General features: G+C 38.4%; 198 protein-coding genes, 7 tRNA genes, 3 rRNA genes, 1 pseudogene and 1 riboswitch (1 of these 210 cut by a window edge). Of the genes and pseudogenes, 98 read left to right on the forward strand and 111 right to left on the reverse strand.

Annotation, left to right across the window (positions count from 1 at the left end):
- Nucleotides 1-1,054, reverse strand: partial view of an ATP-dependent RNA helicase DbpA gene (gene dbpA, locus DM558_RS09760; protein WP_127163837.1) — the 5' portion only. Its footprint begins 314 nt before the window's first position; the window shows 1,054 of its 1,368 coding nt (coding positions 1-1,054); the start codon lies at nucleotides 1,052-1,054; the stop codon falls past the left edge of the window.
- Nucleotides 1,055-1,798: 744 nt separating this feature from the next.
- Here dbpA and DM558_RS09765 point away from each other — a divergent pair.
- Together DM558_RS09765 and DM558_RS09770 are read left to right on the forward strand one after the other, a co-directional pair.
- Nucleotides 1,799-2,296: a hypothetical protein gene (locus DM558_RS09765; RefSeq protein ID WP_127163839.1), complete on the forward strand. Its 498-nt coding sequence runs from the start codon at nucleotides 1,799-1,801 to the stop codon at nucleotides 2,294-2,296.
- Between the two features lie 4 nt (nucleotides 2,297-2,300).
- On the forward strand, nucleotides 2,301-2,639 hold the full coding sequence (locus DM558_RS09770; RefSeq protein ID WP_127163841.1) for a hypothetical protein: 339 nt from the start codon (nucleotides 2,301-2,303) through the stop codon (nucleotides 2,637-2,639).
- A 578-nt stretch (nucleotides 2,640-3,217) separates the two neighbouring features.
- Here the strand turns inward: DM558_RS09770 and phnX are convergent.
- The 5 genes from phnX to DM558_RS09795 are packed head-to-tail and all read right to left on the reverse strand — an operon-like array spanning nucleotide 3,218 to nucleotide 9,013.
- Nucleotides 3,218-4,030 (reverse strand): phosphonoacetaldehyde hydrolase, encoded by an 813-nt coding sequence (gene phnX, locus DM558_RS09775; protein WP_127163843.1) that lies wholly within the window; start codon nucleotides 4,028-4,030, stop codon nucleotides 3,218-3,220.
- Nucleotides 4,031-4,068: 38 nt separating this feature from the next.
- On the reverse strand, nucleotides 4,069-5,166 hold the full coding sequence (locus tag DM558_RS09780) for a 2-aminoethylphosphonate--pyruvate transaminase (protein WP_127163845.1): 1,098 nt from the start codon (nucleotides 5,164-5,166) through the stop codon (nucleotides 4,069-4,071).
- Between the two features lie 15 nt (nucleotides 5,167-5,181).
- Complete coding sequence (locus tag DM558_RS09785; protein ID WP_127163847.1) at nucleotides 5,182-6,876, reverse strand: putative 2-aminoethylphosphonate ABC transporter permease subunit; 1,695 nt, start codon at nucleotides 6,874-6,876, stop codon at nucleotides 5,182-5,184.
- 9 nt (nucleotides 6,877-6,885) lie between these two features.
- The gene (locus DM558_RS09790; RefSeq protein ID WP_127163849.1) at nucleotides 6,886-7,959 is read right to left on the reverse strand and encodes a putative 2-aminoethylphosphonate ABC transporter ATP-binding protein; all 1,074 of its coding nucleotides are present in this window, start codon (nucleotides 7,957-7,959) and stop codon (nucleotides 6,886-6,888) included.
- Nucleotides 7,960-7,978: 19 nt separating this feature from the next.
- Complete coding sequence (locus DM558_RS09795; protein WP_109701891.1) at nucleotides 7,979-9,013, reverse strand: putative 2-aminoethylphosphonate ABC transporter substrate-binding protein; 1,035 nt, start codon at nucleotides 9,011-9,013, stop codon at nucleotides 7,979-7,981.
- Nucleotides 9,014-9,207: 194 nt separating this feature from the next.
- Between DM558_RS09795 and nfsA the strand changes: the two genes are divergently transcribed.
- The 3 genes from nfsA to DM558_RS09810 all read left to right on the forward strand — a co-directional run bounded on the left by nfsA (nucleotide 9,208) and on the right by DM558_RS09810 (nucleotide 13,665).
- Nucleotides 9,208-9,942, forward strand: coding sequence for an oxygen-insensitive NADPH nitroreductase (gene nfsA / locus DM558_RS09800; RefSeq protein ID WP_127163851.1), 735 nt, complete (start codon nucleotides 9,208-9,210; stop codon nucleotides 9,940-9,942).
- A gap of 374 nt (nucleotides 9,943-10,316) precedes the next feature.
- Nucleotides 10,317-12,635 (forward strand): membrane-bound PQQ-dependent dehydrogenase, glucose/quinate/shikimate family, encoded by a 2,319-nt coding sequence (locus DM558_RS09805; protein WP_177412508.1) that lies wholly within the window; start codon nucleotides 10,317-10,319, stop codon nucleotides 12,633-12,635.
- Nucleotides 12,636-12,849: 214 nt separating this feature from the next.
- Nucleotides 12,850-13,665: a TPM domain-containing protein gene (locus tag DM558_RS09810; protein ID WP_164731436.1), complete on the forward strand. Its 816-nt coding sequence runs from the start codon at nucleotides 12,850-12,852 to the stop codon at nucleotides 13,663-13,665.
- Nucleotides 13,666-13,695: 30 nt separating this feature from the next.
- Here DM558_RS09810 and DM558_RS09815 read toward each other — a convergent pair whose 3' ends face one another.
- The 6 genes from DM558_RS09815 to DM558_RS09840 form a co-directional block, all read right to left on the reverse strand.
- A complete protein-coding gene (locus DM558_RS09815; RefSeq protein WP_127163856.1) occupies nucleotides 13,696-14,631 on the reverse strand; it encodes a phosphatidate cytidylyltransferase in 936 nt (311 codons plus the stop codon).
- A gap of 4 nt (nucleotides 14,632-14,635) precedes the next feature.
- Nucleotides 14,636-15,250, reverse strand: a complete 615-nt coding sequence (locus tag DM558_RS09820; protein ID WP_127163858.1) for a lysophospholipid acyltransferase family protein — start codon at nucleotides 15,248-15,250, stop codon at nucleotides 14,636-14,638.
- 82 nt (nucleotides 15,251-15,332) lie between these two features.
- Nucleotides 15,333-15,791, reverse strand: a complete 459-nt coding sequence (locus DM558_RS09825; RefSeq protein ID WP_127163860.1) for a hypothetical protein — start codon at nucleotides 15,789-15,791, stop codon at nucleotides 15,333-15,335.
- Nucleotides 15,784-17,097: a phosphatase PAP2/dual specificity phosphatase family protein gene (locus DM558_RS09830; protein WP_127163862.1), complete on the reverse strand. Its 1,314-nt coding sequence runs from the start codon at nucleotides 17,095-17,097 to the stop codon at nucleotides 15,784-15,786. Before DM558_RS09830 ends, DM558_RS09825 begins: the two co-directional genes overlap by 8 nt.
- Nucleotides 17,094-18,848, reverse strand: a complete 1,755-nt coding sequence (locus DM558_RS09835) for a bifunctional alpha/beta hydrolase/class I SAM-dependent methyltransferase (protein ID WP_127163864.1) — start codon at nucleotides 18,846-18,848, stop codon at nucleotides 17,094-17,096. The genes DM558_RS09830 and DM558_RS09835 overlap by 4 nt, the downstream gene beginning before the upstream one ends.
- A 12-nt stretch (nucleotides 18,849-18,860) precedes the next feature.
- Nucleotides 18,861-19,472, reverse strand: a complete 612-nt coding sequence (locus DM558_RS09840) for a CDP-alcohol phosphatidyltransferase family protein (protein WP_127164869.1) — start codon at nucleotides 19,470-19,472, stop codon at nucleotides 18,861-18,863.
- 198 nt (nucleotides 19,473-19,670) lie between these two features.
- Between DM558_RS09840 and DM558_RS09845 the strand changes: the two genes are divergently transcribed.
- The 5 genes from DM558_RS09845 (at nucleotide 19,671) to tusA (ending at nucleotide 23,164) form a co-directional block, all read left to right on the forward strand.
- Complete coding sequence (locus DM558_RS09845) at nucleotides 19,671-20,111, forward strand: surface-adhesin E family protein (protein ID WP_127163866.1); 441 nt, start codon at nucleotides 19,671-19,673, stop codon at nucleotides 20,109-20,111.
- A gap of 11 nt (nucleotides 20,112-20,122) precedes the next feature.
- On the forward strand, nucleotides 20,123-20,761 hold the full coding sequence (locus DM558_RS09850) for a glutathione S-transferase family protein (RefSeq protein ID WP_127163867.1): 639 nt from the start codon (nucleotides 20,123-20,125) through the stop codon (nucleotides 20,759-20,761).
- Nucleotides 20,762-20,827: 66 nt separating this feature from the next.
- Complete coding sequence (locus DM558_RS09855; RefSeq protein WP_127163869.1) at nucleotides 20,828-21,727, forward strand: sugar nucleotide-binding protein; 900 nt, start codon at nucleotides 20,828-20,830, stop codon at nucleotides 21,725-21,727.
- 127 nt (nucleotides 21,728-21,854) lie between these two features.
- The gene (gene rlmM / locus DM558_RS09860; protein ID WP_127164870.1) at nucleotides 21,855-22,907 is read left to right on the forward strand and encodes a 23S rRNA (cytidine(2498)-2'-O)-methyltransferase RlmM; all 1,053 of its coding nucleotides are present in this window, start codon (nucleotides 21,855-21,857) and stop codon (nucleotides 22,905-22,907) included.
- 8 nt (nucleotides 22,908-22,915) lie between these two features.
- Entirely contained in the window at nucleotides 22,916-23,164 is a 249-nt protein-coding gene (gene tusA / locus DM558_RS09865) for a sulfurtransferase TusA (protein WP_127163871.1), read from the forward strand.
- Here tusA and DM558_RS09870 read toward each other — a convergent pair.
- Complete coding sequence (locus DM558_RS09870; protein WP_127163873.1) at nucleotides 23,161-24,537, reverse strand: MATE family efflux transporter; 1,377 nt, start codon at nucleotides 24,535-24,537, stop codon at nucleotides 23,161-23,163. The two genes, tusA and DM558_RS09870, sit on opposite strands and share 4 nt — an antisense overlap.
- A gap of 172 nt (nucleotides 24,538-24,709) precedes the next feature.
- On the opposite strand from DM558_RS09870, the gene DM558_RS09875 reads away from it, so the two are divergent.
- Both DM558_RS09875 and DM558_RS09880 read left to right on the forward strand, forming a co-directional pair.
- Nucleotides 24,710-24,784 (forward strand) — tRNA-Glu (locus tag DM558_RS09875).
- 6 nt (nucleotides 24,785-24,790) lie between these two features.
- A tRNA-Gly gene (locus tag DM558_RS09880) sits at nucleotides 24,791-24,866 on the forward strand.
- Nucleotides 24,867-24,937: 71 nt separating this feature from the next.
- Here DM558_RS09880 and DM558_RS15940 read toward each other — a convergent pair.
- A complete protein-coding gene (locus tag DM558_RS15940) occupies nucleotides 24,938-25,066 on the reverse strand; it encodes a hypothetical protein (RefSeq protein ID WP_267128180.1) in 129 nt (42 codons plus the stop codon).
- A gap of 38 nt (nucleotides 25,067-25,104) precedes the next feature.
- Here DM558_RS15940 and DM558_RS09885 point away from each other — a divergent pair, with 38 nt between their 5' ends.
- From DM558_RS09885 to DM558_RS09910, 7 genes are all read left to right on the forward strand, one after another.
- Complete coding sequence (locus tag DM558_RS09885) at nucleotides 25,105-25,794, forward strand: tyrosine-type recombinase/integrase (RefSeq protein WP_127163875.1); 690 nt, start codon at nucleotides 25,105-25,107, stop codon at nucleotides 25,792-25,794.
- 119 nt (nucleotides 25,795-25,913) lie between these two features.
- Nucleotides 25,914-26,084 (forward strand): hypothetical protein, encoded by a 171-nt coding sequence (locus DM558_RS15665; RefSeq protein ID WP_164731437.1) that lies wholly within the window; start codon nucleotides 25,914-25,916, stop codon nucleotides 26,082-26,084.
- Nucleotides 26,085-26,818: 734 nt separating this feature from the next.
- Nucleotides 26,819-27,691 carry a carbohydrate ABC transporter permease gene (locus tag DM558_RS09890; RefSeq protein ID WP_127163876.1) on the forward strand — a complete coding sequence of 291 codons (873 nt, stop codon included), beginning with the start codon at nucleotides 26,819-26,821 and terminating at the stop codon, nucleotides 27,689-27,691.
- On the forward strand, nucleotides 27,681-28,523 hold the full coding sequence (locus DM558_RS09895) for a carbohydrate ABC transporter permease (protein ID WP_127163878.1): 843 nt from the start codon (nucleotides 27,681-27,683) through the stop codon (nucleotides 28,521-28,523). Before DM558_RS09890 ends, DM558_RS09895 begins: the two co-directional genes overlap by 11 nt.
- Before the next feature lie 11 nt (nucleotides 28,524-28,534).
- Nucleotides 28,535-29,353, forward strand: coding sequence for a phosphodiesterase (locus tag DM558_RS09900; RefSeq protein WP_127163880.1), 819 nt, complete (start codon nucleotides 28,535-28,537; stop codon nucleotides 29,351-29,353).
- Between the two features lie 3 nt (nucleotides 29,354-29,356).
- A complete protein-coding gene (locus DM558_RS09905) occupies nucleotides 29,357-30,442 on the forward strand; it encodes an ABC transporter ATP-binding protein (protein WP_127163881.1) in 1,086 nt (361 codons plus the stop codon).
- Nucleotides 30,443-31,756 (forward strand): ABC transporter substrate-binding protein, encoded by a 1,314-nt coding sequence (locus tag DM558_RS09910; protein ID WP_127163882.1) that lies wholly within the window; start codon nucleotides 30,443-30,445, stop codon nucleotides 31,754-31,756. It begins immediately after the preceding gene.
- Nucleotides 31,757-32,178: 422 nt separating this feature from the next.
- Here DM558_RS09910 and DM558_RS09915 read toward each other — a convergent pair whose 3' ends face one another.
- Nucleotides 32,179-32,424 (reverse strand): integrase domain-containing protein, encoded by a 246-nt coding sequence (locus tag DM558_RS09915; RefSeq protein ID WP_127163883.1) that lies wholly within the window; start codon nucleotides 32,422-32,424, stop codon nucleotides 32,179-32,181.
- A gap of 1,168 nt (nucleotides 32,425-33,592) precedes the next feature.
- Here DM558_RS09915 and hflK (DM558_RS09920) point away from each other — a divergent pair.
- From hflK (DM558_RS09920) to DM558_RS09940, 5 genes are all read left to right on the forward strand, one after another.
- The gene (hflK, locus tag DM558_RS09920; RefSeq protein WP_127163884.1) at nucleotides 33,593-35,617 is read left to right on the forward strand and encodes a protease modulator HflK; all 2,025 of its coding nucleotides are present in this window, start codon (nucleotides 33,593-33,595) and stop codon (nucleotides 35,615-35,617) included.
- Nucleotides 35,618-35,620: 3 nt separating this feature from the next.
- Entirely contained in the window at nucleotides 35,621-36,667 is a 1,047-nt protein-coding gene (gene hflC / locus DM558_RS09925) for a protease modulator HflC (protein WP_228411731.1), read from the forward strand.
- Nucleotides 36,660-37,709 (forward strand): protease modulator HflK, encoded by a 1,050-nt coding sequence (hflK, locus tag DM558_RS09930; protein WP_127163885.1) that lies wholly within the window; start codon nucleotides 36,660-36,662, stop codon nucleotides 37,707-37,709. The genes hflC and hflK (DM558_RS09930) overlap by 8 nt, the downstream gene beginning before the upstream one ends.
- Before the next feature lie 77 nt (nucleotides 37,710-37,786).
- Nucleotides 37,787-39,670 carry a heavy metal translocating P-type ATPase gene (locus DM558_RS09935; RefSeq protein ID WP_127164872.1) on the forward strand — a complete coding sequence of 628 codons (1,884 nt, stop codon included), beginning with the start codon at nucleotides 37,787-37,789 and terminating at the stop codon, nucleotides 39,668-39,670.
- Nucleotides 39,671-40,542: 872 nt separating this feature from the next.
- Nucleotides 40,543-41,256 carry a hypothetical protein gene (locus tag DM558_RS09940; RefSeq protein WP_127163886.1) on the forward strand — a complete coding sequence of 238 codons (714 nt, stop codon included), beginning with the start codon at nucleotides 40,543-40,545 and terminating at the stop codon, nucleotides 41,254-41,256.
- A gap of 133 nt (nucleotides 41,257-41,389) precedes the next feature.
- Here the strand turns inward: DM558_RS09940 and phoA are convergent, their stop codons facing one another.
- On the reverse strand, nucleotides 41,390-42,823 hold the full coding sequence (gene phoA, locus DM558_RS09945) for an alkaline phosphatase (protein ID WP_127163887.1): 1,434 nt from the start codon (nucleotides 42,821-42,823) through the stop codon (nucleotides 41,390-41,392).
- A 285-nt stretch (nucleotides 42,824-43,108) separates the two neighbouring features.
- On the opposite strand from phoA, the gene DM558_RS09950 reads away from it, so the two are divergent.
- From DM558_RS09950 to DM558_RS09960, 3 genes are all read left to right on the forward strand, one after another.
- Entirely contained in the window at nucleotides 43,109-44,485 is a 1,377-nt protein-coding gene (locus DM558_RS09950; protein WP_127163888.1) for an esterase-like activity of phytase family protein, read from the forward strand.
- 43 nt (nucleotides 44,486-44,528) lie between these two features.
- On the forward strand, nucleotides 44,529-45,881 hold the full coding sequence (locus tag DM558_RS09955) for an OprD family porin (protein WP_127163889.1): 1,353 nt from the start codon (nucleotides 44,529-44,531) through the stop codon (nucleotides 45,879-45,881).
- A 239-nt stretch (nucleotides 45,882-46,120) separates the two neighbouring features.
- Complete coding sequence (locus tag DM558_RS09960; protein ID WP_228411732.1) at nucleotides 46,121-46,402, forward strand: hypothetical protein; 282 nt, start codon at nucleotides 46,121-46,123, stop codon at nucleotides 46,400-46,402.
- A 66-nt stretch (nucleotides 46,403-46,468) separates the two neighbouring features.
- Here DM558_RS09960 and DM558_RS09965 read toward each other — a convergent pair whose 3' ends face one another.
- Together DM558_RS09965 and DM558_RS09970 are read right to left on the reverse strand one after the other, a co-directional pair.
- Nucleotides 46,469-47,254, reverse strand: coding sequence for a short-chain dehydrogenase/reductase (locus DM558_RS09965; RefSeq protein ID WP_127163890.1), 786 nt, complete (start codon nucleotides 47,252-47,254; stop codon nucleotides 46,469-46,471).
- Nucleotides 47,255-47,424: 170 nt separating this feature from the next.
- Nucleotides 47,425-49,806, reverse strand: a complete 2,382-nt coding sequence (locus DM558_RS09970) for a membrane-bound PQQ-dependent dehydrogenase, glucose/quinate/shikimate family (RefSeq protein ID WP_127163891.1) — start codon at nucleotides 49,804-49,806, stop codon at nucleotides 47,425-47,427.
- A 413-nt stretch (nucleotides 49,807-50,219) separates the two neighbouring features.
- Here DM558_RS09970 and DM558_RS09975 point away from each other — a divergent pair, with 413 nt between their 5' ends.
- From DM558_RS09975 to DM558_RS10005, 7 genes are all read left to right on the forward strand, one after another.
- Nucleotides 50,220-51,110, forward strand: a complete 891-nt coding sequence (locus tag DM558_RS09975) for an ABC transporter substrate-binding protein (RefSeq protein ID WP_127163892.1) — start codon at nucleotides 50,220-50,222, stop codon at nucleotides 51,108-51,110.
- 36 nt (nucleotides 51,111-51,146) lie between these two features.
- Nucleotides 51,147-52,490, forward strand: coding sequence for a dicarboxylate/amino acid:cation symporter (locus DM558_RS09980; protein WP_127163893.1), 1,344 nt, complete (start codon nucleotides 51,147-51,149; stop codon nucleotides 52,488-52,490).
- A gap of 70 nt (nucleotides 52,491-52,560) precedes the next feature.
- Nucleotides 52,561-53,928: an allantoinase AllB gene (gene allB / locus DM558_RS09985; RefSeq protein WP_127163894.1), complete on the forward strand. Its 1,368-nt coding sequence runs from the start codon at nucleotides 52,561-52,563 to the stop codon at nucleotides 53,926-53,928.
- 609 nt (nucleotides 53,929-54,537) lie between these two features.
- Nucleotides 54,538-54,804 (forward strand): hypothetical protein, encoded by a 267-nt coding sequence (locus DM558_RS09990; protein WP_127163895.1) that lies wholly within the window; start codon nucleotides 54,538-54,540, stop codon nucleotides 54,802-54,804.
- Entirely contained in the window at nucleotides 54,788-57,070 is a 2,283-nt protein-coding gene (gene pflB / locus DM558_RS09995) for a formate C-acetyltransferase (protein WP_127163896.1), read from the forward strand. Before DM558_RS09990 ends, pflB begins: the two co-directional genes overlap by 17 nt.
- A gap of 93 nt (nucleotides 57,071-57,163) precedes the next feature.
- The gene (gene pflA / locus DM558_RS10000) at nucleotides 57,164-57,913 is read left to right on the forward strand and encodes a pyruvate formate lyase 1-activating protein (RefSeq protein WP_127163897.1); all 750 of its coding nucleotides are present in this window, start codon (nucleotides 57,164-57,166) and stop codon (nucleotides 57,911-57,913) included.
- Between the two features lie 536 nt (nucleotides 57,914-58,449).
- Complete coding sequence (locus tag DM558_RS10005; RefSeq protein ID WP_164731438.1) at nucleotides 58,450-59,877, forward strand: OprD family outer membrane porin; 1,428 nt, start codon at nucleotides 58,450-58,452, stop codon at nucleotides 59,875-59,877.
- A 314-nt stretch (nucleotides 59,878-60,191) separates the two neighbouring features.
- Here the strand turns inward: DM558_RS10005 and DM558_RS10010 are convergent, their stop codons facing one another.
- Nucleotides 60,192-61,424 carry an ammonium transporter gene (locus DM558_RS10010; protein ID WP_177412509.1) on the reverse strand — a complete coding sequence of 411 codons (1,233 nt, stop codon included), beginning with the start codon at nucleotides 61,422-61,424 and terminating at the stop codon, nucleotides 60,192-60,194.
- 739 nt (nucleotides 61,425-62,163) lie between these two features.
- Here DM558_RS10010 and aguB point away from each other — a divergent pair.
- The 5 genes from aguB (at nucleotide 62,164) to DM558_RS10035 (ending at nucleotide 67,485) form a co-directional block, all read left to right on the forward strand.
- Nucleotides 62,164-63,075 carry an N-carbamoylputrescine amidase gene (gene aguB / locus DM558_RS10015; RefSeq protein WP_127163899.1) on the forward strand — a complete coding sequence of 304 codons (912 nt, stop codon included), beginning with the start codon at nucleotides 62,164-62,166 and terminating at the stop codon, nucleotides 63,073-63,075.
- A gap of 1 nt (nucleotide 63,076) precedes the next feature.
- The gene (gene aguA / locus DM558_RS10020) at nucleotides 63,077-64,177 is read left to right on the forward strand and encodes an agmatine deiminase (protein ID WP_127163900.1); all 1,101 of its coding nucleotides are present in this window, start codon (nucleotides 63,077-63,079) and stop codon (nucleotides 64,175-64,177) included.
- A gap of 78 nt (nucleotides 64,178-64,255) precedes the next feature.
- Nucleotides 64,256-65,770 carry a basic amino acid/polyamine antiporter gene (locus DM558_RS10025; protein WP_127163901.1) on the forward strand — a complete coding sequence of 505 codons (1,515 nt, stop codon included), beginning with the start codon at nucleotides 64,256-64,258 and terminating at the stop codon, nucleotides 65,768-65,770.
- Nucleotides 65,771-65,822: 52 nt separating this feature from the next.
- On the forward strand, nucleotides 65,823-67,088 hold the full coding sequence (locus DM558_RS10030) for a phosphatidylserine decarboxylase family protein (RefSeq protein WP_127163902.1): 1,266 nt from the start codon (nucleotides 65,823-65,825) through the stop codon (nucleotides 67,086-67,088).
- A 184-nt stretch (nucleotides 67,089-67,272) separates the two neighbouring features.
- A complete protein-coding gene (locus DM558_RS10035; protein WP_127163903.1) occupies nucleotides 67,273-67,485 on the forward strand; it encodes a hypothetical protein in 213 nt (70 codons plus the stop codon).
- Nucleotides 67,486-67,545: 60 nt separating this feature from the next.
- Here DM558_RS10035 and DM558_RS10040 read toward each other — a convergent pair whose 3' ends face one another.
- The 3 genes from DM558_RS10040 to DM558_RS10050 form a co-directional block, all read right to left on the reverse strand.
- A complete protein-coding gene (locus tag DM558_RS10040; protein ID WP_109701836.1) occupies nucleotides 67,546-68,445 on the reverse strand; it encodes a dihydrodipicolinate synthase family protein in 900 nt (299 codons plus the stop codon).
- An 84-nt stretch (nucleotides 68,446-68,529) separates the two neighbouring features.
- Nucleotides 68,530-70,128 carry a UxaA family hydrolase gene (locus DM558_RS10045; protein WP_228411733.1) on the reverse strand — a complete coding sequence of 533 codons (1,599 nt, stop codon included), beginning with the start codon at nucleotides 70,126-70,128 and terminating at the stop codon, nucleotides 68,530-68,532.
- Nucleotides 70,129-70,184: 56 nt separating this feature from the next.
- Complete coding sequence (locus tag DM558_RS10050; RefSeq protein ID WP_109701834.1) at nucleotides 70,185-71,477, reverse strand: MFS transporter; 1,293 nt, start codon at nucleotides 71,475-71,477, stop codon at nucleotides 70,185-70,187.
- 467 nt (nucleotides 71,478-71,944) lie between these two features.
- Here DM558_RS10050 and DM558_RS10055 point away from each other — a divergent pair, with 467 nt between their 5' ends.
- The 20 genes from DM558_RS10055 to eutR all read left to right on the forward strand — a co-directional run bounded on the left by DM558_RS10055 (nucleotide 71,945) and on the right by eutR (nucleotide 90,130).
- A complete protein-coding gene (locus DM558_RS10055; RefSeq protein WP_127163904.1) occupies nucleotides 71,945-72,706 on the forward strand; it encodes an IclR family transcriptional regulator in 762 nt (253 codons plus the stop codon).
- 330 nt (nucleotides 72,707-73,036) lie between these two features.
- Nucleotides 73,037-73,384 (forward strand): ethanolamine utilization microcompartment protein EutS, encoded by a 348-nt coding sequence (gene eutS, locus DM558_RS10060; protein ID WP_109701832.1) that lies wholly within the window; start codon nucleotides 73,037-73,039, stop codon nucleotides 73,382-73,384.
- 3 nt (nucleotides 73,385-73,387) lie between these two features.
- Nucleotides 73,388-73,867 carry a EutP/PduV family microcompartment system protein gene (eutP, locus tag DM558_RS10065; protein ID WP_109701831.1) on the forward strand — a complete coding sequence of 160 codons (480 nt, stop codon included), beginning with the start codon at nucleotides 73,388-73,390 and terminating at the stop codon, nucleotides 73,865-73,867.
- A complete protein-coding gene (gene eutQ / locus DM558_RS10070) occupies nucleotides 73,860-74,594 on the forward strand; it encodes an ethanolamine utilization acetate kinase EutQ (RefSeq protein ID WP_109701830.1) in 735 nt (244 codons plus the stop codon). The genes eutP and eutQ overlap by 8 nt, the downstream gene beginning before the upstream one ends.
- Before the next feature lie 23 nt (nucleotides 74,595-74,617).
- Nucleotides 74,618-75,469, forward strand: a complete 852-nt coding sequence (gene eutT, locus DM558_RS10075) for an ethanolamine utilization cob(I)yrinic acid a,c-diamide adenosyltransferase EutT (RefSeq protein ID WP_127163905.1) — start codon at nucleotides 74,618-74,620, stop codon at nucleotides 75,467-75,469.
- Nucleotides 75,469-76,449 (forward strand): phosphate acetyltransferase, encoded by a 981-nt coding sequence (gene pta / locus DM558_RS10080; protein WP_127163906.1) that lies wholly within the window; start codon nucleotides 75,469-75,471, stop codon nucleotides 76,447-76,449. The genes eutT and pta overlap by 1 nt, the downstream gene beginning before the upstream one ends.
- Nucleotides 76,450-76,587: 138 nt before the next feature.
- Nucleotides 76,588-76,884, forward strand: coding sequence for an ethanolamine utilization microcompartment protein EutM (eutM, locus tag DM558_RS10085; protein WP_109701827.1), 297 nt, complete (start codon nucleotides 76,588-76,590; stop codon nucleotides 76,882-76,884).
- Between the two features lie 155 nt (nucleotides 76,885-77,039).
- A complete protein-coding gene (locus DM558_RS10090) occupies nucleotides 77,040-77,333 on the forward strand; it encodes a EutN/CcmL family microcompartment protein (protein WP_109701826.1) in 294 nt (97 codons plus the stop codon).
- 8 nt (nucleotides 77,334-77,341) lie between these two features.
- Nucleotides 77,342-78,763, forward strand: coding sequence for an aldehyde dehydrogenase family protein (locus DM558_RS10095; protein WP_228411734.1), 1,422 nt, complete (start codon nucleotides 77,342-77,344; stop codon nucleotides 78,761-78,763).
- Between the two features lie 19 nt (nucleotides 78,764-78,782).
- The gene (gene eutJ, locus DM558_RS10100) at nucleotides 78,783-79,622 is read left to right on the forward strand and encodes an ethanolamine utilization protein EutJ (RefSeq protein WP_127163907.1); all 840 of its coding nucleotides are present in this window, start codon (nucleotides 78,783-78,785) and stop codon (nucleotides 79,620-79,622) included.
- Nucleotides 79,613-80,812, forward strand: a complete 1,200-nt coding sequence (locus DM558_RS10105) for an iron-containing alcohol dehydrogenase family protein (protein ID WP_127163908.1) — start codon at nucleotides 79,613-79,615, stop codon at nucleotides 80,810-80,812. Before eutJ ends, DM558_RS10105 begins: the two co-directional genes overlap by 10 nt.
- Nucleotides 80,813-80,852: 40 nt before the next feature.
- Nucleotides 80,853-82,115 carry an ethanolamine utilization protein EutH gene (eutH, locus tag DM558_RS10110; RefSeq protein WP_127163909.1) on the forward strand — a complete coding sequence of 421 codons (1,263 nt, stop codon included), beginning with the start codon at nucleotides 80,853-80,855 and terminating at the stop codon, nucleotides 82,113-82,115.
- A 10-nt stretch (nucleotides 82,116-82,125) separates the two neighbouring features.
- Nucleotides 82,126-83,553 carry an ethanolamine ammonia-lyase reactivating factor EutA gene (locus tag DM558_RS10115; RefSeq protein WP_127163910.1) on the forward strand — a complete coding sequence of 476 codons (1,428 nt, stop codon included), beginning with the start codon at nucleotides 82,126-82,128 and terminating at the stop codon, nucleotides 83,551-83,553.
- Nucleotides 83,554-83,566: 13 nt separating this feature from the next.
- Nucleotides 83,567-84,928, forward strand: a complete 1,362-nt coding sequence (locus DM558_RS10120) for an ethanolamine ammonia-lyase subunit EutB (RefSeq protein ID WP_127163911.1) — start codon at nucleotides 83,567-83,569, stop codon at nucleotides 84,926-84,928.
- Between the two features lie 16 nt (nucleotides 84,929-84,944).
- Complete coding sequence (gene eutC, locus DM558_RS10125) at nucleotides 84,945-85,841, forward strand: ethanolamine ammonia-lyase subunit EutC (RefSeq protein WP_109701820.1); 897 nt, start codon at nucleotides 84,945-84,947, stop codon at nucleotides 85,839-85,841.
- 15 nt (nucleotides 85,842-85,856) lie between these two features.
- Nucleotides 85,857-86,513 carry an ethanolamine utilization microcompartment protein EutL gene (gene eutL / locus DM558_RS10130; protein ID WP_109701819.1) on the forward strand — a complete coding sequence of 219 codons (657 nt, stop codon included), beginning with the start codon at nucleotides 85,857-85,859 and terminating at the stop codon, nucleotides 86,511-86,513.
- Between the two features lie 15 nt (nucleotides 86,514-86,528).
- Nucleotides 86,529-87,119, forward strand: coding sequence for a BMC domain-containing protein (locus DM558_RS15955; protein ID WP_127163912.1), 591 nt, complete (start codon nucleotides 86,529-86,531; stop codon nucleotides 87,117-87,119).
- The gene (locus DM558_RS10140) at nucleotides 87,116-88,453 is read left to right on the forward strand and encodes a 4Fe-4S dicluster domain-containing protein (protein WP_127163913.1); all 1,338 of its coding nucleotides are present in this window, start codon (nucleotides 87,116-87,118) and stop codon (nucleotides 88,451-88,453) included. Before DM558_RS15955 ends, DM558_RS10140 begins: the two co-directional genes overlap by 4 nt.
- 3 nt (nucleotides 88,454-88,456) lie before the next feature.
- Nucleotides 88,457-89,008, forward strand: coding sequence for a BMC domain-containing protein (locus tag DM558_RS10145; protein ID WP_127163914.1), 552 nt, complete (start codon nucleotides 88,457-88,459; stop codon nucleotides 89,006-89,008).
- 33 nt (nucleotides 89,009-89,041) lie between these two features.
- Complete coding sequence (gene eutR / locus DM558_RS10150) at nucleotides 89,042-90,130, forward strand: HTH-type transcriptional regulator EutR (RefSeq protein ID WP_127163915.1); 1,089 nt, start codon at nucleotides 89,042-89,044, stop codon at nucleotides 90,128-90,130.
- Nucleotides 90,131-90,700: 570 nt separating this feature from the next.
- On the opposite strand, the gene DM558_RS10155 is transcribed toward eutR, so the two are convergent.
- From DM558_RS10155 to coaD, 4 genes are all read right to left on the reverse strand, one after another.
- A tRNA-Met gene (locus DM558_RS10155) sits at nucleotides 90,701-90,777 on the reverse strand.
- Nucleotides 90,778-90,883: 106 nt separating this feature from the next.
- Nucleotides 90,884-91,096 (reverse strand): cold-shock protein, encoded by a 213-nt coding sequence (locus DM558_RS10160; RefSeq protein WP_109701814.1) that lies wholly within the window; start codon nucleotides 91,094-91,096, stop codon nucleotides 90,884-90,886.
- Nucleotides 91,097-91,351: 255 nt separating this feature from the next.
- Nucleotides 91,352-91,603 carry a YfhL family 4Fe-4S dicluster ferredoxin gene (locus tag DM558_RS10165; protein ID WP_109701813.1) on the reverse strand — a complete coding sequence of 84 codons (252 nt, stop codon included), beginning with the start codon at nucleotides 91,601-91,603 and terminating at the stop codon, nucleotides 91,352-91,354.
- 57 nt (nucleotides 91,604-91,660) lie between these two features.
- A complete protein-coding gene (gene coaD, locus DM558_RS10170; RefSeq protein ID WP_109701812.1) occupies nucleotides 91,661-92,155 on the reverse strand; it encodes a pantetheine-phosphate adenylyltransferase in 495 nt (164 codons plus the stop codon).
- 279 nt (nucleotides 92,156-92,434) lie between these two features.
- Here coaD and DM558_RS10175 point away from each other — a divergent pair.
- Together DM558_RS10175 and DM558_RS10180 are read left to right on the forward strand one after the other, a co-directional pair.
- Nucleotides 92,435-92,510, forward strand: a tRNA-Val gene (locus DM558_RS10175).
- Nucleotides 92,511-92,515: 5 nt separating this feature from the next.
- Nucleotides 92,516-92,592: transfer RNA gene (locus tag DM558_RS10180), tRNA-Asp, on the forward strand.
- A gap of 557 nt (nucleotides 92,593-93,149) precedes the next feature.
- Here DM558_RS10180 and DM558_RS10185 read toward each other — a convergent pair.
- Nucleotides 93,150-93,500 carry a thermonuclease family protein gene (locus DM558_RS10185; RefSeq protein WP_228411862.1) on the reverse strand — a complete coding sequence of 117 codons (351 nt, stop codon included), beginning with the start codon at nucleotides 93,498-93,500 and terminating at the stop codon, nucleotides 93,150-93,152.
- Nucleotides 93,501-93,506: 6 nt separating this feature from the next.
- The gene (locus tag DM558_RS10190) at nucleotides 93,507-94,196 is read right to left on the reverse strand and encodes a thermonuclease family protein (RefSeq protein WP_127163917.1); all 690 of its coding nucleotides are present in this window, start codon (nucleotides 94,194-94,196) and stop codon (nucleotides 93,507-93,509) included.
- Nucleotides 94,197-94,735: 539 nt separating this feature from the next.
- Here DM558_RS10190 and DM558_RS10195 point away from each other — a divergent pair.
- From DM558_RS10195 to DM558_RS10220, 6 genes are all read left to right on the forward strand, one after another.
- Nucleotides 94,736-94,960, forward strand: a complete 225-nt coding sequence (locus DM558_RS10195) for a hypothetical protein (protein ID WP_127163918.1) — start codon at nucleotides 94,736-94,738, stop codon at nucleotides 94,958-94,960.
- A gap of 796 nt (nucleotides 94,961-95,756) precedes the next feature.
- A complete protein-coding gene (locus DM558_RS10200; protein WP_127163919.1) occupies nucleotides 95,757-96,287 on the forward strand; it encodes an iron transporter in 531 nt (176 codons plus the stop codon).
- Between the two features lie 77 nt (nucleotides 96,288-96,364).
- Nucleotides 96,365-96,694 (forward strand): cupredoxin domain-containing protein, encoded by a 330-nt coding sequence (locus tag DM558_RS10205; RefSeq protein ID WP_109701810.1) that lies wholly within the window; start codon nucleotides 96,365-96,367, stop codon nucleotides 96,692-96,694.
- Between the two features lie 26 nt (nucleotides 96,695-96,720).
- Nucleotides 96,721-97,572, forward strand: coding sequence for an FTR1 family iron permease (locus DM558_RS10210; protein ID WP_109701809.1), 852 nt, complete (start codon nucleotides 96,721-96,723; stop codon nucleotides 97,570-97,572).
- Nucleotides 97,573-97,592: 20 nt separating this feature from the next.
- Nucleotides 97,593-99,113, forward strand: a complete 1,521-nt coding sequence (locus DM558_RS10215) for a 4Fe-4S binding protein (protein ID WP_127163920.1) — start codon at nucleotides 97,593-97,595, stop codon at nucleotides 99,111-99,113.
- A gap of 185 nt (nucleotides 99,114-99,298) precedes the next feature.
- Entirely contained in the window at nucleotides 99,299-100,438 is a 1,140-nt protein-coding gene (locus DM558_RS10220; protein ID WP_127163921.1) for a metallophosphoesterase, read from the forward strand.
- A gap of 85 nt (nucleotides 100,439-100,523) precedes the next feature.
- On the opposite strand, the gene DM558_RS10225 is transcribed toward DM558_RS10220, so the two are convergent.
- The 3 genes from DM558_RS10225 to msrB form a co-directional block, all read right to left on the reverse strand.
- Complete coding sequence (locus DM558_RS10225) at nucleotides 100,524-101,447, reverse strand: branched-chain amino acid transaminase (RefSeq protein WP_127163922.1); 924 nt, start codon at nucleotides 101,445-101,447, stop codon at nucleotides 100,524-100,526.
- 121 nt (nucleotides 101,448-101,568) lie between these two features.
- Nucleotides 101,569-102,078: an O-acetyl-ADP-ribose deacetylase gene (locus tag DM558_RS10230; protein WP_127163923.1), complete on the reverse strand. Its 510-nt coding sequence runs from the start codon at nucleotides 102,076-102,078 to the stop codon at nucleotides 101,569-101,571.
- The gene (msrB, locus tag DM558_RS10235) at nucleotides 102,078-102,473 is read right to left on the reverse strand and encodes a peptide-methionine (R)-S-oxide reductase MsrB (RefSeq protein ID WP_127163924.1); all 396 of its coding nucleotides are present in this window, start codon (nucleotides 102,471-102,473) and stop codon (nucleotides 102,078-102,080) included. The genes DM558_RS10230 and msrB overlap by 1 nt, the downstream gene beginning before the upstream one ends.
- Before the next feature lie 91 nt (nucleotides 102,474-102,564).
- Between msrB and DM558_RS10240 the strand changes: the two genes are divergently transcribed.
- The 3 genes from DM558_RS10240 to DM558_RS10250 all read left to right on the forward strand — a co-directional run bounded on the left by DM558_RS10240 (nucleotide 102,565) and on the right by DM558_RS10250 (nucleotide 104,994).
- Nucleotides 102,565-103,005 carry a DUF1289 domain-containing protein gene (locus DM558_RS10240; RefSeq protein ID WP_109701801.1) on the forward strand — a complete coding sequence of 147 codons (441 nt, stop codon included), beginning with the start codon at nucleotides 102,565-102,567 and terminating at the stop codon, nucleotides 103,003-103,005.
- A 106-nt stretch (nucleotides 103,006-103,111) separates the two neighbouring features.
- Complete coding sequence (gene ilvA / locus DM558_RS10245) at nucleotides 103,112-104,626, forward strand: threonine ammonia-lyase, biosynthetic (RefSeq protein WP_127163925.1); 1,515 nt, start codon at nucleotides 103,112-103,114, stop codon at nucleotides 104,624-104,626.
- A gap of 197 nt (nucleotides 104,627-104,823) precedes the next feature.
- Complete coding sequence (locus DM558_RS10250; protein WP_127163926.1) at nucleotides 104,824-104,994, forward strand: DUF4223 family protein; 171 nt, start codon at nucleotides 104,824-104,826, stop codon at nucleotides 104,992-104,994.
- Nucleotides 104,995-105,169: 175 nt separating this feature from the next.
- On the opposite strand, the gene cueR is transcribed toward DM558_RS10250, so the two are convergent.
- A complete protein-coding gene (gene cueR, locus DM558_RS10255) occupies nucleotides 105,170-105,562 on the reverse strand; it encodes a Cu(I)-responsive transcriptional regulator (RefSeq protein ID WP_109701798.1) in 393 nt (130 codons plus the stop codon).
- Nucleotides 105,563-105,772: 210 nt separating this feature from the next.
- Between cueR and DM558_RS10260 the strand changes: the two genes are divergently transcribed.
- Complete coding sequence (locus DM558_RS10260; RefSeq protein WP_127163927.1) at nucleotides 105,773-108,037, forward strand: heavy metal translocating P-type ATPase; 2,265 nt, start codon at nucleotides 105,773-105,775, stop codon at nucleotides 108,035-108,037.
- Nucleotides 108,038-108,185: 148 nt separating this feature from the next.
- Nucleotides 108,186-109,064 (forward strand): EamA family transporter, encoded by an 879-nt coding sequence (locus tag DM558_RS10265; RefSeq protein WP_127163928.1) that lies wholly within the window; start codon nucleotides 108,186-108,188, stop codon nucleotides 109,062-109,064.
- 45 nt (nucleotides 109,065-109,109) lie between these two features.
- Here DM558_RS10265 and acnB read toward each other — a convergent pair whose 3' ends face one another.
- The 8 genes and pseudogenes from acnB to DM558_RS10305 all read right to left on the reverse strand — a co-directional run bounded on the left by acnB (nucleotide 109,110) and on the right by DM558_RS10305 (nucleotide 121,708).
- Nucleotides 109,110-111,707: a bifunctional aconitate hydratase 2/2-methylisocitrate dehydratase gene (gene acnB, locus DM558_RS10270; RefSeq protein WP_109701795.1), complete on the reverse strand. Its 2,598-nt coding sequence runs from the start codon at nucleotides 111,705-111,707 to the stop codon at nucleotides 109,110-109,112.
- A gap of 444 nt (nucleotides 111,708-112,151) precedes the next feature.
- Nucleotides 112,152-114,164 (reverse strand): bifunctional tRNA (5-methylaminomethyl-2-thiouridine)(34)-methyltransferase MnmD/FAD-dependent 5-carboxymethylaminomethyl-2-thiouridine(34) oxidoreductase MnmC, encoded by a 2,013-nt coding sequence (gene mnmC, locus DM558_RS10275; RefSeq protein ID WP_127163929.1) that lies wholly within the window; start codon nucleotides 114,162-114,164, stop codon nucleotides 112,152-112,154.
- Between the two features lie 237 nt (nucleotides 114,165-114,401).
- The gene (locus DM558_RS10280; RefSeq protein ID WP_127163930.1) at nucleotides 114,402-114,533 is read right to left on the reverse strand and encodes a DUF2474 family protein; all 132 of its coding nucleotides are present in this window, start codon (nucleotides 114,531-114,533) and stop codon (nucleotides 114,402-114,404) included.
- 13 nt (nucleotides 114,534-114,546) lie between these two features.
- Nucleotides 114,547-115,557, reverse strand: coding sequence for a cytochrome d ubiquinol oxidase subunit II (gene cydB / locus DM558_RS10285; protein WP_127163931.1), 1,011 nt, complete (start codon nucleotides 115,555-115,557; stop codon nucleotides 114,547-114,549).
- Nucleotides 115,558-115,610: 53 nt separating this feature from the next.
- Nucleotides 115,611-116,918 (reverse strand): annotated as a pseudogene (locus DM558_RS10290) (cytochrome ubiquinol oxidase subunit I); the annotation flags it as partial.
- 146 nt (nucleotides 116,919-117,064) lie between these two features.
- Nucleotides 117,065-118,483, reverse strand: coding sequence for an aminotransferase-like domain-containing protein (locus DM558_RS10295; protein ID WP_127163933.1), 1,419 nt, complete (start codon nucleotides 118,481-118,483; stop codon nucleotides 117,065-117,067).
- A 203-nt stretch (nucleotides 118,484-118,686) separates the two neighbouring features.
- A complete protein-coding gene (gene glnA / locus DM558_RS10300; RefSeq protein ID WP_109701790.1) occupies nucleotides 118,687-120,090 on the reverse strand; it encodes a glutamate--ammonia ligase in 1,404 nt (467 codons plus the stop codon).
- Between the two features lie 220 nt (nucleotides 120,091-120,310).
- Nucleotides 120,311-121,708 (reverse strand): FAD-binding oxidoreductase, encoded by a 1,398-nt coding sequence (locus DM558_RS10305; RefSeq protein WP_127163934.1) that lies wholly within the window; start codon nucleotides 121,706-121,708, stop codon nucleotides 120,311-120,313.
- Between the two features lie 226 nt (nucleotides 121,709-121,934).
- On the opposite strand from DM558_RS10305, the gene DM558_RS10310 reads away from it, so the two are divergent.
- Nucleotides 121,935-122,855 (forward strand): DMT family transporter, encoded by a 921-nt coding sequence (locus DM558_RS10310; RefSeq protein ID WP_127164875.1) that lies wholly within the window; start codon nucleotides 121,935-121,937, stop codon nucleotides 122,853-122,855.
- Nucleotides 122,856-122,870: 15 nt separating this feature from the next.
- Nucleotides 122,871-123,572 carry a deoxyribonuclease V gene (nfi, locus tag DM558_RS10315; protein ID WP_127163935.1) on the forward strand — a complete coding sequence of 234 codons (702 nt, stop codon included), beginning with the start codon at nucleotides 122,871-122,873 and terminating at the stop codon, nucleotides 123,570-123,572.
- On the opposite strand, the gene DM558_RS10320 is transcribed toward nfi, so the two are convergent.
- Nucleotides 123,569-123,778, reverse strand: a complete 210-nt coding sequence (locus DM558_RS10320; RefSeq protein ID WP_127163936.1) for a hypothetical protein — start codon at nucleotides 123,776-123,778, stop codon at nucleotides 123,569-123,571. The genes nfi and DM558_RS10320 overlap by 4 nt on opposite strands.
- 328 nt (nucleotides 123,779-124,106) lie before the next feature.
- Between DM558_RS10320 and DM558_RS10325 the strand changes: the two genes are divergently transcribed.
- The gene (locus DM558_RS10325) at nucleotides 124,107-125,159 is read left to right on the forward strand and encodes an asparaginase (protein WP_127163937.1); all 1,053 of its coding nucleotides are present in this window, start codon (nucleotides 124,107-124,109) and stop codon (nucleotides 125,157-125,159) included.
- A 116-nt stretch (nucleotides 125,160-125,275) separates the two neighbouring features.
- Here DM558_RS10325 and DM558_RS10330 read toward each other — a convergent pair whose 3' ends face one another.
- The 9 genes from DM558_RS10330 to purT form a co-directional block, all read right to left on the reverse strand.
- Nucleotides 125,276-128,323 (reverse strand): autotransporter family protein, encoded by a 3,048-nt coding sequence (locus DM558_RS10330; protein ID WP_164731439.1) that lies wholly within the window; start codon nucleotides 128,321-128,323, stop codon nucleotides 125,276-125,278.
- A 257-nt stretch (nucleotides 128,324-128,580) separates the two neighbouring features.
- Nucleotides 128,581-128,696: ribosomal RNA gene (gene rrf, locus DM558_RS10335) — 5S ribosomal RNA — on the reverse strand.
- A gap of 196 nt (nucleotides 128,697-128,892) precedes the next feature.
- Nucleotides 128,893-131,797 (reverse strand): 23S ribosomal RNA (locus DM558_RS10340).
- Nucleotides 131,798-132,027: 230 nt separating this feature from the next.
- Nucleotides 132,028-132,103: transfer RNA gene (locus tag DM558_RS10345), tRNA-Ala, on the reverse strand.
- Between the two features lie 7 nt (nucleotides 132,104-132,110).
- A tRNA-Ile gene (locus DM558_RS10350) sits at nucleotides 132,111-132,187 on the reverse strand.
- A gap of 93 nt (nucleotides 132,188-132,280) precedes the next feature.
- A 16S ribosomal RNA gene (locus DM558_RS10355) occupies nucleotides 132,281-133,806 on the reverse strand.
- Together the 16S, 23S and 5S rRNA genes with 2 tRNA genes alongside form the textbook arrangement of a ribosomal RNA operon.
- 325 nt (nucleotides 133,807-134,131) lie before the next feature.
- Complete coding sequence (locus DM558_RS10360; RefSeq protein ID WP_127163939.1) at nucleotides 134,132-135,823, reverse strand: DUF6056 family protein; 1,692 nt, start codon at nucleotides 135,821-135,823, stop codon at nucleotides 134,132-134,134.
- 26 nt (nucleotides 135,824-135,849) lie between these two features.
- Nucleotides 135,850-136,227 (reverse strand): gamma-butyrobetaine hydroxylase-like domain-containing protein, encoded by a 378-nt coding sequence (locus tag DM558_RS10365; RefSeq protein WP_127163940.1) that lies wholly within the window; start codon nucleotides 136,225-136,227, stop codon nucleotides 135,850-135,852.
- Between the two features lie 5 nt (nucleotides 136,228-136,232).
- Nucleotides 136,233-137,414: a formate-dependent phosphoribosylglycinamide formyltransferase gene (gene purT, locus DM558_RS10370; RefSeq protein ID WP_127163941.1), complete on the reverse strand. Its 1,182-nt coding sequence runs from the start codon at nucleotides 137,412-137,414 to the stop codon at nucleotides 136,233-136,235.
- Nucleotides 137,415-137,633: 219 nt separating this feature from the next.
- Between purT and DM558_RS10375 the strand changes: the two genes are divergently transcribed.
- The 3 genes from DM558_RS10375 to DM558_RS10385 all read left to right on the forward strand — a co-directional run bounded on the left by DM558_RS10375 (nucleotide 137,634) and on the right by DM558_RS10385 (nucleotide 139,476).
- Nucleotides 137,634-138,296, forward strand: coding sequence for a carboxymuconolactone decarboxylase family protein (locus DM558_RS10375; protein ID WP_127163942.1), 663 nt, complete (start codon nucleotides 137,634-137,636; stop codon nucleotides 138,294-138,296).
- A gap of 73 nt (nucleotides 138,297-138,369) precedes the next feature.
- Complete coding sequence (locus DM558_RS10380) at nucleotides 138,370-138,774, forward strand: (R)-mandelonitrile lyase (RefSeq protein WP_127163943.1); 405 nt, start codon at nucleotides 138,370-138,372, stop codon at nucleotides 138,772-138,774.
- Between the two features lie 168 nt (nucleotides 138,775-138,942).
- On the forward strand, nucleotides 138,943-139,476 hold the full coding sequence (locus DM558_RS10385) for a GNAT family N-acetyltransferase (RefSeq protein ID WP_127163944.1): 534 nt from the start codon (nucleotides 138,943-138,945) through the stop codon (nucleotides 139,474-139,476).
- Between the two features lie 140 nt (nucleotides 139,477-139,616).
- Here DM558_RS10385 and ggt read toward each other — a convergent pair whose 3' ends face one another.
- The 5 genes from ggt to DM558_RS15840 form a co-directional block, all read right to left on the reverse strand.
- Entirely contained in the window at nucleotides 139,617-141,320 is a 1,704-nt protein-coding gene (gene ggt / locus DM558_RS10390; protein WP_127163945.1) for a gamma-glutamyltransferase, read from the reverse strand.
- A 185-nt stretch (nucleotides 141,321-141,505) separates the two neighbouring features.
- Nucleotides 141,506-142,489, reverse strand: a complete 984-nt coding sequence (locus DM558_RS10395) for a PfkB family carbohydrate kinase (RefSeq protein WP_127163946.1) — start codon at nucleotides 142,487-142,489, stop codon at nucleotides 141,506-141,508.
- Complete coding sequence (locus DM558_RS10400) at nucleotides 142,482-143,492, reverse strand: ADP-ribosylglycohydrolase family protein (RefSeq protein ID WP_127163947.1); 1,011 nt, start codon at nucleotides 143,490-143,492, stop codon at nucleotides 142,482-142,484. The genes DM558_RS10395 and DM558_RS10400 overlap by 8 nt, the downstream gene beginning before the upstream one ends.
- Before the next feature lie 17 nt (nucleotides 143,493-143,509).
- A complete protein-coding gene (locus DM558_RS10405) occupies nucleotides 143,510-144,766 on the reverse strand; it encodes a nucleoside permease (protein ID WP_127163948.1) in 1,257 nt (418 codons plus the stop codon).
- A 227-nt stretch (nucleotides 144,767-144,993) separates the two neighbouring features.
- Complete coding sequence (locus tag DM558_RS15840; RefSeq protein WP_127163949.1) at nucleotides 144,994-145,218, reverse strand: hypothetical protein; 225 nt, start codon at nucleotides 145,216-145,218, stop codon at nucleotides 144,994-144,996.
- A gap of 373 nt (nucleotides 145,219-145,591) precedes the next feature.
- Between DM558_RS15840 and pyk the strand changes: the two genes are divergently transcribed.
- A complete protein-coding gene (gene pyk / locus DM558_RS10415; RefSeq protein ID WP_228411735.1) occupies nucleotides 145,592-147,019 on the forward strand; it encodes a pyruvate kinase in 1,428 nt (475 codons plus the stop codon).
- Nucleotides 147,020-147,102: 83 nt separating this feature from the next.
- Here the strand turns inward: pyk and DM558_RS10420 are convergent, their stop codons facing one another.
- Complete coding sequence (locus DM558_RS10420) at nucleotides 147,103-148,101, reverse strand: sodium:calcium antiporter (RefSeq protein ID WP_127163950.1); 999 nt, start codon at nucleotides 148,099-148,101, stop codon at nucleotides 147,103-147,105.
- Between the two features lie 82 nt (nucleotides 148,102-148,183).
- Nucleotides 148,184-148,305: riboswitch (yybP-ykoY riboswitch) on the reverse strand.
- Between the two features lie 234 nt (nucleotides 148,306-148,539).
- On the opposite strand from DM558_RS10420, the gene DM558_RS10425 reads away from it, so the two are divergent.
- Nucleotides 148,540-151,353: a beta strand repeat-containing protein gene (locus DM558_RS10425; protein ID WP_127163951.1), complete on the forward strand. Its 2,814-nt coding sequence runs from the start codon at nucleotides 148,540-148,542 to the stop codon at nucleotides 151,351-151,353.
- Between the two features lie 205 nt (nucleotides 151,354-151,558).
- Here DM558_RS10425 and eno read toward each other — a convergent pair whose 3' ends face one another.
- The 7 genes from eno to DM558_RS10460 form a co-directional block, all read right to left on the reverse strand.
- A complete protein-coding gene (eno, locus tag DM558_RS10430) occupies nucleotides 151,559-152,836 on the reverse strand; it encodes a phosphopyruvate hydratase (protein WP_127163952.1) in 1,278 nt (425 codons plus the stop codon).
- A gap of 18 nt (nucleotides 152,837-152,854) precedes the next feature.
- Nucleotides 152,855-154,117: a glycerate kinase type-2 family protein gene (locus DM558_RS10435; protein ID WP_323368284.1), complete on the reverse strand. Its 1,263-nt coding sequence runs from the start codon at nucleotides 154,115-154,117 to the stop codon at nucleotides 152,855-152,857.
- A 134-nt stretch (nucleotides 154,118-154,251) separates the two neighbouring features.
- Nucleotides 154,252-155,136, reverse strand: a complete 885-nt coding sequence (gene garR / locus DM558_RS10440; RefSeq protein WP_127163954.1) for a 2-hydroxy-3-oxopropionate reductase — start codon at nucleotides 155,134-155,136, stop codon at nucleotides 154,252-154,254.
- Nucleotides 155,137-155,168: 32 nt separating this feature from the next.
- On the reverse strand, nucleotides 155,169-155,942 hold the full coding sequence (gene garL / locus DM558_RS10445) for a 2-dehydro-3-deoxyglucarate aldolase (protein ID WP_127163955.1): 774 nt from the start codon (nucleotides 155,940-155,942) through the stop codon (nucleotides 155,169-155,171).
- A gap of 20 nt (nucleotides 155,943-155,962) precedes the next feature.
- Nucleotides 155,963-157,297: a glucarate dehydratase gene (gene gudD / locus DM558_RS10450; RefSeq protein ID WP_127163956.1), complete on the reverse strand. Its 1,335-nt coding sequence runs from the start codon at nucleotides 157,295-157,297 to the stop codon at nucleotides 155,963-155,965.
- 23 nt (nucleotides 157,298-157,320) lie between these two features.
- The gene (locus DM558_RS10455) at nucleotides 157,321-158,658 is read right to left on the reverse strand and encodes an enolase C-terminal domain-like protein (protein ID WP_127163957.1); all 1,338 of its coding nucleotides are present in this window, start codon (nucleotides 158,656-158,658) and stop codon (nucleotides 157,321-157,323) included.
- A gap of 10 nt (nucleotides 158,659-158,668) precedes the next feature.
- Nucleotides 158,669-160,003: an MFS transporter gene (locus DM558_RS10460; RefSeq protein WP_127164877.1), complete on the reverse strand. Its 1,335-nt coding sequence runs from the start codon at nucleotides 160,001-160,003 to the stop codon at nucleotides 158,669-158,671.
- A gap of 352 nt (nucleotides 160,004-160,355) precedes the next feature.
- On the opposite strand from DM558_RS10460, the gene garD reads away from it, so the two are divergent.
- A complete protein-coding gene (gene garD, locus DM558_RS10465) occupies nucleotides 160,356-161,915 on the forward strand; it encodes a galactarate dehydratase (protein ID WP_127163958.1) in 1,560 nt (519 codons plus the stop codon).
- Nucleotides 161,916-161,941: 26 nt separating this feature from the next.
- Here garD and DM558_RS10470 read toward each other — a convergent pair whose 3' ends face one another.
- The 21 genes from DM558_RS10470 to hrpA form a co-directional block, all read right to left on the reverse strand.
- Nucleotides 161,942-163,147, reverse strand: coding sequence for a sugar diacid recognition domain-containing protein (locus DM558_RS10470; RefSeq protein WP_127163959.1), 1,206 nt, complete (start codon nucleotides 163,145-163,147; stop codon nucleotides 161,942-161,944).
- A 238-nt stretch (nucleotides 163,148-163,385) separates the two neighbouring features.
- Nucleotides 163,386-164,273 carry an aldo/keto reductase gene (locus DM558_RS10475; RefSeq protein WP_127163960.1) on the reverse strand — a complete coding sequence of 296 codons (888 nt, stop codon included), beginning with the start codon at nucleotides 164,271-164,273 and terminating at the stop codon, nucleotides 163,386-163,388.
- Nucleotides 164,274-164,424: 151 nt separating this feature from the next.
- Nucleotides 164,425-164,943 (reverse strand): Hcp family type VI secretion system effector, encoded by a 519-nt coding sequence (locus DM558_RS10480; RefSeq protein ID WP_109701762.1) that lies wholly within the window; start codon nucleotides 164,941-164,943, stop codon nucleotides 164,425-164,427.
- Between the two features lie 300 nt (nucleotides 164,944-165,243).
- Nucleotides 165,244-166,143 (reverse strand): serine/threonine-protein kinase, encoded by a 900-nt coding sequence (locus DM558_RS10485; protein ID WP_164731440.1) that lies wholly within the window; start codon nucleotides 166,141-166,143, stop codon nucleotides 165,244-165,246.
- A gap of 7 nt (nucleotides 166,144-166,150) precedes the next feature.
- Nucleotides 166,151-166,879, reverse strand: a complete 729-nt coding sequence (locus DM558_RS10490; protein WP_127163962.1) for a PP2C family protein-serine/threonine phosphatase — start codon at nucleotides 166,877-166,879, stop codon at nucleotides 166,151-166,153.
- A 2-nt stretch (nucleotides 166,880-166,881) separates the two neighbouring features.
- Nucleotides 166,882-170,460 carry a type VI secretion system membrane subunit TssM gene (tssM, locus tag DM558_RS10495; RefSeq protein ID WP_127163963.1) on the reverse strand — a complete coding sequence of 1,193 codons (3,579 nt, stop codon included), beginning with the start codon at nucleotides 170,458-170,460 and terminating at the stop codon, nucleotides 166,882-166,884.
- A gap of 16 nt (nucleotides 170,461-170,476) precedes the next feature.
- Nucleotides 170,477-171,346, reverse strand: a complete 870-nt coding sequence (gene icmH / locus DM558_RS10500; RefSeq protein ID WP_127163964.1) for a type IVB secretion system protein IcmH/DotU — start codon at nucleotides 171,344-171,346, stop codon at nucleotides 170,477-170,479.
- A gap of 14 nt (nucleotides 171,347-171,360) precedes the next feature.
- The gene (tssK, locus tag DM558_RS10505) at nucleotides 171,361-172,692 is read right to left on the reverse strand and encodes a type VI secretion system baseplate subunit TssK (protein ID WP_127163965.1); all 1,332 of its coding nucleotides are present in this window, start codon (nucleotides 172,690-172,692) and stop codon (nucleotides 171,361-171,363) included.
- 14 nt (nucleotides 172,693-172,706) lie between these two features.
- Complete coding sequence (gene tssJ, locus DM558_RS10510; RefSeq protein ID WP_109701756.1) at nucleotides 172,707-173,216, reverse strand: type VI secretion system lipoprotein TssJ; 510 nt, start codon at nucleotides 173,214-173,216, stop codon at nucleotides 172,707-172,709.
- Nucleotides 173,217-173,227: 11 nt separating this feature from the next.
- Nucleotides 173,228-174,445, reverse strand: a complete 1,218-nt coding sequence (gene tagH / locus DM558_RS10515; protein WP_127163966.1) for a type VI secretion system-associated FHA domain protein TagH — start codon at nucleotides 174,443-174,445, stop codon at nucleotides 173,228-173,230.
- 11 nt (nucleotides 174,446-174,456) lie between these two features.
- Nucleotides 174,457-174,597, reverse strand: coding sequence for a type VI secretion protein (locus DM558_RS10520; protein ID WP_127163967.1), 141 nt, complete (start codon nucleotides 174,595-174,597; stop codon nucleotides 174,457-174,459).
- 19 nt (nucleotides 174,598-174,616) lie between these two features.
- Nucleotides 174,617-176,098, reverse strand: a complete 1,482-nt coding sequence (locus tag DM558_RS10525) for a sigma-54 interaction domain-containing protein (protein ID WP_127164878.1) — start codon at nucleotides 176,096-176,098, stop codon at nucleotides 174,617-174,619.
- 5 nt (nucleotides 176,099-176,103) lie between these two features.
- Nucleotides 176,104-178,836 (reverse strand): type VI secretion system ATPase TssH, encoded by a 2,733-nt coding sequence (gene tssH, locus DM558_RS10530; RefSeq protein ID WP_127163968.1) that lies wholly within the window; start codon nucleotides 178,834-178,836, stop codon nucleotides 176,104-176,106.
- 12 nt (nucleotides 178,837-178,848) lie between these two features.
- Nucleotides 178,849-179,883, reverse strand: a complete 1,035-nt coding sequence (gene tssG, locus DM558_RS10535; RefSeq protein ID WP_127163969.1) for a type VI secretion system baseplate subunit TssG — start codon at nucleotides 179,881-179,883, stop codon at nucleotides 178,849-178,851.
- A 13-nt stretch (nucleotides 179,884-179,896) separates the two neighbouring features.
- Nucleotides 179,897-181,693 (reverse strand): type VI secretion system baseplate subunit TssF, encoded by a 1,797-nt coding sequence (gene tssF, locus DM558_RS10540; RefSeq protein WP_127163970.1) that lies wholly within the window; start codon nucleotides 181,691-181,693, stop codon nucleotides 179,897-179,899.
- Between the two features lie 30 nt (nucleotides 181,694-181,723).
- Complete coding sequence (gene tssE / locus DM558_RS10545) at nucleotides 181,724-182,140, reverse strand: type VI secretion system baseplate subunit TssE (RefSeq protein WP_127163971.1); 417 nt, start codon at nucleotides 182,138-182,140, stop codon at nucleotides 181,724-181,726.
- 12 nt (nucleotides 182,141-182,152) lie between these two features.
- Nucleotides 182,153-183,631 (reverse strand): type VI secretion system contractile sheath large subunit, encoded by a 1,479-nt coding sequence (tssC, locus tag DM558_RS10550; protein WP_109701748.1) that lies wholly within the window; start codon nucleotides 183,629-183,631, stop codon nucleotides 182,153-182,155.
- On the reverse strand, nucleotides 183,631-184,161 hold the full coding sequence (gene tssB, locus DM558_RS10555) for a type VI secretion system contractile sheath small subunit (protein ID WP_127163972.1): 531 nt from the start codon (nucleotides 184,159-184,161) through the stop codon (nucleotides 183,631-183,633). Before tssB ends, tssC begins: the two co-directional genes overlap by 1 nt.
- A 40-nt stretch (nucleotides 184,162-184,201) precedes the next feature.
- Nucleotides 184,202-185,797, reverse strand: a complete 1,596-nt coding sequence (gene tssA / locus DM558_RS10560) for a type VI secretion system protein TssA (protein WP_127163973.1) — start codon at nucleotides 185,795-185,797, stop codon at nucleotides 184,202-184,204.
- Between the two features lie 148 nt (nucleotides 185,798-185,945).
- Nucleotides 185,946-186,425 (reverse strand): hypothetical protein, encoded by a 480-nt coding sequence (locus DM558_RS10565; protein WP_127163974.1) that lies wholly within the window; start codon nucleotides 186,423-186,425, stop codon nucleotides 185,946-185,948.
- 293 nt (nucleotides 186,426-186,718) lie between these two features.
- Nucleotides 186,719-190,654: an ATP-dependent RNA helicase HrpA gene (gene hrpA, locus DM558_RS10570; RefSeq protein ID WP_127163975.1), complete on the reverse strand. Its 3,936-nt coding sequence runs from the start codon at nucleotides 190,652-190,654 to the stop codon at nucleotides 186,719-186,721.
- Nucleotides 190,655-190,891: 237 nt separating this feature from the next.
- Between hrpA and DM558_RS10575 the strand changes: the two genes are divergently transcribed.
- Nucleotides 190,892-191,962, forward strand: a complete 1,071-nt coding sequence (locus DM558_RS10575; protein WP_109701743.1) for a 3-deoxy-7-phosphoheptulonate synthase — start codon at nucleotides 190,892-190,894, stop codon at nucleotides 191,960-191,962.
- Nucleotides 191,963-191,995: 33 nt separating this feature from the next.
- On the opposite strand, the gene DM558_RS10580 is transcribed toward DM558_RS10575, so the two are convergent.
- On the reverse strand, nucleotides 191,996-192,277 hold the full coding sequence (locus tag DM558_RS10580) for a GNAT family N-acetyltransferase (RefSeq protein ID WP_127163976.1): 282 nt from the start codon (nucleotides 192,275-192,277) through the stop codon (nucleotides 191,996-191,998).
- A gap of 73 nt (nucleotides 192,278-192,350) precedes the next feature.
- Nucleotides 192,351-192,926, reverse strand: a complete 576-nt coding sequence (locus tag DM558_RS10585; protein WP_127163977.1) for a DJ-1/PfpI family protein — start codon at nucleotides 192,924-192,926, stop codon at nucleotides 192,351-192,353.
- Nucleotides 192,927-193,119: 193 nt separating this feature from the next.
- Here DM558_RS10585 and DM558_RS10590 point away from each other — a divergent pair, with 193 nt between their 5' ends.
- The 4 genes from DM558_RS10590 to DM558_RS15670 all read left to right on the forward strand — a co-directional run bounded on the left by DM558_RS10590 (nucleotide 193,120) and on the right by DM558_RS15670 (nucleotide 194,671).
- Nucleotides 193,120-193,491, forward strand: coding sequence for a hypothetical protein (locus DM558_RS10590; RefSeq protein WP_127163978.1), 372 nt, complete (start codon nucleotides 193,120-193,122; stop codon nucleotides 193,489-193,491).
- 75 nt (nucleotides 193,492-193,566) lie between these two features.
- Entirely contained in the window at nucleotides 193,567-194,097 is a 531-nt protein-coding gene (locus DM558_RS10595) for a DMP19 family protein (RefSeq protein ID WP_127163979.1), read from the forward strand.
- Between the two features lie 28 nt (nucleotides 194,098-194,125).
- Nucleotides 194,126-194,494, forward strand: a complete 369-nt coding sequence (locus DM558_RS10600; RefSeq protein WP_127163980.1) for a tetratricopeptide repeat protein — start codon at nucleotides 194,126-194,128, stop codon at nucleotides 194,492-194,494.
- Nucleotides 194,495-194,530: 36 nt separating this feature from the next.
- Complete coding sequence (locus DM558_RS15670) at nucleotides 194,531-194,671, forward strand: SEL1-like repeat protein (RefSeq protein ID WP_164731441.1); 141 nt, start codon at nucleotides 194,531-194,533, stop codon at nucleotides 194,669-194,671.
- Nucleotides 194,672-194,732: 61 nt separating this feature from the next.
- Here the strand turns inward: DM558_RS15670 and DM558_RS10605 are convergent, their stop codons facing one another.
- Nucleotides 194,733-195,686: a glycosyltransferase family protein gene (locus tag DM558_RS10605; protein ID WP_127163981.1), complete on the reverse strand. Its 954-nt coding sequence runs from the start codon at nucleotides 195,684-195,686 to the stop codon at nucleotides 194,733-194,735.
- 90 nt (nucleotides 195,687-195,776) lie between these two features.
- Between DM558_RS10605 and argH the strand changes: the two genes are divergently transcribed.
- The 4 genes from argH to ssb all read left to right on the forward strand — a co-directional run bounded on the left by argH (nucleotide 195,777) and on the right by ssb (nucleotide 199,112).
- Nucleotides 195,777-197,168, forward strand: coding sequence for an argininosuccinate lyase (argH, locus tag DM558_RS10610; protein WP_164731442.1), 1,392 nt, complete (start codon nucleotides 195,777-195,779; stop codon nucleotides 197,166-197,168).
- Nucleotides 197,169-197,238: 70 nt separating this feature from the next.
- Complete coding sequence (locus tag DM558_RS10615) at nucleotides 197,239-197,745, forward strand: RrF2 family transcriptional regulator (protein ID WP_127163982.1); 507 nt, start codon at nucleotides 197,239-197,241, stop codon at nucleotides 197,743-197,745.
- Between the two features lie 88 nt (nucleotides 197,746-197,833).
- A complete protein-coding gene (locus DM558_RS10620) occupies nucleotides 197,834-198,469 on the forward strand; it encodes an FMN-dependent NADH-azoreductase (protein ID WP_127163983.1) in 636 nt (211 codons plus the stop codon).
- 97 nt (nucleotides 198,470-198,566) lie between these two features.
- Nucleotides 198,567-199,112: a single-stranded DNA-binding protein gene (ssb, locus tag DM558_RS10625; RefSeq protein WP_127163984.1), complete on the forward strand. Its 546-nt coding sequence runs from the start codon at nucleotides 198,567-198,569 to the stop codon at nucleotides 199,110-199,112.
- A gap of 87 nt (nucleotides 199,113-199,199) precedes the next feature.
- Here the strand turns inward: ssb and DM558_RS10630 are convergent, their stop codons facing one another.
- The 3 genes from DM558_RS10630 to DM558_RS10640 are packed head-to-tail and all read right to left on the reverse strand — an operon-like array spanning nucleotide 199,200 to nucleotide 201,337.
- Complete coding sequence (locus tag DM558_RS10630) at nucleotides 199,200-199,526, reverse strand: RnfH family protein (RefSeq protein WP_127163985.1); 327 nt, start codon at nucleotides 199,524-199,526, stop codon at nucleotides 199,200-199,202.
- Nucleotides 199,519-199,953: a type II toxin-antitoxin system RatA family toxin gene (locus DM558_RS10635; RefSeq protein ID WP_127163986.1), complete on the reverse strand. Its 435-nt coding sequence runs from the start codon at nucleotides 199,951-199,953 to the stop codon at nucleotides 199,519-199,521. Before DM558_RS10635 ends, DM558_RS10630 begins: the two co-directional genes overlap by 8 nt.
- 13 nt (nucleotides 199,954-199,966) lie before the next feature.
- Nucleotides 199,967-201,337, reverse strand: a complete 1,371-nt coding sequence (locus DM558_RS10640) for an amino acid permease (protein ID WP_127163987.1) — start codon at nucleotides 201,335-201,337, stop codon at nucleotides 199,967-199,969.
- A 103-nt stretch (nucleotides 201,338-201,440) separates the two neighbouring features.
- Between DM558_RS10640 and DM558_RS10645 the strand changes: the two genes are divergently transcribed.
- Entirely contained in the window at nucleotides 201,441-201,635 is a 195-nt protein-coding gene (locus DM558_RS10645) for a hypothetical protein (protein WP_127163988.1), read from the forward strand.
- Nucleotides 201,636-201,644: 9 nt separating this feature from the next.
- On the opposite strand, the gene DM558_RS10650 is transcribed toward DM558_RS10645, so the two are convergent.
- The 3 genes from DM558_RS10650 to purM are packed head-to-tail and all read right to left on the reverse strand — an operon-like array spanning nucleotide 201,645 to nucleotide 204,077.
- A complete protein-coding gene (locus DM558_RS10650) occupies nucleotides 201,645-202,379 on the reverse strand; it encodes a DUF3108 domain-containing protein (protein ID WP_164731443.1) in 735 nt (244 codons plus the stop codon).
- Nucleotides 202,363-203,016, reverse strand: a complete 654-nt coding sequence (gene purN / locus DM558_RS10655; protein ID WP_127163990.1) for a phosphoribosylglycinamide formyltransferase — start codon at nucleotides 203,014-203,016, stop codon at nucleotides 202,363-202,365. Before purN ends, DM558_RS10650 begins: the two co-directional genes overlap by 17 nt.
- Nucleotides 203,016-204,077 (reverse strand): phosphoribosylformylglycinamidine cyclo-ligase, encoded by a 1,062-nt coding sequence (gene purM / locus DM558_RS10660; RefSeq protein WP_127163991.1) that lies wholly within the window; start codon nucleotides 204,075-204,077, stop codon nucleotides 203,016-203,018. Before purM ends, purN begins: the two co-directional genes overlap by 1 nt.
- A gap of 325 nt (nucleotides 204,078-204,402) precedes the next feature.
- Between purM and DM558_RS10665 the strand changes: the two genes are divergently transcribed.
- Complete coding sequence (locus DM558_RS10665) at nucleotides 204,403-205,428, forward strand: DUF2066 domain-containing protein (protein ID WP_127163992.1); 1,026 nt, start codon at nucleotides 204,403-204,405, stop codon at nucleotides 205,426-205,428.
- A 41-nt stretch (nucleotides 205,429-205,469) separates the two neighbouring features.
- Here DM558_RS10665 and lnt read toward each other — a convergent pair whose 3' ends face one another.
- The 8 genes from lnt to trxA all read right to left on the reverse strand — a co-directional run bounded on the left by lnt (nucleotide 205,470) and on the right by trxA (nucleotide 212,139).
- Nucleotides 205,470-206,993, reverse strand: coding sequence for an apolipoprotein N-acyltransferase (gene lnt / locus DM558_RS10670; protein WP_127163993.1), 1,524 nt, complete (start codon nucleotides 206,991-206,993; stop codon nucleotides 205,470-205,472).
- A 2-nt stretch (nucleotides 206,994-206,995) separates the two neighbouring features.
- Entirely contained in the window at nucleotides 206,996-207,853 is an 858-nt protein-coding gene (locus DM558_RS10675; RefSeq protein ID WP_109701726.1) for an HlyC/CorC family transporter, read from the reverse strand.
- 20 nt (nucleotides 207,854-207,873) lie between these two features.
- Nucleotides 207,874-208,338: an rRNA maturation RNase YbeY gene (gene ybeY, locus DM558_RS10680; RefSeq protein WP_127163994.1), complete on the reverse strand. Its 465-nt coding sequence runs from the start codon at nucleotides 208,336-208,338 to the stop codon at nucleotides 207,874-207,876.
- A complete protein-coding gene (locus DM558_RS10685; protein ID WP_127163995.1) occupies nucleotides 208,331-209,317 on the reverse strand; it encodes a PhoH family protein in 987 nt (328 codons plus the stop codon). The genes ybeY and DM558_RS10685 overlap by 8 nt, the downstream gene beginning before the upstream one ends.
- Before the next feature lie 72 nt (nucleotides 209,318-209,389).
- Complete coding sequence (gene miaB / locus DM558_RS10690; RefSeq protein ID WP_127163996.1) at nucleotides 209,390-210,718, reverse strand: tRNA (N6-isopentenyl adenosine(37)-C2)-methylthiotransferase MiaB; 1,329 nt, start codon at nucleotides 210,716-210,718, stop codon at nucleotides 209,390-209,392.
- Between the two features lie 82 nt (nucleotides 210,719-210,800).
- Complete coding sequence (mdtI, locus tag DM558_RS10695) at nucleotides 210,801-211,130, reverse strand: multidrug/spermidine efflux SMR transporter subunit MdtI (protein ID WP_127163997.1); 330 nt, start codon at nucleotides 211,128-211,130, stop codon at nucleotides 210,801-210,803.
- Between the two features lie 5 nt (nucleotides 211,131-211,135).
- Nucleotides 211,136-211,507 (reverse strand): DMT family transporter, encoded by a 372-nt coding sequence (locus DM558_RS10700; protein ID WP_127163998.1) that lies wholly within the window; start codon nucleotides 211,505-211,507, stop codon nucleotides 211,136-211,138.
- Nucleotides 211,508-211,809: 302 nt separating this feature from the next.
- Nucleotides 211,810-212,139, reverse strand: coding sequence for a thioredoxin TrxA (gene trxA / locus DM558_RS10705; protein ID WP_127163999.1), 330 nt, complete (start codon nucleotides 212,137-212,139; stop codon nucleotides 211,810-211,812).
- A gap of 178 nt (nucleotides 212,140-212,317) precedes the next feature.
- Here trxA and DM558_RS10710 point away from each other — a divergent pair, with 178 nt between their 5' ends.
- The gene (locus DM558_RS10710; protein ID WP_127164000.1) at nucleotides 212,318-212,650 is read left to right on the forward strand and encodes a DUF1820 family protein; all 333 of its coding nucleotides are present in this window, start codon (nucleotides 212,318-212,320) and stop codon (nucleotides 212,648-212,650) included.
- Between the two features lie 9 nt (nucleotides 212,651-212,659).
- Here the strand turns inward: DM558_RS10710 and DM558_RS10715 are convergent, their stop codons facing one another.
- Nucleotides 212,660-213,208, reverse strand: a complete 549-nt coding sequence (locus DM558_RS10715) for a tetratricopeptide repeat protein (protein ID WP_127164001.1) — start codon at nucleotides 213,206-213,208, stop codon at nucleotides 212,660-212,662.
- Between the two features lie 71 nt (nucleotides 213,209-213,279).
- On the reverse strand, nucleotides 213,280-214,194 hold the full coding sequence (locus DM558_RS10720) for a LysR substrate-binding domain-containing protein (RefSeq protein WP_109701718.1): 915 nt from the start codon (nucleotides 214,192-214,194) through the stop codon (nucleotides 213,280-213,282).
- A gap of 136 nt (nucleotides 214,195-214,330) precedes the next feature.
- Here DM558_RS10720 and aspA point away from each other — a divergent pair, with 136 nt between their 5' ends.
- From aspA to panC, 3 genes are all read left to right on the forward strand, one after another.
- A complete protein-coding gene (aspA, locus tag DM558_RS10725) occupies nucleotides 214,331-215,761 on the forward strand; it encodes an aspartate ammonia-lyase (protein WP_164731444.1) in 1,431 nt (476 codons plus the stop codon).
- 147 nt (nucleotides 215,762-215,908) lie between these two features.
- The gene (locus DM558_RS10730) at nucleotides 215,909-216,244 is read left to right on the forward strand and encodes a zinc ribbon domain-containing protein YjdM (RefSeq protein ID WP_127164003.1); all 336 of its coding nucleotides are present in this window, start codon (nucleotides 215,909-215,911) and stop codon (nucleotides 216,242-216,244) included.
- 121 nt (nucleotides 216,245-216,365) lie between these two features.
- Nucleotides 216,366-217,196, forward strand: coding sequence for a pantoate--beta-alanine ligase (gene panC / locus DM558_RS10735; RefSeq protein ID WP_127164004.1), 831 nt, complete (start codon nucleotides 216,366-216,368; stop codon nucleotides 217,194-217,196).
- 36 nt (nucleotides 217,197-217,232) lie between these two features.
- Here the strand turns inward: panC and znuB are convergent, their stop codons facing one another.
- Genes znuB through DM558_RS10750 form a run of 3 tightly spaced genes read right to left on the reverse strand, consistent with a single transcriptional unit; the run spans nucleotide 217,233 to nucleotide 219,274 of the window.
- On the reverse strand, nucleotides 217,233-218,024 hold the full coding sequence (gene znuB, locus DM558_RS10740) for a zinc ABC transporter permease subunit ZnuB (protein WP_127164005.1): 792 nt from the start codon (nucleotides 218,022-218,024) through the stop codon (nucleotides 217,233-217,235).
- Nucleotides 218,017-218,784, reverse strand: coding sequence for a zinc ABC transporter ATP-binding protein ZnuC (gene znuC, locus DM558_RS10745; protein ID WP_127164006.1), 768 nt, complete (start codon nucleotides 218,782-218,784; stop codon nucleotides 218,017-218,019). Before znuC ends, znuB begins: the two co-directional genes overlap by 8 nt.
- Nucleotides 218,785-218,788: 4 nt before the next feature.
- On the reverse strand, nucleotides 218,789-219,274 hold the full coding sequence (locus tag DM558_RS10750) for a Fur family transcriptional regulator (protein ID WP_127164007.1): 486 nt from the start codon (nucleotides 219,272-219,274) through the stop codon (nucleotides 218,789-218,791).
- Between the two features lie 62 nt (nucleotides 219,275-219,336).
- Between DM558_RS10750 and DM558_RS10755 the strand changes: the two genes are divergently transcribed.
- Nucleotides 219,337-220,242: a zinc ABC transporter substrate-binding protein gene (locus DM558_RS10755; protein ID WP_127164008.1), complete on the forward strand. Its 906-nt coding sequence runs from the start codon at nucleotides 219,337-219,339 to the stop codon at nucleotides 220,240-220,242.
- 12 nt (nucleotides 220,243-220,254) lie between these two features.
- On the opposite strand, the gene DM558_RS10760 is transcribed toward DM558_RS10755, so the two are convergent.
- Complete coding sequence (locus tag DM558_RS10760) at nucleotides 220,255-221,760, reverse strand: MFS transporter (RefSeq protein ID WP_323368259.1); 1,506 nt, start codon at nucleotides 221,758-221,760, stop codon at nucleotides 220,255-220,257.
- A gap of 112 nt (nucleotides 221,761-221,872) precedes the next feature.
- On the opposite strand from DM558_RS10760, the gene DM558_RS10765 reads away from it, so the two are divergent.
- Nucleotides 221,873-222,457, forward strand: coding sequence for a TetR family transcriptional regulator (locus tag DM558_RS10765; protein WP_127164009.1), 585 nt, complete (start codon nucleotides 221,873-221,875; stop codon nucleotides 222,455-222,457).
- A gap of 31 nt (nucleotides 222,458-222,488) precedes the next feature.
- On the opposite strand, the gene dauA is transcribed toward DM558_RS10765, so the two are convergent.
- The 4 genes from dauA to DM558_RS10785 all read right to left on the reverse strand — a co-directional run bounded on the left by dauA (nucleotide 222,489) and on the right by DM558_RS10785 (nucleotide 230,587).
- On the reverse strand, nucleotides 222,489-224,228 hold the full coding sequence (gene dauA / locus DM558_RS10770; protein ID WP_127164010.1) for a C4-dicarboxylic acid transporter DauA: 1,740 nt from the start codon (nucleotides 224,226-224,228) through the stop codon (nucleotides 222,489-222,491).
- A gap of 198 nt (nucleotides 224,229-224,426) precedes the next feature.
- Nucleotides 224,427-226,925, reverse strand: a complete 2,499-nt coding sequence (locus DM558_RS10775; RefSeq protein ID WP_164731445.1) for an autotransporter outer membrane beta-barrel domain-containing protein — start codon at nucleotides 226,923-226,925, stop codon at nucleotides 224,427-224,429.
- A 437-nt stretch (nucleotides 226,926-227,362) separates the two neighbouring features.
- Nucleotides 227,363-228,979, reverse strand: a complete 1,617-nt coding sequence (locus DM558_RS10780; RefSeq protein WP_127164012.1) for a mucoidy inhibitor MuiA family protein — start codon at nucleotides 228,977-228,979, stop codon at nucleotides 227,363-227,365.
- A 9-nt stretch (nucleotides 228,980-228,988) separates the two neighbouring features.
- Nucleotides 228,989-230,587 (reverse strand): mucoidy inhibitor MuiA family protein, encoded by a 1,599-nt coding sequence (locus DM558_RS10785; protein ID WP_127164013.1) that lies wholly within the window; start codon nucleotides 230,585-230,587, stop codon nucleotides 228,989-228,991.
- Nucleotides 230,588-230,686 lie beyond the last annotated feature (99 nt).

Consider the following 230,686-nt stretch of genomic DNA (forward strand, 5'->3'; position numbering starts at 1 on the left):
CATTAACTCTAACAACCTCACTGGTTGCAACTAAGGTAAGAGCAACTCCTTTTGCACCTGCTCTTCCTGTGCGACCAACCCTATGGACATACACTTGCGGGTCAGGAGTGACTTGGTAATTAATGACGACATCTAGCTCTTTAATATCTAAGCCCCGAGCGGCGACATCCGTTGCTACCAAAATAGTACAGCTTTTATTAGCAAATTGAAATAATACCTGCTCTCGCTCACGTTGCTCTAAATCCCCATGTAATGCAATAGCACTATAACCTAGCTCATTCAAGTAGGATTCAACATCTTGACACGCTGCCTTGGTATTACAAAATACAATAGTCGACTCACAAGGATTCAGATTAATAATTTTAGCTAATACTTGATCACGCTGATGATTCTCAACTTCATAAAAATATTGCTCAATCTCATTATGTTGTTCCTTTATAGAAATCATCAGTGGTGAATTCTGTATCTTTTTACTCATCGTCATGATGCTGTCAGGATAGGTAGCAGAAAAAAGGAGTGTTTGTCGAGAGGTTGGTGATGCATCGAGTATACGATGAATATCATCCTCAAACCCCATCTCAAGCATTCTATCCGCTTCATCGAGAACTAATATATTTAATTGTTTTAAATCTAGCGTCTGTCGCTGTAGATGATCAGCTAATCTTCCTGGTGTTCCAACAACAATATGCGCTCCATGCTCTAAAGAACCTATTTGTGGGCCAATGGGAACGCCCCCACATAGTGTTAATACTTTTACATTACTCATCAGACGAGCTAGGCGACGAATCTCATTCGAGACCTGATCAGCTAGTTCACGTGTTGGGCAAATTACCAGCGCTTGTGTGGCGAATTGTTTAACATTCAGTTTAGATAATAAGGCTAGACCAAAGGCAACGGTTTTTCCACTGCCTGTTTTGGCTTGAGCTATTACATCCTTCCCTGCTAGAACTAATGGTAATGTTTGCTCTTGTACAAGTGTCATGGAGGTAAACTCCATTGACGCTAAGCTATCTAATAAAACTTTTTTTAAAGGTAAAGATGAAAATTTTTTCACAAGGACTCTTTTTTATAACAAGTAACTAATTTAACTTTCATCATACCTGATTAAAAACATAATTACTTTAATTATACTATAACGTATTAATTTATAATTATTTTAGTAAGCAATGGTTGCAATAATACATTTATGCTAACACAACAACACACTACATTTATCATACACATCCATACGAGATAATATTGCTTTCTAATACCATGTTACAACATCATTAGCTATTTTTATGATATAGCTTTTATTTGAGATTAACTAAACTGTTAGAGCTTGTTGTCGAAGGAACGGATAACATAATATTTAACTCAACCGCATTAAGAAAATAAGTAATGATTATTTTGTAATTATTGCCTATTACAAATGTTGTCTTAATGCCAATAGACCTGCATGCTTTAGTATATAAATATCAAGCTAATGTTCTTGTGTCACTGTTTTTTTTATATCTCAAAAAAAGCTTTTAGGAAAAATAATTACTCCCTAAATTATTTTAAGTAGAAGGCATTTTTAATCTAATCCGAAGCAATGAACCCTTTATCTCACAATTAAAAATAATTAATTCTAATAGTCAAAGAAAGTGTCCAAAAATACTAAGGAATAAAAGCCAATACACGCTTTTGATAATACCTTGTTTAACACTTACAAAAATATTTAAAAAAATAGTATTTTGTTATAATAAGTCCTTTGTCTGATAGCGAATCACCATAATTTTACTATGATAGTTTCTAAAGACATTATGGATATTATTCTATGAAACGACTTCTGAGCACTATGATTGTTCTACTCTATTTGTCATTTATGACATATGCTAATGAGCAATGTAATGTCACTGCTGTTTCATTGAATAAATATACCTCATCAACTGAATATGTATTTCAAAATAGGCTTTCACCTGACTTAAATATTTATACTGCCATACCAGAAAGTACTATTATTTCTGGCGATCCTATTCTCATTTTTAAAAATAAAAAATCCATTGGGTTTCAAAAGATCAACGAAAGTTTTGGACAGAACATTCCAATGCTATTAAAAGAAAAATGGAATATTAACTGTAAAAACCAAATAGTTGAGATAACTAAAAAAAATTACCAAGTGTTAATTATTGATGATGAAAAAACGTTGGAAGGAAAAAATAGAATTACCGTATTCATTATTCCTAAAAACAAAATAATATCGAATTATTTTTATCTCATCAGTTTTATAGGCTACACACACGAACAAACTATTCAAATGCTTATAAAGGATTAATAATATGGCAGAGCACCTTGTTGATTTATACACTGAAGAATATGTAAAAAATATTTTATCCACTTGGTATCCTGGAGAAGGAAGTAGTTGGCCAGTGAATAATGAGGTTACCTTTTTAGTATTTAAAGTTATTGAAAGCTCGGGCAATTGCTCTTCATCCGTAGGTAAAGCTCCAACCCCTTCAGGTCCAATAGGAACAGCAAGATCATTAACAGCCATTGGCATTAGTTATATTAAAACAATAATCAGGCGCGCAGGTAATGACAAGCACTATCTATTGTGTTTAAAAGGTGCCGCTCTAAAAAGAAAAACTGAAATAAAAATGAAGGCCTATGGTATTTAAGCCATATCTAGCTTGCCGTGTACACACACAAAGACAAAACGCTATCCCCTTTTCATACAAAGTTTACGCGTGCTCGGCTAGTTTATTATTGTATTATTAAATGCTTCACAAGCTGAAATATTACCGCTAGCACATTCAGAGTAATTAAAGATTACACAACCTATTACAGATACAAAAAAAGCGAAAGAAAAAACTAGTATTAACGTAATTTTATATTTTTCGTTGAAAGAAATTAAAGAGGTGCCAATAAGCAAAATAAAACTTATAGCAAGTAAAGCAGCAAAAATCATATACAGGCTCATTTCTAAAAAGTTGGGTATTTTACTCGCAAGAAAAAAATTTAGCTAGTCAGTTACACCACCTCTTATGTCGTTCTTTTTAGTACCACCTATTTAATAAACTACTGCTTAATCATGCTATTAGAGTCATTTTATAAATAACTAATCCATCAAAATGTAAACTAACCAATATTGCCTGCCTTGTTCTATGCAGGGCAAACAATTATCTTTGTGTTGGCTATAATATAAAAACTTTACTCATCTTTTATAAACACTCTAAAAGACACAAATATTTTTTAATTAACCAGGTGTTCCCCCTTCTTGCATTCTTCTCTCGATGCTCTCTAAAACCGCAGGTAAATCTGCTACTGTGTCTATCACATAATGAGCACCCGATGCTTGCATTTTCTTATAGGCTTTTTCTCGCAAATTCTGTTGTACCTCAGAGGCTAAAGCCGACCATTCTTTTAAGCTTAAACCTACTTCATTACCACTAATGGCAACTGCAACCGTCCATGTTCCTGCATTTAATCCTTCCTCTATTCCTACAATCGTATCATCAACTTTAACCACTGATCGAGGAGGCCAAACACCTAACTCAGCAAAGGTTTGATACATCATTAAAGGTGACGGCCTGCCTGCAGCTAAATCACCAGCACATACGATGCTATCAGGAGAGTAACCTGCTTTTGCAGCAATCGGTATTAACTTTTCCATAATTGGACGATTATAGCCCGTGGTTGAACCTATTTTCATACCCTTTTGACGCAACTGATTAATAAGTTCAAGCGTACCAGGAATAAAGTCAGCAAAATCTCCAACCACCTCAGCATTCATCGGTGTGAAAACTTCATACAGTGTTTCAGCCTCTTTATCGGTTGGTTTTTTTCCATAAACTTTTTGCCATTGCTGGTTCACTTCAGGAATCGCCAATAATGCTTTAATATGGTCTAACTTCGCCATTCCCATGGGTGCTCTTGCCTGCTCGATGGTTAGTTTAATATTAAACTTTTCGAATAACCTCACAAATGCACCCATCGGGGCACAAGAGCCAAAATCCATGACGGTGCCTGCCCAATCAAAAACAACTGCTTTTATGTTTTGTTGTGTCATCTTTATGTCCTTTTCTATATTTTCTAATTTATTATCGATTAAATATTCATTTGCTTTAAACAAAGAGCCATGGCACTGACTACTTGATGCATTTCTTTTGCTCCAATCGCACCAATACAACCCACTCTAAAAGTTTCAATATCTGTTAACTTGCCTGGATACAGCAAAAACCCCTCTGCTTTTACTGTATTATAAAAGGTTTTAAAGTCATAATTAGCAGACGATGGTGCTAAAAAGGTAATAATAATAGGTGCTATATCTTCATCTTTTAAAAATGGTTTCAAGCCCAACTCACCTAAACCTTCTAATAAAATCTTACTATTTTCAGTGTAACGGGCTAATCGAGCACTTTGTCCACCCTCTTCAATAAACTGTTGGATCGCTTCAGCTAGCGCAGCAACCACATGTGTCGGTGGTGTAAAACGCCACTGCCCTGTACGCTCCATATAAGCATATTGGTCAAATAAATCCAATGCTAAAGAATGACTATTTCCCTCACAAGTATCTAAAATAGCTTTTCGAATAAAGACAAATCCCATACCAGGAACACCTTCTAGACATTTACCACTGGCAGAAACTAGCGCATCAAAAGTGAGATCTTTTGCATTGATAGGTAATGCACCGAAGGAGCTCATTGCATCGACAATTAATCCAACTCCTAAGCGTTTACATAACTCACTGATCGCTAGTAACGGGTTAACAACACCCGCCCCCGTTTCACAATGAATGAGCCCAATATGGGTAATGCTTGGATTTTCAATAATGGCTTGCTCTACCCTAGTTAAATTAATAGATTCATTCTCTGGGCTTGATAATACGGTCGTTCTACGTCCCATCATCGTTGCTAGCTTAGCCATACGTTTACAATAAGCACCATTATCTAATACCAGTAAATGTCCAGCACGCGGTAATACAGTGGCTATTGCTGCCTCTACAGAGAAAGTGCCACTTCCTTGTAACGGTACGACAACATAATCATCATGTCCATCAATGATATCCAATAGTTGTTGACGTACTTTTGCTGTGATCGCATTAAAATCAGTATCCCAAGATCCCCAATCTTTTAGCATCGCCAACTTAGTACGCAAAGTGGTTGTTAAAGGCCCAGGAGTTAAAAGAATATTATCTCTATCCATTGTAAAAAATACCTATTATGAATGTTGGGTACTACGCCAACGTTGTGTTCTTTGATGAACTAACTGACTAATTAATAAATAAATACCGGTTACGACTATTGAAATTACCGTAATCATTACTGCCATTGCAGTAGCTCCACCTAAATCTCCAGCATCATCTAAATTTAATATCGATACTGAGGCTAACTGAGTTTCTGGTGAGTAAAGAAAAACAACTGCCGAAATCGTTGTCATTGCATTAATAAAGAAATAACGCGAAATATCTAATAATGTCGGCAAACAAATTGGTAAAGTAACTCGCCACATGGTTTTATAAAAAGGTACTTTCAGTGAGGCAGCTACCGCCTCAAACTCCCAATCGATTGATTTAAGGGCAGTCACCATCGTCATATGGCTGGTTGTATAAAAATGAATAACAGTACACAGAATTAATAGCGACATCGTTTGATATAAACTATTAAGTGGGTTACTAGGCGCATTAAAGAAAAATACATAACCTAGTCCAAGCACCAGCCCAGGAACGGCCATGGGTAAAACAATAAACAAACTCATAATAGCCCGCAAAAAATTGGCGCCTTTTGTTTTCTCTAAAATATACGCTGCGAGAAAAACAATCACTGTTCCTATCACGGTAGTTCCTAAAGCTAACAATAAACTGTTAACAATAGCACCACCTAACTCTGAATCGATTAAAACAGATTTATAATTTAATAAACTGATGGTTAAGTTATAAGGCCAAAAACTAATAAAGGAGGCATAAACGGCCATACCAAACATAGCCAACATTAAACTACAGATAATAAGGCAATAAGTCATCATCCCCCAATCAAAATTTCGATTAGGTTTTGGCTCTAGCACAACGGCTCTAGCTGATAATGAAGCTGTTTGTTTGCGTCGTATAAAAAAATCAACCACAAAGGTTAATAACGCAGGAAATAATAAAATAAGCGCTACGACAGAACCTTGTTGAAAATCTTGTTGCCCTATAATCAAGCGAAAGATGTCTGTGGCTAACACATCAAAATCACCCCCCACAATTTTAGGAACACCAAAGTCGGTGATAACGAGTGTAAAAGAAACTAAACTGGCTGAAATGAGCCCATATTTAACGCTAGGCAAGGTAATCGTAAAAAACTTACGAACAGTACTTGTTCCCATTGTGTCGGCTGCTTCATATAAACGGCTATCCGCTAAGGATAGAGCAGTTACTAAAACCATTAGTACATGGGGGAAGATGGCAAAGCATTCTGCTAGAATGATTCCTGATGCACCATAAATACTATCGAACCCTAAAAACTCCCAGAATTTCTTTATAACACCTTGGTTGCCAAACCAATAAATTAATGAGATAGCTGACAATAACGACGGTGCCAATAAAGGCAATAGTGTTATGCTACGTAAAATAGCCTTATAACGTATACAACTGCGGGTCAATGCATAAGCAAAGATAAAAGCCAACGGGATGATAATAACAGTTACCATGATTGCCACAAATAAACTATTACCTAAACTCCTAAGTAGATAAGGTGATTTTAAGTAGTTAATAACTGTTATAAAATTAGATGAGGCCGTGTTATCTTCCGTAAAAGCCTGTGACAATATGGCCATTAGCGGTGCTACGAGAAAACAACAAAAAAATAATAAAATAATGATTAATACAAAAAACACTAACCCATAGTTGCTGTTAAAGCGCCTTAAATAATTGTACATCTGACAACCTTATAGAGGAAAAACCATGATACGTTCAGGGCGAACAGTAAAAGTTAATGTTTCACCTTGTTTTACTTTAAGGTCGTACACTTGGTTAAGTGATAATTGTAACTGTATGGACTGATTTGCAAGATGATCTACTGACAACTCTGCAATACAATTACTTCCAAAGAACTCAATATGCTTAATCCTCCCTGTACAATGGTTATGCCCATCAATCGATGACGGTTCAATAATGGTGTCTTCTGGTCGAAGGTATAACTTAACCTTATCCCCTTTATTAAAATGTTGCTGCTGGGGTATTTGGAGCGTTAAGTCACCACATTTAAAAGCATTACCATCGCTTACTACAGCATCTAAACAATTAACTTTACCAATAAAGTCAGCAACAAAAGGAGAAGCAGGATTACTGTAGACTTCCATCGGGCTACCTACTTGCTCAATCGTACCGTGATTCATTACAACCACTCTATCCGCCATGGACAAGGCTTCTTCTTGATCATGGGTTACCATAATGGTGGTCAACCCTAGCTGTTTTTGTAGGTTACAAATTTCATTACGCAAATGTTGTCTAACTGTTGCATCCAAGGCTGATAATGGTTCATCCAATAATAGCAAATCAGGCGATGCAGCCAAGGCCCTTGCCAAAGCGATACGCTGTTGTTGCCCTCCTGACATTTGCGAGGGATACTTACTGCCACTATCTGGCAACCCTACCACCTGCAATAATTCAGCAACGCGTTTTTTTATACTTTCTTTCGTATATTTACGATTAACTAAGCCATAAGCTACATTATCGGCGATTGTTAAATTAGGGAATAGTGCATACGATTGAAAGACAATACCGTAATTACGATCAGCAGGCGAAGCAAAACTAATATTTTTATCACCTTGAATAATCATGCCACTTGATTGCTTCTCAAGACCCGCAATAATCCTTAATAACGTTGTTTTACCACAGCCAGATGGCCCTAAAAAACAGATTAGTTCACCTTTATTAATGGTTAAGCTAATATCATTTAACACAACAAACTTACCGAATTTTTTATTAAGATTGATTAACTGTAGATAGGACGTAGACATGAATAGAGTTCCTTAGCCATTACTTCGTTGATTCAGATTTATTTGCATAACGACTACTCCACTCCCGCAAAATCCTATCACGCTCTTTTGCGGCATAATCAAAATCCATTTTAATCAGTCGTTGTTCATAATCATCAGGAATATTTGCTAATTTAGGCGCCACATTGGGCTGACCTGTGATAGCAAAACTTTTGCCATACAATTTCATCGCCTCTGTACTCGATGCCCAATCAGCTAAAGTTTTAGCAGCTGCTAAGTTTTTAGTTCCTTTATGAATAGCAAAAGCCTCTACATCCCAACCTAACCCCTCTGCGGGGAAAATAAGATCTATAGGAGCACCTTTCATTTTGTTTGTATGTCCTCTGTACTCAAAAGAGATGCCTAACACATACTCTCCCGTTGCTGCCATATTACATGGCTTTGAGCCAGAGTGCGTATACTGCGCTATATTCTTGTGAAGTTCATCCATGAACCTCCAACCATCGCCACGTCCTTGATCATCGCCTAACATTTGTAGCCAACTGACCACATCAAAATATCCTGTCCCCGATGAGGTAGGATCAGGCATAACAATTTGTCCACGGTAAACAGGGTCTAACAAATCAGCCCACTTTTCTGGTTTTGGAATATTTCTCTTAGCGGCCTCTACCGTATTAAAACAAACAACGGCGCCCGTTACATCGAGCCCCCACCAGTATGGTGGATTATTTACATCACGATAACTTTCTTTAATATTAGATAAATTGGCCGGTGCATAAGGTTCCAACATTCCTTGTTGCTTTAATACACCTAAGCCAGTAATCGCTACTCCCCAAATCACATCCGCTTTAGGATTATTCTTTTCAGCCAACAATTTAGAAACAATCACACCTGTTGAATCACGTACAATCCGTAACTGTATATCAGGATACGCTTTATTAAAGGCACGCTGATAAGCTTTAATTTGGTCCGTTTCTAACGCGGTATAAACCGTTAACTGGCTCTTCTCTGCCCATGCACTCATAGAGTACAAAAGTCCCATACTGATACTGATTAATACTTTTCTTAAGTACATCTTATTTTCCTAGTTTCTTATCAACTTAAGTAAAGTATATAAATCATTTATGACAACTTGATGACAAACAAAATACGCTTTAACACAATCTAAAATGATTTACTAAAAGCTTGGCAATCATTTAATGCTAAAATAACTAGACATTTAATAAATTAGAATCAAAAACATTTCAAATCCCATTAAGTAGGTTAATTATGAACCATGTTATTGACCAAATGCAGAAACACATCTCTGTTCGTAAATATACTGATCAGGCTATTCCACAGTCTGTTTTAGAGGAAATATTAATAGCCGCGCAAGGCGCTTCCTCTTCCAACTTTATTCAAGCTTATTCTGTTATTTCAGTTGAAGACACAGAAAAAAAGCAACTACTAGCAGACTATAGCAACAACCCTCATGTAGCGACCTGTGCTGTATTTCTTGTATTTTGTGCAGATTTAGCTCGACTAAATGCAGCCTGTTTACAACACAACACGGTAGTTCAAAGCGATTCAATGGAAAATCTATTAGTATCCACTATCGATGCTACGCTATTTGCTCAAAACGTTGCATTAGCCGCAGAATCTAAAGGCTACGGAATTTGTTTCATTGGAGGGATTCGTAATCAGCCAGAAAAAATAAATGAGCTGTTAAATATTCCCCACTTGGTATTTCCTGTCTTTGGCATGACAATAGGCGTTCCTGTCAAGCAAAATCAAGTTAAACCAAGATTACCACTACAAGCCATTCTCCATAAAGAATGCTATGATGCTAACAAATACCCTGCACTATTATCACAATATGATCATACCATGCAGACTTATTATCAAACACGCGGTACTAATCAGAAAAATGATGATTGGACTCACAATATGAGCCAGTTCATCAGCCAACTTAAACGCCCTCACATGAAAGACTTCCTTGCTAAGCAAAATTTCAAAGCAGAATAATTAGCATTCTTAAAAGATTGCTTGTTTAAATACGGCAATCTTTTTTTAGATAAATTCTTTACTAGCACTCCTAAAAACTCACGCTACTCATTATATTTTTTTCTGGCTTGTAAAGATAAGAGAATCTTATAGAAACACCTAAATAAAATATTTCTATTTCATTTAGCAACCCCAAATTACACATATTTTTATATTGCACTAAAGTTTGAATTAATTTTATTGCCATCATTAAACTTTATAATTTTAATTTACTCTAATTCACGTGCTTATTTTGATAATAAATTAATTTGATGATATTTTTTAATCCCATCATTTCTATCTATTATGTAAGCATTTAACAACGATATAAAAATAAATAAAAGGAAATTATTAAAATGCGAAAAATACTACTTTTTTTACTAGGGTTACTCATAGCTATTATAGGTATAAGCTTTGTTGTTGCTGGCGGTTATTTAGTTTATTTAGGGGATACATCTTTCTATTTAATACTAGGTGCTATTTATTGCATTACGCCTATTTTATTATACAAAAATAAATCGATCGGACTTTATCTTAATTATATTGCTGTGATCTATACACTGATTTGGGCAATTTGGGAAAGAGGATTTAATTTTTGGGCGATGAACTCCCGGATAATGTTACCATTAGGTATTGCAATTCTCAGTACATTAGTTTTTTGTAAAAGGAACAGTGCTGTTAAAAGGATTGCTTATAGCCTTGGTGGTCTGTGTGCAATTTTTTTTATCTGTATGCTTGCAGGCACTTTAGTACCTCATAATACTATTTATAATGAAACTCAAGCCTTTAAAAAACACTCGAGTAATCTAAATAAACCAGAAAACTGGTTTGCTTATGGTAAAACAACGCAAGGAGATCGTTTTTCATCATTTACTCAAATAAATAAAGACAATGTAAAAGATTTACAAGTAGCTTGGATGTATAATACAGGAGATAAAGGTCCAGGGATTGACCAAAACACACCTCTACAAATAGATGACAAAGTCTATACCTGTTCACGCAATAACCATTTAGCTGCTATAGACGTTGATACTGGCAAGCCAATTTGGACATTCTCTCCTGATGCGAAGTCTCCTATATGGCAACGTTGCCGTTCTGTATCATATTACTATGATGAAACAGTTGACAATACAGTTTGTAAAAAACGCATCGTAATGACAACTATTGATGCCCGTTTAATAGAGGTTGATGCTGACACAGGAAAACCATGTAAAGATTTTGGCGATAAAGGTACTGTTAACTTAAAACAAGATATGGGAACAGTTACTCCAGGATTTTACTTTCAAACATCATCACCACTTGTTGCACGTGATCGCATTATCGTAGGCGGCTGGGTTGTAGATAATCAACAAGTTAATGAGCCATCAGGAGTTATTCGTGCATTTGATGCTAAAACTGGTGAATTAGATTGGGCTTGGGATTTAGGCAATCCTGAAATTACAAAATATCCACCTGAAGGAAAAACTTATACCTTAGAAACTCCAAATATGTGGACACATGCAGCTTATGATGACAAATTAGGTTTAGTTTATATTCCTTTAGGTAATACTACACCTGATTATTATGGTGCCAATAGGCCTAAGTTTTCTGATGAATATAATTCATCATTAGTTGCATTGGATATCAATACTGGTCGTAAAAAATGGAAATTCCAAACTGTTCATCATGATTTATGGGATTACGATCTACCATCCCAACCAGCACTTATAGACGTGCCTGATGAAACAGGAAAAAATATTCCTGCTATCATGCAAACAACTAAACGTGGACAAATATTTTTACTTAATAGAGAAACAGGAAAGCCTATTACCAAAGTAGAAGAAAAAAATGTACCAAACAAAACTAATGTACCTGATGAGTACCTTTCTCCAACACAACCTTATTCAACAGGAATGCCAACCATTGGAGCAGATCATTTAACTGCTAATAAAATGTGGGGAATGACCTTGCTTGATCAGCTGGCTTGCCGTATACAATTTAATCGTGTTAATTATCAAGGAGACTTCACACCAATTGATTTCAAACCAACTATTGAACAGCCAGGTAATGTAGGTGGACTTAACTGGGGTAGTGTGTCTCTAGATCCGCTTAATCTAATCGCCTATGTAAATGATATTCGTATACCTGTTTTATTTTGGTTGGTACCAAGAGATGAGTATGCTTCTACAGCTAAAAAATATCATGCTGATGGTACTGGACACGGACCATCCCCTCAAAAAGGAACACCTTATGGGATGGTCACGATGGTATGGCTAAGTTCACTAGGTGTTCCTTGTGTTGAACCCCCTTATGGCACTATTTCAGCAGTAGATTTAAAGTCTAAAAAATTATTATGGCAAACTCCAGTAGGAACGTCAGAGGAAGTTGGTCCACTAGGTATAAAAACATACATACCTATGGAAATTGGTATGCCTACTTACGCAGGGACAATGACTACTGCGGGAGGCCTTGTATTCTTTGCGGGTTCTCAAGATTATTATCTTAGAGCATTTGACTCAGAAACAGGTAAAGAAATATGGAAACATGCATTACCTATTGGTTCTAGTGCTACACCAATGACTTATATTTCACCTAATACCGGAAAACAATATATTGTCATTTCCGTTGGCGGTGCAGCACAATCAAAAAATATAGGAGATTATGTCATAGCATTCGCCTTACCAGATAACAAATAAAATAAAAGGAGCAATGCTCCTTTTATTTTACAAACATTATCGACAGGCCACTACGACTAAAAAATATTTACCCTACCTAAAATTTTTCAAGGTCCCATTTGTATAAAGTATCTTTGCGCATAAACATTTACGCTCATATTAAAATAACTTATAATCAGCCTACCTTTTCAACAATAAATATAACGTATAATTATGGAGAAGTATGTTGATAAAGTTGATTACAGGACTTCATTTAAAGCTATTTGTTTTATCTGTTTTCCTCTTATTTGCAATGAGCATTAAAGCAGCGGAAGTTCCTAAGTTAAACGCTTGGGTTATTGATGAAACAAAGACACTGTCTAAACAACAATTAAATTCTATTAGCCAAAAACTAGCCCGTCACGAACAAAATACAAGTGATCAATTTGTTGTGCTAATAATAAAAACTCTCGGTCATGAGTCTATTGATAAATATGCTATTAAAGTTTTTAACGAGTGGCAGCTGGGACAACCAGATAAAAAAAATGGCTTGTTAATAGTAATTGCAAAAGATGATCACAAACTAAGAATCGAAGTAGGCAATGATTTAAAAAATAAAATAACTGATCCTGTTGTTAAGAAAATTATAAAAAGAAATATTACTCCCTTAATTAATCAGAATGATTATTTTCATGCTATCGATATCACTGTTGACAAGCTTATCAGTAAGACCACTGTGAGTCATGCTAATATAAAAACACTGATTCCAAACTGGCCTATTTCTTTAGCACTGATTTGTAGTCTATTTGCACTTATCATTCCCTTTTCATTGTATTTTCTTAGTACACGCTTTTTTAAAAAACAGTTAACGCTAAAGAAATGCTACCTCATTTACTTTATTCCATCGATTGCATTATCCCTAATTCTTTTAAACTTATTTGGATCAAGTATTAAAAGCAATACGGTTACATTAATTTATTGTTTAACAATCACGCTTACATCTTATATCAATGCGGGTGTTTTAATATTTATTGTATGTTACATAAAAAAGATAACTAAAAAAGCCTCTTAAAAGAGGCTTTTTTATTGAATGACTATTCAATCATCCCCACCAATAACGAACAACATGGAAAAAGATAGGTGCAGCAAAGCACACAGAGTCTAAACGATCGAGCATACCACCATGCCCTTCAATCATATGCCCCCAATCTTTGATACCACAGTCACGTTTAATAGATGACATTACCAAACCACCCATAAAGCCAAGCAGGGTTATCATCAACGCGATAAGTGCTGCCTCAACAAAGCTAAAAGGGGTGATCCAAAATAAACAAGCGCCAATGAGAGAAGCTGAAACAATCCCCCCAACAAAACCTTCAATCGTTTTAGAAGGGGATAAGTTAGGTGCTATTTTGTGCTTACCAAATAATTTACCAAAGACATATTGCAGTACATCCGAAATCTGAACAACAATCACTAAAAAGGCTATCAGCAATAAATTTCGCCCTTCAAACCCTTTAATATTAAGGGTTAATAGCGCAGGCACGCATGAAATACAGTAAACGGTTATCATCAACCCCCACTGCACTTTAGCGGTACGTTCTAAAAAGTTTTTTGTTGTTCCTGATAACGATGCAAACATCGGCAATAATAGAAACACATACACAGGAATAAAAATAGTATACATACCATACCAATCCATACCCACTAAGATATATTGCAATGGTAACGCCGCATAAAAAGCAAATACTAACGCATAGTAATCACCCGATGTCGTGGGTGTGATCGTAATAAATTCTCGCAATGCGAAAAAAGAAATAATAAAAAAGAGCACAATCACTGCGGTGTTACCCAGCCAAAAAGCAATACCTATCACAATAACCATGCACCACCATGCATTGATGCGAGCATTGAGGTTGGCAATAACTGGCGTGTTACCTTTAAATAGTTTTAATAGAAAACCAATAGCAGAAGCTAAGACTAAAACAGCGCCAATACCACAAAATAAAAAGAAAGTATCCTGATCATGAGATAGCATTTATTTATTCTCCTTTCCCTAAAGCAATCAATGATGCTCTGGCTCTGTCTAAAAATTCATGGCGTGTTTCATTTTCTTCAACTTGAATAGGTTCCCCTACAGTCAAAGTACAAAGCACAGGTAAAGGAATAACATGGCCTTTTGGCATGACTCTTTTTAAATTATCTAACCAGACAGGCACAATCTCTACATCAGGATAAGCTATGGCTAAGTTATAAAGTCCACTTTTGAAGGGGAGTAATTCTTCCTCTCGATTACGAGTACCTTCAGGAAAAATAATCAATGAGTCACCTTGCCCTAAAGCATTTAACATAGGTTCTAAAGGATTACTACCCTCTTTACGCACACGATCAACTAAAACGCCACGAAACATCTGATGAATCATAAAACGGTGTAGTTTTGTTCTTGACCAATAGTCAGAAGCAGCGACAGGTCTTGTTTGTTGACGTAACTTAGGAGGAAGAGCGGCCCAAATTAATACAAAGTCTGCATGACTAGAGTGATTAGCATAATAAATACGTTGCTTGGGTTCAGGATGACACCCTTTCCAAACACAACGTGCTCCTGTTAGAGCCTTTGCAAACCCTATCAATAAAGCAGAACAAATCTTTGCCAACATAAAAAGAAAACTCCTAAAAAAGGCACTTATTTTAACCAATTATACCGTTTATTCGCCTTTCGTATAGCTTATCTTCTGCCTATCAGCAACTAATCATCACAATAACACTGATCACTAATAAAATACTTTGTATAACACAGCAAAAGAGCTGTTTTTTAAACAAACCAATAGCCCCTTTCATTCGACTTTCTAAGCTACGCTCAGGATCATAGCCTTTTTTGATTAAACCAAACTGACACAATGAGTGATCCATCGACTTTAATGCAGACATCAGCTCACTATTAGAATACGCTTGTAGCGATTTAAATAGCGACCGATCAAAATCGACACGTACCGCAAAATACTTCTCAACAATACCTAAAAGGAAAATAGCGATACTTAAACCAACCATAATTAAACTGTCAGCAAATAAAAACATGACAATAGTTAGCAGCAGCAATGAAATAACTGTAATGTTGGAGGAAAAACGGCCTATCATGGTTGATTGTTTTAATAAGCCCACTAAAACAGCTAAATCCACTTGTTTAGATTGATTACTCATGCTTCGTAGCCCACCATGCTTCTAAATTTTTCTGTTGTACCTGACTAATAACCACTGTTGGCCTGGCTTTTTTAAGTATCTCCAAAGCTTCTTTTACTGTTGCAGCATGCTTGCTCCACAATAACCAAGCAAGAACTGCTTGTGCACTGCGCGAATAGCCTAAAGCACAACAAACTAAAACATGACCTTGCTGTTGATAAGCATCAATTGCTTTAACGGCCTCATCAAAAATACTGATGGGTGGCATGGTTAGGTCTAACACAGGAATTAACCGATAACGCTCCACGTAGCAGGTCATCGGTAACTCAGCACAAAGATCAACAACCCCTGAAAACTGATACTGATTAATCGTTGACGGGCAAGGAATACGGCCTAAATAAACATTACCAACCACACAATCTGCGTTGTTATTATTTCTGGTCCATAGTCTTGAGTTAACCCATGCCACTATGAAATAAGGTGTATACAATAAAAAAGCAGGAAAACTAAAACGCCCATTATCTTGTTTTTGAAAACCCACTGCGCCAAAGAAAGCATAGTTTAAAGCAACCAACAAGAAAGCGACCGAGAGCCAACACAACCATAACCACAAACCACCCAGATAAAGACTAACCAAGGCGTTAATGCAAGCCACCATAGTATATATAAAAAACAACTTCCACTGTTTAGGATATGCTTTTGCTAGTAAGGGTGATGAGCTATTATCCGGCCATAACCAAATACATAAACAACCTGCTAAAACTCCCGTAGGCACATCAAAAAAATGATGCTGCCATGTTGTTAACACTGACAACCCTATTAAGAAAAACCAACCATGCAATAGCCAACGCCAGTAGCCCTTAATATGCTGGCTATAGAAAACCCATAGAATTACTAACAATGTAATGTGCAATGAAGGTGCCTGATTAAACGGTTTATCAAAACCCATCAACAAATCAAATAATGTACCAAAAAAGCCATCTAAATGAGGGCGCTCAAAAGTAAAATGTAGAGGGAATAATAAAAAACAGCCCACGCAAATTACCTGTGCAGAAAGTAACCTACGCCCCAATGTGTCTAACTCCTTTCTTGTGCAAGCCATTAAAATAGCAAGGCCATACAGTGCATCGATACTCCAGTAAGGGACAATTGTCCACGACCATAAAGGAATAAAGTGTTCCCAATTAAAAACAACACTGCCCACATCACTTCTTAACGAAGTAATGTGGTTAGCAAGGCCATAGCTGAAAAAGAAGAAACCACTTAAACCGATAAGCCATAACAATGTTCTTGGCCATAAGCTGGCTTCTCTTTTATGACTCATCATTTAACCCGCTGTGCAATAGAAACGCTAAAGATACCCCACTCATCAATACGCATGGTTAGTTTACGAAAACCTGCTGCCTCAACCAGCTGATCCATCTCTAACTGAGTACGTCGACGCATAACCCACGCTTGCCCCTCACGATGACTAGTCAACACACGGGCAATAAACTCTAATTGAGGATGCCAAGGCTGACCGGTATACACTAAATAACCACCATCTTCCACAGACTCAGCTAACCCTGCTAATGAATCTCTAATCATTTGATTATCACCAAATAATTCATATAATCCTGATACCACTGCCAGTGTTGGCTTTATATTCAATATAGCTAGCTGTTCTTTATTAAAAGCATCACCTCTCTCAAAACGAGCGATCGAACTAAGTCCTTTGGCTGCGATTAGCGCTGTACCATCTTTCACGTTAATATCACTGTAATCACGCAATAAAATAGAATCAGGTTTTTGCTCAAGCTGATTCACTGCCTCTAAAATATAGCGGCCGTGCCCCGCTGCGATATCAACAATATTCACAGGCTTCCCAGCTTGCTTTAATTGTTCAATGGCTAACTTTAATAGCTCTTCAGCATGCACTTTACGCTGTCTAATACCGCGCCAACCGATTGATTGCAAATAGAGAAAATCAATGTAACGACCAAAACCCGAACAACCTGATGCTTGATTACGATAAACATAATCAAGAGTACTACCCGAGTCAAAGCCTGTATCAAACCCTAGTTTTACGCCTTCAGAAATTTTACTGGTTTGTTTTAAAAGCTTTCTATTGATTTTCCAATAGTGTTTTTTGAAAAAACCTTGTACAGGTAGCGCTAAGTTATCTGCCTCTGCACGCGTATAACCAACCTTATCAGCATCCAATAACGATGGTATTGCCTGTGGTTCAGCAAAGCAATTTAAGATAAATCGTCTTGCTCTTTCAACCGCTAGATGGCGATCTTTCTCACCTAAAGTATCATGATAAAAACCGGGCAATACATGGTATTCTTTTTTCAGGCTGCCTAAATTCTCAAAGAATTGCTGTTGTGGTTTACGTCGTACGACATAATCAGAACCCGACACAAGCATCTGAGTAGGCACATGTATCGACTGAGCATCTTTCACTACACGATCAGACGTACTGTATAAATCTAATAATACTCGAACTGAAATAGGGCGAGCAATCAAAGGATCCGTTTTGAATGATTCCTCACGGCTTTTATCATGGGTTAATAATTTTGGTTTAACGTAACTATTTACAAAGAAGTTACCTTTCAAATTATAGAGTAGCTTCAAACCGGGCACAGCAAAAGGCACATAAAGTTTCACACTAAAAGCAGGTGAACCCAGTACCATCGCACGAATATTAGGTACATAATCATGCACCCATGTTGAGGCAACCACAGCACCCACACTTTGCCCGATAACGGCAATATCTTCGCTCGCTAATTGATATTCTGTTTTTATATGCAGAAAGAAATATTCTGCATCTCTTACAATCCATGCAAAACTGGGCGCATCACCCCGCTCTCCAGGAGATTGTCCATTACCTCTTGCATCCCAAGCAAAAAACTGGAACTCTGGTAAATTTAACTCTTCAACTAAATGTGCAATACGACCTGAATGCTCGTGCCCACGGTGGAACAATATAATTGTAGGCGTACTTCCCTCTGCTGGCGCTGATACAGCTGGCCAATGGCGATAAAATAGCGCTGTTCCATCATGACTGGTAAATGCTTTTTGTTGTTCCTGACGCATACAACTTTCCTTCTAGTGATGAGAAATCTCTTTTAAACCCTGCTTTATACGGTTAACAAGTGTATAAACTAATAAAGCCGCAATAACCCACAGTAATACATTAATCCATGTCAAAGGTAACCAGCCAATAGCAATACCTGCACTAATCACGCCAAAGGCTAAAGCCCTATCACTTTTACCCATAGGGCCATCATAACGACGTGAAGCGCCCACTAATGGTGCCATTACACCTGCATATTCAGTGAGTAAAGAAAGAATAACCACTAACACCACTAATAAAGGATTTACCGTGGCAACAAATGCAAAGACTAAAAATAATGCACTGTCTGCAATGACATCACATAACTCATTCAAATAAGCGCCGAGTCCTGACTTTTGATTAAACTCGCGTGCCAACATGCCATCAATGGCATTTAATGCCATACGAATAAACATCCAGAGAGGAACTAACCAAAACACCCAAGCATGGCTCGCTAACAATCCAACAACCAATGCAATAACTAGCGACCCTACACAGGCACCTATAGTAACTTGGTTGGCGGTTACCCCCGCATTGAATAATTTATTAACAAGAGGTCTTAACAGTGATTGAAACTTTGGTTTTAACTGATAAACAGAGATCATTTTTGAAGCTTCCATTTTTAAACGTTCGTTTTAATTTTAAATATATTAATCTATTTATTTGTACTTGCCAATCTTATTTTAATCCCTACTGACTATTTATCATAAATAAAGTAACTATTTGAGTGTTATTGCGCACTCACACCTAATTAAAACGCGTTATAATAATGTATAAATACTCGAAATAGTAAGGAACGTTTCATGTCAAAAATAGTAATAACTCTAATTATTGCCACTATCTCTCCTTTAGTGATGGCAAATAATGACAACTGGATAGAGACACAAAAAGACTCTCACATTTTCATCAAAACCGATGATATTGTTATTGATAAACAAAACCCTGATCTTAGAACAACCAAAATATCTATTAATGTTCCATCCATGCAAGAAAGAAAAGCTAACCCTACTAAAACAGCGCTAACTAACCCCTACCCCATCTCTTATGTCACCGACTTTACCATTAACTGTAAAGATAAAACGGGAAAGATAGGTAAACAAGCTGTTCATGAAAAGTTTTTTGGTGAGGGAGAATTATTAGAAAGCGCCGATAATGACCCTAACGCAAAGTTCATCCCAATTGAAGGGGTTGATGCTACTAAAATGCTAGACGTTATATGTAAATCTTCAACAACAACTAATTAAAGGATAAGAAAATGTCAGAAATACATATTCTGGGGCCTGATTTTAGTACTTTCCTTAGAAGTGTTCGCCTTTATTGCGAAGAGCTAGGGCTGAGCTATACTTACGGGCCTGATCTAAATGGAAAAAAAATTCCACTCAAAAGTGATGAATTAGCCCACGTCAATCCCTTCAAAAAAGTTCCTGTCCTCTTCTATGATGAACATCCTATCTTCGAAACAACAACAATTTGTCGTTTTCTAGATAACATTTCTCCTACTAAAAAACTACTTCCGAAAGATCCCCTAGCAATCTCGCTTATTGATCAGTGGTCTGGTGCTCTAAGCCTTTATATTGACAACATTCTTATAAGACAGTATTTTTTAGAATTTGCATTCCCTAGAGACCCTAATAACACTGTTCGCATCAGTATTGTAGAAAAACTAATACCTGATGTCATTAGCGCACTAAATTTACTAGAGAGACAATTAAACAATAATACTTTCTTTTGTGGCAACTCTTACAGCATGGCTGATGCAATCCTCACGCCCATGCTAGATTATGTTTCTCAGACGCCATATGCTGAACAACTTTTTATTAACGCTAAAAATCTCCTTTCTTATTTAACACGAATGAAAGAAAGACCGTCAGGAAAAACCGTTTTTAGTAAATAACTTTATTCAGGCTGTAGTACACGTTACTACACTAAATTAATAAGCAACTAAACAGATACTTTTACTATGCGAATGCAACTACTCATACTCGGTGGCGATAACTTACTCGGTCAGTCTCTGTTAGAACAAGCAACTGGGGAAAACATACATTTACATGCACCAAACTCTCCAGAGGAAGGTTGGAACCATGAAAACTTATCTATTTTATTAGAAAATAATAAACCAGATTGTGTTATTAATCTTGCCTACTACGCTGATTGGTTTCAGGCCAGAGGTGTTGATACAGAAAAGCTTAGCCTACAAATAAATATGATAGAACATCTAGCAAAACTATGCCAAGAGAAAAATATCATATTGTTTCAACCTTCAAGCTATCGTGTTTTTGGTGGAACGCGTATTACCGCTTATAACGAAGAAGACGAGCCGCTTCCTATCTCCATCTTAGGTCAAGCACTTTGGAAAATTGAGCAAATAGTTGCAGATAGTTGCCCTAAACATATCCTTTTACGCTTCGGTTGGCTCTTAGATTACAACCCTGAAGGCAAAGTAGCAAGATTGATTAACAGAGCCAAAACACTCCCAGAAATACAATTGGCAGATGACCGACGCGGCAACCCAACTCCTATTGATGATGCTGCACGAGTCATTTTAGGCATACTACAACAAATCGATTGCAATACGGCATTATGGGGAACCTACCACTATGGTGCAATGGAGGCAACCTCATCTTTAACATGGGGGCAAATAGCACTTAATGAAGCAAGAAATTATGATAAAACCATCACTGAAAATATAATTGCGAAACCGCATACAGAATTTAGTGATGCAAGTGTAGAACCTCAATATGCGGTACTTTCATGCAAAAAAATACTCTACACGTTTGGTATAAAACAGCGTGCTTGGCGTGCAGCAATCCCAGAGTTATTTAAAGATTTCTACCACGACAAAATAAACACACCAGGCTAGCAACTAAAATAGAGAGGTGTTCCCCATTCCTCTCTTTAATATTGTTTTTTCACAATAAAAATAATCTTTTTAACCATGCACCTGCTAAAATAAACACCTATACAATTATTGATGAGCTATAAAAGTGATCAACACCCTTTTATTACACTGCCGTGCAGGTTTTGAAAATGAAGCCTGTGCAGAAATAACCGACAAAGCCAACATGCTAGATATCATTGGCTATGCCAAAAGTAAGCCAAACAGTGCATTTGTTGAGTTTATTTGCCAAGAGCCGCACCAAATACAACAATTTATTAACAAACAACCTTTTAATCAGCTTATTTTTCCGAGACAATGGGCGGCTGGTCAATTTGTAGAGCTCGAAGAAAATGACCGTATCAGTCAACTACTCACTATTCTAAAAGACTACCCGCCCATGGGTGACTTATGGTTAGAAATGCTAGATACCAATGATGGCAAGAGTCTTTCTACCTTTTGCCGTAAATTCGAAAAACCACTGATAACACACCTTAAAAAATCCGGAAAACTAATTGACGACCCAAACAAGCCCAGACTACTTCTAACGTTTTTAACAGGGCAAAAAGTATTTGTTGGTTATGCTAATCAGCACAACAGTGCAAAATGGCCAATGGGGATACCACGCCTCAAATTTCCTCGAGAAGCGCCTAGTCGCTCCACATTAAAAATAGAAGAAGCATGGCACTTCTTTATTCCACGTCAAGAATGGGATACAAGGCTCGCCCTCAGCATGACCGCTATTGACCTAGGCGCAGCACCGGGTGGTTGGACATGGCAACTGGTTAAGCGCCACATGTATGTAACCGCAATCGACAATGGCCCCATGCAACCGGAACTCATGGAAACTGGACAAGTAAAACACATACAAGCCGACGGCTTTACTTACAAACCGAATAAAGCTGTTAACTGGATGGTTTGTGATATTGTAGAAAAACCCGCAAGAACAGCAGCCATGGTACAAACATGGCTAGCAGAAGGATGGTGCAAAGAAGCTATCGTCAACTTTAAGCTTCCTATGAAACAGCGCTATTTAGAAGTAATGAAACTCACAGAACGAATGCAAGACCACTTTATCGATCACGGAATAAAGGTTAACATTACCTGCAAACAACTCTATCATGACAGGGAAGAAATCACCTGCCATTTACAACGTTTAAACTAAGGCAACCTATGGACCAAACTACTTTACAAACGGATGAAGTTTTAGATGCTACAGGGCTTATTTGCCCTGAGCCCATTATGCTATTACACAACAAAATTAGAGACCTCCCAGCTGGTGGGTTACTAAAGGTCATTGCAACAGATCCATCAACTCAAAGAGATATTCCCAAGTTTTGTAACTTTTTAGATCACCAATTAATTGATCAACAACAAACTGATGAAACTTATTACTACTGGATTCGCAAAAAAGGAGATTAAGAATAGCTTAACATCCTTATTTGGCGGCGACTTTGATATAGAAAGCGCATCCCTAACATAACTGAGGCAAAAGCTAGACCGATAATTAGACTAGTCCAAAATCCTGCAGGGCCTTGTGGATCACCCCAAAAATGAGTCAACCCTAGACTATAACCTATTGGCATGGCAATAACCCAATACGAAACCACCGTAATAAACATAATAATACCAGTATCTTGATAACCTCTTAATGCACCTGCACAAGTTACTTGAATTGCATCAGGTAGTTGATATAGCGCCGCAAAAATAATTAAATGACTTGCTAACATTAACACCGTATGATCTTTTGTATAAAGTGCCGCCACGTTTTCTCTAAAAATAAGCATAAGAGACATAGAAATAAAAGCCAACACAAAAGCAACCACAACGCCAACACTGGCTGAAAATCTAGCTGCTACCGCATCTTTACGCCCCATAGCTTGCCCTACACGCACAGTAATCGCAATAGAAATAGCCAAAGGCACCATAAATACCAACGAAGAAAAATTCAATGCAATCATATGGCCAGAAACCACATCATCGCCTAGCTTAGCAATTAATAAAGCAATTACACTAAAAATACTCGCTTCAGTAAAAACAGCAACACCGATTGGCACACCAATCCGCAATAAATCACCAATTACTTTCCAATTTGGCATATCAAAGCGTTTAAAAATCTCACAACTCTTATAAGCATGACCATACGAGATCCACCATACAAAGCCAAAGCACATAAACCACATAACCGAGGCACTAGCAATTCCACAACCCGCCCCACCCATGGCAGGGAATCCTAACTTACCAAAAACCATCACATAATTAACGGGAATATTCAAGGTTAGGCCAATAACACCTAGCACCATACTAGGCTTGGGTCTACCGATGCCATCACTCAAACAACGAAATACCTGATAAAAGGCAATAGCAGGCATACCACAAGCGATACCATGAAGAAACTTCATTGTTAAAAGTGATGTATCTTCAGAAGCCCCCATAAAGACCAATAATGGGTGCGCACTTAATAACAAAACAATGACGACCACAACCACAAAAAATGCCATCCACAAAGACTGTCTGACTAAAGGGCCTATCTCTTTATTATTGCAAGCACCAAATAAATTAGCCACCTTAGGAGTAGTTGCTAAAATAATACCCGTCATCAACAAATAAATCGGTATCCAAATAGAATTACCCAGAGCAATAGCCGCCAAATCATGCTTGCTAAAATGCCCTGCCATCATCGCATCAACAAACCCCATCGACGTATAGGCTAATTGAGCAATAAGAATGGGCAAAGTTAAAGAAAAAAGTGCTTTGATTTCAATTCTAAATTGATTCTTAAATGTAGCGTTCATAATCTTTACAAATAAACTAAATGACAGTACAGCTTACGAAACTTAAACCATAAGAACAAGTTTTTTAAAATTTAATTTTAATTATTTAAAAAATATTTTCATTTTTTACTTGACGAACTCTAAAAATATTAATAGAATGCGCGCCACTTCAGTAGTAGACGAAGTCAGTAATGTCCCCTTCGTCTAGTGGTTAGGACATCGCCCTTTCACGGCGGTAACAGGGGTTCGAGTCCCCTAGGGGACGCCATTTTAAGCGGGAATAGCTCAGTTGGTAGAGCATAACCTTGCCAAGGTTAGGGTCGCGAGTTCGAGTCTCGTTTCCCGCTCCAGACACACATCCATGGAGCGTCACGGACGTTCACCAAGCAGTCCAAATACCTTTAAAACAAACACTTTCTTATCAAGATTGTGCGTAGAGGTGTACTGCCGTTTGCCCACTGCTACGGTAAAAAGGTACATTCAAAGGTACATTGAAATCCGTAAGTGGTGCATTCGGATTTTTGACTGACATTTGATTTTGTATTCCCATAATAGAAATCTCCTTAAATTCCGACTAGGAGAGCTTTTATGGCACTCACTGATGCAGTGGTACGAATTAGCAAACCTCAAGCAAAACCCTATACGCTTAAAGATATTCAAGGTTTATCCTTATATATCTCCCCTACAGGGAGTAAAGCATGGCATTATCGTTATACCCTTAAAGGGAAACGTAACCGTGTTTCATTAGGGCAATATCCCGATATCTGTCTTAAAGAAGCCCGCCAAAAATGTGAAGATGCCCGTTTTTTGGTTAAAAATGGGTTTTCACCTAACCATAGTGACTGTATTGAAGCAAATACTGTGGGTGAGCTTGTTGAGTTGAAGGCCAAAGTTGAAACATTTGAACAGTTTAGTGGATGTTGGAAGCTGTTTAAATTGAGAAAACTTGGCTTGGATAACCCATATAAACGGCAAAGTACTGCTATTCAGATTGAGCGCTATATGCGAATTGATCTCTTGCCTGGATTAGGATCTATTCCTTTAAATGAAATTACTAAAGCGGATGTATTAAAGGTATTGCGTAATATTGAAATGTGGGGGGCTTTGTCTATTGCTGAGAAGTGTCGTTGCTGGCTTAATGAGATTTTTCGTCATGCTATTGCGGAAGGGATTATTGATACTAATCCTGCTGCTGAGCAGGGGCTATTGGTGTTACCTAAAATTCCATTCAGCATAATCCGTTTTTACGGCAGAAGGAGTAACCAGCCTTTTTGGTGAGGCTGGCTGAATATCAGGGAGCAATTCAGACAAGATTGGGGATTTATCTGTTGTTAACAGAAGTACGTATCTGTTAGTTACGACAACCCACACCAGCACAGTTTGATTTGGAGAAGGGGTTGTGGTGCATTCTAGCGGAGCAAGTAAAGCAGTTGCAACGTTCAGTGAGCCATAATGACAGTACTCTGCCTTATGTGGTGCCATTATCTAAACGGGCGATCGGGGTGATTAAGGAGCTTATATTGTTAATGTTTCCATGGCCACCGTATTTACTCTGTCATCGTTGGTAGCCTAAACTACTCATTAGTGAGAATACACCGAATGGTGGGTTAAAGCGATTAGGTCATGATGGGTGTTTAAATGGACGTCGTATTCGAGCTACGTTATCTAGGCGTTAAATGTGTTGGATAATTAAACAGTGGATTGAGGTACAGGTATCGCATTCGGATAAAGATCAAATTAGGGTATCTTATAAAAATGCACAGTATATGGAGCAGTACCGAATAATGACGCAAGACTGGGCCGATCAGCTGAATGAGCGGTAACGGCAAGGATTTCAAGCTAGACAAGTATGTGCTCAGGACAGTTAGAGGTTAAGTGCTGATGTTTGGTTTGTTAGCAAAAGATCAGCAGCAGAATGCGTTGATGCAGTTATCCAATTTACCTTTTTATTCAGCAAGTATAGTTAAATGAATAGCAAACATGCTACATAGCGCAAGAGATCCGTAATCCTGTGAAGTATTTATTTAGGATGATTAGGAAGGAGCCGTTTGGGACCTGCAGGGCAACTAGGCTTAGCCAATAATACAATGAATAGGTTCAAAAAATAGCTTCCAATACTAATTCTATGTACTCTTGGAATAACATGATCTTCCGTTTTGGGCGAGGAACAAACATTAGACTATTTATTAAAATGTTAGAAGATTATTTTAATAATGATTTAAAACTTGGCTGTCATCATTATGTCATACTTTGGTCGTAATATACCTAAGATATTTAGTGACAAAAGTGTTTTATCCATACTATGCTTAAAAAAATCTATTTGTACCTTATCCTTGCGCCAACCTTCATTTTTCTCATTTTATTTACCTACCTGCCTTTATTCCGCTCATTCTCTGATAGCCTCTATGATTCTCGTTATGCAATCGATGGAGAAAAATTTGTTGGTCTAGAAAATTTTTATCGCTTATTTGATGATCCTATCTTCTGGCTATCGCTAAAAAATAATGTCATTTATATTTTGCTCACCGTAATACCAGGAGTATTACTCGCTTTATTTTTAGCCATCATTCTTTGGGAAAACAATCGCATTAATCGTTGGTTAAGAACAGCTTTCTTTTTTCCCACGATTATTCCACTGGTTAGCGCTGCCACCATTTGGACCTTTATCTTTATTCCCAATCTTGGGTTATTAGACTACTACCTTGCTAAATGGTTTGGACCTATGAATACCAATTACTTGGGAATGAGTCAATCAGCTTTGATTGCTTTGAGTATCGTCGGGATTTGGAAATTTGCAGGTTATTATATGCTCTTCTTCTTAGCAGGCCTACAAGCCATGTCTACATCTGCACGTGAAGCAGCTATTATGGAGGGCGCATCACGACGACAGATTTTTTTTCACATCACGCTTCCACTATTAAGACCCACTATTAATTTCGTAGTCATTATCGCCCTTATTTATTCAATAACCCAAATAGACCATGTTGTCGTAATGACCCAAGGCGGCCCTAGTAACTCAACATCTGTTTTACTCTACTATATCCAAGACCTTGCTCTCAACAGTCATGATATTGGCAAAGCATCAGCAGCTACTTTTATTTCTTTGGTTTTACTTTTTAGCTTCTCAGTATTTAATCTACGTATTCTAGAAAAAGGTGTCCACTATGAACACTAATGCTTCAGTGGGGCGACGCATATGGCTTATCACTTTACCGATCCTCCTAATATGCACAGCTACCCTATGGTTAAGCCCTTTTTTATGGATGATTTCTTCATCTATTAGTGAGGATAGCTTTAGTTTAGACATGGCCTCAATTTTACCAAGGCTACCTCTTTCTTTAGAAAATTTTAAATTAGCTTGGAGCAGTGCTGACTGGCCAACCCTTTATATCAATACCATTATCTTTTCAGTAGGGACATTCATCATTCAGCTCATCACCATTACGACCGCAGGTTATGTGTTTGCATATCATGAATTTAGAGGAAGAACCATTTTATTTTACCTACTACTCATCCAACTAATGATTATGCCAGTCATTATGATGGTTCCTAATATGATGACACTAAAAGAGTTAGGATTACTCAATACACTGTTTGGTACCATGATGCCTTATTTTGCATCAGCTTTTGGCGTTTTTCTAATGCGACAAGCCTTTTTAAACATTCCCAAAGAATTAGAAGATGCCGCACTCATGGAGGGGTGCCGTTGGTGGCAAACCATAATTTATGTGCTGCTTCCCATGACAAAACCTGCCCTATTAGCCTTTGCAACTGTTAGCATCACTTACCATTGGAATGAATACGTTTGGCCTTTAATGACATTAAACGACCCCTCGCAACAAGTATTAACCGTAGGTTTAGTCTCTTTCGCGATGGGGGCTGAATCTGGTGGGCAGTGGGGCGTCATCAGCGCTGGCACCCTCCTCGTGTGCTTGCCTTTAATGTTAGTGTTTATTTTATTCCAAAAACAGTTTTTAAGCAGTTTTGGATTTTCTGGTATCAAATAAGAGGATTTTATATGTTATTTGCTCATATTTCTGATTTACATTTTCGTAGTGATGGTCGGAAATTATATGATTTTATCGACACCAACACAGCAAATGCTGAAGTGATTAATCGCATCAACTCATTAACTGAAAAGCCTGATGCGGTCATCATTACAGGCGATATTACCAATTGCGGATTAGAAAATGAATACAAGGTAGCAAAGCGTATATTAGGGCATCTACAATATCCCATTTTAATCGTGCCAGGGAATCATGATAACAAATCCTTTTTTTTAAAAGCATTCCAACCTCTTTGTCCTTTATTAGGCGATAACCCTCAACAAATTGCCTATAAAGTGGATCATGATGAAGCACAACTACTGTTCATTGACTCAACTGAACCAGGCACACATGCAGGGCAATTAAGTGACTATACACTGCAATGGTTAGACAATGCCCTTGATCAATCCAATAAACCAAGTTATTTATTTATGCACCATCCACCTGTGGCCTTGGGTAACTTGCAAATGGATAGAATAGGCTGTCAAAATGGACATGAGTTACTAAAACTAATAGACAAGTACCCACACCTAATCCGAATCTTCTGTGGCCATGTCCATAGAACCATGTTTACCCAATACAAACAAACTATTATCGCTTCTGCACCTGGAACAGTTCATCAAGTTCCTTATAGCTCAAGCGATCCTACTGACCTCTACTGTTTAGAGCCTGCTGCTATGCTCATGCATCGACTCGTTCCTAAAACAGGTCTTGTAACCTATAGTCAACCATTAACACAAATATCTGGCCCCTATCGCTATGAATCTGCTATTAGTTGTCCAGGAGACTAATTGATGTCATTTATTCAGCTCAAGGACATAACAAAAAGTTTTGACCAACATTGTATTTTAAACAACATTAATCTCGACATAAAAAAAGGAGAGTTTTTAGTATTAGTTGGCCCCTCAGGGTGTGGTAAGAGTACATTACTACGTATTTTGGCAGGTTTAGATTACGTTTCCAGTGGTCACATTTTATTTAACCAGCAAGACATAAGCCAATGGGAACCTAGAAAACGTAACTTCTCATTAATTTTTCAAAACTATGCGTTATTTCCTCACATGTCAGTGGAAAAAAATATTACGTTTGGTATGAAAGTGAGAGGAGAGGATAAAAGCCTATTTCCTGAAAAAGTAAAAAAAGTTGCCAAAATGCTTCAACTTGAACCTCTCCTTAAACGTAAACCCAAAGAGCTATCAGGAGGACAACGTCAACGTGTTGCTATGGCAAGAGCCATTGTCCGTGATCCCGAGTTGTTTTTGATGGATGAACCGCTATCTAATCTTGATGCTAAACTAAGGGTCGAGGTTAGACAAGGCATTATGGATCTCCATAATACCTTAAAAACCACGACCGTTTATGTTACCCACGATCAAATAGAAGCCATGACCATGGCAGATCGCATCATCGTTTTGAACAAAGGTATTTTACAACAGATAGGAACACCACAAGAATTATACGATAAACCTGATAATTTATTTGTGGCGACATTCATTGGCACACCTGCCATGAATATTTTAAAGCTGCCCTGCCAACAAAATACCATCATACTAGGAGAACAAACATTAGCAATTCCTAATACCCAATCCCCTTATAAAGGGTCTGATGTGTATTTAGGCATTAGACCTGAGCATATTCAAGAAGAAGCATTCACTAATGCAAGCAGTGACATCTCCATCGATGCTGAAATTCAAAATAGAGAATTACACGGAGCTGAATACTTAATTCAAGCCTATACAACTTTTGGCACAATCCAATACCGTAAAGCAAACCAAGGCATGGCTCCAAAATTAAAGCAAAAAATTAAACTTTATATTAATACAAATAAAATTTATTTTTTCTCAACAGACACTCAAAAAAACCTAGTACTGGAGGGGTAAATGAGTAAAGTAAAACTAATCACAGCCTGTGCAATTGGACTATTCACCCTCAATAATGCATTAGCTAAAGAAAAAATCGACTTTATGTTTCCTGCCCCCGTCGATGGAAAACTAACGATGGAAATGACACGTGTGATTAAAGAGTTTAATCAATCACAAAACGAGGTAGAGGTCAGAGGAATTTTCACAGGAGACTATGACACAACCAAAATGAAAGCAGAAGCTGCTACAAAGGCAGGACAACCACCTGCATTAGTTATCATGTCAGCTAACTACACTGTAGACCTCGCCCTTAAAAATATGATTTTGCCCATGGATGAGTTATTTAAATACGATCCAACCAAGGTATCTGCAAATGACTTTTTAATAACAAACTTTTGGCCAGCCGTTCATAAAAATGCTCAAGTAATGGGGAAAACCTATGGTATTCCTTTCCATAACTCCACCCCCATTTTGTACTACAATAAAACATTGTTCGATAAGGCTGGCATCAAAGCCCCCCCTAAGACATGGAATGAACTCGTAAGCGTTGCTAAAAAACTAACCAACAAATCTGAAGGACAATGGGGTATCATGTTACCAAGCACTAACAATGACTATGGTGGCTGGACATTATCCACATTAGTTCATGCAAATGGTGGACAATTCAATAATCCCGACTATCCTGGTGAAGTATTTTATGATAGCCCAACCACAAAAGGCACTTTACAATTCTGGCGTGACTTAGTATACAAACATGAGGTTATGCCAGCCGGCGTTCTCAACTCTAAACAAATTAGCGCCAACTTTTTTTCTGGAAAACTAGGAATGGCTGTCTTAAGTACTGGCGCATTAGGGTTTATGCGTGAAAACGCAAAAAACTTTGACATGGAAGTCGCTATGTTACCTGCGAAAGAAAGACAAGCTGTAATTATTGGCGGTGCCAGTCTTGTTAGCTTTGCAGGAATATCCGAAGCGCAAAAAAAAGCAGCCTATCAATTTCTAAGCTACTTAGTTAGCCCCGAAGTAAATGGTAGTTGGAGCCGATTCACAGGCTACTTTTCCCCTCGAATAGCTGCCTACGATTTGCCAGAAATGAAAGATTATTTAATCAAGGATCCTCGCGCTAAAATTGCATTAGAACAATTAAAATTCGCCCATCCTTGGTACGCTACCTATGAAACAGTTGCCGTACGCAAAGCCATGGAAGATCAACTGGCAGCATTAGTCAATGATAAAAACTACAGCGTTGAACAAGCCGCTAAAGCAGCACAACAAAAAGCTGACCAAATTATGCAACCCTACCAAGCGGCTACAGCATTAAGTCCTAAATAATAAAATATACCTTCCATATAAAAGGGATCGTTTTAACCCAACGATCTCTTTTGCTCTGTATTAGTTTTTTTAGAGAGAAGTTAAGCCAAATTTTTCCGCTTAACTTTACATTTTGCTAATTTAAATGTCTGCTATTGGTACATAACAGCCTCTAATATGATTATCTTTCAAATAGCTAAGTTAGCAAATTTAAAATGATTGGTTATATCTTTTTCCTAAACACTTGCTTAATATGTCTCCCCCGTCCATCGCCATACTCCAGCTTTGGCAAGCGCTTCTTGTTTGGTATAACCTTGTTGTCGGTATTGATTTACTTGGCTTTGGGTGAAAGTGTATCTAAGGCAATGGGGTGAGTTTTTCCTCGTTAAGCCTAAACGATAGGTACTGTTTTACCAGTAATTCATGGCTTGTTTTAAGTTAGGCTAATCAATCAGTTTACCGTTTAGTTGTTGCATGATGGCAAGCGCATTAATGATGACCTGCAGCGCTTGTTGTGGATAGATAATGTGAGGAGTTCTCGGCCGTCCACCTTTAGAGCTAAAGATAATCTGTATTCTGGTATGCAAGGTTTGTAGGGGTTTTTGCCATGTTTGCATCGATTGACAGCTTTGTACCACCTCTTCGCCACATAGTCCTAAGGTGATGGCAACATCTAAAATGGTGGCCAGTGCGGGCCTTTAGTTAAAGATTTGTTGATAGATAGCTTGATATTGCTGCTCAGTAATGGCTTCCCTTAATTTAATTCCTTTATTCTTTTCGTTACTCTTATGCCTTTTTGTTTTATAATTTTTAAATTATTTGTATTGATTAGCCCCTATATGACTATTAAAATGGGTACTAATTAAAAAGAGATACATTCTTGCTGTATGGTATTTTTTAACTCATGAAATTTCAACGGATTAGTACTAAAAACTAGAGAATGTTTCCCACTCTAAAACTTTCTTTTTTTAAATAATATTTAATAAAAACAATGAATTGAACTCAGGTATTTAGGTCTTTAAAACCACTTCAGTAGCGTTTTCTTTGCTTACAAACACTCTAGCCAATTGATTATATTTTTTTTAGAAATCATTCCCACCACTGTATGTTTCGACCTTGATGATTTAATACATTATTACTACATCAAAATCCATAGTAGTACATCAGTTCTTGTTGATCTTCACTCCTGTTTTTTCTGCTGAATGCAATAGTCTATAACCCAAATTGTTCATATGAAGAGTGAAGGGTATATTCCCTATTGTGTTTGATTTAAAGATAATAATTTACAAAAATAAAGATATTTTATTCTGTCTACTAGCTAATCCACCAATAATTTAATTTTAACTAATTAGCGATTATTAAGTAGATAGGTACTGTCAAATTAACTTTTTGTCTCAAGTTTAAATTTGGTTATAAACCACTAACTTTGAATTAAAGACGTGACTTGGATAATAAAGTTCCATTCTTTAAATCGCCGAACAGCAAAAATACGAAAAGTTTTAGTTGATCATAGATGCTTGGCACAATTAAAATAGTCGTATATATTAACAAAACAAAATCACTGGGGTCAGTACTGTCTGATGTTTTAGTGAGATTCAAGGTTTTGTTTTAAAGAGAAGAAGAGTTGCCAATTCAATAATCTTTGTTAGAGTCTCTCAACGAGCGATCTTTTATAATAAAAATAAATAGTTACCATTTTCTAGCAAGACAAAGCTCAATCATCTACATGGCTTGAATGGTAAGATTTATGTTACAAAGTTTAATAAGTAAAAAAACACTCTGTGTAGGATTATTAGCAAAAAGGAGTAAAATAATCCTTTTAAGTTAAGATATTATTAATAGTCATGTGGAATAGTTATGAGGTTTGATTTAAAAAATAATTCAGAGCCGTTAGATGCTTTACCACGCTTTCAGTTAGCAAAAAACAGGGTTAATAAGTTATCGTTTGCAAGTTCCACATGTATGCAATTAGCTATTGGATTATTTCTTTTAGCTATTGTTATTAAAGGGTTTACTGTAAATTCACTATGGCCTACGTTGTTTTGTAATAATGCAGCAGTTTTATTATTGCTTGCAGCTGTTGCACGGTCTGCTTTACGTATAGATGTTTGGCGTTCAAATGCATTTGATGGTGCTTGTGTTTCTAATACTGAAGCTGATGAAAAAGAATTAATTACAACACCTGTAAATAATGATGAGAAAACAGCAAAGTCAGATAATAAAGAAGTAGCAAAACCAAGTTATCTTGTTGTTTATGGTAAGCGATTAATTAAGCAGATAGGGGTTGCTCCTCTATTGTTTATTGCTATCTCTGCTATTACGCTTGTGGTTGTTTATATTGGTTGGAATATGTCTTTATCAGGCATTAATACCAGCAAAACAAGCTATGCAATAGCCGGTCTTTTGGTACTAAGTGCCTTTAGTTTACTGGTGATCGAGCGCCACTTATCAAATACGTCAAAAAATCAATGGCCTGAAGCAGTCGGTATTGCATTAATAATTCGTGTGGTTATTGCTGTACAGGCACTATCATTATTTGCTTTATTATTTGTGGATGTTGGGCGAGTTTGGCCGCTGCGTTTACTTGTTTTAACTGGGCTATTGCCTATTTTAGTTGCTATTGAGTTTATAGTGCGGGCCTTTTTATCTATTTTTAGTCCACAGCGTGATACATTAGAACCTCAGCTAATAGGTGATAGCTTAGTTGCCGCTATGCTGCGTTGGCCACCCCAGCCTTTAACGCTATTACAAGATGAGTTACAACATCATTTTAATATAGACTTGCGACAAGTATGGGCCTTTGGCTTTATGCGCCGTGCTTTTTTACCTATATTGAGTTTGATTTTAGTGCTTGGTTGGTTATTAACGAGTATTAGCGAAGTGCCGATTAATGGCCGTGGTATTTATGAGCGTTTTGGGCGCCCAGTTGCTGTATTAAAATCTGGTTTACATGTTGGCTTACCTTGGCCTTTTGGTAAAGTTATTTCCGTTGAAAATGGGGTGATTCATGAAATGGCTACATCGAGTGACCAAAATGCTCAGGGGCAAGTGGCTACGTTAGAAGAGAAAAATGTAGTAGTTGAGGTCCCTACTGTAGAAGGAACTGCGCCAGAAAGCGCTAATCGTTTATGGGATGCCTCGCACCGTAGTGAGAAGTCGCAGATAATTGCAAGTGCTTCAAATGATAAGCAAAGCTTTCAAATTTTAAATATGGATGTTCGTTTTATTTATCGCATAGGCCCTACCGATCAAGATGCCTTAGATGCCACTTATAATAATCTAGATATTCCTGTGCTCATTAAAAGTATTGCTAATCGCGTATTAGTGCATGAGTTCTCATCACGTACGTTAGATGAAGTGCTCTCTGGCCGAATACAGCAGCTAACAAAGGATGTTCAACAAGGCATTCAACAAGACTTAGATCAAATGAAAAGTGGGGTAGAGCTGTTAGCTGTTGTTGTTGAAGCGGTTCATCCACCAGCAGGTGCGGCTAATGCTTATCATGGTGTACAAGCGGCGCAAATTATGTCACAAGTTTTGATTGCCCAAGAGCGTGGTAATGCTGCTGATACAATGGGGGAAGCTCATATTACAGCAGCAAATTTAGTGGATAAATCCCAAGCTGAAGCTAAAGAGGCTATAGCCTTAGCTCAATCAGATGTGCTACGTTTTGATGCAGAAAAAACAGCGTGGCAAAAAGCGAATCAGGCTTTCTTATTGGAACAATATTTTAATCAGTTATCTATATCATTTGCTAAAGCACCATTACTTATCATTGATCATCGGCTAACAACCTCAGACATGCCGACCATTGATTTACGCAAATTTAGTGTGCCGTTAGACACAACCATAAAATCAACTACTCAAGCTACAGGGGATTAAGCTTTGTCATCTTCTTCTGATATTAAACATGCTCATGACCATGATGAGTGCCAACATGATCACGATCATCACGAACACCATCATCACCATCAAGAAATGCCTAAGAATGTTGTATGGAAGCGTATAGTTTGTGCATTGATTATTGTTATTATTGCCATTACAACTGCTTGTTTAGTACAGGTTCAGTCTGGTGAGGCTATTGTAATTACACGTTTTGGTAATCCCTCTCGTGTATTATTAAGCCCAGGGTTAAATGCTCGTTGGCCAATCCCCTTTGAGTCGGCTATTCCAGTTGATCTCAGATTAAGAACAACATCGAGTGGTTTACAAGATGTTGGTACAAAAGATGGGTTACGTATTATTGTACAAGCTTATATTATTTGGCAGGTACAACCAGACCCAGATAATATATTACGTTTTATCCGCGCTATGCCTAATGACTCAGATATTGAAGCTGCAAAACAAATACGTACGTTTGCGGGGTCGGCATTAGAAACCACAGCAAGTACTTATGATTTAGCTAATTTGATTAATACCGATGCCTCTAAAGTGCAGCTAGCTGATTTTGAAAAGCACTTACGTAAACAATTAGAGCAGTCACTATTAAAAACCTATGGGATAAGAATAGTGCAAGTAGGGGTTGAGCGCTTAACACTTCCTTCTATTACGCTAACTGCAACTGTTGATCGGATGCGCGCAGAGCGCGAAACAATAGCCACTGAGCGTACCGCTGAGGGAAAAAGGCAAGCAGCCGAAATTCGCTCCGCTGCTGAAAGGGATGCTCGTATTTTAGTAGCAGATGCGAATGTTAAAGCCGCTGATATTAATGCAAAATCTATTGTGGATGCCTCTAAGCTCTACGGTCAAGCGTATTCTGAAGCACCTCAACTTTATATGTTTTTAAGGTCTTTAGATACATTAAGTGCGGTTGTAAACCCTAATACTCGAATTATATTGCGTACAGACGCAGCCCCTTTTAAAGCGCTTGTAGATGGACCATTTCCTTCATTAACATCTCCTGATAAAGTGCGGGAAGCTAAACATGAGTAATTTATTAAAGCAGGTTAAGGGCAAGATTACGAGCCCTTGGCAGCAAGCAAGTCGCATAGCCTTTCTTGTGCTTTATGGTGTCGTTATATTAACGGCTATAGGCTGGCTATTATCTAATGTCAGACAGATTGGTCCAGAAAGCCGAGCGGTAGTTTTTCGTATGGGCGAAATGGTTCGTGTTCAAGACTCAGGGCTATTAGTAGCGTGGCCTCAGCCTTTTGAACAAGTTGTTATTTTACCCTCAGCTGGGCAGATGATTGAGCAAAAAGGCGAGTTATTGGTACGCTCAAAGCAAGCCCAAAAAGTGGATAGCGGCTATGCATTTAATAACGATGCTACAGCAGGCTCTGGGTATTTATTAACAGGTGACTCTGGCGTAGTACAATTAGATATTAGGGCTTTTTATCAAGTTACTGATCCCTACGATTTTGTATTACAAGGGGCGCATGTAATACCTGCCTTAAATCGTTTAATAGAGCATAGTGCTGTTGAGGTATGCGCCTCGAGAGATCTTGATACCATATTGGTAGCAAGACCGGAGCTAATTGATAATAACAGTAATGTGGCAGAGAGTAGAGAGAAACTACGGCTTGACATACAAATACAAATTAATAAGAATTTGGAGGCACTTAAACAGCAGAATGCAGGCCTAGGGATTCGTGTGGAGCGAATTGATGTTCAATCTTCTTTACCGCAAAATGCTGTAGCAGCATTTAATGCAGTATTAACTGCGAGTCAGGTAGCCGCCCAAGAAGTAGCCTCTGCACAAAATTACGCGGCGCAAAAATCACAAGAAGCAAGGCAAGCATCCGATCGTATTCTGCAAGTAGCACATGCTCAAGCAAGTGAGCGCTTAGCTAAGGCTCATACAGATACCGTCATTGTTCATAACCTAACCAAGGCTAAAGAAAATCATACCGATATAGGGCTGTTATTGCGCCTATACCATGATAAAGTTTCTGCAATATTAGCTAAAGCACAGTCAGTTAATACGGTTGGTGAAGGCGATGCAAGTCATTTAATTATTGATGGAGCCAAATGATGGCAGAACAGATAAAAGAATATGTAGATGATCATGATTATCATTGTGGGCATAATCATATTCCTTTTAATAGCAGCATGTTAACGCAAGAGGAGCAACGTAAAGCTTCTCGCCAGTTAGTTTTAGCCATGATGGCTATTGGCTTATTAGCCTTAGGGCTATATTGGCGCTGGTTTATGCCTGAAGGTAATGGTGTTTCTCAATTATTATTTGGTGCATCTTCCTTATTAGTGGCTTTTCCTATCTTACGTTCAGCTTGGTATAGCCTCTTACATCAAAGCTTACATGGCATTACTGATCAGTTAATTGCATTAGCAATGATTGGCGCGTGGGCTGTAGGTGATTTAATGACTGCTGCATTACTTCCTATTATTATGATTTTTGGGCATATTTTAGAGGAGCGAAGTGTACTAGGCTCTCATGAAGCGATTGAAGCGCTCAGTAAACTAACTCATAGCCAAGCAAGACGAATACTAGCGGACGGTAGCGTACAGTTAGTCAATAATGACCAATTAGCAATAGGTGATTTAGTTGAGGTAAAAGCGGGCGATAAAATTCCCGCTGATGGCAGAATTTTAGAAGGACAAGCCAGTTTAGACACGGCCTCTATTACAGGGGAGTCTGTTCCTTTAGAAGTATCAAAAGGCATGGATGTATTTGGCGGTGCGATTAATTTAGATGGTTTATTACGTATAGAAATCACGCACCCAAGTGAAGAGTCAACTTTAGGTAAAGTAATTAAATTAATGCAACAGGCAGAGCGCTCTAAACCACCTATTACAAGGTTATTAGAGCGTTATGCGGGTAGCTACATGATATTGGTGTTATTGGTTGCTGCTATTACTTGGTTTATTACCAATGACTCACAAGCCATGTTAGCCGTGCTAGTGGCTGCGTGTCCTTGTGCGTTAGTGCTTGCTGCGCCAGCTACTGCTATTGCAGGTGTTGCTGTGGCGGCAAGGCACGGTATATTGATTCGTAGCTCTGCCTTTTTGGAGGAAATGGCTGATTTAACCTCATTGGTTATAGATAAAACAGGCACATTAACCCGAGGTACCTTGCATTTGCAGCATGCTCAAATTAATGGAAATGAAGATAAAGCAATACTGTTTCGTTTAGTTGCGAGTTTAGGTGCTACGAGTAATCACCCTGTTAGTCGCGCATTATCGTTATTAACCCCTAGTGAGGACTATTATCCTTTAACTAATATTACTGAAAAACAAGGCTTAGGTGTTGTTGCTGAAACCGATATGGGAGAGGCTGTTTTAGGCCGTCCTGAGCTATTTATGGCACTTAATATCAGTGTTCCTGATGTTCCTCATCATGATGGTCCTATAGCAGGACTTGCTTTAGCAGGTAGTTTTCGCGGTTGGTTATTATTAGCCGATAATTTACGACCTGAAGCCGTAGAAGCACTAGCTGATTTACGCCAGTTAGGGCTAGGCCGGCAATTATTGCTTACTGGTGATAGACAGAGTGTGGCAGATATTATTGCTCATGATGTCGGTATTACCGAAGTAAAGGCACAAGCACTACCGGAAGATAAATTAATCTGTGTGACTGATGAAATAAAAAAAGGCTTTCGCCCTATGGTGGTTGGTGATGGTATTAATGACTCCTTGGCACTTAAAGCAGGTGTTGTAGGGGTAGCGATGGGAGCAGGGGGGGCTGATATCGCAATGTCCTCGGCAGACGTAGTATTGATTGGTAGTGATTTACGTCGTTTAGGAACAAGTATTCGATTAAGTCGACGTTGTCGCCATACTTTACAAACCAATGTTATTATTGGCTTAGGGTGGACCTGTGCAATTGTAGTAGCAGCTACTTTTGGATTATTAGGCATAGCGGGCGCTATGATAGCAGCTATTTTACATAACATCAGTACCTTGTTAGTTCTGGGAAATGCTGGTCGTTTGTTACGTTTTGATGAGAGCTTAGATCAAAAAGATAATAAAAATTAGATCGTTATTCATTGGGATTTCACGTTTACGGTTGCTTTAAAGAAAGTAAAAAGACTTTTTCTCTCTTTAAACTCAATCGATTGCTTTGTATTAATTATTTATTGTGAATGGATAAAATCGATTTTAGGACAAAGGGGTTCAAAATTCTTTTTTTTAATCAACTGGAATGTATCAATCTGATGGATAGCAATGATAGCTCAGTCTTTCATTTCTCATCTTTTCCAGATAATCGCCATCTCACTAGAAATGGCTTCTCTTAATTTAATACCCCTCTCCTTTTTTATCTTACACATCTGTTGAGAGTTTAGTTCAAAAATTAGTACATCTAAGTTTAGGTAGTACATCATTTATAGTGCTGCTTGTAATGCGTATATTTACTTTTAGTTTTTTTGTCTATCGTTATTATTGTAGGGCTGAAGTATAACTTTTTTATTCAGATAAAGATAAGATCAGTGCAGCTTATAATCATACCAAATATATTGATTAGCATAGAATTATGGAGCAAGGCGGGAGTATCAAAAGTGAATTATATTTTTTTTAGAATAAAAGGTCTTAAAGAATAAGGGGGAAAAGTCAATTTAAAAGATAAAAAAACCTTTCTTCATATAATGGTTTTTTATCCCAATGGGCTTAAAAAAACACATTATAGCTCTTATCTTAAATTTTTTATCCCATGTTTATTAATGATAATTTTTTAATATTTGTATCAGAAATGATGCTGTAAATTATCTCACTTCTGCATTCATAATCAATTAATAAATTCAGCTCAATAAGAGTATGATATAAGTAAAGTTTGATTGTGAAATTGATAGATGACATCAATAACTTATCAAAATAAAACGCCTCTTTTCTAAAATAATGGAATTTCTTTCATGAGAATAAAAAAAATAGCTCTGATTTTAGCATCTTTAATCGGTATAACAAATGTCCAAGCACACACAATCACTAAAGAAAACTTTATTTGCCCGATCGGAGGAAAAGAATTTTCTCAGATAATGGACAGTAGTGGCACGTCCTTTGGACGAATGCTGGATTTAAAACCTATTGGTCCAATTGCGGCTCCATGGAGTCTAGCTGTTTGTCCAGATAATCAATTCGTAATGTATAAAGATAAGTTTACTGATGATGAGATTAAAACTTTGACAACTTACGTTCAAAGCTCAGAATATAAAAAAATTATCAATGAAGAAACTTATTATAGGGCAGCGCAGTTGAAAAGAGTAGTCCATGAACCAACAGGCGATATTGCTCTGACTTTACTAGAAGCTACTTGGCAGTCACCAACTTTACCTTATCTGCAAGAAGCGCTTGATGAGTATAAAAAATACCTCCAACAACTTGAATATGACAAAAAAACAGCTGAATTTACTAATAACGAATCGTGGATTAATGCTGAATTAATTACACTTGAGCTCGAACGCCGTACAGGACAATTTGATGCAGCTAAACAACGCTTGAAAAGATTATCAGATATCGAAAGTTTCAACGATGACTCCAAAGTCTATAAAAAGATTTTGAATTTACAGAAAAAACTGATTGATCAAAAAGACAAAAACCAGCATCAAATACCCGCAGGAAAAAATTAAAATGAAACTTGCTTTTAAAATCCGATCAAACTTGAACTGAATTCGTGCTTTTATAAACAGGCCTTAATAAAAAAACTGCAAAGACTTTTTTGGTACTTGCAGTTTTATAATGATAATACAGAAAGTATGAAAACTATTTATTTGCTTTTAATCCCATTGCATCTTTAATGATAAAGAATAAATCTGTCTGATCGATCAAACCACTTACATTAGCAGCAGATGGGCCAAAAGCGGCTATTCTAACTTGTGTTCCAGTATGCTCTTGGCTGTCTGTTTCGCTTGTTGCATAGCTAATGGTCATTGGTGAACCATCTTTAGTTTTTAATTTTTGAGTCAAGCCATAGGCAGGACTATCTGCAGGAATAATTTGTGTAGCATGTGCATGGTCAGCCGTTACCACTACTAAAGTATCCCCTGTTTTCTTCGCAAATTCTAATGCCACTTGAACCGCCTCATCTAAATCAGCAGTTTCACCAAACTGTCCACAAGGATTAGCTAAATGTGCTTGCTTATCAATCGAAGCTCCCTCAACTTGTAAGAAGAATCCTTTTGGATTATCACTTAATAGTTCAATGCCCTTTTTAGTCATATCCGCTAAAGTTGGAATGTCCGTCGTTCTTTTGTCATTAACCTTACAAGTAATCACCTCATTTCCGTCTAAATTACCATGGTATTTAGCTTGAGGGCCTATCCAACGTGCAGGCATATTCCCTTCAGCAAAAAGCCCCAACAGTGGCTTTTTTTGGTCAGCTTCTTTAATGTTTTTTAACTCATTTGCATTAGTTATTATGGTATAGCCTCTTTCTTTAGCCTGCTGCTCTAAAGTTTTCCCTTTCCACTGCCCTGCTTTCGCTATTTCTTGAAATGTCTTAGCCCCCCCCCCCAAAGTTACATCGGCACGGGTATTAATTAATTGTTCAGAAATAGAACCTAATCCATTATTTTCTAACGCATTTATTGCACATAGTTTACTGGTTGCTTCTGGCCCATAACACTTACGAGCAATAACATGTGCATACTGTGCGGCAGGAGTTGCATCTTGTATTTCTGCGGTAGAAATATTACCTGTTGCTTTGCCATTTTCTTTAGCCAACTCAAGTAATGTTTTATGAGGCTTTTCGTACACATCAACACCTAATGCGCCATTATAACTTTTAACCCCTGTTGTCCATGCTGTTGCAGATGCAGCGGAGTCCGTCACATAATTAGGTAATTTCGTTTTCTTATCTAAAGAATAATGTGTATATGAGCCTGTAAACGGTAGTGCATCTAACCCTTTAAAATAACCACCTGCACCTTCTACATAATTTCGAGCAGCTGTAATTTCAGAATCTCCCATACCATCGCCAATTAATAAAATAACATTCTTTGCCTTACTTTGCTTAATCAGTTTTTTTAAAGCCTCACTTTGATCACCTGTTAATCTTTTCGCTCCTCCAAACGCTTTTATATCACCTACCGCTTGACGTTTAAAAAGAACATCATCACTGTTGTGGGCAAACGTTATCTGACTCATGAGTACTGCAGAAAGAAGGATGATGGGAGTATTTACAGACTTTAATTGCATGCTTGCTTCCTTTAATAGATTAAAAAATATTTAACAGGAAACATCTTATAAAATGATTATGTCATTTTAATGACAATCATTATTTTATTTTTTTGTAGTACATCTATTTTATCAAACATACTTAACCATAAAAGTTTTCCATTTATTTTACCCATCCTCCCCGCCCACTTTACAAAAAAATTACAAAAATAATATTCAGTATCATAAAACTGTCATAAAACTTTGCTAGTTTAAAAATAACAACATATTGGAATTGGATTAATACGTTTAACTAAGGAGTATCCCATGCCATCTTCAAATGATCCTATACATAAGTTTACTTTTTGTATTTTAGCAAGTTGCCTTTTTATCAATACATTGACCATGGCTAGCGAGCAAGTAAAAGAGTATCCTGCTACATTAGCAGGTCACGCTATACTTCCTGCTAATTCTTTTATTGCTACGCCTGACGATGCCCCAGAGAACTTACAAAGTAGTGGCAAATACATTAGCAGTGTACGCAATGAAAAGTTAAACAGTGCAGAAGGATTATCAGAAGGCAGACCAACTGGCATATTTTCCCCATTCAAAGGCCAACCACAACAAGGGCACTCAGGAATTAAGCGCATGAAGGATGGAACATACTGGATCATTACCGACAATGGTGCTGGAACGAAAGAAAATTCCCCAGACTTCATGCTCTACCTAAACCATTATGATGTTGACTTTAAAACGGGTCAGTTCAAACTACTCGATACAGTATTTTTACATGATCCTGATAAAAAAATACCTTTTCATATTATTAATGAGTCAACACAGAAAAGGTATCTTACGGGAGCAGACTTAGACCCAGAAAGTTTTCAAATTATCGATGGTAACTTTTGGATAGGAGAAGAGTTCGGACCTTATCTCATCAAAGCAGATAGAACTGGAAAAGTATTGGCACTGTTTGAAACTACGGTTAATGATAAAGTTATTAAATCTCCTAATCATTACTCTTTAAAAACACCTAACACACCTCAAGACAAAATAAATTTTGACATAAAGCGCTCAAAAGGCTTTGAAGGCATGGCAATGTCACCAGATGGTTCAAAACTTTATGCCCTCTTAGAAGGGCCAATATGGCAACAAGATAAAAAACAATATGAAAATGACAACAATCAAAACTACTTACGTATTTTAGAATTTGATGTAGCTAAAGAACAATGGACTGGACGCTTTTGGAAATACCCACTCGCTCTAAATAGCAACGCAATTGGTGATTTTAATATGATTAACAATACACGTGGCCTCATTATAGAACGTGATGATGGTGAGGGTGTAAAAGAAAAAGCTTGTATAAATCCAAAAGACACAAAACATTGTTTTAATAATCTTGCAGCCTTTAAACGTGTATATTTAATAGAGCTGTCAGAAAAAAATGTTAATAACACCGTTAACAAACTTGGTTATATTGATCTGCTAAATATCAAAGACCCTAACAAATTAGCACGTAAACCATTAAATGAAGGGGTATTAAAGTTTCCATTTTTAACGATAGAAAATGTTGATATTGTTGACGGCAGTCACATAATTGTCGGTAATGATAATAACCTACCATTCTCAAGCAGTAGAGACCCTAATAAAGCAGATGATAATGAACTCGTCTTATTAGAAGTTGGCCAATTGCTTAATGCAAAATAGCCTTAACATCCTTTTTAAAATGTATTAAAACAATGGAAAATCTATGCTAAACCGATCGATAAAAACAGCTATTCTTATTACATCAGTCGTCAATATTCCAATAATTATGGCAGATGAGCCACCCACAGAAATTAAAAGCCCATTTCTTAAAGAAAGTGCACAAGCAAGAAGTCAAGGTTTAATAAAAGACAGTAAACTAAATGTTCTTATTCGAAACTTTTATATCAATCGAGACTTCAGAAACTCAAGCCATAATTCATATGGGGCAAAAAAAGCACAAAGTTATCAAGAGGAGTGGGGACAAGGATTTATAGGAACTTACCAATCAGGTTTTACTCAAGGAACTATCGGTTTCGGCGTTGATGCTATTGGTATGTATGGTTTTCGACTTGACTCGGGTAAAGGACGTGCCGGAGGGCAGCTCTTCCCAAGGAATGGGAATAAAAAACCTGAAAAAGATTTCTCACGAGCAGGCGTCGCTGCAAAAGCACGCCTATCAAACACCATCGTAAAATATGGGGAACAAATGGTTGCAACCCCTGTATTTGATACTAACGATGGTCGCCTACTTCCAGAAACAGCAACAGGACTATTGATAGAAAGTAATGAAATAGACAAATTACAGTTAACCTTTGGACGTTTTACTGCGTTATCAGCGCGAAATCAAAGCGGTCAAGACACTCAAGTAAACTCAATGCTTGGTTATAAACAACACAATGGTAAAGGACTCAAACGCATTAATTTCGCAGGAGCAAACTACCGATTTACTAATAACCTTCTAGCAAGTGCTTACTTCTCTGACGTCAAAGATTTTTGGAAGAAACAATATTTAGGTGCGGATTATGTTTTACCTCTAACCAATGATCAAGAACTAAACTTCAACTTTGATTACTACCATGTCAAGGCACAGGGTGATATGAAAAGAGTCTATAAAATAGACTCTAATACATGGTCATTAACAGGTGCTTATACAATCGATGCACATACGTTTTTAATTGGCTACCAAAGCTCATCAGGCAAAGGTGGTATGCCTTATGGTGTTGAAGGAAAAGATGCTGTATACCTAGGAAATTCATCACAAGTCTCAGATTACAATAACGAAGGTGAAAAATCTTGGCAAGCTAGTTATACGATCAAACTCGATAAGTTTGGACTACCTGGTTTAAGCATCATTAACCGCTATGTAAGAGGAGATAATATTGCTAACTCATGGACTAAGTTAAAATCAGGCAAAGGTAAGGAGTGGGAATATAATTTAGATGCACGCTATGTAGTACAAAGTGGCCCAGCTAAAGATTTAAGTTTCCGCGTGCGCCATGCAACTTATCGTTCATCCGCACTAGATGACCGTAACGAAGTACGCCTAATTGTTCAGTATCCTTTAAGTATTCTATAATTTCATTTAATTTAAAAGTGTCTAGATAAAGACAATGTATTTAGGCACTCTATCTATTATCTATCTAAAATTTGCATCCCACTTTATTTGCTAGTAGCTTTTAAAGAAAACAAACTGGGTATTTAACCAACTTACAATTCCGGTTATGCCTAACCTTTAATTCTATGCTTTAATATTCTCATTCTTTTACTCTGGTCTTATTATTATGAGAAAACAATATCATTTTAGAAAAGTTAAAAATGATACTTATATTTGGAGCTAGAGGAGCCTTATTGGTATCCAGATACTCATCCTACGACCCAAGAAATTATCGAGCATCTGCAATACACGAAGCAGATTTATCCTACCTCATTATTTTATGTTCTCAAGGACGGTTAGTGGATGGGATGCATCGAGTGGCTAAAGAAAAATTATTAGGTAAAGAGGGAGTCCTTGCTGTGCAATTTGAAATGGACCCAGAACCAGACTTTATCAATGTGAATGAAAATGATCTTATTTATGATGTTAAGATCATAATGTAATACATACAGTATTTCTTGATTGCCTTATACCCTCTTACCAAAAACATAGAGGTATAGCATAGGGTGTTAAAATACTTTTCTTTGAGCAGATAAACCACCATCAATGGTAATAATAGTACCAGAAATATAACTAGCTCGTGGTGAGGCTAAAAATAACAAGAGATCAACTACTTCTTGTGGCTCTGCCGGTCTACCCAAAGGGAAATGGCTAAATGGATTTTTCACTTCTTTATCATTCCCTTTATTATTACCCGTTTTAATATGAGCCATCATTTTACTGATACGCTCTGTTTTAACAGGCCCAGGGTTTACTCCTACCACACGAATGTTATCATTAAGGCTACTACTGCCTAACGCCTTAGTAATAGCCATAAGCGATGCATTACAAGCAGCGCCCTCTATATAGTTAGGGTCACAAACCTCTCCACCGCTACCAATATTATTAATAATAACTCCGCCCCCTGCTTTTTTCATAGCATGATAAACAAGACGTATCATATCAATATAGCCAAAGCCTTTTAGTTCCCAACCCTCCCGCCATTTTTCAGCAGAAATAGAGGCAAGGTTCCCTGCGGGAACAACCCCTGCATTATTGATAAGAATATCAATATGCCCCGCTTCATCAACAATACACTGGCAAGCACCTTCTTCCGTCATATCAATAGCAGTATAACCAACATTAACACCATACTTTTCTCTAATCTGTTGAGCAATCGCTTCTAACTTATCGGCCGAACGGGAAACCAAGTGAATGTCACATCCCTCATGCGCAAAAGAAAAAGCTATTCTTTCGCCAATACCTTGCGATGCACCTGTAATCAGCATCTTTTTTCTCTGTAAATTAAGTTCCATGCCCTTACCTCTGTTTTTTAAAGATTATCATTTTGCATATTATCTCCCTATAATATTAATCTTTTGTGAACATTGCTCAGTACTCATTAATTTATTAATAGATTTTCTAAAAAATATGGCTCAGATCATTAACTTTATTAATCATCTGAGCCATTCTCTTACATCAGCTTTTACTTTTTAAGACGATAAGCAATCACTGCATCGCCCTCTTTTGTACCTAAAGACCCATGACCACCGGCCGCAATAATGACATATTGCTGGTTATCACTTCCCATATAGGTGGCTGGCGTTGCTTGTGCCCCTGCTTCTAATTCAACTTCCCACAATAGCTTACCTGTACTTATGTCGTAAGCACGAAAGAAGTTATCCGCCGTAGCCCCATGGAAAACTAAATCACCTGCAGTTATCAATGGCCCACCATGAGCAACCATTCCCATAGGAAATCCAATAGGGAAACGTGATGGTAAAAATGCAGTTTTTTGATTTTTAGTGTTCCCTACACGACGCAACCATTCTGTTTTACCTGTTTTAAGATCAACCCCCACCATTCTTCCCCAAGGAGGTGCAATACATGGAAGTCCTAAATCAGAAGCGAATTGCTGAATATTTATGGCATAGCTGCCTTCAAAGTTTTCATTCCAATAAGGTTGTCCCACTTTCGTAATAAAGCGTGTTGTTTCTGTCTGCGGAGTACGCTTGATTAAATGATACTTGTAGGCTAAACGAACAGGTGCTGCAATTAAAATTTGCCGCTCTGGATCTACAGCAACAGCCCCCCAATTAAACACACCAATATTTCCCGGAAAAACAATAGAGCCTTTTTCTGTAGCGGGTGTCCAAGGATTACCATCGTAGCGCATTGACTTAAAGTCAATACGACAAGCTAATTGGTCAAAGGGTGAAATACCCCACATAGATTTTTCTGTTAAAGGATCAGGAATAAAGGTTAAGGCAGAAACAGGTTGTGTAGGTGATAAAGTTTCGCCTGGTACAGAACTATCTGTTGATACTTTGTATTGTTTTACGGGATAAACAGGCTTACCTGTTAAGCGATTAAGCACAAACAAATTACCTGTTTTTGTTGGCAGGATAACAACAGACTCTTTTTTACCCAAATAATCAATGTCTAACAACGAGGGTTGGGAGGGGTTGTCTCTATCCCATAAATCATTATAAGAAGATTGAAAAGCCCACTTTAAAGCTCCCGTGTTTAAGTCCAAAGCGGCTAGTGTATCGCGAAATTTCTCTGTATTACTTTGGGGATCGCGTTGGTTTCCTACCTCATCAGGTGAAGCATTGCCAAAAGGTACATAAACAATATTATTTTTTAGGTCAGCACTGAGCGTACCCCACGCAACAGGGGTATCTTGAGGGTAGATAGCTTCTTTTGGAATAGGCTGAGTATCCCTAGGATAAGCAGGATCAAAGTTCCAAACTAAACGACCAGTTATTGCATTGTATGCCCTAATAACACCCGAAGGATTACCTTTATTATAGCCATTATCCATCACAGAACCTCCAACGATCACTAAGTTATTAGCAACCAATGGGGCGGCTGTTTGCATTAAGGCATGAGGACGTACTTTTCCCATATTTTCATGTAAATCGATAATACCATTTTCACCAAAATCACTGCATAATTCGCCAGTATCAGCATCTAGAGCTACTAATTTGGCATCGGCTGTTGCCTCAAAAATACGCTTTTTACAAACTTTTGAGGTTTCAATATCTGTGTTAGCTTCTAGGCTTGTTCCATCAAAATAGCTAACCCCTCGACATGTTTGGTGTTGCTGTAAATAAGAGCGATTTTTAGTTGGCTCATATTTCCACTTTAGAGCTCCTGTCTCAGGGTTTAATGCGTGAACCTCATTGTGTGCAGTGCACAGATATACTGTATCATTTACTTTTAGAGGGGTTGCCTCAAAGGTATATTCCGTTGCATCCGTTTTAGGGTCACGTAAATCTTTGGTATGATAAACCCAAGCCACCTCAAGGTCTTTCACATTATCTTTGTTAATTTGTTTAAGATTTGAGAATCTTTGGCCTGTCGGGCTACCTCCATAAGCAACCCAATCATTATCTGGTAACTGATGACCCGACTCATCTCGTGCATTTAAAATTTTTCCATGCATGGGATAAGGGTCATAAAACATTAATCCACAAACAAGTAAAACCATTATACCAACGGTTGTGCCTAAAAAAGGATGAAAAGAACGCTTAGACTGCTCATCAACCCCTGATGAAAGAGACCTTACAATCCATGGCATTATAAGCCACAACCCAATTAAACCGATAAGATCGCCACGCGGTATCCATAGCCATTTATCAAAACCTGCCTCATAAATAATCCAACCTAACGTCACCCACATCAAAATGGCGTAAATTGTTAACGCGATTCTCTTTTTCAAAAATAAGGCTATGGCTGTAATAATAATACCCACAGCCATGACAATATAAAACACTGTGCCCCCTAATAAGGCCAGCTTTACTCCCATATACAATAAACAAATGCCTATGATCATAAGCACAAGACTCGTCAGTTTATTTAACATATCCGAAACCTCTATTTTTATTAATTTATTTTTTAAAAATGACAAAGGCACTTAAATATACTTCATTATTCCAGAAAAGAAATATAAACCAATTTAGTCTTAACGCTTTATATTCGTATCTTTGTCTGTCTATCATTTTAATTTTTATTTTTTTTACTTGCTCTTAGTCAAAAGAACTAATTAATAGTTCATCTCAAAAAATATTTTATGAGTACAAATACTATTACCATAAAAGAACTTGTCAATCTATGAAGTATCCATTCTAGTTTTGTAACATCTTATTAACTATAATTCATTTTGAGTATCATCTGGCCATTTTGTTAGACAGCCTGTAACTTAAACCAACGTTTTAGGGCAGACAAGAATTTAGAATACATTCAATTAATTAACAGACAATTAAGGTTCAATTTATAATGGAAAAATTTAGAGTTTCCGCCACTGGACTTTCAATGAATTATATGCCTGAGTATGTGGCTCAAGAAATGGGATTTTTTGAGGAAGCGGGTATTAAAGTTGAATCCTATGTCCCCTCGCCTTGGACAAAATGCTTAACAGATATTGATACCAATATCGCTGAAGCGGTTGTAGGTGGAATATGGGTACCGCTAGTTTATATGGATCGCATTGCTAACTACTATTCTTTCGCTAAAATTGCCTCTCGTTGCCCTCTCGTTATTGTATCCAGAGAACCTATCAAAGGTGATTTCTCTTGGTGTGCTATGGAAAACAAACGCGTTCTCGTATCAGGCGGTGATGGTGCCAGCCATTATCTCTCTGTTGCTGGTTGCGCTAAAGAAGGTGGAGCTGACATTAAAGCCATTCGCTTTATTCACGACTTTTCAACCTCAATGATTATTGAAATGTTCTTAGGTGGTTTCGCTGATTTTATTGTACTACAACCTGATATGGCCAATAAATTTATTGCTGACGGATCCGCTTACTTATATGCTGACCTTTCATTGAGAGGTGGCATTATTCCTTGGAGTGTATATTACGGTACTGAGGCATTATTCAACCACCCAGCAAACCTTGCAGGAAAATTTTATACAGGATTACAAAAAGGAACTACTTGGTTATTAGAGCATGGTGGCGAAGGGTGTGAAAAAATCATTGCTCGCAATTGGCCACATGTAAAACTTGAAGACGGTATTGCCACAATCAATCGTTTCTGTAAAGAGGGTATGTGGACATCATCCATTGAAATAACCGAACAAGAACTCACTCGCTGGCAAGGATTTTTAGTAGAGGGTGATATTCTTGATGCACCATTACCCTACGATCAAGTTGTCAAGAAAGTAATTTGACCCTTTAATTGACCTACCCTATTTAAGGCTACAATCATGCAAAAATTTTTAAAGTTTCTTAATGGATTATCGGGCAGAATCATCATTGGGATGATTCTTGGGGTTATTGTCGGGCTCTTAATTCAGGCGTATAAAACAAACTACACTATTACTTTTGGGCTAATTACCCAAATAGATTATAATGCATTATCTACAATATTAGACTCGACCCCTACCTACCTTGATATGCTGGGAAAGATGTTCCTCAATTTAATGAACATGTGCATTCCTTTCTTGATTTTTGGCTCAATAGTGATGTCTGTTTCATCACTTGACTTAAAAGAGTTTAGTAGCATAGGAGGCAAGACACTATTACTATTTCTTATCACAACGGCTTGTGCATCCTTTCTTGCTGTTCTCATATCTTACTTCTTACCTTTTGCTAGTGACCCAGTACAAGCAGCAAAAGCTATCGCAGAAGGACACGCAACCCAACAAGTCAGTGTAAAAGCTATTATCTTAAACTTCTTCCCAAGTAATGTGTTTGTTGCGTTCACCACTCCTATAGTATTACAAGTAATTGTTTTTGGTTGCCTATTTGGTCTTTGTATTAACATGTTAAAAGATACTGTACCGGGCGTTTCAACCCTATTGGAAGTGACCCTAGCGTTCCGTACCGTGATCATGAAAATTATCACACTTGTTATGTACATTGCACCTATCGGTATCTTTGGTATTTTATCTTTCACTATTGCCGACAAAGGGTTACATACGCTGATCTCTTTAGGCCAAGTTCTACTTTATATTACGCTGATTAATATCATATTTTTAGTTCTATACTTTTTATATATTTCGATCCGCTACGGTTTAAGCATAGGGATGTTAGTAAAAAAATGCGCTAATGTGATTATTTTTGCAATGACAACAACTTCAACTGCGATGAGTTTACCTATCGCAATGCAAGATGCAAAATATCTCGGGGTTAAAGAAAAACTGTCTAACTTTATTTTACCCCTTGGTAACTCTTTAAATACTAATGGTGGACCAATCACTAACGTTGTGATCATTGTTGCAGCGATGTCCTTAAGTGGTACACCAATGGATATTACGTTCTATATCTTATTAGGTATATATGCAACCATCGCGGCCTTTGGTAATCCAGGTGTAATTGGTGGTGCCCTTGTTTCATTAGCCGTTGTTTGTGATTTAGCCAAAGTTCCATTAGATGTTGCAGTTATCTTCTTTGGTGTTGACTACTTCTTAGGAATCACCCGTGTACCCTGCAACATTATGGGTAGTATTTTCTGCTCTGTCATGATGGCTAAAAAACGTGGTGAGTTTGATAAAGAGATATTTAATACTCCGCTTGAACAATTGAAACAAGCTGAAACCAAACAATAATCGAATATGGGTAACATTACGACTTATTGCTATAAAATAGCTACAAAAGCAAACAGAAATTGAGGCATATATGAGTACATTTGATTTAATCATTAAGAATGGCTTGGTTATTTTGGATTCAGGCGAAGTTTATATTGACGTTGCCGTTAAAAATGGAAAAATAGCTGCTATTGGCTATGATCTTGGTGAAGCAAAAGAGATTGTGGATGCTCAAGGTCTTATTGTGAGCCCAGGGATGGTTGATGTTCATGTTCATATGATTGATCCAGGCGGCATCCGTGCTGACTGGGAAGGCTATGTCACAGGAACTAAGGCTTGCGCTAAAGGTGGTGTAACTACTTTTATTGAGATGCCTTTGAACCAACTTCCAGCAACCATTGACAGAGAAAGTATTCAAAAGAAATACGCAGCAGGTAAAGACAAAATCTATGTTGATGTTGCTTCTTTTGGTGGTTTAGTGCCACACAACCTTAAAGGTGGTATCCAAGAACTTGATGAAGAAGGTGTGGTAGGTTATAAATGTTTTATGACAACATGTGGAGACCCTAATATAGAAGGAGACTTTGATAAAGTTGACGACTACTCTATGTACGAAGGGATGAAGCAAATTGCTAAAACAGGTAAAATTTTAGCTATTCATGCAGAAAATGGGATCATTGCTAACACACTAGGTAAAGCGGCCCAAGCACGTGGTGAAACAACACTGGCAGACTATGTCGCATCACGCCCTGTTTTTACAGAGGTTGAAGCTATTCGCCGTTCTATTTTCCTGGCAAAGGAAACAGGCTGTCGTATTCATATTTGCCACGTAGCCTGCCCTGAAGGTGTCGAAGAAGTGATTAAGGCACGCGCCGAAGGTATTGATGTTACTTGTGAAACATGCGTGCACTACTTATATTTCACAACGGATGAGCTTGATACCATCGGCATGAATGCAAAATGCTCACCACCTATTCGTGATAAAAAAGCGCAAGAAGGATTATGGAAATACGTATTTTCTGAGGGTGTGATTACGGTTGTATCTGACCACTCACCTTGTACTCCTGAAATGAAAGAACATACTAATGCATTCCGTGCATGGGGTGGCATATCTGGCATTCAAAATAATGTCGATATTTTCTTCGATGAAGGGGTTCAAAAAAGAGGACTTTCATTAAAAGCGTTTGCGGACATGATCGCTAAATTACCTGCTGAGCGTTTTAACCTATCTGCTAAAGGTTCTATTACAGTGGGCAAAGATGCAGACTTTGTGTTGATTAAACCAAATTCATCTTATATTCTGCAAGCTGAAGATCTTGAATATCGCAATAAATTTAGCCCATATGTTGGCAAAACAATTAATGCACAAATTGCAAAAACTTTCTTGCGAGGCCAAATGATCTACTCACAAGATAAAGGTGTTGAGAATAGTGCAAAAGGTGTCTTTATCCGTAAATAAGTACAAAACCATCCTAAAAAACCCTCTTTTTAGAGGGTTTTATTTTATTTAGCAATCATCTTAGTGGCTTTCTCTAACCTAAAAAAATACGATGAATCATCTCCTGAAAGTCATCAGATGCCTGTAATAACGGCCCTTACAAGAGCACTTCTCAATATTACTTAATTAATAATTGATCTAGGCGATTAAATCAATATTAAGCATGTAGTATGATAGGATACTTAGCATATTGATAAAAGATAAGAAAGATTATGGAAACACTGAGTATAATCAGCATTCTTTCTAAACCTTAAGGTTTATTTTCCTTCTGGAACAATCTATTTCTTATCAGAAAAACATTACAATACTGTTCTGAGTAATTTTTTTCTTCTTTTATGCTTTATTGTAATGCCACACCACCATGATTATTTTTTCTATTTGCGCTTAGCAAACTCTGGAAACAATATGTCAAACCCAATGACCTTAGCGCATTATCAATCTTATTTGATTAAAAATTGATTTAGGTAATTAATCTGCACTATACAACTTACAGAGAAGGATATACAATAATCAAATAGTTTTTTATAAAAGGTGTGTTTTTTATAAAATGTTTTTGTTAATAGTGGCTTTATGAAAAATTTTAAACCAATCAATCAATTCTACTACCTAAATGCATCATTTTCATTTACCTACCTTTATCTTGTTTTTACAAAACTCACCCCCATATTCCAATCGATTCTCTTACTAAAAATAACAACAATACATCAGCTATTTCCACGTAGTATTTTTTTAACACGCTTACACAAAGCAACTCAAGTCTCGTTGTTGCAATACCCCGCCAACAAGACTGCTTTTTTTCCAACACAAAAAGGAAATGTATATGACAAACTTAACTGAAAAACAAACAGTTGCATGGAAAGGATTCAAAGGCAATAATTGGCAAAATGAAGTAGATGTACGGGACTTTATCCAGGCTAACTATACTCCTTATGAAGGAGATGAATCCTTCCTAGCAGGCGCAACCGAGGCCACGACAAAATTGTGGGGAGAGGTAATGGAAGGTATTAAAGTTGAAAATGCAACAAAAGCGCCTTTAGACTTCGATACAAGCCTTATCTCTACCATCACTTCACATGATGCAGGCTATATTGATCAAAAATTAGAAACTATCGTTGGGCTACAAACGGATAAACCTCTAAAACGTGCCATTATGCCAAATGGTGGTATCCGTATGATCGAAAGTTCTTGTAAGGCTTATGATCGTACATTAGACCCTGAAGTCTTAGAAATTTTTACAAAATACCGTAAAACACACAACCAAGGTGTATTTGATGTTTACACCCCTGAAATCGTTGCTTGCCGTAAATCAGGGCTTATCACAGGGTTACCTGATGCCTATGGTCGTGGACGTATTATTGGTGACTACCGCCGTGTAGCACTTTATGGTATTGACTTCTTAATGGCTGATAAGAGAAAACAATTTGACTCATTACAACCAGACCTAGAAAAAGGTACTGATCTAAGAGAAACTATACAGTTACGTGAAGAAATCACTGATCAATACAAAGCATTAGGCGACATGAAAGTCATGGCAGCAAAATATGGGTTTGATATTTCTGGCCCTGCTACCAATGCGCAAGAAGCTATTCAATGGACTTACTTTGGTTATTTAGCCGCTGTTAAATCTCAAAATGGTGCGGCTATGTCTTTAGGTAGAACTTCTACTTTCTTAGACATTTATATTCAACGTGATCTAAACAATAAAGTTATTACAGAAGAACAAGCACAAGAATTCATTGACCACTTTGTCATGAAACTTCGTATGGTTCGTTTCTTACGTACTCCTGAATACGATGAATTATTCTCTGGTGACCCTATTTGGGCAACTGAGTCAATTGGTGGTATGGGATTAGATGGACGTACTTTAGTGACTAAGAACTCCTTCCGTTTCTTAAATACTTTATACACCATGGGGCCATCTCCTGAGCCAAATATCACTGTCTTATGGTCTGAAAAACTTCCTCAAGGCTTCAAAGAATTTGCTAGTAAAGTATCTATCGATACCTCATCATTACAATATGAAAATGACGACTTAATGCGTCCTGACTTTGATAATGACGACTATGCAATTGCTTGTTGTGTTAGCCCAATGGTTGTGGGTAAACAAATGCAATTCTTTGGTGCACGTTCTAACCTTGCTAAAGCACTCCTTTATACAATCAATGGCGGCGTAGACGAAAAATCAAAAGCACAAGTTGCGCCTAAAAAATCGCCTATGCTAGATGACGTCCTTGATTATGATAAAGTCATGACAGGGTTAGATTCGTTGATGGATTGGTTAGCATTACAATATGTGACTGCATTAAACTGCATCCACTACATGCACGACAAATATAGCTATGAAGCCGCATTAATGGCACTACATGATCGTGATGTTTATCGTACTATGGCCTGTGGTATTGCTGGGTTATCTGTTGCTGCAGACTCCTTATCTGCCATCAAATATGCCAAAGTTAAACCCGTTCGTGATGAAAATGGCATTGCTATTGACTTCGATATTGAAGGTGAATACCCTCAATTCGGTAATAACGATGCACGTGTCGATGACATCGCCTGTGATCTTGTTGAACGCTTTATGTCTAAGATCCGTAAGTTAAAAACTTATCGTAACTCAGTTCCTACACAGTCTGTGTTAACCATCACATCTAATGTGGTTTATGGTAAGAAAACAGGTACTACACCTGACGGTCGTCAAGCAGGTGCTCCATTTGGTCCTGGTGCTAACCCAATGCATGGCCGTGATAAAAAAGGTGCTATTGCATCACTTACCTCAGTTGCTAAACTTCCTTTTGCTTATGCTAAAGATGGTATTTCTTACACCTTCTCTATCATTCCTAAAGCACTTGGAAAAGACGATGGTATCCGTAAAACAAACCTTGCTGGCATGATGGATGGATACTTCCACCATGAAGGAAAAATAGAGGGTGGGCAACATCTTAATGTCAACGTATTAAACCGCGAAACATTATTAGATGCTCAACAACATCCTGAAAAATATCCTAGCTTAACTATCAGGGTATCAGGCTATGCTGTTCGCTTTAACTCTCTAACAAGAGACCAACAAAATGATGTTATTAGTCGTACATTTACTGAATGTATGTAATATATAAATAATAACTGGCATTAGGGAAAAGACTCCTCTGGAGTCTTTTCTCAATTCTATAACACTAATAAAAATTCAAAGAGTACAATCACTATGCATGCAGAGCCTATCCAAGGTAGAATTCACTCAATAGAATCTTTTGGTACCGTAGACGGCCCTGGCATTCGCTTTATCGTCTTTTTCCAAGGCTGTGTCATGCGCTGCCTCTACTGTCATAATCCTGACTCACAAAATATGAAAGCAGGACGTTTAATCACCGTTGAGGAGCTAATGTCTGAAATTGTTAGCTACAAGCACTTTCTCACAAAAAATGGAGGGGGCGTGACAGCATCAGGTGGGGAAGCTATTTTACAACCTGGATTTGTAACAGAATGGTTTAAAGCATGCCATAAAGAAGGTCTAACCACTTGCTTAGATACTAATGGCTACGCTAAACACTTCACACAAGCGATTATTGATTTAGTAAAAGAATCTGACTTAGTCATGTTAGACTTAAAACAAATCAATGATGAGATCCACAAAAAACTAACAGGAATATCTAATCGCTACTCTATCGATTTTGCAAAATATTTACACCAACAAAATAAACGGACATGGATACGCTACGTAATCGTCCCTGGTTGGAGTGATGATAATGCCTCAGCTCACTTATTAGGTCAGCTTACTGCACCAATGGATAATATTGAAAAGATCGAACTACTACCATTTCATACTCTTGGGGCACACAAATGGAAAGAGCTTGGCTGGAAGTTTGAACTCGAAGATGTAAAACCACCATCAACTGAAACAATGGATCGTATACAAGCTATTATCGCAAGTTATGGTCATACCGTTACTTACTAGAATCTTACTTATATTAAGTACTGGTTCTATAACAACTCAGCCATACAACGGCTAACAAATATGGGGATTATTATTCTTTGGTTTTATCCATAAAAGAGACCAAATATAATCCCCCTCTTAAATGCTATAAGTATTTACTACACTTTTTACCAAATTGTCAGCAATATTTCATCTACAACTAGGCTCATATTTATTCATTGGGTTATAGTTCAATGAATGTTATGCTCATTTATTTTCAAACACCACCAACAGTAATATATTGATAAATATATAATTATTATCATCTCTCCTTCTCAAAAAAGCACTTTCACAAAAAAACTTTGGTTACAATATAAACAATAATAATAGCCCCCAAATGATATTAATTATTATTTGCATAAATAATGGAATAGAAATAATATATGTACCTGATAGTATAATTTAATCGAGATATTAAACGCCCTATAATCCGTAATACGCTGTAATAAATTCACTAATTCATTGATATATCTAGCATAATGCGAAGTGATTATCCCTGTTATTTTCTGGAGAAAAAAATGAAGTTGCGTTCTTCGAGTATATTTTTAACCGTAGGGATGATGTCTTTAACAAATCTTGCCATCGCAGACACAGTAGAAAGCCAAAAGGATGCGAAAGGATTTATAGAAGATAGCCATCTTGAAGTTATCAGCCGTACCATGTACATGAGTAGCAATCCCCGACATGGTGGGTATTACTCACTAGGAGGAACAGCAAAACGTGAAAAAGACACGGGGCAAGCAGAAAACTCAGGAACAAGTCTCATCGGTCTCTATAGCTCTGGCTACACACAAGGAACTGTAGGTTTTGGTGTAGATGCTATCGCAATGCAAGCTCTCAGTTTCGATAATGGCCGTGGACACAGCGGTGATGATAATAATAATATGTTCTCATCTGATGGAAGATCAGGCCGTTCTCAAAACTATATATCAAAGCTAGCGCCCTCATTGAAACTACGTGTATCAAAAACAGAATTAAAATATGGGCAAATGATGGTTGACACCCCTGTATTTGCAACACAAGGGATTGACGACAAGCTATTACCTCAAGATGCTACAGGGTTCTTTTTAAGCAGTAAAGAAGTTGATAAATTAACCGTGAATGCGGGGTACTTTACAGCACTGCGTGAACAAGAGTTCTCACACAATGACTCCGTCACACAAGACAGTGACTTCTCACCCAACGGGGAGACTCTTAGAAGAGCAATATTCGCGGGGCTTGAATACCAGTTTACAGACAACTTATCAGGCCAAGTATACGCATCAAGAAATAAAGATTTCTGGCGCAAATATTATACTAACTTAAACTATACCTACAATATAAATACAGATAACTCCGTCAACTTTGACTTTAATTGGTATAACACAAAAAGTATTGGCAAAGGCTATGCTGATGTTATACGTAGCAATGGTGATAATCGCCGAATCAATTCTAACTTATGGAGTTTAGCTGCAGCCTATACCTATAAAGTACATACATTCACGCTTGCTTATCAACGTAATTCAGGGCGAGGTGGATTAGGTGGTTACTCCTACTTATATGATGTCGATGGTGGTGGTGCAATTGCTGTTGCCAACTCTGTACAGTACAGTGACTTTAAATCTGAGAACCAACGTTCATGGCAACTTGGTTATAACTTAGATTTCTCAGACTACGGTGTTCCTGGTTTAAACTTTGGTATTTTATATGTAAAAGGTACCGATGCAGTTAATGCCAACCAAAATAACCGCCATAACGGTAAAGCATGGGAACGTGATATTGATATCAGCTATACAATACAAGAAGGTAAAGCAAAAGACCTAAGTCTTGCACTTAAATATGCTACATACCGTTCAAACTTTGATGGCAGCAACGATTACTCAGTCAATGGAAGACACAATGCCCATGGCCGTAATAATGTTGATGAGGTTCGTGTCATCCTCCAGTATCCTTGGTCTATTTTATAGTTATTACTTCTCTTATGAATAGGATATACCCTATTCATAAGAGCCCCTCCTCGTTTTAAAACCCTTACTTTCAGCCAAACAGCAATAATAAACTCAATAGTTATTTCAACCAGCTAGATTATTAATTATTCTGCACCCATAGCTAAGCCATAAGCACAACTCATGTTTAAACGTTAGAAATTAATTGAAAGTATTTCTTTAGTGGACTTACAGAAGGGAATATCGAGGACATAGATTTGAAGCTATAGTATTTTCAGAAAACAGTAGTAGATAAATTATCTACTACTGTTCAAACTATCTGTCAAACACTATAGTTATTCATTGTAAGCATTTTCACCGAATACAACGCTATCAATCTCACTTTCATCTGCTGAGGCTAAGCGTACAGGGGTCACTTTATCAATAATCCATAATATAAACAGTGTAAAAATAAACGACCAAACACCTGCAAAAATGACAGCAGTAAATTGTTTTCCTACTTGAGCGAAACTACCGCTTTCCAATAATCCAGAAGGGCCAGAATGATTCCAAAGTGTAGCGGCAAATACCCCTACAAGAATAGAACCAATAATACCACCGACACCGTGTACACCAAATACATCAAGGGCATCATCTAAATGCTTTCTCACCAAAAATACAGCAACATAACATACTAAACTAGCGATAATACCAATCAATGCGGCGGATTGAATAGAGACATACCCTGAAGCGGGTGTAATAGTAGCAAGACCTGCAACGGCACCTGTTACCAAACCAACTAATTTTGGCTTTCCTGTATGGAAAGTTTCAATAAACATCCATGTAACGGCAGCAAAAGCAGCAGCAATATCGGTTGTAATAAAAGCAGAAACAGTAATTGTATTTACTTGTAACTCTGAACCCGCGTTAAAGCCATACCAACCAAACCATAATAAACCAGCCCCCAAAGCAATATAAGGGATATTATGTGATTTATCAGAAGAAGCCATACGTTTTCCGACAAAAATTGCTGAAGCTAACGCCGCTAACCCCGCCGTTGCATGAACAACAATCCCTCCCGCGAAATCCACAACACCCCATTTAGCAAGAAGGCCATTAGGGCTCCAAACCATGTGAACAAATGGGCAATAAACCAATAAAATCCATAATGTTAAAAATATTAAATAAGGTATAAATTTTACTCGATTAGCAAATGCACCGGTAATTAGAGCAGGCGTAATAACGGCAAACATCATTTGATAGCCAAAATGTACTAATAAAGGAATACCACCCTCATTGCCCGTATACATTGTATTAGGCCCAACATTATTTAAAAAGAAATAAGCTCTTGGATCACCAACAATACCATTTAAGGTAGGGCCAAAGCTTAAAGAATAACCAACGATAAACCAAAGAATAGCTACCCACCCCATCGATACAAAACTCTGGAACATGATAGTGACAACACTTTTCTTAGAAACTAGCCCTCCATAGAAGAAAGCTAACCCAGGTGTCATTAACATAACAAGACTTGTGCATAACAACATAAATGCGGTGTTAGGAATATCTAACGACATTAATTCATGCATTTTAAACCTCAATATTAAAATAGAATCGTGTGACTAGCGTATAACACTTTATTTTCTGTCTTAAATAATCAATTAGTAAAAGCACATCCCTTTATTACCGTACTATTCAATAACTTTTACTTGCCATAACCAATAAAAATATTAAAAACAATTAGTTAGAATAATTAATTTATTTTTTATATTTATTTTTAGTGATCTTAAACATTAGTCTACCTTTCAACCAATACGATTATACTCAATGTAAAACGCAGACTGATTAGCTAATTAAATACGTCTCTCGACAGGATTAAAGCATTCCTAGCCATGGGATACAGCAATCAAACTCTATGATAATAATACTTTTTTACTATATCTCGTGTTTATGCCTCATAAAAAAACTTATTCCTTAACAAAATATGCATATATCGAATTTTTCTTAAAATCCTCTAAATCTAATCATAGCAATGGTTATAGAAATAAAGAATAGCCTCCAAGTTATCAATAATTTTTAATTTTATTTATTATCTTTTTTCAAAAAAAAAATGGTTACGAAAGCTACTCATACAACAAAAGCATAATAACTTCTCTTTTTTTTCATTTGTATACTAAAAACGTACTTATTGATAAGTATCTATATTGCACAAGTAATACCTAGGTTAAATCACTTGTGCAATATAGGTCGCATTTTATTCAAATAAGAACAGCCTCATGCATTGATAACACAAGCATAGACTGGTGCTGCAAAACAGGAGTATTTAGTATGAGTAGAAAAGTTACTGTGGGTACGACCCAAATGCATTGCAGTTGGGATATTAATGACAACATTGCCCGCGCAGAGAAACTAGTAAGAGAAGCCCACTCCAAAGGTGCAAATATCGTTTTACTGCAAGAGCTTTTTATGACGCCTTATTTCTGTATTGATCAAGACATGAGGCATCTAGAAATAGCCCAATCAATAGATAACAGTCCTTTAATCAAACACTTCCAAGCCCTAGCCAAAGAACTTAACGTCGTATTACCCCTTTCATTCTTCGAAAAATCTAACCACGCTTATTTTAACTCGCTCGTCGTTATTGATGCTGATGGTTCTGTTCTTGATGTTTATAGAAAGACACAAATACCTAATGATTTTGGCTATCAAGAAAAACAATACTTCACTCCCGGCGACACTGGATACCGTGTTTGGGACACAAAATTTTGCCGTATCGGTGCTGGTATTTGTTGGGACCAATGGTTCCCAGAAACACAACGCTCATTAGCACTCATGGGCGCAGAGCTTATTTTCCACCCTACCGCTATTGGTAGTGAACCCGGTGAAGGGGTAGAAGCTTACGATAGCCAACCCCACTGGACCCGCGTTCAACAAGGGGCTGCGGGAGCTAATATGACTCCGGTTATAGCAGCCAATCGCATTGGCACAGAAACCAGTAAATTTAATAAAGACCTTAAAATAACCTTTTATGGCTCTTCTTTTATAGCAGACCATACAGGCGCTTTAGTAGTACAAGCCGACAAAGTAACAGAAGGTGTACACGTACACACTTTTGACCTCGACGAAATTGCTAAGCAACGTGATTGGTGGGGTATTTTCCGTGATCGTAGACCAGAGATGTATAACATTCTTACAACATCCGATGGTAAACATGCATTTAGCGTAACAAGAGGTAAATAAGATGGACTTAACAACATTAGCAAGTCGCCCTAGTAACGATGGATTTTGGATGCCTGCAGAGTGGGCTCCCCATGAGGCAGTATGGATGTTGTGGCCATATCGATTAGATAACTGGCGTGAAAGCGCAAGACCCGCTCAACATAATTATGCTGCCGTTGCAGAAGCAATTAGTGAAGCAACTCCTGTTTTTATGGGAGTGCCTGAAGAGCTCATCTCTCAAGCTAAAAGAATACTTCCTTCAACAGTCACTATTGTTCCGATGGAAAGTGACGATGCATGGGTGCGTGACTGCGGCCCTACTATTGTAATTAATGAAAAAGGCGAACGCCGTGGTATAGACTGGATTTTTAATGCTTGGGGCGGTTTAAAAGGTGGGCTTTATTATCCTTGGGATAAAGATGAGCAAGTAGCACCCCAAATATTAAGCCACCATAAATTCAAACGCTACCAAGCACCTCTTGTCATTGAAGGTGGCGGTATCCACGTAGATGGTGATGGCACTTGTATCGTTACCGAAGAAGTTCATTTAAATCCAGATAGAAACCCTGCATTAACCAAAGAACAAATCGAAGATTTCTTTCGTGACTACCTCAATATAGACAAAGTCATTTGGTTGCCTAAAGGCGTTTATGAAGATGAAACATCGGGCCATATTGACAATATGTGTTGTTTTAGCAAACCTGGTGAGCTTTTATTGACATGGACTGATGATGAAAAAGATCCTCAATATGAGCGTTCACGACTAGCCTTAGAAGTCCTTGAAAAAGAAACTGATGCCAAAGGTAGAAAGTTACTTGTTCGTAAACTCCAACAACCCGGCCCTCTCTACATCACAGAAGAAGAAGCCGCTACCATTCAAGCAAGCCCGGGGATGGATCGTTCAGCAGCTCACCGATTAGCAGGCTCCTACGTCAACTTCTTAATTACTAATGGTCGAATTATTCTTCCACAATTTGACCCAAACACTGATGCAAATGCAGTCAAAGTCGTACAAGAAGCCTTCCCTGATCATAAAATCGTTGGAATAAATAGCCGTGAAATATTACTTGGCGGTGGCAATATCCACTGTATAACACAGCAAATTCCAAGCGGTCGTATATAACGTTTGTACCTGTCATCAATACTTTTGATGATAGGTGTTTCTAAGCAAATTTAAAATTATTTATTCCATGGGGGATCTATGGCAGATTCATCATCAGGTAGTGCTACGAGCACAACCGCTACCAATGGCGGTGGAGCAACTAAACAGCTAGGTGTATTAGCAATGACAATGCTTGTTGTCAGTGCTATGTTTGGTGGCGGGGTATTTAACATACCTCAAAACATGTCCCAATCAGCTGCATTAGGCGCAATCATTTTAGCGTGGATTATTACCATTCTAGGTATCTTCTTTCTTGCAAGAACATTCCAAATATTAGCAGATGTTAGACCTGACATGACATCAGGTATCTATATGTACTCACGTTCAGGCTTTGGAAAGTTAGTAGGCTTTCTTATTGCATGGGGATACTGGATGTCAGCAGCCTTTGGTAATGTCGGCTATGCCGTATTATTAATGGATGCATTAAATTACTTCTTCCCTCCTTATTTTAAAGGGGGTAATACATGGCAAGCTATTTTATGTGCCTCTGTTTTTATTTGGGGTTTAAGCCTATTTGTAATGCGCGGGCTCAAAGGCGCATCATTACTCAATAATATTGGTACTGTCGCTAAATTTGTACCCATTATACTATTTATCCTTATTGCTGGTTATTTCTGCTTCTCTGGCCATTTATTCACCTCCGACTTCTGGGGCAACGTCGCTAACAAAGCACTTGAAGATAAACCGCTGGGTGGTTTAATGGATCAAATTAAGAGCACCATGCTCGTCACCTTATGGATGTACATTGGTATTGAAGGGGCGGTCGTTATGTCAGATAAAGCGAGCCCCCGCACAGTTAGTAAAGCGACCATCTTAGGCTTTTTAGTCGTCTCTATACTGTATGTCCTAATCTCTATTCTACCTTTTGGTTTCATGTCTCAAGGAGATATGGCTACCTTAGCGCCTCCTTCTACAGCCGCTATTTTGAAGCAATTGGTTGGAACATGGGGTGAGGTGGTTATTAACCTAGGGGTGATTATTGCTCTACTCTCCTCTTGGTTAGTTTGGACATTGCTTGTTGCTGAATTGCCATGGGCTTGTGCAAAAGACGGCACATTCCCTAAAGTATTTGCTAAAACCAATAAACAAGGTATCGCTTCTGTCTCACTTTGGGTTTCTACGGTGATTATGCAGGCAGCAATGCTACTGGTTTACTTCTCTAATAATGCATGGAATGTCATGCTATCTATTACAGGAGTGGTTCTTTTACCTGCCTATATTGGCTCATCCGCCTATTTATGGAAAATCGTCGCTCAAAAACAATACCCTGCCAAAGCAATGCACACGGCTAAAGCGGCTATTGCTATCAGTGTTTTAGCTACTGTTTACGGTTTATGGTTGGTTTTCTCTGCAGGCTTGCAATATTTCCTTGTGGGTTCTGTTATTTATGCTATTGGCCTCATTGTCTTTATTTGGGCAAGAAAAGAAGAAGCGCCTAAAGAAGCTGTATTCAATAAAATTGAATTGATTGTTGCTCTTGTATTAGTTGCTTTAGCTATCATTGCATTGTGGATGCTCTTTACAGGAAGACTTCCAACCGTATATACGCCTTGATTTTTATAAAGAATAGTTAGTTGTTAATTCACATGAATTACTTGGAGTTAATATGAATACGTTAAAACCTTCTCAAAAAACATTTACTGTAGGAAAATGGATGCCTTCTGACCAAGAAACCCTTTCTGCTTGGCTGAAAAAAATTATGGAAAAGGCCGATAAAGACACGGGGCCACTACTCCCTTCTGTAGAAAATTTAAAAAACTTCATTGAGAACGATGCAAAAGCTTACATGTTCTTCAACCAAATGTTTGACCAAGTTTCAAGAAAACAAAAAGAGTCGCCTACTGGACTTCCTCAAGTACGCGACTACCAACATATGTTACGCTTATTCAATGCTATCATGACCCATACTCCCGAATTTGATGAAACGGGATTGGTCGGTTGTCCTTTCAATGCCATATTAGATTGGTCTATGGCTACAACCGGAGGATGGGCAGGTTTTATTAATGATAAAGTCAATACACATTTAAAACTGATTCTTGATGAATGGGCTGTTTTCTTAAGATCTCATGAAAGTACCAGTGTATTAAATGATGATCCTAAAAAAGGTTGGTTTGGTGAAGATGCTAAAAAAGCAATGCCCACATTTGTCGATGATTTTGAATGTGATCCCACAAAACCTCACTATGGTTTTAAATCTTGGGACGACTTCTTTACACGTAAGTTTAGAGAGGGTGTAAGACCTGTTTGCGAACCAGAAAATAATGCCGTTATTGTCAATGCTTGCGAGTCTGCACCTTACCGCTTACAACACGGTGTTCAACTAAGAGATAGATTCTGGATTAAAGCCCAGCCTTACGCGCTACAATTTATGATGGATAATGATCCATTTACAGAGCAGTTTGTAGGTGGAACTATTTACCAAGCCTTTTTAAGTGCGTTAAGCTATCACCGTTGGCATTCACCTGTATCAGGCCGTGTTGTTAAAACCAAGCTAATTGAGGGGACATATTATTCAGAATCCTTAAATACTGCATTAGACCCAGCAGGGCCAGACTACTCACAAGGTTATATTTCAGAAGTAGCTACCCGTGGCTTAATTTTCATTGAGGCAGATAATCCTGATATAGGTTTAATGTGCTTTATGGCGATAGGAATGGCAGAAGTTTCTACCTGTGATATCACAGTCTTTGAAGGGCAACAGGTGAAAAAAGGACAAGAGCTTGGCATGTTCCATTTCGGAGGATCAACTCATTGCCTATTCTTTGGTCCACATGTTGATCTTGAGTTTGATCTTCATGGGCAAACACCTAGCTTAGACAGTCATAACATTCCAATCAATGCACGACTTGCTACAGTTAAAAAATCTAAATAAGACAAAGTCCCTCTCTCTGATTAGAGAGGGGACATTATAATGCTTCTATTTAAATATTAATAAAATAAAAAATAACAAGAAGATAGTCTAAAAAAGACAAATATATAATACCAAGATCGAATAATCATATTTTTTCAATTGTGTAGTATTAGAACCCCAAATAAATAATCAAGGAAAGAACTACATGAAAAAAATTATTTTGGCTACTGCTTTAATTATGGCATCTTCTTTTACAATGGCCGCTGCAGAAAAAGGCCCATGGACGTTAGTTGATATACAAAAAGTATACTATCTCCAAATCTGTCATTATCAAAGAGCCGAAACAGTAAATACAACCACCCTAATAAACAATGCCTATACTGTAGGCTTTGGTCGTTGCATCGCGCCAACATTCTAATTAAGCGCTTGAGTATAAGTAAAATAATTTATCTTACTTATACCCTTACAACAAGCATCCCTACTTAGGTGCTACATTCCTCATCATTTCAGCAACAGCCTTTTTTGTAGCCTCATCAGGCATAGGGGAAGGTGATAAAACATTTGTTGTAATATCTACACCTGATAATTTAATTGCTTCTTTCATTGCGCCAAAAAATGGTGGCCCCATTTGATATAAAGGCGGAATATAAGAAAGTTGGTTTTGTAATTTTTGAATAGTTGCAAAATCACCCTTTTGAAACGCTTCATAAATACCACATGTTAAATGAGGTGCAAAGTTTGCACTTGCTGGTACACAACCATCCCCACCAATAAGTAGCGTGCTCAACAAATACTCATCAAAACCACAAAATACTTTAAAATCAGGACGTTCTGATTTAACTTCCATGATGACCGCGCGGATATGGCTGATCGTATCAACGGTATCTTTAAGTCCAATAATACTAGGAATTGTTTTCGCAATACGTTTAATCAACGGAATGGATAAACTTTGCCCTGTAGCCCCTGGAAGATTATATAAAAATGCAGGGATAGACACTTTTTCCATCACTTTTGCAAAGTGTTGATAAATAGCCTCTTCTGAGAGTTGTGCATAATAAGGATTAAGTAAAACCAATCCATCTGCCCCAAACCGTTCTGCTTCTTGTGCATACTCAATCACTGAGGTAGTGCCACAAGCAATCGCCCCCACTAACACAGGAACGCGCTTATTCGTATAACTAACACAAAACTCAACAACCTCTGAACGGAGCTTATCCGTCATATGCATTACTTCGCCAGCACTGCCAAGGAAAAACAAACCGTGCACGCCACGCTTAATATTGGCGTCAATCATATTCTTCATACCTGCTGGATTGAAAGAACCATCCGCATTGAAGATAGTAGCCACAGGAGGAATAATTCCATAAAAATCCGTCATATCATCACCCTTTCATTTAATATTACTGTATTACTTATCATTAATACATCGATCTAAGACGCGTTAAAAACTTTGTGATAAAACTTATAAATCAAGTGAACGCTTCCAAAATAAAAAGTCATACTGCTCAAGTCGATCCGCTTTCACTTTATAATCACCACTGGCCGTATCAATGACTCTTTCAAATAATCCCATACTGACTTCATGCATGGGTTTTCCATCAATAATGGGACCACAATCAAAATCAATCATATCGCTTAAGTGCTCAGCTATTTCAGAGTTTGTAGCAATCTTGATCACAGGCACAATCGGGTTACCTGTTGGCGTTCCTAGTCCCGTTGAAAAGATAACCACATTACAACCTGATGCTACCTGCCCTGTCACAGCGTCCACATCATTCCCAGGGGTACAAACAAGAGAGAGTCCCGCATCAGCCATTGGTTCACAATAATCAACCACTGCGGCTACAGGAGCATTACCCCCTTTCTTCGCTGCACCAGTTGATTTAATTGCATCGGTAATTAAGCCGTCTTTAATATTTCCCCAACTTGGGTTATCTGAAATAGACGTATCAAAGAAGTTAGCTACTTTTTCATACTTAGCCATCAGATCAATAAACTTTTGCTTTTTCTCTACCGTATCACAGCGAGAGATAATATTACCCTCCGCACCACAAAGCTCAGGAAACTCAGCCAGCGCTGAACCGCCACCAAGGCTTACCACGTAGTCAGATACAATTCCCATGGCAGGATTTGCAGAAATCCCAGAAAAACCGTCAGAGCCGCCACATTTAACACCAATTTTCAATTTCGATAATGGCACGTCCGAACGACTATATGCATTCGCTTTAGGTAACAACTCTAAAGTGCTTTTCAATGCATCCTGCATCATCTCCTCTTCACTTGCCCAATCTTGTTGGCGATAGAATAAAGCAGGCTTATTAAAGTTTGAATTACGTTTTTTTAGCGATTCTTTAAACATCTCAATTTGAGTTTTTTCACAACCTAGACTAAAAACAGTGATTCCTGCCACATTGGGGTGATCCGCATAAGCGGCCAGCACATCACTAAGAGATTGACAATCTGATGCAGCTCCACCACATCCACTGGTAACAGAAATAGCTCTCACTCCATCGATATTAGGAAATGGTTTAACATCATTTAATGCATCCTTCTCTTTATTCACTAATTGACGTGCATAGTTTTTTAAACTGAGACTCGAATAGCCTAAAGCCTCATTTAATGCATTAGTCAGTTTATTGACATTTCTATTTTCACAGAAAACTAAAGGCAATATCAGCCAATAGTTAGCTGTTCCTACACGACCATCTTCTCGAACATAGCCTTTAAAGGTACGGCCTTTAAAACTTGACACATCTGGGGCATGCCAAGAATATTGGGTATCTGTATTCAATGTAACAGGTGCCGCGTAATGCTTAATATTTTCAGTGGTAATCACTTCGCCTTTTTTTATTGGCTTTGTCGCTTTACCAACTGCTGTACCATACATACTCACCACACCACCAACGGCAAGGTCTTCTGTTGCAAACTTATGCTTTGCATGAACATCTGTTACTAACGTGAAGCACTCCCCTTTCCACTCAACCACTTCACCCTTTTTTAAGTCTTTAAGCGCAACAATCAGATTATCGCTTTCTTCTATTCGTAAAATTTTTATCATCATGGCTCTCCACAAAATCAATTTGGAACGTTAGGATATTAATACCTTATTAATTTATTTTATTTGTTATCCTGAAGTCCTTTTTTAAGTGAGTAAATTAAAACCGCGCAAACTACTAAGAACATAGCAACGACAATGAGACCTGCACGTGAACTATCAAAAAGAGTATCTGTATGCACTTTTATCATTGGTGCTAAGAAGCTAAAGAAAGCCCCCATCGTAGTACAGAAGCCGATACCCGCGGCCAATGCAGGGCCAGAAAGAATTTGCGCAGGGAATGTCCAAAACACAGGTTGAACAGCCAACCCACCGATAGCACAAAGACTAAGGGCAATAATAGCAACCGTAGGTCCTGCATAAACAGAAACGATTAAGCCAATGGCAGCGATAGCAATACAAGCGGTAGCGATTTGAACGCGTTTTTCAGCCATTTTATCTGCATAGCGAGGAATAAAATAAACACCTACCGCAGAGCACGCCCAAGGGATTGCTGCAATAAGCGATGCTTTAAAACCAATGGTAGTACCCATTAACTTAGCGACTTGTTCAGGTAAGAAGAAGATTAACCCATAAACACCCACTTGAATCAGTCCATAAATCAAAGCTAAATGCCAAACACGTACACTTTTTAATGCATTCAGAGCACTGCTTGTTTGGGTTTTTTGCTCTTCCGAAGCTAACTGAGTAGCTAATGCATCACGCTCCTCCTGTGTCAAATGTCTAGCAACACGAGGATTATCATCCAAATAAAAGTAGACAAAAACACCTAAAAGCGCTGCTGGCAAACCTTCTAGTACAAACATCCAAGTCCAACCTGAATATCCCAAAAACCCATGTAGCTCTAATAAAGCACCTGAAATAGGCGTTCCCAAGGTCAACGCACAAGGAACACCCAATACGAAAATGGCAATAACAGAAGCTCTTACCTTATTAGGAAAATAAATCGCCGCTAGCAAGAGTATTCCAGGATAAAAACCTGCCTCAGCAATACCGAGGATAAAACGTAGTACAACAAACTCTGTCTCACTCGTTACAAATCCAGTACAAGCTGACAGCACACCCCAAACAACAGTTGTTAAGCTAATCCAAACTTTGGCGCCTAACTTTGTCATTAAAAGATTTGCGGGAATACCAAAAAGAGCATACGCCGCAAAGAAAATTCCCGCCCCTAATGCATAAGCGGAATCTGACAGGCCGATATCTACTTGCATCGCATGCTTTGCAAAGCCAACATTAACTCGGTCAATAAATGCGATGAAATACAGAATAAACATGAGAGGTACAAGCCTCTTCCATGTCTTACTAATAGCAATATTTAATACAGGGTTATCATACGTCGTGATTTTAGTCATCTTATACCTCACGATGGGATCTTCCAGAATCCTAGTTATCTATATTCGATACCCTTTAAAAATTAGCCCTTATTACATAATGACATATCAACACGATGCCAACATTACAACAGGTTCACTAATTTTTAAAAAGCTTCACCATTCACTTTGCTGCAACATCAAAACTAATCGCTTAATCAAAACATAGCTCTTTACTATGAACTCTGATTAAAACATGAATTAATTGTTCGTATATACAAACTCAATTCATATTAACAAATAACTTACTGTAATGAATATTTCCTGTCAAGACTATTTAAAATATCTCTTGATATAAAAATGACATAAAACAAGAGATAGAAAAATCAATGATAAAAAGATAGCGATACGCGATTAATGTTGTATATAGTCAGACTGCATTGATACAATATTAACAAGGCTACTTAAATCCATTTACTGCCTTTAAAACACTGTATCAAGGGAATTCTATGAGAGAAGAACTGCATCGTCCGACTATCCGTGTTTTAGAAATTCTTGAATGTCTAGCTGATAAAAAAGAAGGCATTACACTAACTGAACTCTCGACGATTACCGGCTATTCAAAAAGCACTATCTTTCCTATCATAAAGACATTAGTTGAGTATAACTATGCTAAATCTGACGATTCCCTACGCTATACCTTAGGTTTCAGAGCTTGCGTATTGGCAAGTGCTTTTACAAACTCAAGTCAGTGGCTGAGCCTGATACATCAAGAAATGCAACAAATTGTGGATAACTGCGAAGAAGTTTGTCAGCTTGGTGTTCTCGATGGGGACCATGTGCTTTACATTGATAAAGTTCAATCGAAAAGAACTGTACAACTTATCTCATACATAGGAAAACGCCTCCCTGCTGAAAAAACGGCACTAGGAAAGACACTGATTGCTAATTTATCGGATGCAGAAATATTAAAAATATTCTCAAGCAGTCAAAAAAATATCAATATCAACAAATTACTTAACGGTGTTAGATTCGTCAAAGAGCATGGCTATGCAATAGATGACCGAGAAGTCAATGAAGAAACAAAATGTTATGCCGTAGCACTTTATCAACACAACAAGCCTATAGCTGCACTCAGCGTTTCTTTACCTTTTTTCCGAGACACACCAGAAACTAATCAAAAAATACTGCAACAGCTTTTTGAAACGAAAAAACAAATTGAAACCGCATTTAATGCTTATACAGGCACTATTGAACTGGTTTCAAGGTAGTCTAAAAAGTAAGCTAAAAGCTATCATTATCGAATAACAACTAGCCTTAACAAGCCTAATAATAAAAGCTAATTTGTAGTCCTTCACGTTGAGATAGCCTCAATATCTCACTATCTTCTCTGCATTATTAGACCAATGTTGGAACCGTTGAGCTCATTAAATAATATATACTTATCGAAATTCCATATTACTAATATGAGCTTATAAAACATCATCATATTGCTAGATTAATCAGATTATGACCTAAAGCAATATACAGCATAAATTGCCAATATTTGATATTCAAATATTAGTTTACTTGATAAGCTTGAATTATATTAGGAGGCAGTAATGGATATAGAGAAAACTCAGACTAGAATTATCCAAGAATTTGTACCTGGTAAGCAGGTTACATTGGCACACCTTATTGCTCATCCCGGAAAAGATCTAGCACAAAAGATTGGTGTTCCTAATGCCGAAGCTATAGGCATTATGACACTAACACCTAGTGAAACAGCTATGATCGCTGGAGATTTTGCAACCAAAGCGGCCAGTGTTGAAATTGGCTTTCTTGATCGTTTCAGTGGTGCACTTGTCATTTATGGAACAGTAGGTTCTGTAGAAGAAGCACTTAATCAAACCATTCGTAATCTATCTAATGTTTTAGGTTATGCGGTTTGTAGTGTGACGAGGAGCTAACAAATGTTGACTCGACGCTATGTTTTAGTAGGTTCTGTAGGTGCTGGTAAGACTTCCCTCTTTAATGCACTTAACAATGATTATGGCATAGCAGTTAAAACACAAGCAGTCGCATTTGATGATCAAGGTGGTGTTGATACACCCGGTGAGTTTTTTAATCATCCCAGACTTTACTCCGCACTAATTAGCACAACCACAGAGGCAGAAACTATTATTTATGTCCATGCCGCCAACGATAAAACCTGCCGTCTTCCCAGTGGTTTACTAGATGTTTATAGTAATAAAGAAGTCATTACTGTCATCACTAAAATAGATTTACCAGACATAGATCTTATCGCCATAAAAGAAATGCTAATGGCTCACGGCCTAAAAGAACCCTTTTTCGAAATTTGTACTTATGATCCAAGCAGCGTCCAAACACTCGCTGACTACCTAAATCAGGATGGACAATCTAAAAGTCTAAGAGGAAAGCACAATGAGTAAGCAATTAATCACCGCCGAAACAATTCGTGAAATAAAAGCGAAAGGCCAAACACAAATTGAAATGAGCCCTGCTCATTGCATTATTACGCCTGAAGCGAAAGAAGTTGCAGAGCAATTAGGTGTTGAAATCATTGATAAAAGCTGTCCTAACAATGTTGTATCAAAACCATCTACTACCAGTCCTACTCCTGTTAAAGAAAAAACTTCTGATGTGACAAGCTTAGACAAAAAAGCACTTGCGGCTATAAAAGAAGCAATCATTGCTAAACTTCCCCAAGGTGCCACCATCAGTGATACATTGATTGATCAGCTTGTTTGCCGAGCCATTAAAGAAAACAAGCATAATCAAGCAACAAATACTGCATCAAACAACCGCCCTACAGGTATAAAGGTGGTCAAAGGCAGTGCAACTAAACTTGATATTTTTGAAGGTGCTGGGAAAGAAAAACGCGTAGGTATTGCCGATGTAATTACAGGCGATGACAACAGCAGCATGGCTGCAGGCTATATGGCTTGGGAGAACGCTTTTTTCCCTTGGACACTTAACTATGATGAAGTAGATGTCATTCTTGAAGGTGAATTACACGTTCGCTGCCAAGGTGAAACCACTATCGGAAAAGCAGGCGATATCCTCTTTATTCCTAAAGGATCATCTATCGAATTTGGTACACCAACTAAAGTTCGCTTTGCTTATATTGCTTGGCCTGCAAACTGGCAAGAGCAATAAAGATCAACCAATAGGAAGATATCATGAGCAACTTTATTACAGAAGACTGGCTAAGAGCAAATTACAGCCTAAGCGATGGAACAGAAATCCATCTGCCTGCTACTTGCAAATTAACACCTGCTGCTCGTGGATTAATCACCGACCATCACCTTGTTGTTAAATATTACGATGAGCAAGGTAGGTTATTTATTGAGTCCGATGATGAAAATACATCCACTAAAACAAACGATACAAATGAGCAACCAGTACTCAAACAGGTCCATGGCCTAACAAGCCAACAAGGGTATGACGCAGCAGAATGCCAACTTTGCCATCAGGCTGTTCAAAAAAAGCCTGACACAATGACCCATTTAAATGCGCACACGCTCGTTTCAAAATCAGATCCGAGACTTGCTTTTCGCGCTAAACTAGACAGCTGCATTGCTATGGCCGTTTGGTTACAAATTGAAGTCAGTAAAAATCCACAGCAATGGTTAACTGATATTCGCTCAGTACTCGGTAACATCATGCGTGCTGACGCACTCAATGAGCCGCTTAGTAATTTTATGATCGGTGGGTTAAATGAAGAAGCAATTCATAAATTTTCACATAACCCACTGAAATACTTAGGACATGATCATATTGTTCCTAGTGCAGAACACGGCCGTGATGCCTGTTTGCTCAATTTATTACGTACCGAAGTAAGAGAAGCAGAAATATCAGCTGCCTCTATTTTTATAAACCGTGATTTAGTTGTCTCAAGACCTGATTTAATGCAAGGATTAAATCGATTATCTAGTGCAATATATGTACTGATGCTTTTATGTGTCCAGTATGAAACTAATTCAATCTGGCCAACTAAAGACACACTCACCTCCAAACTAGGAGTGCAATAATGGATCTTCTAGAACGCTGTCAAAAACAGGCAAAAGCCAACCCTAATTGGATTGTATTTCCTGATGCTCTAGATATCAGAGCCATACAAGCAGCTATTCATATTCAGCAACAACAACTGGGTTACCCTTGGCTATTAGGTAATCCAGAAGAGCTTCGTAAACTATGTGAACAACATAATTTACCTTTTAATCAATTAAATATTATCGATCCTACCATTTCTGAATGGTTACCCGAGTTTACGGCCTATTTAGCTAAGAGAATGCCAGATAAACCCATTGAGGAGCTAAAACAAAGCATCAAGGATCCCCTTTGGTTCGGCGCAGCAATGCTAGCAACAGGCAAGAGTGATTACTGCATTGCAGGCAATCTTTCTTCTACGGCCAATGTACTGCGTGCAGGGTTAAGAGTATTAGGGTTAGCACCTAATAATAAAACGCTCTCCTCCATCATGATTATGGTTTCTCCTGACAGTAAGCAAGTTTTTGGCTTTGCAGATTGTGGCGTTGTTCCACAACCAACCGAATCGCAACTAGCCGACATTGCTATTAGCACTGCAAAAAGTTTTGAAGCTATTACCGATCAAACACCTCGTGTTGCCATGTTGTCATTTTCAACGAAAGGTAGCGCTAAGCACAATGCTGTTACGGCTGTTCAACAAGCAACAGCCCTCGTACAAGAACGTATGCCAGATTTAGCAGTAGATGGTGACCTACAATTTGACGCTGCTTTTGTAGAAAGTGTTGCCAAACAAAAGGCACCTAACAGCGCGGTAGCAGGCAAAGCCAATGTTTTTGTATTCCCTTCATTAGAAGCAGGAAACATTGGTTATAAAATTGCACAACGACTAGGGGGCTACGAAGCCATTGGCCCTCTTATTCAAGGCATAAATGGTGCGATGCACGACCTTTCAAGAGGTTGTAGTTGGCAAGATATGGTTCAAGTAGCCATGCTTGCTATAAAAATGCGTAGTAATAAATAAAGAATCCGTTTCTATCAAGCAATTGATAGAAACACTAGAAAGCTTTTCATCGGTATGCAGTATCAATGAAAAGATTAATTAGGTGGCTTGCCACTTGTTTTTAATCCCTAACGGGTGAATAACTGAGAGGAATTTATAATGGAAGCTTTAGGCATAATTGAAACTAAAGGTTTAGTAGCACTAATCGAAGCCTCTGATGCGATGGTAAAAGCCGCTAGAGTGAAATTAGTGGGTTATAAACAAATTGGTGGTGGTTTAGTAACTGCAATGGTACGTGGTGACGTTGCTGCATGTAAAGCAGCAACAGATGCTGGTGCTGCTGCTGCTCAACGCGTTGGCGGTGAATTAGTAGCTGTACACGTAATTCCACGTCCACACAGCGACTTAGAAAGCATATTCCCAATCAAGATGTCTGCTGAAAACCCTTTGGAATAAGTGGAAGCATTATAAATTGAGGTGTGTTTTTACCCACACCTCAATTATCCAAATCGTTTTTAGCTTAGCATGCTATACAAAGCTATTACATCATTGAATTGTAATAGACGTGGATGTTTTGCTGTTCATTATGGCATGTTAATAAAGGAGGACTCATGAAATTAGCCGTTGTTGTAGGGCAAATCGTTAGTACTGTCAAATTGCCAAGTGTTGGGCATGACCGCTTATTACTTGTAGACATTATTGATAAAGATGGTCTACCTGGTGAGCGTCTTGTTGCTACTGACTCTGTGGGAGCTGGCGATGGTGAGTGGGTCTTAATTGTTAGTGGTAGTGCAGCACGTAAAACCATGCCATCAACAAATGATACTGAAGCACCTATTGATGCGAGTGTTATTGGTATCGTAGATGAAGCAGTTGTTAATGGTAATGTTTTCTACCATAAGTGAGGTATACAGTGGATATCAATTCAAAAGAAATCGAACAAGTTGTCAAAGCAGTTTTAGCTTCCATGGGCAGCCAACAAACAACTACATCAACAACGACATCTAAAAAAGTTGCTGAAGGTGTATTTATCGAATTAGATGATGCCGTTGCAGCAGCTAGAAAAGCACAAGAATCATTAAAAACTGTTGCAATGCGTAATTTAGCCATCGCAGCAATCCGTAAAGCAGGCGAACAATACGCAAAAGAACTAGCTGAGTTAGCTGTCGCCGAAACAGGAATGGGACGTGTAGCTGATAAAACCACCAAAAATTTAGCACAAGCCCGCCTAACACCGGGAACAGAATGCTTACGTCCAGAAGTTGTCACTGGTGATAACGGCTTGACGTTAATTGAAAATGCACCATGGGGTGTTGTTGCATCGGTTACTCCATCAACAAACCCAGCTGCCACTGTTATCAATAATGCTATTAGTATGATTGCCGCAGGTAATAGTATTGTTTTTGCACCACATCCAGCTGCCAAAAAAGTATCTCAACGTACTATAACTGTCTTAAATGAAGCAATTATTGCAGCAGGCGGACCTGCAAATCTTCTTGTGACTGTTGCAGATCCTAACATTGAAACAGCTCAACGCCTATTTAAATACCCTGGAATTGGTTTACTTGTTGTAACAGGTGGTGATGCAGTTGTTGAATCAGCACGCAAACATACCGACAAACGTCTTATTGCTGCAGGTGCTGGAAACCCTCCAGTTGTGGTTGATGAAACAGCAGATATTGAAAAAGCAGCTCAAAAAATTGTATTCGGAGCATCTTTCGACAACAACATCATTTGTGCTGATGAGAAAGTCGCTATTGTAGTTTCTTGTGTTGCAGATCAGCTAATTTCAGCGATGCAAAAACATAATGCTGTACTCCTAACAGCAGAACAAGCCAAAAAGCTCGAGCCTATTTTATTACCAAAAATTGATCAAAACGGTAAAGGTACTGTAAGCAGAGACTGGGTTGGTCGTGATGCTTGCAAAATTGCTGCTACAATTGGTTTAAATGTTCCTGAAGAAACTAAATTACTCATTGTTGAAACTCCAGCAGACCACCCATTTGCAGTAACTGAAATGATGATGCCTGTACTGCCTATCGTACGTGTTAAAGATGTTAATCAAGCCATCGACTTAGCCGTAAAACTTGAAGGTGGTTGTCACCATACAGCAGCCATGCACTCTCGTAACTTAGAGAACCTAGATAGAATGGCTAACGTTATTGATACGACTATTTTCGTAAAAAATGGTTCCTGTATTGCAGGATTAGGCTTTGGTGGTGAAGGTTGGACAACAATGACCATTACAACACCAACAGGCGAAGGTGTGACCTGTGCTCGTACATTCGTCCGTTTACGCCGTTGTGTATTGGCTGAACATTTCCGTATTGTTTAATGTAGCTTAGGAAAATATCATGACCCAAAGAGATATCAAAAATTGGTTAAACCCTCGCTTACAGATGGCTGACAAGCAGTTACATCAAACTGATAAAAAGCCTCTTAAAGGAAATGACCCATTTTTTCTTGGTATCGATTTGGGAACATGCAATATCGTCTCAATGGTCATTGACAAAGAAGCTAATCCGATTGCTACACGTGTAGATCAAGCCGATGTTGTACGTGATGGTATTGTTTGGGACTTCTTTGGCGCAACACAAATCGTCAGAAAGCAACTTGAAAGCTTACAGCAACAGCTAGGGGTTGAGCTAACAAAAGCCTCAACCTCCTATCCCCCTGGGACAGAACCACGTATTTCTGTGAATGTATTAGAGGCTACCGGTTTAGAAGTGACCAGTGTTATAGATGAACCCTCTGCCGTTGCTCAAATGCTACATCTAAAAAATGCAGCTGTCGTTGATATTGGTGGTGGAACAACAGGTGTTGCAGTTATTAAAAATGGAGAGGTTATCTATTCTGGAGATGAAGCAACAGGTGGTCACCACGTTTCTCTTACCTTGGCAGGTAACTTAAAAGTTCCAGTGGAAGAAGCAGAGCTAACCAAAAAACAGCAAGGTAAAAAAATATGGCCTGTCGTACGCCCTGTTTTTGAAAAAATGGCAGCGATTGTTCAAGAGCATTTAACTCCTTTTGATGTTGACGAAATTTATTTATCGGGCGGTTCTTGCGCACTACCTGGTGTTGCAGAGTTGTTTAGCCAGCTTTTTCCAAAGCAACGTGTAATATTGCCCACACTACCTATTTTCATTACCCCTCTTGCAATTGCAACTTATGGGATGGATAAATCATGCAGCTAACCGAAGTCAGCCATATTGTTTATCAAGCACTAGACATGCTCAACACCCAGACGGTGCGTGAGTTTAGCGTCCCTCCTCAAACCTTTATTGGAGCAGGAGCGTTAGTGCGTTGTGGACAAGCTATTGCTGAAAGGGATTTAAAACGTGTTTTCATTATTGTCGATAACTACCTACATCAACAAAATATTGATGACGGCTTATATCGTTCACTAAATAATGCCAATATAGAATATGAAATCATCACCTATGCAGGTGGTGAGCCAAGTAGCCAAGTCGTAGAAGATGCAGCTAAACAACTAATTTCTGCTCAATGTGACAGTGTACTTGCGTTAGGTGGCGGCTCTGTTTTAGATGCAGCTAAAGTAACTGCAATGCTCGCAGCTAATGCTAACTTACCAATTGATAGCCTAGCAGACAGCCACCTTAAACTAAAAAAACGTCTTCCCTTAATTGCAATTCCAACAACTGCGGGTACAGGGTCAGAGGCAACCAATATTGCCGTTATCACCAACACCTCAACAGGAATTAAGCAAGTACTTGTACACCCACAATTAATTCCAGACCTAGCTATTATCGATGCTTGCCTAACCCTAGGTGTACCTGCTGAAATCACAGCAATTACGGGGATTGATGCCTTAACACATGCCATAGAAACTTATGTTGCATTATATACAACACCGCTTACCCGTGGCTTTGCACACCGTGCAGTTAACCTTATTGGTAAAGCATTACCTATTGCAGTAGGACAAGGCTCTAATATTCCTGCTAGAGAGTCCATGATGCTTGCTTCTTACATGGCGGGCATGGCCTTCTCTAATAGTGGCTTAGGCTTATGCCATGCAACAGCACATCAAATTGGTAGCACATACCATATACCACACGGCATGTGTAATGCCATTATGTTACCCAGCGTTATGCGCTTTAACCAACTAGTATGTGAGCAAGAGTATGCTGAAATCGGCCATGCCCTTACAGGCAAAAGCATTACAGCAGATGAAACCATTCATGCTATACAAAAACTAATTAATGGTGTAGGACTTTCTAAAAAATTAGCCGATTTTGGTGCTAAAGCAGAAGACTTACCTAAACTCGCAGATGCCGCAACACAAGACATCTGTTTAACTACAAACCCTAGAACCGCAACAGCTGATCAGATCATAGGGGTCTATCAGAATGCGTTAAATACTTAACACACGCTTGATTTAATTAAATAGAATAGGAGTTTAGCCAATGGGTATTAATGAAGTTATTGTCTATATCATGATGGCCTTTATGCTAATTGCGGCAATTGACCGTATTTTTGCTCAATTTGGAGGGTCAGAAACTGTTCTACAAAAAATAGGATTAGGGAAAGTCGGTAAAGGTATTGATGGATCAGGTGGGCAGTTTGAAGAAGGTTTTATGGCTATGGGTGCACTAGGTTTAGCCATGGTGGGAATGACAGCTCTAGCGCCTGTTATTGCTACTGTATTAGGCCCAGTGGTCATTCCAGTATACAAAGCACTAGGTGCTGACCCAGCGATGTTTGCAGGTACTTTACTAGCTTCAGATATGGGTGGGTACTTCCTTGCCAAACAATTAGCTACAACCCCAGCAGCTCAGCTTTACTCAGGTGTTTTATTAGCTTCAATGATGGGTCCAGCAATTGTATTCACCATCCCTGTTGCATTAGGTATAATTGATAAATCAGACAGACGCTATCTTGCATTAGGTGTTCTTGCAGGTATTGTAACCATTCCTGTCGGTTGTATTGCCGGCGGTCTAGTCGCTATGATGTCTGGTGCAAGTGTTGATGGGCAAACAGCTGAATTCACATTAATCTTTATCTTAGTTAATATGATTCCAGTTATTATCATTGCAGCACTTATTGTTCTAGGCTTAAAACTTTTCCCTGAAAAAATGATTTCGGGCTTCCAAATTTTCGCCAAAATTTTAGTAGGGATTATCACTGTGGGCTTAGCCGCCGCGGTTCTAAAATTCACAACAGGCTGGACATTTATTCCTGGTCTTGACCCAATCTTTAGTACGCAACCTCCTGCTTCTGAAGACATGAGAGCAATGGAAGTTATTGGCTCTATCGCTTGTATTTTACTCGGCGCTTATCCAATGGTATTCCTTATTACACGTTGGTTTGAAAAACCTCTTATGAAAGTAGGTGGTTTATTAAACATGAACAATATCGCCGCAGCGGGAATGATTGCAACCCTTGCAAATAATATCCCAATGTTTAGCATGATGAATAGAATGGATAACCGCGGTAAAGTGATTAACTGTGCCTTTGCTGTATCAGCAGCCTTTGCATTAGGTGACCATCTAGGATTCGTTGCAGGTATTGGCGTTTCAACCATGATATTTCCAATGATTGTTGGAAAATTAGTCGGCGGTATCAGTGCAGTAGGTGTTGCTATGCTAATTGCCCCGAAAGCTTCTGACGCAGAATCAGTACCAAGTATTGAGACTGAAACCCCAGTCTCCAACGAAAAAGCAGAATAGGAATACGATCATGGCAAGTACTGTAATTCGTAGCGTCGGCATAGATGTTGGTACAACCACGACTCAGGTCATTTTTTCTCGCCTTGAGTTAGTGAATCGTGCATCAATCTCTCAAGTGCCCCACTACGAATTTACAAAACGAGAAATTGTTTATGAAAGCCCAGTTATCTTTACGCCTATTGACTTTGAAGGTCGTATTCGTGAAGAAGAACTACTTGCTTTCATACTAGATCAATACAAAGCAGCAGGTGTTACACCTGACGAACTCGAATCAGGCGCTATCATTATTACGGGGGAAACCTCTAAAGCACGTAATGCTCGCCCCGCAGTCATGAGTTTAGCTGAGTCCTTAGGTAATTTTGTTGTTGCTACAGCAGGGCCTCACTTAGAATCTATTATTGCAGGGCATGGCTCGGGGGCAAGTGAGCTTTCGCGTACGCTCATTGGTCGCGTATTAAATATTGATATTGGTGGCGGTACCGCTAACTATGCTTTATTTGAAGCAGGTGAAACCGTATCATCTGCTTGTATCAATATTGGTGGCAGACTATTAGAAACCGACCAACAAGGTCGGGTGATTCGTGCTCATGCCCCTGGCAAATTAATTTGTCAGACGTTATTTGGTTCTCAATGTGATCCCTTAACACTGACAAGGCATCAACTAACCCAAGTAACAGACTTGATGGCTGACTTATTGTACCAAGTCGTCATAGGCCAACCATCAGATTTAGCAAATCAATTGATGATGACAGACCTTATGCCAGCCTCTGGGGTACTTAATGCACTGACTATTTCTGGCGGTGTAGGTACCTATGTTTATCAACCAGCAACAGATGATGAACTCTTTAAATTTGGAGACATCGGCCCACTACTTGCTCGCTCGATTGCTAACCATGCAGGTTTTAATACACAAACATTAAAACAACCTAAACAAACTATTCGTGCTACTGTTATTGGAGCTGGGGCTCATACCCTATCCTTATCAGGCAGCACTATATGGCTAAAAGAAGTTCAACTACCGATTCGTAATATTCCTGTAATTCATACCAAAGTCAGTGGGGATCCATTAGACAAAGATGAGTTACTCTCTGCTTGGCAACAAGCAGTAACTCAACATGATTTACTTGCTGAAAAAGATCTCTATGCTTTAACACTACCTAACAATCTGCCTGTTACCTATCGGGCGATACAACAGTGTGTGGAAGCTTTAGTGAGCTTTACAGCGCGTCATACTAACTCTCAACCACTCATTATTATTGCCCGTCAAGATCTTGGCAAAGTACTGGGTATGTTACTACAACCTCAACTATCAGGTAGAACCTTAGCTGTTATTGATGAAGTAATAACACGAGAAGGTGATTATATTGATATTGGCAACCCACTATTTGGCGGTGAGATAGTTCCTATTACTGTTAAATCATTGGCTTTTCCTTCGTAAAGGAGTGTAATTAATGAAACTTAAAACTCAACTTTTTGGTCAAAGCTACCAGTTCAAAGACGTAAAAGAAGTCTTAGCAAAAGCAAATGAGCCTCGTTCAGGTGACGTTTTAGCAGGGGTTTCGGCTAGCACATCACAAGAACGCGTTGCAGCAAAACAAGTGCTTTCTGAACTGACTGTTGCAGATATCCGAATGAACCCTGTGGTTCCTTACGAGGAAGACTGCATTACTCGTCTCATCCAAGACAACATTAACGAAACGTCATATAACAGTATTAAAAACTGGACAATTGGCGAACTACGTGAATATATCTTATCTGATGATACAACAGATGACCAAATTGCTTTTTTACGTAAAGGTATTAGCTCAGAAGTAGTGGCTGGTGTTGCTAAGATTTGCTCCAATGGAGACTTGATCTATGGCGCGAAAAAAATGCCTGTTATCAAACATGCCAATAATACCATCGGCTTGCCAGGCCATTTTGGTTGCCGCTTACAACCTAATGACACCCGTGACAATGTAAAAAGTATTGAGGCACAAATTTATGAAGGCCTATCTTATGGCGCAGGGGATGCTGTTATTGGTGTTAACCCAGTAACAGATGATGTTGAAAACCTTCGTCGTGTTTTAGATACCATTTATGAAGTAATCGACAAGTACAATATTCCTACTCAAGGCTGTGTATTAGGCCACGTATCTACGCAAATGGAAGCCATCCGCAAAGGTGCACCTGGTGGATTAATTTTCCAAAGTATCTGTGGTAGTGAAAAAGGCTTAAAAGAGTTTGGTGTCAGTTTAGAAATGCTCGACGAAGCCCAAGCTGTAGGAAGAGAATACAACCGCATTGCTGGCAGTAACTTCTTCTATTTTGAAACAGGCCAAGGTTCAGCCCTTTCAGCTAATGCACACTATGGCGCTGACCAAGTCACTATGGAAGCACGTAACTATGGTCTAGCGCACCACTACAATCCATTTATGGTAAATACTGTTGTTGGGTTTATTGGCCCAGAATACCTTTATGATGGACGCCAAATTATGCGTGCAGGATTAGAAGATCACTTTATGGGTAAATTAAGTGGTATTTCTATGGGCTGTGATACTTGCTATACCAACCATGCTAATGCTGATCAGAACGTCAATGAAACACTAGCAATTCTTCTTGCTTCTGCAGGCTGTAATTTTATTATCGGCATGCCTTTAGGTGACGATATTATGCTTAACTACCAAACATCTGCATTCCATGATACAGCGATGGTACGCCAATTACTTAATCTACGTCCTGCGCCTGAGTTTGAACGTTGGTTAGAAAGTATGGGTATCATGAGTAATGGCCGTTTAACTAGCATCGCTGGCGACGCTTCTCTTTTCTTTTAATAAGGGGTAACTAATCATGGATCAAAAACAAATTGATGCGCTTGTTCGCGAAGTAATAGGCAAACTTAATATCAATAATACTAGTGGTACACCTGTTACTACCCAAAGTAACAACACAAGCCAAGCAACAAACAATGCCTCTGTTGAGTGTTGCTCTATTGATTTAGGTTCAAAAGAAGCTAAACAATGGATAGGTGTACAACACCCTCATAACATCGAAGCATTACAATCGCTTAAAAACAACACTGCCTCTCGTGTAGGCTCTGGAAGAACTGGCGTTAGACCAAGAACAAACTCTTTACTACGCTTTTTAGCAGATCACTCACGTTCTAAAGATACCGTATTAAAAGAAGTTCCTCACGAGTGGGTTGAAAAACAAGGTTTGTTAGAACTTCAATCAGAGATTACCGATAAAGATCAATACTTAACGCGCCCAGATATGGGCCGTATCTTAAGTGAGCAATCTATTAAAACGCTTCTTGAGAAATGCAAAAAGAATCCTCAAGTACAAGTGATTGTTTCTGATGGACTCTCAACTGATGCGATCACAACAAACTATGAAGAAATTTTACCTCCTCTACTTTCGGGTCTAAAAAGTGCCGGCTTAGATGTAGGTACGCCTTTCTTTGTACGCTATGGCCGTGTAAAAATTGAAGACCAAATTGGTGAACTTTTAGGTGCAAAAGCTGTTGTTTTACTTGTAGGAGAACGACCAGGACTTGGCCAATCAGAAAGTTTATCTTGTTACGCTGTTTACAGCCCAACAGTTGCAAAAACTGTTGAAGCGGATAGAACCTGTATCTCAAATATACACCGCGCAGGAACTCCACCTGTAGAAGCAGCAGCGGTTATTGTTGACTTAGTAAAACGTATGCTAGATAAAAAAGCCTCTGGCATTGGTTTAACACGTTAAGAAGGAGGCTAGATTATGCCTACATTAGATTTTATTAGACCCAACGTTAGAGCTGTTAGACTCATCGCTTCATTACATGATGACTTTCGCAAACAACTAAACTTACCTAGCGATGTTAGAAGTTTAGGTTTATTAACAGCAGACTCTGATGACCCTGCTTATATTGCTGCTGATGAAGCAACTAAACAAGCCCAAGTACAAGTAGTCTACGGTAGATCACTTTACGCAGGAGCTGCTAATGCTCCCTCTCCTACTGCGGGTGAAGTACTTATTATGTTAGGTGGTCCTAACCCTGCCGAAGTTCGCGCCGGGTTAAATGCAATGATTGATACCCTCGAAAATGGACCTGCATTTCAATGGGCTAATGATAAAGAGGACACCGCTTACTTAGCCTATGTTGTTTCTCGTACAGGTTCTTATCTATCAGAAATGGCTAACATCCCTGTCGGTGACCCTATTGCCTATTTAGTAGCACCACCACTTGAAGCGACTTATGGTATAGATGCAGCGTTGAAAGCGGCAGAAGTTGAACTAGTAACTTATGTACCACCTCCATCAGAAACAAACTATTCTGCTGCATTCTTAAGAGGTAGCCAAGCGGCATGCAAGTCTGCTTGTGATGCCTTTGCTGAAGCAGTATTAGAAATAGGCCGCACACCGATTCAATCTTAATAAAGGGGAATGACTATGATAAATGCATTAGGATTGTTAGAGGTCAAAGGGTTCACTGCGGGTATTGAAGCCGCTGATGCAATGCTAAAAGCAGCCCAAGTGCGTCTACTTAGTCAAACTCATATACCGCCTGGCTTCATCACCCTTATTATAGAGGGTGATTTAGCTGCATGCCGTGCTGCATTAGATGCAGGAGCAGCAGCAGCAGGGCGTGTAGGTATCGTCATCTCACGTAAAGAAATAGGGCGTCCAGAAACAGATACCGAATGGTTTGTGACAAATTTACAAAAGCAAAACCAAGCAGAGATTAATCCTTCTGCTAACAATATTAAACCAAAAAAAACTACGGTTACAATTACTAAACAAGACAAAGTAGATAAAGTAGAACCACCCCTGATTAGCACTGATGATAAAACGACAGAAACAACTGAAACTGCTTTGCTCTCTTTCATTGCCGAGCACCCTCAAGGACGTAATATTACAGAGATTATGACACTCTTTAATATTACCCGCGTGGCTGCTAAACGACTACTGGATAACTGTATCAGTCAAGGCAAACTACGTAAACGTGGTAATCGTTACTCTCTGGTTGAGGTTACAAAATGATTGCTGAAATTGATGCTGGAACAATACGACAACGTGTCCAACAAGCTGGCATTGTTGGGGCTGGAGGTGCAGGCTTTCCAACCCACGTTAAATTAAATGCACAAGCTGAAATTTATTTAGTAAATGGAGCTGAATGCGAGCCTTTACTTAAAGTAGACCAACAACTGGCCGATCGGCAAGCCAGTGATCTTGTACGTGGCCTACAATACGCCATGAAAGCAACAGGGGCTAAAGAAGGTATTATTGCACTTAAAGCAAAATACCATGATGCAATTGCTCAACTTGAACCAATTCTTCCTTCTAATATTCGTTTGCACATTCTTGAAGATATCTATCCAGCAGGTGATGAAGTCATTACCATATGGTTAGCCACAGGACGTCGCGTACCTCCTGCTGCACTACCATTATCGGTAGGTGTAGTTGTTAACAATGTACAGACGCTCATCAACATCGCGCATGCTGTTGAAAATGAAACACCAGTTACTCAGCGTACGCTAACGGTCAATGGAATGGTTAAACAACCTATTACATTAACAGTACCAATAGGCACAACGCTACAGCAAGTACTTGATTTAGCCGGCGGACCGACCATCAGTAATCCTGCTTATATCAATGGTGGCCCAATGATGGGGGCTTTAGTCACCTCCCTAGAAGATCCTGTGACTAAAACAACAGGAGGGCTTTTAGTTCTTCCTGATGACCATTTATTAATTCGCCGTAGAAAACAAGATATCCAAAGTGTAGTGTCTATGGCCAGAACCGTTTGTGAGCAATGCTGTCTTTGCACAGAACTCTGTCCGCGCCATTTGATTGGTCACGAACTACCACCTCACCTTATTGTTCGCGCAGTCAACTACCAAAAAGCAGATCAAGCATCTATCTTACTATCTGCATTAACATGTTCGGAATGTGGTATTTGCGAGGCTTATGCTTGCCCTGTTGATATATCCCCCATGCGTTTAAATAAATCGCTAAAACAACAATTTCGTAAAGAGGGTGCTCGCTATGAAGGAGAACTTCGTCCTGCTGATCCAATGGCAAAATATCGCCTCCTTCCTGTTAAGCGTCTCATCACTCGATTAGACTTAGACAAAGTCAACCATAAAGCCCCTTGGCAAGATACCTCATGGAAACCAAAGCAAGTTACATTGCCTTTTAGCCAACATATTGGGGCACCAGCAAAAGCGATTGTAAATGTAGGTGATAGCGTCACTAAAGGCCAACTTATTGCAGAAATGGCTGAAGGTCAACTAGGCGCTCCTATACATGCAAGCATCTCTGGTATAATAAAATTCATTGATAATCAAAAGATTATTGTTTCTGAGGAGGCCTAATAAATGAATCATCATGCTATTGGACTAGTTGAATTAAATAGTATTGCTAAGGGCATTGAAGTAGCTGATGCAATGCTAAAAACAGCTGATGTTACATTACTCACAGCAAAGACTATTTGCCCTGGTAAATACATTGCGATGATAGGTGGCGATGTCGCCGCAGTCAATCAATCTGTTACCACTGGCGCTGAAGTGGGTGGTCATCTATTAGTTGATCAGTTTATATTACCTAACATCCACTCATCCGTACTACCTGCCATTAGCGGTGTTACCCAAGTAGATAAGAGACAAGCCCTAGGGGTTGTAGAAACTTATAGCGTCGCTGCATGTATTGAAGCGGCTGACAGCGCTGTCAAAGCAGCAAATGTTACTCTTGTCCGTATCCATATGGCGTTTGGTATTGGCGGAAAGTGCTATGTTGTGCTAACAGGCGATGTAGCAGATACTAAAACAGCTGTTGATATAGCAAGTCAAACTGCTGGCGAAAAAGGATTATTAGTGTATAGTATGGTAGTACCAAGGCCTCATAGCGATTTGTGGCAACAATTGCTATAGTAAGTTTCGAAAATAGTCTTACATAGTGTGATTATGATAGCAAATAAAACAGTACCGTTAAATCTACATCACCTTTCTACGCCAAGCAATAGCGCAGGCTCTATCCCTTCTATAAATGAGCCTGTCCCTATTGTTAAATTAAATACTGTAAAAGTCCATCAAACAAATGATGTCTATCAACATGCTTGTAACATTACCGCTTGGCAACAGCTATATGACCAACTACAGCCCAATATATTCAAAGGTCAGCTAACAGAGTGTTGGCTTGAAGGTATCCAATTTTTTAAAGAATATACCAATACATCATTACGCCAATCTTGTATTGTATGGCCAAAAGCGCTTTGGTTAGGTATTCCACCTACCACAGAGAAAGTAGAGGGTTATATCGGCTCCCATGCCATATCACAGCATACTATTGCACTCAGAGAGGGAGGTTCAGAATTTGAACTAACCACACCAAATGACTATACAATCATGGGATTAGTAGTTAATTTAGATATTTTACTCTCCCAAATCAGTTTATTATATCCAGAACAACAGGATCAATTTAATCGCTTCACATCAACCCCAACATTACAAGTTAATCCAGAACAAAAACAGCGTATTTGTCAACTTATACAGCAAGCACTAAAGGCAGGACAAGAAATTCCTGAATTGACGACAACACCCGCAACGTTAAATATCCTACGTCAAGACTTGTTAGAAAACCTTATTAACTTACTCTTTAGTTCAGAAGCAATTAACGATAAATCATTACGTAAACGAGAAAATTACCTAAAAATTATCTCAAAAACACGTGACTATATACTTAGTCATCCTCAAGATGTTATTACAGTTGCTAGCCTTTGTGAGTCATTGCATGTCAGCCGTAGAACTTTACAGAACTGTTTTCAAACCGTTCTTGGCCTCAGCCCCTATACTTACTTAAAAGCCATACGCCTCAACGCTGTACGACGTGAATTAGAAAGCCGATACTCCATACATCAAACTGTTCAAGATGCCGCTATGGCTTGGGGATTTTGGCACATGAGCCAATTTGCGATTGACTACTATTCTCTGTTTGGCGAGCTTCCTTCACAATCACTCTCTGCAAGAGGAAATCTTGAGCATACATGGTTATAACTGTATGTCTGTGTAATTGATTAAAATAAGATTTACTGAGTAAACAAAGCAGAGTTTGGCGTTATTAACCAAATAGATCCAAATAAAGATTATCGTGAGGATTTTGCTAATCCAGAAAAATATAACTGTGTATTTATTAATGACGATAAATATATAAATGATTAGTAGGATCATCTAGCCTTCATGAAAACCAATTTTAACAGTGTAAACACCCCAACAACGACCTTTGATTGTTAAGGAGCATTAATCCCACTGGAGCTTTTACCTGCATTTCAATTCATTACTCTTAAAGATAAACATATATCGAGTGATCACAGTCTTGTAGCAATGGCAAATAAAGTGCTGTAAGCTATTAATGAAAAATATACGGTACATTTGGGCGTGTGATAAAACAGTACATTGGTAAAACAAACCTCTCCATTCCCCTAGAATTAACGCAGCCCTAATACAACTTAATAAAACCCTAACAGGATAACTTTATTGTTAATCAAAAAAAAAGCATAACTAATAAATTAGTTATGCTTTTAAAAATAACAGAGTGCATTTCCTTTAAAATAAAGGATAAAAACATGGTAGCAACGAGTGGACTTGAACCACCGACCCCAGCATTATGAATGCCGTGCTCTAACCAACTGAGCTACGTTGCCATCAGAGCGCGCTATTATTCTAGTCTACAGCTATTATGTCAAGTATTTATTTAAAATACTTGTAACTTTTTATAAGTCTAAAAATCAACAATACAAGCTTACTCGATTAACCTATCAGTTGAACCTGATCTGCTTGCATACCCTTTTGCCCTTCAGTAGCAACAAAACTAACTTTTTGACCTTCTTTTAATGACTTAAAACCCGCTCCCTCAATCGCACGGTAATGCACAAATAAATCTGGGCCAGACTCTTGAGAAATAAAACCAAAGCCCTTCTCATTATTAAACCATTTGACAGTGCCATTTTGACGATTAGACATGTCGAAACTCCTTAGACTAACAAATATTATAAATGTATCGATTAAATCAATGTGTATATTTTCAAACTGACCATTATAAGTATCAATAATCATACTACGAGAAAAAACCTCTAGAACAATCACTAAACCTACAAACTCAGTATGTTTACTGTACCGTAACTTATTGAAAAAATCTAAAAATATACTTGCTTAACTACTAGCTATTAGTCTAATAAATGACTAACCTCACAACACATCAATAATGAACAAATAAGATTAAGCTTTAGCAATTAAGTGCTCATATTTAGCCATTAACTGTTCTTTAGTTTCTTTATTATTAGGGTCTAAAGGAATACAATCGACAGGACAAACTTGCTGGCACTGAGGTTCATCGTAATGACCGACGCACTCTGTACAACGATTTGGATCTATAACATAAATCTCTTCACCCTGAGAAATTGCTTCATTAGGGCACTCAGGTTCACACACATCACAATTAATGCAGTCATCGGTAATAAATAATGACATGATAACTCCTACCAACTTAATGTTGATAACTTACTAATAGAATAAAAGATGACTATTTTAACATGGATTAGTTGAAAATCTTTCTTTTAGTGCTAACTCCACATCAGGAGCAACAAACTTACTTACATCCCCCCCAAGTGAGGAAATCTCCCTCACAAACGTTGAAGAAATATAAGAAAATTTCTCTGACGTTGTTAAAAAAATACTTTCTAAGCTAGGAACAAGCGCCCTATTCATATTGGCCAACTGAAACTCATACTCAAAATCAGAGACGGCGCGTAATCCTCTCACAATAATATTAATATTATTATCTGTCATAAAATGAGCAAGCAAACAAGAAAAGCCTCGCACCTCAACATTAGATAAGTGGTCAGTTACCTTCTTAGCCAAAACGACTCGCTTTTCTAGAGAAAATAATGTTTTTTTCTTAGGGCTTTCAGCAACTGCTATTACAACCTGATCAAACATTTTGGCGGCGCGTTCAATGATATCTAAATGGCCCCGTGTGATAGGATCAAAAGTCCCAGGATAAACCACTCTATTTTTTAACATGGAAAGCTTCCCACTACGAATTAAATCAAGTCATGCATACTAGCTTAGATCACACACCAAGCCAAGTAGTTTAAAACCATTTATCTGCATAAAAAGTTATATCATTATTCAACTAAAAGGGTACCTCACTTTTCATAAAAGATAAACCATAAAACACCGAAAATAAATCCAAAAAAATCAACATCTTATAAATATAATATTTTTTTATTATAATTTTTATAAATAAAAGCTTGCATATTTTATTAACCCCACTTAAAATGCGCACACTTCGAAAGCGAAGGGTGGTTAGCTCAGCTGGGAGAGCATCTGCCTTACAAGCAGAGGGTCAGCGGTTCGATCCCGTTACCACCCACCAATTTTGCAGCGGTAGTTCAGTTGGTTAGAATACCTGCCTGTCACGCAGGGGGTCGCGAGTTCGAGTCTCGTCCGTTGCGCCAACATAAAAGGCTAGTAATTAATTTTACTAGCCTTTTTTATTAGCTTGCTTTCTATGCTTATAGCTTTTTATCGATCGACTTGACAACCTTATATTTTCCATGAGGTAATACTCTTTATTTGTGCAATAAAACAGCACCAGTAGAAAAGAGCTCCTAACCTAATCATCTTTAGCGTCATTCACAATTCCAAAATAACATAACTCTATTGAAAATAAAGCTCCTCTCCACTTCTACTTTATTTCTTTCTTTTCATAAGTTTTTTATTATTTCTTTGGTAAAAATAACCAAATAATTATGGTTATAATAGCGATTATAGTCCCAAATAACATTAATAAAGCAATTTTCATTCTAGCCACATCATCAATTCATCATGCTCCTGTATCTAAGATTGCATTGCCCGATAAAAATATATACACAGGGAAACTAATAGCAACTAAAGGAACTCCCAATGAGCTTAGTCTAACTTTGGGCAATACCCAACAAGCTAGAATAAGCAACAGAATAGGAAATACATACAAGATAGATGATATAAGAAATTTTTAAGTTTCTTATATCATCTATCTTTTGTTTCTCTGCTCGTTCATAGCGAAAGAACCAAAAATCAGAAACATCTTTACTTGCCCACATTCCTTTTTTTCTTGCACTGCCTTATTTTGCAAGACTATATACGTTAGATTTTCTGGCCTCTCTTTGGAAGGGTAAGTCGCAGCCAATCCTTCTTTCAGTATATCTTCTATTAAGTTTTTCGCATCAATATAAACCGTTCCTGTCACATCACGGTATCTCTGAATAGCTTCTCCAGGATAAATGGAGTCACTTTTTATTTGATGCACATAGACAGCGACTTTTTCATTATCCATTAATTTTTTTAATGCATTCTCAGCCTGATCTCCATATGGACTATCTATTCCCTATCAGGGCATCCAGACTTGATAATAATCAATATGACTCTTTACATTTAATCCATTTTCATCTTGATAGTAGCAATAGAACCGCTCTGTATTCGTTATTTTTTCAATTTGGCACACTATGATTTCAGGTATTTTTAATACTTTAGGTAACTCCTTTTGCCATTTTTGCCAATTATCATCAAACTGGCGGGGAGTTATAATAGGATCCGCAGACCATAACCCTCGCTTATTATTTTTTGCTTGATAATACGAGTTATCTATCTTTTCATCGGACATGGCCACAGTAGCAAAGCCGTTTTCCACTAATTCCAAATTAATATTTACATCACTTGCATAGACAACACCGTTAACCCAAAGCTTATAATGAGTAGGCTGCTCTGCATATATTTCTCTATATTTTTCGTTGCTTTCTTTGACATCGATAAAGATAAGCTGATTAACCATTAATTGATTCATTAGTTCGCGCGCTTGAAAAAAGAAAGGATGCTGCCATATGCGCACAGTATCAATTTGATCGAGGGCAACTGTATTTTTTATTAATAGATCGTCTTCATTGTTTGGTTGTACACAAACAATTGTTTTTATATCAATAATTTTATCCACTTTACACATGAGTGATTCAGCATAGTCTGCCGTTGAAAAAGTTATTAATAACATTGTTAGTAAAAATATCTGTATTACCCGATAATCCATAATCTATCCTGATAGACTAATAGCTTGTGTTACTGCCACTACATATATAACTATTTTTTATATTTTTCAAATGGTCGTTTAAATAATATATAAAAACAGCAAAGACTACAACATTGTGATTGTAATAGTATGAAAATATCTCACACAATTAAGTTATTAATTTTCGTGGTTATCATCTACAGCCATTGAAAATGAATTGCAGTTTATCGCTTACTCGTTTTACAATGAAAGCATTACAACAATCTCTATAGAATGGGCTTAGTCGCCCATTAACAGCAGCACATAACTAATTCTAGTTATGTGCTGGATAGCTTAGTCTTCAATTTACGGAGGGCTGTATGCGGAACATTCTTCGCAATGTGCCGATTCTGTTGTTTCGCTAGACTAACCTATGTACAGCTCCACCTCCTTAGTTTATTTTTGAAATTAAAAAACATTAAGGGGGCTTAATTCTGAGGCAGGAGTTAAGTAATGACCGATTCACAACGTAGTTCTCAATTTATTCCTTTTGATAGACCTCGCAAGGTTCTCTCGTTACTGTGCTGCATTTTGATAGCCATGCACTTCATATCGATACTTTAGAATATGCCACAAGGCGCTTAAATGCTGCCTTAGGACTTTCTGAAGTATTGCAGTCTATAGAGGGGCCTAGCGCTCAAAATATTAAGCATATTGGCATTAGTAGCCATATTTTAATAAGCGATACGATGTGCTTAATTGATAAGGTAAAATTTCAAGTACGGCAAGATAATCCTTCCCCGTAATATTTTTATTTTAGTAGTTGGTTCTTATGACTTTGGCACAGTTCTTTTAACCTGTTTACGTGTTTCATTTTCTAGTTACAGGTACTGCACTAAATGTATTTTATATTTTAAAATGCCCTACCCTTATAAAAGAACCATCACTGGTTATAATTATAGAATATTGATCTTTTATTCATAATTACAGAGTGTGGTATCGGCACACATTACCCAGGCTTTAACAATGCCTTTCTTGGTTTTTTGTATTCAATTGAAAGCCATCCCCCCTAAATATCTACCACATTAAATTGGTCATCTCTGATTAAGTATCTTTTTACGTCATCAAAATAATTAGCCACTTCTTGTAATTTAGTCTTTCTTACAATGGTTATGGCACCCATGCTTGTCTTGAAGAGAGATAGCTGGAGCACCAACTATCTCGCCTAAAAATATTGACATGTTTTAGCTTAGCCGATGAAGACCACTATATTTGGGTTATAACTGTTCTGATAAGCAATATTGAAAAAGGACCAAGAGAAGTAAGATTATATAAATATTTTTTTATAGGAAAGCTAACCATATGATTTTAAGACACTAGTTTATTAACATTTCTAAAAATTAACGTTGATAAATATTCTTTAACGGCATGATTGTATTACGGATACCTGACTATTAGGCCATTTATAAGAATACTATTTCACACTATATTAAAAAAATTTACGGTATCTAAAGCAGATAATTAGCCATTGAAAGTTCCTTGCCATATAACTTAATAATGATTATCATTATCGCATCAATCTTTTCAACACTGGAGCACTCAATGAAATCTTTAGTTGTTTTATCAACCGCATTACTCTGCGCCGCAACCACTCTTTCCGCTAAAGAATATCCTATAGGCAAACCACAAGAATGTGGTGGAATGGAGATTGCAGCGGTTTATTTGCAGCCGATAGAAATGGAACCAGCAGGCATGATGAGGCCTGCTAAAGATTCAGATGTACATTTGGAAGCTGATATCAAAGCCCTAGAAAACAATACCAATGGCTTTCAAGAAGGTAGCTGGGTTCCTTACCTTTCTATTGCTTATACATTAACTAAAGAAGGCAGTAAGGATAAAATTGAAGGAAGCTTCCATCCGATGGTTGCTAATGACGGTCCTCATTATGGAGATAATGTTAAGCTCTTAGGCCCAGGTAAATATAATTTAAAACTAACTATATTACCGCCAAGCAAAGAAAGTATGTTTGGCCGCCACACAGATAAAGAAACAGGCGTTGCCCCTTGGTTTACTCAATGCCAAGCCAGTTATGATTTTGTTTATGCAGGCATAGGTAAAAAAGGCGGTTATTAATTCCCCTTTTTACAATAAAAATAGAAGCCAACTCTTAACTCAGTTGGCTTCTTACCTTTTAAATAAAGGATACCACCATGTTAAAAAAATATAGTACGTTACTTTTTTTAATGCTCTTTTCTTGTTTAACTTTTGCTGCACCACTTCCTAGTTATGAGGTCAGCATCAAAGATGGGGTATTCTCTCCAGCATCCATTGATGTTCCTGTGAAGCAACGCTTCAAAATCATTATTAAAAATGACGGAACTGGTCCTGCAGAATTTGAAAATCTCTCACTGCGTGTCGAAAAGGTATTGGCATCCGGAGTGAGTTCTTTTGTGGTCATTCACCCTTTAAAAGAGGGAAGCTATCACTTTATTGATGAATTTCATATGGATATGCCTGGCTTTACCATTAATGCAAAATAGATAATCCAACGAGGTAATTAAAAACCATGTGGCAAGCTCTTTTTATTGTTTGGCGTGAAAGTGTTGAGGCGTTATTAGTCATTGGTATTCTATATGCGTGGATTAATCAGCAGACTAACGCCAATCAAACTAAAAAAATGCTCTGGCTAGGAACATTCATTGGTGTTCTTTTTGCTTGTGCTCTTGCCGTTGGCTTTACGCTAGCCGGTGAATGGTTTTCAGGCGCTGGTGGTGACTGGTTTCAAGTCGGTATGATGATAGTTGCCAGTTTCTTGATCTTTCAGATGGTTGTTTGGATGCAAAAAAATGGCCGTGGCATGAAGAAAACATTGGAAAAAGAAGCCAATGAAAGCTTTGCTAAACGAGGAGGCATAGGTATTTTACTACTAGCGGCACTCGCTGTAGCCAGAGAGGGATCTGAAATTGTTATTTTCCTCTATGGCAGTTTTTCGACAACCTACGGTTCTGCTTTTTGGTTATTAGTGTTAGGCAGTGTAATAGGATTTGTTTTAGGCTATATCACTTTTATGCTATTACAGCTTTCAAGCCATATTATTTCATGGCGTGTCTTTTTTAATATCAGTTCCATCATTTTATTACTGTTAGGTGGAGCATTGCTTATGTCTGGCTTGGATAAAGCCAGTGGTCTTATTACGGAGATGCTTTCTAATACCGATGCGCCTGAGTGGCTATACAGTTTCTTCGACCCTGTTTGGGATACTTCTAAGTTCTTGTCAGATAAATCAGGATTTGGTAGTTTTATTGCGAGTATCACAGGTTATCGTGCTGAACCTATGTTACTTGGTGTTATTCTCGTCCCTCTTTACTGGGTTGTCGCTATTGTATGGATACAGTTAATTAACCGCCCTAAGTCTTAGCACCTAATTGAATATATACTATGAGCCATTTACCTGTTACGCCGCTGTCAAAATTTGGTGATTTACTCCGCCGTTATGGTGGAGTTATCCGAGCTATTCAGTGGTTTATTATTTTATTCTATCTCTTTCTGTTACTTATTCCAGCATTTATGTCTCTGCCTCCTGATAAGGCAAGAGTACTTAATAATTTAACACTATTTGCTCAATTCGTATTTTGGGGAATTTGGTGGCCTTTTGTACTCCTTTCTATGGTTTTATTTAGTCGAGCATGGTGTGGTATTTTTTGCCCAGAAGGTGCATTAGCTGAATTAGCCAGTAAATACGGTAAAAATAAGGGTGCGCCTAATTGGTTGAAATGGAATGGTTGGCCTGCTATCGCCTTTATTCTCACAACACTCTATGGTCAGATGATCAGCGTCTATGATTATGCAAAGCCAGCCCTACTTATTCTTGGCGGATCAACTCTCGCGGCTGTAGGAATAGGGCTATTTTATGGCCGTAATAAACGGGTATGGTGTAAATATTTATGCCCTGTTAGCGGTGTATTCTCTCTATTGGCAAGGTTAGCTCCTCTGCATTTTAAAGTCGATGAGGAAAGATGGAAAGAAAATCCAGAACCTCATCTACCCGTGCCTAATTGCGCTCCACTGGTTGATATTCGCAGAATGCATGGCGCATCATCCTGTCATACTTGTGGTCGTTGTAGTGGACAAAGAGATGCTGTCAGGCTAGCAACACGCTCAGTCAATGAAGAAATTGTAGATTATGGACAAGAAGAACATAATCCATGGCTTATTCATTTGCTCCTCTTTGGTATTCTTGGTGTTGCTATTGGCGCATTTACTTGGACGGTTAGTCCTTGGTTTATTGCTTATAAACAGGCTATTGCAGAATGGTTAGTGGTACATGGTGTTTATTGGCCACTCAACCAAGATACGCCATGGTGGCTATTCACCCACTACCCTGAAAATAATGATGCCTTTAACTGGGTTGATGGTTTTTGTGTGGTCACTTATATATTAGGGCATGGTGTTGTATTAGGTTCTGTCTTTAGCCTTGTGATGTTTATTGCGAGTAAAATCACTCAGCAAGGGAAGGTTTTTTATACGCACTTTTGCTTAGCGCTTATTCCTCTAGGCGCAGCAGGATTATTTTTAGGTTTAACAGCCACCACCGTCAAACTCATTAGGCAAAATGGTTTTGCCATTCTTTGGGTGCAAGATGTGCGCCTAATGCTTTTATTGTGTAGCACGATCTGGAGCCTCATACTCGCTTACAGAGTGGTTAAAAAGTACCCCTTAAATCTGATTCAACAATTGGGTTCGATGCTTTGTTTTACATTCGTTTGTGCCATTGTTTTTTATAATTGGTATTTAATGTTTTGGGGGTGGGGCCATTTATCGCTCTTCAAACTTTCTACCCTCGTAAATTTAGTTGTTTATGCAGCTACCTTAGTTATCTTTATTATAATTGTGAAACTGCTATTTAAACGTCTTAATAAACCTTTAAAGAGTAAAACCATAAAAGTCACACAGCTTTAAAGATAAACAAGCCTAGTACATAAGAGCCAACAATTAACTTCATGGCTCTTATGTGTTAAGCCACTGTGAATATCTTCTCCGCAATTAATTCAATCTCCCCCTTCTTACCTTTAATAAAACTGTCATATTGTTTTGCAATAATTTAAACACTTTCTGGTATTTAAACTTTATCGTGAGGTTTTGTTATGCGTTTCACCGTTCTACATAAGTCCATGCTTTTGGCGACTCTGTTAGCCGTTTTACCTGTTTATGCAGAGAAACTTACCATTGCTGTTATCTCAGACACCCAAAACTATACTGATGTAACACTCCCTCAACCACGAGGCATCAATACCTTTATCCAACAAATGCAATACCTAGCAGACAATAAAGCAAATAAAAATATTATTTTTGCTACCCATGTAGGTGATGTTGTACAACATGGTGATGGTCAATTTCGCACAGGTAGTGTTGGAAAATATACCCTTTGGAATACAAGAACAGAGTGGGATTATGCCAATCTTGCATTGTCTATATTGGATAATGCCAATATCCCGTTTAGTTTAGTCCCCGGTAATCATGACTATGACAACTACAATTGGTACAAAGAAAACAATGGCCCCGGTGATAGTCGCCCTTTAAAGGGAGGGAGTGTTTGGAGTAGCTATTTCGGGGCAAACTCCAAGTATTTTTCTGGAAAAAACTGGTATGGCGGCTCTTACAATAATGACATGAATAGCTTCCAACTGATCACTCAAGGTAATTTCAAATTCCTCCACCTATCCCTACAAATGGAGCCAACATCTGATGATTTACAATGGGCTCAGCGCGTACTGGATGCCCATCCCAATTTACCCGTTATTATAACGACCCATGAATGGCTAGACCCCTCTTTTAATAAAGAAACAACAAGAGCCAATGGTTATAATGATTATTTCAAAGGCACAAACCATCAAACACCTGATCAAGTTTGGGATACGTTTATACGTAAAAATAAAAATATTTTTATGGTATTAAGTGGCCATGCGTGGACGCCGACGCTTGAAGGGAAATCACATGGGCAGAACTTACGGATTGATAAAAATGATGTAGGTTACCCCGTTTATCAAGTGCTACAAGACTACCAAGGAAACACCCTAGGTAAAGATGGCAAGGCAGGTTCAGATAATGGTGGTGCAGGTTGGTTACGCTTTATCGAGTTTGATACCGATACCAAGAAAATTCACTTCTATACTTATTCAACACTCCTTAATAAATACGCAGGTCGTAATGGGGAGAAAACATTTGATGTATCACCAGAATACTCTGATTTCAAACTGGATTTTCCACCTCAGCTTATTCAGTAGCCAATTTACATATCTCTTGTTTAAAATAGCTCTAATAAAAAAGCCAGTGATTAAAGCACTGGCTTTTTACTCTATCCTCAGTAAGCTACTTCACATAAGTCAGCCATTTATCATATTTTGCATCTTTACCATTCACTATAGCAAAGAAGCGTTGTTGAATTTCTTCTGTAATAGGACCACGTGAACCTTTACCAATTTGGCGTTGGTCTAGCTCACGGATAGGCGTTACTTCAGCCGCTGTACCTGTAAAAAACGCTTCATCAGCGCAATACATTTCATCACGGGTAATACGTTTTTCAATAACCTCTAGCCCCATATCACGTGCGATGGTCATCACTGTATCACGGGTAATCCCTTCTAATGCTACAGTAGCGTCAGGTGTATAAAGCTTACCATTACGCACAATAAATACGTTCTCTCCAGAGCCTTCAGCTACATAGCCACTTGCATCTAATAATAAAGCTTCGTCATAGCCATCACTGGTAGCCTCGGTATTGGCCATAATGGAGTTAAGGTAGTTACCATTAGCTTTCGCCTTACACATGGTAATATTTACGTGATGGCGGGTAAAAGAGCTGGTTTTAATGCGGATACCTTTTTGCATACCCTCTTCACCCAAATAAGCACCCCATGCCCATGCAGCTACAATCACATTGACATCATTAACCGCAGGAGCAACACCTAACTTTTCTGAACCATAAAAGGCCATTGGACGAAAATAACAAGATTTTAATTTATTGGCTTTAACCACATCAATATGTGCTTGGTTAATGGTTTCTTTATCATAAGGAAGCTTCATTCTGACAATGTGCGCAGAGTTAAATAAACGATTAGTATGATCTTGTAATCGGAAAATAGCAGGGCCATTGGCTGTTTCATAAGCACGAACACCCTCAAATACCCCCATTCCATAGTGCAGTGTATGGGTTAACACATGAGTTTTAGCATCACGCCAATCAACTAATTCATTATTATACCAAATAAACCCATCTTTATCTGCCATTGACATGCTTTTATCTCCTCATAAAAAAAAACAATATATTAATTAGAAACATTTCAATCAAATAGTTCTACTAATATCCATAATAAACTCAAATAATATTCATCCCTATCAATTTATTAATAGCCCCTTATTGAGTAAGCAGCTTCTGATAAATTCGATAGTCCTCTTGACTAAAACAACAAAATATAACGCATTTTAAAGTTTCATCATTTAATAAAAAATGCTTCACTGTCTTAACTGCAACTTCTGCGGCCTTGTCTTTAGGATATTTATAAATCCCCGTACTAATACAAGGAAAAGCAATACTTTTACATTGTCTCTCAACAGCTAACTGTAAGCTATTTTCGTAACAGCTAGTTAGCTGCTCTACCTCTTGCTGGTATCCACCTTGCCAAACTGGTCCTACTGTATGAACAATATAATTTGCTAGTAAATTATAACCTTTTGTTAATTTAGCTTGCCCTATTTTACATCCACCCAATAAGCGACACTCATCCACTAATAACCGCCCTGCTGCTCTATGAATAGCTCCATCAACACCTCCTCCACCTAATAAAGAACTGTTGGCTGCATTCACAATCACATCAACATCTAGCTTAGTAATATCACCGTGTATCGCAAGAATCTCTGTTGCCATTATTTTTCCTGAAAGTTAATTGCAATTGAATTAATACAATAGCGTAACCCTGTTGGTGGAGGGCCATCAGGAAAGACATGGCCAAGATGCGCTTTGCATTGTGCACAAACTACTTCGACACGATGCATATTATGGCTATTGTCTTCATGTTCTTCTACAGCATTGGCTTTTATGGGCTGGTAAAAACTCGGCCATCCACAACCTGCCTCAAACTGGGTAGATGTTTCAAAAAGCTCTGCACCACAGCACACACAATGATAAATACCCGCCACATCAGGTACTTTATAGTATTTACCTGAAAACGGGTGTTCTGTGCCTTTTAATCGACATACATAAAATTGATCTGGGGTTAATTGTTGTTGCCATTCTTCTAAAGTTTTCGCTTTTTCACTCATAGCGTTTATAATCCCATTGTAATTATATTCATTAAATAAACTCACACTGTACTAATAATAGTCCTAAACACTTTTTTATAAAACCTCTATTATGGCTAGTCGTTCACTCAATACCCCCTGCGTTGGTCTTTGCTCTACCGTCTACGGCGATGCGGTATGTCGTGGCTGTAAACGTTATGATTATGAAATCATTGATTGGAATACTTATACATCAACTCAACATGAGGCTGTTTGGCAAAGACTTGAGCAGTTATTAGAAGAAGTAATGGCCAATAAGCTTGCCATCACAGATAGAAAGCTACTAGAACAAAAACTGATTAAACACAGCATTCGTTTTCGCCCACAACAATCGAGCTATTATTGGGCTTATTTATTGTTAACGAAAGGAGCTAGACTGATTAATAATATAGAGGCCTATGGTATTCATATATCAGTCCCTTATGATAATCAACCTCTTTGGGAGTTACGTGAGCAAATCGATGTTGAGTTCTTTGCTCTCTCAGAAAAAAACTACCCAACCACATTGCCTTAAAATATAATTGAGCTATGAAAATAATAAATTTTTAATATTTTCACTAAAATACTTAACTCAAATAGTTTAAAATCAGCACTTTTACACCGCTGTTTTAGGAAAAACCATGCTTGAGAAATATATAAAAAATATCCTAACGGCGCCTGTGTATGATGTCGCAGTTGAAACACCATTGCAGCCAGCCCTTAGTTTATCGCAAGAATTAGCCAACACCGTATTATTAAAAAGAGAAGACTTACAATCAGTTTATTCTTTTAAGATTCGCGGCGCTTATAATAAAATTGCACGTCTTTCAGATTCAGATAAAGCCAAGGGAGTGATTGCTGCATCTGCCGGAAATCATGCGCAAGGTGTTGCCATTTCAGCACAAAAGCTGGGCATTAAAGCAACAATTGTCATGCCTAAAACAACCCCTGAAATTAAGATCAAAGCCGTTAAATCTTATGGCGCAAAAGTTATTTTACACGGAGATGCATTCTCTGAATCCCTTGCCCATGCATTGAAACTTGTTGATGAGAAAGGATTTACTTTCGTACACCCCTACGATGACCCTGATACCATAGCAGGCCAAGGCACTATTGCAATGGAAGTTTTACGTCAGCATAATGGTCCTATTGATGCTATTTTTATTCCTGTCGGTGGCGGTGGTTTAATCGCAGGAATAGCCGCTTATGTAAAATATTTACGGCCTCAAATCAAAATCATTGGTGTTGAGCCTAATGACTCTAACTGCTTGCAAGCAGCACTTAAAGCAGGCAAGCGTGTTACATTAAACCAAGTTGGTTTATTTGCCGATGGCGTTGCAGTCACACAAATAGGTAAAGAACCTTTCAATATCTGTAAACATTATGTCGATGAAGTCATTACCGTCTCTACTGATGAAATTTGTGCCGCACTTAAAGATATTTATGATAACACCCGTTCAATTACAGAACCATCAGGTGCATTAGGCGTTGCAGGAATAAAGAAATATTGCCATGACCGAGGCGTTAAAGGGCAAACTTTGGTTGCCATAGACTCTGGCGCTAACATTAATTTTGATCGTTTACGCTATGTTGCAGAGCGTGCTGAAATTGGTGAGAAACGTGAAGCCATCATCGCTGTAACTATTCCTGAACAACCCGGTAGTTTCAAAAAATTCTGTGAAGCCATTGGTAAGCGCCAAATTACTGAATTTAACTACCGTTACAGCAGTGATAAACAAGCACATATTTTCGTTGGTGTTCAAACCCACCCTGAAAATGATCCTCGCGATGCACTGATTTCGTCATTACAAAAAAAGGGATTCCCTGTTTTAGATTTAACCGATAACGAATTAGCCAAATTACATATCCGTTATCTCGTGGGGGGACATAACAAAGACGTTGCTAACGAGCAAGTATTCCGATTTGAATTCCCCGAACGTCCCGGTGCATTATTTAATTTTTTAAACAAGCTAGGCGATCGTTGGAATATTAGTTTGTTCCATTACCGTAACCATGGTGCTGCTGAAGGTCGTGTTTTTGCTGGTCTCCAAGTGCCATCTTCTGAAATAAAAGCGCTTAAAGAAACTTTAGATGCAATTGGTTATCCTTACTGGAATGAAACCAAAAACGATGCCTATCAACTCTTCTTATCGTAATATCCCCCTATAAGGTAGCTATTTCTTGGCTACCTTATCTTATTATCTTTTACAAAACTTATAATCAACGCCTCCCTATATACTAAGATCTAAATCTACTGACCTTAGCAACCTAAAATTAATATGTTACTATCTGTTTCGAAACAACATAAGTATTTTCGTATTTAACTTTCTTAACCACACAAAGGATTAATGCTATGAAATATTTAAAACTAGTTGTTATTGCGGCGGCAGTTTCTTTTCTTGCAGGCTGTACAGGTCACGTTTATAATGCTCAAAAAAACTGCAGCTATGATTATCTTCTTCATCCTGATGTTTCTATCTCTAAACTCATCGGTGGCTGCGGTCCAGTTGGTAACTATAAATAATTTTTACTAATTAAATGCTTCATGGCTTCTCAATAAATAGAGAAGCCAATTTTCCACTGATGAGTTATGCTCTCATTACATATAATCGAATAAACCTATACATTATGAAGTTATTCTTGTAATTAGCATATTGCAGCAACTATTAACCTTGTAAGACATAGACTTTTTAAGCTTCCTACTTATTTCTGGCTAACTCTTGAATAATGGGACATTCAGGCCGGCTATCACCATAGCACCCATGAGCTAAATGGCGTAGTGTATTAGCCATCTCTTGCAAATCATTGGCTTTACGCTCTAATTCACTGATATGTTTTTCTGTAAGTTTCTTAACATCTTCACTTGCTCTATCTTTATCTTGCCAAAGCATCAATAACTCTTTAATTTCCTCCATTGAAAAGCCTAAATCTCTGGCTCTTTTAATAAACAATAGATTTTGGATGTTACTCTCTGAATAATCTCGATAACCACTCACTGTACGAGAAACGTTTAGTAATAATCCTATCTCCTCATAGTAGCGGATCATTTTAGCTGAAAGCCCTGTTTTCTTAGCGGCAATGCTTATATTCACTCTCATTCCCTTCAATGATAAAAAAGATTGACCTTACCATAATGGTAAACTTTACAATGTTCCCAATCATTTGTCTTTAGTTATTAAATAATTTTCAAACCAATACTATTCAGAACTAAAGTAATATTTATTTATAACCGAAGATATGAGTAAATTATCTGTTAGATATAAGCATTTAAAACCTAAGTAACTATTTTTGAGTAATAAATCATGACACAACAAAAACTACCTGACTCCAACCAAATCAATCTAAATATTGGTGGGATGAGCTGTGCGTCTTGCGTAGGGCGCGTTGAGCGTGCACTAAAAAAAGTTGACGGTGTTGCAGAGGCTAATGTCAACCTTGCAACCCATAAGGCTCAGATAACACTAAATAAACCATTACCTCCAGAAACGTTAGTCAATGCAGTTACCAGCGCAGGCTATGAAGCACAAATCGTTAAAAACAGTAGCCCCACAGCAGATGATAGTAAACAAGAAAAGGCAGAAATCGGACACCTTAAATGGTCATTAATTATTGCTGTAGTCTTAACTATTCCTGTTTTTCTATTGGAAATGGGTGGGCATGTTTCCAGCACCTTCCACCATATGATTATGAGTACACTAGGAGAACAAAACAGTTGGTATACACAGTGGTTCTTAACAACGCTTGTAATGTTAATCCCCGGATTTAACTTTTATAAAAAAGGTATTCCTGCACTGCTTCATTTAGCTCCTGACATGAACTCATTGGTTGCCGTTGGTACATTGGCAGCTTATTGCTATTCAGTGATTGCTACTTTCATTCCGCAACTACTCCCTGAGGGGACTGTCCATGTTTACTATGAGGCAGCAGCGGTTATTATCACGCTTATTTTAATCGGTCGTCTATTAGAGGCTAAAGCAAAAGGCAGAACCTCTCAAGCCATTAAGCAGCTGGTTCAATTACAAGTTAGTCATGCTAATGTTTACCGTGATGGCCAATTAACCGAAATCCCTATTGATCAAGTTCAACTGGGGGATCTCATAACAGTAAAACCCGGAGAACGTATTCCTGTTGATGGCGTCATCACCGAAGGAAATAGCTATGTTGATGAGTCGATGATTACAGGCGAACCTATTCCCGTCAAAAAACAACCCAATGATCCTGTTGTAGGCAGTACAGTAAACCAGAAGGGAGCGTTAACCGTTCAAGCAACCAAAGTTGGTAATGATACTGTTTTAGCTCAGATCATTCGTATGGTTGAAACAGCGCAAGGGTCAAAACTCCCTATTCAGGCCATTATCGACAAAGTCACTTTATGGTTTGTGCCCACTATCATGGCATTGGCCGTTATTACTTTTATTATCTGGATTATTTTTGCAAAAGACTCCGCATTAAGTTTTGCTTTGGTTAGTGCAGTAGCGGTACTTATCGTTGCATGCCCTTGTGCTATGGGGCTAGCTACACCAGTATCCATTATGGTGGGAACAGGACGAGCCGCCGAATCAGGTATATTCATTCGTAAAGGCGAAGCGCTACAAATTTTAAAAGATATTAAAGTCATTGCCTTAGATAAAACAGGTACATTAACCAAAGGCAAACCTGAACTCACTGATTTTATTTGCGATGAATCTTATGATAAGAATCAAGCAATTACATTGCTAGCCTCTTTAGAGGCCAAATCAGAACACCCTATTGCAGAAGCCATTGTGCAGTATGCTCAAAAGTTTAACCTAAAATTACTGCCTGTCGATAACTTCACTACAGTCACAGGGCAGGGCTTACAGGCCACCATTGAACAACAAACGGTTCAAGTGGGAACAGCCTATTTTATGCAACAGCAAAAGATTAATACCGATAAATTTACTGAAACAGCTACCCGCTTAGCCAAAGAAGGAAAAACTCCTTTTTATATGGCGATTAATCAGCAATTAGTTGCGATCACAGCCGTTGCTGACCCCATCAAAGAAACAACCCCTCAAGCAATCAATGCCTTTCACCAATTAGGGTTAAAGGTGGTCATGATTACCGGCGATAATAAACACACCGCACAAGCGATTGCCAAACAATTAGGTATTGATGAGGTGGTTGCCGAGGTATTACCCGATGGTAAGGTTGAAGCTATTAAATCACTTAAACAACAAGGTAGTCTGGCTTATGTAGGTGACGGCATTAATGATGCCCCAGCCCTTGCTGAAGCTGATATTGGCATAGCCATAGGTACAGGAACAGATGTTGCCATTGAGGCGGCTGATGTCGTCCTCATGTCAGGTGATCTTCTAGGTGTTGTCAAAGCGATCACTTTATCAAAAGCGACTATTCGCAATATTCATCAGAATATCTTCTGGGCATTTGCTTATAATACAGCATTAGTGCCTATTGCCATGGGTATTTTATATCCTTTCTTTGGCATACTACTATCTCCTGCTATCGCTGCTGGGGCAATGGCTTTATCCAGTGTCTTTGTTTTAGGAAATGCGTTAAGGCTTAAACGAATTCCATTAGAAAAATAACAAAGACATTACAACAGAGGCTCATGAAAGGTAATCAATCCTTTATGAGCCTCTTTAGTTCATCTAACCTTATTTCTATAAAATACTTCTTATCAAATAAAAAAAGGAGTACATTAGTCCTCATACTAAATATAAAAGACTCTATATAATGCCTCTTAAACATCTCCTACTTATCTTTTTGGTTATTTTTTCTTGGGGCTTTAGTTATGTAGCAACAAAAGTTGGATTAATGGAGTTGCCTCCTTTCCTCTTTGCTACATTGCGATTTGCGATTTTAATTATTCCTGCTTTATTCATTCCTTTTCCAAAAACAAAGCTATCAGGGCTCATTCTTTTTAGCCTTTCTATGGTTTTTGCTCAATTTGCATTGTTATTTTTAGCCATAAAATTAGGAATGCCCGCAGGGCTAGCTTCTCTTGTCATGCAGTCACAAGCTTTTCTGACCATTATCATGGGAAGTCTCTTTCTAAAAGAAACCATTAAACCCACAACGCTAGTTGGTCTATTCATTGCAGTACTAGGGCTAACGGTTATTGGTTGTGATACGAGTACCAATATGACAATGGTAGGTTTAATATTCACTCTACTTTCAGCTCTGTCTTGGGCAATTGGAAATATTTTAATCAAAAAGCTACAGCCTATTAATAATCTGAGCTTAACTGTGTGGGGATCAGTACTATCAGTTATACCGCTTGCATTATCTTCTTTAATTTTTGAAGGGATAGACACAATAACCCTAAGCCTTTCCAATTTAACATGGGCTGGTATTTTATCTATCCTCTATTTAGGTTTTATTGCCTCACTCTTAGCCTATACACTTTGGGCACGAATGCTCTCTTATTATGCAACCAACTTAATTGCCCCTTTTTCGCTCTTAGTCCCCATCATTGGAATGAGCAGCACAGCCTTCTTTTTACACGAACATTTAACAGTATTTGAGGTAATAGGCGCAGCGATTATTCTACTGGGACTCTCTATTAATGTTTTTGGCAGTCGCATCATGCGTTTTATAAAATCTGCACAATAAAAAATGGCGACTTAATATCGCCATTTTTTCACAATCAGCTAGTAGTTAAACAGCTTTTACATCTATCTTAGCGTTTTGTGCCGCTTTCGCGTAGCTTTCCATTTGATCAAAATTCATATAACGATAAATTTCAGGTGCCATCGTATGAATAGCCTCTGCATACTCCATATACTCTGCAGGCGTTGGTAGTTTACCCAACTTAGCTGCAACAGCTGCTAACTCAGCAGAAGCTAAGTAGACATCAGCACCATCCCCTAAACGGTTAGGGAAGTTACGTGTCGATGTTGAAACGGCTGTACTGTTAGGTTCGATACGCGCCTGATTACCCATACAAAGTGAACAACCAGGAACTTCTGTACGCGCACCAACACGACCATAAATACTGTAGTAACCTTCCTCTATCAATTGGTGTTGATCCATCTTAGTAGGAGGTGTAATCCACAACCGTGTAGGCAACTCTTTTACTTTCTCAAGGAGTTTACCCGCAGCGCGGAAGTGACCAATGTTAGTCATACAGGAACCAATAAAGACTTCATCAATCTTGGCACCTGCTACCTCAGACAATAAACGAGCATCATCTGGATCATTAGGAGCACAGAGAATAGGCTCTTTCACATCAGCTAAATCAATTTCAATCACCGCTGCATATTCAGCATCTTTATCAGCGCTTAACAATTCAGGTTTGGCTAACCACTCTTCCATTTTCTTCGCACGGCGTTCAATGGTACGTTCGTCACCATATCCTTGGCTGATCATCCAACGTAATAAAGTAATGTTAGATTTTAAGTATTCAGCAATAGCTTCTTCTGGTAGCTTAATTGTACAACCTGCTGCTGAACGCTCAGCTGATGCATCAGAAAGTTCAAAAGCTTGCTCAACCGTTAAATTATCTAAACCTTCAATTTCTAAGATACGACCAGAGAAAATATTTTTCTTACCTTTTTTCTCAACCGTTAATAAACCTTGTTGAATAGCATAATAAGGAATCGCATGCACTAAATCACGTAATGTGATGCCAGGTTGCATTTTACCTTTAAAGCGAACCAATACAGACTCAGGCATATCAAGTGGCATAACACCCGTAGCAGCAGCAAATGCTACCAAGCCTGACCCTGCTGGGAAAGAAATACCCATCGGGAAACGTGTATGAGAGTCACCACCTGTACCTACTGTATCAGGCAATACCATACGGTTTAACCAGCTATGGATAATACCATCACCTGGGCGAAGAGAAATACCACCACGGTTACGGATAAAGTCAGGTAATGTATGTTGTGTTGAAACATCAATAGGTTTTGGATAAGCCGCTGTATGGCAGAAAGACTGCATCACTAAATCAGCGGAGAAGCCTAAACACGCTAAATCTTTTAACTCATCACGTGTCATTGGGCCCGTTGTATCTTGCGATCCAACGCTAGCCATTTTAGGCTCACAATAAGCCCCTGGACGAACACCTTCAACACCACAAGCACGACCAACAATTTTTTGAGCTAGTGTAAAGCCTTTTCCATTGTTAGCAGGAACCTCTGGTTTTTTAAATACATCACTCACAGGTAAACCAAGTTCTGTACGCGCCTTATCTGTTAAGCCACGTCCAATAATTAATGGAATACGTCCACCTGCACGCACTTCATCTAATAGAACAGGGGTTTTTAATTCAAAGGTTGCTAATACTTCATCAGAACCATGTTTAGTTACTTTACCCGCATAAGGATAAAGATCAATTAAGTCACCCATATTGAGTTTAGATACATCGAACTCAATTGGTAATGCGCCGGCATCTTCCATTGTGTTATAGAAAATAGGAGCAATCTTAGTACCAAAACAGAAACCACCATCACGCTTATTAGGTACATAAGGAATATCATCCCCAAAATACCAAATCACTGAGTTAGTCGCAGACTTACGAGAAGAGCCTGTACCAACGACATCACCCACATAAGCAACAGGATAACCTTTGGCTTTTACTGCTTCAATTTGCTTTAATGGGCCAACAGTGCCTGGTTGATCAGGATTTATACCGTCACGAGGCATTTTTAACATCGCTAGTGCATGCAATGGAATATCAGGACGTGACCATGCATCAGGTGCAGGAGAGAGATCATCTGTATTGGTTTCGCCGGGAACTTTAAACACAGCGATGGTTACTTTTTCTGGTAGTGCTTTACGGCTTGTAAACCACTCTGCATTTGCCCAAGACTCTAGTACTGCTTTTGCATTTGCATTGCCTGCTTTAGCTTTTTCGGCAACATCATGGAATGAATCAAACATTAAAAGTGTATGCTTTAATTGATCGGCAGCTAAAGCACCTAATGCCTTATCATCTAAAAGATCAACTAACGTACCAATATTATAACCGCCTTGCATGGTACCTAATAATTTAACAGCCAATTCTTTACTAATTAGGGGAGAAACCGCCTCACCTTTTACAATAGCGGATAAGAAACCAGCTTTAACATAAGCTGCTTCATCCACACCTGGTGGTACTCGATTGCTAATAAGGTCAACTAGAAAAGCCTCTTCACCTTTAGGTGGGTTTTTTAATAACTCTACTAAGGCTACTGTTTGATCGGCCGTTAATGGCTGAGGAACTATACCCATGGCAGCGCGTTCTGCCACTTGTTTACGATAAGCTTCAATCACGGTTCTACCCTCTTTTTAGTTCTTAGGCTGATTAGTTTGTTATTAGGATTACCAGCATTCCCATTAAGATTCTCTAAGGAAGCTGCTTTCAAAGTTTTACGTGGAGAAAAGAGGACTCCAAAAATAATAAAACTCGTGACGCTTTGAAAACAGCTTCGATACACTGAAAACCCGTCTCTATTATTTTAATACAATATACTTATAAAGTTAAGCAAGGATAATAAATACATCTTATTTTTAATCAGGTTCCTCATTAAGAGGTAACTTCTTTTCATTATAAGTATTTCTATCTATAGACAACTATCTTTAAAATAGTTTCTCAATAGCTCAAAAAACTGCTCGTTTAGTATAAATTATTCTATAAATATGGCAATTAGCCTAATGTCAGTGACATTTATTTTCAAACCTTTTTTTATAAAAAGATATTACTATATCGCTTATCCTCTACTCAAACGCTCGTCTAAAGTAGCGCAGCTCACGCACCCAAAAACGATTAGGATGACAAGCTTCCATCAAGTCCTGCTCTATAGGCAAAGGCTCATTTTCTAACCAACTGGCTAACATCTCACCGCATAAAGGTGCGGTAATCAAACCACGTGAGCCATGGGCTATATTTAAAAATAATCCATTAACCCATGGGCAAGGAGTATCAGGTATTTTTTTGGCATCTTTTATTAATACTTTATAATCTTCTAAAAAAATATCCCTGTGTGCAATGGGCCCTACAATAGGTAAATAATCGGTGGCTGTACAACGATAAGCAGCCCTACCCTCGAGATCCTCGAGTGCTAAATTGTCAACTCGTAACCGTTCGGCTAAATCTAAAGAAATAGTTTTTAGCGTTTGGATATTTTCATTATGCTCTTGCTTACTAATCAATAAATCGACTGCATGAAAATTAAAAGTGGCACCCAAGCAGTGTTTATCATCCTTGGCGGGTGAAATATATCCATCACTACAAATTACTGAGGAAAGTGATTCACTACGTTGGTTTGCAGGTAACTCTGTTGTTTGCCCTCGAATACCTTTAATCGGTAATTTAGACGTAACAGAGAACTGTCTAGTATCTTGTGCAGTCGCCAACACTACCACCTCTGCCGATGCCAATACACCACTTGAACCCTTAGCTTGCCATTGTTGTCCATCATGAGCCAACGAAACCACATCCTGATGACATAGCACCTCAATATTAGGATGTGTCAATAACACTTGGCATAAAACACGTGGTTTTACCCAGCCCCCCTCAGGAAAGAGCAAGCCTTGGTGATTAACAGATAGCCCAGCTACTTGACTCGCACCCTCTTGAGTAATTGGTGACAATAGCGAAGAAGAAAAGGCCTCTGCTAATTGTTGTTGCCGTTTCCACTCTTTGTCATCAAAAGCCAACTGTAAAAGGCCACAGTCATCCCAATCATCGCCTTTCTTTAAAACGCCTTGTGCAGTTAACGTTTCTAATAACCGACGAGTATAGCCAAACCCTTCAAGCAATAAGCGTGATTGCAAGGTTTGATGAGCCGATAATTTCAAATACAGAATACCCTGAGCATTCCCCGACCCTGCCCTCGCTACTTCTTCCCTCTTCTCTAACACGACTACTTGCCAACCTCTAGTAGCCAAACTAGCAGCTGTTGAAGCGCCTGCCACACCAGCACCGACAACAATAGCCCTGCGCTTTGTAAAAACGGGAGTAGGCAATCGACAGTACCAAGGAGGAATAATATCTGCACGAGATGTTATTTTGTCAGTATTTCCAACAAAATGTCCAAAAAGCATTTCGCGCTTATTAGCAAATCCAATATCTTTATCAATGGCAAAACCTGCTTCAATCAAGCCACGGCGCACAAAGCCCGCACTAGTAAAGGTTGCTAACGTAGTGTCATTTTTAGATAAACGCGCTAATTGTTTAAATAAATCATCTGTCCACATTTGTGGATTCTTAGCAGGTGAAAAACCATCCAAAAACCACGCATCCACTGTTGCATTTAATAAGGGTAGCTGAGCATGAACATCACCCACTAATAGAGTTAGCACCACACGCCCATTAGCAAATACAAAGCGCTGATATCCTTCATGGACAGCCACGTATTGCTCAAGCAGAGCATCGCGCCACTCAGCCAAGTCATCCCATAATGACAAAGCTTGTGTTAAATCATCTTTAGTAAGCGGGTGTTTTTCAACTGAAATATAGTGCAGTGTTGTATTGGTCGGTGCTATTTGTTCAAATAACCGCCAGCCGCATAAAAAATTTAGCCCTGAACCAAACCCCGTTTCACCAATAACAAAAAAATCATGATCTTTTAACTGCTTAAACCTATCAAACAACTGATTATGTTTTAAAAAAACATACTCCGTTTCTTCTAATCCTGAAGCTTTTGAAAAATAAACATCATCAAACTCTATTGAGATAGGTTGCCCATGTTCATCCCAAACAAGATCAGCATAATTAATCTTTGTCATAGCTAGCCATTAGTCATAAAGATTATTTATTATACCTAGAATCTGGCAAATAAATTAGATTAATCATTCCCCAATTTTTGTGTTGGCTAAACATTAACAAACCATGGCCTTATCATAAACATAAGGCCACTGCATGGTTTATAGCACCGTTATAACATCCATTAATGAGCTCTTTTAATTTTTATTTCTCATGCTCAATGTCAAAATATGACAATATATTATTTTTTAATCAGATAACTAACCCCTTAAGCCAGCCCAATACATCAACAGTTTTATCAAACCGGATAACACGCTTAGTCCAACAACTCCTGCACACCAAAGACCTAAAAACCATAGTATTTTTTTAGTTTTAGCTAACTTGACTTGCATGTTCATCTCCTAATTAATGGTGGTACCCTTCACCTGCTTTAACTTTTCCTCTGAATACGTAATAAGTCCAAGCGGTGTACATCAGAACAATAGGCAATATAAAAAGAGTTCCTATCAATGCAAACAACTGGCTTTGTGCAGGTGCAGCAGCTTCCCAAATTGTAATGGAAGTTGGAATAACATATGGCCAAACACTAATAACAAAACCAAACAACCCTAGAAAAATCAAAAATAACGAGAGTATAAAGGGCGAAGAATGTACCTCTTTGTGGCAAGCTTTCCAAATCCCATAACTGATTAATACCACTAGCAACGGAACAACTGATAATATAAAAATATTAGGCATATTAAACCAACGCTCAGCGATTTGCTTGTGAAGCATAGGCGTTATAATGCTTATGATAATAAGGACAATAAAAAATATACCCACCAAATACGAGGCTATTTGTTTCATTTTTGCCTGTAGATGGTGCTCTGTTTTCATAATGAGCCATGTGCTTCCTAAAAGTGCATAGGCAATAATCAACCCAACACCACAAAATAAAGGGAAAAAAGTAAACCAATCAAAATACCCACCCACGAAATGACGATCAACAACTTCAAAACCATAAATAAAAGCGCCAATAGTCACTCCTTGAAAGAACGTAGCGATTAAAGAACCGATAACAAATGCCTTATCCCAAAAAGCCCTATGGCTGGGTGTTGCCTTAAAACGAAACTCAAAAGCAACACCTCTAAAAATCAAACCAAGTAACATCAAAGTTAACGGAATAGTAAGCGCATCCAATATAACCGCATAGGCTAAGGGAAATGCACCAAATAAAGCAGCACCACCCAAAACAAGCCATGTTTCATTACCATCCCAAACAGGTGCTACGGTGTTAATAAGAATGTCTTTTTCTTCAGCATCTTTGACAAAAGGAAATAAAATCCCAATACCTAAATCAAAGCCATCCATAAAAACATACATCGCAACACCAATGAGTATAAGTGCCGCCCATATTAAAGAAAGATCAATAGCCATGTTTATTCCTCCCTATGGGTTAATTGAGCATAATCAATAGGTTGAGATATAGCACCTTTTTTCATTTGCTTAATCATATAAAAGTAGCCAATACCAAACACAAACGAATAAACCACCACAAAACAAAGTAGGCTTATACTCATTTGTAAATCACCATGAGCAGAGGCAGCATCTTTGGTTCTTAATACACCATAAACAACCCATGGTTGACGGCCTAATTCCGTCACGAACCATCCGGCTAAAATAGCCACTAATCCAGAGGGGCCCATAAGTAGAACAAAACGTAGCCACCAACGTCCTTGATAAAGGTTCTTTTTATACCGACGATAAAGCCCCACAATTCCTAAAAGAAGCATTAACATACCAATACCCACCATAATTCTAAAGCTCCAGAATACAAAAGGAACATTGGGTCTATCTTGTGGAGGAACATCTTTTAAAGCAGGTATTTGCTCAGTAAAACTGTGCTTTAGAATCAAACTTCCCAAGACAGGAATTTCGATTTTATATTTTGTTTCTTCGGCTTTCATATCAGGCCAACCGAATAGAATAAGTGGTGTTGGTTCATCACCTATATTTTCCCAATGCCCTTCCATTGCGGCTATTTTGGTGGGTTGATATTTAAGCGTATTTAACCCATGGGAGTCACCAGCTAAAAATTGTAAAGGTACAACGATAATGATGAACCATAAAGCCATCGAAAACATTTTCTTATTTTCATCAGTCTTATTGCCTTGTAACAAATGCCAAGCGCCAACTGCAGCAACGAGAAATGCAGTGCTCAAAAAAGCAGCAATCCCCATATGAACTAAACGGTGTAAAAATGATGGGTTAAATACTATAGCAAACCAATCAAGTGGAATAACTTGATTATTAACTACCTCGTAACCTTGTGGCGTTTGCATCCAGCTATTTGAAGACAAAATCCAAAACATTGAAATATTAGTGCCTAGTGAAACCATAGCCGTTGCAAAAAAATGCAAATGAGGCCCTACTTTCTTCCAACCAAACAACATGACACCTAGAAACCCAGCCTCTAAGAAAAAAGCTGTCATCACCTCATAAGTCAGAAGCGGCCCGGTGATACTCCCAGCGAAAGCGGAAAATCCACTCCAGTTAGTACCAAACTGAAAAGCCATTACCAAGCCTGAAACAACCCCCATACCAAAATTAACAGCAAAAATCTTCGCCCAAAAAACACATAGGTTATAATAAATTTTGTTATTTGTTTTTAACCAAAGTCCCTCTAAAACGACAATATAAGTAGAAAGACCTATCGTAATGGCAGGAAAAATAATGTGAAAAGAAACTGTAAAAGCGAACTGAATACGTGCGATATCTATGGCGTCAAGACCAAACATGCTCCTTACCCCCAACCTGATGTTTCAAAAATATAATTTGGGCTAATTAATAATCCAATTTAGACTATAAGACAATTGAACAATAAATAACAGAATCAAATTTATTAAAAAAAACCATATCAGATTGATGAATGTGGTCATCTGATCTATTTAAAAGATTTAATTAAATTGCCTAATTTTTGTATAGCAAGTTCTAACTTATCAGACCATGCTTGCCCATAATTTAAGCGTATACAGTTATTAAACCCTTGTGAAGCTGAAAAAATTGCACCAGGAGCAATACAGATTCCATTTGCTAAAGCAATTTTATATAACTGTAATGAATCTATATTTTTATCGAGCTCAACCCATAAAAAATAGCCTCCCTTTGGCTTGGTGACTGCAATATTTTTTGGGAAGTATTTTACAATGGCAGAAAGCATGCTAGCTTGAGAGCAAGCCAATACATGCCTTAATTTACGTAAATGCCTATCATAACCACCGTACTGTAAATAGTTAGCAATAGCTGCTTGAGCAGGAACAGAGGTCGACAACGTTGACATTAGTTTAAGTCGATTAACTTTTTCTGCATAGCGCCCTGCCGCAACATACCCTACACGATACCCAGGAGCTAATGATTTAGAAAATGAGCCACAATGCATAATCAAACCATGCTTATCAAAACTTTTTAATAACTTAGGTGGCGTTTCATCAAAATAAAGCTCGTGGTAAACATCATCAATCACCGTAGGCGTTTGGTATTTATTAAGAATATGATACAACTGCTCTTTGTCTTCATCTGAAATAGTGGCACCTGTTGGGTTTTGAAAATTTGTCATAAGGCAACAGGTCTTAATAGGTAGTTTTTGCAACGCTTTCTCTAGAGCTTCTAAATCAATACCCTTACGAGGATGCGTAGGAATTTCCACAGCTTTTAACTTTAATCGCTCTAAAATTTGTAGAATGGCATAAAATGCTGGGGACTCGATTGCCACTAAATCGCCAGGTTTAGTCACCGCTTGTAAGCATAAATTTAAAGCCTCCATCACACCATTGGTGATAATCACCTCATCCATCGACAAGTTGACATTATTGAGCATATAACGTAATACAATCTGACGCCGCAAATCAACATTACCTGTTGTCATATCCGCAATATAGTTATGATGCCTACTCTTAAAATCAGTGAGTGCATGATTCATACTGCGCTGCAAACGCGCCATTGGAAATAAATCTGTACTGGGATAAAAAGCACAAAAAAGAACTGCTTCATTATTCCTAATTACATCCATGACTGAAAAAATCAGATCACTTACACTCACTTCTGTCGTAACGACTTCAATATCTTTAATATCAGGTTCAGGAAGAGTGTCTTGTAATAATGGACGTACAAAATAACCAGACTTTTCACGTGCGAAAATTAATCCCCTATCTTCTAATAAATAATAAGCTTTAAAAACTGTCGATGGGCTAATTTTATAAACTTTACTTGCATGACGTACCGATGGTAACTTTTGTCCAGTTTGCAATACACCTGATTTTATCAAATGGGTTATTTCTTCAGCAAACTGCTCATAACGCTTCATAATAAATACTCTCTTCTATCCTATATATTATTTAACACGCATAAAAAATATATTACTAGTCATAGCCGAAATTTTATTAGAAATAATACATTTAAAAATAAGATAACTAGAGAATAATGCATAAGCACTAAAATACTGACATTAACTCTTAAAATAAAAAACCCCATAAATTACTTTATGGGGTTCTAATAAATTAGAGTTAATTAAACGCTGTAATATAACTCATACTCTAGTGGGTGTACGAATGTTCTTACTTTAATTTCTTCTGCTGCTTTTAGCTCAATATAAGCATCAATAAGTCCATCGTTAAACACACCACCTTTGGTTAAGAATTCACGGTCTGCATCTAATGCTTCTAGCGCTTCTTTTAAGCTTCCACATACTTGAGGAATTGCTTTTGACTCTTCTGGTGGTAAATCATATAAATTCTTATCCGCGGCATCGCCAGGATGAATTTTATTTTGAATACCATCAAGACCCGCCATTAACAATGCCGCAAACGCAAAATATGGGTTAGCCGCAGGATCAGGAAAACGCGCCTCAATACGACGAGCTTTAGGGCTAGTCACGTAAGGAATACGAATAGAAGCCGAACGGTTACGTGCTGAATACGCTAACATAACAGGGGCTTCAAATCCTGGCACTAAACGCTTATAAGAGTTTGTTGATGGGTTAGTAAATGCATTTAAGGCCTTACCGTGTTTAATAATACCACCAATAAAATACAACGCTGTGTCAGAAAGTCCTGCATAGCCATCACCAGAGAAAGTATTTTTACCATCTTTAGCAATAGATAGATGCACGTGCATACCTGAACCATTATCACCATAAAGTGGTTTTGGCATAAAGGTAGCTGTTCTCCCGTAAATATCAGCCACATTATGGATCACATATTTCAGTGTTTGTACTTCATCAGCTTTCGCTACAAGAGTATTAAATTTAACACCAATCTCATTTTGACCTGCTGTGGCTACTTCATGGTGATGAACTTCAACCACTTGTCCCATTTCTTCCAATGCATTACACATCGCCGTACGAATTTCGTGGTCATGATCAACAGGGGGCACAGGGAAATAACCACCTTTCAAACCAGGGCGATGGCCTCTGTTGCCATCTTCAAAATCAGCATCAGTATTCCAACAACCTTGCTCAGAAATAATTTTGAACATAGAACCCGATACGTCAGACTTATATTTAACTTCATCAAAGATAAAGAATTCAGGTTCAGGACCAACAAAAACAGTATCACCAATGCCAGTTGATTTTAAATATTCTTCTGCACGTTTAGCCACGCCGCGTGGATCACGATCATAACCTTGCATAGTTGCAGGTTCAATAATGTCACACACGATAATCAATGTAGGCTCAACAGTAAAAGGATCTAATACAGCTGTACTGTCATCTGGCATTAAAATCATATCAGAGGCTTCAATCCCCTTCCAACCAGCCATTGAAGAACCATCAAACATTTTACCTGCTTCAAAGAAATCTTCATCCACATCACGTGCTGGCATTGATAAATGTTGTTGTTTACCTTTAGTATCGGTAAAACGTAAATCGATCCACTTTACATCATGCTCTTTAATTAATTGCATTGTCTTTGACATAATCGTCTCCAAAAGATATGGCTAACAGCTAAAGTATTTCTAGCAAATAAAAAAACATCCCACTGATAGGGCTATCATAAACCTTATACTTACAAAAGCAAATTATATGCCATCCTCAAATAACCATGATTTACAGAGAACCAATGCAAATTAATGCCGAATAATGCACCAAAATAGCACATACACTTTCATGACAGCGCCATAATAGTGCGCGCTATTGTTAGTTTAAACTCACTATTTTCCCTGGGTTTAAAATATTCTTAGGATCAAACGCACGCTTCAAGGCTCGCATCATATCTAATGCATTCTCACCATGCTCCTCTACTAGAAAGGGTATTTTATGCACTCCAACCCCATGTTCGCCCGTACAAGTACCATCCATTGCGATAGCACGCTGTACAATCCCATGATTAATACGCTCCATTTCAGCCACTTCTTCGGCATTTTTAGGATCAATTAACAAAATCACATGGTAATTACCATCCCCAACATGCCCCACAATAGTATAAGCAATACTTGACTTTGCTAACTCGTCAATCGTCACATCAATGCTCTCTGCCAATCTTGAAATAGGCACACAGACATCTGTACTCACACCACGGCAACCAGGCTTTAATTGCATGGATGCAAAAAATGCATTATGCCTTGCAGTCCATAACTTATTACGGTCTTCTGTTTGTGTAGCCCAATTAAAATCCTGTCCTCCAGTCTCTTTTGCAATTTCTTGCACCATGCTGGACTGCTCTGTCACCCCATCGGGCGTACCATGAAACTCAAATAAAAGTACCGGTGATTCTTTCAAATCAAGATGGCTGTATTGATTAACCGCTTTCACTGCTGCTGTATCCATAATCTCAACACGCGCCACAGGAATTCCCATTTGAATAGTTGCAATAACGCACTGCACGGCATCTTGTACTGTAGGAAAACTACAAATAGCAGCTGAAATACCCTCAGGTTGAACATGAAGCTTAACCGTCACCTCGGTGATAATTCCTAGCGTCCCTTCACTTCCTACAAAAATGGCAGTTAAGTCATAACCCGCTGAGGATTTCTTCGCACGACTACTAGTGCGAATTACCTTTCCTTCAGCTGTCACAACAGTTAGGGAAACCACATTATCACGCATTGTTCCATAACGCACTGCATTAGTACCAGAAGCACGGGTTGCAGCCATACCGCCAATAGTTGCATCAGCACCAGGGTCAATAGGAAAAAATAATCCCATATTTCGTGTTTCATGGTTTAACTGCTTGCGTGTTACTCCTGCCTGCACCGTAGCAGTTAAATCCTCAGGATTAACCGCTACAATATGGTTCATTTCAGATAAATCAATCGTCACCCCACCAGAAAAAGGTAACACATGCCCCTCAATAGAAGACCCTGCACCAAATGCGATCACAGGTACATCATGCTCATTACAAAGTTTCACGACAGTAACAACATCATCTGTTGATCTTGCAAATACCACTGCATCGGGTGGACAGGTTGCATACATCGACTCATCACGACCATGATGTTCCCTAACCGCTAATGCTGTAGAAACACGATCACCCAAGGCAGAGGTTAACGCATCTAAAAAAATATTAGAAACGGGTCTTCTCGTACAAGTATTCATATATATCCTAAAAAGAGTTAACTAATTTATAAAAAACATTAATCAACATTACACCACGACAAATAAGCATTTCAATAAAATTTTAAAACAAAAGCTATAGGGTTTACCTAATTAATTTCTTACATACTAAAATTCACAACTATCGTATTTCATAACAAAGCGGTTTATCATAGATCAATAAAAATGATGACTTATAGAGAACACACGAACAACTATAGACATGACAATGCGTAAACCTGCTGATTTTTTCATGATACAAACCATGCTAATCATTTGTATTACTTGGAGCCTACAACAAATATTTATCAAACTCGCCGCTAACGATATAACCCCCATCATGCAAGCTAGCCTGCGTAATGGTATTGCGGCCTTGCTTGTTGGTTTAATGATCGTTATAAAAAAAGGCTGGAGTCCTTCATGGAAAGGAACACTTAAACCTGGCATCATTACAGGTATCATATTTGCTGGCGAATTCTTGTTCATAGCACTAGGGCTACAATATACCTCAGCGTCACACATCGCCATATTTCTCTATACGGGCCCCATTTTCACAGCACTAGGGTTAAATTTCTTTGTTGCTACGGAACGCCTAAAACCACTACAGTGGATCGGAATTACCATCTGCTTTATTGGCATACTCACCGCCTTTGGTAGCAGTCTTCTACAGAATGAAATAGATATAACCAGTCTGCTGGGGGATTTTTTTGGACTACTTGCTGGCCTTTTTTTGGGATCAATCACCGTTATCATACGTTCTACAAAACTCTCTGAAGCACCTCCCACACTAACACTCTTTTACCAACTACTGATTGGTTTTATTATACTCCTCATCATAGCTCTCATTTCAGGGCAATCAGCCATATTTCACCTTACGCCTATTGCCATCAGTAGCTTAATATTCCAAGGTGTCATTGTCTCTTTCATCAGCTATCTTATTTGGTTTTGGCTACTACGAAAATATGTAGCAACAACACTCACCATCTTCACCCTAATGACTCCTATATTTGGTGTTGGTTTTGGTGTACTCATCTTAAATGACAAACTCACCACTAACTTTATAATAGGTGCAATATTTATATTACTAGGCATACTCCTTGTTAGTAACGAAGCCACTTTATCGCGTTTTATTAAACGCTTGCATAAATAAAAAGGAGAATACAAAATGCAATTACATGAATGGACCCAAGACCCCAAACAAGCCATCATCCTACAAAAACAACTAGCTTCCAGAGTTGAGAAGAATGATAGACTCCCTGATAAAATAAATTTTGTTGCAGGCGTTGACATAGGGTTTGAAAAGCAAGGTGAAGATACAATCACCCGCGCTGTTATTGTCGTATTGAACTACCCAACACTCCAAGTTGTCGATTATGCACTGCATCGCGAACCCACCAGAATGCCATACATACCAGGGCTACTCTCCTTTCGAGAAGTACCTGCTGCTATTGCTGCATACCAAAAACTTAAGCAACAACCAGATCTGCTTATGGTCGACGGACAAGGAATCGCCCACCCAAGAAGGCTTGGGGTAGCCTCACACCTTGGGCTATGGCTAGATAAACCAACCCTTGGTGTAGCCAAAAAAAGACTCTGTGGAAAACACCCCGAGCTTCCACCACAAAAAGGAAGTCATGTTCCTCTAGAAGATAAAGGCGAAATAATTGGTACCGTTTTACGCTCAAAAGACAACATTAACCCACTATACCTATCCATAGGCCATCGCATAAGCCTACAAACAGCTTGTAACTGGGTTAACGCTTGCCTAACTAAATACAAACTCCCAGAACCGACAAGGCAAGCTGATCGATTAGCCTCTCGCCGCGTTCCAGAAGAACAGATATTCAAAGAATGGCAAATACTCTAGCGTCTTTTTAACTTAAACTGCCTAAAAGACCAATACTCAAGCAATGTAAAAATAGCCACTAAAATAGCTACAATAGCGGCTGTTTCCATTAACCAAATCATTTTAAAACCTAGCGCAACAACAATAAGCACCAAACAAGCAACCACTAATCTAATCCCTGATTTAACTAAAAGTCTCGAACGTCTAATACGTCGGCTAATTTTCATAGCAACTTGTAACCTTTGTCATATATACACCACACTATTTTTAACAAAATAAAAAATAAATGCAAGGGAGCAAGTCAGTCTATTGATAAAATAATAAAAAGAACACAACCTGCCAAAAATAACACCCTGTACCTACAAATAAATCATCTTATAAACCAGATTAAATAGAAATAATATAGCGCTTTTATAGTAACTACGCTGATAATCACTCATAAAATATTCTAGCTAACTTGACAGTCAAATATTTACGATTATATTTATCCTACAGATAGTGCTTACTAAATACTCACTATCTCCTTACAATATTTTAATAATAAAGAGGATTTTTATGAAACAACTATGTTCGGGTATTATTTTTTCTATTGCAGCAATAGGACTAGGCATGCCAACACTCACATATGCAAACCAACAACCTAAACCTAATGTTACTATTTTAGCAACAGGTGGCACCATTGCAGGGAGCTCTAAGTCAAGCACAGACACCACCAATTATGCCGCTGGTTCACTCAGTATCCAAACATTATTCGATGCAGTTCCTAATCTAAAAGAAGTAGCCAACGTAACAGGTAAACAAATAGCCAATGTCGACAGCAATGATATTACTGCTGACATACTCCTCACACTAAGCAAAACAGCAAATACCTTATTAAATGGCGATCAACAAGGCGTTGTAATCACTCATGGCACGGATACCCTAGAAGAAACTGCATTCTTCTTGAGCCTTACCATCAATAATAAAAAACCTGTCGTTCTTGTTGGTGCTATGCGCCCAGCAACCGCTATTAGTGCCGATGGCCCGATGAACCTATTTGAAGCAGTAACACTTGCTGGTTCTAAACATGCAGTAGACCGTGGCGTCATGGTTGTACTCAATGACCGTATTGCCTCAGCTTACTATGTCACCAAAACAAATGCCGTCGTTAATGATACCTTTAAGGCAATAGAACAAGGTTACTTAGGTTTGTTTGTAAATGGCCAACCTAAATTCTTCTACACGCCGGCAAAACCTATTGGGCAAGTGTATTTTGATACAAGTAAATTAAAATCCTTACCACGTATTGACATTATTTATATCCATCAAGACCAAGATGATGTGTTATTACAGGCTGCACTAAAAGCAGGTGCTAAAGGTATTGTCATTGATGCAACAGGTAACGGTAATATGCCTAAGCCTTTAGAAAAAGTTGTTAACGAACTCAGTAATAAAGGTATACCCGTGGTAATCACCTCTCGTACAGGATCCGGTTATGTCTCTGATAAAAGTTATGGCATTAGCAGCGGCTTCTTAAATGCACAAAAATCACGTATTTTATTACAATTGGCTATTGCAACAGGGGCTAATCATAAACAAATTACTGAATACTTCGATAAGCAACGCTAAGTTAAAAAAATTACTCATTTTTATCTAAATGATGTAAAAATACGTCTATACGGAATCCTACAACGTCCATACATAAAAAAGGCTAGCAAATGCTAGCCTTTAATGGTTATTAGACATTAAAACTTATAGTTAACATTCAACTGCCCTTGATAGTTACTAAAGCTGTTATTACCCCATTGCCCCCCCATTTGAGCTGATACACTCCATTGTTTGTTAATGTTGCCCTGTAGTCCTATTTTGGCTTCTAAGCGATCTTTAGCAAAACCATCTTTGTAGGATTTTCCATTGAAGTCAAGCTCGTTCTTAGCCGTAGTGTCTAGCCAGTTAACTTCTATGAAGGGTTCTATCAGGTCTTTTTGTATACCACGAGCATGGAAGCGTACACCTAGGCGTGTGTCTAGCCCACTGGCGTTGTTGTTGGTGATGCTGAGGTTGTTTTTGTCGTGTTGGTTGTCTGCATCGTAGTGGTTGTAGGTAAATTGTGCTTGTGGTGTTGCTAGCCATTGGTAGTCGCCACTCTCGGTAAGTGGTATGCCATAGCCAAGTTCAACGGAGTTGCTCCATACGGTGCTGTTGTATTTTTTTGTGCCTTGTTGGGCTTCACCTGAGATTTCATTACGATACCAGCCCATTTGGCTCCAGAGGTCTACGTATAAGCCTAGGTTGGTGTCTTGGTTTGCGAAGTAGGTGCCATAAACACCGGTGGTATAGCCTTTAACTTTGCCATCTGTTTTGGTGCCAGTACTGTCTGATTTGTTGGTATTTTTGGCATCACCATAGCCTGCCATCATGCCGAGGTGGAAGTAGCCACCATTGTCAAGAGCCCAGACGTTTAGGTCTCCTCCCATTTGGAGGCTGTAGCTACGGTTGCGGTTGTTGAGTTGCCCATGAACGCTGTCGTAGCTTCCGTGGGTCATTTTGGTTCTCATCCAGAAGAGGCTTTTGGATGCATCGTTGTTTTTGCCATCTGAGGAGGAGATGAGTCGATCAAAGAGGGTTTGTTGGAACATTTGGACAGCGGCTGTTTGATTCGCTAGGTAAGCACCTATGGCTGGGTTGTATTGGATGATACCATTTCCACCAGCGTTGCCTTTGTAGTAGCTTGATAGATACCAGCTGTCATCGCTTTGACCTTGACCAAGAGTATACTCATAAGCACCTGCGACCACTGGGCGGCCTAGTTGGAATGCATCACTAGAGGAGGTTCCTTGTACTTCAACTACTTTGATGCCATTTCCTGTGGTGAGTTGTCCTAAATTCGCTGTACTGGCAGTTGGTGTGATATAAAGATTTGTTGCTCCACTGCTTGTGGTCACATTGCCATTGACGATGATAAGATCACTGGTTCCTTGACCACCGTTGCTGGAGGCATCATCTAATAGTGTGTTTAGGTAGATACTACCCCCGTCTGAAACATAGTTGCCATTGATAGTAAATGTATCACCAACAAGGTTATTGGCTCCGGTAGGGTTTTTACCTGTTAAATCAATAATGCCTGAGTTGGTGAGGGTGGCTACATTGAATATAGCATTGGTGGTTGTGCCATCGAAGTTTTCGTCAGCAAATTTGATGAGGCCTGCATTGTTAATTACCCCTCCAGACGTTCCTATAGTATAGATAATATCACTTTTTGAACCACTGCTGAAGTTCTTTAAATCAAGAATTCCAGCTGTTTGATTATTAAAGACTACATTATTGCCAGATAAGTTGGCACGGCCTATTATTCGGCCATTGTTATTAACGGTGGTATTTCCTGTACTATTTTGGCCTGATATTGCCATATCATTAAGAGAGGATAGTTCACTTCCTTGGGCTAGAACAATTTGTTGCTTACCAGAAGTACTTTTCATGAAAATACCTGCACTACTAGCATCGTTACCACCCATCACTTTAGCTTGTGAAGATAAGTTAATTGTATTTTCACCTGTCGTTGTAGTGCTAGCAATGCCAATACCATTAATATTGCCTGCATCTATTTGGCTGCTCACATTGATGGTTGAATTGCCTTGGGAACTAGCAGAAATACCTTTAGTAACTCCATTTCCTCTAACAGTTATATCGCCTCCCGTTGTTATAGTGATATCACCAGTATTACTAGTACTCTGTGCAAATATCCCTATTGCCTGATTTGATGAGTTTACTGAAGGATTTGATGACTCTACTGAAATATTGGCGGTATTGGTAATCGTTTGATTTCCAGTACCTAACGTGTTGATCCCATATGCTTGACTACTAGCTTTAACCGTTATATTTTGCGCATGTGTATTGATGGTATTTTCACGAGTTCGAGCATTAATACCATAAGCGGATGAGTTACTTCCTGTCGCATTAACTATCATGTCTGATTTATTGTCAATCGAAGTGTTTTTACCTATAGTATCTATACTAATACCATAAGCTGCACTATAGGCTGTGACTTTGATAGCGCCTGAACTAACATCTTGTATGTTAATTACTGATCCAGATGGATTACTTTTATTTTCTGTTCGTATGCCATAGGCACTACCTGAAGCACTTTCAACTGTAATATTGCTATTATCCAAAATAACATTAGTTTCAGCAAAACCATTATTAGCATAGGCCCAAATCCCACCAACTGTATTATTATTAGCCTCTGAGCTAATATGCATATCTGTATTCTTTAAGCTAATACTATAAATTTGGCCTGTTGTATCTGCCTCCATTAATATTCCAATAGTGTTTTTGCTAGAAGCATTTGCTGTAGTTTTTAAAGTAATACTAGAATCCATTAAATTGACAGAAGTAGCATCATTCAGGTTCGAGCCAACTGCAATAGCTCTAGCGTGATTTGCATAGGTACTTGTTGTATCAATAGTTAGACCTGTTGCATTAAGATGTAGGTTTTTATAATTCCCTTCTTTTACACCAAGAGCTATAACTATTGGTGCAAAAGAACTATATTTACTATCTCCTGGGTGCAATACGGAACCTGCTGGAGCAATACTATTCAAAGAAACATCATTAAGGATTAACTCTCCATCTCTCTGTGTTTCAGAAATATAACCACCGCTAGTGTTATTACAGCTAGGGTTACAAAATAACTGCTGAGCATAAATGATAGGACTGATAAACAGCAATAAGCTAAACGTAACGAAGTGATGGCTAGCTTTATAAGTAATCTGCAAAGAGTTATTAATTTTCATAAACATGCCCAGTTTATTCATCCAATAAAAACAAGAGGGCATTATACCTAAGTGTAATTAACTTAACTGTGCTTTATATCTCAATAACAACTATACTTATGATTTATTTAATAAATTATTAAAATATACGTAAAATCAAACAGAGTAAGGCAATAGAAGTCCTATATTTATTGGTTTAGTTTCTGTATGAAAGTAATTTTAAGGATTAATAGCCAAAAAAAAGCCCCACTATTTCTAGCAGGGCTTTTATGTTTGAAGCTTGAGGATGACCTACTCTCACATGGGGAAACCCCACACTACCATTGGCGATGCATCGTTTCACTACTGAGTTCGGGATGGGATCAGGTGGTTCCAATGCTCTATTGTCCTCAAGCAATTCTTTATGGGATAAGGTGTTTGGATAGTTAACCTTACGCCCCAAATCAGATATGCTTGTAAGTATTCACTTACGCGTTGAAGTTGATTAATTAGTTTAAAGTCTATTTCTGTGCTTCGGCAAACGAACTCATTTGCTCACTTTCGACTTATTTGCTTGATTCTTTGAGTCTAACTAAATAACTTGGGGTTATATAGTCAAGCCTCTCGGGCAATTAGTATTGGTTAGCTCAACGCCTCACAGCGCTTACACACCCAACCTATCAACGTTGTAGTCTTCAACGGCCCTTTAGGGGGATTAAATCCCCAGTGAGATCTCATCTTGAGGCAAGTTTCCCGCTTAGATGCTTTCAGCGGTTATCTCTTCCGAACATAGCTACCCGGCAATGCCACTGGCGTGACAACCGGAACACCAGAGGTTCGTCCACTCCGGTCCTCTCGTACTAGGAGCAGCCCCTCTCAAATCTCAAACGTCCACGGCAGATAGGGACCGAACTGTCTCACGACGTTCTAAACCCAGCTCGCGTACCACTTTAAATGGCGAACAGCCATACCCTTGGGACCGGCTTCAGCCCCAGGATGTGATGAGCCGACATCGAGGTGCCAAACACCGCCGTCGATATGAACTCTTGGGCGGTATCAGCCTGTTATCCCCGGAGTACCTTTTATCCGTTGAGCGATGGCCCTTCCATACAGAACCACCGGATCACTAAGACCTACTTTCGTACCTGCTCGACTTGTCTGTCTCGCAGTCAAGCGCGCTTTTGCCTTTATACTCTTAGCGTGATTTCCGACCACGCCGAGCGCACCTTCGTACTCCTCCGTTACTCTTTAGGAGGAGACCGCCCCAGTCAAACTGCCCACCATACACTGTCCTCAACCCGGATAACGGGTCAGAGTTAGAACCTCAAAATTGTCAGGGTGGTATTTCAAGGTTGGCTCCACTGAAACTAGCGTCTCAGCTTCAAAGCCTCCCACCTATCCTACACAGACAAGTTCAAAGTCCAGTGCAAAGCTACAGTAAAGGTTCACGGGGTCTTTCCGTCTAGCCGCGGATACACTGCATCTTCACAGCGATTTCAATTTCACTGAGTCTCGGGTGGAGACAGCGCCGCCATCATTACGCCATTCGTGCAGGTCGGAACTTACCCGACAAGGAATTTCGCTACCTTAGGACCGTTATAGTTACGGCCGCCGTTTACCGGGGCTTCGATCAAGAGCTTCGCGTTAGCTAACCCCATCAATTAACCTTCCGGCACCGGGCAGGCGTCACACCCTATACGTCCACTTTCGTGTTTGCAGAGTGCTGTGTTTTTAATAAACAGTTGCAGCGGCCTGGTATCTTCGACTGGCTTCAGCTCCATCCGCAGGGACTTCACCTACACACCAGCGCACCTTCTCCGAAGTTACGGTGCCATTTTGCCTAGTTCCTTCACCCGAGTTCTCTCAAGCGCCTTGGTATTCTCTACCTGACCACCTGTGTCGGTTTGGGGTACGGTTCCTAGTAACATAAGTTTAGAAGCTTTTCTTGGAAGCATGGCATCTATCACTCCCTAATTCAGAGAATTAGGTCGTCATCAGTTCTCAGTAATAATCTCCCGGATTTACCTAAGAGATCTACCTACAGCCTTTCAAGTGGACAACCAACGCCACTCTGACATAGCCTTCTCCGTCCCTCCATCACTGTTACTAGAAGTATAGGAATATTAACCTATTTTCCATCGACTACGCTTTTCAGCCTCGCCTTAGGAGCCGACTAACCCTGCTTCGATTAACGTATCGCAGGAAACCTTGGTCTTTCGGCGTGGATGTTTTTCACACCCATTATCGTTACTCATGTCAGCATTCGCACTTGTGATATCTCCAGCAAACTTCTCAATTCACCTTCACAGACTTACACAACGCTCCTCTACCGCTCATACATAGTATGAACCCGTAGCTTCGGTGGATAGTTTGAGCCCCGTTACATCTTCCGCGCAGGCCGACTCGACTAGTGAGCTATTACGCTTTCTTTAAAGGATGGCTGCTTCTAAGCCAACCTCCTAGCTGTCTATGCCTTCCCACATCGTTTCCCACTTAACTATCACTTTGGGACCTTAGCTGACGGTCTGGGTTGTTTCCCTTTTCACGACGGACGTTAGCACCCGCCGTGTGTCTCCCGTACTGAAACTTTCTGGTATTCGGAGTTTGCATCGGGTTGGTAAGTCGGGATGACCCCCTAGCCGAAACAGTGCTCTACCCCCAGAAGTTATATACGAGGCGCTACCTAAATAGCTTTCGAGGAGAACCAGCTATCTCCAAGCTTGATTAGCCTTTCACTCCGATCCACAGGTCATCCGCTAACTTTTCAACGGTAGTCGGTTCGGTCCTCCAGTCAGTGTTACCTAACCTTCAACCTGCCCATGGATAGATCGCTTGGTTTCGGGTCTATACACAGCAACTAAACGCCCTATTAAGACTCGCTTTCGCTACGCCTCCCCTATTCGGTTAAGCTTGCTACTGCATATAAGTCGCTGACCCATTATACAAAAGGTACGCAGTCACAGAACAAGTCTGCTCCCACTGCTTGTACGCATACGGTTTCAGGTTCTATTTCACTCCCCTACTCGGGGTTCTTTTCGCCTTTCCCTCACGGTACTGGTTCACTATCGGTCAGTCAGTAGTATTTAGCCTTGGAGGATGGTCCCCCCATCTTCAGTCAAGGTTTCTCGTGCCCCGACCTACTTTTTGTGCACTTAGATTCATTAATGTATTTTCGTGTACGGGATTATCACCCTCTATGATTGGCTTTCCCACGCCATTCCACTAATATCACTAACTTCTGAGCACTGGCTCCTCCCCGTTCGCTCGCCACTACTTGGGGAATCTCGGTTGATTTCTTTTCCTCAGGGTACTTAGATGTTTCAGTTCCCCTGGTTCGCTTCTCAACACCTATGTATTCAGTGTTGGATAACTGAGGTTCTCTCAGTTGGGTTTCCCCATTCAGACATTTACGGATCATAGCTTTGTACCCAGCTCCCCGTAACTTTTCGCAGGTATCACGTCTTTCTTCGCCTCTGACTGCCAAGGCATCCGCCGTATGCGCTTATTCACTTGACTATATAACCCTAAATTATCTAGAGCTACACAACCAAAGAATTAAACTTTTTTCGCCGAAAACTTGCGCTTGAGTTCGCAAGATTTTCACCTTAGCATTAGTAATTAGACCAGTAATTACTAATTAATCTTTACTTCTTTGCATATCTAATTTGTTAAAGAACAGTCTAACTTTAGAAGTTAGAAGGTAACTCTCTTTCTTTCAAAAGAATTAGCTTCTAATCTCTAGATTCTGGTGGAGCCAAGGAGGATCGAACTCCTGACCTCCTGCGTGCAAAGCAGGCGCTCTCCCAGCTGAGCTATGGCCCCATTCATTTGGTGGGTCTGGTAGGACTTGAACCTACGACCCCACGCTTATCAAGCGTGTGCTCTAACCAGCTGAGCTACAGACCCTAATCTGTCGACTTCTCAGGCCTTAGCCCAATCTTGTTCTCTTCAATATAAATCAAGTAATTCGTGTGGGTACTTGCAGTACCAGCTTTCGTTTAAGGAGGTGATCCAGCCGCAGGTTCCCCTACGGCTACCTTGTTACGACTTCACCCCAGTCATGAATCACTCCGTGGTAACCGGCCTCACGAGGTTAGCCTAGCTACTTCTGGAGCAACCCACTCCCATGGTGTGACGGGCGGTGTGTACAAGGCCCGGGAACGTATTCACCGCGACATTCTGATTCGCGATTACTAGCGATTCCGACTTCATGAAGTCGAGTTGCAGACTTCAATCCGGACTACGATTGGTTTTTTGAGATTAGCTCCACTTTACAGTTTGGCGACCCTCTGTACCAACCATTGTAGCACGTGTGTAGCCCTGGCCGTAAGGGCCATGATGACTTGACGTCATCCCCACCTTCCTCCGGTTTGTCACCGGCAGTCTCCTTAAAGTGCCCACCTTTACGTGCTGGTAACTAAGGATAAGGGTTGCGCTCGTTACGGGACTTAACCCAACATCTCACGACACGAGCTGACGACAGCCATGCAGCACCTGTGTTCCGATTCCCGAAGGCACTCTCGCATCTCTGCAAGATTCCGGACATGTCAAGGCCAGGTAAGGTTCTTCGCGTTGCGTCGAATTAAACCACATGCTCCACCGCTTGTGCGGGCCCCGTCAATTCATTTGAGTTTTAATCTTGCGACCGTACTCCCCAGGCGGTCAACTTAGTGCGTTAGCTACGCTACTAAAATCTCTAGGATTCCAACAGCTAGTTGACATCGTTTACAGCGTGGACTACCAGGGTATCTAATCCTGTTTGCTCCCCACGCTTTCGCACCTCAGTGTCAGTATTAGTCCAGTTAGTCGCCTTCGCCACTGGTGTTCCTTCCTATATCTACGCATTTCACCGCTACACAGGAAATTCCACTAACCTCTACTATACTCTAGTCAATCAGTTTTGGATGCAGTTCCTAGGTTGAGCCCAGGGATTTCACATCCAACTTGATAAACCACCTACGCGCGCTTTACGCCCAGTAATTCCGATTAACGCTTGCACCCTTCGTATTACCGCGGCTGCTGGCACGAAGTTAGCCGGTGCTTATTCTGTTGGTAACGTCAAAGCAGAGTCGTTACTTCTGCCCTTCCTCCCAACTTAAAGTGCTTTACAATCCGAAGACCTTCTTCACACACGCGGCATGGCTGGATCAGGGTTTCCCCCATTGTCCAATATTCCCCACTGCTGCCTCCCGTAGGAGTCTGGGCCGTGTCTCAGTCCCAGTGTGGCTGATCATCCTCTCAGACCAGCTACAGATCGTCGCCTTGGTGGGCCTTTACCCCACCAACTAGCTAATCTGATCTAGGCTCATCCAATAGCGGTACAATAAAGCACCTTTCCCCGTAGGGCGTATGCGGTATTAGCGCGAGTTTCCCCGCGTTGTCCCCCACTACTGGGCAGATTCCTAGACTTTACTCACCCGTCCGCCGCTCGTCAGCAGGAGCAAGCTCCCCTGTTACCGCTCGACTTGCATGTGTTAGGCCTGCCGCCAGCGTTCAATCTGAGCCATGATCAAACTCTTCAGTTTTAAATCTTTTGCTTCATAAGAAGCGAAAACGGCTCAGTAATTAATCGAAAACTCTATTCTATGACGAGTATTTCGTATTACTGATATCTTGTACCAGTACTACAAACACCCACACGATTTACTTGATTTATTTTGTTAAAGAACGGTTGTCTGCGTTTGCTTTCAACTTCAGACGAGGCGCGCATTCTACGCCTTTTTTTACCTTTGTCAACGTATTTTTAATCTTTTTTTGATTTAATTTCTTAAATTTCGAAAGGTTTCTACTCAACAAGGGCGTATAATTATATAGAGCTTTAAAGCTTTGTCAAGAAATTACTCATTTATTTTACTCTTCAAGTTTCACTGAATAGGTAAGAATTTCTAATTGCTTAAATTGCATATCTATTAATTGCACATAGGCTATCTGCTGAGTATTATTTTCATTTAGTAAATTTGTTACTACATTAGCTACAGCAAAATATCTATCAGCAACTTTAACTATCCTAATAGGGATGTTAATAAAATACATATCCTTATCATCTTTATCCAGTGTAAATATCTTTACTGCAAATCTATTTTGATATTCTTTATAGTCCTTAACATCAGGTGACAGCTCTAAAATAAATGATGTTTCTACAAATTTTTTATTAATGAAAATACATTTCACTTTCCCCTTTTGCTGTGCGTTGCTACAGTATTGAGAGTGACTAATAAGAGGACTATAGTTAAACCCTGTATCCTCTGTAATTATTTCTTCTATTTTATAATAGCTTGCCATTTCATAGGACTTTCTGTATCCAAAATCTAATGCAGGCAATTCTGTTTTCTTTATTGTGTAGGGTGCATAGTAACTGGGAATATAGACTATTTTTTGTTTTTTTATTCCTTTATCAATGATGGAAAGTCGAATTTTCTCTTGGGTATGCAAAGCTAAATATGATCTAAACACAAGCGTATAGGAAACCAAGAAGAAGCCTAGATAGCCGATCAATAAAAAGTAACTTAATCCCTTCACTTTATTACGAACATCCAACGCCGCATCAAGCATAAAGGCCAATGCAAGGTATAAAAAAAACACTCCCCCAACATAAGTTCTAGGTTTATATGCCATTGGTGAAGCTATTAAGACACAACCATAAACCAAGGTAGCTGTTATAAAAATCAAGACCAGTTGTTTATCTTTTTTAGTTAAAAATGTCCAACCATAGCTAATCCCCCAGGCCATAATAAAATAAATCAAACCATAACTTTTTAATACGTTAGGAAATACTCCTGTAAAATGTTCATAGAGTCTCTGTGAGAATGTTAGTGCTTTCCACTCATTGAAAATAGGATCAGCTGCTCTGACAAAATTGCCTGGTGCAAGAATTAATATAGCACTTCCAAGTATCACTAAACATAAGCAACTGATGGTTATTTGTCTGCTAGGTGTTCTATTAATGAATGCAAATAAGAGTAAGCAAAGACTCAAGTAACAAAGCGTAATACTCAATGCTTCATTCGAACATCCAGATAGGAATGCCAACAAGTAAATAAGACAATATTGCTTATTGTTAATTCTTTGTAAATTAATATATTTCAGTAAATACTTAATATAGAAAGAGATTACAACTAACGGCCATAGGTAATTAGCAGCACCTATTATCCAAAATGTTGACTCTCCTAAAGCAGGGTTAGTTAGCCAATAACTAATAAACAATAAGCTTGCTATTTTCCAAAATTGAGTAGTTTCTTTTTGGTTGTTATAATTTATTAATGTTACTATATTGTAAATTAGTATTGGAATTGCAAGACTATTAAGAAGAGCAATAATAACGCTGTTATGAATCGCCATGATGGTAGAAGAGAAATAGTCAATAAAAAAACGTCCACTCCATGTCAAATAATGATTAAAATGTTTCTCTAAAGAGCTTCCTAGCAAATAATATCCATAGTCATCCGGATTTTTAGGAGTTAAAACACCTATAGCCGTAACTAGCAAAAACATGGTTATTAAAGCTATCCATAGTTTATTAGTATAAGTATTTCCTTTTACCATATTAGTTACTTTCCCTCACCTTTAGTTTAACTTGGCATTCCAAGGCGGATAATGGCTTCATTGGGGTCCCTTGATTTATTGTGATCATGAAGCTTGATTAAATACTCATCCCATAAAACCGCATACTCTGTAACTAACTTATAAAGATACTCCCAAGAATAGAGCCCTGAGTCATGGCCATCATCAAAAATTAATTTTAGTGCATAATGACCAACAGGTGTAATTTCTATTAACTTAACATACTTTTTTCCATACTGAATAATCGGCTGACCATGCCCCTGAACTTCTGCCGAAGGGGAGTAAACCCTTAAGTACTCAGCGGGTAGTTGGTACTTAAGTTGTTGGTAGGTGAGCTCAAGAAGATTAGATTCTTTTTTGAGTTTTATCAATTCTGGGATTTTCATTTCACCTATAACTCAACTTCAACGGTTTCTGATACCTTTTTTGCTTTATCTATGGCTTGGTCTATTGTATTTCCTCTTGCGAGGGCAACCCCCATTCTTCTTTGTCCAGACACTTCAGGTTTACCAAAGAGTTTGATATCTGTAAGTGGCTCACTCAGTGCTTGCAGTAGTTTTTTAAAGGCAACTTTTTTTGACTCCCCATCAACCAATATGACGGATGAAGCAGCTGGACCATATTGTTCTATATAAGGGATGGGCAAGCCTAAAATAGCTCTTGCATGTAAAGCAAACTCAGATAAGCTCTGGGATATAAGCGTTACCATACCTGTATCATGAGGTCTTGGAGAAACTTCACTAAACCAAACTTGATCGCCTTTCACAAAAAGCTCTACACCAAACACACCTCTTCCGCCTAGTGCTTCGGTTACTTTTTCGGCAATTTCTCTAGAGGCCGATAGCGCTTTCTCTGTCATTGCTTGGGGCTGCCAAGACTCTCTATAATCACCTTTTTCTTGACGGTGACCTATAGGCTCACAGAATGAAACACCATTGATATGTCTTACTGTTAATAAGGTAATTTCATAGTCAAAGTCTATAAAACCTTCAACAATCACATTACCGCCCCCAGCACGTCCGCCTTCTTGTGCATATTTCCACGCACTTTGAATATCCGCTTCACTTTTTATAAGCGACTGTCCTTTACCTGATGAGCTCATAACAGGCTTAACAATACATGGGAAACCTAATTTTTTGACAGCCTGTTTATATTCATCTTCATTGCTAGCAAATTGATAAGGTGAAGTAGGTAGCTTTAACTCTTCAGCAACTAAACGACGTATACCTTCTCTATTCATGGTCAGTTTAGTCGCCCGTGCTGTTGGAATCACTGTATAACCTTCTTTCTCTAAAGCAACTAAAGTATCTGTCGCAATAGCTTCTATTTCAGGCACAATGTAATGTGGCTTTTCTAATTCAATGACCTTACGTAATGCGACATCATCTAACATGCTAATGACATGGGATCGATGAGCAACTTGCATAGCAGGTGCATTAGAATAACGATCAACCGCAATAACTTCACATCCTAGCCGTTGTAGTTCAATCGCTACTTCTTTACCTAATTCGCCTGCACCACAAAGTAACACACGTACAGCTGTTGATGACATCGGTGTACCAAGCTTTAACATAAAACATTCCCCAAACTATTAATTTTTTATCTGTTTATATATTGCCATATAACGAAAATTTAGCCTAGAAAAAGCATGATAACCACTTTTAAAACTTTCCAATAGCCAATTATGTTTTTTTATTTTATGAATTCTACTCATAAGTCTATGCCAATTTTATGGACTAATCATATAAGCGTATTACTTTTACAATAGTGTAATAAATAAAAGGAGGCGACTATGTTACCTAGTCTAAAAGAGTATGAAGTAAAATTGCTGAATAATAATGTCTGGCAACGCAGTGCATTATCACCACGTGATCGCTGTTTATCTACTATAGCAGTTGCCATCTCACTTAATGAGCCGACTTTATTAGCGCAGCAAATTTTTTTTGGCATCAAGCATAATATTACTCCCATTGAAATAAATGGAATCGTTACACACTTGGGCTTTTATTGCGGTTGGGGTAAAGCATTAGAGGCATCAAAGATAATACTACCTATCTTCGAACAACTAAAAATAGATATAACCACTATTCAGCCTGCTCCTCCGCTGTTTAAGCTTAATGAAGAGTTTGAATGTAACCGTGCTAAAGCCGTTGAAGAAAATGTTGGTAGTGACCTTTTCCCAAATCTTGTAAATGACACAACACAAGTGCTATTTCATGATTTATGGCTTAGATCAGATTTGCAACCCCGTGATCGTAGCCTTATTACTGTTACCTCATTAATTGCTAACGGGCAAGTTGAACAAATAGGTTTTCACCTTGGTAAAGCGCTGGATAATGGTTTTACTCATGAGGAAACAGCGGAGCTTATCAGCCATCTTGCTTATTATGTAGGCTGGCCAAATGCTATGTCATCTATACCTGTAGTAAAAAAACTTTTAAATAATCACTCATAGGTATTACGTGTCATTAAAAATAACTTTGTCGATGTTGTTAATGTATACCTCACTATCCTTTGGAGGAAGTAATATGTCTACTATTAGTGTTACAAAGGCTCCCCTACAGCCTTCTATTGTGGGAAACAATGAGCAATTCACTGGAGCAGTTCGTATTGACTCACACTTTCAAGCACCAAACCCTGCACGTATTGGTGGTGCACTTGTTACCTTTGAACCAAATGCGAGAACAAATTGGCATACTCATCCACTAGGCCAAACGCTCTTTATTACCCAAGGTAGTGGTTGGGTACAAGAATGGGGGAAAGAAAAACAATTAATTCAGCAAGGTGATATTGTTTGGATTCCTGAAAACATCAAACATTGGCACGGCGCATCTAAAGATAGGGCCATGATTCACTTTGCTATTGCAGAATCATTAAATAATAGTGCAGTTAATTGGTTAGAACCTGTTTCTAATGAACAATACTCAAAATAGTTATCATTAATTTAAAAGCACTACTCTATAAAGGGCAACTTACCAGCATAAGCAATGACATATCCATTTTTAATGGTTGTCTTTCTCATTACACTATCTCAAAAGTTGCCTTTATGACATTATCATTTGTAATATAATAAACAAATATTCTATGGTTTATAATAAGCAATGATAACTGAAATAAACATTCGTAAAGCGACACATGCTGATATTGACACGATGATTCAGATTGAAATATCTGCTGCAATGCTTTTCTCTACATTGCCATCAGAATTTTTAAAAAAATTACCCAACGATATCCCTAATCGTAACCAGCACTTCTATAACGCTATGATCTCTTCTGATATGAGTTGGGTCATTTGTGTCAACGGATTGGTAGTAGGCTTTATATGCACAACGTATATTCAAAAAGAAAATACATTACATATCTATGAGTTTAATGTAGCACAAACGTTTCAAAAGAAAGGGCTAGGAAAACAACTATTAAACTTTATTATTAATATTGGAAGGCAAAAAGGGTTTTTGCGGCTGACATTAACAACGTTTAAACATGTCCAATGGAATGCCCCATTTTATGCCTCCAATGGTTTTGTCATCATGGATGAAACTCTCTTGAATAACCGATTACAAGATATATTAAAAGAAGAGCATGACTTAGGGTTTCCCGATAACTCTCGATGTGCAATGCAATTATTTCTCTAACGCTATCACACCAACAATCCACAGACTAAATTAATTATGAAAACTGCTGATAAGACTCTTACAAAGCCCCCAATCAGGATTACTTTTTTAAAAGTAATCCTGATAATATGAACAAAATACCTAACGACATTAAGTAGCCATTATTTGACTACAATAGATTTACCTCGTCCCCTAGGGTCAGAAACAGCTTCTGTTTTTTTATTAACAATCTGAATGGCTTGAATATCACCACTAAACTCTTGCTGATAAAAACTGTAACCCATAAGCTCAAGGGCATTTTTCAAGTCATTAGGCACGCCATTTTGGAAACGCTCAATAAAAATAAGATTTTTAGGCAACAGTTGATGGTGATAGCGAGGAGCCTCTACCGCTTGTTGTAATACCATATGATTATCAAAAACATTAGTTACTACTTGAAAAATAGACGTAAATATACGAGAACCACCGGGGGTTCCTATTACCATCACAATGTCATCATCTTTTGTAAAAATACTCGGAGCCATTGAAGAGAGAGGTCGCTTATTAGGTTCAATCGCATTGGCATCATTACCCACTACACCAAACTGGTTCGCTACACCAGGTTTGCTACTGAAATCATCCATTTCATTATTAAGTAAAATACCTGTACCCTCAACGACCACACCCGCACCAAACCAACCATTCAACGTATAAGTATTAGATACTCCATTACCCCACTTATCAACCACAGAAAAATGCGTCGTTTGCAACTTTTCATGGTTATTGGTTAAACCTGGTTTCACCGTTTCAGTAACAGAAATCGCCTTAGGATTTACTTGACTAGCTCTTTTAGCCACATAAGCTTCATCAACTAATTGACTAACAGGCACCGTGACAAAATCAGGATCACCTAAGTACTCAGCACGATCAGCAAATACGCGCTTTTCAATCTCTGCTAATAAATGTACATATTGCGCTGAGTTGGGTTTAACACCTTTAAAATCATCTGCTAAGTCTTGCTTCATTAATAACAACTGAATCAAACCAATACCACCAGAACTAGGTGGCGGTGCGGTAATAATTTTCATGCCATTCCAATCAGCAACCAATGGTTCACGCCACTTAGCTTGATAATTTGCCAAGTCACTCTCTGTGATTAAGCCGTCATTCGCTGCCATTTGCTTAGCAATTAACTGAGCTGTTTCACCTTTATAAAATCCATCACTCCCCTGTTCAGCTATGCGCGCTAAGGCTTTACCTAACTCAGGTTGTTTAAATAACTGGCCTGCTCTCATAGCACCAAAATACTGTTTAAAATGCCCATTAGTAGGTGTTTTATCAACAGCTTCTTGATAGCGCTGTATCAGCTGTTGATGTACCTTAAAGCCATCATTGGCATAATGAATAGCCGGAGCTAACACATCCTTCCACGGAAGTTTGCCAAAACGTTGATGAACGGCCCACATTCCTGCAACTGTACCAGGGACACCCACCGCTTTATGTGAATACAAGCTTAAATTAGGAACCACCTCTTTTTTGTTATCAAGGTACATATCCTTAGTTGCTTTGGCTGGTGCTACCTCTCTGTAATCTAGAAAATAAGGCTGTCCATCCATCCAAAGGGTCATAAAGCCACCACCGCCAATATTACCCGCCTCTGGATACGTAACGGCTAAAGCAAAAGCTGTTGCCACCGCAGCATCAGCCGCATTACCGCCCTTTTCTAAAATTTCTTGAGCAGCTATTGCACCATAATAATCAGGAGAGGCTACAGCCCCTGCATCAAATTTTTGTGTTACTTTTTCTACTGCTAAAACATGTTGACTAATTACCAATAATACAAGAAAACTATAGCATTTTATTATTGTACGCGTTAGATGCGTCATTCTTCATCTCCTATGAAAGTATTATTAATGCCATATACCTCCATAAAGCAAAATCTCTAAAAGGCATAATCTACCTGATAGAAAAGTACGCTAAACGCATGAGGGTAAATGCTCTATACCATAAAATACTCAGCATGACTTTCACAATAGAACTTTTAGCCAACAATAGATAATGATGAGCTAGATCAAAAGAACAGTGAAGTCTCTAACCATTGAATAAGCTGCTCTTTAGTAGGTGAGCAGTCTCCCCCTTCATGGGCAACTACGTAAGAGGCGATAGCATTGCCTAATAAAGTTGCCTTCTCCAAACTCCAAGAGGAACTTAATCCTGCCAAAATCCCTGCGGTATGACTATCGCCTGCTCCGATAGAATCTTTGACTGTTACAGGGAAAGCGGTAACGTGTTTAATCGTTTTATCTTGTACTAAAGCTCCTTGCTGATCAAGTCTAATCAGTAAAGCTAAATCGTAAGTATCTTGCCAATATTGTGCAAAACTGGCTATATCCTTTTCAAATAAATGAGGTTTGTCTTCTAATTTAGCCAAGTAGTGTGCTTCTTGCCGATTGAGTGTCAGTAATGGTCTAAAGTTTAATAATTGATGCAATTGTTGTTTAGTTAGTCGTTCTATGCGAGGGCCAAAATCAATGACTAATCGAAAAGGTGATTTAAGCCTTTGCAACCACTGCTCTACTTTAATACCTGACGGACTCAGCAGTTGATAGCCCGAAAGATAAATAATAGCATTCGGCTCTACGTGTATTTGCTGAAAAACCTCATCATTCCAATGGGTTTCAGCTCCCTCTACCGTCAAAAAAGTTCTTTCACCTGAAGGCTCAACCAACGCCATACACCAACCATTATCTAAATGCTCATTGTAAAGTGGTGAGCTAATACCATAGTGCCTTAATAATTGAGCTGTTTGCGTTGCCCATAAACCTTTACCGATAGGCAATGCAGAGTAAGACTCTACTCCTATTCGTTTTAATGCTAATGCAATGTTAAAAGCACAACCGCCAAGGTGCATACTTTTATAATCTAACAGCGTATCTTCACCACTTATAGGTAAGCGCGCCACATTCATACGTAAATCAATCATGGCAGAGCCTAACACACAAAGCTGAGACTGACAGTTGAGTGTAGCAATTGACTTAATGAGATCTTTATACATTTTCTTCTCTTAGCTGCCTAAACGCATTAAGTTTTTCACTGTAATAACCAAGGTCACAGCGGTTAGCGTCATCAAGCTGCTGCTTTAGGTCGGAGCGGATACCTTCAATGCCTGTTAACGCACCACAAATGGCGGTTGCCATCGCACCGATGGTATCGGTATCACCGCCTAAATTTGCCGATAAAACAGCACATTGATTAGGATCACCTTGGGCTAGCTCTACTATAGCAAAAGCAGCGGGTACTGACTCAATTGTAGCGGTGCCTGCCCCCACTTTATCGTAAATATCAATTAATATGGCTCGAGGGGATTTTTTGTGTGCTACGACGTCTAAAGCCATATCTAATCTTGCTGCTAAACTAGGACTAAAGGTAGTGATTTTTTTCATCTGAGAAATTTGTGCAATGGTAGAAACACCTAACTTGATCTCTTGCCAACTACACCCGTCGATTGCTTTTGAAACAGCCCATGCGACACAAACAGCACCGGCCACAGCCACATCTGATTTATGGGTTGGGCTAGAAGCAAGAGTAACCTGCTCAATAAAATTTTGAATATTCTTGGTTGGCAGCAAACAACCCAATGGCGATGCACGCATGGCTGCGCCATTGGTTAGTCCATTATTTTCAAGGCTTGCTATAGAATTTCCATTGGATAAATCAGTTAACGCTTGTTTTGACGTAGGGCCTAAAATGTTTTTATTAAATGCATCGAAATCCTGTGCCCACGCTAAAATATGCTGACCAATCGCATTAGCACAAATCTGCCCATTTTTTTCAATAATTGCGTCTGCAATGGCTAAGGCCATAGAGGTATCATCCGTAAACTGCGCCTTAGAAAAATAACACGCGGCTGTATTTTCTCCAGGGCCGTCTAAGAACCGATCAATCCAACCAAAAAACTGTTGTACTTTCGATTGAGGCCAAAGCTCAGAAGGCATCCCCATCGCATCGCCCAATACCTGCCCATAAAGCGCTCCTAAAATTCTTTGCTGTTTTAACATCTGATTGTTACTCCTTTCTAAACTTTAAGGTCAGTATTCAATGCAATGGACTGAATCTCATTTTTCTCTTTGAAGAAAAACAAAAATAAAAATAGGATCACAATAATCATCACCGAACCCAATACCCAAATACCAACCCAATGATAGGTTAAATTATTTTGTGGAGTTTCATATTTAAACAGATGGTCCATCAGCGCTCCCCCTAAAAGATAGCTCAATAAACTACCAAACCCTTGGCAAAAAAGGGTTATTAGTGCCTGTGCGGAGGAACGCATATGAATAGGTGCTTTTTTATCGACATAGATATAGGCGGTCACAAAATAAAAGTCGTAACAAACACCATGCAGTAAAATACCTACAAATAAGAAACTGTAAAGTAGCGCGTTATCTGTTCCCCCATAAATAAATAGGATATAACGCAGAGCACCCGTTACTAAGCCGAGGAGCAATACTTTTTTTATCCCTATTTTATGAATAAAAAAAGGTAAACATAGCATAAAAAATATTTCAGATACTTGCCCTAAAGACATCCAACCCGTAGCGTTCTTCATGCCATTTTCTGTTAAAAAACCATTCGCAAAAGCATAGTAAAAATCAAGCGGAATACAAAATAAAAAAGAACAGAAAGCAAATATGCAAAAGTTTTTATCTTTTAATAAAGCCATGGCATCAATACCCAGCAAGCTTTTGAGTGTTGTTTGTTGAGTTGGCTTAGGTGGTGTATCAGGTAATATCAGAGCATAAATACCCAAGAATAATGAGGCTGCAGCAGTAATAATCAACGGAATATTAGTGCTTGAAATATCACCAAAGCCAAGCCACTTAGGCAAGAATCCACAGACAAAACCTGAAAAAATCCAACCAATAGTTCCCAATACCCGAATAACAGGATAATGCTTAGCAATATCTACCACATGGCTAAAAGTAATACTATTGGTCAAAGCAATAGTAGGCATGTAGGTCAGTGAGTAAAGCAATAAAATAGGAAAGAATGTATTAAACGTGGTTTGCTGCGCGGCTAGATACATGAACACAGCTCCTAGTAAACAGAGCACTGACAATACCTTTTGTGCGGCAAAAAAACGATCGGTAATAGAGCACACAATAATAGGCGATAAAATAGCAGCAATTGCCGTTGTGGCATAACATAGCCCCACTTGGGTGGCTGTAAAATTGTTTTTATTTAGAATCTGCCACAAAGGAACAAACCATGCCCCCCAGATGAACCACTCCAAAAACATCATAAACGAGAGTTTAAGATTAACCTTTGTCATATTCCCCTCATAGACACTACCATTAGGTAAATGAAAACAACTTTATAGCCAGCTCTGTTATATTACAAAACAGTATACATTATTATAATTAATACGATCGTTACTTAGAGCAAGGCTCAATGCCAAAATGACCATATCGCTTGTAAGATCTAATCATACCCCAAGGACAGGAATGACAATACAAACCACTAACCCCATAATAAAAAACAGGCTATTACCCAATAAACTTAACTTATAGTTAGAAGCAATATACTCATCAAACGAGATTTGATCTCCCATACTTTGCAAATATTAGTACCTACCCCCGGTACAATATACGCCCACAAAATAGGAATTAACCATGCCAATAACCACTGATTCCAATTACCATAAGTCTGCCACCATAAATAAGCACTTAGCGGCACTAATATCAAAGCTGTAATATACGAATAGAACGCTAGTAATTTATTCATTTCAATCCAAATTTCATGCCGTGTTTTTTATACACTTCTTTTCGAAATAGTAAGGTATAACGCCAAAAAGAGAACACCCGCCGCATAGACTGTGACGTGACACGAATATCATAGAAACATCGAACAATCGAGGGAAAGCTATTAAAGTGATTACGTGCATTATAGATGCCACCTTTTAGGATTTTTTACACTTTTACAAGAAACTATTCTAAGAATCTTGGAATATTGCCTAATGTTATTCCTCTCAACACGTATTACACTTTTTACATAATTTACTCGCGCCTCTAATTAAGACTTGATTAGTCGCTAGGTCGATTTTTAATTTGCTCTTATGCTAAATCAGAAATTCTAATATCATTTAATGGAAGCAATCATGAAAAAGACTAAAATCGTCTGTACACTCGGGCCAGCAACAGACTCTCCTGACACCCTAGATCAATTACTCATCAATGGTATGAATGTCGCTAGGTTTAACTTTTCTCATGGAACACATGCTGATCATCAAGCTAGAATAGCTGCTATTAGAGAGTCCTCTAAACGTGTGGGAATTCCAGTAGCTATCATGCTCGATACAAAAGGCCCCGAAATGCGATTGGGCTGTTTTATAAACGGGAAAGTAACATTACAAAAGGGCCAACAGTTTATTTTAACAACGGAAGATCGCTTGGGTGATGAAACCATCGCTTCTATTAATCACCAAAACCTCCCCCAAGAAGTACAAGTAGGTAACAAAATTTTATTAGCCGATGGACTGATAGAACTTACGATTCAATCAATTCAAAAAAACCACATTATAACAATCGTTGAAAATACGGGGGGTATTAGTGATAGAAAGCGTATTGCAGCGCCTGGTGTTAGCTTAGGGCTTCCACCTGTTTCAGAAAAAGATATTGAAGACATTTTGTTTGGTATTGAACAGGATATAGACTTCATTGCAGCATCATTCATCCAGCGTGCTTCCGACGTACAACTTATTAAAAAAATATTAAACGATCATAACGCAAGCATTCAAATTATCTCTAAAATTGAGAATGCCGAAGGCGTTAAAAATATGACAGAAATTCTGGAGGTATCTGATGGGCTTATGGTAGCACGAGGAGATTTAGGTGTAGAAATCCCTGCTGAAGAAGTTCCTCTTATACAAAAAGAAATGATTAAACTCTGCAATAAATTAGGTAAACCCGTTATTACAGCAACCCAAATGCTAGAAAGCATGATCTCTAATCCTCGACCAACAAGGGCAGAAGCATCCGATGTCGCCAATGCCATTTTAGATGGAACGGATGCGATTATGTTAAGCGGTGAAACAGCCTCTGGACAATACCCTGTAGAAGCGGTTAAAACCATGTCTTCACTCGCTAAACGAACAGAGCAAGCCATTGATTGTGAAACAGCACTAATTCACTCAGGTTTTAAAAGAACCAATACAACGGATGCCATCAGCCATGCTTGCGTACAGATTGCTGTTGAGTTAAATATCAAAGGGATTATTATTCCTACCGAAAGTGGCTTTACAGCACAAATGGTATCGCGTTACAAACCACAACCCTTTATTTTTGCTGTGACACCTCATGAGAAAACCGTGAGACGCTTACAATTAATTTGGGGCGTGATAGCATTACAAGGAAACCAAAGCAGTAATACAGATAGCATGACTAAAGAAGCTATTCAATGTTGTCTGAACACTGGGCATATTAAAGTAGGCGATCTTGTTGAAGTAACAGCTGGCATACCTATTGGTACCCAAGGCAGTACCAACATGATACAAGTACACATTGCAGGCAATAGTTTAGGTAGCTAACCCTCTGGTTAGCTATTTTTACTTAAACTAATCGTTTTATGAAAGCGTTGTGTAACCAAGTCTCTATTTTTAATGACCTACGATTAAAAATAAATGACCACCATTGCTACAAAAATAGCATATAGGCTACTGACCCAAACTAGTGCTCGGCAATCAACAATGCCTCGACGAAATATTTGCCACAAAAAGGCTATTGCTAACATCGTAATAATACCAGAGGTTAGCAGCAAGCCATCGAATTTCCAAGGGGTAAAGAATATGCCAAGGGCACTGGGAATAGTTGCTTGAATCATCATTGCACCTGAAATATTAGCAAGTGCCAAACGCTCTTTTCCCTGACGAACCCAAATAAGAGCATTCATCATTTCTGGTAGCTCTGTTGCAACAGGGCTAAGCAATACAGCCACCAAAGTGGGTTGCCAATGTAAGGCTATGGCAATCGATTCAAGTTGGATTACAAACTGGTGAGAGGCAAAGCCAATAACCAATAAAGATAGCAGTGTTTGTAAACACGCCAAGGCTAAGGAGGGATTAGCTGTAGATGGGCAGATCTTTAATGGTTCCAACGCTTCTTCATCGGATGAAGTATCAGCATCCTTAATCTCACGCCATACATAGATTGCATAAGCAAGTAAGAATAAAATGCCGAGCCAAGGCTTAAAAGAAAAAACGATAAGACCAAGCGCTACTTTGACTACAAATATCGCAAGAAAAGTTCCTTGGTCTCTACTAATGCGAGCGTGATCCACACTCAGTTGATACGAGTTGCGTCTAAGTCGTTTTCGATTAAATATTAGCACTAACCCCACAATAGCATAAGCGAGTGTTGCCAATACGAGAGGACCTCCCATCGCAGCACCAATGCCAAGATTTTTTTGTTCAGGCGTATTACCGAATACAACAGCCATAAAAGTTACAACACTTTCTGGTAATGCTGTACCAAAAGCGGCCAATACCGAACCAACAGCAGTAGCACCAAGACGCAAACGACGACCAAGCCACTCGATCCCGTTCACGAAATATTCGCAAGAAAAATAGATTGCCCATGCAGATAGAAGAAATAATGTGAACGTGAGAAGCATAAAAAAATCCAGCTGAGCGAGTGAAAATCCAATGGCACGACAATGCAACTCGCTCAGCTGGCAATATGCATTTCGGCCAAAGGTCTCGTTTAGCTTTCATCGCTTGCGCGACGGCTGTTCACGCCATGAGGCATATCCCTCAAGCTTGTTGACATGAACTCCTTAGCTGATTGCTAAGAATAACTACTCCCCAATGACAATAGCTGATCATTCTAGCAGTAAACGGTTTTTTTTGAAATATATGTATTCAAATCATAAGAAATAATAATCTTTCCTAATACTGCTATTCTAGCTTTTTATTAGATACAACGAAGACTAGTTATCATTTTAAAAATATATTAATTTACGACAAATTAGTATTAAATATACAATAGTAGAATTGATCTTTTAAAAAAAGATAAATGAATATTTAATTTTGTGCATGTAGTAGAGGAAGTAATGATCTTTAGAAGAGCGTTAGTATCTATATTAGTTACCACTATAGGACATAGCTACACAGCAGTTGCAGCTGAGAAAACGGACAATCTAGCTGATAATGGTAGTAGTTGGCTCAAAGAAAATAATGGTATTAATAAAATTATAATTGGGGAAAATGGTAATGGAAATAGCTTAATTAACAATGGTATTCTCATCCCTCAAGACAGTATTGGCAAGAACATAACAGAGAATAATGTTATTAACATTAAAGATACCACTGGATTAAACATTGATACTGTTTATGGAGGATATTGCCAAGGACAGAATCAAAGTTGTAGTGCAAATAATACGGCGGTAGTTGTTGATAATGGAACAAATATCAACTCAATACTTGGCGCATCTTCCACATCATCCACACAAACAGATACATCAAATACAAGTAATACCCTGACTTATACTAACAAAGCGGTAGGCAGCGCTTATTTAAATAGCGGTTCAGCTACTAATGATATGTACGGTACGCAAACAAGCACGGATACAACTGCCGTGCTTAATGCCAATGGCGGCAGCATCTTTGCTGTTACTAACGGTACTAGTTACACGAATGAAGCGACAGGTAATGCCCATTTAAACAGCGGCTCTGTTAACGGTAGCATGTATGGTGCTCATACGAGCGCTAATGCGACAGCTAGTCTTAACGTTCATAGCAATAATACCTATAGTGCTACTAATAACGCCAACTATACTAATGAAGTAACAGGGAATGCTTACCTAAATGGAGGTTCTGTTGGAGACTCAATATACGGTGCTTATGTAGAATCTACCTCAGCCTCTAATGCATCAACAGAAAATTACTCTAAAGCCACAGCAACTAATAGCGCAAACTTCACTAACAAAATAACAGGTAATGTTTATTTAAATGGTGGTTCAGTTGGTAGCTCTGCATATGGGGCATATTCATCCTCTAATGCTAGTACAAATGCTTTTATGAATGTGTCTTTCAACGAGCCTGCTACAACCAAAAATACCTCTACCTTTAATAACCAAATCTCAGGTAACCTCTTTTTAACCGGTACTACTGTTAATGGTAATATTTATGGGGCAGCATCAAATGATAGCTCTACTGTAATAGCTAAAGCTAACATGTCGAACACTCAAGACCCTAAAGTAACTAATAATGCTACTATTACCAGTAATGTAAAGGGAAATATCGCTGTAGATGGTGGAACTATTAATGGCAATATTTATGGGGCACATTCCAGTGTTACTGCTACCACGACTACTTTTAATAATGCCAATCACACCACTACTTTTAATATAACAAATCAAGGAAATGTTTCCTTATCAGGGAATGTAAACGTAAACAGCAACGCTGAAATTTGGGGGGGTTATTTAGATAATAATACACTCGCTACCACACCTGTTTACTATGAGATATTTAAAGGTAATACCTTTACAATGAGCTCAAGCCCCATCACTGTGAGCAAAATAGGTAATTTTGAGAATTATAACTTTAACCTTAACAATAATAACAAAACAGCCATTGCTAACAATCAGGCACTAGTAACCGTAACAGATACAATGCAGAATGATAATACTGTTGAAAATGATGGTACTGTCGGCGGTAAAACAACCGCCAACAAATCAACCGTATCAATTGCTGGTATCTCAGGCACGGGAATTGTTAAGAAAGGTGATACCATCACATTGATCGACTCAAGCGGTGCATCATCATTTAATGGTGGCGATAACACTGGGGATATCGGTGGATTATTTAATACACAAACAGGCGATACCACCAAGAATATTAAGGTTGGCTTAGTTGGAAAAGCCGATGTTAGTTACACCGTAGACACAGCTAATAATAAAATTTTAGCAACGGTTGATGATATTAGCGTAAGTAAAGATGATGTCACAGCAAGTGTCAAACCACTTGCTGAAGGTCGTCTTGCTGCTCTACAAAATACCACACGAGGAGCAGATTTACTCCTCGATGTAATGGGTAAAAATAAAGCAGTAGGTACTTTTACCCCCATCTTCGTCATTGATGGTGGATTGTACAAATATAACAGCGGTTCACATATCAGAACGCGCGATTATCGCACGATGCTAGGTACTCGTTATCAGTTTACTGATAATTTTTATGCAGGTATAGCATTTGAATATGGTCGTAGCAATTACGATACCTATAATAAATTTAACTCTGTTAATGTAAATGGTAATGGTCATACCTATAACTATGGCGCATCTATCTTTGGTAAATATACCTATAACTTAAATATAGGCGAGCTTTATACAGATGCTGTCTTTAGATTTGGTAGAACTCGTACCGAATTTAAATCACACGATATTATTACAGGTAGCGGTAGTTCTGCAAAATACAAAAGCGATGCTAATTATGTGGGCGGTTTAGTGGGTACTGGCTTTATTTACTCACTTAATAATACATCAAGTTTTGATACTTCTGCCCATTATTTCTATGACCAATTACGCTCAGACAGTGTAGTGATTGATGGCGATAAAGTTAACTTCAAAAGAGCCACCTCATCACGTGCACAATTAAAAGAACAATATAACTATAAACTCAATAATCTAGCAACATTATACTTCGGTGGAATGTATGAATATGAGTTTGATAGTAAAGCCCATGCCAATACTGCAGGAATTAGTATTGATGCACCATCGGTTAAAGGATCCACTGGAGCACTCGAACTAGGAGTAAAAGCAACGCCGTTTGTTAAGAACAAAGACTTAACGGTTAATATGGGTGTAAAAGGCTACGTTGGTAAACGAAAAGGGGGAGCTCTTTCGTTATCTGTTAACTATGATTTTTAGTTAATTATTATGTTAATCTATTGCTATTATCTAAATAAAGATAGTGGCAATGGATTAAGAGACTTCCAAATTATTTAAAATAATAAAAGCTCTTCGAAAAAAGCTACTGAATAAAAAATTATCTGACCGATATAGATTATTATTAGAAATACCTTTAATAAAAGAGAGAAGATCTTTTTAATCATCCTCTCCTCTATTTTATATCTCACTTAATATACAATGCACCCTTACCAGGGTAATACGCCATAGAACCTAATTCCTGCTCTATTCTCAATAACTGATTGTATTTCGCCATACGGTCTGAACGAGATAATGAGCCCGTTTTAATTTGCATACAATTCGTTGCAACGGCAAGATCCGCAATCGTGCTATCTTCTGTTTCACCTGAACGATGGCTCATCACACAAGCATAATGGTAACGCTTAGCGAGATCAACTGCTTGCAATGTTTCTGTTAACGTCCCTATTTGATTCACTTTAACCAATAAAGCATTTGCTAGCCCTTGATGGATACCTTCTGCTAAAATTTTTGGATTTGTCACAAACAGATCATCACCTACTAATTGTATTTTCTTCCCTAATCGTTTAGTGAGTATTTCCCAACCAGCCCAATCACTTTCCCCCATACCATCTTCAATAGAAATAATCGGATATTGATTAGCCAATCTTTCTAAATAATCTGTAAACTGTTCTGAGTTTAACGAAAGCCCTTCAGCTGATAATTGATATTTACCCTCATTACAAAACTCACTCGCAGCACAGTCTAAAGCCAAAAATACATCTTTACCTGCATGGTAACCTGCTTTTTCAATAGCCTCTAATATAAGTGTGATCGCTTCTTCATGTGAGTTAAGGTTAGGAGCAAAACCACCTTCATCACCAACCGTTGTGGCAAACCCTTTTGCATTACAGATTTTTTTTAGCACTTGAAAAATCTCAGCGCCACACCGTAATGCCTCTTTAAAAGATTTAGCCCCCAATGGCATAATCATGAACTCTTGAATATCCAGACTATTATTAGCATGTGCACCACCATTGATCACATTCATCATAGGTACAGGCATACTGATGGGGCCTGCACCACCAATATAACGATACAAGGGTAATCCTGATGTTTTAGCAGCTGCTTTAGCTACCGCTAAAGAAACTGCCAACATTGCATTTGCCCCTAAACGGCTTTTAGTCGGCGTACCATCTAGCTCAATTAATCGCTGATCAATTAATTGTTGATTAGTTTCATCCTGTCCAATTAATGCAGTATTAATTTCTGTATTAATATACTCAACGGCTTTCAAACAGCCCTTTCCAAAATAACGATCTTTTTCGCCATCTCTTAGTTCTAAGGCTTCTCTACTCCCCGTTGAAGCTCCAGAAGGAACAGCTGCTCTACCCCTTATACCCGAAGTAAGTAATACATCAGCCTCAACTGTTGGATTGCCCCGAGAGTCGAGAATTTCACGGCCTATTATTTGTGCAATGGTCATCGTCTGCCTCTTCTCAAGCTATAAAATTAATATTGCTCTAAAATCATTAATATTGGTTCTACTAGGTGTTGTTATGACTAAATCACCTAACTCACTAAAAAAGCTATAGGCATCATTTTTAGCCAAATATTGGGCAGCAGATACCCCTTGTTGATCAGCTCGAGTCAAAGTATCTGGCGTAATAATAGCGCCTGCATTGTCTTCACTACCATCAATACCATCCGTATCACAAGCAATGGCATAAACATTATCTAAACCATTTAACTCAATAGCTAATGATAAAAGGAACTCTGTATTTCTCCCCCCACGACCACCTTCTGAGTTAATTGTAACGGTCGTTTCGCCACCCGATAATAATAAGGCAGGCTTAGCAATAGGTTCATTATTTTGTTTGATGTGCCTTACGATACCAGCGTGCATAGCAGCGACATGGCGTGCTTCTCCCGTAATACTATCCCCTAAAAATAAAACATTAAGCCCCATTTCTTCAGCTGCTTTTTCCGTTGCTTTAAATGCTTCATACGGTGTCACAATAAGATGAGACTCAATATTACTTAATGCTTTTGGGGTTTCATCTTTTTCAGTTACCGTAGCTAATAAATTTGCTGCCGCCTCAGGAAGTTGTATTTTATATTTTTTAAGAATACGCCTTACATCAGCAAACGTTGAAGGGTCAGGAACTGTTGCGCCTGAACCAATAACTGACAAATCATCTCCCACTACATCGGAAATAGCAAATGTAATTACTTTTGCAGGTGCTGCGGCTTGAGCTAAACGTCCACCTTTAATAGCAGAAAGATGCTTACGGACTACGTTCATTTCATCAATAGGTGCACCACAAGCTAATAATTGCTTAGTGATAACTTTTTTGTCTTCTAAACTAATACCTTCACAAGGCAAACTCATTAATGCAGAAGCGCCACCAGAAGCCAAAAATATTACAAGATCATCAGCCGTTGCTGACTTGGCATACTCATATAAGCTTTTGGCAGCCTCTTGTCCTTTACTATCAGGAATAGGATGTGAAGCCTCTATCACTTTGATATGTTTCGTTGGCACGCCATGGTCATAGCGGGTAATTACCATCCCTTCAATGGGAAATGGATAAACGCGCTCTAATTCAGCCGCCATACTCGCTGCTGCTTTACCTGCACCTAAAACAATGGTTTTGCCTTTTGGTGGTGTTTTTGGTAAAAAATGCTCCATTTTACCTTCAGGCATTGCCGCATGTAAGACAACTCTAAGCAGTTGATTTAGAATTTCTTTTGGCTGACGCATGATATATACCCCCAATAAATAAAAAACAATAGCTCTCGATTATAAAACAATATTTATAACAAAATTTTTTAGTCTAACTGGCTAAAGGATTAGTTTACCTCCCTTATCTAGCCCGATAAGAGAGGTATAATTAAAAATTATTTTTTAATTTCAACCTTAGCAGCTTTCTCATAGAAACGTGCAATAGCACTGTGATCAAGATCACCCATACCATCTGTACGCAAGGCTTGCATAATTTCCATCACCGCTGCAGTTAATGGTAATGAAGAGCCCACACCATGCGAAGTATCTAGTGCATTCTGTAAATCTTTAATGTGCAAATCGATACGGAAGCCAGGTTTAAAATTGCGGTCAAGTACCATCGGAGCTTTCGCATCTAATACTGTACTACCCGCCAAACCACCACGAATTGCTTGGTATACTAACTCAGGTTCAACGCCTGCTTTCGTAGCTAAAGTAAATGCTTCTGACATCGCCGCAATATTTAACGCTACAATGACTTGGTTTGCTAACTTAGTCACGTTACCTGCACCAATACCACCGGTATAAACAACAGAACCGGCCATTGCCTTCATTAAGTCATAATACTTATCAAAAAGTGCTTTATCGCCACCCACCATAACAGAAAGCGTACCATCAATAGCTTTAGGTTCACCGCCACTAACAGGCGCATCAAGCATAGCGATACCTTTTGCCGCTAATGCATCATGAATTTCACGGCTAGCCAATGGAGCAATAGAACTCATATCAATGAGTACAGTCCCTTTTTTCGCTACATCAACAAGACCACCTTCGCCTAAAGCCACCTCTTTTACATGAGGCGAGTTTGGAAGCATTGTGATAATAACGTCGCTTTGCTCAGCCACTTCTTTAGTAGATTGCGCAGCTTTCGCACCAGCAGCAGCAACTTCTTTTACTGTGTCTTGATTATGATCATAAACCACTAATGAATAACCTGCTTTTAACAAGTTTTTACTCATTGGTTTACCCATAATGCCTAAGCCAATAAAACCTACGATCATGTTATTTTCCTCGCTTATTAATAAAACTAATATTATTTTAAATATTTATCTGCTAGTGCTTGAGTTGCCCCTCTAAAGGCTCCTAAATCACTACCTACACCAACAAACGTTGCACCCATTTCGATATAACGACGTGCATCAGCTTCAACAGGTGCTAAAATGCCCACACTTTTATTATGAGCCTTTGCCACATCAAAGATACGTTGAATAACTTTTTGTACATCAGGGTGCCCGGGCTGCCCTAAATGATTTAATGCAGCTGATAGATCACCAGGGCCAACAAATAATAGATCCACTCCGTCAACGGCGGAAATTTCTTCTATATTATCAACACCCTGCTGACTTTCAATTTGAACCATCACACAAATATTTTGATTTATTTTTTCAAAATAATCAGGAATTGTACCAAAGCGATTGCTACGGTGGGCAACAGATACCCCCCTAAAACCTTCTGGTGGGTAACGAGTTGACTTTACCGCTTGAATAGCTTGCTCTTTCGTTTCAACCATCGGAATAAGGAAGTTATAAAAGCCGATATCTAAGAGTCGCTTTAATAATACAGGATCATTAGAAGCTGGTCTCACAATAGGTGCGCTTTTACTGTCTTTTAAGGTCATTAATTGTGGAATTAAAGATAGCACATCATTACACGCATGCTCACTATCTAGCAACAACCAATCAAACCCTGCCAACCCTAAAATTTCGGTTGTTACAGGGCTACCTAAAGCAGCCCAACAACCAAACAATTTTTTTCTATTGAGAACATCTTGCTTAAATTGATTAAAACACGTATTTTCTTTAGACATTTTCTTTCTCTCACTCAACACTAACGAACTAGACAAGGACGTTTATTATCAAATGTCCAATTAGGAATCAAATATTGCATGGCCATCGCATCATTGCGAGCACCTAGTCCCATATTTTTAAAGACTTCATGAGCTTTTAAAACTTGGTCCATATCGATCTCAACACCTAAACCAGGTTTCTTAGGTACTTGAATCATTCCTTTAACAATTTGTAGAGGTTCTTTGGTGATACGCTGATTACCTTCTTGCCAAATCCAATGAGTATCAATGGCAGTAATATTACCTGGTGCAGCAGCAGCTACATGGGTAAACATCGCTAATGACACATCAAAATGGTTATTGGAGTGAGATCCCCACGTTAAACCGAACTCATGACACATCTGTGCAACACGAACCGAACCATTCATTGTCCAAAAATGTGGGTCAGCCAGAGGAATATCTACTGATTGTAATGAAAGCGCATGCCCCATTTGACGCCAGTCGGTCGCAATCATGTTGGTTGCTGTCGGTAATCCTGTCGCACGTCGAAATTCAGCCATGATCTCACGCCCAGAATAGCCTTGCTCTGCACCACAAGGATCTTCTGCATAAGCTAAAGTACCTTTTAAATACTTACCAATTTTAATGGCTTCTTCTAATGACCATCCACCATTAGGATCTAATGTCACTCGAGCGTTAGGGAATTTTTTCTTAATGGCGATAATAGCTTCGGCCTCGTCTTCACCACGTAATACGCCACCTTTTAATTTAAAATCATTAAACCCATACTTCTCATAAGTAGCTTCAGCCAAGCGTGCAATCGCTTCTGGAGTTAACGCTTCTTCATGGCGCAAACGATACCAATCACAACTTTCATTAGGTTGACTTTGATAAGGAAGATCTGTTTTCTTTCTATCACCTACATAAAATAAATAACTTAATGTTTCTACCTCATCACGTTGTTGACCATCACCTAACAATGAAGCTACGGTTACATTTAAGAATTTACCAAGTAAGTCAAGCATTGCAGCTTCAATAGCTGTCACCACATGAATTGTTGATCGTTGGTCAAAGGTTTGATTACCACGCCCCCCTACATCACGATCAGCAAATTGGGTACGCACTTTATTCATGATATTTTTATATTCGCCAATCGGTTGACCAATAACTAATGATTTTGCATCCTCTAGCGTTTTTGTCACTGTGCCAACACAAGGCACTTCACCAACACCCATATTGCCAGAGTTATCTTTTAAAATAACAATATTACGGGTAAAAAATGGAGCATGTGCACCGCTTAAATTTAACAACATACTGTCGTGACCAGCAACAGGAATGACTTGCATCTCTGTAATTACGGGTGTCTTATTACTCATTCAGATATCTCCTAATCTATTAATTAGCGAACCATACAAGGTCGTTTGCGATCAAAAGCCCAACCCGGGTAATAAAACTGCATGGGTATGGCGTCATTACGAGCCCCAGTAGGTAGTTTTTTATGAAGTTCATGTGCTTGTTGAATCTTATCCATGTCTAACTCAAGCCCCAGCCCTGGCTTATCGTTAAGTTTTATTTTACCATTGATAATTTGCAGTGGATTCTTGGTTAATGTCATGTCTCCTTCTTGCCAAATCCAATGAGTATCTAATGCTGTTGGATTTCCGGGTGCAGAGGCGCCAACATGGCTAAACATTGCCAAAGAAATATCAAAGTGGTTATTTGAATGGCATCCCCACGTTAATCCAAACTCGTTACAAAGGTGAGCTACTCGGCTCGCACCTGTTAATGTCCAGAAATGGGGGTCGGCTAATGGAATATCAACCGATTGAAGCATGATAGAGTGACACATTTCGCGCCAATTGGTAGCCACCATATTAGTTGCCGTCGGGAGCCCTGTTGCTCGCTTAAACTCCGCCATCACTTCACGACCAGAGTAACCTTGCTCAGCACCACAAGGGTCTTCTGCATAGGTTAATACATCATGCATATCTTTACATAACTCAATGGCCTCTTGAAGTGACCAACACCCATTAGGATCAAGTGTTATACGCGCATCAGGAAAATTCTTCTTAAGTGCAGCCACCGTCTCAATTTCTTTTTGACCTTCAAAAACACCACCTTTAAGCTTAAAGTCTTTAAAGCCATAAAGATCTTTAGCAGCCGCAGCTAAGTTAATCACAGCCTCGGTACTCATAGCCGCTTGGCGACGAATACGATACCACTCATGTCCTTTTGTAACAGGTGCTTGGTAAGGTAAATTAGTGATCTTATCATCACCAATATAAAATAAGTAACCTAGCACTGTCACTTCATCCCGTTGCTTTCCTGCTCCCAGTAACTCAGCAACAGGCACATTTAAAAATTGCCCCATCAAATCGAGTAAGGCTGCCTCTAATGCTGCTACGGCATTAACACGTAGCTCAAAGGTCCATGCCCCTTTTCCAAAGGTATCGTAATCAGCATCCAAATACCCTGCATGCATATCGTTCACAATACGATTTAAGATAGAAATAGGTTTTCCTTCAACATGAGGTATCGCCTCAGATAATGCTTTAAAAATAGTTTCTCCACCGGGCGCTTCACCTGCCCCAATATGCCCTGCATTATCTTTTAAAATAACAATATTACGCGTGAAATAAGGAGAATGTGCACCTCCTACATTTAGCAACATACTGTCATACCCAGCTACGGGTATGACTTGCATTGAAGTGATCGTTGGTGCTGCTTGCGTGTTCATAATAGTATTCCTAATAATTAGAGAACTGGTTTTTCTTAACTTCCATTCGTTTAATAGGACCAACAATAAATAAGAAACTAAAAGCTGCAAGGAATGCATGGGCAGCGACAAAGACTAATGCCCACTCAAAACGGCCTGTAACATGCACAATATAACCGATAATAATAGGAGAAATAATACTAGACGCATTACCAAACATATTGAATAAACCGCCCGCTAAACCACTGATTTCTTTAGGTGCTGTATCTGACATTACAGCCCAGCCTAATGCCCCAACACCCTTACCAAAGAAAGCCAGTGACATAAAGAAAATAATCATTGTGATAGAATCAACATAATTGCAAAGGATCATCATCATTGAAAACAACATACCAAAAACGATAGGCGTCTTACGTGCAATGGATAATGAGCCTGTTTTTCTTAATAAGAAATCAGAAAATACACCCCCGGCGATTCCGCCGACAAAGCCACAAACCGCAGGAATAGCAGCCAAAAAACCAACAGACTTAATATCCAGTCCACGCTCAGTTGCCAAATAAATAGGGAACCATGTAATGAAAAAGTAAGTCAACACATTAATACAATACTGGCCTAAATAAATACCTAGCATCATTCTATTTTTAATTAACTGTAAGATATAACCTAATTTAGGCCCTTGATCTTCCTTTCCTTCTTCCTTTTTTTGATCCATATCCACTAAACCACCACCTTCGGCAATATATTCAACTTCTTCTTTGTTAGCCCATGGATGATCTTTAGGATTATGCACCATAATAATGGTCACAAAGCTAATAAAAATACCTAGCCCACCCATAAAGAAGAACACTGATTGCCAACCGTACTCATGAGTTAACCAACCCATAATCGGTGCAAAAATAACCGTGGCGAAATACTGTGCAGAATTGAATATTGATACGGCAGTTGCACGCTCTTTGGCAGGGAACCAAGCAGCTGTAATTCTACTATTTCCAGGAAATGAAGGTGCTTCGGCCAATCCCATAAGAAAGCGGAAAGTAAAAAGCATTATCAATGCCCATGCACCAATAAAGAAATGGATGGTTCCTTGAAGCAAAGTAAATATTGACCAAAAAAAGATACTACAAAAATAAACGCGTTTAGAACCAAACCGGTCTAATAACCATCCCCCTGGTAATTGGCCTATGACATAAGCAATACTAAATGAGGAAATAACCCAGCCCATGGCAGCAGCATCAAACCCCAACTCACCACTCATGCTTTTGCCTGCAATACCTATGGTTGCACGATCACCATAGTTAATGGCCGTAACAATAAATAGAAAAACAACCATCATCCATCGGACATTGGTACGCTTAACACCTTTCATTCCTTGTGTTGCCACACCTGTATTCTCAGCCATAATAAATACCACCGTAATTTTAAGCAGAAACTCTGTTCATTGATGTTCGATTTAATGCTGGAACAAAATGTATCATCTAGATTCATAACAAAGCATTAGGCAAACGCACAAGATTTATGGTGATTACTTTTTTTAAAATGGGCAGACACACGAACATCTTATAGTTCATATATATTGCAATACAGGACTTGGGCATATTCACTAACATTTTCCTCTGCATCAGCACAAAATTATTAATTTGCACACTGTTGTTTTCAAAAAAATAGCATACTATGGCAATGGATTAGAAATTATAAACTCACAACATGAGGGAATAGCTATGCCTAATGAGGTCGAAAAAACCCCTTTATATATAAAAGTTCACATCAACGATAATGTGGCTATAGTGGTTAACGACAACGGCTTGTCTGCTGGAACAATCTTCCCCGATGGACTAACCTTAATAGAAGATATTCCACAAGCGCACAAAGTTGCCCTCACCGATATTAAAGATGGAGACCCGTTCATTCGTTATGGTGAAATTGTTGGTTATGCCATAGGTGATATTAAACAAGGTAGTTGGGTGCATGAGGGTGTAACACGGATGCCAACAGCCCGAGCACTACATGAGCTTCCTATTGCAACCAAAACACCAAAACCACTTCCACCACTAAAAGGTTATACGTTTGAAGGTTACAAAAACCCAGATGGTAGTGTAGGTACTCGCAATCTACTGGGTATCACCATGAGCGTTAATTGCGTATCTGGTGTTGTTGAATATGTGACTAAGATTATTGAACGTGACCTGCTGCCTAAATACCCTAATGTTGATGGTGTCGTCCCCTTAGTTCATCTTTATGGCTGTGGAGTCGCCATTGATGCTCCGGCTGCTATTGTACCCATTCGCTCTATTCACAATCTCACTAAGAATGCTAATTTTGGCGGTGAAGTAATGGTTATTAGTTTAGGGTGTGAAAAATTCCAACCAGAAAGGTTATTAAAAGGAACCGATGATACACAAGCCATCAAACTCGTTGATGAAGATGATATTGTCGTACTACAAGATGAACAACATCATGGGTTTCAGTCTATGGTTGATCACATCTTACGGGTAGCAGAAAGACATCTTAAACGTCTCAATAGCCGAAAAAGAGAGACTGTTCCAGCCTCAGAGCTTATCGTTGGTATGCAGTGTGGAGGAAGTGATGCTTTTTCTGGCGTCACAGCTAATCCATCGATTGGCTTCGCCGCTGACTTATTAGTTCGCTGTGGTGCAACCGTCATGTTTTCTGAAGTTACGGAGGTCAGGGATGGGGTTCACCTACTCACGCCACGCGTAGTCGATGAAGAGGTGGGTAAAGCGCTTATTAATGAAATGGCTTGGTATGATGAATACCTAGAAACAGGTAAAGTAGACCGTAGTGCCAACACAACTCCTGGGAATAAAAAGGGAGGGCTTAATAATATCGTTGAAAAAGCTATGGGATCTATTGCTAAATCAGGGACAAGCGCCATTGTAGAGGTATTAAAGCCAGGACAACGTCCCACCAAGCGTGGCTTAATATTTGCGGCAACACCTGCGAGCGATTTTGTTTGTGGTGCTCAACAAGTTGCATCAGGCATTACTGTTCAAGTATTCACCTCTGGTCGAGGAACACCTTATGGCCTAGCGGCTGTTCCTGTTATCAAAATGGCTAGTCGAAACGCTATTGCGGAACGTTGGTTTGACCTAATGGATATTAGTGCGGGCGATGTTGCTTTAGGCAAGAAAACGATTGAAGATATCGGCTGGGATCTTTTTAAATTAATTTTAGAAGTGGCGAGTGGTAAAAAACCTTGGTCAGATCACTGGGGATTACATAATCCACTGGCTATATTTAACCCTGCTCCTATTACATGATTTAAATATCGCCATATGAGACCGAACTAATCATCGGTCTCATGCAGTGCATCTTCCACTGAATTTTTCCCATCTAGCTGTAATGCAATATACATCAATAATCTATCATCTAATAACTCAATATTAAGCCCTGTGATAGTAGCTACCTTCGTTAACCGATACTCTAACGTATTACGATGCACATGCAATGCTTTAGCTGTATTACCCATCTGTAAATTGTGTTTAAACCACGTACGTAATGTTTTTTGTAATACACCGTTGGTATCTTGTGTTTTCAACCTATTTAAAGGTATTAAAAATTCTGAAGCAGTCCAACCCGTATTCAATGAGTTTAATAATACGGGCAATGGCATGTCTTGATAATAATAATTTTTTACGTCAGGCATCCGCTGCCTACCTATCATTAATGTGGTATAAGCTGTTTGATAAGAATACGCCAAGTGATTATTGTTACCGTCTATCCCCTCCTCAAAATAACGGCCTAATGCTGTTCTAATATTTAGCTTGCCGCGCTGCTCACTTAATACGATTAATTGAGCCAGTCTTTTTTTATGTTCTTCAATATCCCAACGACCATATTGATTCATGGCAGGGGATAAAACAATCATTTCAGTCAATGAGCGAATAGCAAATAAACAACCTATATTTTGAGCTACTAAAAAATTTTGCAGCAACTTAATTTCATCAATCGCAACCTCTACTTCTAAGTCATCACTATCGATACCAAATACTATTGCTACCCTAGGAACACTTAGGTCTATCCCTAAACGCTGCGCCCATTCATAGTGACGTTTTGTTAACTCTTTAGACTGTAATAAATCAAGCACTAACTCCTCTCGTAGCCGCGTTTCCTGAGCAACACTTCGAAGCAGTTTAGCCTGCTCCATCATCATCACAGCTGACATACATACCAACTCGCCAAACTGTTTTAGAGCTGAAGGTTCCCCTGTTAACCCAATCACCCCGACCACTTCATCATCAATAATTAAGGGTAAGTTAACGCCTGGACGAACACCGTGTAAATCATCACTCATTTTTGAGTCAATTGATATCATTCTTCCTAATGATAAAACCATCATTGCGCCTTCATGCAACTCACCTATTCGCTCAGGGTCTCCACTGCCAATGATTAAACCATTGGTATCAATAATGTTGACATTACAACCAATAATTTTCATGGTTTTATCAACAATTCGTTGAGCTAATTCTGAAGTAAGAAGATAAGCACTCACACCACACGACCTATTAGTAATCTATTTTTTTTAAATTAATGAAGTCTTATAGTCTTGTCAAGCGAATAAGGGTATTACCCAATTAACGGCAATAATTCATATCAACTTGTTTGTATCAATTATCCATAACCATCTATCAACTTATAACCATAGGGGTTGCTGCATCAAAAATACTAGCTATTGGGGATGTCTAATCGCATCATCCTCTTTTTTTCATCATTAAAATAACAAGGTAAAACTAAACAATGTCTAAATGCATCTTTTTCAAAGGAGGATTAAATGCATTGTCTAGCAAAGTAAGTTCTTCCATTGTTAGTTTAAGGCTAGCCACTTGTGCATTCTGAAGTACATGGTCTGTTGTGGACGCCTTAGGTATAGCAATAACATTGCCTTGGCGAATGCACCAAGCTAACAAGAGTTGTGCAGGCGTACAATGCTTAGATTCTGCAATACTTACAACGTTAGGGTGATTCATTAACCCTTGCCGTAAACTTCCACCTTGTGCAATGGGACAATAAGCCATGATAGGAATATGGTGGCTTTTACACCAAGGCAGTAAGTCATACTCAATCCCTCTCGACCCTAAATGATAAAGCACTTGATTAACCATACAGTGTTTACCATCGGTTATATCCCATAGTTCTTGCATATCAACTGTATCTAAGTTAGAAACGCCCCAGCGCTTGATTTTTCCTTGCGCAACAAGTTTTTCCATCGCCTCTATCGTTTCTACTAAAGGAATATTGCCACGCCAGTGCAGTAAATAAAGATCTAAATAATCTGTCTTTAACCGTTTTAATGAGGACTCACAAGCCACCACCATTTTCTTTTTATCTGCGTTATATGGAAGCACTTTTGACACTAAAAATGCTTGATCTCTAATAGGTTCCAACGCTTTTCCCACCAGTAGTTCAGCACCGCCAGAACCATACATTTCAGCAGTATCGACCACCGTCATCCCCAATTCTATACCGAGTCGTAGGGCATCAATTTCTTGTTTTGCGCTATCTGGATTTTCTCCCATAAACCAAGTACCTTGCCCAATGGCAGGGACAGCAGTACCATCAGGAAAAGCAACTTGCCGTGAAAAATAGCCCTGTTTAATTTGAATATTATTCAGCGACATTTTAATCTCCTGTTTTATGAATACCTATGCAAATATACACCTTCTATAAAGTTTTTATACAACTAAGTTACGTCTGTATCCAATAAATATAAACATAAAAAAATCCCCTTACGGAAAACCGTAAGGGGATTTCTATTCAGACCATTAGCCATTAAGCGCTAATAGGTGCTCTCCAGTCATCAGAACCTGAAGTACCAGCTACCTCATGAGTCCAAGTGATTTTACGATAAGTGAAATATACATCTTCTAAATGCGTAAAATGCGCCATGTTAGGATCTTGGCAATTAGGCATGCTGCTTTGAACATCAACAATGATTGCATCTTCTAATTTAATAGTAAAATAATGCTCTTGTGTACCAGAAGCAGATGTTCTATACCATTTGATAGTACAATCGCTTAAACGCTCACCAGAAGTTAATGCATTGAAAATTAAAGGTGATGATTTATCAAATACTTTAGTAATTCTTAAAGGCTTGTGTACACGTTGACCAGTTGGTTGACCAGATTGTGGGTCACGTGGAATGATCACTTGATGTTCAAATCCTTCAACTAAGATTTCATCTTCATGACCTTCTTGATAGATGTTACCTACTGATTCTTCAGTAAAAGTACCAGCCGTAATTAAACCTTGTTTAGTTCCGTTAATAGTTAAATACGCAGGAGTTGGCATATCTTATTCCTTCTAAATTAAGTTAAATAAAATAGCGTATAAGCTATACACTACAATGAATATACATAAGCAAATGCTGTGCCAAAATAAAAATAAACAAATAATCCATTGAATTACAATACTTTATTTTAATTCAATAATAAAAAAGTCTTATACTGTCAATAGAAGACCTTTAATTCGAGCAATTTATTGCTCACTTAAGAAAAACATTGCGCAATACAAATAAAACAATAATAATCAATAGATTAAAAATAAAAAAGCACCAAATTAAAATATTAAGTACTTCTTTTGTACAATTTTCTAAAACCAATAGAAATAACGCTTTTTATATGGTTGAAAAGCATTTTTTAATTCTTGAGCTGTTATTAAACGATCATGAGGCTTTATAGCTAAACCACAACATAACGTTGCCCATTGTTTCTTAGACAGATCTTTAGGTTTAGTGGGCTTAACTGTGTATTTTGTTTTTTTATCAATATAGTAAGGATTTTGCCCCGTTAGCAACTCATAAATAATGCAACTTAACGCAAAAATATCTGTTTTTGTTGTTAATGAGATATCTTCTAATAACTCAGGGGCAGCATATTTTGGCGTCCAAGCGTTAAAGCGCTTACGTGATATCTTAGGCAAAATAGATAAATCACCTGATAACATTTGCCCAAGGCCGAAATCAAACAACACGCATCCATTCTGTGTCAACATAATATTGCTTGGTTTTAAATCACCATGAACAATATTATGCTGATGACTATAGTCTACTGCATCGATAATTTCCAAAAGCATTGGCGTTATTTTGGGTAAATTTGTACCCAATGGATTCTCTATTAACCACTGATCAAGCGTCATTCCTTTTAAAAATTCAAGTGTTAAGAAAGCTCGCTCTGTTGTTGCATCAATATCAAATTGAAAAGACCTGACAATGTTGGGATGGTTTAACGTTGCCAATAATGCATACTCGCTATAGAGCAAATAATTCGCATCTGTAAAGCCTGCAAACTCTTCTTTGAATATTTTTAATGCAACATAAGGAGAAGGATGATTAAAGTGTGCCGCCAAACGGTCAAAAGCTCTAAAAACAATCGCCATACCGCCCACACCCAAGATTCTTTCTAACTGGTAACGCCCAGCAACTACCTGTATAGGAGCACTAGAACCTATAGCTGGAGGAGAAGCGGCACTATCAATACTATTTACAGACATAAATAAACTATCGGGACTCATGAGAAACGACAACAATCGCCGTTAAATTATCTTTGGCTTCTGTTGCCAATACATCTTGAAATAATTGCTCAACCGCTAACTGAGGCGAAGGCTTAGTCATTACCTGATACAACTGATCATACCGAATATATTGATATACGCCATCAGAACATAATAAAAACTTATCTCCCGAGATAATCTCCATCTCCACAATTTCTAGACGCAACTCTTCATTTGCACCAATTGCTCGGGTTAAAGCAAAGCTCCCTTTTTGCTGTTGAGCTTCTTTTTCTGAAAAAGCTTGTTCATCTACTAACTCTTGCCATAATGCATGATCTTTAGTGACTTGATAAATATTATTTTTACGAAATAAATAACAGCGACTATCCCCAGCCCAAATACAGGCCATCCGATGGCTGTCAATGAGTAAGACAATGACCGTACTCCCCATCACTGTTGGAGGCTGTCCCTGAACTACTGTTTTATCTTGAGTAAACGCCTTATTGACTTGGCGTAAGGCTGTCGTAACTTGTTTTATACGGTCATTAAAATTATCAACCAATTCGATATCGGCCACAGCTTCAACAACCATTCGGCTAGCTAGTTCTCCATGTTCATGCCCACCCATTCCATCAGCAACTACCCAGATCTTACGATCTGGGTAGTTAATAAATGCATCCTCATTTTTTTCTCTGACTTTACCACAGTCAGTCCTAGCTGCACTCTTTACTAGCATGTTTACAAATTATCCCTTAATCCAAATGCTCGATAAACTTTTACATCAAAAGGATTAGGTGAACGCTGTGTTGATAGTAAATAATTTGCGTATTTTCCATCCACATTTGTCTTAAGTACCATCACATCACGACCAGAAGCATACGAGATTTCCATTTGATCGATAAACCTAAATAAAGACCACGCACCTGGCTCTGTTTGATAAGAAGTTTTATTGCCTGACAAGTCCTCAAAACGCTCAGAAACAACACTCGTGTCTGCATTTTCAGTAGGCCAAACAAGGCGTGTAGAAAGAATTGGGCCATGTCGATATTCAAACCGCTGATTACCGATTTGTAAAACCACTTTACTTAATGTCGCCTCTAAAAAATGAGGTTCTAACTTAAAGCTTACAGATGGATACTCAGGACTATCGCTAAACAATCCACCCTGAATAACACGTACGACTCTAAATTGTGCTAATGTCGCATTGCTGATAGGAAGACTACGCCCATCAATAGTTTTTACTTGATAATAACTGCCATTTGTAGACACAAATGGTTTTAAATTACTTTCATAGAAACTATCCATGACACCGCCTGGCTTGAAGAAGCGTGTAAAGTCAGACATAGCCACATCAGTATCTGCTTTACCATTAAATGGGTAACGTCCCTTAATTGAACTATTATAGAAACTATACACATTCGCTTTATAAGCCTGATTGATATAATTATAAGAGCTCGCCAATATCAAGCGCCAGTTGTCATCAGCAATTTGGGTATACCACTTATCAAAAGGTGTAGGTAAACGTTTAACTGCATTTTGAATAACTGATAACGTATCTTGTTGCCCCGTCATCCTTTCCTTAGCCCAATCCAATGCAGCCTGCTCTGGCGCACTATCTCTTGCTAACCCAGAAATTTTCTGATTTAAATCATTTAAAGCTTGTGATGCAGCCGCATAATCTGAACTTGGCGAACCGTCATCCAATAACAACCGATGGTAAGGCGTAAACATTTGTACCATACGCTTCTTACCTTGTTCAGGCACACTCGCCGCGGCCAGTTTTTTCGCACCATCAATACCGGCATTAACACCTTTAACGGCTGCTTTTTTGGTTGCCTGTTTTGCCATCTGCTTAACAGTACCATTCGTATTAATATCACCTGTTTTATCTTTTAGAACATCACCACTGTTTTCATCTGGCTCTGGAATAATACCAGGTAACTTAGTGTGTTCCTTAATTTCCCCAAGTAATAATAAGAACGGACTACTCGCTGAGGTTAACCCCGTTAGTTGAGAATCACTTTCTGAGAATGAATTTACATTCGATAGTTTCAAGCCAGAAATTGTGCTACTCCATTGATCGGTATAATCAATAAAGTAAAGCTGCTCAACCTGAGCCATTAACTTTTGTATCTCCGCAGGAGAAAGAGTATTAGCATCGCCTAAAACCCAATTATTTTTAAGCGTTGTTGTAATATACTTTGAACCATTGGTTAAAAAGTACTGCTGATAGCCTTGTTTTGTAAAGAAACCAGGGATCTTTCGATCAGCTCCTTTTATTAAATAACCTTGCGAACCAAGGTGATCTGATAGTCGATAATCTGGCAAAATAGTTGCTTCTTGTTTCATCGCGTTGTAAACAAGATTAGCCAAAGGCTCATTACTTAATATACGTCTTGCTTGTGAAACAAGTTCATTATTCAGTGGATAAATAAAGTCTAAGGCAAGCAATCTTGTTAAATGGCCTTTTAAATCATTTTGTAGCTCTGTATTACCTGGATAAATATTCGCCCAACTATCAGTCAATACTGTTGATAAATAAGCTTTATCTCTGTAATTAACATAATTAAGCATTAAATAAGCACGTAAACTGCTTAATAACTTATCTCTATTGCCAAAATTGCTTCTTATTTGTGTTTCTAATTGACGCGCAATAGCCGGTAACATTTGTTTGAGCAATTCTTTGTTATAAACAGCTAAAACGGTAGGAGTTGTCTCTTTACCTTGATACAAGCCTAGCCTGTGCGCAATAGATAAATCATTATCTGTGGGGAAAACCTGATAAGCAGAATAGCCTGTATTTAATACAGATTTTAACTGTGATAAATCACCACGAGGCAGTAATTGCTTTTGCTCTTCAACTAGTCTTTTACCCAGATCGTCGGTCTCTTTTAAATAACCATTATTAGCTGAAAAACTATAGCCCCAGAGTGCACCAACACCAGCCAATGTGGCTAACGATCCGATATAAATACTCCGTTGTCTCCACGTTAAGCGTTTTCTTTCTGACTCATCCAGTGTTGCCAACTCCGACTCAGGGAAGATAACAGATGTAAATAATTGATAAAGAAAACGCGGTCTACCTTGTCGATACACAGGAAGTGCTTTGCTCGAAAGTCCCAAGTTTCTACCAATTCTAACGGTGTGTTCATCAAGATGTTCTATTGCATGAGGAGTACTCATAAAATAGAACCCTCTTAAATGACTGGCCTCTTGGTAACGATTACCAGAAGTCGCCAACTCAATAAACAAACTTAATTGTTCAGCAATTAAATTAAACTGATAAGGAAAATCTAATATTTTTCCACGGCGCTGAATATCTCGCTCTTGATGTAAATTACTGACTACTTGTTTATTTAAACGCTCTAACAGTCTTTCAAACTCATAGTTTGTCATGTCTGCGGTGATAACTTTTTGTTCTTTGGTAAAAGTTACGCCAAGAACTTGAGCACTTTCCTCTTGAGAAAGATTATCAAAGAACTCATTAAAGCCAATAATATGGTCAGCTTTACTAAATAGCATATAAACAGGGCACTCTGTACCAAGTCGTAGCTGAATATCATGTAGCCGTGCCCTTGTTTGGCGAGCAATACGCTCTAAATTAATTTCATCTCGGCTTAATAAATCATCCACTGGAACATTGACTAATACCCCATTAATCGGACGGCTTCTCTTACGACGACGCAATAAATTAAGAAGAGTTAACCAGCCTGCACTATCTACTTCTGAATTTTCTTGAGAAAAGTAACGCCCTGAGGTATCAATAACAACACCATTTTCAGCAAAATACCACTCACAATAACGAGTGCCCTCAATATTTTTGGTTAAACGTTGCTCAATTTGGTTTAAAGGAAAGTTAAGCCCTGAAAAATCTAAGATACTCGTTTTTCCACTCGACTCAGGGCCTATGAGTAAATACCATGGTAAATCCTGTTTCCAACCATGACTTCTACCTTTATAAATACTGGATTTCTTTAGTACCTGCATTGCTTTTTTATACAAAGAAGTAACTGACTTACGTTCCTCATATATTTTTTCTTCAAGAATCTGTTTTTCTTGTGCTTGATCGGACGTCAGCTTTTTCTTTTGTTTAGCCGTTTCACGCCAGTTAAGAAAAACAAGTAATAACCCCCAACATAAAATAATAATGCAAATGGTTACTAAACGAGAACTTGTAGATTCCCAAGGCTTAGAGTCAGCAAACCCGAAATATGGGAAGAGGAACCAAACCAATAACGCTAGGACTAATGCAATACACAGTGTCCATACCCATCTTTTTTTGAAAAAGATACCTAGTTTCTTAAAAAATCTTTTCATCAAAAAATCCTTTATCTCACCGTGTGTTGTTTTGAGTTTCTTGAGTTAATGTGGTTTCTAAGTTTTGGTACGGCACTAATGCATCTTGACGCTCTTGTTTTAATACAAAAGCAAAACCGCAATACATAATGACCAAGCAAATAACCGTAAAAATCACAACCATCCACCAGGGCACAAGTCTAATTAAGCCACGCCGGTGTGTCTGTAAACCTTGCCACTGTGGTGACAATGCCTTAGGAACATCACCTCGTAGTTGCTTAATTTGACGATATAAACTATCTCTAATAGCTTCTAGCTCCAGTGTGCCACGATTAACAACGCGATATTTACCCTCGAAGCCAAGTGATAAGCAAACATAAATCAATTCAATGAGTGGTAAATACTTAACAGGATTACGCGTGATTTTATCTAATAGTTGGAAAACTTTTTCCCCACCAAAAGTCTCATTATGAAATGAAGCCAGCATACTGTATTTAGACCAAGTACTTTCGACACCCCAAGAGGTACAGACCACAGCTTCATCTAAAACGGTACACATCACATAGCGAGCACTCATGACTTGGCTATTTTCAACGCCACTTTGTAAAGCAATACGCTCAAAACGTTTTATTGCATCAATATAATTATGTTGTAATGCATCCAAGTCTTCTGGTGGTGCATTATTACGCAGCCTAACAATCTCAGAAAGAATATGTGCCCCTGCAGAAATAAGAGGATTCAAACCCACTATATTTTCATCAACAGGTCTCAATCTTGCTGCAAAAACCATTTTATCATCCAATGCAGCATATTTTGGTGCATCGGGGATGTCTGTTAACAACGGCACAGAGTCTGCTTGGCTTTCATTAAAGCGGCTACTAATAACCGTTTTATCATCTCTTTCCATATTATCTTCCCGCCCTAATTACGAATAGCCCAGAATTTAAGTTCAAGATTATCAAATGCACCTGACACATGGAAAGCAAAGCCTCCCGAACTTTCTAGCTGTGCAAGATCATCTGAGCTTAACTCAAGTGCAAAATAAATTTTTCCTGAATGGAATGGTATTTGTCTTGGCGCCACAGGTAACGCTTTAATTTTAACACCGGGCAAATGAAGATTAACCAATTGCCTAATTCTTTCAACAGGCCCACACTTCAAATACGCAGGTAACTTACTTCGTAAAAACTCAGGATCACAAGAAGCACTAGCCGCTAAAATAAACTTAGAGTTACTCAACATACTATGATCATGTAAGGGTGATACTTGAATACCATAAGCACGTTGTTGTAATAACAACTCGATAGCATGCTGCTCCAATACCATAGACAATACTTGACGGAGTCTTTCCATTAACTTACGGTAGCAAAGCCCTTGATCACTATGCATATAATAGTAATCCATACTGGGGCGTTTAGCATCACTCGCATAAGTGGCCAACTGTCCGTATAAACGCACTAGCTCCTTATAGACATCCTCAGGATGTGTTTTATCCGCTCGAAGATAGTGTCTTAACAACGGTTCAACGCTATTAATTAACTGTAACATTAATAAATCGCCTACTTCTGCACTTTGTGTTTTACCGCTGGCATTAATCCTTTCTGCGAGGCGGTCACCACGATGAACAAGCATACTAATAACTTCTTTTAATGAAGACAGTAACACAGAAGAGGCATGTAAATTTAAGTACGTTGGAACATATTCACTGTCCAATGCAATTGTTTTATCAGAACTACAATCTAAAATATGGCAAATCTTTAAAAATACAAACGCACTATTATTTTCTTCATCACCCAAAATTAATCTAAAATCGGGTTGACAACTATTAATCATAATAATATTTGAATCAAGGCTATTGGCATCAGCAACTTCAATTTCACGCATGATATAGCGTGCTAATACGTCAGTTTGCGAAGCCTCTCTCACCTCAATATGATTATCTGTTGAAATAGGCAGTGCTAAATAAACGGGTTGATTATTAGTATTAGGTGGAATATCCAGTGCTAATGGCTCTAATTCCTTTCTGATTTCAAAAAAAGAACCATCAGGCAAAACGCCTTTAGCCTCATTAACAACAATTTTACCCATATTCAGATATTGAGTATCTATTTGTAAAGAAATAAAACCCCACGTATTACTGGATAGTAATTGCGTACGTATAGCTAGCTGCTGGCTATAATATCTATCATTGTGTTGGAAATGCTGCGGTCTTAGCAACATCCCCTCCTGCCAAACTACTTTTTGAGTGCTCATAACATGATATCCAATTATCTTTCGTTCATTGGCAATGTTTCATTAACCTTCAGTGCTCTAGGATCAGTATTTTTATAAATACCATCACTGGTTAAAACCACATTGACATAAAGCTTTTCTTTAGGGACTGTTTTAACAATATAGCGCCAATCAGCTGATGATAAATCACGATAAGCAGCGACAATACCTACATATTGACTAGTTTCAGCTACTCTATAACGTAGATGTATCCGTTGACGAGGTGTTAACTCCATTTCCTCTACAGCCACCAAATCTTCACCTAACACATTTTTTGCGTCATTGTACAAACTAAAGAAATCTGCATTCATAAAGTTCACTGCATTTTTTAACTCATAGATTCGAACAACAATAGGCGAAGGTCTTCCACGCAAGTCTGGGTTTAAATAATCACTACCATTAAGTCGAATATTAACCTTAGTAACATCTGAATATGGGTTCATCCAAGAACAGCCTGTTAATACTGCTATTATTAGTAATAAACCTAATAATCTTAATTTTGCCATTTATTTATTCCTTAATTATCATTTAATGAAGCTAAAAGTCTTACCTGTTCTTCATAATAAGTGGTAAAGTCTTTACTAAATAGTCGATCACTCCACTCCACATCTTGTTGTAATAAGTTATGATAGCGACAGTAAGTACGCCATTTCCAAGCACTTCCTTTAAGCATCCCACTCTCACCACGTTGCTCAAAAGCAAGAACCAACTGTTCAGGAGAGAATTGATGTATGACACCTCTTACAGCACCTCGACAAGCGGCTAGTAGTGCCACTTGGTGCGCTTGTAGATCTCTAAACGCACGATTAATTGCCTGCTCAGGCGTTAACTGACTTGGATTATGCTTCGTTAACAAATCATTAATAGCGCTTTCTGCATCTGCCGTATAACGTAACGGATTATTTCCCGTAGCTTGTACAGTGGTAATTGGTAGCCTTAGCTCATTCTTTAGCTCTGAACGTGTTCTTAAACTTTGCTGAACACCAATAATACATTGCTTAAATAGACGTGCGGTGTGAATAGCTAACTTTTCTTTTTCAGCATCATCAAACTTAGAGATATCAATACCTAGCTCAGCAGAAAACTTATTCCAAAAATCACTTGATAAATTAGCAGCAGGTTTTACAGGCATTTCTACAACTGGAGGAGGTGTTGGCTGTTTAACTTCTGGAATAACATCTTCCACAAGCTGTGGAATTTCTAAACTCTCAATATCAACACGTGCATAATCTCTGCGTTGCTCTTCACGTTGATCATTACCTTTCATAAAATCAGCTAACTCATCCATGTCAACATACTGAAAGGGCTCTTGTTCGATTGCTTTAATCGGATCTAAATCCAAAAACGCATCATCTGGAATAACAGACCCTGCATCAACAGGTTTGCCTACAACATTTTCAAAAACTTCAGGATCATAAACCAGACGTGCCCGAATATCAAAATCACCCAAACAGAATACAGCACCATGCTCAACTAAAAAGGGCTCTCCTGCTGGTAGCTTTGAACCTGTATTTTTTAAAACAGTGCCATTACTGCTCACATCAGTAATATAAAACTGATTATTTTTGGTACTGATCATGGCATGATGTCCTGACACATGACGCTTAGGGTCAGGGATAATCCAATCACAATCAGGCGCACGCCCTATAATACCACCAGCACTTTTAAAATCCTTGCTTTTTGTAATATTGTCAGCATATTGCTGATCACTAATAATCTCTAAAATAAGTTCCACAATAATTACCTTTATTTAACCTTGTTATCAATCACTAGTGGTGGCTGACCAATTTGTCTATATCTATCATCACTTGATTTATAATTACCAGAACAAGCACTTAAAAAAACACTTAATAACAATAATAAAATACCTTTTTTAACAGTAACCATTGCTCCCCCTTCCCTCTTACTAATTTGAAAACTCTTCTTTTGATATATTTAAACGCTGTATTTTATATACCAATGTTCGTCTTGAAATACCTAACTGTTTTGCTGTTTTTGTTTGATTGCCTTGATGATCACGTAAACTTTTTACAAGATGCTCACGCTCATAGTCTGCAACACTATCTTTAAGGCTATTGTCTTTAGTCGTTAATTGTCTATCAGGGCTAACATGTAGGTGTTGCGCTTCTAACTGTTCATCATCCGCGAGTAAAATAGCACGCTCCAAAAGCCCTTTTAACTCTCTGATATTACCAGGAAATGAATAACTTAATAGTTTATCCATAAAGCATTGACTTATTATACTTTTTTTCCGGCCTAAAAACTGACACGTATTATCAATAAAGAAATCAACCAATGCCAAAATATCATCACCACGATCCCGTAGTGGTGGTAATTCGATGGGGAACTTGGCCAAACGATAATAAAGGTCTTCTCTAAAATTCCCTTTTTTTATTTCATCCAATAAATTACGGTGCGTTGCAGCAATAACCCTTACATCTATTTTAAAGGTTTTGTTACTACCCAGTGGCCGTACTTCTCCTTCTTGCAAAACACGCAGTAACTTTGCTTGCAACACAATAGGCATATCACCAATTTCATCCAAAAACAGCGTCCCACCATCGGCCTCTCTAAGCAAACCTAAATGGTCTTTATCTGCCCCTGTAAACGCCCCCTTACTATAACCAAACAACTCACTCTCTAGTAATGTTTCAGGCATAGAAGCGCAGTTTTGTACAACAAATGCTTTGTTTTTTCTTATGCTGTAATGATGGATTGCTTTAGCAACTAGCTCTTTACCTGTTCCTGTCTCACCAGTTACAAGAACAGTGAATGGCGTATGTAGTACTTTGCTCATTAATGAATACACTGACTTCATTGCTGGGCTGCTACCTATTAAGCCATAATGCTCTTTTGTAACAACACTTTCCTTATCCCTTTTTATCGGTGCTGTATCCTTTACTTGTAAAGCGATCAATCGTGTATATTGAATAAATGTTAATCGATAAAAATCTTGCAATAATGCTGTTTTATTATCCCAGTCCATTGCTTCAAAACTAGCACAAACAAGTAAACCATCAATTTGTTGCCTATTTAATAACGGTAAGACTAATAAACTACGCCAGCTTTTGTTCTCTTGCGGTAGAAAATTAATCTCTAATGAAAAACTACTCACATCATTCGTGATAATAGGTTTATTTTGAGTCAAACAGTACTGTAATAAGGCGTCATGGTAATAATCATACGAAATATCTTGCGTCAAACACGTATGTTCATCCTTACATTGTCCATAGAGATTTAATCGTGTTTTATCTTGATCCAACAAATATAACTGTACTAACGATGCCGATGTAGCACAAGCAGCCGCAGACAATGCACAGACTACGAGAGAATGTACATTGCTCGCCTCAATAAGAGACGCATAATATTTAGCAGCTAACTTATCCATCACAATTAATAAAACTCACAAGTTACAGTATTTTCAGCATCAACTACGATATTAACGCGCTTTAACTCCTCTTTTTTCGCCATCGCTTCTAATAAACGATCGGTAATATGAGGAATAATATACTGGTCTAATAATGCATCAATTAAACGAGCACCACTTTCACTGTGTGTACAACGCTCGGCTAAAACGCCAATTAACGCAGGATCATACGTTAACTCTAATTTACGTTGCTGCATACGGTTTGCTAAACGTCCTAGTTTGATCTCAATAAGTTCGTTTAATACCTCTCCATCAACAGGATAGTAAGGCACAACCTTCATACGACCTAAGAGTGCTGGTTTAAAATGCTTACTTAACGCAGGTCTAATCGCTTCTTCTAATGTTTCTGGCGCAGGTCTTGCTCCATCCTTACACAATGTTGAAATAATATCACTGGCTAAATTAGAGGTCATAATGATCAAAGTGTTTCTAAAGTTAATCTCTCTACCTTCACCATCATTAGCAATCCCTTTATCAAAAACTTGATAGAACAAGTTCATCACATCAGGATCGGCCTTTTCCACTTCATCCAATAAAATAACTGAGTAAGGTTTTTGACGAACAGCCTCCGTCAACATACCACCCTCACCATAACCTACATAGCCTGGAGGAGAACCAATTAAACGAGAGACCGTATGTTTTTCCTGAAACTCTGACATGTTAATCACAGTTAAGAAACGATCACCGCCATATAGCAAGTCAGATAACGCTAATGCTGTTTCTGTTTTACCAACACCGCTTGGCCCTACAAATAAGAACACACCAACAGGCATTTCTGGGCGGTTTAAGCCTGCCGCAGAAGTACGAATCGCTTTATCTAACGCTACAATAGCTTGCTCTTGCCCCCTCACTCTCTCACGAAGCTCTGTAGCAAAACTCATCACTTTAATGTTGTGTTCTTTCGCTAACTGCTCTACAGGAATACCCGTCCATCCGCTAATGACTTCTGCAATAAGTCTCGGGCACACTTCAAAACTGACCAGGCGTTCACTTTCTTGAGCCTCTTCCAGTAATACGTGTATTCTATTTAATTCTTTCTGTACTTGTGCTAGCTGCTCAGTTACTTGTTCAGGCGTTACTTGTATGGTGAGCGCCTCAATAGACTCCTCAACAAATTCTCCAGCCTCTGTTATCTCTTCAACAACAGTCTCAACAACTTCCGTAACGATTGCATCATCTGTTGTTTGTAATGATTCTTGCTCTAAGTCTTGCTTCACTTTTTGTAACTGACTGTATTGCTTTCTTAAACCAATCAACTGCTCTGCAAGATCTTTTTGATACTCCCAACGCTCAATAAACTGCTCTAACTCTAGCCTTGTGTCCGCTAATGTTGTCTCTAAGGTTGCTAATAGCTCTTCATCTATTTTTAAACCAGCCAAACTATCGCGCTTTAATGCTTGATATTGTCTTTCATCAACAGCAATCTTCGTACGTAGTTGCTCAACCTTTGCAGGTGCTGAAGCAAGACTAATTTTCACACGTGCACTCGCTGTATCTAGCACGTCAACTGCCTTATCGGGTAATTGACGACCTGCCAAATATCGAGCAGAAAGTTCAGCCGCTGCAACAACAGCATCATCTCTTAAATAAATACCGTGGCTACGCTCATAAACATGTGCTAAGCCGCGCAATATAGTAACAGCTTCATCAATGGTGGGTTCATGGAGTTGTACCGCCTGAAAACGGCGAGCCAATGCAGCGTCTTTTTCAAAATATTTTTTATATTCAGACCAAGTAGTTGCCGCAATTGTACAAAGCTCTCCTCGCGCAAGTGCAGGCTTTAGAAGATTTGCAGCATCTGAACCACCCGCATCACCACCAGAACCAATCATCATGTGGGCTTCATCAATAAATAATATGATGGGTTTAGGAGAAGCTTTTACCTCATCAATCAGACCTTTCAAACGACGCTCAAACTCGCCTTTCATACTGGCGCCAGCTTGTAAAAGCCCCATGTCTAATGACAGTAACTCCATGCCTTTTAAGATTTCAGGTACATCACCTTCGGCTATACGAATAGCCAAACCTTCAACAACCGCTGTTTTACCAACACCCGCTTCCCCCACAATGATCGGGTTATTTTTACGGCGACGCGCCAAAATATCAATCATTTGGCGAATGGCATCATCACGGCAAAGCACTGGGTCTAATTTATTTTCTCGTGCTTGTTGTGTGAAATTATGGGTAAACTTCTTAATAAAAGACTCCACACCTTCACGGATAACATTCGCAGAGCCTGTCTGCTCAACTTGGTCCGCTAAGACGTAATCACGTAAACGTGCTTCATCAATTTGTGACAATAATTTATAGTATTTTGTACCTACATAACGAAGATTATTACGCAATAAGGCTAAAATTAAAGCGGCTTGATCAATGTAGTTTCGTTCTAACTCTAAATTTGCAAGCAATAATGCATCTTGCATCCATTGCACCAACTCCACAGAGAAAACAGGATTTTGTGTTTCATGTGACTCAGCACGAAGCTGTAGTACTGATAACAACTCGCCCAACTCTATCCCTGCATCTTGTACAGCTTTATTGATTAGACTATCTGGCGTACCCAACATACTCAGTAGCATATCTTCAATTAAAACTTTATTGCCGCCTCTAACAACACAAGCTTCTGCTGCTTTTTCAAGATCTTTGCGTGTCTGGGTATCTAACGCCTGAATTAATTGTTGCAAATCTATATTAATCATCAATAATCCTTTCTACATTTGATTTTTTAGTAAAATTTCGCCGTCGGCTCTTTCTTTACCAAGCCAACTTGTCCAACCAAGCAGACATTCACTGTTATTGCCTATTCTTAAATCTCGAATTTCGTTCTTTAATAATTGTAATTTAATATCGTATTCCAACGGATCCCTTAAGATAAAACCAACCAGTGTATTAAGCTGATCATATTCTTTATAAATCGGTAAAAATTGATGAAACTGATCCCACGTTAACTTCAAAATATGTATTCTAAATTTACCACTTCGGTCTCTTACCTCGGTACCAATTACAAGTGTATCCCCCATGATACTATTGGCTTGCCCTAAGCGGTTAAGTTGATCTTCTGCAATTTTCACTCTACGCTCAACGCACTGCTCTACAAAAATATCTTTATGCTTGAAGTAGTAACGCAACACCGCCTCAACTAACACCGCTGAGTGAGCACGTAAACTAATCATGCCTAAATAAGGCAATAATCGCTTCCAGTTAAGATTATTTGACTTTCTTAATGCTTCGGGGCCCAAGCCAATCAGCGAAAATAACTTTGCTGAAAAACTGTCTAAAGCTCCATCTTTATAAAACGCGTAATAGCGATATTTTTTCCAAATAGGTAACAATAACCGTTGAAGACGATCATTAAAATAGTTTAGAAAGTCTCTTGTAGTATTATCATCTTCGGTACTATCACCTAATGCCTGCTCACTATAAAAAATTGGCATTGGAGAATTTGCACCAATCAGCCCCAAAGGATTAATACACATTCTTACTCGAACTTGCTGATCCTCAATAAAAAACTCCACATACTCAATATCACAGGTTGGGAATCCTAAACTTGGGTTAGCAACAAACTCAATACGTTCATAAATTTCATCATCGGTCAGCGCTTCATCCGTAATACTACGAAGATAATCGACTGTTAATAAAACACCCTGAAATAATGAATACTTACGAATATTCTTCTCATTCCATAAAGGTAAAGCAGGTAGCGTCTCTTTTGCATCTCCCCGATAACGAATATTTTTAGCCGACATTATTTCCCCCAACTCATAATAATGCCTGTTGCCCTATACGTAATGGCCACCGATATGTTTGATTGTGTGTACTGTGCACGACGAGCTCATGGAATGAATTCAAGCTCACATATAGAATAAAAAATTCATTTAATACAGAGGCAAATAAAAACAAATCGCCATCTCCAATATACCCTTCTGGGTCAATCGTCAGTTCTGTTCTGATCCCCCTAAAAGGTAACCCCTTATGTAGTCGGTCCACAGGCTTATATTTAATGTCTTTTAGCCCTGCTAATAATCTACGACTAATTCGCTCATGTTGTTGGTCATAATAGCGAGGGAAATCATACGTTTCTAATACTACTTTTAACGGCTCTATATCAGCAAGGGATAAGTAGTTAAGTGACATGTTGCTAATGATGCGCCATAAAAAGCCTGTTTCTATAGGAGGCGCATAACTTGTTGTAGGTGGAACAATATTTTTAAACACTAAGTTATCTGGAATTGTTTCAGAAGCAACACAGATATCTCCCACACGTAATTGTGTAGGTAGGTTTTGATTAGTACATGTTAAATCAATAGATAAAGTATCCCCTGTAAAGAGTGTACTATCTTTGCTCGCAAACCGTAGGTATGTATCCAAACCATCATGCGTTAGAGACTTTTCTTTTCTAACAAAATAAAACGGTCTTACTTCATCAACATCGAAACTGGCATCATGCTCAAAAGATTCAAAAGGAACGTATTCTTTATATTCATTGCGCGTATTACTCCAACCAATCACTTTATCAACAGAAAAAACTTCATAATGTCCTGCTGTATTGATACTGGGTAAAATATGATATTCATTATCAGTACCTGTAAAGTTAATTGGCATGGCATTATGCGAAAATAAATTAACAACGGGGGTACAATTTAATTTGATGTTTTCTTTCGTTGGCTGAATACGCTGCATATTTGCCCGACGAATATTAAAACGTACCATGATACCTTTTGTTTTTTCTAATAGATCTTCTGGCAATGTTTTTAAAGTATCCATTCGCTCAAGATCTACAAACAAAAACTTATCCTGAAACGCAAAATACTCTTGAATATAACGATAACCACGAAATGTATTTTCTGGATAGGGCAATAAGGCTTCATCTTCTGCATATCCCACAGCTTTAATATGCTCTGGCCCAATAGTCTTTACTCCTAAAACATTGCCATTGCTATCTGTAAAAGATTCACCTTTTTCATTTAATGGTACTAGCTGAATAGTATCAATGTGTCTTAATAAGCACAAATAAAGCATTTGGCTAATATAACGCTCGCCTGTCAAGTGTAATCTAAGCTTATCAAGAGGTGCACCTACTAAATTACCCTCGCCCTTAAGCATTAACTTTAAACTAAGAACTGCACCACCGTTTTTAATGGCATAATCCACATCATCCAAATCGAGTGCATTAATCTTGGTTTCATAACAGGTTTGAAATTGACAAACCGTTCCCTCGACAGGAGTGGAGTTAACCACAGAATGCCTTGCCAAAGTGACACTTTCTTCTGTTTCATCAAGAGCATCAAATTCAATAATACTAAAAGCAGGTAATGACCTCATATAATTAGGCCATAATAAATTCATTAATGAGTGAGCTAACTCTGGTAGCTCATCATCGAGTCGTTGCCTTAAACGTCCTGTTAAAAAGGCAAAACTTTCTAATAACCGCTCAACATCAGGATCACGACTACCATCACCTATGAAAGGAGCTAACGCAGGATTCCTTTGTGCAAACTGTTTACCCATACGACGTAAAGCAGTTAACTCTTGCAGGTAATAATAATTAAATGACACTGAAACTCCTTAGAAGTTTATCTGCTATTATTAATAACGTTTATTTATCTTCACTTGCCCAGAACCATTTAAAGAAGCACCAAATGAAACCTCTCTTTTGATTCCATCAACTTCTATCATTCCTTCAATACTAAATGACAGGTTTAATGGATCATGCGTTCTAGGTAGAGTAACAACTCTTACCTCAGACAATCTAGGCTCATACAACTCCACAAATCGCTCAATAGCGATACGCGATTGTTGTAAAGAATCATGTAACGATAAATTCAAATCATTTAAATCAGGTAAACCATAATCAGGTAATGTTTGAACACTACCTGCACGGGTGCTTAACATCTTTGCTAAATGATTAGCAACTGAAAGAGTAATAGCAGCCTCATCATCAAACTGATTTCTCGTCGCAGGAATATCTGCTAACCGTTCAAAAAGGCTGCCATACTTACTCATATATCAGCCCTATTACTCCTTATCTAACTTACCAACTAAGGATAAGGTAAAATCAGCACCCATATATTTAAAGTGAGGGCGGACATTAACTGTTACACGGTACCAGCCTGGCTCACCCTCTACGTCTGTCACAATAATTTGTGCAGCACGTAATGGCCGACGTCCACGTACTTCAGCACTTGGGTTTTCTTGGTCAGCAATGTATTGGCGAATCCATTTGTTAAGCTCACGCTCAAGGTCCACTCGCTCTTTCCAAGAGCCTAATTGCTCACGTTGCAATACTTTAATATAGTGTGCAAGCCGGCTAATCACAAATAAATAAGGTAATTGTGTACCTAATTTATAATTAAGCTCAGCATTTTTACCTTCTTCACTGATACCAAAAAATTTTGGTTTTTGTACAGAATTAGCTGAAAAGAATGCTGCATTATCACTGCCCTTACGCATAGTTAATGCAATAAAGCCTGACTCTGCCAATTCATACTCACGACGATCTGAAACCAATACTTCAGTTGGGATCTTCGTCTCAATTTCACCCATGCTTTCAAAATGGTGTAGCGGTAAGTCTTCAACAGCACCACCACTTCTTGGGCCAATAATGTTTGGACACCAACGGTATTTAGCAAAACTGTCTGTTAAGCGAGTTCCAAAAGCAAAGGCAGTATTTCCCCATAGGTAATGTTCATGACTTTCTGATACATTTTCTTTATAAGTAAATGTTTTAACAGGATTATCTTCAGGATCATAAGGGTTGCGTAACAAGAAGCGAGGAACAGTTAATCCACAGTAACGAGAATCTTCTTGCTCTCTAAAGCTTTGCCACTTAGTAAATAATGGACCTTCAAAATGGTCTTTTAAGTCTTTCATATCAGGTAAACCAGTGAAAGCTTCTAAACCGAAGAATTGAGGACCTGCCGCCGCAATAAATGGTGCATGAGCCATACAAGCAACTGCTGATAAATATTGCATTAACTTAACATCAGGAGAACTTGGCCCAAAATAATAGTTACCTAGGATAGAACCTACTGGCATACCACCAAATTGACCATATTCTGCAGTATATACATGTTTATATAAGCCTGACTTAAAGATTTCTGGTGCATCTTCAAAATCATCTAATAAATCTTGTTTTGAAACATTTAAAATTTCTATTTTATTATTTTCACGGAAGTCCGTACGATCAACCAATAATTTCAAACCGCGCCATGTTGATTCAAGACTTTGCATGTCTGGATGGTGTAAAATCTCATCCATTTGACGACTAAGCTTTTCATCAATTTCATTGATCATACGATCAACAAGTGCCTTTTTAATAGGCTCATTTTTATTCTGAGGCTTTAATAACTCCTCAATAAAAACAGCAATACCTTGCTTAGCAACATTATAAGCCTCGTCTTCTGGAGTTAGCTTAGTCTCAGCAATGATGCGATCAAGAATACTATGCTCTGTAGCAACTGACTTGGATTTTGCTTCTTGTGAGCTAGAACTCATTACTTATCTCCTTTCTTATCTTTAGCAGCATCTTTTTCGGCATTAGATAGACCTAATTCTTTAAGTACTTTATCTAGAGATTCATCGTCAGCCAATACGCTTTCAATCGCTTTTCTAAACGCAGGCGCATTCCCCAATGGACCTTTTAAAGCTACTAATGCATCACGTAATTCCATTAACTTCTTCAACTCTGGTACTCTTTCCACAATATTTGCTGGATCAAAATCTTTCATATTTTTGAACTGTAAGTTAACAGCTAACTCACTGTCTGGATCTTCATCTTGCAAACGGTTAGGAACAGAAATATTTAAGTCTAAGTTTTGCTTTTCTAATACATCATTAAATGTATTTTTATCAATACTAACTGGCTTTCTTTCTTCTAAAGCACGGTCATCTGGACGCTGAGTAAAATCACCTAACACCATTAGCTTAAAAGGAATTTCGATTTCTTCTTGAGCATCCCCTATTGCTGGTTTGAATGTTACATTAATACGCTCTTTAGGTGCTACCGAGCTCTCTTTTTTAGCCATAACGCTCTCCATTAATTACTAAAGTTTTAGATAAAAACGATTAGTTCTCATCCATAATCAAATCCATGTTCAAAAAACATAGCCTTTTATACAATTGCTCTTTACTCTCTCTTATTACCTGAGATTGTGGTAACAATTCACAACACTTATACAAGAGATAGACCACCTCTAATACTAATGCTGGTTCCCACTTATCAATGCCCAATTGACAAATCTGATCATCCAAGTTTTCTAATTGTGTTTTCGCTAGTTCATAACGTTTATCCGCCAAACACAATTTAGCCATGCATAATCGCCAAAAGAACTTCTCACGCTCTCCTTTTGCCTTATTTAACCCCTCCATCAAAGGAGACATCGACTCTTTCAATTTCACTTTAGAAAGTACAGCAATACTTTCATGCAACGCAACATCCCAAGGCGCTTGCTCACCAGACTCTTGAATAATTGATTGCGTAGCCAACTGCGCTGTTTGACTCTTCAGTCTTGGTAAGACATATTCATTAATCCAAGAGACTGTATTCTCATCCGCAAAAGGTGTCTTATCATGAAATTGTAACTCAATTAATTGCGGCAACCTTTCTAAAAATAATGCCAGCTGTACCTCTATCTCAACCATTGCCGCGTCAATACGTAATGCTTTGACACATTGCCAGACAATATACTGCCCATCTAACCAAAATGGTGCTTTAGAAATACTGGCCTCAACATCAACAATTAAATCGGCATAAAGCCCCTGTGCCAAACGCTCTTTATAATTATTAATCTTATCATTAGGAATCGGCCGCAAAACGGTTACACCTTCTTTATTTTCAGGCAACGTTTCTATGATCAACCATAGAAGCGTACGATTTAAGCGTAATGCTTTAATGTCAGTTGGCCTTTGATTTAACCACCATGTGCATAAAACTCGACTATTATCTTGTAATGTACGAAGTAATTTATTAGCGTCTCGCTCATTATCTAGTGAAGATACAACCGTCAGTGAGGAAGGTGTAGAAGAAACAAGAGAAGAAGCCTTGACGGCTGCTTCTGCCGCTGCCGAAGAAGCCACTTGAGAATCCACCTTATTAGTTTCAGAGTCACTAGCAAGCATTCGTTCAAGACGGCGACAAGTCGGCATAATGAGTGGTAAATTATCCTGATCTGGCCATTGGCTAGTTAAAATACCATCCAGTCGCTTTAACTCTTCTAAAAGTGCAGTAAATAAAGGAATATGTTCATAAACGGGAACTGCCTCTTGAAATAGCTGTTCTATGCGCGTAACAAGCCAGTCAAATGAAGAAACCCGCGTTCGTTGTTTAGTGGGATAAATATCAGCCCAACTTTTCTCAATAAGTGTATTAGTAATATGAAGACCTACCTGCAGGCCCTCAAAAGAATCCTTTTTAAAAAGAGCCCATGAAAACCAGCATAAAACCCTAATATCTTTCGATTGTGTTGTTAAAAGCTTTACACTTAACTCAATAACTTTTGGCCAATCAGTTACTGCATTCGTAAATAATGCAGCCGCACTTGATATACTATTTTCTATTTCTTCAAAATTTTCTGAATAACGTGAATCCTGCCCTACAAAGCTATCCATACTTATAGGTGCTAATAAAGATTCATAATTTTTTAATAAAGGATTAACGAACAACTTCTCTACCCTATTTAAATAAAACTATATTCATCCAGCAGAATAAGCGATTGTGTCTCTTTTATTATTAAAATGCTCCACACATTTCTTTAAAATCAATCACATCAACTACTAATAATATCTAAACCTACACGATAACAGCTCGCCATTATTTAGACTGACTTAAACCATCACTTACGGGACAAACATCCAACCCTTTAGAACCTAAAATAAGATTATTTCTATCTGTATCAAACTCAATATTGCAACATACAACTTTTGGTTTCAAATAATAAGCATCGTCATTACGAATACCCAAAGCAAACATATCCTGTGTTTTACAGTACCGCCACGTATAGCGCTTGTAGTCAGTCCAATCCTCAATGACATCAGGATTTCTATTAAGCTTACTAATAACTACTAAAATATGCTGGCTTGTTAAATTAGATGCTTCTTCCCAGCTACCATTTTGTTTACTACTACAACCATTGATAATTAAAAACAGCATAGACAGTAAAAAAAAACTTAAATTGTTCATCCTTCTGAAATAAGATAGAACTTTAATATTTTTTTTGTCATCATCCATAACCAATTTTTTCAGAATCACTACCAATATGTTAAGCATACAAATAAGTCGATTGTCTAACATTTACTGTTTACCATTAGACAATAGGATAAAATATTTAGCAATAGTATATCCTTAGTTTTATTAATAGTATATCCCTAGTTTCACTATTCGATATTTATTTTTGATAGACCGCCCAAGAATACGAAGACTTCACAGTCCCACATAGCATGATCATAAAAAAAGCCTATTAAACAATGAGTTTTAATCATTTTAAATTAATCAACAATACTGTTTGAAACGGTAATTTCCATATAAAACAACATTCATTCCTGACGTTTTTTATACTTTTGTTTAAAAATATATACCATACTTCATTAGTCAACAAGTTGCCACTGTTTTTTTAAACGTTTATCTGAAATAGGAAATTTTGTCCCCAACTGCTGTGCGAACAAAGAAACCCTATACTCCTCTATCATCCATCGGTACAAAAACAATGCTGTATCTCGTCTTCCTTCTTTTAAGTGTTTATCCCTTTTTTCTTGATATAAATGCCAATACTCAGACAACTCTGCACTATACACGCGATCTTTTTGCAATTGTGTAGGCAACTTAACCAAACGTTGCTCAATTGCTTTTAAGTAACGGGGATATTCTTTTAACCATTCTAATGGCGTGTCCCTAACAAAATGCAAATTAACCAAATTAGCAAGCTGTTGTTTAATATCTGCTAAGGAAACAGCATGAGATAGATCTATTTTACCTTTTAAATACTTTTGTAAACCATGATATAGATTTAGAATATTGGCGATTAATCTTACTAAAAGGTCAGCATTATCAAACCAAGCACCGCGTTTTTGTTCCGCTAAAACGGCTAAACTTGCTGCATCACGAGGGAGTATGGCTTCATCAGCTAAAATCGTTTCATCTACACTCGCTAATAAAATATCATCCAATAAACCATCTAATCGCCCGAAATCTTTAAAATATAACCCTAACTCTGTTTGTAATGGTAGTTTATTGCGTAAAAACTTGGACTGCTCCGCTAATTGCTGTAATAACAAGCGCTGTAAAGCGCGTCGATGTTGATAATTAGCTTCAGCCTGTGTAGAAAACCGCCCCTCTTTTACGATGCTATTTTCCTCAAACAGTGCAGGATAAACTGTCATACTCAATCCTGCTACTTTATGCTGTTGAGTAGTAGGCAACACATCAAAATGCTTTGCTTCAACCGTTTTATTTACTTGCTTTTCTTTAGGAATGGCTAATGCTGCTTGGCTTTCTTTAGTAAAGCGAATAACTAGTGCCTCTAAATCTCTACCCTCACCTAGTCGCTTAGCTAGCGAATCAACTACCTCTATATTCATTCTTAAATAATCATCAAGGCCTTCTTCAGCTTCAAGCCAAGCCTCATCTGGAATACGGACACCTGTCATTCTTAATAACTGCTGACCTAAGGCTTGATACAAACTGTCATGAGCAAAGGGTATTGTTGCCAAAGCTGCTTTAACAAAATCGGGAACTGGAACAAAATTCTTACGAATAGATTTTGGTAAGTTACGCACTAACGCAATTGCGCGCTGTTCCAATAGTCCCGGAACTAGCCAATTAAGACGCTCTTTAGACAACTGGGGTAAAAGTGGCGCAGGAACTTTTATGGTTACACCATCACGTGGATTACCTGGCTCAAAAACATAGCTCAACGATAACGTCAAACCATTCAACTCTAAGCTATCAGGAAACTGGTTTGTCGTTACCTCATCGGCGGTTCTCGCTAGAGCGTCTGCTTCCGTCATTATCAGTAGTTTAGGATTTATCTTACTCTCACGTTGATACCACTTATCAAAACTTGCTGTTTGATAAATATCTTGTGGTATATACTGATCATAATACTGATAAAGCGTTTCTTCATCGGCAATGATATCACGGCGACGGGCTTTAGCCTCGAGATCATCTAGACGCTCCATTAGCTGGCGATTAGCCTCCAAACATTTCGTTTTCGATATAATCTCACCTCTTACCAAGCCTTCTCGAATAAATAGCTCTCGAGCAATAACAGGATCATGAGGACCATAATGAACAGCTCGGCGTCCCACAATAATCAACCCATATAAAGTCACTTGTTCAAAGGCAACAACTTGCCCTCTTTTCTTCTCCCAGTGTGGCTCTAAATAAGTTCGCTTTAATAGATGCTGAGCCAGAGTCTCTAACCATACAGGATCTATTTTAGCAACAATACGCGCAAACAATTTTGTGGTTTCCACCAACTCAGCAGCCATAGCCCACTGCGGCCCTTTTTTTGCCAACCCCGTTGAGGGATGAATCCAAAAACGTTTTTGTCTAGCACCTAAATAATCATTGTCCTCTGTTTTCTGACCAATATGGCTTAATAACCCTGATAAAACAGCTCTATGAACTGCATCATAATTAACATTAGATTCATGATGATTAACACCCGTTTTTTGGTGAGTTAATAACTTCATTTCTCGACAAATTAATAATAACTGCCGATGCGCATCTCGCCACTCACGCAAACGCAAATAATTTAAAAAATTTCTACGACACCAACTTCTTAACTGATTAGCACCCAATGCCTGACGTTGTTCCTCAAAGCCGCGCCATAAATTAACCAACGCTGCAAAATCAGAGTCTGGATCTTTCCATTGAGCATGAGCTTGGTCGGCAGCTTGTTGCTTTTCTATAGGTCGCTCTCTCGGATCTTGAACAGAAAGCGCACTGCTAATAATCAATAATTCATCTAAAACACCGCACCGCGAACCTTCTATCAACATACGCCCCAAACGTGGGTCTATGGGTAAACGTGCTAATTGATGCCCTAAATTAGTCAAATCTCCCTTCAAAGTAACGGCAGAAATTTCTTGCAATAGCGTAAAACCATCCTTAATCGCTTTGCTTTCCGGCGGCTCAATAAAAGGAAAATCTTCAATTTGCCCTAATCGAAGATGGAGCATTTGTAAAATAACTGCCGCAAGATTCGTACGTAAAATCTCAGGGTCAGTAAAAAGTGGGCGACTTAAAAAATCCTCTTCACTGTACAAACGAATACAAACCCCCGCCTCAACCCGACCACAACGCCCTTTTCTCTGATTAGCACTGGCTTGAGAAATCGCTTCAATAGGAAGCCGTTGTACTTTAGCACGATAGCTATAACGGCTAATTCTGGCAACACCACTGTCGATAACATAACGAATACCGGGAACAGTCAAAGATGTTTCTGCCACGTTTGTTGCTAATACGATACGACGACCTGTTTGGGCCGGTTGAAAAATACGTTGCTGCTCAGCTGGGGTCAATCTTGCATACAGCGGTAAAACCTCCGTATCTCTTAAATTAGCTTTACGCAAAATATCGGCTGAATCTCTAATCTCACGCTCACCGGGTAAAAAAACCAAAACGTCACCGGCTGAGCGCTGATTCATTTTTTCAAACTTTTCTACCTCAGAAAGCGCCGCTATAATACCCTGATCTACCGACAAGTCTTCTTCTAAAGCGTTTCCTTCACTGTCCAACTCACTGACTAGCGGGCGATACCATGTATCAACGGGATATGTACGTCCTGATACTTCAATAATAGGCGCATCATTAAAATGCTTTGAAAATCTATCCAAATCAATAGTTGCTGAGGTTATTATCAACTTTAAATCAGGTCGCTTAAGTAATAAAACTTTTAAGAATCCGAGCAAAAAATCGATATTTAAACTACGTTCGTGTGCCTCATCAACAATAATAGTGTCGTAGCGGTTTAAAAAACGATCATGCTGAGTTTCTGATAGTAAAATACCATCTGTCATTAATTTAATGAGTGTCTCATCAGTACTCTTATCTTCAAATCGAACCTGATAGCCAACCAAACCGCCGAAAGGAGTTCCTAACTCATCTGCTACACGATTTCCTACACTACGAGCAGCCAATCTTCTTGGCTGCGTGTGTCCAATCATTCCATGGATACCACGGCCTATTTCCAGACAGATCTTAGGCAATTGTGTCGTTTTACCTGACCCTGTTTCCCCTGCAATAATAACTACCTGATTATCTAGTATGGCCTTTTTTATCTCTTCTCTTTTTGCTGCAATAGGTAAACTATCATCATAATGAATAGTGGGAATGCTTTGCTTTCTATTTAATACTTTTTGTGAGGAGCTTTGTAATCTTTCTATCCATTGCGCCATTTTCTTTTCATCAAAACGTTTTTTTAACGCAAAAAAATCTCGACGCAAAGCATAACGATCAGCGATCATTGTTTGATCAAGACGCTCCAACAAAGCATTATCTAATTTTCTTTCAGTTATCATTTATCAAGTATCTGGTATTGCAAAACCATCATTATAGTACGTTTAACCTCATTCATTGAAAATTATTGTTCATCTTTAAATTTTTTCTTTCATCAAATAAATTTATCAACGTGATCAATAAAAATTATTTTCTTATTGCTCCGGACTAGAGAAAAATACTGTATATATGTTATTGTTTATACACCGTAACCACAATATTGCTATTTGCGATAGCAAAAGAGCTTGACGAGTAATGTAATGACAAATTTACCTATTGAGAATTTAAATGTAATTTCAAATAATGCATTAATTACACCAGAACAACTTAAGCAAGAGATACCTTTAACAGAAACAGCATCTAATACAGTTTCTTATGGTCGCCAAGTTGTGCGGGATATTTTAGACCATAAGGATCATCGTCTATTTATTGTCGTTGGTCCTTGCTCGATTCATGATCTAAAGGCAGCAAAAGAATATGCCACACGCTTAAAATCATTGGCTGACGAAGTGAAGGATACACTCTTTTTAATTATGCGTGTCTACTTTGAAAAACCAAGAACAACGGTTGGTTGGAAAGGACTTATTAACGATCCCTACTTAGATGATTCATTTAAAATCGAAGATGGACTTAAAATCGGTCGTCAACTTCTATTAGACTTAGCTGAACTTGAGTTACCAACCGCAACAGAGGCATTAGACCCTATTACGCCTCAATACCTACAAGACCTTATTAGTTGGTCTGCCATTGGAGCACGTACCACTGAATCACAAACCCATCGTGAAATGGCCTCTGGTCTATCATCGGCTGTTGGTTTTAAAAATGGTACAGATGGTGGCTTAACTGTGGCAATCAATGCTTTACAGTCAGTATCGAACCAACATCGTTTTCTAGGTATTGACCAAAAAGGTGGTGTTTCTATCGTAACAACACGCGGTAACCCTTACGGTCATGTAGTATTACGTGGCGGAAATGGTCGCCCTAACTATGATTCAGTCAGCGTATCTATTTGTGAACAAGAGTTAGCTAAAGCTAAAATCACACCCAATATTATGATTGATTGCAGCCATGCAAACTCTAACAAAGACCCTGCGTTGCAACCATTAGTGATGGAAAACATTACTAATCAAATCGTAGAAGGCAATAAGTCCATTGTTGGCCTCATGGTTGAAAGTAATTTAGGATGGGGAAGCCAGCCTATTGCTAAAGACTTAAGTCAGCTTAAGTATGGCGTATCTGTAACCGATGCCTGTATCGACTGGGAAACCACAGAAAAAACCATCCGCCTTATGCATACACGATTAAAAGATATTCTTCCTAATCGTAAATAGCACTCAACACGCTTGATGGTGCTTAATACATCATCAAGCTTCTTGTACTAAAGCCTGTAATCCCTTACGCTCTATATACCTTTCAACATAAGAGCAAGTTGTAATAATCTTTAGATTATTCTGCTTAACAAAGTCTATTGCCGCCGCTACTAATTCAGCCGCTATATTCTGGCCTCTTAATGCTTCTGGGACATAAGTGGTATAAATATCAATAACTTTATATCCCATATCGCTATAAGCTAAATACGCACAGTAATCACCTATATCAATCGTAAACTGATGCTTATCTGTATCATGTATGACTGCTCCCACCATTTTCAAGCCCTCATGCTTATTTTAGTAAGATAGATTATAGGGCTAAGCCCCATAATCCTTATCACATCAAAAACTATAAAGAAATTTTTGCCCCCAATAAAGCAACAAACTTTGCAAGCCAATCAGGATGGGCAGGCCAAGCGGGTGCAGTGACTAAATTACCATCAACAATTGCTTTATCAACATCAATCGCTTGATAAATACCCCCACCTAAACCAATTTCAGGCTCGCATGCCGGATAAGCACTGCATTTTTTACCCTTCAAAATACCTGCTGCTGCGAGAAGCTGAGGCCCATGACAAACTGCTGCAATAGGCTTTTGTGAGAAGTCCTGTACGATTTTAATAACCTGCTTATTAAGGCGTAAATATTCAGGGGCACGTCCACCGGGAATGACTAAACCAAGATAATCATTAGCATTCACCTCATCAAAATTATAATTTAATGCAAAGTAATGACCTGGCTTCTCGCTATAAGTTTGCTCACCCTCAAAATCGTGAATCGCTGTTCTTACTTTATCGCCTGCTTTTTTATTAGGGCATACTGTATGAACCTCGTAGCCAAGCATCGATAATGCTTGGAAAGGAACCATCACTTCGTAGTCCTCTACATAATCGCCCACAATCATCAACAACTTTTTACCAGACATATTGCACCTCAATATAAACAAATATACATCAACAAGTTATCTAAAAATTTAAAACAAAACTTTTTTTATGTGAACAATAACTAAATGAATTGTATTCCTTTTGCCTCTAAACAATAAAAGAATGTTATTATGTTTAACAGCTGATTTAAAGATTTTTTCGTTAGAGATTATTTTAAGCCAAGGAACTGCTCTAATGCATTACTTATTTATTTCTATATTAAGCTTAGGGGTTATTTCTATTGCTGTAGCTGAAGAAATAATAGAGCCAGTACAACCTTGTACCCAACAAGCCATTGAGCAGGCAAATAATCAATATTTACAGGAAATATCTAACTATACCAGTGCTTTTAGTAATGCGCGTAACTACGAAGCAGTTGAAGCATTAAATAAAATCAAACCAAAAGCTTCTTTTAGAAAAAAGCATGCAAAAGAAATAAAACACTTTAATGACCCAAACTATCAGCCTTCCCAAGAGTTCTGTAATGACGTCTATAAAAACCTTAACGAACTAAACCAACAGGTTATGAAAGTTGTAGAGAAAAATACTACAAGTGTTACCGAGTAACGCGCATAAATTATTAGGCTATTTATATCAACTGTGTTAACTTTTCAAAATTTCTATCAGTCATAGGATAACGCAATGGATAACATCATTGTTTCTAAAAATAGTATGGATAGTATCGACCCCTACGATATTATCGACTCAAATATAAGTTTTATTAACTTGTTAAAAGAAGAAGGCTTTACTGAGGAGTTTTGTCCTGATGCTGAAACCAGCTACTATGTAGACTACTATCATTCACAGGTTAAAAATGGCGGCTTTTCCCAATTTGTTTACAACAGCGGTTGGAATGAAGAACTCAATGCTATTATCCGCGATGGTTTAGAAAAAATGCAAGCTAAGGAGCATCTCGCTTTTTTTAACCAACAAGCTAGTTTTGTCGATACTTACGACGAACTTGAGCTAGCAAAATTTTTGGATGGCGATTATTTTGGGAAAAATCCAACCCGTCATGCACTCGACAATGACGATTTCTCAAAAATCACTGAGAATCTTATTGAGCTCAATGCCCACTGGTTAAAAAAACAACCCAACTTACTTGTACTTACCATTGAAGAAATGTTCACCACCGCAGAACAGTTATTAGGAAAAGAATTAAAAAGAGATTAAATAATAAAATTCTGTGTAGGTAGTCGCCATGCAAACCATTAAATCAATCAGTTTATCTATCATTATTTTTGGGGCGGCTCTTCTCAACCTGAGTTATGCCAATGAACAACCTACACAAGACCTAATGAAGCAGGCTAAAACTTATTATGATCAAGGTGATTATCAAACAGTAATTACCTTACTCAATAAATTAGCTGAGCAAGGTAATGCTCAAGCAATGAACAACCTAGGTTATATGTATGCCAATGGGCAAGGCGTAACAACAGACAACACCCGTGCGATGTACTGTATGCTAAAAGCAGCGGAAGGAGGTAGTATGCAAGCTATGAAAAACTTAGGATTCGCCTACTACGACGGTAAAATAGTTATAAAAGATGAACAACAATCTCTTGATTAGTTTTCAAAATGTGCTCAATTAGATGATAGCACCTGCATGCGTCGGGTCGCTCATCTGTATCTACGAAATAAAACCATCAAGCGTAACCCAGAACTGGCTAAAAAATGGTTAACTAAATCAGCTGAATTAGGGGATGAAGAGGCAAAAAAAACGCTTAACACCGAGAACCTCTACTAAGCACGCTAATTTATCAAAAAATAACTACTTTTCAATCTCTCACTGCTTATCGAATAAATAATCACTTAAAAGTATAATATAATTTTTGCCAAAAATTATCCTTTGGGTGATCTCGCAAAGCAGGTTCCATTGCTTTCACTGTTTCCAAGCCTAATTGTTTATAACCATAACGACTCTCAACCAATGCCTGCCCCGCCTTAGCAATGCTATTTACCAAAGCAGTATCTGCTCTTAATGTAGCCAGTTTGGTTTGAATATCTTCTAAATTCTTATATAAAACAATATTCTCCATATCTACAAAACCTAATGCTTGGTTTTCCTCTGCTCCTTGGTCATAAGCAATCAATACACACCCACAAGCCATTGCTTCAAAGTTTTTAATCATATACTCACCAAAACCCACATCGGCACTGACAAAAAACTTAATACGATTTAACGCATTAACATAGTCCTCGCCCGACTTTGTTTTGGTAATGACTAAATTTTCTGCTTTTGCTACCGCTTCTAATGTTTGTTTACGTAGACTATAAGCCTCATTACGAATACTGCCAACAAAACCTAGCTCAATATCACGCTCAAGGTGTTTATTAACCAACAACTCCTCATCGTACCCCTTAGGTACAAAGATGGCATCAACGCCCTCTTGTTGCAACTTTTTTGCCAATGTATAACCTGAGACTAACACCCTAGCCCAAGGTAAATGACGATAATGCTGACTAAATTTGCCTTGGTATTTACCCACGGCATAATTTTGCCATGCATCATGCTCTAAAATAACTAAATTAGGGATTGTGCGAATAAAATCCACTTGCTTAATTTCTTTTTTAAAGCGTAAGAAAAATACAATACGGTCATACTTCGAGGTATCAACATGATCCTTAAAATAGCGCTTCAAGTTCGCTTGCTCATCACTACTCAACCAACGAGTATCACAGTCACAATTGGCCTCAATACTCGTATATAACCGATCTAAAATGATTCGCTGTTCTTTTTGAACAAGAAATAAAACTTTCATACTCACCCTATTAAAAATCTGCGTCACCAAAACACATCTGGTATCATAGCGCCATTGTACTGAAAAATAATCCAATTGCAGAGTTTAATTATGAGTAAAGAAACAAACCAATCATGGGGTGGTCGTTTTAATGAACCTGTCGATGCCTTTGTTGCTCGTTTTACCGCTTCGGTTGATTTTGATAAACGCCTTTATAAACATGATATTATGGGTTCTATTGCCCATGCCAAAATGCTTGCTGAGGTTGGCGTACTTACCAATATAGAACGTGATGCCATCATCGAAGGCCTTAACCAAATACAACAAGAAATTGAAGCTGGCGCATTTGAGTGGCGTGTTGATCTTGAAGATGTTCATATGAACATCGAAGCAAAACTCACAGAACGCATTGGAGTTACAGGTAAAAAGCTCCATACAGGGCGTAGCCGTAATGACCAAGTCGCCACAGATATCCGCTTATGGTTGCGTGATGAAATTACCCGTATACAAAGTGAAGTCATCCGGCTGCAACAAGGCATCTTAGATCTTGCAGAGCGTGAAGCAGATACTATCATGCCCGGTTTTACTCACCTACAAACTGCACAACCTGTAACCTTTGGTCACCATCTGCTAGCATGGTTTGAAATGTTAAGCCGTGACTATGAGCGCTTAGTGGACTGCCGCAAACGCGTTAATCGCATGCCATTAGGCAGTGCTGCTTTAGCAGGAACAACCTACCCAATTGATCGCTTAGTTACCTGCAAACTACTAGATTTTGAAGCCGTTTCAGGTAACTCTTTAGATGGCGTATCTGATCGTGATTTTGCTATTGAGTTTTGTAACGTTGCCAGCCTCATCATGATGCACTTATCACGCTTCTCTGAAGAGCTCGTATTATGGACCAGTGCACAATTTCGTTTTATTGACCTACCTGATCGCTTCTGTACAGGCAGCTCCATCATGCCTCAAAAGAAAAATCCAGATGTACCTGAATTGATTCGCGGAAAAACTGGTCGCGTTTATGGTGACCTTATGGGGTTACTGACTTTGATGAAAGGTCAACCGTTAGCGTACAACAAAGACAACCAAGAAGACAAAGAGCCCCTCTTTGATGCGGTGGATACCGTTGCCGACTCACTACGCGCATTTGCAGACATGGTACCGGCTATTCAAGCCCGGCGCGAGAACATGCGTGAAGCAGCGTTACGTGGCTTTTCAACTGCAACAGACCTTGCTGACTACCTTGTCCGCAAAGGCTTGCCTTTCCGCGATTGCCATGAGATTGTCGGTCATGCTGTACGCTATGGCGTTGAAAACAATAAAGACCTCGCCGAAATGAGCCTTGCCGAACTCCGTCAATTTAGTGATAAAATTGATAATGATGTATTTGCTGTTCTTACTCTTGAGGGTTCGGTTAATGCTCGTAACCACTTAGGAGGCACAGCACCTACTCAAGTAAAACAAGCGATCAAACGAAATAAAGAGTTGCTAGCTAAAGCTTAAAATATCACGGAGGATTATTGGCTTACATAGTCATAATCCTCATATTCATTATCCCTATACAGATACTCATATGGCCTTTATTAGCTCTGGCGTAGAATATGCCCTACACTCCTTACTTTATTTAGCACAACCCATCAATGCAGATGGGGCAAGTGTCAGAGATCTAGCAGAATTACAGAATGTGCCTCATGACTATTTAGCCAAAATCTTTACCAAACTTCACAAAGCAAAAATTGTGGTAGCAACCGAAGGTATCAAAGGTGGATTCTCTCTTGCAAAATCTGCGCACGATATAACAGTTCATGAAGTTATTGTGGCGATAGACAGCTATAAACCACTTTTTGAATGCAAAGAAATCAGAGCCCGTTGCACTCTATTTGAGGGGGAGCCTCCCAAATGGTCAACATCAGGAATGTGCGCTATTCACCAAATCATGCAAAATGCTGAACAACAAATGCGTCAAAATTTGGCACAACAGACACTAGGAAATATCGTAGAACAATTTATTAATAAAGCACCAAATAGCTATCCGCTGCAAGTTATTCAATGGTTAGATCACCGCAAAAGTAACCGATAATAATTTATAGATTAATATTAAACTTGTCACAGGCTTAAAAATCATATAAATTAACTACGACTATTTTAATCCTAGTTATGAGGAAATCATGAATATACTACATATTGATACAAGTGCAAAAAAACCAGAACAATCAAATTCTAGAATGCTCGGGAAACTCTTTTTACAACAGCTAAATAATCAAGGCATCACACCAGATATCGATTATTTAGACTTAACCAAAGATATACAGCCACATCTTACCGCTGAATTTGTGAAGGCCACCTATACAAATGAACAAGATCGTACAGATGAAATGAAAGCAACACTTAAACACTCTGATGCAATGTGTAAACGCGTAATGAATGCACAAATGATTGTTTGCGGGTTACCTATGTATAACTGGACAATCCCCGCTACATTTAAAACTTTTCTTGATACAATTATCAGGACAGGAATCACGTATGATCTACTACCCGATGGAACAACCAAAGGGAAATTAACTGATAAACATGTTATTTTTATCACCACCCGTGGGGCAGACCTTCGCTCAGGTGCCTTTCAACATATGGATGCAATGACGCCTGTGCTTAAAGCTTGTTGCAACTTTTTGGGTATTACCAATGCCTACTTTGTTGATGCCCAACCCTTACAATTTACTAATCAACAAGAGCGAGAGCAAGCATTAATAAGGGCAAAGCAAGAACTAACCGCGTTAGCTGACTCACTGAGTAAACTTTATTAATTACCGAAATAAATCAATAGGATTTTTTCATTGGCTGCTCCTCCATACTCATGTAATATACCACTTAATTATTTATGTTTTCATGAAAGGAACAACCATGGCTGCTAGAGGTATTAACAAAGTTATTTTAGTCGGTAATATTGGCAATGAACCTGAAATGCGCTATATGCCCAATGGCAATGCAGTTGCTACTATATCACTAGCCACTTCCGATACGTGGAAAGACAGAAATACAGGTGAACCACAAGAGCGTACTGAATGGCACCGTGTGGTTTTCTTTGGGAAAATTGCAGAAATTGTTGGCCAGTATGTGCATAAAGGTTCAAAGCTTTATGTTGAAGGCCGTTTACAAACTCGTAAATGGACAGATCAACAAAATGTTGAACGCTACTCAACAGAAGTAGTGGTTGATATGGGTGGAACAATGCAGTTACTCGATAGTCGTCAAGACAATGCGGGAAGCTATAACCAAAATCAACAGCAACAACCTTATCAGCAACAAGCACCATCTAATAACCAATATGGTGGTGGACAAGCCGCACCACAACAACCCATGCAACAACCACAAAATCGTCCACAACAGCAAGCTCAGCAACAGCCTGCACCAAATTTTGACGATTTTGATGATGATATCCCGTTCTGAGATATGCCTTAAAATAACACTGTGAATTAAAAAGCCCTTACTATAAGGGCTTTTTAATTTTCTTTAACCGCTTGTGTGGAAACTTAACTACTCTTTTTTATTGATAATAGATGCATTTGATCCTGCCATTACCTTTTCCGCGCGACGACGTCTTGCTTCTTTAGGATCTACTTGCAGTGGTCTGTAAATCTCTATTCTGTCGCCATCTTCCAATACATGGTCATCTATATTTAGAATACGTTTACTAAAAATACCTACCTGCTGATTAGCTAAATCTATATCAGAATGCTGTTCTAATATACCACTTATTTTGATAGCCTCTTTGATAGAAATATCTTGTGGTGCGGAGAAAGCCAATAATGTTTGTTCATTAGGCAGCGCATAAACTACTTCTAACTTGATTAACTTAGCCATAAATCTGTTTAGCTCGTTGACAAAACACTTCGACCATTGTGGTGGCGGCTTTATTAAATAAAGGACCTAGCGCTGCTTTTATAATAACATTGCTGTAATCAAAATCCATTACAAGCTGTATTCTACAAGCTTCACTGCTTAGCTGATTAAATGTCCATAACCCATGCAACTTTTTAAAAGGGCCTTCTTGTAAATTTAACTCCACTGATTTATCAGCAACAAGATTATTTCTTGTGATAAAGTACTGTCTAATCGGTCCTTTTGAGATGATTAATTTGGCAACCATCTCAGTATCAGTGCTTGAAATCAACTGCGTCTCTGTACACCATGGCAGAAACTCGGGATATTTTTCAACATCATTCACGAGTAAGTACATCTGGTGAGCCGAGTAAGACATCAGTGCTGAACGTTCAATATGTATTGTCATAATCTTCTTATGTTTAAGATTGAGTAGGTTTTTGCTTCCCTAAGAAAGCCTTTACTGCATAACCAATACCTAGAATAATAACCCAAACAGGTATTAATAAAACAGAGATTCTCTTGCCCTCATCCATTCCAAGTAGCACAAGTATACCGAATAGAAATGCCAAACAAACTATATTACCAATAGGGTAAAAAAGTGCTTTGAACTTTGGAACAACACCTTCTTTATTTTTTTGGCGTCTAAACATGATATGAGTGAAACTGATCATAATCCAATTAATCACTAAAGTAGAAGTGACCAGTGCCATTAAAATTCTAAAAGCTTCTTTAGGGATATAGTAATTAATAACAACAACCGTTAATACGATGACACCTGAAAAAAGTACCGCATAAACAGGTGTCCCACGATGATTAGTTTTCATCAATCGCTTTGGTGCATTACCTTGCTCTGCAAGTGAATAAAGCATCCGACTATTGCAATACAATCCACTGTTATAAACAGAGAGCGCCGCAGTCAACACTACAAAGTTTAATATATTAGCAACCATGTTATGATCTAAATAGTCAAAGACAGTGACAAATGCACTTTGATTCGGATCAATTTGATTCCATGGGTGTAAACAAAGCAGTACAGCCAATGCACCAATATAAAAAATCAAAATACGGTAAATAACTTGGTTAGTTGCTTTCGGTATGGTTTTTTCTGGATCTTTTGCTTCTGCGGCCGTAATTCCCACTAACTCTAAGCCACCAAAAGAGAACATAATAACAGCCAATGCTAAAATCAGTCCTGTAAAGCCCGTTGGCATAAACCCGCCGTGAGTCCATAAATTAGTGACGGTTGCTTCCGGCCCTGCATTTCCTGAAAAGAGTAACCAACCTCCAAATAAAATCATGCTGATAACAGCAACGACTTTAATAATTGCAAACCAGAACTCCACTTCCCCATAAACTTTAACTGCTGCCAAATTGACTGCATTAATTAGAATAAAAAAAGCCAACACTGATATCCATGTTGGAATAGGAAACCAATGTTGAATATAACCTGCAGCAGCAGTTAGCTCAGACATTCCAACTAGAATATAAAGTAACCAATAATTCCAACCAGAAGCAAAGCCTGCGAAATCGCTCCAATAACGATAAGCAAAATGACTAAATGAACCTGCAACGGGTTCTTGAACTGTCATTTCTGCTAACTGGCGCATGATCATAAAAGCAATAAAGCCAGTAATCGCATAACCAATTAAAACGGCTGGCCCTGCTATTTTAATAGCTTCTGAAGAGCCTAAAAATAAGCCTGTACCAATGGCACCACCTAATGCAATAAGTTGAATATGCCTATTACTCAACCCTCTTTTTAAATGGTCTGAAGAGTCATTATGGCTCACTAAGCACTCCTTTAAAATAAATATTACTAATTGTTGTAACTATTACTCATACACATGGATTAGTATAAAATAAGCTAACATACACTTTATACAACGTTAAAAAATGAAAAACTATCCATTACTTTTTACGGCATTAGCACTGTTAACACTAGTAACCGCTTGCTCACCTGCCGACCCACCTAGTGAAACCTTTATAGACAGCCAAAAACAAGTGCTTGATAAGGCAAAACAAGTGGAAAGTATTGGCTTAAATCATAAGACATCTATCGATGAAACTATAAAAAATGCTGAAAAATAATAGAAGATTCTATTTTTTCCCAGTGATTTCTTTATGATCGACAGTACCTTGAGACAATGAGATAACATACTCTTGCCCATTCTTTTCTAAATGATAAAGTTTAACCACGGTATAGTTCCAGTCTTTTGCAAACCATATATAACTTTGACGCTTACTATTAGCACCACGAACTCGTTGTACTTTAATCGTCGCTAACTTCCCAACAGGGGTATCGATCACTTCACTACCGATGACCTTAAACTGATAGGTGTCAATCTCATCATCTTCTATCACTTTATAAGACATTTGTTTCTTTCCTGCAGCCACATCCATTTGTAGCGCAAGTTGCGTTGATAATGGGTCGAGCATTTTATACTTTAAATCAAAAAACATATCATCATCATGTTTTTTATCTTTAAAATGCCCTTTAGCAAACATCTTTTTCCAATCAAATATCAGAATAACTTGCTTGGTCTTGAGACCTGACTGGTTAAACTCATAAAACGATGGTTGTAAATGACCATCTTTTATAACGAAAACACTGTTTTCTTCACGTTGTGCAATGGCCATTGCAGCTAACGTTTTAAATGCCCACTCATCACCTTTTTTTGTCAGACTATAAGTTGCTTGCCCATCAAATGGAACATTTGAAATGACTGCCGTATAAGTTGTTTCAAATGGTTTAAGCTGCCATGCATAAACAGGGAAAGAACAACATAATAGGATCACAATACTTGTAATAGTTTTTTTAATCATTTGATTCATAACGATACCCAGTCTCTGGCAAAATTTGCCCATTTAAAATAACGCTATTATTAACTAATGCCAGTTGCTGCTCAGCAAACCATTTTATAGCAATAGGATAAACTTTGTGCTCTATGCAATGCACTCGTTCCTCTAAATGCTGTTTATCCATCCTTGACTCTATAGCCATAACACCTTGAATAATGACTGGGCCACCATCCAATACAGGCGTTACAAAATGAACACTACACCCATGCTCCCTTTCGTTAGCATCTAATGCTCGTTGATGAGTATTTAATCCCGGATACTTGGGCAATAAAGAAGGGTGTATATTAATAAGATGACCTAAGTAGTGGTTAACAAAGGCTTCTGTCAATATTCTCATAAAGCCTGCAAGCACTAATAAATCAGGTTCATATTGATCTATTAGTGCCATCAGTGCTTGGTCGAATAATTGGCGATTTTCATATTGACGATGATCGATATAATGGGTAGCAATACCTGCTTGCTTTGCCCTAACCAGACCATAAGCATCCGCTTTATTACTTATCACCGCCACAACATTAACATCTTGCTGTTCTTTTACACTATCAATAATAGCTTGTAAATTAGAACCACTGCCTGATATTAGCACAACTATTCTACAAGGTTTATTCATCAATGTTGCTTTAAGTTAGTTAGTACTACATGAGGTTCTTCTGTTGTACTTTGTTCAATACGCCCAATAATCCAAGGCTTTTCACCAGACTCATGTAAACAGTCCATAGCCAACTCAAGGTCTGTTTCGGCGACACAAAGCACAATACCCACACCACAATTCAGTACTCGATGCATTTCTACTTCATCAACATTACCCTGCTGTTGCAACCAATCAAAAATTGCAGGACGCTGCCAGCTTGAAGCATCAATCTTTGCAATTGTTTTTTCAGGTAATACTCTAGGAACATTGTCCAATAAACCACCGCCCGTAATATGAGCAATTGCTTTAACAATAGGTGCATGGCGGATTAGTTCTAATAATGATTTCACATAAATTCGAGTAGGTGCCATTAATAAGCTTGCTAGCGTTTGATCACCTAGCTTCGTTTGTTTAATATCTACGCCACTCACTTCAATAATCTTACGGATCAAAGAATAACCGTTTGAGTGAGGCCCTGATGAAGGAAGTGCTATAAGAACATCACCGGCGACCACTTTAGAACCATCAATGATTTTTGATTTTTCAACAACACCCACACAAAAGCCAGCTAGGTCGTAGTCTTCACCTTCGTACATACCTGGCATTTCAGCAGTTTCACCGCCAACTAATGAACAGCCTGCTAGCTCACAGCCTTTTCCAATACCCGTGACAACTTCAGCAGCTGTATCAACATTTAGTTTGCCTGTAGCATAGTAGTCTAAAAAGAATAATGGCTCTGCACCGCAAACAACTAGATCATTGACGCACATAGCAACTAAATCAATACCAATCGTACTGTGCTGTTCTAATTGCATAGCAAGCCTTAACTTTGTACCAACACCGTCAGTGCCTGATACAAGTACTGGTTGTTGATAGCCTTGCGGGATTTCACATAGGGCACCAAAGCCACCTAACCCCCCCATAACTTCTGGACGTGCTGTACGTTTTGCCACGTTTTTAATACGGTCAACGAGCGCCTCGCCTGCATTGATATCGACACCAGCATCCTTATAACTGAGAGAGGGTTGTTTATTACTCATATTTATTAACCTATCGAGGGTAGAACTTACTAATAAAGTATCTATTGTGTATGCATTGTGATAATTAATAAATTTTTAAGGTGTTATCCTCACAAAAACACTTATCTACAATGACTTTTCAGGCGCCATTCTAACAAATCTATTCTTTACAGGCCAATACTTATAATGATGCATTTTCATCATAGGCAATCTATGGAATAAAAATATACAATTTATTTTTTATAAATCGATTGAAAATGGGTAGTATCTCATCTATCTGTATAGCCAAAGACTCATTTTATTATGTTGCAAAGTCTTTCATTAATTCCCTTAGGAATGTAAATCCATGTTGAATTTGTTTAAAAAACTTATTATTAGCACCTGTCTTATTACGAGCATTAGCCCTGTATTTGCAAGTGCCCCTCTTACTACTGTTGAGTTACCAATCGCGAATCAAGAGGAGCAACAAATTAGTCCTTTATTAAGCCAAGGGCTAAACACTGTTGTGACAAGACTAACAGGCAACCCAAAGATTGCCGAACAAAAAGCAGTGGCCGACATTCTCAGTCAACCTAATGACTACATAGAAAACTATAGCCAGCAGGCAAATCCTGATCGACTTGTCATGTCTTTTGATCAACGCTCTATTGAAAATGCACTGAGTAAAGCAGACATTGGCTACTGGAGTAGTCGCCGTCCACTGATTATGACGTGGTGGTTAAATGAAACCAAGGACAACACGAGCTTAATAGGTGATGGTCAACCTTCGAGTAAAATAATAACCTCCGCTGCTGAGACACAGGGTTTCCCTCTTATATTTCCTCTAGCCGATTTAAATGAGCAAACACTTGTAAAAAAAGAGAACTTTACAGCCAACCCACCAACAGCGCTTTTACAAGGGTCAAAACAATATATGCCTAATGCTATTTTAATTGTCTATATGCTGCAAAAAGACAATGATTATCAGGCTAATTGGCAATTATGGCTAAGCAATGATGAAACAAAGCCCCTCGCGAGTGCGCAAGTAAAAGGAACATCACAACAGCAAATTGCTAATCAAATTTTTAGTGATATCAACCCTGTACTTGCTAACGTATTTATCGTTAAAGGCAATAACACTACAGAAAATCTTGATATTGTTATTAATGGTTTAGATTTTTCGCGTTATGTGGAGGTAAATAATCTAATGAATAGTTTTGATGGAAAAGTAGTTGAAACAACAGGTTCAACAGTACACTATCAAATCAAAGCCAATCCTGATCAAATTGAAGCGCAATTAAACTTATTGCACTTTACTCTAAAGAAAGAAGATAAAACTACCTTAGCCGAACCAAATAAGACAACAACATTAGTTTTTCAGCCAAGTAATTAATAATATCAACAGGGCTGGATAACCAGCCCTCCTAACTATAATTATTTACGTTGCTTATTCACAATAAATGCAATAAGCAAACTTAAGCAACTGATAGCCAATACCAAATAGCTATACCAGATTTGATAAGGTGTTTTCCCCGATACCATGGAAAGTTCTCCTTTAAGCACACCAACCTCAAAGCTAGGAATAACTTTTGTTATCATCCCTTTATTATCAATAATTGCAGTGATCCCGTTATTGGTTGCGCGCGCCATCCACCGATCAGACTCTAATGCCCGCATTTGCGCCATTTGCAAATGCTGTTTAGGGCCAATCGAGTGACCAAACCACGTATCATTACTGATTGTAATCAACGCATTACTTTCCCCACTCATCGAAGCAGCAAAGTCGGGATAAACCACTTCATAACAAATAAACGGTGCTATTTGATAGTTCTTCACTTTAAGCAATGGCTGATTTGACTCACCACGACTAAAATCTGACATGGGTAAATTAAAAAAGGTGATAAGCCCACGTAACATCTCTTCTAATGGAACATACTCGCCAAAAGGCACAAGTTTTTGTTTTAAATAAGAGCCCTGCCCTTCCCCAACTACAGTGATACCATTATAAAAACGATAATCTCCTCGGCTATTTTTTTGTCTAATCGGTATGCCTGAAAGCAGTGCAGAATTATTTTTAGATTCATACTGGCTCATTGTCGTGTCAAGGAGATTTTGCACATCTTCCTTTAAAAAAGGTATTGCATTTTCCGGCCAAACAACAAGGCTATCAGGTTGCTGATGTTGTAACGTCAGCTTCCAATATAGATTGAATTGATCATTAAAAAATGATGACTGCCATTTTTGTTCTTGATCAATATTTCCCTGTATTAATAATACAGGAAGCTTTTCATTAAGCGGTGTTGTCCACTTTATTTTATTCAGTAATGGCCCTGATGCGAATAAAACAACAATAATAACAAGGCTTATAATACCTTTGACTTTATTTTGTTTGAAACCTACTAACTTAAGCAATAACACACTGATTAATGCGATAATAAAAGAAATAAGCCAAACACCACCAATAGGTGCAAAACCAGCTAGTGGTGCATTTAACTGACTATAGCCGGCATATAACCAAGGAAAACCCGTTAAAAACCAACCACGAAACCATTCTTGTATTGCCCACAAGCCTGCAAAAGCAAAAGCATCAATAAAATAAGTATGATTAGAGCGAAACCACTTAACCCAAATAAGTGCTGGAATAACAAAAAAGAATGCAACCAACATACAGAAAACAATTGTCAGGCCAGCAGCTAACCAAATAGGCGCATTTCCAAATGTATGAATGCTAACATAAATCCAACTAACGCCTGAGAGGTAACTGCCTGTACCAAAAAACCAACTTCTGGCAAATGCTTGCTTTAATGAAAGCTCTTTTAAGCCTAAATAAAAACAGCCAATACACACAAAGGCTAAAGGCCATACATTAAAAGGTGCTAAAAAAAGTGGTGTTAAGGCACCTGCAACCAAAGCAACAAAATGCCCTAACCAACCTTTTCTGATAATCCAAGAAAACATGATTACTCGATAATTTTCGACGGTGTTAACCGCAATAAATGAAGTCGACGACTGTCTGCCGTCAAGACACGGTAAGTGAATGCACCGATCACTTTGGTTTCATTTCGCTTAGGCAAATATCCAAAATGGTGAAGCACCAACTCTCCAATCGTTTTACCGAACTCTTCTGAGTAGCGATTTTCTGGGAAATAGTGGTTAAAAACATGAATAGGCGTTTGTGCTTTTACAACAAAATCACCATTAGGCTGAGGGCGGATATAGCTCTCTTCCTCAATATCATGCTCGTCCTCAATATCTCCTACAATCTGCTCAAGAACATCTTCAATAGTAACGAGCCCTGCCACACCACCGTACTCATCCACAATAATAGCCATGTGATTATGAGTAGCACGAAACTCTCTTAAGAGTACATTAACGCGCTTTGACTCGGGCACATACGTAGCAGGTCTTAGTAACGATCTAATATCAAACTCAGGCTCTTGCTCTGATGCAAGTTTTAACAAATAAGGCAATAGGTCTTTAACTAATAAAATACCCGCGATTGTTTCGTTATCCTCTTCTAATACAGGATAACGTGAGTGTGCTGTTTTAATAATAACAGGTAAAAACTCTAAAAGCGGTTGTGTTATTTTGATAGACACCATTTGTGAACGCGACAACATGATATCGCGAACCTGCAAATCAGCTATTTGAATAGCACTTTCCACAATGGTTAACGCATCGGTATCCAATAACTTATTTGCATGGGCCTCATACAAAAACTCTAATAAGTCTTGCCGAGATTTTGGCTCGTGATGGGCAAACACATGTGTTATTTTTTCAAACCAAGATTTATTATGACTTGACGGATCTTCACTCATTGTATTTTATAATACCTATTTTAATTAATTTCCTGATAGGGGTCAGGATATCCCTGTTCCATTAATAGTGCCTGTTCTATAGACTCCATCTCAATGGCATCTTCTTGATCTTCATGGTCAAAACCTAATAAATGCAAGCAGCCATGCGTGACCATATGCGCCCAGTGTGCTTCTATTGCTTTTTGCTGTTGCTCTGCTTCCTTTCTCACGACAGGAGCACAAATAATCAAGTCTCCCAATAAAGGAATATCTAAAAATTCATCGGGCAAATCAGCAGGAAAAGACAACACATTCGTTGCATAGTCTTTTTGGCGATAGGCAGAATTAAGTGCTAAACCTTCCTCTTCATCGACAACACGAATCGTTAGCTCTGCACTCTCTTGATAAGGCAATATAGCCGCTTTACACCACTGAACAAATAAAGACTCATCAGGGATATAGGCATCTCCGCTTACCAGTTGTAAATCAACTTCAATACTATTCATTTTTATCTTGCTTCCCTGACTGCTCATCATATCGATCATAAGCTTCTACAATACGTTGAACAAGCGGATGCCTTACCACGTCTTTTGCCTTAAAATAGGTAAACGTAATACCGGGCACTCCCCGTAATACATCCATCACATGCATTAAGCCTGAGCGTGTTCCTCTAGGCAAGTCAACCTGTGTCACATCTCCTGTAATAACAGCTGTTGAACCGAAGCCTATACGTGTTAAAAACATCTTCATCTGCTCAATCGTTGTATTCTGGCTTTCATCTAAAATGATAAAACTATTATTTAACGTCCGACCGCGCATATAAGCCAATGGTGCAACCTCTATCACTTGACGTTCAATTAACTTGGCCACATGCTCAAAACCTAACATTTCATAAAGAGCATCATAAAGAGGACGTAGATAAGGGTCGATCTTTTGGGATAAATCACCAGGTAGAAAACCTAATTTTTCACCCGCTTCAACTGCAGGACGCACCAATAAAATACGGCGTACTTGTTCTTTTTGCAATGCTTCAACTGCACAAGCAACGGCCAAATAAGTTTTACCAGTACCAGCAGGCCCGATACCAAAATTGATATCATTGTCTAATATCGACTTAACATACCCTTGCTGATTAGCACCACGAGGACGAATAATCCCTTTTAATGTCTTTAAGGTTACTTGTGCCTGACCTGAAGGGCTAACCAACTCTTCTAGACCAGATTCTTGCAAGAAAAGATGTATCATCTCTGGTGTCAGTGATACACTTTTGGTTTCTCGATACAATCGATTAATTAAGTTCTCCGCTGCTAATGTTCGGCTATCATCGCCAAGCAGTTCAAACTGATTACCACGGTTACGGATCTCAATCCCCAAACGCTGTTCTATTTGCCTAAAATGTTCATCAAACTGGCCACTTAAATTAGCAAATCTTTTCGTATCAAATGGCTCTAATATAAATTTTCTGGAGCTAGATAAAGCGTTCAAAGTATTTCGTGGTTACCTCATATATGAATAATAATCTAAGCGTACAACAAGTTTTCAGGAATAGCAATTGTGCTAATCAACCAATGTTCCCCTAAGAGAATGTGGCAAAGCCTCCTCAATTAAAACATCAACAAATTGTCCAATTAATAATGGATTATCGCTACTGAAATTAACAACCCTATTATTTTCTGTACGCCCATGCAGTTTACCAGGATCTTTCTTAGAAAAATCGGTCACCAGAATAGTCTGTTTTGTACCAACCATCCGTCGGCTGATTTCATAACCTTGTTGGTTGATTCTATTTTGTAAAATTTGTAACCGTTGCTTTTTAACATCTTCTGGTGTGTCATCTGGCAGGTCAGCAGCAGGGGTTCCGGGTCTGGCGCTATAGACAAACGAATATGAAAAATCGAATCCGACGTCCTCAATTAATTTCATTGTTTGCTCAAAATCTTTTTCAGTTTCACCTGGGAAACCGACAATAAAATCTGAACTAATGCAAATATCAGGCACTGCCGATTTTAACTTACGAATTCTAGACTTGTACTCAAGCGCTGTATGATTACGCTTCATTGCTGCCAAAATACGATCGGAACCTGACTGCACAGGCAAATGTACTGCTTTAACAAGCTTAGGTAAATCCGCATGTGCTTGAATCAATGCATCAGAAAACTCTAAAGGATGCGATGTCGTATAGCGAATACGATCAATACCATCTATCTCAGCAACGATACGTAATAACTCAGCAAAGTCTGTAATACCACCTTCATTATTATCCCCACGGTAGCCATTAACATTTTGCCCAAGCAATATAATTTCTTTTACACCGCTTTCAGCCAAGTGGATAATCTCTGCAACCACATCAGCTACAGGTCTACTTACTTCTTCACCTCGCGTATACGGCACCACACAAAACGCACAATATTTACTACAACCTTCCATAATAGAAACCATCGCCATAGGCCCATCAACACTAGGGTCAGGGAGACGATCAAACTTTTCTATTTCAGGGAAAGAAATATCAACTTGAGGTTTCTGAGTAGTTTTCGCCGCGTCAATCATTTCAGGTAAACGGTGTAATGTTTGTGGCCCAAACACCACATCAACATAAGGAGCACGATCACGGATAGCCGCACCTTCTTGACTGGCAACACAACCACCCACACCAATCACAATATCAGGATTACGTGCTTTTAAATCGCGCCAACGGCCAAGATTTGAAAACACTTTCTCTTGCGCCTTCTCACGAATAGAGCAGGTATTTAATAATAAAATATCCGCCTCTTCTGGACGATCAGTTAACTCTATCGGCTGATTCTCACCTAGCAAATCAACCATACGAGCACTGTCGTACTCGTTCATTTGGCAACCGTGTGTTTCGATAAAAAGCTTCTTGGTCATAGTATAAAATACAATCGATTAATTAAAAGGCCGCTATTATAAAATAGATAGCGGCCTTTACCTACTACTAATCACAAAATACTTAGGCTAATTTTAATAACAACATCCCAATAATTAAAACGATAATACCTAACCAACCTTTCTTTTTTAAATGTTGGTTAAATAAAATAGCCCCCATGGCAACTGTTGCTAAGATACCAAACCCACCCCAAATAGCGTAGGCTACTGATAAATCTATTCCCTTAACGGACTGCGCCAATGCAGTAAAAGCACCCAGTACAAAAATAATGGCTAATATGCCCATCCCACGGCGCTTAAAGCCGTTAGAATATTTTAAACAAATATTTGCTAAAACCTCTAAGATAATAGCCAGCCCTAAAAAGGCTGCATGAATCCAAGTAAAATTATCCATATTAATTATACCTCACGTACAGAATAGTCAGCCTTCTGATCGGATGAGATCACACCGGACTTAGTACCTGATTTAATTAATAAAATACCAACAATAATCAATACTAAACTCACTACTTTTAATACACTGATATGCTCATCAAATAACAAAACACTCACAATAGTGATAAGCACAATCCCAATCCCTTCCCAAATAGCATAAGCCACACCGACAGGTACTTTTTTCAAAGATAGAGACAAGCAAAAATAAGATATACCAATCAATCCATACATGACAATTAAGCCAAGCATAGGAAAATGTTGATCAAATAGTTTAATTGAAGACGTTCCCGTCACTTCAAAGAAAACTGCTAAAAATAAAAAACTCCACGCACGCACGATACTTTCTCCATAAAAACACTGACGTATAAGAAGCCCATAAAAATTATAAATTTTAATTGGATCGCGCTACTAATACGCAAGCATTGTATTTATTATTTAAATTATTTAAATATAGGAAAAAGAGACTTTAACGACCACCTCGCCAGCAGTATTCGAGGGATATTAAAAAACAACTTGTACTTATAAAACTATTTTTTTGTATTGACATGATGCCTATATTATAACAGATAGGCTTTCAAATTTATAGCCCAGTTTAACAACTGGTTACAACTACCTTTTAAAGGTAGCTGTACTTTAATTTAAGATAATGTTGCATCAATAAAAGCAGCAAGCTGTGATTTAGACACGGCACCCACTTTAGTGGCAACAGCTTCGCCATTTTTAAAGATCATTAGCGTAGGTATATTACGAACACCATAAGTTTGTGGCGTTTCTTGATTGGCACTAATATCTAGCTTACAAATTTGTAACTTACCGTCGTACTCATCAGCAAGCACATCTAACACTGGTGCAATCATCTTACAAGGCCCACACCACTCTGCCCAATAATCAAGCAATACTGGAATATCCGATTTTAGAACTTTCTCAGCAAAATCATCATCTGTAACATGAATAATCGTTGACATCATAAACCTCTTCTTTGATAAAACTTAACTAATTATAACATTGCTGATATAACTTTAAACAAGTTATTCACGATGATAATGTTTAGTAACGTAATAAGGATTTATTAATTATGCTGTAAATAAAAATTATCTAGAGTAAAATAGATACCTTTATTCACACTATTTTAATATTTTGTATCCTATGAGTAAAACTGAAGACCCAATCTACCGCATCATCTTCCTTAATCAAGGCCAAGTCTACGAAATGTATGCTAAACAAATTTATCAAAGCGACTTATGGGGATTTCTTGAGATAGAAGAGTTTATTTTTGGTGAGCGAACACAGGTCGTTGTCGACCCCAGTGAAGAACGGCTAAAATCTCAATTTGATGGTGTCAGCCGTAGCTTTATTCCTATGCATAGTGTCATCCGTATCGATGAAGTTGAGAGAATTGGTATCGCTAAAATAACAGATGCAAAAAACCCAGCAGGTAATGTTATGCCATTTCCTATGCCACCACTCCCCACAAAATAAAACAGGTTATTATTGATTAATTTCTTTTAAATAACCTTTAAATGCTTTGCCCAAAATATAATTTGCTTGTTGTAATTCTTGCGGTGTCAAACGCTCCGATACAACATCAGCTCGGTCCATTGCAAAATCTGATCCGTTAATACTGGCTATTTTATATATAACATAAGCCTGCAAGTTATCAACTGCTACGCCTGTTCCCATACTATACATGTCAGCTAAACGGACTTGTGCATCAACAGAAGCTTGGCTTGATGCAGCCTTAAGCCAATATATTGCTTCTGAAAAATCAGGTGGTATAAGTTTACCATCCGAGTAGTAAATGCCTAATAAATACTGCGCATCCTTATCACCTGATTGTGCAGCCAACTTGCATTGACTAATCATAAATGCTTGCTGATCGGGTGAAACTTTAAGCGAGCAAGAGGTAGCTTTCGGCAAAGAAATTCCCTCCGCCAACACATGACTAGATAAAAAGAAGAATAAAAAATTTAAAAAATAAAATTTACAATCTCTATATTTCATAGTCTTATTGACATCACCCATAATTATTAGCCACATACAACTAGCTTCTGCACAAAAGTTTACGCTCTTTTTTAATAATATAAAGGCTTAACAATAATTTTTTTCAGCTATTCGTTATTCATTAAATTTTGTGAAGTAGTTAACTGATCCCAGAATGACTTTATCACTGTTTTTTTGATCAAGGAGCAGCGATACAATCGAATCTCTAAAGGAATAAACCATTGCTCATCGCCACAGATAACCAATTCATTCCTTGCCAACTCATTGCTCACACTTAACTTAGGTAACCACGCCACGCCTAATCCTTCAATAGCCATTGCCTTCAAACTATCAGCAACTGCCGTTTCAAATAGCTTTACATAACGCAATTTAGACTGCCTTAATAGTAGATTAACAGAATGGCCTAAAAACGCACCCTGCCCATAAGCAAGCAAAGGAAACTGATGCTGATTGCTTATAGTAAATAGTGGCCTTTTGTTATCATCTAACCCACAAACAGGCACCATCTCCGTTTGACCTAAAACAAGCCAAGGAAAAAGCTCGGTAGGCAACTGTAACGCAGATTCAGGATCATGATAAGCTAACATTAAGTCACAGGCGCCTTCACGTATCGCTCGTGTTGCTTCCCCTACATTAGAGGCAACTAGCTGACAAGCAACCGAAAGTCCTTCTCTTCTAAGCCTAGCCATCCACTGAGGGAAAAAACCTTGCGCAAGAGAGTGCGCTGCAGCAAATCTTAAAATTTCACCTTGTGTTGTTTCTATATGGTGAATATGGCGAACTACTTCATGCAATTGCTCAATAATGTTACGGGCTGTTATCAAAAACACCTGCCCTGCCTCGGTTACCTCAATAGGCGTTCTTGAGCGATTAATCAAAGTAAAGCCTAAAACATCTTCAAGATTTTTAATCCGACGACTAAACGCTGGTTGAGTCACAAATCGTTGCTCTGCTGCCTTAGAAAAGCTACAGGTAGTCGCTAATACACTAAAATCTTCAAGCCATCTCAGTTCAATATTCATTTTGAAATCCATTACCGATAACACATTATGCATTTCTTGCATACTTTAGCAAATAATAGCATTAGCAAGTTTTTTTTTAAACTCCTATCATGGCTTATCTTTGAATAAAAAACACCTTTAACTAAAGAGATTTATTATGTCTGATTCTGCATTTCGTATTGAAAAAGATTTATTAGGCACACTTGAAGTACCTAGTGATGCCTATTATGGGGTACAAACTTTAAGAGCAATCAATAACTTTAAACTCAGTGGCATCACACTTTCCCACTTCCCAAAGCTTGTTAATGCCTTAGCTATGGTAAAGTGGGCAGCAGCAGCGGCCAATCATGAACTAGGTTATCTATCAGCCGAAAAACATACAGCTATCGCTAAGGCTTGTGAGCGCATCACTAACGGCGAATTTCACGATCAATTTCTAGTAGACATGATCCAAGGTGGCGCAGGCACATCAACCAATATGAATGCCAACGAAGTCATTGCGAATATTGCATTAGAAGAATTAGGCCACCAAAAAGGTGAATACAAATTCTTACACCCTAATAACGATGTTAATATGGCACAATCAACCAATGATGCCTACCCAACAGCTATTCGTATTGGTTTACTTTTAGGTTATGACTCACTATTAGATGCACTGGCTAAGCTCCGCGATGCTTTTGCAGCAAAAGGCGAAGAATTTGCCCATGTTATTAAAATGGGACGCACACAATTACAAGATGCCGTTCCAATGACCTTAGGTCAAGAATTCCGTGCATTTTCTACCACATTAACCGAAGACCTTGACCGTATTCGTTTACTGATCCCTGATTTACTTCGTGAAGTCAACTTAGGTGGAACCGCTATTGGAACGGGTATTAATGCAGATCCTCGCTATCAATTTTTAGCTGTACAACATCTCGCTCGTATTACAGGTCATGCGTTATTACCTGCAACAGATTTGATTGAAGCAACTTCAGACATGGGTGCCTTCGTGCTACTGTCTGGTATGTTAAAACGTACGGCGGTTAAACTCTCTAAAATTTGTAATGACTTACGCTTACTTTCAAGTGGTCCAAGAACAGGGATTAACGAAATCAATCTTCCTCCTAGACAACCTGGTAGCTCCATTATGCCTGGTAAAGTAAACCCTGTAATTCCCGAAGCAGTTAACCAAGTAGTGTTTGAGGTAATTGGTAATGATTTAGCCGTTACTCTGGCGGCAGAGGGCGGACAACTACAATTAAACGTAATGGAGCCATTAATTGCGTATAAAACATTTGACTCTATCCGTTTATTAACTCGTGCGATGGATATGTTACGTATACTTTGTATTGAAGGTATTACAGCTAATGAAGCACGTTGTAAAGACTTAGTAGAGCACTCAATTGGCTTAGTTACTGCATTAAACCCTTATATCGGTTATGAAAACTCAACCCGTATTGCTCGTATTGCCTTGGAAACAGGAAAAGGCGTTCTTGAGTTAGTACGTGAAGAAAAGTTACTGAGCGAAGAAACCTTAGAAGAAATTCTAAAACCTGAAAATATGATTGCGCCACATCTAGTTTTAAATGATTTGACCAAACATTAATTTTCATTTTCTATCTGTTGAATACTGTCGAGTCACTCTTTATTAGCTCGACAGTATCCATTTCCATTATAAAATCTCCTATCAAACTGACGTATCCACCTATTTCGTTTATAATGCTTGTTTAATTTTACACATTAAGGAATTATTATGAACACACCTCCTCAGTGCCCTGTTTGCGGTATGGATAATACTTATTTTGATGGTACTTTATTTATCTGCCCTGACTGTACCCATGAATGGGCCACCGGTGAAGAAAACATTGCTACAGGCGAGCTTGTTGTGAAAGACTCTAATGGAAACTTACTCCAAGATGGTGACGCTGTCATTTTGATTAAGGACCTCAAAGTTAAAGGTTCCTCTCTCGTCATCAAAAAAGGAACTAAAATCAAAAATATTAGACTCTGCGAAGGTGACCACAACTTAGATTGTAAGGTTGATGGCGTGGGCCTAAAACTAAAATCTGAGTTTATGAAAAAAGCTTGATAGATTAAACTAATAATCCAGTTTTTAGTCTAAATCTTCTTTATAAATGAATAAGAAGGATTGCTGTCAGGCTCCCTTCTTATACAATGAGCTTACCACACAATATTTTCTAAGGTTTTTTATGCAATTGCTTCATACGATTAAAGAATTACGAATTTGGCGTAAAGATAAAGACTTTATAGGCTTTGTCCCCACGATGGGAAATCTACACAATGGTCATTTGCAATTAGTCAAAGAAGCCAAAAAACAAACAGATCATGTTGTTGTCAGTATTTTTGTGAATCCTATTCAGTTTGGTGTAGGAGAAGACTTTGAGTCATACCCAAGAACATTAGATCAAGACATTGAAAAGCTCGTTGATGTTGGCGTCTCAGCAGTTTTTGCCCCCGAGGTTAAAGAACTTTACCCAACCCCACAGGTAACATTTGTTGAACCATCCGATATTCAATATCAACTATGCGGAGCTTCTCGCCAAGGCCATTTTAGAGGGGCCGCTACCGTTGTTAATAAACTATTTAATATTGTACAACCTAACATTGCGTGCTTTGGTAAAAAGGACTTTCAACAGCTTTTTATCATTAAAGAAATGGTGAACAATTTAAATATGCCGATCAAAATCATCGGTGTTGAAACAGGCCGTGCAAATGATGGGCTAGCACTTTCAAGCCGTAATGGTTATTTAAGCGACGCAGAAAGGCTACAAGCACCCGAGCTTTATAAAATACTGCAACAATTGCAACAAGCAATTCTAGAGGGGGATAATAACTACACAAACATGCTCAATCAAGCAACAACACATCTGAACACTCATGGATGGCAAGTTGAGTATCTTGAAGCACGTAGCGCAAAAACACTATTACCTGCACAAGTTGAAGATAAACATTTGGTTATTTTAGCTGCCGCTCGTCTTGGAAAAACAAGGCTGATCGATAATATTGAAATCACCTTATAACTTGACTGCCCCTTTCACAAGGGGCAAGACAGGCAACTAAGCTAAAACGCGCCGAGGCAATAAAAAGCTTAACAAAAATATAGCAGCTGCGGAAACAACAATGGCAGGCCCCGTTGGGGCATTTGAGTAATACGAAAAGACCAGACCTAAACAAACCGCTAATATACCTAAAATACTCGCTCCAACCGCCATTTGCTCAGGACTTTTAGCATGCCTTTGCGCTGTTGCAGGGGGGATAATCAACAAAGAAGCAATAAGCAAAACACCCACAATTTTCATCGCAACCGCAATCACAATAGCAACCATTAACATCAATGCCAAACGAATAATCGCAACAGGTAACCCTTCAACAGCTGATAACTCTTCATTAACAGTAATGGACAATAAATGCCGCCACAATGCAATTATTAAAATCAATGTTAATAAACAGCCACCTACAATCCAGTAAAGATCAGTTTGTGTGATGGTTAGAATATCACCAAACAAATACTCCATGACATCAACCCGCACATTAGGCATAAAACTAAGCACCACCAATCCTAGGGATAAGGTGCTATGAGCTAAAATTCCCAGTAATGTATCAGATGCCAACGGTTGTTTACGCTGTAGGCTCACTAATAAAATTGCAATCAACACACAACAAATAATCACTGCAAAGGTTAAGTTGATTTTCAGCATGAAGCCTAAAGCAACACCCAGTAAAGAGGCATGCGAGAGTGTATCTCCAAAATAAGCCATTTTACGCCACACAACAAATGAACCCAAAGGCCCTGCCACAATAGCAAGAGAAAGCCCTGCAATTAATGCAAACAAGATAAAACTAGGCATGGTTACACCCATCCCCACAGGTATGTTTATTTATAACTTGCCCATTCAAATTATGCTGATGATCATGGTGATGGTGATATATTGCAAAACTATTGGCGTGACTGCCGAACAACTCTTTAAATGCAGGATCATGACTCACTTGTTCAGGATGCCCAGAACAACAGATATGTTTATTTAGACAGATGACTTGATCAGTATTCGCCATCACTAAATTTAGATCATGCGATACCATTAGCACGCCACAGTGGTAGCGGCTACAAATAGCACTAATCAGCTTGTATAACTCCACTTGCCCATTAATATCGACGCCCTGCGTTGGTTCATCTAATACCAACAACTGGGGTCTGCGTAGCAGTGCCCTAGCCAATAAAACCCTTTGTAATTCACCACCAGAAACTCCATGCATAGACTTTTCGAGTATATGTGAAGCCCCAACCTCTTTCATAACCGTATTAATCTGTTCATCGGTTATATTAGGTAATAATTTTAAAAACCGCCTCACACTCAAAGGCAAACTCGGATTCAGTTGTAGTTTCTGAGGAACATAGCCTATGGTTAACCCATCTTGTCGCCATACTGTTCCAGAACTTGGTGTTAAAAGCCCTAACAAGGTTTTTAACAACGTTGTTTTACCAGCACCATTAGGCCCAATAATCGTTACTATCTGATCAGAATAAATACTCAGATTAATATTATCAAGAATAGACTGTTCACGAAGCTTTACATTTAACTGCGTCACTTCAATAAGTAGTATGCTCATACCGTTAATGGCTCTTTTGACAGTCAGAACATAGCCCAAGCACTTCTACTGTCTGATGACTGACTAAAAAACCTGCTTTATGTGTAGCTTCTTCAATAGATTTATTAATAGCCATATATTCGAGCTCTAGTGCGTTTTTGCATTGACTACAAATTAAAAAATAGCCCTCATGCGTATGCATTGGGTGAGAACAACCCACAAAAGCATTACATGAAGCTAAACGATGAATGAGTTGATTCTCCAGTAAAAAATCTAGAGCACGGTACACCGTAGGAGGCGCTGCATTACGACCGTCTTCTGTAGTTAGCGTATTAAGAATATCATAAGCTCCCAAGGGCTGATGGCTCTGCCATATAAGCGATAGCACACGCTTTCTTAAAACAGTCAACCTCACGCCACGATCTTGGCACAACTCTTCTGCTTGTTGCAATGCTTTATCAATGCATGTTTGGTGATCATGTTGATGAATTAAATTTTTAGCTTTATCCATTAGAATACTATAACGTTATTTTTTGTTATGTTATTATATAACATATTCATCGAGGGGGCTATATGCGTCTTAATAAACTTATTACTACCTATTTAAGCTTAATACTCATAGCATCGAGCTTAGCACAAGCTAAAGAGATAAAATTACTCACTAGCATAAAACCTATACAACTGATAGCTGCTGCAATTCAAGAGGGTATCAGCACCCCAGAGGTATTACTCCCCGTTGGCGCATCAGCACATCATTACTCATTAAGACCCGATGATATCCAAAAGATTCAAAATGCCGATCTATTTTATTGGATAGGTCCCGATATGGAGATATTCCTTACCAAAACGGTTGCCACGCGAAACAATAATGCAACAGCCATTCAGAAACTACCGAATATTAAACTGCGTCACTTCAGTGAAAATGAAAAAGACCACGATGAGCACGACCATGAACATCAAGCAGGCCAAATAGACCCACACCTTTGGTTGAGTCCTGAAAATGCTAACATCATAGCTACCCGAATGGCAGAGGATCTCTCAAAGCTAGATCCAGAGAATAAAGAACACTATCAGCACAACTTACAAGTTTTTCAAACTGAACTTAATGCAACCGACCGTGCAATCCGTGATGAGCTAGATAAAGTCACACTCGTTCCTTTCTTTGTATCCCACGAGACCTATGACTACTTTGAGGCAGCCTACGGAGTTAAGCATGCGGGTGTCTTTAGCCTAAATAGCAGTGTACAACCGGGTGTTAAGCAAGTAGCAGAAATGCAAGAGCGCCTAAAAAGCATGGGAAATAGTTGTATTTTCTATGAGCCACCTATCAAACCAAAACTCATTGATACATTAACAAATAATCTACCCGTTAAGAGCTATGAGCTTGACGCCATGGGAGCAGAAGTACCCATGACAAGTAAAGGATACCCTGCGCTTTTGAATGAACTTGCTAAGCAGCTACTGCAATGTAAAAAATAATGTCGTACAAGGCTAGTTATGCTTAATCGCCTCGACTTTATTCGGTAAGAACTGCCATACAAAGTAAGATAGTATTGCTAATAATGTACCTGCAATCACTAGCACAAACTCATGGGCATTCACAAAGGCTTCTTTTGCCGCATAAATTAATTGTTCGCTCAGCTCAGGCCTATCGATATGTTTTGCCACAGAAAAGGCCTCGCTGATAGAGCTCTCGACTAAACCAATCTGTGCTGGTAATAAGCCATCAGGAATAACAATATTATGTGAATAAATAACGGTCAGCATCATGCCAAATAAGACGATACCGAACCCAGCACCAAGTTCATAAGCCATACCCTCTATCGCACCTGCTGACGCTGATTTATTAACAGGCGCTGTTGACATAATGGCTGTTGTAGACGCTAACAAAGCAATACCCACACTCAATCCTAACAGAACCATCAATGCCCAAGCTATGTAGGGGGAAGTCAAAAAATCGCATAAAGCCAATCCAAAAAAGCTAAATGAGCTAATCACTATTCCACCCGTAGCCACAAGCCGTAATCCAAAACGTACCACTAACCAACCTGCTATAGGCCCACCAAAGCCACTGGCTAACATCAATGGCAGCATAAATAATCCTGCTTTAAGTGGCGTTAAGTCGTATACGAATTGTAATTCTTGCGCCATCAACAGCTGAAAACCCACAATACTTATCATGGCTGTCATCGCCATGACTGTACCCATTGCTAATACTTTCTGCTTCAATAATGAAAAATCAATCATTGGTGCTGTGCTGTTTAATTCATTTTTAATAAAAGAGAAAATAATAATAAAGCCCGTAATACCCAATATTAGAGGGATAACAAATTCTCCACTTGATCTAAACATTGTTTTTATTGCATAAATCAACAGTAAAATTCCCACAATAAAGAGTAATGCCTTACCAATCTCCCACTTCTGTTGGGTATTTTGCTCTTGATAAGGAATAATAATGAGTATGGCCATAATAGCGAAAATAACAATAGGAATATTTATTAGAAACACAGAGCCCCAATAAAAATACTGTAATAAATACCCACCAACTAATGGACCAATTGCAGCGCCAGCCACACCGACAGTTGCCCAGATACCTAAGGCCATGGCTCTTTCATTATCATCGGAAAACGTTTTACGCACACCCGCCAACGTAGCGGGTAAAATCATTGCAGCACCTATGGCTAACATAGCGCGTGTAATGATAAGCACAATAGCATTAGGTGCTAATGCAGCACCCAATGAGGCAAAGCCAAAAATAGCCAACCCGATGACCGCCAGTTTTTTGTAACCTAATCGATCACCTAAAGCCCCCATTGGCAATAATAGCCCTGCCATCACTAATGAGTAAATATCTATAATCCATAACAAATCGTTGGCTGAAGCTGATAACTGTACGCTAAGAGTCGGGACAGCCACATGCAAAACCGTTGCATCAATCGATACAGGTAAATAGATTACTATAATTAACGATAAAATTAGCCACTTGTTCGACATCATAACCCTCTTTAAATTTCTGAACATGCGTTCAAGTTGCAAATTCTATATAAAAGTTGAACACATGTCCATATTTGTTCATAATATAGATAGAAACAAAGGAAAATAAAATAAGATGGCATACTTAACAAAAAATCAACGTCATGAGGAAATATCAAAACTAGCCATGCAAATAGCGCTAGATGAAGGCCTTTCAGCCATCACCGCAAGACATATTGCGGCTAAAGGGAGCTTCGCTATAGGGCAAATACACCATCACTTTCAATCCATAAGCCAATTAAAAGCCTTGGCACTCCATAAAGTTTCAGATGACTTGATGACCCAAGCAGAACAAAACTACATCAATATCTCGATACCCGAACAACTCATTAATATCATTAGCCCTATCGAAGGGGAAATGGGGTCTATGATGAGAAAACTTTGGAGTGAAGCAGTTTTTCTGGCAGAACGTGATAATGAAATAAAGAAAGCCTATAAACAATCTATCGAAGAATGGCATCAAGCCATTGTTAAACTAATAAATCAAGGCAAAAAACAAAATATTTTTAATACCCCTATCCCCACAGAAACAGCATGGGAGCTTATCGCATTGAGTTGCGGTTTTGATAACATTGCAGTGATTGAAGAGTTTCGATTTGAAAAGCATATTATTAAAAATTGTATTTATCGCATCCTTCAAATCAATCCTCCTCTTATCTAATAGTAAAGAGCAACCAATAACTTAATCGTTTCTACTTTATCATAGTAAACATCACATAACATTCCATTGCCTTTTCTGCCGCCTCATCCACCGTATTAGCCCAATAAATCCCTGCATTCTTTTTAGGCGATAAACCTGCTTTACCTAAAGTCTTTTTCACATCATTATTAAGCCCAGATAGGATCACCACCATCCCTTTGGACTGAATATGCTCAATCATTAATTTGAAGGCCATTAAGCCTGATAAGTCGATAAAAGGAACGCTTTGTAAATAAATGATAACAACCTTCGTGCTACCACCAATAGTCGATAACCTTGCCATAGAATCTATGGCTTTACGGGCCACGCCAAAAAAGAAAGGCCCTGTAATACGGTATTCTAAAGCAAACGATTTATCAATATTGACACGCTGACGGCCCACTGTTTCCTCATCGGATAAAAGGTCAATCGTTGTAAGCTTTGCAACCCTTCTCATAAACAAAGCACAAGCCAATAGCATCCCAATCATCACCGCAATAACCATATCAAAAATAATGGTCAGGCTAAGGCAAGTAAATAATACTAATTTATCTTGTCGGGGCATCATCGGAAATATCCCTTTAAAATACCTGAAATCAGCCATCCCCCAAGCAACTACTAAAAGCAATGCAGCCAAACTCGCCATTGGCAAACGATTTAAGAAAGGCGTAAACAACAATAAAACCATTAACACAAAGAGTGAATGTATAATCGCTGCTAACGGCGTTTTTGCACCTGCTCGAATACTGGTGGCAGTCCTTGCCAAAGCACCCGTAGCTGCGAAGCCACCAAAGAAAGGGGCAATAATATTGCCAATTCCCTGTCCGACTAGCTCAGCATTAGGTTTATGGTGAGTATCCGTCATACCATCAGCAACCACAGCGCATAACAATGATTCAATCGCCCCTAATAGTGCAATCGTGAAAGAAAGCGGTAACAAATCCTGTATCATTTTCAAAGATAAAAAAGAACTACCTGTAACATCTGTCCATGGCAAACTTAAGGCAGGCAATATCGCAGGGATCCCTACATACTCTTTTCCATCCAAGGTATAACTAAAAACTGAATAGATTGTTCTAAATTCTAAGCCAAAATAAGAAAGCAATGCACCTAGTGCAACAGCTAAAAGTAAAACAAATAAATGAGGAGGAAACCCCTTAAGGATTTTAGGAAAAATTAGCATACCTGCCAATGTGGTGCATCCTAAAAAAACATCAGCCCAAGAGGCTTGAGTAATAACTTGCGCGATTCCCTGTAAACGAGAAATAAAGTCAGTTCCTGATACTGTAGGAATAGCACCGAAAAAATCGGGGAGCTGTGTTAACGCAATAACCACTGCAATTCCCATACTAAAGCCAGTCACCACTGACTGCGGAACGAAGAAAATCATACGCCCCAAGCGCAACAAGCCCATCAGCAGCAAAATGATACCGGCTAGAAAACTTGCTGTTAATAAACCAACAAGCCCATATTGATTTGTAATCGGTTGTAAAATAATGACAAAGGCGGCTGTTGGTCCAGAAATATTAAAGCGAGACCCACCACAGATAGCAATAAAAAAGCCTGCAACAATTGCTGTATACAAGCCATACTGAGGTGCAACACCTGAGTTAATTGCCAACGCCATAGAAAGGGGTACTGCAATCAAACCAATCGTTAAGCCCGCTATTAAATCCTTTTTAAAAAAGCCTAACCGATACCCTTTCATCGACTCTATGAAAGGAATAGAATCAATATAACGAGAAATAGACACGATAATCCTCTTATCATTATCAAATGAAAATATAAAAATGCATTTATCGGAACATCATAGCCGATTTAACAAAGATAAACAAAGAGCATGTCATAATTTCTCTTTCTGAATCCGTTTATCAAAAATTAAATAGCGCTCTCAGTAACAGTGACGCAAAAATATAATTATTCACCGACAATCTAATAAAAAGAAATGGGGCTAAAAACTATAGTTAACCCCTACGCTAGTTGTTGTATCTTTATAACTATCATGACTAAATTGATGTCCCACATTAAGCCATAGACTAAGATTGCTAGTCATACTCCCCTCAACACCTACTTTAATTTCAGCAATATTTTTAGTCCCTGCTTGCGAGATCTGCTCGTTATCCATACTCACGCGATAGTTTCTCGAGTTATGTAACCAATTCACTTCTACATAGGGGCTAACCGATGGCATCGTAAGATTGCTAGATTGCTCAGGCACTAGCATAATGCGTGTTCCTAAGCGAGTTTGTATATTATTTTTATTAGCTCCAACAAGCGTACCATTATTTTCAGTATGGTTGTCAGCTTTAACGCCTTGCCATATTAACTGACTTTGCGGTTGCAACCATACTTCATAACCCTTACGCAATGAGCCAAGATTAAGTGCATAACCCACTTCTATTGAGCCTGTCATTCCTTTTAGGTGATATTTTTCCTGTTTAAGCTCTTGACCATTCACCTTTGCAGTAAAGTGATTCCATAATGCCCAAGTATCAATATACAACCCTTTTTTATCTATATTATTTTGATACCACGTACCATAAAGGCCCATGCTATAGCCTTTTAATTCAGTACTTGTACGGTATTTAGTTAATTTAGACTCTGCTTTACCGTGCGAATAACCATAACCAACCATAGCACCTAGATGAAAGCGATCAATGTCATTACTACTCCACTGGGCAATATCACCACCTAATTGGGTCATATTTCTATTCGTTTTAGAGGTTAATAAACCTGTCGAATCTTCAAACTGATTATTTGTATACTGATGCCGTAACCATAATGTTGTGGTTTTCTTTTGCCCGGTCACAGGATCTATATACATTCTTTCAGGTTGACGATCGTGTAATCTAAGACCAAACATAGCATTGGCTGTACTTAAGTTGCTCAAATACCCCATCGCTTCTGGACGGACGGTATGTATATTCCCATTTCCATTCCCATTAGGATTATACACACTAGTTAAATACCAGCTTTGATCATCTTGACCTGTTGCGGAACCTTTAATCAAACTATAATCGTAGGCACCTGCCACTATACGGCCATTCTGTATAAAGGCCCCATTATCTGAAGAACCTTTTACATCGATTATCTTAATTCCTTCAATGGTCTGCGCACCCGAACCACCGAGATTATTAACAGAAACATGCGTTGTGCCTGTAGCATTTCCTTCAATAACTAATTGATCTGTTGCCGAACTATCATCGCCAAGTTGCGTCCCTAAAACAAGATATCCATCTTGTCCTATATAATCACCAGTTATCGTTAATACAGTACCTGCTGTTGACCCAGAGAGGTTAGTAACACCTGCATTGATTAATGTTGAAATAGTTTGGTTATAACCATCAAAAAATAAACCACCGCCTTCATTAACCGTATAAGATGAATGACTACTAAACGTATTGGCTAACCCAGCTTGTAATATCCCACCGTCACCAATTAGCGTACTACCTGTATAATCATTTGCTCCAGTTAATATAGTTACACCTGATAAAGCCTCTACAGTACCTTGACCATGAATAGCTGAACTCAATGTATAATCGCTGTCCGTGTGATTAAAAACCAATACACCAGTTCCTGCGCCAAAGCGGATAGAGTCCGCATCGATAACACCAGCACCAGTCGCTTGCTCACCTTTTCGACTACCGATTGCTAGCTCTCCATTAGCTGTATACATGTTTGCAATAATAATCTCTTTGGCTGAGGATAATGTTGCATTTTCAGAGACAATTAATGTGCCTTTACCCCCGTTTCCAACAACAACACCACCATTTGTCGCTGTAGCCGTTGTATTATTCCCTGTAATCACTAATAAATTATCTTTTTGATTACTGATTTCATTGCCAACTGTGATAGCACTGGCTCCAGATCCGTTGACCGTAAGTTTTGCTCCATCACTAAATACCGCTTGACCAAAATTATAAGTACCAACAATGAATCGCTGATCTGTTGACAATTCACTACCATTCCCCTGAACATTTACAAATCCCTTGGTTGCTTCACCGCCTCTTGACCCTACCCAAAGCCCCTGCTGTAAAGTTAATTTTCCACCATCAGTAATATTCAAATAGCCTTCTCCTCCTTGGCTACCGATTGAAAACTCACCGATGGAACCTGTACTGGTTACTAAACTTCCAGCACCAGAAATATTTAATGTCCCCGTTGTATTTATGGAGCTATTACTACCACCATCACTAGAACCTCCTATGGCAAAAGGATAACTGTAGCTATTACCAGAAATAATTACTTTTCCACCGTTAATAATATTCGCTTCACCATTACCACCCTTAAAGCCAACTCGAAAGATACTGGTCGTCAGCTCTCCCCCTTCAGAAATTGTTAATTTTCCATCGCTGGCTGAGCCTACAGTTGTAATAGAGTCCGATAATTTATTATCAATTACTTTTTCTTCACCATTTTTTATATCCATGGCCATGGCGTGATTTTGCATTAACAATGAGCAACTTACTGCCAATGCAATTATAGAATGATATTTCATATAAAATAGATTTTTACCAGCGGTTTCTAAAAACTTATATCCGGTTAGCAACCTTTAAAATAGATATGCCAATAAAGGATAAAGACGGTCGATAGTATCCTTTCATAGGATGACTATAGCTTTCTAGCTTTCTTGAAAGATAAACAAGATCAAGACATTAGTATAAATTGTACTTTAGTGTTATATAAAATACAATGTCAATACCGTATCATACACTGTTACATGTAGAATTAAGAGAACTAGTTCATATAAAAACAATTTAAGAACTACTAGAGAACTTTACTTAATTTGATCAAGTCTAATTTATGCTTGTAATAATCACTGTTTGATTAAAAGTTACAAGCATAAACTTTATTTTAGGACTTTCAATACATCCATTTCTTCAGCCACTAATTAACGCCGACAACCTTCATCTCGCTAGGGTATTCGATGGAAAACTGTATAGAACTCTCTTTTTTCCCTTGTGGAGCTAGGGTTAAATCCCAACTGATTTTCCCCTCTTCATCATGCTTAATTACTTTAGGATCAGGTGATAATTGTTTAACCGTTATTTTTTCATTCTCAGAAACAGGAACTTGATCAAACACCTTAATTGTTTGAGTGGTTTTTTTATTATTTTGTACCGTTAATAAATACTCATAAGTTACTTTATCATAGCCACCAGTGAATCCTGTTTTCTCAGCGAAGCGTTTAATCGGTTTATAGGTTACAGAAATACCTTCATCAACCCCCAGATCAAGTTTTAATGCTTCTTTCGGCATCGTCGTTTTTAAATAGCTACTGGTAACAAAGCGATTATCCATAAACACATTGAGCTTACCAGCTATCAATGGAAAATCACTGTTATTTGTTGCAGCAACTTGCAAGTACGCCGCTGAAGCAAGCTTGGGCACAGTGATATAATTTAGCTTATGAGGTAACTCAAGCTCTGTAATTGAAACGCTTTGCTCGCGACCACCACTGTTCAAAGAAATAGTATTAGCTATATCGAATGATGCACTGGTCACCCCCATATCCACAGAGGCTAATTGTTTTAATGCTTGCACTTCATTTTTAGGCACGGCCATTGCTGGAGCAGGTGCTGGTATATCGGCCATTGCCGTATATGATACTTGTTCAGCAACTGCTACCTCATGGAGCTGATCAATAGACCATACTTGTAGTTTTGGAATATCACTACCTAAATTAGGTTTAGCTGTGGAAAGGGTTAATTTAACATTACTCCAATCTTCACCCGTTCTTTGTTGCACAATACCAGAATAATCTAATTGTAATTGATCGCTCTTGGTATTAAAACGAACATCATAACGGGGATACCATATAGCATTAGAAGTAACATAACTTAAATCCACATCAACTTTACTAGGTTGCTGCAAATTAACGCGAACAACTATATCTTTTGTTTGTTTATTACTGCGTAAAATAGGCTGACGCTCGCTCTCAAGATTTGTTAATTGCTCATCTATTTTTTCGATTTCCTTAGTAATTTGCCGTTTTTTTTCTGATATTATCAGTAAATTTTCTTTCGAAAACTGCATGATATTTTTTAACTCTTGCACAGAAGGTCTTGAGCCGTCTTTATTAGTAGCCAAGACTCCTAACTGTAAAGTTTGAATAAATCTTTGCTGATTAGTCAATAATGCCTGTTGATCTGTTAATTTATTTCTTTGATCATAGAACTGTTGAATAGCTTCAGCTATCTTTTGCAACCTTGGATTCACATCACTTAAGCGCGCTTGTTGTTTGGTTGTAACATCTAATACTGTCGCTGGATTACTACTTAACACATTGACCTGTACAGAATTATTATCTAATTGCACAGGTAAATTTTTAAAATATAATTCATGCTCACCCGCTGGTAATATCACTTCAGCTTGCCTATTAATGGATGCTCTATCAGCATAAACTGTCACTGCTTTAATGCTTGAAGCTAATTCTTTTTGTGCACCATAGGTGTAAAGACTTAATGTGCCTAAACAAATCACTGATAACCATCTTCTCATCATCGTATTCCTTTATAAACCAATCACTTGAGTATTAACAGGATAATCCACTGTAAACTTAATCGGTATTTCTTGTTTCTCCATTGGCTTAAGGGTTATATTCCAGCTTATTTTTCCTTCTTTATCGGCTTGAATAGTGTTAGGTGACAACAGTTTTACTTTAATTTTTTCATTCTGTGAAACAGGAATATGATCCGCAATAGCTAATGCAATAGGTTTATTTTTATTATTCTGAACAGTGAGGAGATAATCATAGGTAATACGTTCACCACTGTTAGTAAACCCAGTTTTCTCAGTAAAGCGTTTTAGTTGTTTAAATGTTACCTTGACCCCTTCATCAACACCTAAACCCACTTTCAAGGTATCATTAGGCATAGTGATACCTAAAGTACCTCGAGAAATAAAGCGCCCATCCATAAAAATATTTAACACCCCTGCTAATAAAGGATAATCTGAATTGTTTTTTGTGGTTGCTTGTAATAAAGCCACTTCTTTTAGACGTGGTACAGTTTGATAAACCAAATCTGCCTGTAAATTATCAAGACTATAAATCACTACTTTTTGCTCATCGCTGCTGGATAATAAGGTTGTTGGCTCAGCGATCGTAAACGCTGTATTCGTTAAGCTCGTACTGATACTGGCTTTAGGTGTGAATGCTGGTCTAGGTTTTTTACTACTCATATCAGCTCTGGCTGCTTTGTACTGCATTCTACTATCACGAGGACTACCCAATACTCTTTCATTATATTGTGCCACCGTCCATGGTTTTAACTCAGGTACTGTACCACTCAATGATGGTTTTGCTGTAGACAAGGTTAGTTTTACCCCTTGCCAATCTTCTCCAGTTTGCTGCGCAACATTCGCTAAATAATTCAACGATAGTTTTTGTTCTTTACTACTAAAACGGGCATCATAAATTGGTGTCCAACTGGCACCATAAGTCACATAGGTTAAATTAACCTTAACCATTTCTGTTTTTGGCACGTTTACTTTAACTGTCACGTCTTTTACTTGTGATTGTGTTTCGTCAAATAGTAATGTTTGGTTATCCTTTAAAACTTGTAATTGCTTCTGTAATTGCTCTTTTTCAGTACTCAATTGTCGCGTTTCTTCCGACAACTTTGCTAGGCTAACGCTGGAAAAATCCATTATTTGTTGAACTTGCTCTAAACTCGGCCTGTTTGCCCTACTATCCTCACCAACAGTACTTTTTTGGGCTTGGTCAATAAAGTTTTTTTGATTAACCAATAAAGTTTCTTGATCATCTACTTGGGCAAGTTTTTCTTGTAGAACTTTTATTTCTTGCTCAACCACTCGTAAACGTTCGTTAGCATTACTCACTAAATAATGATGGTTAATATTAATATCTTGAATAATAACAGCTTTTGTCGCTTTGATATCAAGCTGTAGAGATTGATTATCAAGAGCGTTCGGTAGGTTCTCAAAAACCAATTCGTATTCACCTGCGCTCAATTGAATTTGAGCATGACGAGTAACCGCTGCACGGTCATTATAAACAGTCACTTCTTTAATAGTCGAACTCAGTTTTGTTTCTGCCTGACAACAAAAGGCAACACTTGCTAAACAAATAATCGATAACCAATTATTCATATTCTCTCCATCGATTAATAAAACGTTATCTCATAAAAAAAGATCCTGTATTGCGATACTATACAGGATCTTCTTTAGTCACTACAATTTCTGCCAATC

Source organism: Entomomonas moraniae, from assembly GCF_003991975.1.
GTDB classification, from domain to species: Bacteria; Pseudomonadota; Gammaproteobacteria; order Pseudomonadales; family Pseudomonadaceae; genus Entomomonas; species Entomomonas moraniae.

Excerpts from the sequence above, each read along its gene's own strand:
- purT (WP_127163941.1), bottom strand. The coding sequence starts at position 137,414 with ATGTTAAAGCTTGGTACACCGATGTCATCAACAGCTGTACGTGTGTTA.
- DM558_RS10585 (WP_127163977.1), bottom strand. The coding sequence starts at position 192,926 with ATGTCTGGTAAAAAGTTGTTGATGATTGTGGGCGATTATGTAGAGGAC.
- DM558_RS10400 (WP_127163947.1), bottom strand. The coding sequence starts at position 143,492 with ATGTTAAAACAGCAAAGAATTTTAGGAGCGCTTTATGGGCAGGTATTG.
- DM558_RS09975 (WP_127163892.1), top strand. The coding sequence starts at position 50,220 with ATGGAAAAATTTAGAGTTTCCGCCACTGGACTTTCAATGAATTATATG.
- DM558_RS10615 (WP_127163982.1), top strand. The coding sequence starts at position 197,239 with ATGGCCTTTATTAGCTCTGGCGTAGAATATGCCCTACACTCCTTACTT.
- DM558_RS10145 (WP_127163914.1), top strand. The coding sequence starts at position 88,457 with ATGAATCATCATGCTATTGGACTAGTTGAATTAAATAGTATTGCTAAG.
- ggt (WP_127163945.1), bottom strand. The coding sequence starts at position 141,320 with ATGACGCATCTAACGCGTACAATAATAAAATGCTATAGTTTTCTTGTA.
- tusA (WP_127163871.1), top strand. The coding sequence starts at position 22,916 with ATGGACCAAACTACTTTACAAACGGATGAAGTTTTAGATGCTACAGGG.
- DM558_RS10485 (WP_164731440.1), bottom strand. The coding sequence starts at position 166,143 with ATGTCTGTAAATAGTATTGATAGTGCCGCTTCTCCTCCAGCTATAGGT.
- DM558_RS09950 (WP_127163888.1), top strand. The coding sequence starts at position 43,109 with ATGCCATCTTCAAATGATCCTATACATAAGTTTACTTTTTGTATTTTA.
- DM558_RS10720 (WP_109701718.1), bottom strand. The coding sequence starts at position 214,194 with ATGAATATTGAACTGAGATGGCTTGAAGATTTTAGTGTATTAGCGACT.
- DM558_RS09965 (WP_127163890.1), bottom strand. The coding sequence starts at position 47,254 with ATGGAACTTAATTTACAGAGAAAAAAGATGCTGATTACAGGTGCATCG.
- allB (WP_127163894.1), top strand. The coding sequence starts at position 52,561 with ATGAGTACATTTGATTTAATCATTAAGAATGGCTTGGTTATTTTGGAT.
- DM558_RS09765 (WP_127163839.1), top strand. The coding sequence starts at position 1,799 with ATGAAACGACTTCTGAGCACTATGATTGTTCTACTCTATTTGTCATTT.
- DM558_RS10295 (WP_127163933.1), bottom strand. The coding sequence starts at position 118,483 with ATGAAGCGTTATGAGCAGTTTGCTGAAGAAATAACCCATTTGATAAAA.
- eutM (WP_109701827.1), top strand. The coding sequence starts at position 76,588 with ATGGAAGCTTTAGGCATAATTGAAACTAAAGGTTTAGTAGCACTAATC.
- eutP (WP_109701831.1), top strand. The coding sequence starts at position 73,388 with ATGTTGACTCGACGCTATGTTTTAGTAGGTTCTGTAGGTGCTGGTAAG.
- DM558_RS09900 (WP_127163880.1), top strand. The coding sequence starts at position 28,535 with ATGTTATTTGCTCATATTTCTGATTTACATTTTCGTAGTGATGGTCGG.
- garD (WP_127163958.1), top strand. The coding sequence starts at position 160,356 with ATGCCTAATGAGGTCGAAAAAACCCCTTTATATATAAAAGTTCACATC.
- DM558_RS09885 (WP_127163875.1), top strand. The coding sequence starts at position 25,105 with ATGGCACTCACTGATGCAGTGGTACGAATTAGCAAACCTCAAGCAAAA.
- DM558_RS10005 (WP_164731438.1), top strand. The coding sequence starts at position 58,450 with ATGAAGTTGCGTTCTTCGAGTATATTTTTAACCGTAGGGATGATGTCT.
- DM558_RS09845 (WP_127163866.1), top strand. The coding sequence starts at position 19,671 with ATGTCAAAAATAGTAATAACTCTAATTATTGCCACTATCTCTCCTTTA.
- mdtI (WP_127163997.1), bottom strand. The coding sequence starts at position 211,130 with ATGGATAATTTTACTTGGATTCATGCAGCCTTTTTAGGGCTGGCTATT.
- cydB (WP_127163931.1), bottom strand. The coding sequence starts at position 115,557 with ATGGCTATTGATCTTTCTTTAATATGGGCGGCACTTATACTCATTGGT.
- DM558_RS10475 (WP_127163960.1), bottom strand. The coding sequence starts at position 164,273 with ATGTCGCTGAATAATATTCAAATTAAACAGGGCTATTTTTCACGGCAA.
- DM558_RS09895 (WP_127163878.1), top strand. The coding sequence starts at position 27,681 with ATGAACACTAATGCTTCAGTGGGGCGACGCATATGGCTTATCACTTTA.
- purM (WP_127163991.1), bottom strand. The coding sequence starts at position 204,077 with ATGAGTAATAAACAACCCTCTCTCAGTTATAAGGATGCTGGTGTCGAT.
- DM558_RS10160 (WP_109701814.1), bottom strand. The coding sequence starts at position 91,096 with ATGTCTAATCGTCAAAATGGCACTGTCAAATGGTTTAATAATGAGAAG.
- eutQ (WP_109701830.1), top strand. The coding sequence starts at position 73,860 with ATGAGTAAGCAATTAATCACCGCCGAAACAATTCGTGAAATAAAAGCG.
- DM558_RS10605 (WP_127163981.1), bottom strand. The coding sequence starts at position 195,686 with ATGAAAGTTTTATTTCTTGTTCAAAAAGAACAGCGAATCATTTTAGAT.
- DM558_RS15670 (WP_164731441.1), top strand. The coding sequence starts at position 194,531 with ATGCGTCGGGTCGCTCATCTGTATCTACGAAATAAAACCATCAAGCGT.
- coaD (WP_109701812.1), bottom strand. The coding sequence starts at position 92,155 with ATGTTAAAAAATAGAGTGGTTTATCCTGGGACTTTTGATCCTATCACA.
- tssE (WP_127163971.1), bottom strand. The coding sequence starts at position 182,140 with ATGAGTAAGTATGGCAGCCTTTTTGAACGGTTAGCAGATATTCCTGCG.
- eutS (WP_109701832.1), top strand. The coding sequence starts at position 73,037 with ATGGATATAGAGAAAACTCAGACTAGAATTATCCAAGAATTTGTACCT.
- DM558_RS10205 (WP_109701810.1), top strand. The coding sequence starts at position 96,365 with ATGTTAAAAAAATATAGTACGTTACTTTTTTTAATGCTCTTTTCTTGT.
- DM558_RS10675 (WP_109701726.1), bottom strand. The coding sequence starts at position 207,853 with ATGAGTGAAGATCCGTCAAGTCATAATAAATCTTGGTTTGAAAAAATA.
- hflK (WP_127163884.1), top strand. The coding sequence starts at position 33,593 with ATGAGGTTTGATTTAAAAAATAATTCAGAGCCGTTAGATGCTTTACCA.
- DM558_RS09780 (WP_127163845.1), bottom strand. The coding sequence starts at position 5,166 with ATGGATAGAGATAATATTCTTTTAACTCCTGGGCCTTTAACAACCACT.
- DM558_RS10105 (WP_127163908.1), top strand. The coding sequence starts at position 79,613 with ATGCAGCTAACCGAAGTCAGCCATATTGTTTATCAAGCACTAGACATG.
- purN (WP_127163990.1), bottom strand. The coding sequence starts at position 203,016 with ATGAATAAACCTTGTAGAATAGTTGTGCTAATATCAGGCAGTGGTTCT.
- DM558_RS10480 (WP_109701762.1), bottom strand. The coding sequence starts at position 164,943 with ATGCCAACTCCTGCGTATTTAACTATTAACGGAACTAAACAAGGTTTA.
- DM558_RS09815 (WP_127163856.1), bottom strand. The coding sequence starts at position 14,631 with ATGCTATCTCATGATCAGGATACTTTCTTTTTATTTTGTGGTATTGGC.
- phoA (WP_127163887.1), bottom strand. The coding sequence starts at position 42,823 with ATGCAATTAAAGTCTGTAAATACTCCCATCATCCTTCTTTCTGCAGTA.
- DM558_RS09790 (WP_127163849.1), bottom strand. The coding sequence starts at position 7,959 with ATGTCTACGTCCTATCTACAGTTAATCAATCTTAATAAAAAATTCGGT.
- DM558_RS10055 (WP_127163904.1), top strand. The coding sequence starts at position 71,945 with ATGAGAGAAGAACTGCATCGTCCGACTATCCGTGTTTTAGAAATTCTT.
- pflB (WP_127163896.1), top strand. The coding sequence starts at position 54,788 with ATGACAAACTTAACTGAAAAACAAACAGTTGCATGGAAAGGATTCAAA.
- pta (WP_127163906.1), top strand. The coding sequence starts at position 75,469 with ATGGATCTTCTAGAACGCTGTCAAAAACAGGCAAAAGCCAACCCTAAT.
- ilvA (WP_127163925.1), top strand. The coding sequence starts at position 103,112 with ATGCTTGAGAAATATATAAAAAATATCCTAACGGCGCCTGTGTATGAT.
- DM558_RS10365 (WP_127163940.1), bottom strand. The coding sequence starts at position 136,227 with ATGAAAATCCCAGAATTGATAAAACTCAAAAAAGAATCTAATCTTCTT.
- DM558_RS10765 (WP_127164009.1), top strand. The coding sequence starts at position 221,873 with ATGGCATACTTAACAAAAAATCAACGTCATGAGGAAATATCAAAACTA.
- DM558_RS10665 (WP_127163992.1), top strand. The coding sequence starts at position 204,403 with ATGTTGAATTTGTTTAAAAAACTTATTATTAGCACCTGTCTTATTACG.
- DM558_RS10325 (WP_127163937.1), top strand. The coding sequence starts at position 124,107 with ATGAAACAACTATGTTCGGGTATTATTTTTTCTATTGCAGCAATAGGA.
- DM558_RS10490 (WP_127163962.1), bottom strand. The coding sequence starts at position 166,879 with ATGCTAGTAAAGAGTGCAGCTAGGACTGACTGTGGTAAAGTCAGAGAA.
- DM558_RS10645 (WP_127163988.1), top strand. The coding sequence starts at position 201,441 with ATGAAAAACTATCCATTACTTTTTACGGCATTAGCACTGTTAACACTA.
- DM558_RS10375 (WP_127163942.1), top strand. The coding sequence starts at position 137,634 with ATGTTACCTAGTCTAAAAGAGTATGAAGTAAAATTGCTGAATAATAAT.
- DM558_RS09890 (WP_127163876.1), top strand. The coding sequence starts at position 26,819 with ATGCTTAAAAAAATCTATTTGTACCTTATCCTTGCGCCAACCTTCATT.
- DM558_RS10715 (WP_127164001.1), bottom strand. The coding sequence starts at position 213,208 with ATGTGGCTAATAATTATGGGTGATGTCAATAAGACTATGAAATATAGA.
- eutR (WP_127163915.1), top strand. The coding sequence starts at position 89,042 with ATGATAGCAAATAAAACAGTACCGTTAAATCTACATCACCTTTCTACG.
- lnt (WP_127163993.1), bottom strand. The coding sequence starts at position 206,993 with ATGTTTTCTTGGATTATCAGAAAAGGTTGGTTAGGGCATTTTGTTGCT.
- DM558_RS10785 (WP_127164013.1), bottom strand. The coding sequence starts at position 230,587 with ATGAATAATTGGTTATCGATTATTTGTTTAGCAAGTGTTGCCTTTTGT.
- DM558_RS15940 (WP_267128180.1), bottom strand. The coding sequence starts at position 25,066 with ATGGGAATACAAAATCAAATGTCAGTCAAAAATCCGAATGCACCACTT.
- DM558_RS10565 (WP_127163974.1), bottom strand. The coding sequence starts at position 186,425 with ATGTTAGACAATCGACTTATTTGTATGCTTAACATATTGGTAGTGATT.
- icmH (WP_127163964.1), bottom strand. The coding sequence starts at position 171,346 with ATGGAAAGAGATGATAAAACGGTTATTAGTAGCCGCTTTAATGAAAGC.
- DM558_RS10040 (WP_109701836.1), bottom strand. The coding sequence starts at position 68,445 with ATGACGGATTTTTATGGAATTATTCCTCCTGTGGCTACTATCTTCAAT.
- DM558_RS10265 (WP_127163928.1), top strand. The coding sequence starts at position 108,186 with ATGCCTCTTAAACATCTCCTACTTATCTTTTTGGTTATTTTTTCTTGG.
- DM558_RS10050 (WP_109701834.1), bottom strand. The coding sequence starts at position 71,477 with ATGACTAAAATCACGACGTATGATAACCCTGTATTAAATATTGCTATT.
- aguB (WP_127163899.1), top strand. The coding sequence starts at position 62,164 with ATGAGTAGAAAAGTTACTGTGGGTACGACCCAAATGCATTGCAGTTGG.
- eutT (WP_127163905.1), top strand. The coding sequence starts at position 74,618 with ATGAGCAACTTTATTACAGAAGACTGGCTAAGAGCAAATTACAGCCTA.
- DM558_RS09855 (WP_127163869.1), top strand. The coding sequence starts at position 20,828 with ATGCGAATGCAACTACTCATACTCGGTGGCGATAACTTACTCGGTCAG.
- tssC (WP_109701748.1), bottom strand. The coding sequence starts at position 183,631 with ATGAGTTCTAGCTCACAAGAAGCAAAATCCAAGTCAGTTGCTACAGAG.
- DM558_RS10030 (WP_127163902.1), top strand. The coding sequence starts at position 65,823 with ATGAATACGTTAAAACCTTCTCAAAAAACATTTACTGTAGGAAAATGG.
- DM558_RS10035 (WP_127163903.1), top strand. The coding sequence starts at position 67,273 with ATGAAAAAAATTATTTTGGCTACTGCTTTAATTATGGCATCTTCTTTT.
- DM558_RS10460 (WP_127164877.1), bottom strand. The coding sequence starts at position 160,003 with ATGAAAGGTGTTAAGCGTACCAATGTCCGATGGATGATGGTTGTTTTT.
- DM558_RS09835 (WP_127163864.1), bottom strand. The coding sequence starts at position 18,848 with ATGCGTCAGGAACAACAAAAAGCATTTACCAGTCATGATGGAACAGCG.
- DM558_RS10280 (WP_127163930.1), bottom strand. The coding sequence starts at position 114,533 with ATGCAAGTCAAGTTAGCTAAAACTAAAAAAATACTATGGTTTTTAGGT.
- DM558_RS10320 (WP_127163936.1), bottom strand. The coding sequence starts at position 123,778 with ATGAAAATTAGCCGACGTATTAGACGTTCGAGACTTTTAGTTAAATCA.
- DM558_RS10215 (WP_127163920.1), top strand. The coding sequence starts at position 97,593 with ATGAGCCATTTACCTGTTACGCCGCTGTCAAAATTTGGTGATTTACTC.
- DM558_RS10190 (WP_127163917.1), bottom strand. The coding sequence starts at position 94,196 with ATGGATTATCGGGTAATACAGATATTTTTACTAACAATGTTATTAATA.
- DM558_RS09820 (WP_127163858.1), bottom strand. The coding sequence starts at position 15,250 with ATGTTGGCAAAGATTTGTTCTGCTTTATTGATAGGGTTTGCAAAGGCT.
- DM558_RS09805 (WP_177412508.1), top strand. The coding sequence starts at position 10,317 with ATGCGAAAAATACTACTTTTTTTACTAGGGTTACTCATAGCTATTATA.
- DM558_RS10230 (WP_127163923.1), bottom strand. The coding sequence starts at position 102,078 with ATGGCAACAGAGATTCTTGCGATACACGGTGATATTACTAAGCTAGAT.
- DM558_RS09905 (WP_127163881.1), top strand. The coding sequence starts at position 29,357 with ATGTCATTTATTCAGCTCAAGGACATAACAAAAAGTTTTGACCAACAT.
- DM558_RS09960 (WP_228411732.1), top strand. The coding sequence starts at position 46,121 with ATGATACTTATATTTGGAGCTAGAGGAGCCTTATTGGTATCCAGATAC.
- DM558_RS10425 (WP_127163951.1), top strand. The coding sequence starts at position 148,540 with ATGATCTTTAGAAGAGCGTTAGTATCTATATTAGTTACCACTATAGGA.
- znuB (WP_127164005.1), bottom strand. The coding sequence starts at position 218,024 with ATGCCTAGTTTTATCTTGTTTGCATTAATTGCAGGGCTTTCTCTTGCT.
- DM558_RS10395 (WP_127163946.1), bottom strand. The coding sequence starts at position 142,489 with ATGTATAAAGATCTCATTAAGTCAATTGCTACACTCAACTGTCAGTCT.
- DM558_RS10385 (WP_127163944.1), top strand. The coding sequence starts at position 138,943 with ATGATAACTGAAATAAACATTCGTAAAGCGACACATGCTGATATTGAC.
- ybeY (WP_127163994.1), bottom strand. The coding sequence starts at position 208,338 with ATGAATAGTATTGAAGTTGATTTACAACTGGTAAGCGGAGATGCCTAT.
- DM558_RS10635 (WP_127163986.1), bottom strand. The coding sequence starts at position 199,953 with ATGACAATACATATTGAACGTTCAGCACTGATGTCTTACTCGGCTCAC.
- DM558_RS10750 (WP_127164007.1), bottom strand. The coding sequence starts at position 219,274 with ATGGATAAAGCTAAAAATTTAATTCATCAACATGATCACCAAACATGC.
- DM558_RS10250 (WP_127163926.1), top strand. The coding sequence starts at position 104,824 with ATGAAATATTTAAAACTAGTTGTTATTGCGGCGGCAGTTTCTTTTCTT.
- DM558_RS10120 (WP_127163911.1), top strand. The coding sequence starts at position 83,567 with ATGAAACTTAAAACTCAACTTTTTGGTCAAAGCTACCAGTTCAAAGAC.
- DM558_RS09840 (WP_127164869.1), bottom strand. The coding sequence starts at position 19,472 with ATGATCTCTGTTTATCAGTTAAAACCAAAGTTTCAATCACTGTTAAGA.
- mnmC (WP_127163929.1), bottom strand. The coding sequence starts at position 114,164 with ATGACAAAGATTAATTATGCTGATCTTGTTTGGGATGAACATGGGCAA.
- DM558_RS10590 (WP_127163978.1), top strand. The coding sequence starts at position 193,120 with ATGCATTACTTATTTATTTCTATATTAAGCTTAGGGGTTATTTCTATT.
- DM558_RS09935 (WP_127164872.1), top strand. The coding sequence starts at position 37,787 with ATGTTAACGCAAGAGGAGCAACGTAAAGCTTCTCGCCAGTTAGTTTTA.
- DM558_RS09970 (WP_127163891.1), bottom strand. The coding sequence starts at position 49,806 with ATGTTAAATAAACTGACGAGTCTTGTGCTTATGATCATAGGCATTTGT.
- DM558_RS09785 (WP_127163847.1), bottom strand. The coding sequence starts at position 6,876 with ATGTACAATTATTTAAGGCGCTTTAACAGCAACTATGGGTTAGTGTTT.
- DM558_RS10455 (WP_127163957.1), bottom strand. The coding sequence starts at position 158,658 with ATGAACACGCAAGCAGCACCAACGATCACTTCAATGCAAGTCATACCC.
- DM558_RS10620 (WP_127163983.1), top strand. The coding sequence starts at position 197,834 with ATGAATATACTACATATTGATACAAGTGCAAAAAAACCAGAACAATCA.
- aguA (WP_127163900.1), top strand. The coding sequence starts at position 63,077 with ATGGACTTAACAACATTAGCAAGTCGCCCTAGTAACGATGGATTTTGG.
- eutH (WP_127163909.1), top strand. The coding sequence starts at position 80,853 with ATGGGTATTAATGAAGTTATTGTCTATATCATGATGGCCTTTATGCTA.
- DM558_RS10210 (WP_109701809.1), top strand. The coding sequence starts at position 96,721 with ATGTGGCAAGCTCTTTTTATTGTTTGGCGTGAAAGTGTTGAGGCGTTA.
- DM558_RS10595 (WP_127163979.1), top strand. The coding sequence starts at position 193,567 with ATGGATAACATCATTGTTTCTAAAAATAGTATGGATAGTATCGACCCC.
- aspA (WP_164731444.1), top strand. The coding sequence starts at position 214,331 with ATGTCTGATTCTGCATTTCGTATTGAAAAAGATTTATTAGGCACACTT.
- argH (WP_164731442.1), top strand. The coding sequence starts at position 195,777 with ATGAGTAAAGAAACAAACCAATCATGGGGTGGTCGTTTTAATGAACCT.
- msrB (WP_127163924.1), bottom strand. The coding sequence starts at position 102,473 with ATGAGTGAAAAAGCGAAAACTTTAGAAGAATGGCAACAACAATTAACC.
- tssK (WP_127163965.1), bottom strand. The coding sequence starts at position 172,692 with ATGAGCACTCAAAAAGTAGTTTGGCAGGAGGGGATGTTGCTAAGACCG.
- DM558_RS10260 (WP_127163927.1), top strand. The coding sequence starts at position 105,773 with ATGACACAACAAAAACTACCTGACTCCAACCAAATCAATCTAAATATT.
- DM558_RS09770 (WP_127163841.1), top strand. The coding sequence starts at position 2,301 with ATGGCAGAGCACCTTGTTGATTTATACACTGAAGAATATGTAAAAAAT.
- panC (WP_127164004.1), top strand. The coding sequence starts at position 216,366 with ATGCAATTGCTTCATACGATTAAAGAATTACGAATTTGGCGTAAAGAT.
- DM558_RS09830 (WP_127163862.1), bottom strand. The coding sequence starts at position 17,097 with ATGATGAGTCATAAAAGAGAAGCCAGCTTATGGCCAAGAACATTGTTA.
- DM558_RS10115 (WP_127163910.1), top strand. The coding sequence starts at position 82,126 with ATGGCAAGTACTGTAATTCGTAGCGTCGGCATAGATGTTGGTACAACC.
- DM558_RS10140 (WP_127163913.1), top strand. The coding sequence starts at position 87,116 with ATGATTGCTGAAATTGATGCTGGAACAATACGACAACGTGTCCAACAA.
- DM558_RS10330 (WP_164731439.1), bottom strand. The coding sequence starts at position 128,323 with ATGAAAATTAATAACTCTTTGCAGATTACTTATAAAGCTAGCCATCAC.
- DM558_RS10730 (WP_127164003.1), top strand. The coding sequence starts at position 215,909 with ATGAACACACCTCCTCAGTGCCCTGTTTGCGGTATGGATAATACTTAT.
- nfsA (WP_127163851.1), top strand. The coding sequence starts at position 9,208 with ATGAACCATGTTATTGACCAAATGCAGAAACACATCTCTGTTCGTAAA.
- DM558_RS10360 (WP_127163939.1), bottom strand. The coding sequence starts at position 135,823 with ATGGTAAAAGGAAATACTTATACTAATAAACTATGGATAGCTTTAATA.
- DM558_RS10420 (WP_127163950.1), bottom strand. The coding sequence starts at position 148,101 with ATGCTTCTCACGTTCACATTATTTCTTCTATCTGCATGGGCAATCTAT.
- DM558_RS10405 (WP_127163948.1), bottom strand. The coding sequence starts at position 144,766 with ATGACAAAGGTTAATCTTAAACTCTCGTTTATGATGTTTTTGGAGTGG.
- phnX (WP_127163843.1), bottom strand. The coding sequence starts at position 4,030 with ATGACACAACAAAACATAAAAGCAGTTGTTTTTGATTGGGCAGGCACC.
- DM558_RS15840 (WP_127163949.1), bottom strand. The coding sequence starts at position 145,218 with ATGAATAAATTACTAGCGTTCTATTCGTATATTACAGCTTTGATATTA.
- hrpA (WP_127163975.1), bottom strand. The coding sequence starts at position 190,654 with ATGATAACTGAAAGAAAATTAGATAATGCTTTGTTGGAGCGTCTTGAT.
- DM558_RS10520 (WP_127163967.1), bottom strand. The coding sequence starts at position 174,597 with ATGGTTACTGTTAAAAAAGGTATTTTATTATTGTTATTAAGTGTTTTT.
- tssH (WP_127163968.1), bottom strand. The coding sequence starts at position 178,836 with ATGATTAATATAGATTTGCAACAATTAATTCAGGCGTTAGATACCCAG.
- DM558_RS10710 (WP_127164000.1), top strand. The coding sequence starts at position 212,318 with ATGAGTAAAACTGAAGACCCAATCTACCGCATCATCTTCCTTAATCAA.
- DM558_RS09940 (WP_127163886.1), top strand. The coding sequence starts at position 40,543 with ATGAGAATAAAAAAAATAGCTCTGATTTTAGCATCTTTAATCGGTATA.
- DM558_RS10240 (WP_109701801.1), top strand. The coding sequence starts at position 102,565 with ATGGCTAGTCGTTCACTCAATACCCCCTGCGTTGGTCTTTGCTCTACC.
- DM558_RS10760 (WP_323368259.1), bottom strand. The coding sequence starts at position 221,760 with ATGATGTCGAACAAGTGGCTAATTTTATCGTTAATTATAGTAATCTAT.
- DM558_RS15955 (WP_127163912.1), top strand. The coding sequence starts at position 86,529 with ATGATAAATGCATTAGGATTGTTAGAGGTCAAAGGGTTCACTGCGGGT.
- DM558_RS09850 (WP_127163867.1), top strand. The coding sequence starts at position 20,123 with ATGTCAGAAATACATATTCTGGGGCCTGATTTTAGTACTTTCCTTAGA.
- DM558_RS10090 (WP_109701826.1), top strand. The coding sequence starts at position 77,040 with ATGAAATTAGCCGTTGTTGTAGGGCAAATCGTTAGTACTGTCAAATTG.
- DM558_RS10165 (WP_109701813.1), bottom strand. The coding sequence starts at position 91,603 with ATGTCATTATTTATTACCGATGACTGCATTAATTGTGATGTGTGTGAA.
- DM558_RS10775 (WP_164731445.1), bottom strand. The coding sequence starts at position 226,925 with ATGCAAAATCACGCCATGGCCATGGATATAAAAAATGGTGAAGAAAAA.
- DM558_RS10780 (WP_127164012.1), bottom strand. The coding sequence starts at position 228,979 with ATGATGAGAAGATGGTTATCAGTGATTTGTTTAGGCACATTAAGTCTT.
- glnA (WP_109701790.1), bottom strand. The coding sequence starts at position 120,090 with ATGTCAAAGACAATGCAATTAATTAAAGAGCATGATGTAAAGTGGATC.
- znuC (WP_127164006.1), bottom strand. The coding sequence starts at position 218,784 with ATGAGCATACTACTTATTGAAGTGACGCAGTTAAATGTAAAGCTTCGT.
- DM558_RS10600 (WP_127163980.1), top strand. The coding sequence starts at position 194,126 with ATGCAAACCATTAAATCAATCAGTTTATCTATCATTATTTTTGGGGCG.
- tssB (WP_127163972.1), bottom strand. The coding sequence starts at position 184,161 with ATGGCTAAAAAAGAGAGCTCGGTAGCACCTAAAGAGCGTATTAATGTA.
- DM558_RS10305 (WP_127163934.1), bottom strand. The coding sequence starts at position 121,708 with ATGAATACTTGTACGAGAAGACCCGTTTCTAATATTTTTTTAGATGCG.
- eutL (WP_109701819.1), top strand. The coding sequence starts at position 85,857 with ATGCCTACATTAGATTTTATTAGACCCAACGTTAGAGCTGTTAGACTC.
- DM558_RS10630 (WP_127163985.1), bottom strand. The coding sequence starts at position 199,526 with ATGGCTAAGTTAATCAAGTTAGAAGTAGTTTATGCGCTGCCTAATGAA.
- DM558_RS10755 (WP_127164008.1), top strand. The coding sequence starts at position 219,337 with ATGCGTCTTAATAAACTTATTACTACCTATTTAAGCTTAATACTCATA.
- DM558_RS09955 (WP_127163889.1), top strand. The coding sequence starts at position 44,529 with ATGCTAAACCGATCGATAAAAACAGCTATTCTTATTACATCAGTCGTC.
- eutJ (WP_127163907.1), top strand. The coding sequence starts at position 78,783 with ATGACCCAAAGAGATATCAAAAATTGGTTAAACCCTCGCTTACAGATG.
- DM558_RS10025 (WP_127163901.1), top strand. The coding sequence starts at position 64,256 with ATGGCAGATTCATCATCAGGTAGTGCTACGAGCACAACCGCTACCAAT.
- DM558_RS10575 (WP_109701743.1), top strand. The coding sequence starts at position 190,892 with ATGACAAATTTACCTATTGAGAATTTAAATGTAATTTCAAATAATGCA.
- DM558_RS10580 (WP_127163976.1), bottom strand. The coding sequence starts at position 192,277 with ATGGTGGGAGCAGTCATACATGATACAGATAAGCATCAGTTTACGATT.
- eno (WP_127163952.1), bottom strand. The coding sequence starts at position 152,836 with ATGACCATTGCACAAATAATAGGCCGTGAAATTCTCGACTCTCGGGGC.
- DM558_RS10010 (WP_177412509.1), bottom strand. The coding sequence starts at position 61,424 with ATGCATGAATTAATGTCGTTAGATATTCCTAACACCGCATTTATGTTG.
- DM558_RS10380 (WP_127163943.1), top strand. The coding sequence starts at position 138,370 with ATGTCTACTATTAGTGTTACAAAGGCTCCCCTACAGCCTTCTATTGTG.
- DM558_RS09825 (WP_127163860.1), bottom strand. The coding sequence starts at position 15,791 with ATGAGTAATCAATCTAAACAAGTGGATTTAGCTGTTTTAGTGGGCTTA.
- DM558_RS10525 (WP_127164878.1), bottom strand. The coding sequence starts at position 176,098 with ATGGATAAGTTAGCTGCTAAATATTATGCGTCTCTTATTGAGGCGAGC.
- pyk (WP_228411735.1), top strand. The coding sequence starts at position 145,592 with ATGAAAAAGACTAAAATCGTCTGTACACTCGGGCCAGCAACAGACTCT.
- gudD (WP_127163956.1), bottom strand. The coding sequence starts at position 157,297 with ATGAGTAATAAGACACCCGTAATTACAGAGATGCAAGTCATTCCTGTT.
- DM558_RS09870 (WP_127163873.1), bottom strand. The coding sequence starts at position 24,537 with ATGAACGCTACATTTAAGAATCAATTTAGAATTGAAATCAAAGCACTT.
- DM558_RS10045 (WP_228411733.1), bottom strand. The coding sequence starts at position 70,128 with ATGATGATAAAAATTTTACGAATAGAAGAAAGCGATAATCTGATTGTT.
- DM558_RS10220 (WP_127163921.1), top strand. The coding sequence starts at position 99,299 with ATGCGTTTCACCGTTCTACATAAGTCCATGCTTTTGGCGACTCTGTTA.
- tssJ (WP_109701756.1), bottom strand. The coding sequence starts at position 173,216 with ATGGCAAAATTAAGATTATTAGGTTTATTACTAATAATAGCAGTATTA.
- DM558_RS09795 (WP_109701891.1), bottom strand. The coding sequence starts at position 9,013 with ATGTACTTAAGAAAAGTATTAATCAGTATCAGTATGGGACTTTTGTAC.
- eutC (WP_109701820.1), top strand. The coding sequence starts at position 84,945 with ATGGATCAAAAACAAATTGATGCGCTTGTTCGCGAAGTAATAGGCAAA.
- ssb (WP_127163984.1), top strand. The coding sequence starts at position 198,567 with ATGGCTGCTAGAGGTATTAACAAAGTTATTTTAGTCGGTAATATTGGC.
- garL (WP_127163955.1), bottom strand. The coding sequence starts at position 155,942 with ATGTCTAAAGAAAATACGTGTTTTAATCAATTTAAGCAAGATGTTCTC.
- pflA (WP_127163897.1), top strand. The coding sequence starts at position 57,164 with ATGCATGCAGAGCCTATCCAAGGTAGAATTCACTCAATAGAATCTTTT.
- DM558_RS09990 (WP_127163895.1), top strand. The coding sequence starts at position 54,538 with ATGAAAAATTTTAAACCAATCAATCAATTCTACTACCTAAATGCATCA.
- DM558_RS10310 (WP_127164875.1), top strand. The coding sequence starts at position 121,935 with ATGCGTAAACCTGCTGATTTTTTCATGATACAAACCATGCTAATCATT.
- nfi (WP_127163935.1), top strand. The coding sequence starts at position 122,871 with ATGCAATTACATGAATGGACCCAAGACCCCAAACAAGCCATCATCCTA.
- DM558_RS10650 (WP_164731443.1), bottom strand. The coding sequence starts at position 202,379 with ATGAATCAAATGATTAAAAAAACTATTACAAGTATTGTGATCCTATTA.
- tssM (WP_127163963.1), bottom strand. The coding sequence starts at position 170,460 with ATGAAAAGATTTTTTAAGAAACTAGGTATCTTTTTCAAAAAAAGATGG.
- tssG (WP_127163969.1), bottom strand. The coding sequence starts at position 179,883 with ATGTCGGCTAAAAATATTCGTTATCGGGGAGATGCAAAAGAGACGCTA.
- DM558_RS10225 (WP_127163922.1), bottom strand. The coding sequence starts at position 101,447 with ATGTCAATGGCAGATAAAGATGGGTTTATTTGGTATAATAATGAATTA.
- hflK (WP_127163885.1), top strand. The coding sequence starts at position 36,660 with ATGAGTAATTTATTAAAGCAGGTTAAGGGCAAGATTACGAGCCCTTGG.
- DM558_RS09910 (WP_127163882.1), top strand. The coding sequence starts at position 30,443 with ATGAGTAAAGTAAAACTAATCACAGCCTGTGCAATTGGACTATTCACC.
- garR (WP_127163954.1), bottom strand. The coding sequence starts at position 155,136 with ATGATCGTAGGTTTTATTGGCTTAGGCATTATGGGTAAACCAATGAGT.
- DM558_RS09980 (WP_127163893.1), top strand. The coding sequence starts at position 51,147 with ATGCAAAAATTTTTAAAGTTTCTTAATGGATTATCGGGCAGAATCATC.
- trxA (WP_127163999.1), bottom strand. The coding sequence starts at position 212,139 with ATGATGTCAACGATTATTCATGTTACAGATGATGATTTTGCTGAGAAA.
- DM558_RS10200 (WP_127163919.1), top strand. The coding sequence starts at position 95,757 with ATGAAATCTTTAGTTGTTTTATCAACCGCATTACTCTGCGCCGCAACC.
- miaB (WP_127163996.1), bottom strand. The coding sequence starts at position 210,718 with ATGACCAAGAAGCTTTTTATCGAAACACACGGTTGCCAAATGAACGAG.